Below are 225,611 nucleotides of genomic sequence, written 5' to 3'. Positions count from 1 at the left end.
AGGCCGTGACGAAGATGACCACCTCGCCGCTGGTGCTGGCGGTCAATCCCGCCACCGGCATCCAGTCCATCGCCGACCTGATCGCGGCGGCGAAGAAGGACCCCGGCAAGCTCAACTACTCGACCTCGGGCAACGGCTCGGCGCCGCACCTGGGCGCCGCGCTGTTCAGCCAGGTCACGGGCGTGGAGATGACGCACATCCCCTACCGCGGCGGCAGCCTGGCGATCCAGTCGGTGATGGCCGGCGACACGCAGCTGACCTTCGGCACATCGCCTTCGGTGCTGCCGATGGCGAGCGGCGGACGGCTGCGCGCGCTGGCGGTGAGCACCAGCGAGCGCTCCCCGCTGGTGCCCGGCCTGCAGGGCATGAAGGAAGCGGGCCTGCCTGGCTACAACCTCGAGTTCTGGTACGGCATGTTCGTGCCGGCCGGCACGCCGCCCGCGATCGCGAAGAAGATCTTCGATGCCACGACGGCCGCCATGCAGCAGCCCTCGGTCAAGGCATCGCTGGCGCGCGACGGCACCGAGGTGTCGCTGTCTTCATCGCCCGAGCAGTTCGAGGCCTTCCTGGCCGAGGACGGCAAGTTCTGGGTGAAATTGGTCAAGAGCGCCAACGTCAAGGTGGAGTGAGTGAAGCACGCAGCTTCTCTGCAGGTAGGATTTGCCCATGTCCACCCCTTCCTCCAGTTCCCGCGGCGCCGGCCTTTCGCATGCCATCGTGACCGAGCTCAAGCAGCTCATCTACAGCGGCGAGTTCAAGCCCGGCGAGCGGCTCAACGAGGCGGCGCTGGCGCTTCGCATGGGCACCAGCCGCGGCCCGATCCGCGAGGCGATCAAGGTGCTGGCCGGCCTGGGGCTGGTGAATGCGGTCGCCAACCGCGGCGTCTATGTGCGGCAGCTGTCGCTGCGCGAGATGATCGAGATCTACGAACTGCGCGCGCTGGTCTTCGGCTATGCGGCCGACCGCGCCTGCGAGCACTGCACCGAAGAGCACCGCAAGCGGATGGAGGATCTGCTCGACGCGATGGATGCGGCCTGCGAGGCCGAGGACGGCACGCTCTACTACGAGCTGAACCTGCAGTTCCATTCGCTGATCCTCGAGATCTCGAACAACCGGCGCGCCCACCAGGCCTACGACGACTACGTGAAAGAGCTGCACCTGGTGCGCCGCAAGTACTTCAACGCGCCCGGCAACATGCGGCGCTCGAACGCCGAGCATCGCGCGATCTTCGATGCCATCGTGGCAGCGAACAAGTCGCGCGCCCGCGCCGCCGCCGAGCGCCACGTGCATGCGGGCCGGGCCCGGCTGCTGTCGAACTTCGAGGAACCGCTGCAGGGCAGCTGACCCCGTGCCCATGACCCACGGATTCACCCGCCGCCGGGCCTGCCTCGCGGCTGCCGCCAGCGCGCTGTGGAGCGCGGCGCGCATGGCGATGGCGCAGGCCTATCCCGGCCGCCCGCCGCACCTGATCGTGCCCTTCACGCCGGGCGGCTCGTCGGACGTGCTGGGCCGCGCGATCGGGCAGGAACTCGGCCGCGCCTGGAACCAGGCGGTCGTGATCGAGAACGTGCCCGGGGCCGGCGGATCGGTCGGCGCCGAGAAGGTCGCCAGGGCGGCCGCGGACGGCTACACGCTGCTCATGGGCCACGTCGGCACGCTGGCCATCAATCCCTCGCTCTACCCCCGGCTCGGCTACGACCCGCTGCGCAGCTTCGCACCCGTGGCCTGGGTGGCCCGCGTGCCGAACGTGCTCGTGGTGCATGCGTCGGTGCCGGCCCGCACGCTGGCCGAACTGGTCGCCCTGGCGAAGGCGAGCCCCGGCCGGCTGGCCTACGGCTCGGGCGGCAACGGCAGTGCCGCGCACATCACGATGGAATACCTCAAGCTGCAGACCGGCACCTCTTTCCTGCACATTCCCTATCGGGGCACGGCGCCCTCGGTCAACGACCTGCTGGCCGGGCAGTTGCAGCTGCTCTTCACCGGCGCGCCGGCGTTGCTGCCCCACATCAAGGCCGGCACGATGCGGGCGCTGGCGGTCTCCAGCCCGCGCCGCATCGCGCTGCTGCCCGATGTGCCGACGGTGGCCGAGAGCGGCGTCGCCGGCACGAAGGGCTTCGAGGCCGACCAGTGGTACGGCGTGGTCGCACCCGCCGGGACGCCGGCCGACATCGTCTCGATGCTCAACCAGCAGATCAATCGATCGCTGGACTCGGCCGATGTCAAGGCGCGCCTGGCGGCCGAGGGCGCCGAGGCGACGCCCGCGACGCCTCAGGCCTTCGGCCAGCTGATCGCCAGCGAGATCAAGCGCTGGGAGCGCGTGGTCAAGGCCGCCCGGATCACTGTCGACTGAAGAAGGCGTGCGCCGCGACCTGCTCCGCGACCCAGCACCCGTCGTCCAGCGGAAGGTCATGGCCGGCGCTCGGGTGCTCCCCGAGGCTCGCCTTCCACTCGTGCGCCAGGCGCAGCGAGCAGCGCGCGTCGACCAGCGCATCGCGCCGGCTCACGAGCACCAGCAGCGGCACGGCCGGCGCCCGCGCCGGCGCCCTGTAGCGCATCGCCGCCAGCAGCTGCCGCAAGGCGTTGGCGCCGGACACCGGGCGCGTCTTGCGAATCGCGGTCCAGGCGTCGATCGCCTCGGTCATCGCGGCAGGCGGATGGCTGCTCGTCAGCTGCAGGATCTGCTGCTCGCGGCGTGCAGGGTCGGCGCTCAGCAGCAGGCTCAGCAGCGTGCCGTAGCTGGCCGGGCGCAGCCGCCGGTACCAGGGGCTGAAGCCGCGCAGGCTGGTGTTGATCAACACGCAGCCGTCCAGCTCGCCGGGGTGGCGGTCGGCCCAGTCCACCGCGATCATCGCGCCGAGCGACATCGCCAGCAGGCGATAGGGCGGCTCGATGCCGAGCGCGCGCAACTGCTGGCGGCAGCTCTCGGTTGTGGCCTCGATGCGGTCCGGGCTCTGCACTTGCCACAGCCGGCCGTTGCCGGGGATGTCGATCGCCAGCACCCGGGCGCCGGGCAGGCGGCCGCGAAGTTGCTCCGGGAAGCGGCCCCAGTGCGCGCTTTCGCGCGTCAGGCCGCGCAGCAGGACCCAGGTTTCCATCCGCGCGTCAGGCCCGTGCGCCATACCAGCGGGCCAGCGCGCTGGCCCGGTGCCCGGCCCGCTGCGGCCTGGCCGGCACCCAGCGCTCGTGGCTGCAGACGGCGCGGGTGACGAAGTCGAGCCAGCCGACATGGCGCCGCAGCACGCGCTGGCGGCGGTGTTCGATCACCGGGTTGAAGATGCCGGCGCGCGAGAAGAACTGGAGCGGATTCTTGCGCACCCAGAGCCACGAGCCCATCTCGAGCGTCATCGGCAGGAACACGGTGCCGGCTCTCTGGCTCGCGCTCATGTAGAGATGGTCCCAGAGGTCGCCATGCGTGAGGTATTGGCGGCTCTGGGGCTCGAGCACGTAGCGGTGGTGCGGCAGGGTCTGGTCGAGGATTTCGGCGAAGGCATGCACCTCGGGCAGATGCGCGATCGGCCGGCCGGTGTGGGCGAAGGGAAACCAGACGCGATCGGACATGCCGAAGCCGGAGTGGCAGTCCACCGAGATGCTGAAGGGGCGGGCGAGCAGCTCGCTTTCGACGATGCGGCACAGGGCGGCGCTCTCGCATTCCATCTGCGCGTTCTTGGCACCCCGATACCAGGGCAAGGCGGCGCTGATGCGCTGGCCGCCGATCAGGTAGGGCACCCTTTCGGCGGAATCGACGGGCGCATTGCGCATGAGGTCGACGCCGCGCGGGTTGGCGCGGGTGCCCAGCCACAGGCCGCCCGGGTTGACCAGCGGCACGAACACCAGCCGCATCGACTCCAGCATGCGGTGCAGCGACAGGTCCCACTGCAGCCGCATCACGATGCTGCGCAGGTAGGCGATGGCGACCTCGGCGCCGATGCGCTCGAGGCCGTGCACGCCGCCGAAGATGCCGACGGCCGGCGCATCCGGACGCTGGCTGCCCAGCACGTAGGCGTGGACGGGAAAGCGCCGCTCGCCGGCGTCGACTTCGCAGAGCAGGCGCCGCTCCATCCATGGCGCGCCCAGTTCGGCAAGCTGTTGCAGCTCTTCGAGTTCGGGGAGTTCCGTGGGCGTGACGGACGAGAAGCCCTGCAGCGTGATCATGGGAAAGATTCCATCGGGCGCGGCGTGCCTAGAGGCCGTCCCGCCTGGGGCGCCCGGCCTTCAGGGGGGTCAGCGCGTCGAGGGCCTCGCGCAGGGCCGCGGCCGGCAGGGCCTGCAGCGCATGCAGGCCGGCGCGCAGCAGCTCGCTTTTCTTCGTGGGCCGCTTGAAGCTCAGCGTCCGGTCCTTGAGGCTGGCGATCAGGGCGTAGTCCTCCTGCGGCATCGTGAAGCTGTCGCGCACCAGCTTTTCCTTGGGCCCGGGCGCCTTCTTGCCCACCGCGGCGGGCTTGTCGGCGGCCTTGGTCGAGGGCCTTCCTGCGGCGGCGTCCGGCTTCGGCGGGCGCAGGGACTTCGTCGCCTGGCGGGTCGCCGTCTTCTTTGCTGCCGGCCGGGAGGTGCGGGTCTGGACTGTCATGAGTGCGAGCTTGGGCCTGTTCACCCTACTTCCGGGGTCGCGAAGGTATGCCAGGGCGGGCCAATCAAGGCGCGCGACGCCGCATGTGCGTTGGCACATGCAAGGAGTGCAACGCGGAGTGGCACGCCCTGGCATACCTTCCCTTCGGGTTGCCGAGCCAAGTGGCCGTCTGCGGCGTTGCCCGCGCTTGCAAGGCGCAAGCCTTGCTGCGCGCGGGCGCCTTGCATCCAGCCCCTTGGCTCGACAACGCGATCCCCGGAAGTAGGGTGAACAGGCCCTAATGGTATAAATGATTTATACCGTATGTCGCGCTCGGCGTCACGCGCTTTCTCGGCTCAGACCACCTGCAGTCGATCGAGGTCCAGCAGCAGGTAGCTGGCAGGCTGCCCGGCCTTGCGGTCGCCGTCGTCGCTGACGATGACGATGCCTGCGCGGCCGCCGATCTCGGCCGGGCTCACGCCTTCGGCGCGCTCCAGGCTGGCCAGCCCTGCGATGCCGAGGCGACGCACTGCGTCTTGTGGCAGGCCTTCCCAGAGCCAGAGGGCGAACTCGCCGGTGCCGCGCGACACCGGCCCGCTGACGACCAGGTACGAGCCCAGCGCGGGAACGAAAGACAGGCCGCGAATGCCGTGCCCGTCCAGGTCGAGCTCGAACAGGGCGTCCGACAGCCGGGGCGGCTCGTCCTTTTCGAAGATGCCGGCAGGGTTCTCGATGCTGGCGATGATCGCGCGGCCTTCGTGCAGCGGGCTTCTGAAGCCGATCAGAAGTCGCTGCTGGTCGGGGCTGATTTCCAGGGCCTCGATGTTGAGCCCGCCCGCGTTCTTGGCATCCTTCTGCTCGGCCGCGGCCGCCAGCAGCGGATGCTTCGCCGTCATGGCCTGCTTCAGGCCTTCGACGACCCGGGTATCGAGGACCCGGTTGCCGTCGATACGGAATCGAACCAGCCGCTCACGCGACTTCTTCTCTTCGCCATCGTCGTTTCGGGAATGCGATGTGATGGCGTACACGAAGCCCGCCCGGTCCAGGGCCAGGCCTTCGAGGTCGTCGAGCTTCCAGAAGTCGCTGAAGATCTGAAGCAGCCCGGGCGTGAGCGGGGTGCTTGCGGCCGTTCCATCGTCGCCGATCGTGACCAGGCTGAACGGATGGCTCTTCTCGTCCTCTACCACCAGGAAGCGTCCATCCGGCAATTGCTGGATCGCCGACGGCTCGTAGATGCCCGGCAAGGGCTGGAAGGCGGGAGGAGGACTTTGCGCCACGCAGTCATTGTGGGCCGATGCGGCCGATCCGGGGGGCAAAGCGAGTGCTGTAGCAAATTGTCACAATGCATCGCTAGCATCGGCCGATGGACGAGCTTCGAGTATTCACACGCCGCCGCATGCTCGGTGCGACCGGCATCGGCGCGCTCTCGGCACTCGTCGGCCAGCCGGTGGTCTCTTCGGCGCAGACTCGTGCAGTCCAGCCTGGCGCCACCCGGCTGACCCAGCTGCTCGACATGTCGCCCGATCAGCAGGAACTCTCGCGCGACTATGCCACCGGCGTTCGACTCGCCTTCGCGGAACTCCGAAAGACGAACAGCGCATTGCCGCAACTGGCGACCATCGAGACCGACGGCACGGCGGCCTCGGTCCGCGCGGCGATCCAGGCGGTCAAGAGCGATCCGGGCCAGGTGGCCTTGCTGGGTGCGGCCGGCGAAGCCCTGGCGCTGGCGACTGTCAGGGAAGCGGCCCAGGCGCAGCTGGAGATCGCCCACGTCGCGCCATGGCTGGCCGATCCGCGCTACGACCAGGACCGCCACCTGGTCGCTCTCTTCGCGTCGCGCGAAGAGCAGATGCGCCAGGTGCTCAAGGGCCTCGCGACGATGGGTGTCAGTGAGCTCGGTGTCGTCTATCCGAGTCCGCAGCATGCCGAGGCGCTGCAGGCCGGCACGGCAGCGCTCACATCGCGGCTGCAGGTCAGGCTGCGCTCGCTCACGGTGCCCGCAGGTCAGGACATCGCGCTTTTCGCATCCCGGCTCAAGCCGGACGACCCCTACTTCCTGGTGTTCATGGGCGGCAGCATCGAGCTCGCGCAGTTCACGCGCGGCTTGAGCCAGCGCGGCCAGCAGCGCTACGTGATCTGCCTGGCCGACGTCGACACCACGACCTTCATGCAGCTGGGTCCCGGCAAGAAGGTGCCGATCGTCTTCACGCAGGTGGTGCCGAACCCGCATTCCAGCAAGGTGCCGCTGGTGCGTGCCTACCGCGACGCGCTCGCGCGGCTGTTCGACGAAGCGCCTTCGCCGATCAGCCTGGCAGGCTACATCGCGGGCCGCTACGCGGCGGCGGTGCTGGCCGGCGTCGAGCCCAACGCCGGGCGCGCCAGGGTGCTCGCGGAGTTCCAGCGGCGCCGGCCGGTCCAGCTGGATGGGTGGCGCGTGGAGTTCGAGGACGGGGGTCGAGGCGGCAGCTACGTGAGTCAGCTGCTGCTGAACGCGCAGGGGGTCTTCATCGGATAAGGGGCGCCGGTCCGAAGCACGGAGGGCTTGCGCTGCGCCGCTTTGGAGATCACATTCCGGGCTCACGATGATCTCGGAGAATCGAATGGAACGTCCGGTTCGCGATGCGCCGCAGCCCGCTGTCGCCGGCCACGCACGGCCGGGCGAAGTCCTCGACCTCCTCATCATCGGCGCCGGCATCGGCGGGGTGATGGCGCTCTACTACGCGCGCAAGGCGGGCCTGAGCGCGCTGGTGCTCGAGCGCCAGGACGTGGTCGGGGGCCTCTGGGCCACGCTCCCCGCCTGGCAGGACATCCAGTTCGGCCGCTGCGACTGGACGCTCGGCGATCTGCCGATCGCCGGAGAAGACCAGGCGAGCATCCGTGACAACATCCAGGCCTGGGTCGACCGCTTCGGCCTCGCCGGCTCGATACGGCTCGGCACCGAAGTCAGGCGCGCCACCCGCTCGGGCGAACTGTGGATCGTCGAGACCGCGGCCGGGACCTTCCGTGCCAGGCATCTGATCAGCGCCACGGGCGCCCACAACCGCCCCTTCGTTCCCGAGCCCGCGCGCGAATCCGTCGAGTTGCGCGAACTGCACTCCTCGCAGCTGCGCGATGCGGCGGATCTGGCGGGCCGCGACGTGGTGGTGGTCGGTGGCGGCGCATCGGCCTATGACCTGCTCGACCTGTGCTTCGAGTACCAGGCCCGCCGTGTCATCTGGGTCTATCGGAACGCGCGGTGGATGATGCCGACGCGCAAGCCCAAGAAAGTGGCGGGCAGCCCTCGCGAACTGGCCAGGGCGCAGATGGAGGGCGCCACTCTCGAGGAGATCAGCCGCGGCCTGCAGGCCAAGCTCGTCGACCGCTATGCCAAGTTCGGCCTCGAAGCCATCCGCCCCGAGGGCCAGTTCGATCTGGGACGCGATCAACTGCTTCCCGGACGCCACCGCATGATCGAGAACTTCTCGAAGATCGAGCGCCACCGCGCCGAGGTATCGCGAATCCGCGGGCGCCGCGCAGAGCTTTCCACGGGCGAAGCGGTCGAAGCGGACCTGCTCCTGTGGGCCACGGGCTACCAGGTGGACCTCGGCTTCTTCGCGAATGAATCGCTGTCGCGCATCACCGGGCACGACGAGTTGTGCGCGCAATGCGGTTGCGGCCTCCGCGCCATCGCCGAGCCCGGCCTGTACTTCCTGGCCGCGGGACTCGAGTCGACCGGCACCGCACCCTGGTCCTACGCGCTGCTGGCCCGCACCCTGATGTCGCACGTGCAGGGCCAGGCGACGCTGGAGCCGGTGCCGCTGGCACGCAAGCTCAATCACTTTCACTACCCCGCTTTCCTGGCCGAGCGCGATCCGGTGAACTTTCCGCAGGGGCACTGGCAAGACGAGTATCAGCGGCTCGCCTTCGCGCATCCGCAAGACCTGCCGCTGCCGATTCCGGACTGACGGACCGAGCGCGTCGACGGCTCGACTGCTCCAGTCTTGTGACAGTCGCGGCTTCTCCCACGGCTTGGCGTTGATTGCCCGCCCGGACGAGCAGATGATGCTCGGGCGCTGCCGGAGAACTTCGACTGCGCAGCGCATCCGTGGCTCAACCCAACGAGGGGGAAATCATGCGCACATCCACAGCAGCAAGTGCCTACGCGGCCGTGTCCCTGGCGATCCTCTGTTTCGACAGCGCCGCCCAGGCGCCCGCTCCACCCATCAGGTCCACCTGCCAGAACGTCGGCGTGGCGGCGCCGGAACCGCTGGGGGATCGAGAAGGCCATTTCCTCTCGGTCGGCCCCTACAGTTGCGTGAGCCAGGGCGGCGTGCTCGACGGCACGGTCAGCTCGGGCATGAACATCTGGGACGTGGACAAGGGCGCGGGCGTGCTGGTCACGGGCAATGGCGTGATGCGCAAGCCCGGCATGATGGTCGTCTTCACCGTGACGGAAGGAAGCTACGCCCTCACCATGGCCGACGGCAAGGTGACGGGCTTCGCCGGAAGCGCCAAGGGCGTGTACAAGCTCGCGACGGGTTCGGCCGCTTCGCTCTCGGGCAAGGCCTACACGGCGCGATTCCGAAGCATCGACCGTGGCCAGTTCGTCATCGAGACGACGGTGGACTAGCTGGCGCCGGCCTGGCGCTTGTAGACCACCCTGAAGCGCTCGCACGCCACGGGCATGGCCTGGCTGGGCGTGCGGCCCGCGCGTTCGCACTCGCGGCCGAAGTAGGCCCAGTGGACGCGGCGCCAGTATTCCAGCGAGCCATCGCCTTCGCCCTCGGTGGCCGCGAACCCGGCGCCGACCTGCTCGAACGGCAGGATCTCGACGTCCAGCGTCTCGATGACGCACACCGGCGTGCCGTCCCAGCAGGTGACCACACTGAGCGCGCCAGGCTCGGGCGGCGAGCCGCCTGCGTCCTCGAGGGACCAGACAAGGGAGGCAGTGGCCCGCTTGACGCCGGCAAGCACGAGCTCGGCGAGGGCGTTCGCATCGGCCTCGTTGTCATCGAAATGGAAGGCCTCGAAGAAGCGGTCGGAGCGATCTTCTCCGACCTCGGCGCAGAAGCCGTCCCAGAAGGGGGCGATGGCTGGAGGGATGGGTCTTCTTCGCACCATGCGCAATCGCGACGAACTTCAGCTCTCGTCCATGAACGGGGGAAGCAGTCGCGCCGCGCCCTGCAGAAGTTCGAACTCGGGGTCGGGCAGCGGCACGTTCTGCATGTCGAAGTGGCTGAGCGTGCCCCACAGCCGCCCGCTGTGCGGGTCGAGCACCGGCACGCTGTGATAGGAGATGACGACCCCTTGGAGCGGATGGCCGTCGAGCCTCTGGTCGACCGCCGAGTCGGTGGTCCGGAATGACTTTCCGCGCTGGACGAACTGGCAGAAGCTCTGCGTGAACGGGACGACCATCAGATAGTCCGGCCGCTTGCGGCCCTGCTTGTCGTGCAGGAACACGTTGTGGAGCAGCGGACCGGCAAAGCGATAGACCGCGGTGTAGCGAAGCGAGACGCCTTCATTGAGATACGCGAGCGCAGCGAGAACTCCCCCGGTTGCCAGCGCATCGGAAACTGATTCCAGATTTCGTGTAGTGATCATCGATCGATGCTAGCTACACCGTACTGATTGCAAAAGCGCGAGATCGTTTTTTTGTGTGTGCCGATCGGTCCTCAGATCCTGCGGTCCGCGTGGCGCAAAGTCTGCAGCAGCATGCGGTGCAGGCTTTCGACAGCCTTCGAGCCGCGCGAAGCCGGGCTGCGATAGAGGGCCACCTGCATCGGTTCGAGCGGCCCGAGCCCGTGCTCGACGCCGAGGATCTGCAGCTGCGCCGGCGCGCTGCACTGGGTCAGGGCCGCCACGGCCAGGCCGCTCTCGACGGCTGCGATCTGGCCGGCCAGGCTGGAGCTGTTGTAGACCACCTTGTAGGGGCGCCCCTGGAGCGCGAGCGAGTGGATCGCGCTGCGCCGGCCCAGGCTGGCCTCCTCGTAGACCGCGATCGGCAGCGGGTTGCGGTTCCAGACATCGAACTGCCCGGAGCCGACCCACACCATCGGCTCATGGAACAGCAGGGTGCCGCGCCGGGCGTGGTCTCGAGAGACCAGGGCCAGGTCGAGCTCACCGCGCGCCACGCGCGGGATCAGCGCGGTCGACTGCTCGCAGTCCAGCTGGATCTCGACGCCTCCATGGCGGGGCGCGAATCGCTTGAGGACGGGGGTCAGGTACTTGCTCGCGTAGTCGTCGGGCACCCCGAGCCTCACGAGGCCGGAAACGAGCTCGCCCTGCAGGGCCGCCTGCGCCTCGGCATGGAGATCGAGCATGCGCCGGGCGTAGCCCAGCAGGGTCTGGCCCTCGTGCGTGAGCTGGAGCTGCCGGGCGCCGCGAAGCAGCAGCTGGCAACCCAGCGCCGACTCCAGCTTCTTGAGCTGCATGCTCAACGCCGACTGGGAGCGGTGGACCTCGGGTGCCGCGCTCGACAGCGAACCGGCGTCGACCGCGGCCACGAAGCTCTTCAACCAGTCGATCTGAAGGTCTCTCACGTATTCGATAAGCAGATGGGTGCCTGCTGAATTATGCGCTTTTCGCTTTCAAGCAGACGCGGCACAGTGCGTCCCATGAACCTGTTGAACGCACCGTCGTCGCCCGGACCTGCCGCCTCCAGCTCGAACGCGCCGGGCCAGCTCGACACGCGCGCCATGGGCGTGATGACGCTGCTGTGCCTGGTCTGGAGCCTCCAGCAGATCTCGTTGAAGGCGGTTGCCGACCAGGCCAGCCCGATGCTGATGGTGGCGCTGCGGTCCGCGGTCGCACTCGTGCTGCTGGCGCTGCTCATGCGCCGCCGCGGCGAGGCGCCCGGCCCCGGGCGCTGGAAGCCGGGGCTGGCCGTGGGCGCCCTCTTCGGGCTGGAGTACCTGCTGGTGGCCGAGGCGCTGCGCCTGACCGGGGCATCCCACGTGGTCGTCTTCCTCTACACGGCGCCCATCTTCGCCGCCCTGGGGCTGCACATGCGCCTGCCCGCGGAGCGGCTCGGCGGGCAACAGGTGGCCGGCATCGCCGTGGCCTTCGGCGGCATCGCGCTGGCCTTCCTCGGGGGTGACGCCGCTTCCTCGGCCGACGCGCGCAGTCCGGCGCTGCTGGGAGACGGCCTGGCGCTGCTCGCGGGCGCGGCCTGGGGCGCCACGACGGTGACGATCCGCTGCTCCAGCCTGACCTCGGCGCCTGCCACCGAGACGCTGCTGTACCAGCTGCTGGGCGCCTTCATCCTGCTGCTGCCGGCGGCCTGGCTGACCGGGCAGTTCCGCTTCGAGTCCTCGGCCGTGGTCTGGGCGCATCTGGGATTCCAGAGCATCGTTGTTTCCTTCGCCAGCTTCCTGGCCTGGTGCTGGCTGCTGCGCCGCTACCTGGCTTCCCGGCTCGGCGTGTTCTCGTTCCTCACGCCGCTGTTCGGGGTCATCCTGGGCGTCGCCCTGCTGGGCGAGGCGCCCGAGCCGGCCTTCATCGCGGGCAGCGTGCTGGTGCTGGTGGGCATCGGCCTGGTGAGCGCCCGGTGTAGAGTCGGCCCCCGATTCAAAGCAGCAGGAGCCTTCATGGCACGAACAAGCGAATGGGCGGCCAAGGTGCTGACCTTGATCAGGGGCGGCAACACCGACGCCGCGATCGCCCAGATCAAGGTCGCGCCGAGCGTCAAGGACATCCGCGCGCTCGAAGCGGCGCTGGCGCAGGCGGGCCTGGCCGGCCGCTGGCGCGATGTCGACCAGACCATCGCGCAGAGCATCGACGCCTTGTCCGCACCGCGCCTGCATCGTTCGCCCTGAGCCGCGAGCCGAGAGCCCGGAGCGGCCACGGTCTCCTCGGCTACGATGGCGCCACCGCCGCGGCCGCCAGATCGCAAGGGCCGCGGTGCCTTCAGCGAAAAAAGGGTGACGCTCCATGACCGATACGCGCTCGGACCTTACCAAGATCACGTTCAGCGTGCTGACCATCGGCCTCCTGATCGCCTCCTCTCTCTGGATCCTGTGGCCATTCCTCGGCGCCACCATCTGGGCGGTGATGGTCGTCGTCGCCACCTGGCCGGCCCTGCTGTGGTTCGAGGCCCGGCTGTGGAACCGCCGCAGCCTCGCGGTGCTGGTGATGGTGCTGATCCTGCTGCTGCTCTTCGTGCTGCCGCTGACGATGGCGATCTCGACCATCGCGGCCAATGCCGACGAGGTGATCGCCTGGTTCAAGCTGCAGATCAGCAAGGGGCCGCCGCAGCTCCCCGCGTGGGTCGGCAATCTGCCCTTCGTCGGGCCCAAGCTGACCTTGGCATGGGATGAGCTGGTGGCATCGGGCGTTTCGGGCATCGAGGCCAAGGTCACGCCCTACGCGACCCGGGTCACGGGCTGGTTGTTCTCGCAGGCCGGTGTGGTCGGCGCGCTGACGCTGCAGTTCCTGCTCACGGTCGTCATCGCGGGCCTGATGTATGCCCAGGGCGAGACGGCGGCCGTCGAGGTCCGGCGCTTCGGCCGCCGCCTCGGCGGGCAGCGTGGCGAAGACGCCGTGGTGCTGGCCGGCCAGGCGATCCGGGGCGTGGCGCTGGGCGTGGGCGTCACGGCGATAGTCCAGGCCGTGGTGGGCGGCATCGGCCTGGCCATCGCCGGCGTGCCCTTCGCCGCCTTGCTCACCGCGGTGATGTTCATCCTGTGCATCGTGCAGCTCGGGCCGACCCTGGTGCTGGCGCCGGCCACGATCTGGGTCTTCTGGAGCGGCTCGACCGGCTGGGGGATCTTCCTGCTGGTGTGGACCGTGATCGTCGGCACCATGGACAACTTCCTGCGGCCGTGGCTGATCAAGCGCGGCGCCGACCTGCCGCTGCTGCTGATCTTCGCCGGCGTCATCGGCGGCCTGCTGGGCTTCGGGCTGGTCGGTATCTTCGTCGGACCGGTGCTGCTCGCGGTGTCCTATACGCTGATCAACGCCTGGCTCGACAGCGCCGAGCCGGCGGCCGGAGAGATCGGGTCGTAGCGGGCGCGCGCTTTCGCGCAACGCATCACCAGAAGCGCCAGAACGGGCGGCGGCGCGCCGCGGCTTGCTCGAGGGTCGCACTCACCGTCGTGGGCGTGCCGAAGCGGCGGCGCACCTCGGCTTCGTGCAGTCGCGCCGGCCTGCGCGTTTCGGCATGGCCGCGCAAGGCCAACAGGCGCAACTGGTGTGCGCGGTTGAGCAACTCCTCATCATCGAGATCGCCGGGCTCGGTCATGCCTCAATTGTGCATCGATGTTTCCGCACCCCGCGCCTGCCGGCCCGATTTCCGGGCCGTGGCGCTGTTTCGGCAGGGCCCGACTACGGGTTTGTATCAAGGACTAACGGTCAGGAAGGGCCCGCAGCGACGTTTTGGCGGGCGAGAAGAGGGGAACTTTCCCACGCTACCGCGCCTGGCTTTCGTATCGTTACCTTGTCGTCGGGCGACGCATCCACTTACGCTCGATGACGGCATGGAACATGCGGCGGCCCATAGACTTGGTTTCGCGTTCAGCGGCCTTTCGACTTACACAGTTGACTTGGCCATTCCTTCAATAGATCGCACGTACATGCTGCGATCCTCTGGATACAACTCATGTCAATTACTCAGGAACTTGTGGTCGAGTTCGCCCGATTGGGCGTCGTCTATATTCATCTCATCGCCTGCTGCGTGGCCATCGGCCTGGTGCTCACCAGCGACATCGCGATGGTCAAGCAGATGTTTGTCGGCGAGTCTTCGGACCGCAAGGAAAGCCACGACATGACCCAACTGCAGACCACGGTCGTGTGGGCACTGGTGGCGCTCTGGATCTCCGGCTTGGTCGTGATCATGCTCGACGTGTCTTCGAAGGGATTGCAGTACTTCGCGAACCCCAAGATCCAGGCCAAGATCCTGATCGTCATGCTGCTGACCCTGAACGGCGTGGTGCTTCATCATGTCGTGCTGCCCTGGCTGCAGAAGGCCGGCTCGCTGCTCGAACTGACGCCGAGCCGCACCACCTTCGCGGTCTTCGCCGGCGCGGTGTCGGGCGTGTCCTGGCTCTACGCCGCGATGCTCGGCGTCGGTCGGCCCCTGTCATGGAAGTATTCGCTGTGGCAGCTGATGGCTGCGTACCCCCTGTTGATCGCCGCCGGCTTCGCCTCGATGCTGCTGCTCACCGCCTTCGTGAAGTACCGCAACACCGCGCGCAGCACGACGGCGAAGGACGACGAGGACTTCGGCGCGAGCTTCGGGCCGCAGGGCATCATCGCGTAGCTGCGCAACGGTGGATCGGACGCTGCGGCAGCAGGGAGACGGCTAGCCGTGCGGATCCACGGCGAAGGACGCGACGACGGGCGCGACCGCTTCCAGAAACTCGAAGGCCTCGTCCCGCAGCGGCATGGGGCTGAAGTCGAAGTGGCACAAGGTCCCCCACAAGCGGCCGTCCGCAAGCACGAGCGCGGTGCCGTGGTACGAGATCATCATGTCCTCGTAGGCATGGCCCGCGAACCTCGTGTCTCTTGACGAATCGTCGGTACGAAAGGGAATGCCGGGCCTGATGAATTGCGCGAGGCTCTTGTTCAGCGGCATCGCGGACAAGAAGGGCGGCAGCCTCTGGCCCTGCGCGTCATGCAGGCAGACGTTCTTCAGGATGAGGCCTGCAAACCTGAAGATCGCGGTGTAGCGATGGGGCACGCCCTCGTTCAGGAAGGCGAGGCCGCCCGCCAGACCCTGCGTCTTCAGGATCTGCGAGAAGGCTTCCAAGTCCTGGGCCGAGGGCATTCCATATTATGTGCTCGCGCGCTTGGCCAGTTCCAGCTTGGCGATCGCGTTGCGATGCACTTCGTCGGGTCCGTCGACGATGCGCACCGTGCGCTGGTGCGCATAGGCCTCGGCCAGCCAGAAGTCCTGGCTGACGCCGGCCGCCCCATGCGCCTGGATGGCCCAGTCCACCACCTTGCACGACATGTTGGGGGCCACTACCTTGATCATCGCGATCTCGGCGCGGGCGTTCTTGTTGCCCACCGTGTCCATCTTGTAGGCGGCGTTGAGCGTGAGCAGCCGCGCCTGGTCGATCAGGCAGCGCGACTCGGCGATGCGCTCGTGCCACACCGATTGCTCGGCGAGCGGCTTGCCGAAGGCGATGCGCTTCTGCAGGCGGTCGCACATCAGCTCGAGCGCGCGCTCGGCGGCGCCGATGGAGCGCATGCAGTGGTGGATGCGGCCGGGCCCGAGGCGGCCCTGGGCGATCTCGAAACCGCGGCCTTCGCCCAGCAGGATGCTGGAGGCCGGCACGCGCACGTTCTCCAGCAGCACTTCCATGTGGCCGTGCGGCGCATCGTCGTAGCCGAACACCGACAGGTGCCGCAGCACCGAGACGCCGGCCGCGTCGCGCGGCACCAGGATCATCGACTGCTGGGCGTGGCGCGGCGCCTCCGGATCGGTCTTGCCCATCACGATGAAGATCTTGCAGCGCGGGCTGCCGGCGCCGGAGGAGAACCACTTGCGGCCGTTGATCACGTACTCGTCGCCCTCGCGCCGGATCGTGCACTGGATGTTGGTGGCATCGGATGAGGCGACCGCCGGCTCGGTCATGAGGAAGCCGGAGCGGATCTCGCCGCGAAGCAGCGGCTCCAGCCACTGGTCCTTCTGCGCCTCGGTGCCGTAGCGCTCGATGGTCTCCATGTTGCCGGTGTCGGGCGCCGAGCAGTTGAAGACCTCGCCCGACCACGACACGCGGCCCATCACTTCGCACAGCGGCGCGTAGTCCAGGTTGGAGATTCCCGGCACGCCGCGGTGTTCGTGCGGCAGGAACATGTTCCACAGTCCGGCCGCCCGCGCGATCGGCTTGAGCTCCTCGATCAGCGGCGATACCTGCCAGGCATTGCCGGCCCGGCGGAAGGCGTCCATCTCGTGGTGGTAGCGCTCCTCGTTGGGATAGATGTGCTCATCGAAGAAGTGGTGCAGGCGCTGCAGCAGGTCACGGGTCTTGGGGGAGGGTTCGGCGAACATGGTTTGTCCTTTCGTTGTCGTGCGATTTCAACATCGCCCGCCGCCGGATGCCGTCCCGCAAGCGACGCACGGGCGGTGCGGGACGGCCGGCGGGCGATATGCGGGAACCGAGTAAGCGCCAAGCTTTTCCTTCGTTCCCTCGCGCCCGTCCGGCGCGAAGAATGGCGGCCTTCCTCCCATGAGAACAAGCCGTCATGACTGACCTGAACGACTACCTGGCCGAGAAGCGAACGGCCGTGCTGGCACGCAATGCAGCCATCGAAAGCGGGACGGCACAAGCTGCCCAGCTCAAGGCGAGCGTGCGTGCCGAGGGCCGCAGCGGCGTGCGGCGCCTGCGAATCCGCGACCACCAGATCATCAGCGACAGCCCGCCCGACTTCGCCGGCTACAACCTCGGCCCGAGCTCGCCGGAGCTGCAGCTCGGCGTGCTGGGAACCTGCGTCACGCACATCTTCCTGATCCAGGCCGCCGAGCGCCAGGTGCCCCTGGAAAGCCTGGAAGTCGAGGTCACCGGCGTGATCGATCCGCGTGGCGGCAAGCCGGGCCATGAAGAGACCCCGATCTGGCCGCACCAGATCGCCTACACCGTGCACATCGATTCACCCGCGACCCGCGCCGAGATCGATGCGCTGTTCGAGGCGGTGGAGCGCAGCTGCCCGATTCTCAACCTGCTGCGCAATCCGCAGAGCATCCGCGCCGAGCTCAGGCTGGTCGACTCCCGGGCGGCAGCGGCGAGGGCCGGCACGACCGAGCCCGAAGCGCTCGCCGCCTGAGACGCCGCCGATCACCCGCAGCTACACAACCCGAAGGCAAGCCATGTCCCTCCCGCTCGACCACATCGTCATCGCCGTTCACGACCTCGAATCCGCCATCGCCGACTACACATCGCTCGGCTTCAACGTGCAGCGCGGCGGAGACCACCCCGGGCGCACGACGCACAACGCCCTGGTGGTGTTCGCCGACGGCAGCTATTTCGAGCTGATCGCCTGGAAGGCGCCCGCGCCGGACGAGCGCTGGTGGAAGCTGCTGCAGCAGTACGGCGAAGGCGTCGTCGACTATGCGCTGCTGCCGCACAGCACGGCCGAGACGGTCGCCGACGCCGCCCGGCGCGGGCTGGCGCTCGACGGTCCGCTGGATGGCGGGCGGCTGCGTCCGGACGGCGAACGGCTGCGCTGGCAGACGGCGCGGCCGACCTCTGCGGACCTGCCATTTCTCTGCGGCGACATCACGCCGCGGGCACTGCGCGTGCCCGAGGGCGCGGCACGGGTGCATCCCAACGGCGCGCTGGGCGTGGCCAGCCTGGCGGTCGCGGTGCACGATCTGGACGCCACCCTGGGCCGCTACCGGGCCCTGTTCGGCGATGCTGCCGGCGACCGGCATGCGCATGTGGGCCAGGCGGTTGCGCTGCCGGCCACCAGCGGGCGGGTGGCGCTGGTCTGGCTCGGCAGCAGCGCGCTCGTGCTGTCGTCGCCGCGCGATCCGATCGGCGGTCCGTCGAGCCCGCTCACGCAACGACTCGCCGCGCGCGGCGAGGGGCCCTACGCCCTGGTGCTGCGCACGGCGGACCCGGCCCAGACCAGCGGCTTGCTCGATCCGGCGCGGACCCATGGCGCGCTGATCGAGTTCGAGCTGGTGGACGCGCCATCGGCGCCGCAGCACGCGGTGCAGGCGGGCGCCGGGCCGGGCGAGAAGTGGGTCGGTGGATGAGTGTCGATCCTCCACGCTGCGAGTTCTTTTTCATCTTTCCTCGAAAGCATTTCGTGAACCTGATTTCCAAAGTGTCCGGTCGTGTGGCAGCGGCCGCCGCGGTCTTGTCCTTGATCGCGCTGGTGGCCGCCTGCTCCAAGGCCCCGGAGGCACCTGCAGCCGCTGCCAACGATGCGGGCGCGCCGGTGGCGGGAGGCACGCTGGTCTATCTGGAGCAGCAGGCCCACACCAACCTGTATCCCCCCGCGGGCGGCTTCTACCCGAACGGCGGCATCCTGAACCAGATCACCGACAAGCTCACCTACCAGGACCCGAAGACGCTCAAGATCGAGCCCTGGATCGCGGAGTCCTGGAGCGTCAACGACGCGGTCACCGAATACACCTTCAAGCTGCGCGAGGGCGTGACCTTCTCCGACGGGACGCCGCTCGATGCGGCCGCGGTGGCGAAGAACTTCGACACCTTCGGCAAGGGCAACAAGGAGCTGAAGCTGCCGGTGTCCGAGGTCATCAACAACTATGAGCGCAGCGAGGTGATCGATGCGCGCACGGTCAAGTTCTACTTCAGGAAGCCGGCGCCCGGCTTCCTGCAGGGCACCTCGGTCATCGGCTCCGGGCTGGTGTCGCCGGCCACGCTGGCACGGCCCTTCGATGAACTCGGCGACGCCACCAAGATCATCGGCTCGGGTCCCTTCGTCGTGACCAGCGAGACGCTGGGCAAGGAGCTGCTGCTGAGCGCGCGCAAGGACTACAAGTGGGGCCCGGCCACGCTGGCGCACCAGGGGCGCGCGCTGCTCGACGAGATCAAGCTCATCGTGACGCCGGAGGACAGCGTGCGCATCGGCGCGCTGGTCGCGGGGCAGGCCGGCTTCATCCGCCAGGTGCAGGCCTATGACGAGAAGCGGGTCAACGAGAGCGGCTTCGCGATCTACGCGCCCTCGACCCGCGGCGTGAACAACAGCATCAACTTCCGTCCCGACAACCCGCTCGTGGCCGACCTGCGGGTGCGCCAGGCGCTGCTGCACGCGACCAACACGAAGGAGATCGTCGAGACGCTGTTCTCCCCGAACTATCCGCAGGCGACGTCGGTGCTGGCATCGACCGCGGCGGGCTACGTCGATCTCTCCGCCAAGCTTGGCCACGACGAGGCGAAGGCCAAGGCGCTGCTCGACGAGGCGGGCTGGAAGGCCGGCGCCGACGGCGTGCGCACCAAGGACGGCCAGGTGCTGGCGCTGCGTGCCTACGAGGCGCTGCCCCAGCCGCAGAACAAGGAGACGCTGCAGCTGGTGGCCCAGCAGTGGGCCAAGGTCGGCGTCAAGCTCGAGGTGCTGACCGGCGACAACGGCAGCAAGACCATCGACAACCTCGACCCGGCCAAGACCGCGGTCCTGCCGACCATGGTGGGGCGCGCCGACCCTGACGTGATCAAGAGCCAGTACTACCCGACCAACCGCAACGTGCTGCTGCAGAAGGGCGGCGTGAGCGACAAGGTCAAGACCTTCGAGGACGCGAAGCTCAACGGCCTGCTCGAGGGCATCGCCGCGGAGGTCGATCCGGCCCGGCGCCTGGCGCTGGTCGGCGAGGCGCAGAACCACGTGATCGACCAGGCCTACGTGATCCCGATCTTCGAGGAGCCCCAGGCCTTCGCGGGCGCACCGTGGGTCAAGGGCGTGGGCTTCGAGGCGGTGGGCCGGCCGAGCTTCTACGGCACCTGGCTGGCGAAGCACTGAGACCGACGCCGTCGCGCCGAGGTCGTGTCGATGAGCAAGTACTTCTACGGCCGGATCGGCCAGGCGCTGCTGGTGCTGTGGGCCGCCTTCACGGCTTCCTTCGTGCTGCTGCAGGCGCTGCCCGGCGATGCGGTCCTGATCAAGTTCCTCAATCCCGACATGGGCCTCGGGCCGAAGGAGATCGCGGACATCCGCGCCTCCTACGGCGCCGACAACCCGGTGTGGGACCGCTACCTCCACACACTGTGGAACTTCCTCGGCGGCAACTTCGGCTACTCGATGCAGGCCGGCGTGCCGGTGAGCCAGGGCCTGGCGACCAACCTGCCGCCGACGCTGCGGCTGGCGAGCTTCGGTTTCGCGGTGGCACTGCTGCTGGCGGTGGCGCTGTCCTTTCTTTCGAACATCGCGCGCTTCGCGTGGCTGCGGGCGGCGATCCAGTCGCTGCCCTCGCTGTTCATCTCGGTGCCGGTGTTCTGGCTCGGCATCATGCTGATCCAGGTCTTCTCGTTCCGGCTCGGCCTGATCCCGGTCATCAATCCCGGCAAGTGGGAGGGGCTGGTGCTGCCGACCCTCACGCTCGCCATCCCGATCTCCGCGCCGCTGGCGCAGATCCTGATGCGCAACATCGACGAAGTGCTCACGCAGCCCTTCGTCACCGTGGCGCGTGCCAAGGGAGCGACGCGCAACTGGGTGCTATGGAGGCACGTCGCGCGCAACGCGGTGCTGCCGACGCTGACCATCGCGGGGATCCTGTTTGGCGAGTTGCTCGCCGGCGCGGTGGTCACCGAGTCCGTGTTCGGCCTCAACGGGCTGGGCAGCCTCACGCAGCAGGCGGTTGGCAACCAGGACACGGCGGTGCTGCAGGCCATCGTGGTGATCTCCGCCGCGGCCTTCGTCCTGATCAATCTTGCGGTCGACCTGTTGTATCCGGTGCTCGACCCGCGTCTTCGCATCAAGCTGGGCAACTGAAAAAATGAGCATCACATTCGAAGACCAGACGCAGACGCAGACGCCCGTCCGGGCGCTTCCGGCGGTCGCGCTGCGCTGGCGCGCCGGCTGGCGCGTGCTGCGCAGCGTGCAGCCCGGCCTGCTGCTGGCCTGGCTGGTGATCGCGACGGTGGCGGCCTGGGCGCTGGTTCCGGGCGCGTTCACCGGCTACAACCCGGTGCAGGGAAGCTCCGGCCAGCATCTGCTCGCGCCCGGCGCCTCGCACCTGCTGGGCACCGACGGCCTGGGCCGCGATCTCTATGCACGCGTCGTGCATGGCGCGGTGCATTCGCTCTCGGGCGCATTCCTGGCCGTCACGGTCGGGCTGGTGCTGGGCACCTCGATCGGCGTGGTCGCGGGCTCGGTCGGCGGACGGGTCGAGGACCTGCTGATGCGCATCGTCGATGTGCTGCTCGCGGTGCCTTCGCTGCTGCTGTCCCTGAGCATCATCATCATCCTCGGCTTCGGCACGCTGAACGCGGCGCTCGCGGTCGGCGTCGCCTCGGTCGCGGCATTCGCGCGCCTGGTGCGCTCCGAGGTGGTCCGGGTGCGCCGCGCCGAGTACGTGGAGGCCGCCTTCGGCAGCGGCGGCCGCTTTCGCAGCGTGCTCTGGCGGCATGTGCTTCCGAACTCGATGACCTCGGTGGTCGCGATGGCCGCGCTGCAGTTCGGCACTGCCATCCTGTCGATCTCGACCCTGGGCTTCCTGGGCTACGGCGCCCCGCCGCCGACGCCCGAGTGGGGCCTGCTGATCGCCGAGGGCCGCAACTACATCTCGACCGCTTGGTGGCTCACGACGGTGCCGGGCCTGGTCGTGGTGGCGGTCGTGCTGTCGGCCAACCGCATCAGCGTGGCGCTGTCGAAAGGGCGCCGGTGAGCAGCGTCGTCGCCCTCAGGCCCGAGGGCCTCGCGGTGTCGCCGGTGCTCGAGGTTGACCGGCTCGCGATCGGCTACCGCGACAAGGACCAGTTGCACCGCGTGGTGCACGACGTGTCCTTCGCCATCCATCCGGGCGAGATCGTGGCGCTGGTGGGCGAGTCGGGGTCGGGGAAGACGACCACGGCGCAGGCCGTCATCGGCCTGCTGCCGGCCAACGGCCAGCTCGAGCATGGGGCGATCCGCCTCAACGGCACCGATGTCGCGGGCTGGTCCGACAAGCGCTTCGACGGCATCCGCGGCAGCACCGTGAGCCTGATTCCGCAAGACCCGACGAGTTCGCTGAACCCGGTGCGCACGGTCGGCGAGCAGGTGGCCGAGATCCTGCGCATCCACCGCCGGGTCGAGCGCCGCCTGCTCGACGAACGGGTGGTCGAACTGCTGGCGCGCGTCGGGCTCTCGCAACCCGAACTGCGGGCGCGCCAGTATCCGCACGAGCTGTCGGGCGGCATGAAGCAGCGCGTGCTGATCGCGATCGCGATCGCGCTGCAGCCGGCCCTGATCATCGCGGACGAGCCGACCAGTGCCCTCGACGTGACCGTGCAGAAGCGCATCCTCGACCTGATCGACGAGCTGCGGTTGGCCTTCGGCACCGCGGTGCTGCTGGTGACTCACGACCTCGGCGTGGCGAGCGACCGCGCCAGCCGGATCGTGGTGCTCCAGGGCGGACGCATCCAGGAGCAGGGACCGACCCCGGCGCTGTTGCGCCAGCCGCGCAGTGCCTACACGCGGCAACTGCTGTCGGACGCACCGTCGCTCGCGCTGGCGGCCTTCCGGCCCGAGCGGCCGCAAGCCGGACCGGCGCTGCAGGACCAGAGCGAGTTCGCGATCGTGGTCGAGGACCTGGTGCACGAGTTCGCCATCGGCGGCGCGCGCGGCACGGTGTTCCGTGCAGTCGATGGCGTGTCGTTCCGCGTCCGGCGCGGCACGACGCATGCGATCGTGGGCGAGTCCGGCTCCGGCAAGACCACCACGATCCGCGACGTGGTGGGCTTTCGCCAGCCGACCGCAGGACGCATCCTGATCGAGGGCACCGATCTGGCGGGCCTGCGCGTCGAGGCGCTGCGCCGCTTCCGTCGCCGGATCCAGCTGGTCTACCAGAACCCGTTCGGATCGCTCGATCCGCGGCAGACCATCTTCGAGATCATCGAGGAGCCCCTGCGCAACTTCGAGCCCCTGGAGGCATCGGAGCGCAAGCGCCGGGTGAGCGAGATCCTCGCGCGTGTCGGCCTGCCGGGCGCGGTGCGGCAGCGACGGCCGCATGCGCTCTCGGGCGGCCAGCGGCAGCGCGTGGCGATCGCCCGCGCGCTGGTTCTCGAGCCGCAGGTGCTGGTGCTCGACGAGGCGGTCTCCGCGCTCGACGTCACGGTGCAGGCCCAGATCCTCCAATTGCTCGAGCGCCTGCAGGCGGAGCTCGGCCTCACCTATCTCTTCATCTCGCACGACCTCGCGGTGGTGCGCCAGATCGCGGACACGGTGTCGGTGCTGCAGCACGGGCGCCAGGTCGACTCGGGCCGCGTGGAGGAGGTCTTCCTCCGGCCCCGCAGTCCCTACACGCGTGAACTCATCGATGCCATCCCCGGCAAAAGGAACTCTCATCTTGTCCAAACTCCGACGCCTGGGCTTCTTCAGCAGGCTTCTTGACGACGCCACCGCCGCCGAGCGCCTGCGCCTGGTCACCGAGCAGATCGTGCATGCCGAGGCCTTCGGCTTCGATGCGGCCTGGGTCGCTCAGCATCACTTTCACGAGGCGGAGGGCGGCCTGCCTTCGCCGCTGGTCTTCCTGGCCTGGGTGGCGGCGCGCACGCAGCGCATCAGGCTCGGTACCGGCATCGTCACGCTGCCGCTGGAGAACCCGGTGCGCGTCGCCGAGGACGCGCTGGTGCTCGACCTGATCGCGGGCGGGCGGCTGGAGTTCGGCGTCGGTACCGGCGGCACGCCGTCTTCCTTTACGGCCTTCGGCCTGCAGAGCGAGCAGCGCGCGGAGGTCTTCGCGAAGCACCTCGCGCTGGTGCGCGACGCCTGGGCCGGGCGGCCGCTTCCCGGCGGCGATCGGCTCTATCCCTCCTCGCCGCAGCTGCTCGACCGGATCTGGCAGGCCAGCTTCTCGGTCACGGGCGGTGCCCGGGCCGGGCTGGCCGGAGACGGCCTGATGCTGTCGCGCACGCAGCCGCGTGCGCCGGAGGCACCCGAGGCCACGCTCGCCGACCTGCAGTTGCCGATCATCGAGGCCTATCGCGCGGCGCTGCCCGCGGGACGCGCCGAGCGCATCGTGGGATCGCGCTCGGTGTTTGTCGCCGACGACCGCGCGCTCGCGCGCCGCCTGGCCGAGGAGGGCCTGCGCCGAAGCCTGGCCCGCCAGGCCGGCCCGGACCGTCCCGGCGCCGATGCGTCGCTGGACGAGCTGATCGCGCGCCAGGACGTGCATGTCGGCACGCCGTCCGAGGTGATCGCTTCGCTGCGGGCCGATCCCACCCTCGCGCAGGTGACCGACCTGGTGTGCCAGGTGCATTCGGTGGATCCGCCGCATCGCCACATCCTGCGCTCGATCGAGCTCATCGCCACCGAGGTCGCGCCCGCGCTCGGCTGGCAGGGACCGGCGAAGACCCGTTCATCTTCTCTTTCAACCCAACAGGCCATCGCATGACCTTGTCCAGCATTCCGGACGTGATCGACCACCTCACCGGCACTGTGTCCGGCGACACCCTCGACACCCTCCGCGCGAATCGTCCGCAGGCGCGCCTGCATGCCCAGCAAAGCTATCTGGCGCTGTTCGAGCCGGCCGCGCCGGCCGCCGGCGAGGCTTCGCAGTTCATCGGCGCCGAGCGTTTCACCGTCGCCGTCTTCGTGGCCGGACTGCACGGGCAGGCCGAACTGGCGGCCTTCTATGCCGAGGGGCTGTCGCGGGTGGGCGCTGCCAAAGGCGGCGCGCGGCTGGCCGCTGCGCTGGTGCACGCGCACCTGCTGGTGCTGCATCCGCGCGATGCCAGGGCCGCAGACCTCCAGGCCCTGCTCGATGCCGGCTGGTCGACCACCGACATCGTCACGCTGTCGCAGCTGGTCGCCTTCCTGAGCTTCCAGATCCGGGTGGTCGTCGGCCTGCGCTCGCTCGCGGCCCAGGCCGCTCCTGCCACCGCCGCCTGACCCCAACCCCCCCCCCATGAGCCTCCGAACCCTCTCGCACCCGGACAACGTTCCGCCCAAGGCCTTCACGCAGGCGCAGCTCGACTGGCTGCCCTGGCTCGAACCGCTGCCCGAGTCCCAGCTGACCGATCGCCACCTGGCCGGCCTGGTCGATGCATCGCGCGCCAAGTCGCCGTACTTCATGCTGCTCGCGCGCGATCCCGACATCCTCGGCGCCCGCACCCGCACCGACAAGGACATCTTCTACAACCCCGAGGCCGGCCTCCCGCGTGCCGAGCGCGAGCTCTCGGCAGCCGCAACCTCGCGCTACAACGGCTGCATCTACTGCGCATCGGTGCATGCGCGCTTCGCCTCGCACTTCTCGCCGCGTTCGGCCGATGTCCAGCGCCTGCTCGATGAAGGCGTGGGCGCGGCGCTCGATCCGCGCTGGGACGCGATCGTCGCGGCCTCGGTGGCCCTGTCGTCGACGCCGATCGCCTTCGGGCCGACCCATGTCGAGGCACTGCGTGCGGTCGGCCTCGACGATCTCGCGATCTCGGACGTGATCCACGGCGCGGCCTTCTTCAACTGGGCCAACCGGTTGATGCTGTCGCTGGGCGAGCCGGGACCCGCCCCGGCAGGCGCGTGATCAGAAAGTCACCTTGACCGAGGGCGCGCTGCGCCTGGCCTCGCCGTGGAAGACCGCCTCGATGTTGTTGCCGTCGGGATCGAGCACGAAGGCGGCGTAGTAGCCCGGGTGGTAGGGCCGCTCGCCGGGCGGGCCGTTGTCGGTGCCGCCATGCGCGAGCGCCGCCTTGTGAAAGGCATCGACGGTCGCCTTGTCCCCGGCCTGGAAAGCCAGGTGATGGCGACCCGTGAGCTTGCCCTGCGCGGCCTCGCTGTCGGCCGTCGAAACGAACAGCTCGTCGGCCCAGAAATAGCCCTCGCCGGCGCCGCCCAGCGGAACCTTCAGCACCTTCAACACGGCCTCGTAGAAGCCCTGGCTCGCGGCGAGATCGCGCACCACGAGCTGGATGTGATCGATCAGGCGCCCGCGGTGCAGCTCTTGTGTTTCCATTCATGCGCTCCTTTGTTTCAACGAAGTCGTCGCGCTCGCCGTGCGGGCGTTTCGGGCTTCCATGGTGGGTCGGGGTTGGCATTCTTGGCCGTGCGGCGGGCGGGGGTCAACCGGCGCGAGCAGCAGCGCCGCGAAGTGCTGGCGCGGCTACCAGAGCCGAAAGCGCACCGCGGGGTCGCGCACGACGCGTTCGCCGAGGCCGCGTTCCCAGGCGAGGTAGTCGGCCCATGCGCGGTCCCGGCGTGCCGCCGGCACGCGCATGACGGAGCCCCAGTCGTCCTCGAAGGGCGTGAGCAGCTGCGCGGGTTCCCAGGCCTGCTCGACCGGCAGTTCCGCCGCCTGCCATGCCAGGGTGCCGCCGGCGAGCCAGTCGAACTCGCTCGCGGGCCAGCGCTCGCGCGCGTCTCGTGCCGCCAGCCGCGCAGCGCGGCCATCGGGGGAACTGAAGACGATGCGATCTGCGTCCCGCAGCAGCGCTGCCAGTGGATCCAGCGTGAAGGGCAGCAGGAAGCGTGCGCGCGGAAGGTGCGCGCGCTCGAAATCCGCGCTCGGCCCGACGTCGATGACCCGCGTGCGTTCGGGGTCGGTGCGCAGCAGCGCGGCCAGCCGGGCCGGGGACAGGCCGGGCCCGACGCCGGCCGCGGTGGGGTCCGGAAGAGGGCCCTCTGCGCGCCAGCCGGCCGGCAGTTCACCGTCGAGGATGTAGACCTCGGCCTGGCCCAGCTGGAGCAGCCAGAAGGCCGTGACCGCCGCGCGCAGCCGGTGCGGATCGTCGAGCAGCACGATGCGGGCGTGGCGGGTGCCGACCAGGTTCTCGAAATGCATCAGCAACTGGCCGCCGGGGACGGCGCGGACGCCGGCGATCGAATCGTCGATGCGGGCCGTCGGTCGCAGGTCGAAGACGTAGAGCGTCCGATCGTCGGCGTCGTGCAGACGGCGCATCGCATCGGGGCGCAGCAGCGGCAAGTCGTAGCGCCGGATCAGCGCATCGGCGCGACGCTGCAGCTCTTCGTCGCCGGCTTGCGGCAGTTCGATTCCGGGCCGTGCGTTCTGTACCACCGGCGCGCCGTCGAGCGCCCACTGCATCACGCCGTCCTCGACGAAATGCACGTCCCGATGGCCGAGCAGGCGCAGCGTGGTGGCAGCGATGATGCCGCGCGTGCGGCTGAAGCAGTTGACCGCCCAGGGCGGGGCCTGCGGCTCGGCCGGCCACTGGCGCAGCGCGAGTTCGGTGCCGGCATGGTTGCTGGCGCCGGGGAGCGTCAGGAAGGCGTATTCCCCGGCCGGGCGCGCATCGATCACGGTCACGGGCAGGCCCGCGTCCTGGCGTTTGCGCAAGGCGTCGCCGCCGAGGGCCGGCGTTGCGTAGTGCAGGCGCACGCGATCGCCGAAGGCCTTGACCAAGGTTCCGTAGCCGTCGATCAACGGCAATCCCGCGGCCTGCCAGGCGCCGGTACCGCCGTCGAGCACGCGCACGTCCCGGTAGCCGAGGCGGCCGAGCAAGGCCGCAGCGCGCGATGCCGGTCCCCCGGGGTCGCCGGCGTCGACCAGCACCACCGGCGTGCCGAGGCGCGGCACCATCGCCCGCACCTCGAGTTCCAGCGTCGACAGCGGGGCCAGACGCGCGAGATTGAGATGGCCGGCGACATGGGCGCGCGCCTCGCGCACGTCCAGCAATGCGAGTTCAGCGCCGCCCAGCAGCGCTTCCTGGAGTGCCTGCGGCGCAATGGACGCGTCGCGGCTGAAGGTTGAAGCCATGGGCATCGGGAGGCGAAGGAGGCGGGCTCGCCATGGAGGCCCGGAGGCCAGAGGATGCCTGCGACTGTAGGCAAATGGCGCGCTGCGGACAACGACGCTTTGCGCATGTGCTCATGCGCAATGGGCGCAAGCGGATCGGACCAGCGGCGGCAACATCAGGCAGCCCCTTGCATCCGTTCCGATGACCACGCCCGCCCGCCCGCCCTCCCTGGCCACTGCCCGCACCGTTCGCTGGTGGCGGCATTTCGAGGTGCCGACGCTCGTGCTGGCGATGCTGCTCTATGCGGCCTGGGCAGCGCTGGTCCATGGGCATGCGCATGTGCCTGGTGTGCTGCTTTTCGCGATGGGCGGCTGCCTCGGTCAACTTCACTCCTCGCTGCAGCACGAGGCGATCCACGCCTTGCGCAACATTCCGAAGCCGCTGCGCTGGGCACTGGTCTGGCCGCCGCTCAACCTGTGGCTTCCCTACCCGCTGTACCACCGCAGCCACAGCAGCCACCATGTCAATTTCCATCTCACCCACCCCGAGCGGGACACGGAAAGCGTCTACCACTCGGCAGCCGCGTGGAACTGCTACGGCCCGCTGCGGCGAGCGATCGTCGCCGCCAACCAGACGCTCGCCTTCCGGGTGACGGTGGGTCCCTGGCTGCGCCTGTTCAAGATGGCGTGGTCGGAGGCGGGCCGGCTGGCCGCCGGCGATTTCTCGCATGCCGCGATCTGGCTCGTGCATGCGGCCAGCGTCGCACCGATCGTCTGGTACGTGACACGGGTCTGCGGCATGGGCCTCGGCGAGTACCTGCTGTACTTCGTCTATCCGAGCATGATGCTCGGGGCGCTGCGCTCCTTCACCGAACACCGCTGGGGCGACGCGCCCCACGAACGGGTCGCCATCGTCGAGTCGAACGCCATGTTCGGCCTGCTCTATCTCTACAACAACCTCCACCATGTGCATCACCGCTCGCCGACGATGCCGTGGTACGAGATTCCCGGCCACTTCCGCCGCAACCGTGCCGCGGTGCTGGAAGCCAACGGCAACTTCTACTACCGCGGCTACGTCGAGATCGCGCGCCGCTACCTGTGGCGGCCGGTCTTCCGGCCGGTTCACCCGCAGTGGTGAGCTGCCGTTGACTGCTGGAGATTCGCGAGCCCGGTCAGCGCCGCATGCTGCAGCAGCATGATCGTCTTGCCGTCCTCGATCTCGCCGTCGGCGATCATTTCCAGCGCGCGCGCCAGCGGGAGTTCGATCACCTCGATGTCCTCGCCCTCGGCGGCGTCACCGCCGCCCTCGCCGAGCCGATCCCCGTCGTCGTAGGCGGCGACGAAGAAGTGCAGCTTCTCGGTGACCGAGCCGGGGCTCATGTAGGCCTCGAACACCTTGCGCGGCGCGGTCACCACGAACCCCGTCTCTTCCGCCACCTCGCGACGGATCGCCGACTCGGCGTCGTCGCCATCCAGCAGCCCGGCGCAGGCCTCGATCAACAGGCCGTCGGCGCAGCCGTTGACATAGGCCGGAAAGCGGAACTGGCGTGTCAGGATCACCGTGCCGCGCTGTGGATTGAACAGCAGCAGCACCGCGCCGTTGCCGCGGTCGTAGGTCTCGCGGCTGACGACCTGGGCCCGGCCGTCGCGGCGCCGGATCTCGAAGGTGGTCTTGCGCAGCAGGAACCAGTCGTGGGCCAGCACGCGCTCCTCGAGGATGCGCAGGCGGGCATTGCCGACGAAAGGACGGGGATCGGTATGGGTGGAAGGCATGGCGAGATTGTGCGAGTTCGTGCAGTATCGTGCAATGTCGATAAACGTGCAATGTCGTGCAAAATCATGCGAAGCGCTTCAGATCCTCGCCCTCGCTCCCATGCTCACGACCCAACGCAAGAACCTGCTGCTCGCCCGCCTCGCCGCCGAAGGCCAACTGGTCGCCAAGGACCTCGCGGGCGAACTCGGCACTTCGGAGGACACCATCCGGCGCGACCTGCGCGAGCTTGCCGCGGAGGGCAAGCTGCAGCGGGTGCATGGTGGCGCGTTGCCGGCTTCCGTCGCGATGGGCGACCTGGCCGTGCGCCAGCAGGTGTCGGTCGCCGACAAGGCGGCGCTGGGGCGCTTCGGCGCCTCGCTGATCCAGCCCGGCCAGGTCGTGATCCTCGACGGCGGAACCACGGCACTGGAGGTCGCGCGGCAGTTGCCGCCGGGCCTGCGAGCGACGATCGTCACCCACAGCCCCAACGTGGCGGTGGCGCTTGCCGCGCATCCGGGCATCGAGATCATCGTGCTGGGCGGTCGCCTGTTCCGCCACTCGATGGTCCATGTCGGTGCGGCGGTGATCGACGCCGCGTCGCGCCTGCGCGCCGACCTGTTCTTTCTCGGCGTGACGGGCGTCCATCCTGATGCAGGCCTGAGCACGGGAGACGCCGAGGAGGCGGCCGTCAAGCGTGCGCTGCACGAGCGTGCGGCCGAGACGATCGTGCTCGCGTCGCCGGAGAAACTGATGGCCGCGTCGCCCTTCGTCGTCGCGCCGCTGGCCGAGATCAGCCTGCTCGCCGTCACCCGGGCAACGCCCGAGCGCGTTGCCCGGGCGCTGCGCAGCCGCGGCGTCAAGCTGCGACGCATCTGAGGCGACGCGCGCGGCGGCCCCGCACCCGGGAGCCGCCCGGCAGGCGCCTCATTCGCCCGGCTGAGTGGCGCCGTCGACTTCGGCCGGATCTACCGCCAGCTGCTCGGCGGGCTCCTGCCTGGCTTTCGCATAGACGCTGGGCGACAGCTGATTCATCGTCAGTCCGGTCTCGTTGGCCGCGAGCATGTCGCCGTTGCGCATCGCCCGCGCAAGCTCGGCGCGCGCCTGCGTCACGGTCTTGCTGTAGACCGGCGGATCTGCCGGGTAGTAGCGCGGCGCGACACGCTTGAACGGCGAGCCATGCAGGCCATAGAGGTCGCCACTCTTCGTCGCCCGTGCGAGCTCGGCCTCGACTGCCGCGCGTTCCGTGGCCAGCACCGTCGGAGAGCGATTCGCAGTGTTCTCGGCTGCGTAGGAGTAGTCGGCGGCCACGGCCCGCACGGCCACTGTCATCAGGCTCGCAATCATCAGTGTCTTCTTCATGAGATTCTCCCCAGGTTGTGGTTGAGCGTCCTCGCGGCACCCCTTGCCACGAGTGACGATCCCAGCCTAGGGTGGGGTCGAGGCGCCCGCATCCCTTGTTCGTGGGGCAGCGAAGGCGACGCTCCTCCTCTTTGGGGACACGGCGGGCCCGGGCTTCAGCGCACCATCCAGGCTGCGGCGCCGTCGAGCATCTGCTGCATCACTTCGGCGTCGTTGCGGCCCGAGCGCACCAGCACATGGAAGGAATGGTCGGCCTCGTCGATCCGCAGCAGCGTTGCCAGCGGGCCGAGCTCGGCCGCCAGCTTCTCGATGCGGCCGAACTCCGCGAGCTTGTCGCGCGTGCCCTGGACGAACAGCATCGGCGTGCGGACCTCGAACAGATGGCGCGCCCGGTCGCTCGACGGAGCGCCCGCCGGGTGCAGCGGAAAGCCCAGGAACACCAGCCCCTCGACCCCCGGTAGGGGCACCAGGGCCTGCGCCTGCGAGCTCATGCGGGCGCCGAAGGACTTGCCGCCCGCGAACAGCGGCAGCGCCGGGAACAGGCCCGCGGCGTGTGCCACGGCGGCGCGCACCGCGGCGTGGGCGACCGCCGGCGAGTCGGTGCGCTTCGAGCCGCGCTCCATGTAGGGGAATTGGTAGCGCAAGGTCGCGATGCCGCGTTCTGCCAGGCCATCGGCCACCGCGGCCATGAAGGCATGCGACATGCCGGCGCCGGCGCCATGGGCGAGCACATAGCAGGCCCGCGGCGTGGCTGGCGATTGCACGAGGCCCGAGACGGTCTCGGCATCGTCGAGGCTGAGGGTGGTCGGTCGTGTTTCGGTGTCCATGCGTCGCTCCTCGGGCTGTGTTCGCCGCGAACCTTAACCTGACGTCAACGCAGACATGTGCCAATGTGTGCTGCAAGACGGCGGCTGCTGCCTAGACTCGATTCTCGAACAAACCCCACGAGGAAGACCCACGATGCGCCGACGCAAGCTGCTTCGTTCACTGGCCGTGCTCTGCACCTTCGCGAGCTTCGGCTCCTTCGCCCTGGCCCAGGCCGCCGCCAGCGCCTACCCCGAGCGTCCCCTGCGGCTGGTCATCGGCCAGGCGCCGGGCGGCGCGGTCGACACGGTCGCGCGCATGCTGGCCGAGCGGCTCGCCAGCGCGCTGCAGCAGCCGGTCGTGGTCGAGAACAAGCCGGGCGCAGGCGGCATGCTGGCCGCCGAGGCCATCGCCCGCTCCGCCCCGGACGGCTACACGCTGGGCTTGCTCGATGTCGGCGCGCTGACCGTCAACCCGGTGCTGCAGAAGAAGATCAGCTACGACGTTGCCCGCGACTTCAGCTACATCGGCACGGTGGCGCGGATCCCGCTCGTGCTGGTGGCCCACCCGTCGCTGCAGCCCTCCAGCGCTGCGGAACTCACGCGCTACAGCAGGGCGCATCCGGCCGAGCTGAGCTATGCGTCGGCCGGTGTCGGCAGCCCGCCGCACCTGGCCTTCGAGAGCTACAAGCAGCAGTCGGGCGCGCTGGTGACCCATCTGCCCTACCGCGGCGGCGCGCCGGCGCTGGCGGACGTGGTGGCCGGGCACGTGCAGCTGACCTTCATCGACACCAACCTCGGCAGCCAGTACCTGAAGAACGGGCGCGTGAAGGCGATCGCCGTCGCGACCCGCGAGCGCAGCGCCCTGATGCCGGAGGTGCCCACCTTCGACGAGGCCGGGTTGAAGAACTTCGAGTTCGCGCCCTGGGTCGGACTGATCGCCCCGGCGGGCCTTCCGCCCGCGGCGTCGGCGCGCCTGGCGGCGGCGCTCGCCACCGTGATGGCGAACGCCGACACCGGCAAGCGCCTGCGCGATATCGGCTTCGTGCCCTTCGGCGGCAACGCCACGGAGTTCGCTGCCCTGATGCAACGCGATCTCGAGGCCCATCGCTTGCTGGTGCGGCAGCGGAACATCAAGCTCGAGGATTGAACGGTCGAAGCAACGAATGCAAGGAGACACGCAATGACAGACAAGACACTGGTCCTCGACGAGCTTCCCGGCACGCGCGCGGCCGCCGACATGGACACCTTCGTCGACGCCTGCCTGGTGCTGGCGGCCCAGGGCCACGCGGCCGGGCTCGCCGGCCAGATCACGATGCGCGACGGAGATTCCGGGCGCATGTTCACGCTCGCGCTCGGTACCGGCATGGACGAGGCCGAGGCCGGCCGCGTGCTGCTGGTCGATGCGCAGCTGAAGACGCTCGAGGGCAGTGGCCGGGCCAATCCCGGCGCGCTGTTCCACAGCTGGATCTACCGCCATCACCCGCAGGTCAAGGCCATCGTGCACACGCATCCGCCCGCGCTGTCGGCGCTGTCGATGCTCGGCATCCCGATGCCGGTGGCGCACATGGACGCCGCCATGTTCCACGACGACTGCGGCTTCCTGGCGCGCTGGCCGGGCGTGCCGACCGGCGACGAGGAGGGCGCGCTGATCTCCGAAGTGCTGCATGGCAAGCGCACCGCCTTCCTGGTCAACCACGGTGCGGTCTGCACCGGGGCGACGATGCAGGAGGCGATCTACCTCAACGTGTTCGCCGAGCGCAATGCGCGCATGTGCCTCGATGCGCTGGCCGCGGGCCCGATCCAGCCGGTCGAGCCCGAGGCCGCGCGGGAGGCGCACGACTTCCTGTTGCAGCCGGCCATCGTCAACGCCACCTTCGCCTACTGGGCGCGTCAGGCCAGGCGCGCCGCGAAGTCCTCGATCGCCTGAAGCGTGGCGGCGACCGCCCGGCCCGGCGGGGTCGAGGCCAGGTGGATCAGCACCACCTCGCGGTCGAAGTTGCCGCCGGCGATGCGCATGCGCCGCAGGCCGCGCGGCGAGACCGCGGCCTCCGGCAGCGCGCTCGGCAGGATGGTGGTGCCGACGCCGGCAGCGGCGAGGTCGAGCGACACGCTGACCGAATTGCACTCCGCCGCGATCGACAGCGGGCCCGGCAGTTCGCGCTCGATCACCCGGCGCAGCGCATAGGGGCGGGGCGGCACGATCAGCGGCCTGCGCGCCAGCTCGGCCAGGCCGATGTCGCCGGCCGGGCCGGGCGCGGCCGAGGCACTGCCGTAGGCGCTGAGGTTCTCGGTGCCGAGCCGTACGAGGTGGACCGCGTCGGTGTCGACCGCGAGGTCGTACACCAGGCCGATGTCGGCGTGGCCGCGCAGCACCTGGTCGACCACGTCGGGCGAGCTCGCGTTGTCGACCCGGACCACGAGTTCCGGATGGCTCCGGCGCAGCGCGGCGACCACTGCCGGCACCAGATAGGCCGCGAGCGTGTTGACGGTGGCGATCGAGACGCTGCGCAGCGCGGTGGACGAGGCGCTGCGCGCGGCGTCGAGCGCCGCATCGAGCAGCGCGAAGCCGCCGCCGGCATCGACCGCCAGCCGGCGTCCGAGCGGCGTGAGATCCATGCCGCGGCCGTGGCGCTTGAACAGCGGGCCGCCCAGGGACTTCTCCAGTGCGCTGATCTGCTTGCTGACCCCCGGCGGCGTCAGTTCGAGCGTGTCGGCGGCCTTGCGCAGCGAGCCGCTTTGCGAGACGACGAGGAAGGTTCTCAGCAGGCGGTCGTGGTCGGGCATGAGGAAGGTGGCGGAGATGGCCGCCGCCGGAGCATAGCGCGGGGCGGCGGCGCTCAGCGGGCGCGGGCGGCGCAGCACGCAGCGCCTGCGGCCTGCGTGACCGGGGCCGGCGCCGGCTGCTGCGCGTAGCGGTCGTGGTGGCGCACCCATTCCATGGTGTGGGTCAGGCCGTCCTCGTCGCGGCCCCTGGGCGCGAGGTCCAGGAAGTCGTAGGCGCCCATCATCAGTTCCACGCCGCGCCCATAGGTCGAGTAGGTGTGGAAGACGGCGTCCGTGTCGTCCTTGAAGAAGACGCTGATGCCGGGCGCTTCCTCTGCCGGGAAGGCCTGCATGACGTAGTTGTAGTCGACCTTGCCGGTGGCCAACTGCGCGGGCGTGAAGCTGACGCCGAAGTCGTGGTTGAAATCGCTGGCGTGCGAAGACACCCAGTTGAACTGCCAGCCCATGCGGCGGCGGAAGCGCTCGATCTCGGCCAGCGGCGCGCGCGACACGGCCACCAGCGTGAGATCGCGCTGCGCCAGGTGCGGCCGGGCGCCGTCGGCGTGGTCGGCCATGAAGGAGCAGCTCTTGCAGCCTTCTTCCCAGCCGGGGCCGAACATGAAGTGCTGCACCACCAGTTGGCGCCGGCCTTCGAAGAGCTCGGCCAGCGTGCACGGCCCCGTGGGTCCGTCGAAGACGTAGGGCTTCTCGATGCGCACCCAGGGAAGGGCGCGGCGCTCGCGGGCGATCTGGTCGCTCAGGCGCGTCAGCTCCTTCTCGCGCGCCAGCAGCATCCTGCGCTCGGCCAGCCATCGGTCGCGCGACACGACGGGATGGCCGGCGGCCTTGGTTTCGGGCATGCCGGTGTTCATGGGGTGCTCCTCGCGGGACGCCGCACGGCGCGGACCTTGCCGCTGGCGCCGCCGCCGCAGTAGAAGAGATCCGCGCCATCGGACTCGAGGCCGCTGACGCCGACGCCGGGCGGCATCTCGAGGCGCTCGAGCACGGCGCCGCTGTCCGGATGGATGCGCCGGAGCTCGCTCTCGTCGCCTTCCCAGGTGCCGTGCCACAGCTCGCCATCGACCCAGGTCACGCCGGTGACGAAGCGGTTGGATTCGATGGTGCGCCGGATCGCGCCGGTCTCGGGGTCGATCTGGTGGATCTTGCGATCGCGGTACTGCCCCACCCACAGGCTGCCCTCGGCCCAGGCGAGGCCCGAGTCGTGGCCGTGTCCCGGGGTCGGGATCGACGCCAGCACGCGGCCGCTGGCGGGGTCGATCTTGTCGATGCGTTCCTCGGCGATCTGGTAGAGATAGCGGCCGTCGAAGGCGGTGCCGGCGTCGCAGGCGAGGTCGAGCGTGCGCGTGGGCTCGCCGCTCGCGGGGTCGAAGGCCACCAGCCGGTCGCCGGTGGCGGCCCAGACGCGCTGGCCATCGTGCGTGATGCCGTGGATCTGTCCGGCGCCGGCGAAAGGTCCGTACTCGCGCACGATCTGCGCTGCACGCACCGGGGTCGGGGGGCTGTCCTGGCTTGTCCTGCTGCTCATCGTCGACTCCTTGTGATGCGCGCTGCCTGGAGACAACTCTATTCAATCGGCAGCGCGGCGGGGAGTAACAAAAGCGTCGTGAATCCGGCCAGGGGCGGCGACAGCCAGCGCCGCGCGCGCGCCCGGCCGATCGAGCGCACCCGTCCCGCGCCCTCGAGGTCGACCAGCGCGCGCTGCACCGTGCGCTGACTGGCCCCCAGTGCCAGGGCCAGGGCCGAAGTCGACCAGGGAGCGCCGTCGGCGAGCAGCGCCACCACCGACCCCAGCTCGCCGTCGATGGGCGGCGCCAGCACGACGACCTCGCGCGCGTCATGCGGCCTGAGGACGAAGCCTTGCGGCGTGGCCTCGATCGCTGCCAGCTCGGCGACCAGCGCCCGCAGGCGGCCGATCTCGACCCGCAGGCGGGCCCGATGCGTCTCGTCGGGATGGCGGGTCCGGAAGGCGCGGGCGATCAGCGCGTCCCGGTCGATGTCGCGCGGCCAGGCCTCGGCCAGCGCGCGCGCCAGGGCGAACAGCACCGGCCGCCGTGCCAGCGGCCGCCAGGCGTCGCCGGCGCGCAGCCCGTGCCGGCAGGCGTCGACCACCAGCGCGCCGGAGCCCAGCAGCGCAGCGACCTCGTCGAGGCGCAGCGCCTGCTCGCCATCGGCCAGCAGCCGCCGCGCCGCCGGTCGATCGAGCGCGGCCCTGGCCTCCGCCACCTCGGCCTGCAACGCCGGCACGCGCGCCCGATCGGCCGCTTCATGGGCGCGGGCGAGCGCCGCCTGCGCGGGGCCGGTGCGCAGCGAGCGCAGTGCGATCTCGGCTGCGGCCAGCTCGGCCACCGCGGTCAGCGCCGGTGGCAGGTCCCGCGTGTCGAGCGGCGCCAGCGCGGCCGCGGCTTCGTCCAAGCGGCCGAGCAGCAGCAGCCGGCGCATCGCGATCAGCCGCGCCTGCAGCGCATTGGCGCGATCGGCGTGCGCTTCGAGCGTGGCGGCCGCGGCCGCCAGCGGGCGCGGCGAGCCACCGATGTCGCGCATGGCCAGCGCCACCTCCGCCTCGGCCACGACGCAGCGTGCGCGGGCCAGTTCTTCGTGGGCACCGAAGCCGCGCGCCGCGCGCCGCAGCAGCTCGCGCGCACGCGGATGCTCGCCGAGCTGGGCCATGGCGATGCCACGCAGGGCGAGCGCCGGCGGGTCGTCGCGCAGCGCGACCCGCTTCAGGGCACCGATCGCGTCGCCGGCGGCGAGAGCCCGCGCGGAGGCGGCGATCAGGGAATCCATGGCGACAGGTTAACCCGCCGCGCCCCGGCCCTATCGACCGATGTCAGCGCGCCTTCGGCCAGGGCAGCAGCCGGCGTTCCGGCTCCTGCTTGCCGGTCTTCGAGGGCGTGGCCGTGCCCTTGTGCTCCGCCTGGCTGCAGGCCGATGCTTCACCGGCGGCGGAGCGCAGCATCGGCGCCAGCAGGGAGATCCCGCCGGTCGCGGCCGCCACGCCCACGTTGGCCGCCTGGCGCGCGGCACCGCGCGGATTCACGCTCAGCTCGGGCGCCTCGAGCGGGCCCTGCAGCAGCATCAACTCGACCAGGCTGCCCGGATTCAGGTCGAGGCCGCGCTTGACCTGGGGCCGGAAGGCGAGCGACAGGGTGCGCCGGGCGAGGTTGATCTCGCCGCTGGCCGAGACCGCGATTTGCCGCGTCTCGATCGCGATCGAACGGTCGATGGCGGCCACGCCGTCGCGCAGCGGGAGCCGCACGACCGCGCACTGCACCGCGAGGTTTTCGCGCGGCTGGCCGGTCGGGATCAGGGCGTCGATCAGGCGCGCGACGAGCTTGCGGTCCAGCGAGGCGGCCCGCCCGGTCAGCCCGACATCGCGGGCGGTCAGCAGCGCCTCGCCGGTGGCAGTGCCGGCCAGCGCCCAGGGCGTGCGGCCGGTCATCGCCAGCCTGGCGTCGAGGTTGGCGCGGCCGCCCTTGAAGTAGCGGTTGCCGCCCTGGGCATCTTCCAGGGCGTCGACTGCCATCGATCTGGCGCTCAACTGGAGGTCGACGCGCGGTGCGGCATCGGGGCGCAGCGCGACGTGGACTTGCCCCCGGGCCTGGCCGCCGGCGATGGCGAAGCTGAGCGGATCGAACTGCAGGCGTCCGGGCTCGAAGGCGACGCGGACCTGGATCGCCGACAGCGCGGGCAGGTGCTCGACGCGCCACGCGGCGGCCGCGAGCGAGGCCTCGAACTTCAACGGTGCGCCGGCGCCGGCCCGCAGCGTCGCGCTGCCGGTGAGGCGCTGGCCGGCCAGCGACAGCTGCATCGCGTCGGCGCGCCATTGACCGGGTGAATGCACCAAGGTCGTGTGCCAGTCCAGAGGCAGCGGAACCAGCGCCGCCGCTTCGCCCAGGAGTGCCAGCGCCTTCGCCTCGTCTACCTTCAGCGACACCTCGGCATCCAGCGACCCCGCGTGCGGGCCGGTGCCCATGCTCCCTTTCAGCGCCGCCGAGGCGCCGTCGGTGCTGGCGCGCAGGTCGAGCGGCCAGGTGGCGGTGCCGGCCAGCAGCGCGTCGAGCGGACCAGTCTGGCCATTCAGGGTCCAGCGCTGTGACTGGAGCGCGAGGCGCGCATTCAACTGGCTGTGCTCGTCGGCTGCTGCGGCCACCAGCGATTCGATCTCGAGCTCCAGCCTGGTGCCCTCCCGGCCCTGGCGGTAGCTGATCCGGGTGTCGGTGGCTTGCAGCCGGTCCAGCGTGATCCTCGGCGCGGCTCTTCCGGTGCTGCCCCCGCCGGACGGCGCCATCCGCCAGTTGTAGCGGCCGGCGCCGTCGGATTCGAGGCGCAGTTCGGCGCCCTCGATGTCGACGCTCTGGATGCGCACCGTGCCCGACAGCAGGTCGCGCAGGGAGATGTCGAAGCCGACGTGCCGGGCCCGCAGCATGTCGGGCTCGGCGCCCCACTCGGCATTGGCGAGCGCGACGTCGTTGGCGGCGATCGTGACGTTGGGCAGCAAGTGCAGCGTGAGATCGCCGTCGATGCGGAAGGCGCGGCCGGTTGCCGCGCTGACGCTCTCGGCGAGCATCGCGGCGAGCCGCTCCGGCGGATAGGCTCGCCGCAGCGCGTACCACGCCGCCGCCAGCAGCAGGGCGAGCAGGCACAGCGCGATCAGCGCGCGGCTTGCGAGGCGCCACGCGCGGCCAGGGCCGTCGCGGAGGGGTTGGGTCTCCATCCGCGCATTCTGGGCCCTCGGGAACTCAGCGCAGGGGACCGCGGATCGTCTCGGCCGACTTCTTCAGCTGGCACTCCATCTCCTGCGCGAGGTCGGCCCGGCGCCGCCTGCCCAGATAGACGGCCACTCCGGTCACCAGCACCGCGGACAGTGCCACAAAGCCATAGACGCCCACTTCCATCTTTCGATCTCCTGCATCGCCGACAAGTCAAAACGAAGGCCCTCCGACGACATGCGTTCGTACGGAGGGCCTCGCGGTCCCGGAGTACCCATGGGTTTTGCCGGGTCCGTGAGCAGAATATGGAATGGGCGAGGCGGCGTCGAGCTCAGTGGCGAGCGCGAGGATGCGACGGACGCGTCCTACCTGGGCCGGTGGCTTGGGGGTACGCATGAGCTGACCGGCGACATTGGCACGATCGCGAGCAGGTGCCCCGAGGTATGCATGCCCGAATTGGGTATAGTCATGCCCAATATGGGTACGGAATACGGCGATCCCCCCCAGCAAACCAGCCTTGCGGACGCTCTTTTTTCGGGCACCCGGCAACGCGTGCTGGGTTTGCTGTTCGGTCAGCCGTCGCGCAGCTTCTACGCCAACGAGCTGATCGGCTTGGCCGGGAGCGGCTCGGGCGCCGTGCAGCGCGAGCTGGCCAGCCTCGCGCAGAGTGGCTTGGTCAGCGTCAGGGCGGTGGGCAACCAGAGGCACTATCAGGCCGACCCCGAGTCGCCGATCTTCGCGGAACTGTGCAGCATCGCCCAGAAGACCTTCGGCCTGGCCGAGCCGCTGCGCGAGGCGCTGGAACCCCTGGCCGGCCAGATCAGGGCGGCGTTTGTCTACGGCTCGGTCGCGAAGAAGACCGACACCGCCAGCAGCGATGTCGACTTGATGGTGCTCAGCGACGCATTGGGCTACGGGGATCTCTTCCTGGCCTTGGACGTCGTCAGCAACGCCCTCGGTCGCACGGTGAATCCGACCATCCTGACCGGCAAGGAGTTCGCGAAGCGCGTGGCCGCCCAGGAGTCCTTTCTGACTCGGGTGCTGGATCAGCCCAAGATATGGATCATCGGAGGCGAAAGTGACCTCGCCATTTGAGAACCTCAGCGGCCCCGGCAAACCGCTCAAGGCGGAGCCTCCGGACGTCAAGGAATTCGCCGGCCTCAAGCGCTCGGGCAACGCGAGGTTGCAGGACGCGATCAATACATCCCTCGCGCTGGAGAGCCGCTTCGACCTGGCCTACAACGCTGCACACGCTTTGTGCCTGGCCGCGCTGCGATGGAATGGCTATCGATCGACGAACCGGTACATCGTTTTCCAACTGCTGCCGCATACGCTTGGGCTCGGACCCGAAGTGTGGCGGTTTCGTCCGCGCCTTAATCAGCTTCCGTGTTGCACCCGCTTCAACCCGGCCCCTCCCTTCGCAAGCTGTTCCCCAACGCAGTCTTGCGCAGGATCACCGCGAAGGACTGCACCGCCGCTGGCTTGCTCTCGCCGAGCCGCCACAGGATGCCGGGCGTGCGCACCGGCGTCGGGCTCTCGAGCGGAATCACCTTGAGGCCCGGCATGCCCTCGGGCACCGCGTTGATCGCCACGATGGAGCCGATCATCGTGCGCGCGACCAGCGCCAGCATCGGCGCCACGGTCGACATCTCGGCCACCACCGTCGGCTCGGCGCCGCAGGCCCGGAAGCACTCGTCGAGCATGGTGCGGGTCGAGAAGGCGGTCGACACCAGCACCAGGTCCTGCCGGTGCAGCTCGACCATGCGGATGCGCTTGCGGCCGGCCAGCGGATGCTCGGGCGAGACGACCAGCACCATCTCCTCGTTGTAGAGCGGCTCGAACCACAGGTCGGTCGGATCCTCGGGTCTGTAGGCGATGCCCAGGTCCAGTTCGCCGGCCGCGAGCCGGGCCACGATCACCTCCGCCGCGAGCTCCTCGACGCTGATGCGCACCGTCGGATGGCGCGCCAGGAACAGTGCCACGCATTCGGGGATCAGCCCGATGTTGAAGGTGTGGGTCGCGCCGATGCGCACCTTGCCCGTCAGGTTGCCGGCGCCCGGCTTGAGCAGCGCCACGCCCTGGTCGACCTCGCGCAGCGCGCGCGAGGCGAAGCCCCGGAACAGTTCCCCGGCCTCGGTCGTCACAACCTTCTTGCCGATGCGCTCGAACAGCGGCTGGCCCACCTCGTCCTCGAGCTGCTTGATCTGGTGCGAGAGCGTCGACTGGGTGACGTGAACCCGCTCGGCCGCCCGCGTGAAGCTCAGGCAATCGGCCAGCGCGACGAAGTAGCGCAGATGCCTCATCTCCATGAAAACCCCTGCTAATGATCGATGCCATCGATGATATCGATGGAAAGTAATCATTTGTCGGCGCGTCGGCAGACGCCTATCGTCCGCCCCATCAGGAGACAACAGCATGGCCGACTACAACCAGGACAGCATCACGCAGGATGTGCTCGAGGCCTTCGGCAAGACGCCCGACCTCCGTCTGCGCCAGCTGATGAGCGCGCTCGTCAGGCACGTCCATGCCTTCGCGCGCGAAGTCGACCTGAAGCCCGAGGAATGGCTCGCCGGCATGAAGTTCCTCGAGGCGACCGGGCAGATCTCGACCGACAAGCGGCCCGAGTTCATCCTGCTGTCGGACACGATCGGCCTGTCGATGATGGTGGTGGCGCTGGCGCAGGCGCGCGCCTGCGGCGAATCGAAGGGCGCCACCGAGGCCACCGAGGCCACGGTCGAGGGTCCGTTCTACTGGGCCGGTGCACCCGAGCTCGCGCTGGGCGCCGACATCGCCGAGGGCGTGCTGGGCGAGCCGACGCTCTACATGGGCCGCGTGACCGACGTGCGCGGCGAGCCGCTGGCCGGTGCGCTGCTCGACATCTGGTCGGGCGACGGCAACGGCAAGTACGACGTGCAGCTCAGCAGCGAGCCGACGATGGGCGCGCGCGGGCGCTTCCACACCGATGCCCAGGGGCGCTACTGGTTCTGGTCGATCCGCCCCGCCTACTACCCGATCCCGGACGACGGCCCGGTGGGCGAGATGATGCGCGCCACCGATCGCAGCATCTTCCGCCCCGGCCACATCCACCTGCAGGTGTCGGCGCCGGGCCACGTGACGCTGACCACGCAGCTGTTCGTCGGCGGCAGCCCCTACATCGATGCCGACGCCGTGTTTGGCAAGCGCGACAGCCTGGTGGTCGACTTCGAGACCCATGCGCCCGGCAGGGCCGTGGATGGCCGCGAGATGCGCGTGCCCTACCACTCGGCCAGCTTCGACGTCCGCCTCGCGCCGGTGCCGGCCTGAGACGCGGCCGCACCCCCATCCACTCGACCCAGGATTCCCATGAAGATCGGCAAGGCCACCGTGCCCCGCACGTCCATCAGCACCTCGGACGCCCACAGCATCGTCATCCGCGGCCACGACCTGTCGAAGGAGCTGATCGGCAAGGTGTCGTTCGTCGACCACTTCTTTCTGCTTCTCACCGGCCATTGGCCCACCGCAGGACAGTCGGCCGTGCTGAACGCCACGCTGGTGGCGATCGCCGAACACGGTCTGGTGCCCAGCGTGCAGGCCGCGCGCATGACCTTCGCCGCGGCGCCCGATGCGATGCAGGGCGCGGTGGCGGCGGGCATCCTGGGTTGCGGCTCGGTGGTGCTGGGCTCCTCCGAGACCGCCGGCCGCATGTTCAGCGAGATCGATGCCAGGGTGCAGGCCGGCGCGGCCATCGACGACGCCGCGCTCGAGGTGATGAAGTCCTGGCGCGCGGCGGGGCGATCCGTTCCGGGCTTCGGCCATCCGCTGCACAAGGAACGCGACGAGCGCGTCGGCGCGCTGTTCGACGCCGCGCGCGCGGCCGGCACCGACCTGCGTTTCGTCGCCATCGCCGAGGCGGCCGAAGCCCTGCTGCCCGAGGTTCTGGGCAAGCCGCTCAAGCTCAATGTCTCGGGCGCGATCCCGGCCGTGCTGCTCGGCGCCGGCTTCCCGGTCGAAGGGCTCAAGGGCGTGCCGATGCTCGCGCGCACCGCGGGCCTGATCGCCCACATGGTCGAGGAGATCCGCCAGCCGATCGGCTTCGCGCTGTCCTACCAGGCGACGCGCGAAGCGCTGTACGACGGCGAAGTGCCCGCAGGATTCGGAGGGCACCCGGCATGATCCAGGTGCTGCACGGCCTGAAGGTGGTCGAGCAGGGCACCTTCATCACCGGTCCGGCGGCCGGCATGCTGCTCGGCGACCTGGGCGCGGACGTGATCAAGGTGGAGCAGCCGGTCACGGGCGACCCCTTCCGCGCCTTCAAGAACGGGCTCTACAGTCCGCACTACCAGACCTACAACCGCAACAAGCGCAGCATCACGCTCGACACCAAGACCAGCGCCGACCGCGAGGTGCTCGACGCGCTGATCGCCGAAGCCGACGTCTACATCCAGAACTTCCGCCCCGGCGTGGCGGAAAAGCTCGGCGTCGGCGCGGAGCGGCTGCAGGCGCTGAATCCGAAGCTGGTCTATGTCGCGATCAGCGGCTTCGGCGCCACCGGACCGGCCGCCGGCCGGCCGGCCTACGACACCGTGGCCCAGGCCGCGAGCGGCTTCCTGCACCTGCTGGTGAACCCCGAGAACCCGCGCGTGGTGGGCCCGGCCATCGCGGATTCGCTGACCGGCTTCTATGCCGCCTATGGTGCCCTGGGCGCGCTGTTCGAGCGCAGCCGCACCGGCGTCGGGCGCAAGGTCGAGGTGTCGATGCTCGAGGCCATGGCGCACTTCAACCTCGATGCCTTCACGCACTTCTTCCAGGTCGACGAAGTGATGGGCCCGTACAGCCGGCCCAGCGTCTCGCAGTCCTATGTGCTGCGCTGCGCGGACGACAAGTGGATCGCGCTGCACATGTCGTCGCCCGAGAAGTTCTGGCGCGGGCTCGCGGTCGCGATCGAACAGCCGGACATCTTCGCGGATGAGCGCTTCGCGACCCGCGATGCGCGCATCGACAACCAGGAGACCCTGATCCGGCTGCTGGGCGAACGCTTCCTGACGCAGCCGCGCGACGAATGGTGCCGCCGCCTGCAGCGCGAGGACGTGCCGAACGCGCCGATGTACGACACCAGCGAGGCGCTCGAGGACCCGCAGGCGAAGCATCTGCAGCTGATGACCTCGGCCGAGCATCCGGTGATGGGGCTCTTCCGCACGGTGCGCTCGCCGGTCAGCTTCGATGGCGAGCGCGCGCTGGAGGTGCGCCCGCCGCCGATGCTCGGCGAGCACAGCGACGAGATCCGCGCCGCGCTCAAGCGCCGATGGAAATAGAACAACGACGGGACGGAGACACGACATGGCCTTGAAGACAAGGATTCGCCGGCTTGGCGCCGCCGCCCTGGCCGCGGGCGCGCTGCTGGCCGGCGCGGCGGCGATGGCGCAGGACAACAGGGGAGCGGTCCGGATGGTCGTGCCCTTCGGCGCCGGCACCACCACCGACACCGTCGGCCGCATCGTCGGCGAGGGGCTCGGCAGGAACCTGCAGCAGACGCTGGTGGTCGACAACCGCGCGGGCGCGGGCGGATCGACCGGCACCGAGCTGGTCGCCAGGTCGGCAGCCGACGGCCGCACCCTGGTGATGGGGACCGTGGGCACGCATGCGATCAACGCGGCGCTGTTCAGCAAGCTGCCCTACGACCCGCTGCGCGACTTCGCGCCCATCGCCTTCGTCGGCTACACGCCGACCCTGCTGGTGGTGGCGGCCGACTCGCCGATCAAGTCGCTCAAGGACCTGACCGAGGCGGCGGCCCGGCCGGCCGGCGTCAGCTTCGCCTCTGCCGGCAACGGCACCTCCGGCCACCTCGCCGGCGAGCTGCTGGCGCAGCGGCTGGGCGGCCGGATGCTGCACGTGCCCTACAAGGAGGGCGCGATGGCGCTGACCAGCGTGATGGCTTCGCAGGTCGACTTCATGTTCTATCACCCGGCCGCCGTGATGCCGCAGATCAAGGCCGGCAAGCTGCGTGCGCTGGGTTCCAGCGGCGCGCTGCGCAGCGCCGCGGCGAGCCAGGTGCCGACGCTGATGGAGCAGGGCATCGCGGACTTCGACCTGGTCGCCTGGTTCATGCTCTACGCGCCGGCGGCCACCCCCGCCGCCGCTCTGGCGCAGTTGCGCACGGCCGCTGCCGCCGCGCTCGCCCAGCCCGAGCTCATGACCCGGCTGCGCGAGCAGGGCGTGGAACCGGGCCAGATGCGCGCCGAAGACCTGCAGCCCTTCAACCAGAAAGAGCTGGTCAAGTGGGCGGGCCTCGTGAAGCGCTCCGGCGCCCAGGTCGATTGACCTGTCTTGCTCCCACGCTCATCGCTTCGCTCACAAGAACCTACAGGAGACAGCCACCATGAAGACCGTGAAACTCTCAGGACTCGACCGGCGCGCGGCAGTGGCCGCCATTGCCTTGGCGGCGAGCGGCTTCGCCTTCGCGCAGCAGCCCTCGGGCCCGCCGATCCGCATCGGCAGCACGCTGGCGCTGACCGGCCCGTTGTCGGCGACGGCGCAGATCCACAAGCTGGTCGGCGAGATCTACATAGAGCAGCTCAACAAGCGCGGCGGCCTGCTGGGCCGGCCGGTGGAGTGGGTGGTGAAGGACGACCAGTCCAAGCCCGACCTCGCGCGCACGCTGTACGAGCAGCTGGTGACGGCCGACAAGGTCGACCTGCTGATGGGGCCGTACGCGACCGGCGCGATCCTGTCGGCCATGGGCGTGGCGCAGCGCTACAACAAGGTGCTGGTGCACCACACGCTGGGCATCCCGTCGCTGGCCAAGTACGACATGCAGTTCCCGGCCTGGTCGATCGGGTCGGACCCGGCGACCACGGTGCCGAACACGCTGTTCGATGCGCTGGCGGCCTCGCCCAAGCCGCCGAAGACCGTGGCCGTGGTGACCAGCAAGTTCCCCTCGATCCAGTTCATGAGCGCGGGCGCGCGCGAAGTGCTCAAGAAGCGCGGCCTGACCGAAGTGCTGTTCCTCGAATGGGATTTCGGCAACCGCGACTTCGGACCGATCGCCAACCGGGTGAAGGATGCCAAGCCCGACTTCGTCTGGGTCGGTGCCATCGGGCTGGAGGGCAACCTGCTGCTCGACGCGATGAAGAAGATCGACTATCTGCCGCCGCAGCACTTCTATCTCTATCCGGCGCCGGGCCCGCTGCTGGCGTCGCCGGACGCGAAGAACGCGCTCTCGGCCACCATCTTCGAAGGGCAGCCGCCTTTCACCTCGAACCTCGGCGCCGCCGAGTTCGTGAAGATCTACGGCGAGCGTGCGGCCAAGGCCGGCTTCACCGACACCTCGGTCGAGACCCAGGCCGCTGCTTCCTACACCGCATGGCAGATCCTCGAGGCCGGCGTCGTCGGCACCAAGAGCCTGGACGACAAGGCGATCGCCAACTACCTGAAGACCAACAAGGTCGACACCCTGCAGGGCAAGCTGCGCTTCGACGGCACCGGCAATTTCGGCGACGACCTGATGCGCATCAAGCAGATCCAGGACGGCAAGTGGGTCGTGGTGTGGCCCAAGGAAGTCACCTCCGGTGGCGCCAAGCTGCTCGCGCCGTGAACTTCACGCTGCCCAGCCTCTCGCTGCTGTCCCAGTCCATCCTGTCGGGCATCTTCGTCGGTGCGCTGTACGGCCTGATGGGGCTGGGCCTCAGCCTGAGCTGGGGCCTGCTGCGGCTCATCAACCTGGCGCACTTCGCGTTCGCCTTCCTGGCCGCGTACCTCTGCTACCAGCTCTCGACCATGGGCATGGACCCGCTGCTGACGATGATCGTCATCGTGCCGGCCTTCTTCGCGCTCGGCGCCGGCCTGCACTGGGTCATGGTCCGCTTCCAGGTCACGCCCTTCAATTCGCTGCTGCTGACCTTCGGCCTCACCGGCATCGCCGAGAGCGTGATCCAGTCGATCTGGACCGCCGATTTCCGCAAGCTCGAATCAAGCTACGCGGAGCAGAAGTTCAAGCTGGCCGGGCTGTTCGTGCCGGTGCCCGAACTCATCACGCTGGTGCTGGCGGTCGGCCTCAGCTTCGCGGTCTGGGCGCTGCTGCGCTACACCGACCTCGGGCGGGCGATGCGCGCCGCCGCCCAGGACGCGCCGGTGGCCGCGGCCTTCGGCGTCAACCAGAAGGCGCTCGGCCTGGCGCTGGCCGGCACCTGCGCCGCGCTCGCCAGCGTCGCCGGCGTGTGCCTGGCGCTGAGCTTCACGCTGGCGCCGTCACAGATGTACGCCTGGGTCGGCGTCGTCTTCGCGGCCGTGATGCTGGGCGGCCTGGGCAGCGCGCTCGGGCCGCTGGTCGCGGGCACCGTGATCGGCATCAGCGAGGCGATCACCATGGCGGTGACCGCGCCATCGTGGGCGCCGATCGTCTCGTTCACCTTGCTGATCGTGATCCTCGTCCTGCGACCCGGAAAGACCGCATGAGATTCCAACGAACCCCGTGGGTCATCGTGCTGGCCGGCGCGGCCCTGGCCTTCGTGCCGCAGCTGGGCCTGCCGGCCTTCTACGACTCGCTGCTCTACCTGATGCTGCACTGGGTGGTGCTGGCGACCTCGTGGAACATCCTGTCGGGCTACTCGGGCTATTTCTCGTTCGGCCATGGCGCCTTCTTCGGCGCCGGCATCTACACCAGCGCGAACCTGATGGCGCGCTACGACTGGCCCTTCCTCTGGACCTTGCCGGCGGCCGCCGGCGTCGCGGCGGTCCTCGGCGTGGCGCTCGGCGCCGTGGTGTTCCGCGTCAAGGGCGTGCGCGGCGAGCTGTTCGCGCTGCTGACGCTGGCGATCACCTTCGTCATCGGCACCATCGTGGTCAACACGCCGCTGGACGGCGGCAACGGCGTCTCGCTGGCCGCGGTGCCGGTGCCGAAGATCGGGCCCACGCCCTCGGCCGCCTTCTACCTGCTGGCGCTGGCCGCCGCCGTGGCCACGCTGCTGATCGCCTGGGCCATCCAGGTGTCGAAGTTCGGTGCCGGGCTGTTCGCGATCCACGACGACGAGGACGCCGCCGAGGTGCTGGGCGTGCCCACCTACCGCTACAAGCTCCTCGCGCTGGCGATCTCGTGCGCACTGGCCGGCATGGCCGGCGGCATCCACGCGCTGTTCCTCTCCTACGTCACGGCCGGCGATGTGTTCACGATCACGGTGCCGCTGACCGTGGTGCTGATGAGCGTGCTCGGCGGCACGCGCCACTGGGCCGGGCCGGCGGTGGGCGCGATCGCCATCACCGGCCTGCTCTACAGCTTCACGGCGGCCGATCACGCCGTGGCCGGCAAGGCGATGATCGGCGTGATCCTGATCGCGGCGATCCTGTTCATGCCCGACGGCATCCTCGAGCGCCTGCGCCGGGTCTGGAAGCGCGCGCCGGCCATGCCCGTGCCGACCGGCCCGACCCCAGTCTCCGAGGCGCCGGTGCGCAGCGTGGCGACCGCGGGAGCGCGCGGCGATGTGCTGCTGCGCGTGGAGGGCCTGTCGAAGGCGTTCAAGGGCGTGCGCGCGCTCGGCGGCGTCGATGTCGAGGTGCGGCGCGGCGAGATCCTCGGCCTGCTGGGTCCGAACGGATCGGGCAAGTCGACCTTCATCAACGTGGTCAGCGGCCATTTCGCGCCGACCGCCGGCGCGATCTGGTTCGAGGGCCGCTGCCTGAACGGCCTGCCGGCGCATCGCATCGCGGGCAGCGGCATCGCGCGCACCTACCAGATCCCGAGGCCCTTCGGCCACCTGAGCGTGCTGCAGAACGTGGCGGTCGCGACGATGTTCGGCGGCTCGGCCCGCAACCCGGCCGCGGCCTGCAGGCAGGCCATGCGCTGGCTCGAGTTCACCGGCCTGGAGGACAAGGCCGGCGCCCGGCCCGACGACCTGAACCTGCATCAGCGCAAGTTCCTCGAACTGGCCCGCGCGCTCGCCGCGCGGCCGCGGCTGGTGCTGCTGGACGAGGTGCTTTGCGGCCTGACGCCGAGCGAGATCGACGATGCGGTGGCGCTGATCCGCCGCATCCGCGACCAGGGATCGACCATCGTCTTCGTCGAGCACGTGATGCGCGCCGTGATGGCGCTGACCGACAGGATCGTGGTGCTGAACCACGGCGAGCTGCTGGCCGAAGGCGCGGTGGGCGACGTGATGCACCGGCCCGAGGTGATGACCGCCTACCTGGGGAAGGCCCATGCTTGAAGTGCGCGATCTCCAGGTGGCTTACGGCGCCGCGCAGGCGCTGTGGTCGGTCTCGCTCGACGTCCGGGACGGCGAGCTGCTGTGCGTGGTCGGACCCAACGGCGCGGGCAAGACCACGCTCATCAACACCATCGCCGGCATGCTGCGGGCGCGCAGTGGGAGCATCTCGCTCGACGGCCGCGACATCACGCAGCTGCCGGCGCACCGCTTCTGCGACGCCGGCATCGCGCTGGTGCCCGAGGGCCGGCGGCTCTTCACCGGCATGAGCGTGCTGGAGAACCTCGAGCTCGGCAGCTACCTGCCGAAGGCCAAGTCCGAACGGCGGCAGACCCTGGCCCAGGTGATCGACCTGTTCCCGGTCATCGAGGAGAAGCTGGCGAGCCCGGCGGGCGAACTGTCGGGCGGCCAGCAGCAGATGGTCGCGATCGCCCGTGCGCTGATGGCGCGGCCGCGCCTGCTGCTGCTCGACGAGCCCTCGCTCGGGCTGTCGCCGCGCATCGTGCACGACATGTTCGCCGCCATCCGGCGCATCAATGCGGGCGGCATGTCGGTGCTGCTGGTCGAGCAGAACGTCGTGATGGCGATGGAGGTTTCGCAGCGCGCCTACGTGCTCGAGGAGGGGCGCGTGGTGGCCGAAGGGGCTCCGCAGGAACTGCTGTCGCGGCCCGAGATCCAGCGGGCCTACCTGGGCGTCTGAACTTTTTCTTTCACCAGCCTCTGGAGATGAGCATGCTGTTCCCCACCACCATCGTCGGCAGCTTTCCGCAGCCCGACTGGCTGATCGACCGTGCCAGGCTCGCGGGCCGCTTCCCGCCGCGGGTGCGGGCGCGTGAGCTCTGGCGCATTCCGCCGCAGTACCTGGAAGAAGCGCAGAACGACGCCACGCTGATCGCGATCCGGGCCCAGGAGGAGGCGGGCCTGGACATCGTGAGCGACGGCGAGATCCGGCGCGAGAGCTATTCGAACCGCTTCGCGACCGCGCTCGACGGCGTCGACCTCGACAACCCCGGCTCGGCGCTCGACCGTTCGGGCCATCCGAACCCGGTGCCGCGCATCGTCGGCCGCATCCGTCGCCGGCACGCGGTCGAGGTCGAGGACCTGAAGTTCCTGCGCGCCCACACCGACCGGCAGGTGAAGATCACGGTGCCCGGTCCGTTCACGATGCTGCAGCAGGCGCAGAACGACTTCTACGGCAGCGAGGAAGAGGCGGCGATGGACTATGCCGAAGCGGTCAACGCCGAGATCCGCGACCTGTTCGCCGCCGGCGCCGACGTGGTGCAGATCGACGAGCCCTACATGCAGGCGCGGCCCGAGAAGGCGCGGCAGTACGGCCTCGCGGCCCTGAACCGCGCGCTCGACGGCATCACGGGAACGACCGCGGTCCACATCTGCTTCGGCTACGCGGCGATCATCCACGAGCGGCCCAGCGGCTACTCCTTCCTGCCCGAACTGGCGCAATGCAGTTGCAGGCAGGTGTCGGTCGAGACCGCGCAGTCGCACCTCGATTGCTCGGCGCTGCAGGCGCTGGACGGCAAGCGGGTGATGGTGGGCTGTATCGATCTGTCGACGCCCGAGGTGGAGACGGTCGAGACCATCGTCGAACGCATCCGCCGTGCGCTGCCCTACGTGAAGCCCGAGAACGTGATCCTCGCGCCCGACTGCGGCATGAAGTACCTGGCGCGCGACGTGGCCACCGCCAAGCTGCGCGCGATGGTGGCGGCCGCGAAGCTGCTGCGGGCGGAGCACGGCGCCGCCTGAGGCCCTTCGCGGGCCTCGCCCGTCCCGGCCTTAGCCCTAGAAGTTGTGGCGGATGCCGAAGTCGTAGCCGGCGGTGATCGCCGAACTCAGCGCACCGGTGTAGTCGGCATCGTTGCGGTTGTTCACGCGCGCCACGGTGGCATAGAGCGCGGTGCGCTTCGACAGGTTGTGGACATAGCCGAGCGCGAACTTCTACGCCCGCGGGTCGCTGCCCGTCACGCCCGCCGCGCCGTCGCCGAAGCGCACGGACGAGTAGGAGGCGCGGATCAGGCCGGCACCCACGGGAACCGAGGCGCCGAGCAGGTAGTCGTCGTACTTGTCGTCGACCGTGGCCAGGCCGCTGTCGGACTTGTTGACCACGCGCGAGAGTTCGCCGAAGAGCTTGACCGGGCCGAGGTCGTAGCTGGCGCCGAGATTCGCGGTCTGGACTTCGCGGCGGCTCGCGATCGTGTCGACCGCCGTGCTCAGGCCGTAGGAGGCCGCGACGTCCAGCGGCCCGTTCGCATAGCCGAAGCGGCCGCCCGCGTAGCGCCCGGCGTTGCTGTTCGTCGCCGCGTTGGAGACGTCGACGTTCTTGTTCAGTCCGTACGAGACCTGGCCGTAGAAGCCGCCGAGATTCGACGGGAGGAAGTAGGCCAGCGTGTTGCTGCTGCGCATGTAGTTCGCATTGGCCAGCCCGCTGCTGTTGCTCACGGAGTAGATGACGTTGGCGCCCGAGCCGCTGGTGCCGAACGGGTCGAAGACCGTGTCGTTCCAGTAGGTCGGCGTGTAGTCGCGGCCCAGGCGAAGTTCGCCGAAGCCGCCCGCGAGGCTCACGGTCGAGCGGCGCTGCCAGTTCAGGCCACCGCCGGTGGCGCTGCCGGTACCGTCGTCGTTGTTGAATGCGCCTTCGAGCCAGAAGCTCGCCGACAGGCCGCCGCCCAGGTCCTCCGTGCCGCGCAGTCCCAGGCGGCTCGCGTTGTAGCCGGAGTTGCGCAGCGCCGTCTGGCTCTGCGTCAGCGTCGCGCCGGTCGTGAGGTCGCGGCCGCTGGTCGTCTGGTAGCTCACGGCCGCATCCATCACGCCGAACAGCGTGACGCTGGATTGCGCCGATGCTGTAGGAGATCAGCGAACATTTCAGTAGCGCCCTAGGCAAACGCGCGCTTGGATGAAGCTACTTTTCAGTGGTTTGATACAGCGAAGATTTCAGTTTCCTACGCGGTTTCCTTCTGCGCCGACCGGCAGGACCTGAAGCCGCTCGAAGACCTCGGATCCATTCCTCCCGTCGCGCCTTCAAATAGGCAGGGGGCGGCGGGAGCGCGCCGATTGAGGCGATCTCGGTCAATCTGGGTCCGGAAATGATGTCGCCAGGCGCAACTGACAGGTGGTGCGTCGTGAGCGGACAAAGCAGAAATCAAGTCGCTCGCTGGAACTGCCGTACTTCATGCGCCGCACGTACGCCGTCTCGACATTGAGCTTCTCAACGGTGAACTCGCCCACAACCGATTCCCGCCTTGAATCGGACGTTGGTGAGAGGAGCGTCTTCCAAGTCGCTGTCAAATGGGTCGCGCGTGTCGCCGCCGAGTCGCAGGGCGCCCCATCGGTTTGCTACTGCAGGCAGGACTGCGCGTGATCTTCAGTCTGAGGCCTTGGCCTTGGGCCTGAAGATGTGCACAACCTCACCATGCCCGAGCATCTCCACGAGCTTGGCGATGCGCCTGGCACGCGTCTCCGGCTTGACCGCCGTCTGCACGCGCCATAGCACAGCGTAGCGGTTGGACGCACTGATCGTTGCGAAGAAGGCCTTCGCCTTGGGGCTTGCCTCCAGCGCGGCCTGCAGGTCGTCCGGCACGCTGGACGTGCGCGCGCTGTCGTAGGCTTTGCCCCAGCGGCCGTCAGTCTTCGCGGCGTCGATCTGGGCCTGTCCCGCGGGCTGGATGCGGCCGGCCTCAATCAGCGCGGCAACCTTGCCCACATTGATCTTGGACCAGATGCTGCGTGCGCGCCGCGGCGTGAAGCGTTGCAGGAAGTGCTGGTCGTCGAGCCCTTTCTTCTGGCCGTCAATCCAGCCCCAGCAAAGCGCGATCTCGACAGCCTCGGGGTAGGTGACACTGGGCTCGCTGGCGCCTTTCTTCGCGATCCTCAACCACAACCCGTCCGACGTGGCGTGGTGCTTTTTCAGCCACGCGTCGAAGGCCTTCGCGGACTTGAAGAGGGTCGCAGCGGTGTCGGATTTCGTGCCGGTCATATGCATCGCTTCGAGAGATCGGTCTTGCATTTTCCGTCCGCGACCAGAATGGGATCAGTGAACATCCACGATGTGGAAGAACACAGCTTTTTCGAGAGTGGATCTTCGCGACGGACCGCTGTTGGCCGACGGTAGCAGGCCGGCGAAGCCACCGGCGTCGGGTACTCGCCAACTGGGCGGGCATGACGAAGGTCTGCAGTCGGCCGGTAGGCCCAGTTCAACGGCCAGGCTCGAAAGCGTGCTTTAGACGGGTTGCCGCCGTTCGCTTGTGAACCGTGGATGTCGCAGACGGGCCCATCACGGTCCTTCGGCTTCGGCTCCAGCATGTCCGCAATGCGTGTGATGCCGACATTGGCCCAGTCGCTGCGCGTCGAAGCCGGACGAAATGATCTTCTGTTCCTCTTTGGCACATCCCCGAATGGCGGTGGTCGTTCTGGGTGCCGCCCATGGCCCCATCGTGCGCTTGCGCAAGGGGCTTCGACAGTAGGTCAAGGCCGCTTTCGCGACGTTGGCTTCTTTGCTGGCGCATGGGGGGCCAGGCGACGGCAGCCGAAGACCTACCTGCCGTCGGCAGCGGCGCAAGAAACTGGGTTCACCGAGCTGGGTCAAACCGCTGTTCCGGAGGGGAAAGCAGAATCCACTATCGAGGAATGGCGATGTCAGCCCCGCGCGGACAGGGTTCCTGGCCGGTTCTCGTCCGACATCGCACACAGAGCGCATGATGTGAACTCATGGCCGAGCCTCGCCGAAGCGCCGGGGGCGCCGAATTTTCCCCACTGAGCGCTTCGACTTCGTCGAAACCGGTGTTACACATGGAGGACCATATGCATAGATTCCTCTACAACCACCGCGAAGAGCTCATTGAACGGTGCAAGGCCAAGGTTGCTCAGCGGCCCAGGCGGGAAGCCACGGCTGCGCAGCTCGCCAACGGCGTTCCGATCTTTCTGGACCAGTTGATGAGAACGCTGGAAGCGCAGGAGAACGGTGAGGTCGACGAGAGCTTCAGGATCTCAGGTGCCGCTGGCGGTGGCTCAGCCAACTTGTCCGAGATGGGCCTGAGCGCCGCTGCGCACGGCAAGGAACTGTTGAACCTTGGGTTTTCCGTCGACCAGGTGGTGCACGACTACGGTGACCTTTGCCAAGCCATCACCGACTTGGCCGTTGAGCTCGATGCACCGTTCTCCGTCGATGAATTTCGCACGCTGAACCGTTGCTTGGACAACGCTATTGCCGACGCGGTCACCGAGTTCGGCATCTGGCGGGACGCCAGCGTCGCGCTTCAGCAGACCGCCGAGGAGAACGAGCGCCTGGGCGTGCTGGTGCATGAGCTACGGAACTACTTGCACACCGCAACGCTTGCATTTTCGGCCCTGGAATCGGGGCGGGTTCCAATCGGTGGTGCCACCGGTGCCGTGTTGAAGAGGAGCCTGACTTCGCTGGCGGCCCTGCTCAACCTGTCGCTGTCTCAGGTCAGGGGCACAGCCGAAGCCTCTCGTGAGCCGGCCTTTTCGGTCGAGTCGTTCGTCACGGAGGCCAAGAATTTCGCCTCGCTCGACGCGAGTGCCAAGGGCTGCACGTTCTCGGTCCACGAGGTCGATGCCACGCTGGGCATCTCCGGCAATCGGGAGCGGCTCCTGGCGGCTGTGGTGAACTTGCTGCAGAACGCCTTGAAGTTCACCCACGCTCACACCGAGGTCACACTGAGCGCCCGTGCCGAAGGCGACTATGTCCTGGTCGACGTCAAGGACCACTGCGGGGGCCTTCCTCCAGGAGCTGCTTCACGCATCTTCCAGCCCTTCGTTCAAGTCGGTGAGGACAAGAGTGGATTGGGACTCGGTCTTTCCATCGCGCGACGAAGCGTTGAGGCTGATGGAGGCGTTTTGACCGTTCGGGACGTACCTGGCACGGGCTGTGTCTTCACAATCAAGCTTCCGCGAAGGACGCTTGACTAGCACGAAAGGGACGTTGCGCTGGCGAAGTTCTGCTTTTTGGCTGGTGAACCCAACAGTCGAAAGTCCGTTCAAGGCCGACGATCGATGACGCCGTGTGAGCGTCGGACCGGCTCCGCACCAGAGCACTGAGTAGTCCGTCCCGACATGGAGCCATCGCACGCTGAGCGAACCTAGTCACCCATAGACCACCAACCGATGGGGCAAACCATGGCCAAGAAGATTCAGCTGAACGATGAACAGTGGGCGAAGCTGCTTACTCTGGCCGGTCTTGCGGGGACGGCGGCCAATATCGAATCGAGGAAACTGTGCGGTCGCCTAAGCTCACATGGGCTGGTGTCGCTAGACCGCACAGGCCGCGAGTATCTGACCGAGCGAGGAATGCATCGGCTGAGTCAAGGTCGCTAGCCACTTGACCATCGTCGAGCACCAGGGCGTTCACCGGACAACCAGTCCGCCATGCGCGCATCGAAGAGAGGGATGTTCTCCGCGACTTCGCTTCTCAGCCATTGCCTCGCGCCTTCCTGCGCCTCGACGTCGGCGGTTGCGGCGCGCCGTCTGTACGGCAGCGCACATCGACGTGCGAGCTGTGTACGCCAGCGTGGACGAGCACGATCCAGTCGTGAGCGAGTCGTCGTGCAGCCAACGCTTGCGTGACCGGCAGATTTCTCCTCGATTGGTGGATAGATTCATCTCCGGCCCCCATCCACGAAGGAGAGAAAAGATGTCCAGCGCAGCCAGCGGCAAGATCGACGATGCGAAGAGAGCGGTCGTCGAGGTCATCACCGAAGTGTTTTCCGATTCTCTGGTCGATGGGCATGCGCGGCTGGTCGACTGGGTCTCCGATTCGCCGGTGGCGACCGAGGAGATGCAGCACGTGCAGCGGGACCAGCGCTGCACCGCGGGCGCGCATCTGTGCCTCGCCGCCGCCGCTGCGGCGCTGGATGTCGCCGCCTTGCTGCTGAAGCGCTCGAACGCCGGCGCCTCCGAGAATGCGCTGCGGCGCGGCGCGATCGGCGCGGCGCTGGCAGGGGAGGTCGCGTCGCGTGCCGCGCGCGTACTGGCCGATGGCGCTGTTCGCGAGGAAGACGAGCAGGCCGATGCCGCAGCATGGCCGGCCCCGCAGCGGCCATCGGCCGTCCATTGAGCGCAGCCGAGCCGCCGCCCGCGGCGGCACCGTCATCCAACTGACACACGGCTTTCGCGGCCGTGTCATCGGTCCTGCCTACCTTCGTGGGTTGATCTCCTGATCGTCAACCCACGAAAGAACTTCTGCATGACTGCGAACATCCCGTCGGACACCCCTCTGATCGACCCGGACGACATCGGCTACAACAAGACCTCGAACCCTTCCTTCAGCGACCTGGTCGAGGCCCGACTGAGCCGCCGCAACCTGTTCGGCCTCGGCGTCGGCAGCGCCAGCGTCGCGCTGCTGCAAGCCTGTGGCGGCGGTGGCAGCAACTCGGTTTTCCCGATGCCGCCGGCGGCGGCCGCTCCGGCCCCCGCGCCGGCTCCGGCGCCCGCGCCGGCACCCGCACCGGCGGCCCTCAAGCTCAACTTCACCGCGGTGCCCAAGAGCCTGGACGACGTGGTCTCGGTGCCCGCGGGCTACACGGCCAGCGTGCTGTACCGGCTCGGCGACCCGATCGCTGCCGGCGTTCCGGCCTACCTCAACGACGGCACCGATGCGCCCGCCACCTATGACAAGCGGGCCGGCGACCACCACGACGGCATGACCTTCTTCGGCATCAACGCCTCGAACAAGTGGGAGCCCGCAGCCGCTGCGCGCGGCCTGCTCGCGATGAACCACGAAGCCATCACGCCGCTGTTCCTGCACCCCACCGGCCAGACCATCGTCGGCACCGGCAACGCGGCGGTGCGCAGCGTCGCCGACGAGGTGCAGCGCGAGTTCTTCCTGCACGGCGTGAGCGTGATCGAAGTCAGCAAGAGCGGCAGCGCCTGGAGCTACAAGCAGGACTCGAGCTTCAACCGCCGCGTCCACACGCTGACCGAGATGCAGTTCTCCGGCCCGGCCGCGCAGACCGACTACCTGAAGACCAAGTACTCGAGCGACGGCAGCAAGACCCGCGGCACGCTCAACAACTGCGCCAACGGCACCACGCCCTGGGGCACCTACCTCACCTGCGAGGAGAACTGGGCCGGCTACTTCCGCCGCATCGTGGCCAGCGACAACCTGAACCGCAGCGCCAAGGAAATCGCGGCCTTCGGCCGCTACGGCGTGGCCGGCACCGGCCGCGAACTCTGGGCCACCGTGACGCCCGACACCGCCGACAATCTCTACGGCCGCTGGAACACCGAGGTCATCACCGGTGCCGCCACCGCCGCGGACGACTACCGCAACGGTGCCAACACCTACGGCTGGGTGGTCGAGATCGACCCGTTCACGCCCGGCAGCATGCCCAAGAAGCGCACCGCGCTGGGCCGCTTCGGCCACGAGGGCGCCTGCCTCGGCCCGGTCGTGGTCGGCAAGCCGCTGGTCTGGTACATGGGCGACGACTCCCAGAACGAGTACGTCTACAAGTTCGTCTCCACCAAGGCCTGGGACGCCGCCGATGTCAACGGCGGCATCGCGGCTGGCGACAAGTACATGGACGACGGCAAGCTCTACGTCGCGAAGTTCAATGCCGACGGCAGCGGCAACTGGCTCGAACTCAAGCTCGGCGTCAACGGCATCACGGCCGCCAATCCGGCCTACGCTTTCGCGGACGCGGCCGATGTGCTGATCAACGTCCGGCTGGCGGCCGATGTGGCCGGCGCCACCAAGATGGACCGGCCCGAATGGACGGCCGTCAACCCGAGGAACGGCGAGGTCTACCTGACCCTCACCAACAACACGGCGCGACCGGTCGGCGGCACCGATGCGGCGAATCCGCGTTCCTACAACGATCCCAAGGGCGCGGCCCAGACCGCGCAGAAGGGCAACCCGAACGGCCACGTGATCCGCTTCGCGGACACCAACGGCGATCCGGCGGCCGTCACCTTCAAGTGGGATGTCTATCTGTTCGGCGCCCGCTCGACCGCGGCGGCCGATGTCAACCTGTCGAAGCTGGTGGCCGACAACGACTTCTCGAGCCCGGACGGCATGTGGTTCAGCCACGCGACCGCGGGCCTGCTGTGGCTCGAGACCGACGACAGCAAGTACACGGACGTGACCAACTGCATGCTGCTGGCAGCGCTTCCGGGCCAGGTCGGCGACGGCGCCGCGAGGACCATCACCAACGTCGACGGTGCCACCAGCGCCACGCAGGCGACCTTCGTCGGCAAGGCGCCGGGCACCGAAGGCCTGCGCCGCTTCCTGGTGGGCCCGAAGGACTGCGAGATCACCGGCATCGCCGAATCCGGCGATGGCCGCGCGCTGTTCGTCAACATCCAGCACCCGGGCGAGACCACGCCGGCCGCCAACATCAGCGATCCGACCAAGTTCGGCAGCCACTGGCCCGAGGGCGGCACGGCGCGCCCGCGTTCGGCCACCGTGGTGATCACGCGCAACGACGGCGGGCTGATCGGCCTCTAGTCCGGGGAGGCCGGGGGCCGCTCAGGCCCCCGCCTTGCCTTCCAGCGGATACCCCGCCTCGCGCCACGCCTTCATGCCGCCGTCCAGCGCGACGGCGTGCAGGAAGCCCATTTCGCGCAGCGTGGCCGCCGCCAAGGTCGAGATGTAGCCCAGTTCGCAGCAGGTGAGGATGCGCCGGGTCGGGTCGGGCAGCTCCTGGTTGACGCGCAGCTCGAGCTGGCCGCGCGGCAGCAGCCGCGCGCCGGGGATGTGGCCGGCCTCGAAGGCGTCGCGCTCGCGCACGTCGAGCACGATCAGGTCGTCTTCCGCGGCTTCGACACGTGCCTTGAGTTCGACCAGCGACATGAAGGGCACGGTGGAGGTGGCTTCGGCCAGCAGACGCGCCACCGTCTTGCCGCCGCTCATGTTGGTGCGCAGCGCCTCGGTGAGGTGGGTCGGCATCGTGAGGTTGAGGCTGCGCATCATCTCGACGAAGGCGCCGCGCTCGCGCTTCTGCAGCCGCGGGTTCGACGCGAGTTCGTCCGCGATGGTCGAGTGGCTGCGGCCCTTGTAGTCGTGCGCCGGGAACACCTTGAGCGCCGGGTCCAGCTGCAGCACGTGGTTGAACAGGCTGTCGTAGAGCGCCTCCGGATCGCCGCTCGGGAGGTCGGTGCGGCCGGTGCCGCCGATCAGCAGGGTGTCGCCGGTGAACAGGCGGTCCTCGACCCGGATGCACATCGAGTCCGCCGTATGGCCCGGCGTGTGCATCGCCTGCAGCCGCAGCTGCCCCACCACGATCATCTCGCCGTCGCCGATCCGCATGTCGACGAAGGGCGCCGGACTGGCCCGCTGCATGACGACCGGCACGTCCAGCTGGCGCGCGAGCTCCTTGGTGGCCGAGAAATGGTCGGCGTGGGTGTGGGTGTCGATCAGGTAGCGGATGCGCACGCCGTCGCGGGCCGCGAGTGCGAGGTAGTGGTCGATCTGGCTCAGCGCCGGATCGATCAGCGCGGCGGCCCGGGTGTCGTCGCAGCCCACCAGGTAGGACTGGCAGCCGCCGGTTGCAATCTGCTCGAAGATCATGGGTTCGGCCCTTTGTGCGGCCGAGTCTAGCGAGCTCCTCGTCGGCGGGAAAGTCCCGCCCCCGCATCGCGACGCTCCCTGCGTCATGATCGGCCATCCCGACGCTTTCCTGGAGTCCCGCATGTCCGATCTGCCACCGCTCGCCACGCTCGCCGCCCGCATCGGCACCACCCTGCGCGAGCGCGGCCAGACGGTGGCGGTCACCGAATCCTCGGCCGGCGGCCTGGTCTCGGCGGCGCTGCTGGCGATCCCCGGCGCCTCGGCCTTCTTCCTGGGCGGCGCGGTGGTCTATACGCGGCGCGCCGGCAGGGCGCTGCTGGGGCTGACGCCCGCCGACGTCGCCGGCATGCGCGGCGAAACCGAGCCCTACGCCGCCCTGGTCGCGACCCGGATCCGCACCCAGCTGCGCGCGACCTGGGGGTTGGCCGAGAGCGGCGCGGCCGGGCCCTCGGCCAGCCCCTACGGCGACGTGCCCGGGCGGGTGTGCGTCGCGGTCATCGGGGCCGAGGCATGCACCCGGACCGTCGAGACCGGCGAGGGCGACCGGGCACTGAACATGGACCTGTTCGCCCGGCAGTTGCTGAAGCTGTTCGACGAAGTGCTGCACGCACCGGACGCAGCGCGCTGAGCTGCCACGTTGCCGGCGGCTCGTGGTCAACCGGGCGCGGCCTCCGGCCGGGCGGCGGAATCCGGCGCCTGGCCGGAAAGCCGTTGCGCAAACTCAGCAGACACGCCGCGCAGGTGCAGGTCGCTCTGGGGCCGGGGCACCTCGATGCCGGCTTCGGCCAGGCCTTCGCGCACCGCCACCGCCAGACTGCTGCGCACCACCACCCAGCTGACGCTGTCGGTGGTCCAGGCGCGCAGGTTGAAGTCGAGCGCGCCGGCCGTCATGCCGGTCATGAGGGCGGCGGGCTCCGGCACCGTGGCGATGCCGTCGACGCCGCGGGCGATGGCCAGCAGCAGCTCGATGGTCCGGCGCGGCGGCACGTCCGGGCCGGTGCTGACGTTGATGTCGATGCGCCGCCGGGTGCCCCGCAGCGTCCAGTTGACCAGCTTGTCGGCCAGCAGCATGCCGTTGGGCACCACCACGTCGGCGCCCTCGAAGGTGGTCACGATGGTGGCCCGCATGCCGATCTGGCGCACCGTGCCCGACATGCCCGCCACATCCACCACGTCGCCGGGCTGGATCGGCCGCTCGAACATCAGGATCAGGCCGGCGACGAAGTTCTTCACGATGTCCTGCAGGCCGAAGCCGATGCCCACGCCGAGCGCGCCGAAGACGATGGCCAGCTGCCCGATCGGGAATCCGAGCACGGCCAGCGCCGACAGCAGGCCGACCAGCAGCACCGTGTAGTAGCTCAGGGTGGAGATGCTGTTGCCCACCCCGCGCGTGAGCGCGAGCGACGGCAGGATGTCCTCGGCCAGCAGCATGCGGATCGTGCGTGCCAGCCAGAAGGCGAGGCAGGCCGCGGCGACGAAGGCGGCGATGTTGCCGAGGCTGAGCGACACCACGCCGATCGTGAACCCGTAGGAGAGGACCGCGAGCACGAAGTCGGACAGCGGGCGGTAGATCCGGAAGGCCTGCAGCCCGATCACGACGCAGGCGACCGCCATCAGCGTGCGGCCGATCCGGGCGCCGGCATCGATCAGCGAGCCAGCGCTGCGCGCTTCGGGGCGCGCCGTCCCGGTGCGCGCGAACAGCACCCTGAACAGTGCGACCAGCACCGTGGCACCGGCGTACATCACCAGCGCGAGGTAGCTGGTGTCGAGCACGGCCCCGGTGAGCATGGTCGACAGCGACACGTTGCCCAGCAGGTTCGAGACGGCCGCGGCTGCGAGCACGACGGCGGCGGCGCCCAGCAGGTACATCATGGCCTTGGGCCGCTCCGGCGCTCCGTCATCGTCGGCCGCGCGGCGTGCCCGCGACACCAGCCAGGCCAGCGCGCCCGCCATCAGCAGGTCCATCACGAACAGCATGCTGCGGTAGAGGAACTCGTTGCCGATCAGCAGCGAGCCGAGCACGTTCAGAAAATAGAACACGGCGCTCAGGTAGGCCCAGGGCCCGACCGCCTGCAGGATCCGCGCCGGCAGCAGGCGCAGCACCGGCACCCAGGCCAGCAGCATCGCCGCCTGCTGCCGGATCGCCGGCCCCTGGAAATCGAACACCACCGCAGCCAGTGCCAGCAGCACCAGCCAGGCGGCCCAGGGCCGGGTCAGCGCCTGCACCGAGGCGTCGCTCGCGTGCCCCTGCGCGATGAGCTGGGCGGCACGGTAGCGCAGCCAGAACAGCAGCGGCAGCAGCAGCAGGCCGACGGCCACGAGCACCCGCAGCATGGGCGCGTTCGCGGCATCGTGGTCGCGTGCGAAGGCGGTCTCGATGGCGAGGCTCTTGCGAAGGCTGACCTGGGCCGGCTCGGCGCTCTGGCCGGCGGCTGCGCCCTGCCACAGCGGCGGCGAATCCATCGAGAGCAGGCGGCGATCGAGCTCCTCGACCTGGGCCAGCACCGCCGTCTCGCCGGCCTCCACCTGCGCCGCCAGGGCGCTCGCCTGGCGGCCGAGATCGAGCAGCTTGCCCAGCGGTTGCAGGACGCGGCCCTCGGCCTGCTCGATCTGGGCGATCAGCTCGTCGATGCGCTTCAGGAGCGCCGGCGCCAGCTCGGAGGTCGCGGCGCGAGCGGTTTGCCATGCGCTGCGCCGGGCCGCCAGCGAGGCGGCATCCTGCGAATGATCACGGGTGATGCGCGACAGGCGCGCGCGCTGCTCGGCGATCTGCCGGGCGTAGAGCAGCCAGTGCCGCTGCAGGCTTTCGAGGCGGCGCACCGGAAGCAGCGACAGGTCGCTGTCGGTCGTGAGCTCGCTGAGTTGCCGCACCGCCGCGGTCTGGCGTTCGAGCACGTCCTCGAAGTGCTGCAGCTCGCCGGCGTCGACGGCCCGGCGCATGGCCGCCTGGACGAAGGCCTCGTCGGCATCGGCGCGGGCCGTGATCTCGGCCGGCGCGATGGCCTCGATGCCGGAGGCCGCGATGGCCGAGGATGATTCGGTGGCGGGCGCCGCGGGCGCGGACTGTGCACCGGCCGCGACGCAGAGACTCCAGATGACGCCGGCGATCAGGGATTGGAGGGCGCCGCGCCAGGTTGAGCTCACGGCGGGATGTTGCTGTCGAAGCTCGGCGCCTGTCAAGGCGAACGAAAAGGCGCCGGCACGCCGCGCAGCAGCCGCAGCCCATTGGCCACCACCAGCAGGCTGGCGCCCATGTCCGCGAACACCGCCATCCACATCGTGGCACTGCCGAACACCGCCAGCACGAAGAACACCGCCTTGATCCCGAGCGCCAGCGTGATGTTCTGCCACAGCACCGCGTGGGTGCGGCGCGACAACCGGATGGTCTCGGCCACGCGCCCGAGCTGGTCGTTCATGATCACGACATCGGCGGCTTCCATGGCGGTGTCGGTGCCGGCGCCGCCCATCGCGAAGCCGATGTCCGCCTGGGCCAGGGCCGGCGCGTCGTTGATGCCGTCGCCGGTCATGCCGGTCGGGCCGTAGCGCCGTCGCATGTCCTGGATGGCCGAGAGCTTGTCGTCCGGCAGCAGTCCGCCGCGGGCATCGTCGATGCCGGCCTCGCGGCCGACCGCCAGGGCCGTTGCCGGGTTGTCGCCGGTCAGCATCACGGGCGCGACGCCCAGCTGCCGCAGCGCGGCGATGGCCGCCACCGAGCTGGGCCTGAGGGTGTCGGCCACCGCGAACAGCGCCAGCGCGCCGTGCGCGTCCGCCAGCAGCGTGATCGTGCGGCCCTGTGCCTCGTGGGCCGCCAGTTCGGCCTCGAGCGCCGGATCGGCCTGGCCCCGCTCGGTGATCAGGCGGCGATTGCCGAGCACCATCGGGCGGCCGTCGACGACGCCCTCGACGCCGCGTCCCGGCAGGGCCTTGAAGCCGTCGATCGGCAGCGCCTCGCCTTCGAGGCCCTGGGCGATCGATATCGACACCGGATGGTCGGAGCGCAGCGCCAGGCTGCGTGCCCAGCGCCGTGCCTGGTCCTCGTCGGCCTGGCGCCAGGCCTGGAAGGCCACCAGCCTGGGCTTGCCCTCGGTCAGCGTGCCGGTCTTGTCGAAGGCCACGGCCTTGAGCAGGCGGGCGTGCTCCAGGTGGGCGCCGCCCTTGATCAGGATGCCGCGGCGGGCGGCGGCCGCCAGTCCGCTGACCACCGTGACCGGGGTCGAGATGACCAGCGCGCAGGGGCAGGCGATCACCAGCAGCACCAGCGCCTTGTAGACGGCGACGAGCCAGGGCCAGCCCAGCAGCAGCGGCGGCAGCACGGCCACCGCCAGCGCGAGAGCGAACACGGCGGGCGTGTAGATCGCCGCGAAGCGATCGACGAAGCGCTGGGTCGGGGCCCGGGTGCCCTGGGCCTCCTCGACGGCATGGATGATGCGGGCCAGCGTGGAGTCGTCGGCGAGCGCGGTCACCCGGAACTCGAGTTCGCCGTTCTGGTTGATGGTGCCGGCGAAGACCGGGCTGCCGGGCTCCTTGTCGGCCGGGATGCTCTCGCCCGTGACCGGGGCCTGGTCGATGCTGCTGTGGCCCCGGGTCACGACGCCGTCGAGCACCACGCGTTCGCCGGGCTTCACCCGCGCGATCGCGCCGATCGGAATCTCGCTGGCCTTGATGCGGCGCCAGCCGCCGTCGGGCTGAGCCACCTCGGCGGCGTCGGGCGCGAGCCCGACCAGCCCCTTGATCGCGTTGCGCGCCCGGTCGACCGCGCGTGCCTCGATCAGTTCCGCGATCGCGTAGAGGGCCATCACCATCGCGGCTTCCGGCCATTGCCCGATGACGAAGGCGCCCGTCACGGCGACCGACATGAGCGCGTTGATGTTGAGCTTGCCGTGGCGCAGCGCGGTCAGCCCCTTGGCGTAGGTCTCCAGCCCGGCCAGCCAGATCGCGACCGCCGCGACCGCCATCCCCGCGCCGGCCCAGGCGGTGGTGTCGGGAGCGAAGAAGGACACGGCTTCGGCCGCCAGGGCGAGGGCCAGCGCCGCCGCCAGCCGCGCGTGGCCGGTGGCGGCGTGTTCGTGCATCTCGCCACCGGCTGCGTTGCCGGCGGGCGCGGCCGCTGCCAGCGGCTCGGGGACGAAGCCGGCCTTGCGGATCGCCGCCAGCGCCCGCTGCACCGCGTCGTCGCTGCCGTCGATGCGCAGCGTCCGCTGGGGCAGGCGGAAGTGCAGGCCGCGGATCCCGGCGATCGGCTCCGCCAGCCGGCGGATCTCGGACTCCTCGACGCTGCAGTCCATGGTGGCGATGCGGAAGGTGTTGGGCGCCGCGGCGTCGGGGGCCGCCGGCGCGGCGGGGCCGCAGCAGGCAGCGGGACCGCAGCAGGCATCGGCTGCGGCGGCTTCCGCGGGTGTGTGTTCGTGAAGGTGTCTGGCCATGAATGTCGCTTTCATGGCTATTTCACACCCTGTACCCGCTACAGGGTCAAGGGGTGGCGCGTGCGACCTTCATGGACAAGACTGGCTGGCACGCAAAGTGCAACCGATCCAACCGCATCCAGGAGAAATGCGCCGCCATGAGCTACGACGGTGCGTTACCGAAGGCGTAGTTCCCACGAACGCTCAGGTTCCAGGACTGGATGCACCAACACGCTGGAGAGCGCTGGCCGGATCAACCGGGCCGGCCGCCGAAGGGGCAAGCCGCAAGCGCACAGGGCGGGCGCGGTGAATCTCTCAGGCACAAGGGACAGCGCGGGATGACGGCCATGGCGCAGCCATGGCTGCGCCCGTCGCAGAGGTCCCCGTGTCACTGTCCCATCTCTTTTCCGACTTTCTTCGTTTCCGGCAAGCCGCCCGCTGATGGTGCGAAATGCCCGGCACGAATGCTGCTCCTTCGTCTGCAATGGTTGCATTCAGCAACTATTTCCAATCGCACCCGATGGTTTATCGATGGAGCAGCACATGACGGGCTTGAGCGAATTCCTCACCTTTCGCATCGACGTGTTCAACGACCAGGCCAAGCAGTTGGCCACCGAAGTCTACGAAGAGGCGCACGGCGTGAGCTTGCGCGAACTGCGTGTGCTGCGGCTTGCCTATGCCACGCCGGGCATCACGCAGGGCGAGGTCGTGGCAGCGAGCCGGCTCGAGAAGACGCTGGTGTCCAAACTGATCACTTCGCTGGCTCGGCGGCAGCTGCTGGTGCGCGAAATCGGTGCGCAGGACGCGCGCTGGGTGCACCTGCACCTCACCGACGAAGGCCGTCACATCGTCCGGCAGTGCAACCGCCTGGGCCGAAAGATGGAGCGCTCGCTCCTGAGCGTGCTCAGCGATTCGGACCGTGCGCTGTTCGACCGCTGCCTGGATCGCCTCACGGCACAGGTGGAGCGCGATGCGCTCGATGCGCGGCGCTTCATGACCTGACCGTCCCTGCTTTTCATCTCTCACTTTCCTTTCGCCTTCATTTACCAGGAGCTGACCCATGTTCAAGAAGCCTCTCGTTGCCGCCCTGATCGGCGCCGCCCTCATCGGCCTGGCGCCGCTCGCCCAGGCGCAGGACAAAGTGCTGCGCATCGTGCCGCAGTCCGACCTGAAGATCCTCGACCCGATCTGGACCACCGCCTTCATCACGCGCAACCATGGCTACGCGGTGTATGACACGCTCTTCGGCGTCGACGCTCAGGGCAAGGTGCAGCCGCAGATGGTGGGCGCCTACAACCGCAGCGCCGACGGCAACACCTGGACCTTCACGCTGCGCGATGGGCTTGCCTTTCACGACGGCAAGCCGGTGACCTCGGCCGACGCGATCCAGTCCATCAAGCGCTGGGGCCAGCGCGACGGGCTCGGCCAGAAGATGCTGGCAGCGCTCGCCAGCATGGAGGCGAAGGACGACAAGACTTTCGTGATGAGCTTCAAGGAGCCCTTCGGCATGGTGCTGGAGGCGCTGTCCAAGCCTTCTTCCAACCCGCCCTTCATCATGCCCAAGGCGGTTGCCGAGACGCCGGCAGACCAGCAGATCAACAGCACCGTCGGCTCGGGCCCGTACATCTTCAAGGCGGACGAGTACCGTCCGGGCGAGAAGATCGTCTACGTCAAGAACACCAAGTACGTGCCGCGCAAGGAAGCCGCGAGCGGCACCGCGGGTGGCAAGCTGGTCCACGTGGACCGCATGGAATGGGTCGTTCTCAACGATGCCCAGACCCAGGCCAACGCACTCGCCAACGGCGAGGTGGACATGATCGAGTGGGTGCCTTCGGAACAGTACCTGGCGCTCAAGGATGATCCCAAGATCGAGCTCGCGAGCCCGGTGCCTACCGGCTCCTACGCGCTGCACTTGAACCGCCTCGTGCCGCCCTTCAACAACGCGAAGATCGCGCAGGCTGCGCTGATGGCGATGAACCAGGAAGCGCTGCTGCGCGCCCAGATGGTGCACAAGGAGCTGTACAACACGAACCACTCCATCTACCCGAGCGGCAGCATCTATCACTCGGCCAAGACCTCCTACTTCACCGGCAAGCCGCAGTTCGAGAAGGCGAAGGCGCTGCTCAAGGAGGCCGGCTACAAGAACGAGCCGATCGTTCTCCTGTACCCGGCCAACTTTCCGGCGATCAACAAGTTCCCGCCGGTGATGGCGGCGCTGCTCAAGCAGGCCGGCTTCAACGTGGACATGCAGTCGATGGATTGGCCTACGCTGGTGACCCGGCGCGCGGTGAAGAAGCCCGCGAGCGAAGGCGGATGGAATGCCTTCATCACCGGCTGGGGCCTCGCGGACAACATCAACCCGATGTACTTCGCGCCAATGACGGGCAATGGCGAGAAGGGCTGGTTCGGCTGGACCACCGACGACGAGCTCGAGAATCTGAAAGGCGAGTTCCTCAAGACCAGCGACGAGGCGCAGCGCAAGGCGCTCGCCACGAAGATCCAGGAACGCGTGTTCGACGCCGCCGTGTTCGCCCCGGTGGGCGAGTACAAGCCGCTCACGGCCTATCGCAAGGGCGTCGTCTCCGGCCTGGTGTCGGGTCCGGTGGGCGTGCTCTGGGGCATCAGGAAGAACTGACCATGCTGGCCTTCCTGCTCCGGCGCATCGTCGCCACGCTTCCTGTTCTGGCGGTGGTGGCGTTGATCGTGTTCCTGATGACGCGGCTGGCTCCTGGCGATCCAGCGGCGTCCATCGTGGGCGACAACGCGACGACCGCGAACCTCGCCCAGGTGCGCACCAACCTCGGTCTGAACGATCCGCTGCCGGTGCAGTTCGGCCGCTGGGGTTCGCAGTTGCTGCGGGGCGACCTCGGCGAGTCCTTCTTCATGAAGAAGCCGGTCGTCGAACTGATCGGCCAGCGCATCGAGCCGACCCTCGCACTCGCCGGCGTGACGCTCCTGCTCACGCTGTTGATCGCGGTGCCGCTCGGCGTGCTGGCCGCGTGGCGCCACGGCGGATGGCTGGACCGCGCGCTGATGGGCTTCTCGGCGCTGGGATTCTCGGTGCCGGTGTTCGTGATCGGCTATCTGCTCATCTGGTTCTTCGCGCTCAAGCTGCAATGGCTTCCTGTGCAGGGCTACAACCGCATCGCCGACGGCTTCTGGCCGTGGCTGCGCAACCTGGTCATGCCGGCGGTGGCGCTGTCGGTGATCTACGTCGCGCTGATCGCGCGCGTCACCCGCGCGGCGGTGGCCGAAGCGATGACGGAGGACTACATCCGGACCGCGCGCGCCAAGGGAATTCCGGAAGTGCGCGTGCTGATGCGCCATGCGCTGGCGAACGCGGCGGTGCCCATTGTCACGGTCATCGGCATCGGCATCGCCCTGCTCATCGGCGGCGTGGTGGTCACCGAGTCGGTGTTCGCGATCCCCGGGCTCGGCTCGCTCACGGTGGACGCGGTGCTCTCGCGCGACTTCCCGCTCATCCAGGGCATCACGCTCTTCTTCTCGGTGATCTACGTGCTGGTCAACCTGCTGGTGGACCTGAGCTACCTGGTCTTCGATCCGCGCATCCGTTACTGAAGGAAAGTCCATGACGCAACAAGCCCTTCTGGACCCCTTGTCCACCGATCCGGCGACCGAGGCACCGCCTCCCCGGCGCAAGACGCTGTGGCGCCGCGTGCTCGCCAACGGCGCTGTGCGCTTCGGCGGCGGCGTGCTGGTGCTGCTGGTCGCCATGGCGATTCTTGCGCCGTGGCTGGGGACCATCGACCCGGTCGCGATGGACCCCGGCAGCGGCAACCTGATGCCCGGCAGCCGGGGCGACTTCAACAACCTCTCGGGCGACGTGATCGAGAACCACCTGTTCGTCATGGGCACCGACAGCCTCGGGCGCGACATCTGGAGCCGGACGCTTTACGGCGCGCGAGTATCGATCACGGTAGGGCTCGCGGCAGCCGTCGTGGCCCTGGTGTTCGGACTGATCGTCGGCCTCGGCGCCGGCTACTTTCGCCGGCTCGACGGCATCGTCATGCGCCTCATGGACGGCGTGATGGCGATCCCCGGCATCCTGTTCGCGGTGAGCCTGGTCGCGCTGTTCGGCGGAACGCTGGCGACGGTGGTGTTCGCGATCGCGGTGCCGGAGATCCCGCGCGTGGCGCGGCTGGTGCGCTCGGTGGTGCTGAGCGTGCGCGAAGAGCCCTATGTCGAAGCCGCCATCGCGCTCGACACGCCGACCTGGAAGCTGCTGGCGCGGCACATCCTGCCCAACGCCATCGCGCCGCTGATCATCCAGGGCACCTACGTGTGCGCCTCCGCAATCCTGGTGGAGGCCATCCTGTCCTTCCTCGGCGTGGGCCTGTCGGCCGAGATGGCGACCTGGGGAAACATCATGGCCGAGGGCCGTGCCCAGTTCAAGCAGTACCCGCACAACCTGCTCTTCCCGGGCATTTTCCTGGCCGCGACGGTGCTGGCCGTCAACATCATGGGCGACGGTCTGCGCGACACGCTCGATCCCAAGTTCAACAAGCGCGGGGAGTAGGACCATGCAGATGACCGTCGAGAAAGAAGTGAAGGAAGTCGCCGCACGCGAGGCTCTGCCGGTGCAACCGGTGCTCGCGGTGCGCGACCTGGCGGTGGCGCTGCCGCGCGGCGCCGATCGCCCCAATGCCGTGGAGCACATCGGCTTCGAAGTGCCGCCCGGCCAGATCGTCTGCCTGCTGGGCGAATCGGGCTCGGGCAAGTCGGTGATCGCCAGCGCCGTGATGGGCCTCCTGCCGCCGGGCCTGACACCGGTTGCGGGATCGATCCAGCTGAATGGCCGCGAACTGGTCGGCGCCACGCAGGCCGAGTTCCGCAGGCTGCGCGGCCCGACGATGGCGATGGTGTTCCAGGAGCCGATGACCGCGCTGAATCCGGTCATGACCTGCGGGGAGCAGATCGACGAGGTGCTCACCCAGCATGTGCGCATGGACAAGCCGGCGCGCCGCCAGGCCATTCTCGACATCATGGCGCGCGTGCGGCTGCCGGACCCCGCGCGCATGTACGACTCGTACCCGCATCAGCTCTCGGGCGGTCAGCGCCAGCGCATCGTGATCGCGATCGCACTGATCCTCAAGCCGGCGCTCCTGATCTGCGACGAGCCCACCACCGCCCTGGACGTGACCACGCAGGCCGAGATCCTCAGGCTCATCCGGGAACTCCAGACCGAGAACGGCACTGCGGTGCTGTTCATCACGCACGATTTCGGTGTGGTGGCCGAGATCGCGGACCAGGTCGTGGTGCTTCAGCTCGGCAAGATGATCGAGCGCGGGCCCGCGCGCAGCGTGCTCACGCAGCCCCGCGAGCCCTACACGAAGATGCTGCTGGCCGCGGTGCCCGAGCTTGCGGCGCATCCGCGCCCGCCGGTCACCGACAACTTCCCGCTGCTCGATGCGCGCAGCATCGTCAAGACCTATGTCAGCGGCAGCTGGCCAGGCAAGCGACGCGAGGTGCATGCGGTCAAGGAAGCATCGCTGGTCGTGCGTCCGAAGGAGACCGTGGGCATCGTCGGCGAATCGGGCTCGGGCAAGTCGACGCTCGCGCGCTGCATTGCCCGGCTGATCGACCCGACCGCCGGCGAGATCCACGCCAACGGCCGCTCGGTCGCGCATTTGCGCGGACGGCTTCTCTCGCCGTTCCGGCGCGACGTGCAGGTCATCTTCCAGGACCCTTATCGCTCCCTCAATCCGCGTCAGATGGTGGGCGCGTCGATCATCGAAGGGCCGCTGAACTTCGGCGTCCCGTACGACAAGGCCTTGAAGCGCGCGGAGGAACTGATGCACCTGGTGCGCCTCAAGCCCGAGGCGCTGCGGCGCTACCCGAGCGAGTTCTCCGGCGGGCAGCGCCAACGCATCTGCATCGCGCGCTCCCTGGCCTGCGAGCCCAAGCTGCTGATCGCCGACGAGGCGGTCTCCGCGCTCGACGTCTCGGTGCAGGCGCAGATCCTGAAGCTCCTCGACGAGATCCAGCAGAAGACCGGCGTGGGCATCCTCTTCATCACGCACGACTTGCGCGTCGCCAGCCAGATCTGCGACCGCGTGATCGTCATGCGCCAGGGTGCGATCGTCGAACAGGGCCCGGCGCGCGACGTGCTTCTCGCGCCGCGCGAGGACTACACCCGCGCACTGCTGGCCGCCGCCCCGGGACGAGGCTTCGCCTTCGGCCGGGGTTGATGCACCTCGACCCGAACTCCACGCATTTCCCAGGATCCATTCATGAACGTCTTCATCGCCGGTTTCCAACACGAGACCAACACCTTCGCGCCCACCCGTGCCGACTGGGCCGCCTTCGAGGCAGGCTCGGGATTCCCGCCTTACCGACGCGGCCCCGCGATCATCGAGGCCTATCGCGGCAAGGCGATTCCGATCGGCGGCTTCATCGTGGAAGCCGAGGCCCGGGGCTGGTCGCTCACCGCGTCGGGATGGGCCGGCGCAAACCCTTCCGCGCATGTCGTGCGCGATGCCTTCGAACGCATTGCGGGCGATATCGACGAGGACCTGCGCGCTGCGCTCGCGGGGCCGGGCGTCGATGCGGTCTACCTCGACCTGCACGGCGCGGCGGTCGCCGAGCACCTCGACGATCCCGAAGGCGAACTGCTCGCGCGCATCCGTGCGCGTGTCGGCCCGCAGGTGCCGATCGTCGCGAGCCTCGACCTGCATGCCAATGTCACGGCGCAGATGCTGGAGGCAGCAGATGCGCTCGTCGCCTACCGAACCTATCCGCATGTGGACATGAAGGACACCGGTGCGCTCGCTGCGACGCTGCTCGCACGCCGCATCGAGCGCGGCGAACGCGAACCGCTGGCCGTTCGCCGGCTGGACTTCCTTCTGCCGCTCAACGCCCAGAGCACGATGACCGCGCCGGCCAATGCGGTCTACGACGAGTTGCTGCGGCTCGACCAAAGGCACGGCAGCGTGCTGAGCTTTGCGATGGGCTTTCCCGCCGCCGACATCGCGGAATGCGGACCGGTGATCTGGGGCTATGGCGGTGAGGCCGCGGCGGCGGTCGAGGCGCTCTTCGCGCGCGTGGACCAGCCGCGCAGCCAGTGGCGGCTGGACCTGAAGACTCCCGACGCCGCGGTGCGCCAGGCGATGTCGCTCGCGGACGAGGAGGACAAGCCGATCGTGATCGCCGACACGCAGGACAACCCCGGGGCTGGCGGAGACAGCAACACCACCGGCATGCTCCATGCGCTCTTGGCCTGTGGAGCCGGTGAGCGCTTTCCCGGCCAGGTCGCGATCGGCCTGCTCGCGGACCCTGAAGCCGCGGCGCAGGCGCATGCGGCCGGCGAGGGTGCGCGCATCGACGTGCAACTCGGTCGCAGCGTGCCGACCTGGGGCGGCCGGCAGAGCGATGCACCCGTGGTCGTGCGCGCCACGGTGCGCCGGCTGCATGACGGGCTCGTCACGCTCAAGGGCCCGATGGGCATGGGCGGCGAAGTGCGCCTCGGCCCCAGCGCGTGCCTCGAAGTGCAGGGCGTGCTGGTCGGCATCTGCACCCAGAAGACGCAGATGCTGGACCGGGAGATGTTCCGCTTCCTCGGCATCGCTCCCGAGACGATGAAGATCCTCGTCAACAAGAGCTCGGTGCACTTTCGCGCCGACTTCGCGCCGATCGCCAGCCACATCCTCGTGGCCAAGGCAGAGGGCCCGATGGCTGCCGACCCGGCGGACCTGCCGTGGACGAAGCTGCCGGCCTCGATGTCCCTGAACCCCTGAACAACCGAACCCTGAAACCCCGATCGATCTTCAAGGAGAACCCGTGCCCAAGAGTCCCGAACACTATCTGCAGTACATGCGCGACCATGCGCCCGAATTCGTCACCGTGCGGCAGACCATCCACCAGAACCCCGAACTCGGCTTCGAGGAACACGGCACCAGCGCGCTGGTGGCCGAGCGCTTGCAGAAGTGGGGCTACGAGGTCGAGCGCGGCCTCGGCGGCACGGGTGTGGTCGGCCGGCTGCGTCGAGGCAGCGGCGGCAGGAGCGTCGGCATCCGCGCCGACATGGACGCCCTGCCCATCGAGGAAAAGACGGGCCTCGCCTACAGCAGCCGCCGGCCCGGCATCATGCACGCCTGCGGTCACGACGGGCACACCGCCATGCTGCTCGGCGCGGCCCAGTACCTCGCGACGGAAGGCGACTTCGCGGGCACGCTCAATCTGATCTTCCAGCCGGCCGAGGAAGGCATGGGCGGCGCGGTGCGCATGATGGACGACGGCCTGTTCGAGAAATACCCCTGCGACGCCATCTTCGCGATGCACAACATGCCCGGGCGGCGGCAGGGTGACCTGGCCTTCCGCGATGGCCCGACCATGGCTTCGTCGGATTACGCCACGGTCACGCTGTACGGCGTGGGAGGGCACGGTGCGATGCCGCATCACGCCCGCGACCCGATCGTCGCCGCCGCCAGCATCGTGATGGCCTTGCAGACCGTGGTGTCGCGCAACGCCGATCCGCAGCAGATGGCCATTGTCACCGTGGGTGCCATCCACAGCGGGAAGGCCAACAACGTCATTCCGCAGACCGCCACGCTGGAGATCAGCATGCGCGCGCTCACTCGCGAGACGCGCGTGCTGCTCGAACAGCGGCTGAAAGCCGTGGTGCAGGCGCAGGCCGAGAGCTTTGGCGTGCGCGCCGAGATCGACTTCCGCCCCGGCTACGCGGTGCTCGTCAACACGCCGGAGGAAACCGACTTCGCGCGCAGCATCGGGCGGCAACTCGTCGGCGATGCGCATGTCGAGATGCAGGCGGAACAGGTGACCGGGAGCGAGGACTTCGCCTTCATGCTCGAGAAGCGGCCCGGGTGCTACCTGATGATCGGCAATGGCCGTGGCGGCGAGCACGGGGGCTGCATGGTGCACAACCCCGGCTACGACTTCAACGACAGCAACCTGCCGATCGGTGCGGCCTACTGGGCCTTGCTGGCGGAGAGCTTCCTGGGGGCAGAGAGCACGAGCAGTTGACCGATCGGCGTCTTCATTTTCCAGCCGGGTCGATTTGTCGGGCTACGGCTTTTCGCGCTGCGCGCCATTGATCTCACGAAGCACGTTGGCGCCCAGTGCAGTGCCATGCACCGCCAGATGGGCGCCCAACTCGATGGCTTGCAGCAGTTCACCCGCTGCCAGCCCCTGCGACAGCGCAGTGGGCACGATCTGCCGGATCGCATCCGGGTTGAAGGCCGTGAAGCAGGCATGCAATGCCAGTTGCACCAGGCTGCGCTCCGCCGGAGTCAGCCCGGCGGCCGGCCCGCCTTGCTCGATGAAATCGAGCAGCACCTCGGCATAGCCGGGGTCGAGGCGCGCCACGGCGCCGAGGCGCAGCGCGTGTGCGGCGCCGAGCCTGTCGATGCGGGCCTGGAGCTTCGGGTCGATGGCCGCCAAGGTGCGGAGGTCGACGAACTCGCCCAGGATGTCGGTGGCCTGGCAGACGCCGGCGACGCCTTGCACGGCCACCAGGTGCAGCACATCGAAGATGTCGGCCTGCGTCGCCCCGACCTCGAGTGCTCGTTTCATGTGGGTGCGCAGGCCAGCCTCGAACAGATGCGAAGACGACGAGTCGAGCGCCACATAGGTCAGCTCCACCATGCGCTCGCTCAGCGGCCCCGTGCGCGCAGGGTAGCCGGCGTAGCGCGCGTACTGCCGCACGAAGCCGGGGCAGGACTCGAGCATGGTCTCGGTCCAGGGGCGCCAGTAGCCGCGCTCGGCGATGAAGAGCGCCTTGATCTGCGCCCGCTCGGCATCGGTGGCGCCGCCCGGTCCGTTCATCGCAACGCCCCTGGCGCGGCCGCGCTGCAGACCAGGGTCTGGCCGGTCAGGTACTGGGCGGCGGAGCCGCAGACGTAGCGCAGCAGCGGATGCAGCGACGAGGGGTCGATGGCGGCCGGCACTTCGAGCGCGTTGATGCGCAAGGCACGGCTGCCCCACTCGCAGGCGAGGGTCGAGACCAGCATCCGTGCCGCTGCGCCATCGCCGGCGTCCTGCCAGCGGCCGGGGTCATGCGGGGGCAGCAGCAAGGTCAGGCTGGCCTGCTGCGCGTGGCGGGCCGCAAAGCGCGCCGCGGCCGCGTGCACGGCCTGGAGCAGGCCTGCCGCTTCGCGCTGCAGCGGCGACAGGTCGAGGCAGGCCGCATAGCGTGGCTGCGCGGCCGACGACGGCAGCGCGCCTTCCCATGGCGTGCCATCGCCGCCGCAGACTTCCAGCTGCACCGGCGTGTCCAGCGGAAGCGGTTGCAGCGTGGCTGGTGGCAAGGGCTGGCTGCCGCCATAGACGGACGAGCCGCCGTTCAAGGCCAGGATCTGCCCGCTCAGGGGCGCGGCGCCGGGGCTGGCCAGGAAGTGCAGCGCCTGCGCCATCTCCTCGGGCGCAGCCATGCGGCCGAGCGGAATCTTGCCCAGCGCGCCTTCCGGCTTGAGTCGGCCGGCCTGGATCAACCCGTCCACCAGTTCGGTGCGGACGAATCCCGGCGCCAGCACGGTCACGCACCAGTCGGGCCGCGCTTGCGCCAGCGCGCGGGTCTGGGCGATGAGCCCCGCCTTGCTCGGGCTGTAGGCGCCGCGCCAGGGAATGGCATGCAGGCCGGCGCCGGACGACACGTTCACGATGCGGGCGCCGGGCTTCAGCAGCGCCGCGCACGCATCGACCACGGCCGCCGGCGCCGCCAGGTTGAGCGCGAGCAGGCGGCCCATCTGCGCCGGCCCCTGATCGGCCAGCGGCAGGTTGGACGCATCGGACATCCCGGCGTTGTTGATGAGGGCGTCCAGCGCGGGCGTGCCGTCGCCGAGGGAGGCGACCTGCTCCGGCTCGGTCAGGTCGATGGTGCGCAGCACATGCGCAGCCGAAGCCGGGGATGGGAGGCTCTGTCCCAACTGGTGCAAGGCCCCTTCGTTGTGGTCGACCAGCACGCATTGCCAGCCCGCGCCGGCAAACAGGCGCGCTGCTTCTAGTCCGATGCCGGAAGCGGCACCGGTGATCAGGACAGTCTGCATCTGCGACTCCGGAGCCGGGCTCAGATGTTGGTCAGCGTGATGCCGCCATCCACCGCCAGTGCCTGCGCCGTGATGAAGCCGGCGTCGTCGCTGGCCAGGAAGCAGATGCCGCGGGCGATGTCTTCCACCGTGCCCAGGCGGCCCAGCGGCGTGCGGGCAATGCGATTGGCGTCGCGCCCGGCGTCGCGGTTGCGCTGCGTGCCTTCGGTGGGAACGGCCGACGGGCAAATCGCGTTGACGCGGATGTTGCGCGCGCCCAGCTCGGCCGCGGCCGCGCGGGTGATCCCCAGGATGCCGGACTTGATGCCCGAATAGACCACCGAGTTGGCGGCGGAGCGCAGGGCGGCCACCGATGCCACGTTGACGATCGCGCCGCCGCGCTCCGGGTCCATCACGGCCACCGCCTCCTGCAGGCTCCAGATGACGGACTTGAAACCCACGTCCAGCATGCGCTCGACCGTCTCGGACATGATGTCGGGGATGGCCTGGTAGCGCACCCAGGCTGCGTTGTTCACCAGGATGTCGAAGCGCTTGCCGTGCGCGAACGAACGCTGGATGGCATCGCGGATGCCTTCGCGGGTGGCGATGTTCTGCACGACGGCAAAAGCCTGTCCTCCGCCGGACCGGATCTCGTCCACGACAGGAGCGACCAGTTCTTCCTTGAGGTCGTTCACGCAGACGATGGCACCACGGGCGGCCATCTGCAAGGCGGTCTCGCGCCCGATGCCGGCGCCGGCGCCGGTGATGAGGGCCACGCGGCCGAGCAGATCCTGGTTCATTCGAATTCCTTGGTTCATTGGGACTGGATGAAGTCCCGGCCGACCTGGCTGGCGAGCGCGCCCGAGCCGAATGCGGCATCGAACTTGCGCACTTCGCGCAGGGCGTAGTGCAGCGGCACTTCCCAGGTGAAGCCCATGCCGCCATGCAGGTGGATGGATTTCTCCAGCACGAAGCACGCGTTCGCGAGGGCATTGGCCAGCACCGGTCGCGCGCTGCGCAGCTGGCCGTATTCGTCGGTATGGAGCACGCGCCGGATGCCGGCGTTGGAGGCCTCCTGCAGCAGCCGCATGCGTGCCAGCAGGTGGCGCACGGCCTGCTTGGCCGACAGGGGGCGCCCGAACTGCACACGGGTCGACATGTAGTCGGCCGTGGTGGCCAAGGCCGCCTCGGCGGCGCCGTTGACCAGGCCGGCGATCAGGATGTGGCTGTCGCACTGCAGCGCCGAGAATGTCGCGGCATCCAGTTCGGCCAGCACCGTGGCGCCGTCCAGCGTCAGCCACGACTGGGGGTGCTCCGGGTCCAGCGCCTCGTCGTCCTGGATCTCGACGGAACTCAGCGCCAGCAGGGCGCCGCCGCCCCGGCCGTCGGCCACCAGCACCCAGTCGCAGTCCCTGGCGTGGCGCGCATGGCCGGCGAAAGCGTCTTGCAGGCTGCCCTGCAGCGCCCAGGTCGCCACGCGTTCGCCGCTGGCCAGTTCTGCCGCCAGGGGCGAGTCGCCGAGGGCCTTGGCGATCAGCAGGGTCTCGAGCAGCGGCCAGTGCAGTCGCAGCTTGCCCGCCTCGGCCACGATGGGCAGCGCGAACTCGATGCCCAGGGCCAGCCCGCCGGCGTCTTCGCGCGCGCACACGCCGCAGAGGCCCGCGCTCGCCAGCACCTGGGCGGCGCCGCGGAAGTCGCGCGTCTGCGCATCCTTGATCGCCTCGGCCGCGGCCTGGGCGAACTCTTCGGGCTTGAGATCGTTGTCTGACGTGCTCATCTCAAAGGTCCTTTGGCAGATTCATGATGCGCTGGGCAATGATGTCCAGCTGCACTTCGGTGGTGCCGGCGTAGATGGTCTCGGCACGCGAATAGAAATAGGCGGTGGTGAAGTGCTTGCGCGCGCGCTGCGCCAGCGCGCTGGAGCGCGGGTTCACCTGCGACACGACGGACAGCGCCAGGCCTGCGAAAGCCTGGTGGCACTCGGACCAGTAGAGCTTGGTCAAGGAACCTCGGGCGCCGATCTTGTCGCCCGCCATCATCTGGTCCACCGTCCGCTCGACCAGGCCCTTGAGCGCATCGATCTCGCCCACCACCTCGCCGATGCGGCGCTGGCAGCTGCCGTCGTCCAGCAGCCGGGACAGCTGCGGGTCGGACTTGCAGGCGGCGACCAGCTGGCGCAGCTCGCAATCGAAGCGCCAGGCTCGGTACATGCGGTTGGTCGCGCGCTCGATGGACAGCACGCGGATGGCCGCATTCCAGCCCTCGTCCGGCGCGCCGAGGCGCGCGCTGTCGGGCACCACGACGTTGTCGAAGAAGACCTCGGCGAAAGACACCTTGCCGTCGATCGACTTGATGGGCACCACCCGGATGCCGGGCGTGTCCATCGGCACCGCGAACATCAGCAGGCCGCGGTGCTTGTCGGCCACGGTGCCGGTGCGCGTCAGCAGCAGGCAATAGCGCGCCTTGGCGGCGCCGCTGGTCCAGATCTTCTGGCCGTTGATGCGCCAGCTGTCGCCCTCCTGCACGGCCTTGGTCCGCAGGCGCGCCAGGTCGGAGCCGGCGTCGGGCTCCGAGAAGCCCTGGCACCAGTAGTCGCGCATCGAGAGGATGCGCGGCAGGAACAGCTGCTTCTGTTCTTCGGTGCCCACGGTCTGGATGATCGGGCCGGCGAGCTCCTTGCCGATCGAGCTCACGCTCTCGGGCATGGCCAGCGCGCCCACTTCCTTGTTGACGACCAGATGCTCGCGCAGAGTCAGGCCCAGGCCGCCATAGGCCCGGGGCCAGGTCATGCCCGCGAGCCCGGCGTCGTACATCGAGGCCTCCCAGTCGCGGCACTCGTCCAGCGTGGGCGTGCGGTAGTCGACGCTGTCCGCGCGCATGTGGCCGGGCAGGTGGGTGCCAAGCCATTGGCGTGCGTACTGGCGGTAGACGGCCGGGCCCGCTGCGGCGTCCGGAATGGCCGGGTTCTTTTCCATGTGCATGAGAACCTTCAATGGGCAGAGGTGTTGCGGGAGGTCGGGACCATCAGGGCGTCGAGGACGAGGACGCCCTCGCCTTGCGGCTTGACCAGGATGGGGTTCATGTCGATCTCAGCCACGTCGGCGGCATGGCGGCAGGCGAATTCCGAGAGCCTGGCCACCGTGCGGGCGGCTGCGGCCACGTCTGCCTTGGGCTGCCCGCGGGCGCCGTCCAGCAGCGGGAACATCTTCAGGCCGCGGATCATCCGCAGCGCTTCGTCTTCGGAGACCGGCGCCACCTGGACCGCGACATCCTTCAGGATCTCGGCATAGATGCCGCCCAGCCCCACCATCACGACCGGGCCGAACACGGGGTCGCGCGAGACACCGGCAATCAGCTCCACGCCGCCGCAGACCATCGGGGCCACCAGCACGCCGTCCAGGCGTGCCCGGGGCGCGTGCTCCCGGGCGTTGGCCATGAGCCGGTCGTAGGCCTGCCGCACGGCGTCGTCGTCCTGCAGGCCCAGCGCGACACCGCCGATCTCGGTCTTGTGGGCGATGTCTTCGGAGGCGATCTTGAGGACCACCGGATAGCCCGTGGCCCGGGCGCTGCGCACGGCATCGTCGGCCGACGCCACCACTTCCTCGCGCGGCACGCTGATGCCCGCGGCCGCCAGCGCCTTCTTGGCATGGAACTCGTTGCGAAACACCGCGGCATCGACGCCGTCGACCGGGCCGCCGTAGGCAGCGGCGGTGGGCAAGGTGGTGAGCTGGCCCAGCCTGACCAGGCCTGCCAGTCCGCTGGCGGCCGCCGGAATGCTCGGGAACACCGGGATGCCCAGCGCATTGATCTCGGCCACCGCATCGGGCGGGCCCTGGCTGATGATGACCAGCAGGCGGTCGGGATGGCTGGCGCGGATCTTCGACAGCGCCTCCAGGTACACGCCGCGCAGGCGCGGGTTGTACAGCGACAGGGCCAGCAGCAGCACCAGCGTGCTGCCGTTGGCATCGTTCTGCAGGGCCGTCAGCATCTTCAGCAGGATGTCGGGCCGGGCGGACATCTGGGCCGAGGCGTCCACCGGGTTGTTGGTGCCGGCGGTCGGCACGGCCTCGCGGATCAGGGCCCGGGTGGTGTCGGCGAGCTGCGGCAGCGTCATGCCGGCCTGCACCATCGCGTCCGCCATCATGATGCCGAAGCCGCCCGACGCCGCCACCAGGGTCACGGCGTCGGTGGTGGGCAGGCGCTCTGCGCGCAGCAGGGCGGCGGCATGGCCGACGTCGAGCAGTTCCTCGAACGAGCGCACGCGCAGCACGCCATAGCGGCGGAAGACGGCGTCGAAGACGGCGTCCGATCCCATCAGCGCGCCGGTGTGCGAGGCAGCGGCCGCCTGGCCCTGCTCGGTGGCGCCGATCTTGAGGACGATCACCGGCTTGTGCTGCAAGCGCGCCATGTCGAGCGCCGCGATCAGGCGGCCGGCATCGCGGCAGGTTTCCATGCAGCACAGGATGATGCGGGTGTCGGCATCCTGGGCCAGCGCGGCAATGCCGTCGGCCACGTCCACGTCGGCTTCGTTGCCGGTGGCGATGAAGCGGCTCACGCCCAGGCCGCGCTCGGCCATGTTGCGCATCGTGAAGCTGCCGATGTTGCCCGACTGCGAGACGATGCCGACCTCGCCGGCAGGCGGCAGGCTCTGCTCCAGCGCGATCGAGAAGGAGCCGACCAGCCGGTCCACCACGTTGACCGCGCCCAGGCAGTTGGGGCCCAGCAGCCGCATGCCATGGTTGCGCGCGACGCGCACCAGTTCGGCCTGCAGGGCGACGCCTTCGGGGCCGGCCTCGGCGAAGCCCGCGGACAGCACGATCACGCCGCGCACGCCGCGGCTGCCGCAGTCGCGAACCGCCTGCAGCGTGGCTTCGACCGGCACCGCGAGGATGGCCAGCTCCGGCGCCGTCGGCGTGTCCAGGATCGAGGCGTAGGCCTGCAGGCCCTGGATGGTGCCGCCCTTGGGGTTGACCGGATAGATCGGGCCGGCATAGCCGTACTTGCGCAACAGCTGCACCGGACGGCCGCCGATCTTGGTGATGTCGTCGGAGGCGCCGATCACGGCCACGCCGTCGGCCTTGAAGAATGCGTCGAGCCCGGTGCCCGGGGTGGCTTGGACCTGGTTCAGCATGGCTCAGCGTCCCTTGAAGACCGGGGCGCGCTTCTCCAGGAAGGCCATGCGGGCTTCGCGGGCGTCTTCGGTCTTCGACAGCGCCATGGTGAACTCCTGCTCGAAGCGATAGGCGTCGCGCTGGGGCATGACGTCCACCATGTTGGCCGCCCGCTTCGCGTAGGCGATGGCCAGCGGCGCCTTGGAGGCGATCTCGCGGGCGAGGGACATCGTGAAGGGCAGCAGGTCCTTCTCGGACAGCACATCCTCGATCACGTTGCGCTTGAGCAGGTCGTGCGCGCTCAGGCGCTGGCCCGTGAAGAACATGCGGCGCAAGGTCGAGCGGCCGAACAAGGTCTTGAGCATGGAGGCGCCGCCGGCCAGGCCGACGTTGATCTCCGGCATGCCCACGGTCGCGTTCTCCGAGGCATAGAGGATGTCGCAAGCGGCTGCGAGGCCGAAGCCGGCGCCCAGAGCCGCGCCGTTGATCGCGGCGATCACGGGCTTGGCGCACTCGCGGATCGCGTTGCCGGTCTCGCGGGTGATGCGGTTGTGCTCGAGGAAGTCGCCGGCGACATCGGCGCTGGGGCGGTCCTTCAGGTCGGCGCCGGCGCAGAACACGCTGCCGGCGCCAGTCAGCACGGCGCAGCGGATGTCTTCGCGCTCGGAGATGGCGTCGAAGGTGGCGACCAGCTCGCGGCGCATGTCGCGGCTCAGCGCATTGACCGGCTGCCGGTCCATGGTGACCAGACCCACACCGTCTGCGACTTCCAGACGAACCCATTCATTGCTGCTCATACACCACCTCTGTAAGAAGCCCGCCCGCTGCGGCACGGACCAGAAAAAAAGGAAGCACTTGCTGGACAAACAACCCGCCTTGCCGCGGGAGCTTCTGTTTCTTCCGGAGCCGGGTGGCTTCGCTTGTTTGTCTCGGTTTCAATATGCTCGGTCGATTGTAGAAATGATGGTGAAATTCATCTCTCGATAATCCGGGAAAGTGTCCTGCAAAAAATGAAGCATTCGCCGGCGGGCCGGCTTGCTACCATGCGCGCTCTTTGCCGCCCGCCCGCTCAATTCGCGGACTTGAATTGATCCAATTGGGCGGATGCAATTGATTTCCCTTTAATTGCCGGGCCGATCAAATGACCGAGACAATGAAAATTCAGCGCCTCGGCGATTTGAAGACGCAATTGGGCGAATGCCCGGTGTGGCATGGGCACGCGCTCTGGCTGCTGGACTGCCGCGCCGGCCTGGTGCTTGCGCTGGACCCCGACACCGGCGCGGTGACGGCGCGCCATGAAGCGCCGGCACCCCTGGGCTCGTTCGCATTCAATGGCGACGACTGCATCGTGCTGGCCCTGAAGGAGGACATCGCGGCGCTGGACCTGCGCACCGGGCAATTGCGCCGGCTGGCGAACATCGGGGAGAGCCACCCCCATCTGCGGCTGAACGACGGCATCTCGCTGGCCGACGGCAGCTTCGTGGTCGGCACCCTGCATGCGCCGCGCGAGCCCGGCGAGCCGCCGCTGGGCGGCCTGTACCGGCTCGATACCGGCCTGCAGCTGCAGCAGCTCGACGACGGCCTGGGCATCGTCAACGGCCCGTGCGTGAATCCGGTCAGCGGGCGCCTGCACGTGGCCGACAGCACGGCGAGGGTCGTCTATTCGTATGCGATCGCGGCCGACGGCCGGCTGGCGGACAAGCAGGTGTTCGTCCGCACCGACGCCCATGACTCCGGGCCGGACGGCTGCTGCTTCGACAGCGAAGGCGGGCTGTGGACTGCGCTGGTGCGGGTGGGCGCGCTGGCCCGCTTCGACATGCAGGGCCGGCTCACCCACAAGATCGACCTGCCGGTGACCCACCCGAGCGCCTTGTGCTTCGGCGGCCCTCAGATGGACGACCTGTTCGTCACGACCATCAGCGACAGCGGCCGCCTGAGCGCATCCGGGCCCCTGGACGGTGCCGTGCTCAAGCTGACCGGCCTGGGCTTCCGCGGCGCGGCACGGCCCGAGTGCCGGATGCCGCTCTAGCGCCGCGCGCGGCGGCTACCCCGCGGGCGGTGAAGCCAGGCCGGCGGCCTTGCCGTGCGCCGAGAAGCGCAGCTCGGGCCCCGCCACGTGTTCAGCCACGAAATCAAGGAACAGGCGGATCTTGGCGGGCATGATGGGCGTGTCCAGGATCGTCGCGTACATGCCCTCGTCGAAGCCCTTGTTGCTGATGCGATGGTCGCTCAGCACCCTCACCAGCCGGCCCTGGCGCAGGTCGTTGTGCACGGTGTAGTCGTCGAGCAGCGCCAGGCCTTCGCCCAGGCGGGCCAGTTCCAGCAGGGCGATCCCGTTGTTGCTGACATGGCGGGGCTTGAAGGCGATCTCGCTGCTCTGGCCCTGCTGCTTGAACTGCCAGGTGTATTCATCGCCGGGCAACTGGTAGGCCAGGCACTCGTGCGCGAGGATGTCTTCGGGCGCCTGCAAGCCGGGCTTGCCCGCCAGGTAGGCGGGAGCGCCGACCAGGTAGCGATCGCTCTGGAACAGCATGCGGCGCTTCACGCCGGCCTCCACCGGCGGCGAGATCCGGAAGTCGATGTCGATCTGGCTGCGCCGCAGGTCCGCAGGCGCCTCGCCCAGCGTGAGTTCGATGTGGATCTCCGGGTAGAGCTTGCGGAAGCCCGCGATCAGGGGCGGCAGCACGCCCAGGCCGAACATCATGCGCGAGTGCACCCGCAGCAGGCCCTGCGGCGCGCTGCTGATCGCGGTGATGTTGGTCTGGAGTTCGTTGATGCGCCACAGGATGCCCTCCAGCTGACGCGCGTATTCCTGCCCCGATTCGGTCAGCGAGACCTGGCGCGTCGAGCGCGTCAGGAGCTTGACCTTCAGCTCCTCCTCGATGTCGGTGATCATGCGCGACACCCCGGTCGCCGAGATGCCGAAGCGACGCGCCGTTTCGGAGAAGTTCCGGGTCTGCGAGATCGACAGGAAGAGCTCCATGGCGCGCAATCTATCCATGAGTCCTCCAGTCTTCGCAGTTCAGATCTGCAGTTTCATGCATTATCAATTCAGCTGGCCTGCCTAGAATTTGGTACCCCTCACGGGCACTATTTTCAGCGGAGACAGCACATATGGAATTCGGAGTATTCATTCTCGCCCAGCAGCGGGGCTATCACCAGACTTCGCAGCAGGTCATCAACAATTCCATCGAGCAGACTGTCGTGGCGGAGCAGGCGGGTTTCAACAACGCCTGGTATGCCGAGCATCATTTCAACAATTACTCGCTCTCGCCGTCGCCGTTGATGATGGTGGCCCACATGGCTGCCAAGACGAAGCGCATCCGCCTGGGCACTGCCGTCTGCATTCTTCCACTCTACCAGCCGGCACGTTTCCTGGCCGAGGTCGGATTCGTGGACACGGTCTCCAATGGCCGTCTGGACCTGGGTGTGGGCTCGGGCTATCAGGAGTTCGAATTCGAGCGGTTCGGCGTGAAGATTGCCGAGGCCAGCGCGATCTACAACGAATTCCTGGACATCCTCCCGAAGGGCCTGACCCAGCAGACCTTCGAGTACCAGGGCCAGTTCCTCAAGGTGCCGCCGAGCTCCGTGGCGGTGCGCTGCGTCCAGGGTCCCATGCCGCCGGTGTGGATCACCTCGGGCAACCCGGTGGCGCTGGGGCGCGGCGTGCGCGAGAACCACAACCTGTTCGTGACCGCGCTGCTCAACGGCAACGAGGGCGTCCAGGGGCTGCGCGATCGCCTGGTGAAGGTGGCCGACGACAACGGCAAGGACCTGGACCGCGATGTGAAGTTCGGCTTCCTGCGCTGCGCCTACGCCTCCGACGACAACGCGGAGATCGACGCCTACCTGGACTGCGCACGCTTTCAGCGCCGCATATCCGAGAGCCTGAAGTTCCGCCGATCGCAGTCCGACGACGGCTACATGATCAAGGAAGTGCCGTCCGAGACGGACCCCACCATGGAGCAGCTGCGCAAGAACCTGCCCGTGGGCGCGGTCAACCAGGTCATCGACAAGATGCTCGAAGAAATCAGCATCCTGCGGCCCAAGCACATCGCGCTGCAGACCCAGCTGGGCGACTTCGATCAGAAGACGATGCTCAAGCAGATCGAACTCTGGGGTGAAAGAATCATCCCGGCCATCAAGAAGGAGTTGGGACGTCACCAGCCGGCGACCGACGCGCTGGCTGCTTGAAGCGTCTTTCTTTCCCCATTCCCCAACTCATCGCGCAATCGAATCTGGAGACAAGCATGAACAACAACGCACTCATCAAGCGCCGCACGGTATTGCTCGGCAGCGTCCTGCTCGGGGCCGGCGTCAAGGCTATCGCCAACACCGACAAGTGGCCATCGCGCCCCATCCGCCTGGTCGTTGCCGGCTCGGCCGGCGCAGGCGGCGACATCTTCGCCCGGCTGATCGCCGAGCCCTTGTCGAGAACGCTGGGGCAGCCGGTGGTGGTGGACCCCAAGCCGGGCGCCAACGGACTGATCGCTTGCGACACCGTGGCCAAGGCGCCGGGCGACGGCTACACGCTGCTGTTCGCGCCGTCGTCGTCCATCCTCATCAATCCGGTGATTCACCCCAAGCTCCCCTACAACGCGGAGAAGGACCTGGTCCCCGTCACGCAGGTCGGCGCCGCCGGCATCCTGCTGATGGCGAATCCGAGCACCGGCTTCAAGAACCTGGCGGACATGGTGGCCTATGCCAAGTCCCATCCCGGCAAGCTCGCCTACGGCTCGTGGGGCACGGGCTCGTCCGGCCACCTGGCCATGGAAGGCATCAAGGCGCACTATGGCCTGGACATGCCCCATGTGCCGTACAAGACCATCGTCACCGAAGTGACCGACCTGATCGCCAACAACATCAGCGTCGCCTTCACCGATATCGCTTCCCCGATTCCGCACATGCGAAGCGGCCGGCTGGTGGGCCTGGGCCAGACCGGATCGCAGCGCTGGCCTGCCACGCAGGATGTGGCCACCCTGTCGGAACAGGGATTCAAGTTCGACGCCGATGGCTGGTACGGCGTGTTCGCGCCGGCGGGGACGCCGACGGAGATCATCGACCGGCTCAACGCAGAGATCAACCGCCTGCAGAAGACCGACGAGGTGCGCCAGAAGATCGAAGGACAGAACATGGTCGTGCCTCCGAGCCGCTCGGCCAAGCAGTTCGCGGCGTCGGTCAAGAAAGACGCCGCCGTCTGGCAGGGATTGGCGAAGGTGACCGATCTGAGCGACAAGTAGACGCGCGACCGCCATCGCGCAAGGACGACCGGGGCCACAGGCCCCGGTTTGCTTTTGGGGGCCGCCGCGGTGCCGGCGAAGCGCGCATCCCGCACTTTTTTGCAGGACTGAACCACGCTCCTTCCATATTCCCGATTGCCCGCTCCAAACGCAGAATTCCTGCATCGCACATCACTCACTTGAAGCGGAGCAACACATGGAATTCGGCGTATTCATCCTGGCGCAGCAGCGTGGCTATCACCAGAGCTCGCAACAGGTCATCCAGAACTCGATCGAGCAGACCGTGGTGGCCGAGCAGGCCGGCTTCAACACCGCCTGGTATGCGGAGCATCACTTCAACAACTACTCGCTCTCGCCCTCGCCGCTGATGATGATCGCCCACATGGCGGCCAAGACCCGGCGCATCCGCCTGGGCTCCGCCGTGTGCATTCTTCCGCTGTACCACCCGGCACGCTTCCTGGCCGAGGTGGGCTTCGTGGACACGGTGTCCAACGGCCGCCTGGAGCTCGGCATCGGCTCGGGCTACCAGGAGTTCGAGTTCGAGCGCTTCGGCGTGAAGATCGAGGACTCGGGCGCGATCTACAACGAGTTCCTGGACATCATCCCCAAGGGCCTGACCCAGAAGATCGTCGAATACGATGGCCAGTTCCTCAAGCTACCGCCGAGCTCGATCGCCGTGCGTCCGGTGCAGGACCCGATGCCGCCGCTGTGGATCACCTCGGGCAACCCCGTCACGCTGGGCCGTGGCGTGCGCGAAGGCCACAACCTGTTCGTGACGGCACTGCTCAATGGGACGGACGCGATCGTGGCCCTGCGCGAGCGCCTGGACAAGGTGGCGCAAGACAACGGCGCGGACCTCGACGACGACGTGAAGTTCGGTTTCCTGCGCTGCGCATTCGCCTCCGACAAGCAGTCCGAGATCGATGCCTACCTGGACAACGCGCGCTTCCAGCGCCGCATCTCGGAGAGCCTCAAGTTCCGCCGCGCCCAGTCGGACGACGGCTACATGGTCAAGGAAGTGCCGTCGCCCACGGACCCGAGCTTCGAACAGCTGCGCAAGAACCTGCCGGTGGGCTCGGTCAACCAGGTGATCGACAAGATGCTCGAAGAGATCAGCATCCTGCGGCCCAAGCACATCGCGCTGCAAACGCAGTTGGGCGACTTCGACCAGAAGACCATGCTGCGCCAGATCGAGCTGTGGGGCGAGAAGATCATCCCGGCGATCCGCAAGGAAGTCGAGTCGATGAGCGCGGTCTCCGCCTGAAGCCCGGGCCTCCGTCGCACTGCCATGCCATCCATGCTCACTTCCGCCACTTTCGACAACCACGCCTTGCAGGGCAAGGTGGCCGTGGTCACCGGCGCCGCCGGAGGCCTGGGCCTCGCCATCTGCCAGCATCTTCGCTCGATCGGCGCCAAGGTGGTGTCGGTCGACATCAGCCATCCGGCCGCTCACACCGAGGCCGATGGCCTGCTGAGCGTCCACTGCGACATCGCGGATCCCGCGTCCATCGCCGCCATGGCGCAACTGACGCGCTCGTGTTTCGGGCGTTGCGACGTGCTGGTGAACAACGCGGCCATCAGCGCGTCACCGGTGCGGCTGGAGGAGCTTCCGGTCGACGTCTGGGACCGCATCTTCCAGGTCAACCTGCGCGGTGCCTTCCTGTGCGCGCAGGCCCTGGTGCCGATGATGTTCGACCGGCAGGCCGGCAGCATCGTCAACGTGGCGTCGATCGCCGCGCAGACTCCGACGCGGGTCGGCGCCTACGGACCGACCAAGGCCGCCATGAAGGCTCTGACCCGGCAGATGGCCGTGGAATGGGGGCCGCGCGGCATTCGCGCCAACTCGGTCAGCCCCGGCATGATCCGCACACCTTTGTCAGAGCGGCACTACCGCGACGAGGACACCTTGAAGCAGCGCACCTCCAGGATTCCTGCGCGGCGCCTCGGCCTGCCCGCGGACATCGCGGATGCCGTGTGCTTTCTTGCCAGCGATGCGTCGACCTACATCAACGGGCAGGACATCGTGGTCGACGGCGGCTTCCTGAAGGCATCGCTGTCCAATCTCTATGGAAGCGAAGCGTGAACCCGACCATGCCATCACCCAAACGCCTGCAGAACGTGTTCGTGGTCGCCGAGCGGCCCGCCGAGCTCCATGCCTTCTATGAATCGGCGCTGGGGCTGCAGCTCAAGTTTCGCGACGCAGACCGCTGGATCCAGTACGGGGTAGGCAACACCAGCGTCGCGCTGGCTTGCCGCGAAGAAGCCCTGCCGGCGACTTCCGGCCTCGTCATGGTGTTCGAGGTCGACGACTTCGCCGCCACCGCGGAGCGGGTCGCCGCCGCGGGCGGCGAGGTGCTCGGCACGCGTGACATGGGTTCGCATGGCGCGGTGCTGTCGCTGCGCGACCCCGAAGGCAACATCGTTCAACTCTTCAAGCGCCAGGGGACCACACCATGAGCCATCCGATACCGCAATGCGAGCCCATCGATCCCAAGCTGTTCCGCCAGTTGCTCGGCTGCTTCCCGACCGGGGTCGCGATCATCACGACCCACACGGCAGACGGCAAGCCCGTGGGCCTGACCTGCAACTCGTTCAGTTCCGTCTCGCTCGAGCCGCCCCTGGTGCTGTTCAGCCTGCGCAAGGCGAGCAGCTTGCTGGGCACCTTCGTCGAGGCCGACACCTTCGCCATCAACATCCTGTCGCAGAGCCAGGACCAGCTGTCCGGGCGCTTCGCATCGAGCAGGATCGCCGACAAGTTCGAAGGCGTGGCCTGGCGTGCGGGGCCGCTCGGCACGCCGCTCATCGACGACTGCCTTGCCAGCTTCGAATGCCGTGTCCACGCCCGCCACGAGGCCGGCGACCACGACATCTTCATCGGCGAGGTGAAGCACATGAGCACCGGTTCCGCCGACCATGCACTGGTGTTCTACAAGGGCGCCTACATGATGCTGGCCGAGTCGCTGCGCAAGCTGGTGCTCGAAGGACAGCTCGGGACGGTCGACATCGACGAGGCCTACCGCGCGCTCTACGGCAAGCTGCTGCGGCTGGCCTGCGAGCGGGGCTCCGACGAGGAGGTGGACGCGATCGAGGCGGCGGTCGACGAGATCGAGCGGCACCAGGGCGCCGACGCGCTCCCGCTGCGCATCGAGGCCACGGCGCGCTTCTTCTCGTCGATCGCATCGGCGGGCCACAACGAAGCGCTGCGACTCATGGCCCAGACGATGACCTCCGTGCTGCGCGAGCGCATGACGCACGTGATCCCGATGCGCCCCCGGCCCGACGTTTTCCCGCTTCGACGCAAGGTCGTGCACTGCCTCCGGATGCGGGACGCGGAAGGCGCCGTGGATGCGCTGGACGAACTGATCACGATGCTGCGCAAGGAGGGCGCCGCGCGCGTCGACGAGGCCGCAGTGCCGGCGCCGATCGAAGGCTGACCGAGCGGGGCGAAGGCGCGGTAGGGCCATTTCAGAACCCTGCAGCGGCTACAGGGTCGAGCGGCTACGATCCCGTTCTTTTCGCAGCAGGGGCGAGCCATGAAGATCGGGGACTTGAGTAGCGCAACCGGTGTCGATGTGGGCACCATCCGCTTCTACGAGCGGGCCGGCCTGCTGCCGGCGCCGGCGCGGCAGGCCAACGGCTATCGCGCCTACGGGCAGTCGCACCTCGAAGGCCTGTCGTTCGTGCGCCATTGCCGCGCGCTCGACATCCCCCTGAGCGACATCAAGAGGCTGCTGGATTTCACCACGGCCAACGAGCAGGATTGCGCCGACATCAACCAGCTCGTGGACGAGCAGATCGAGCGCGTGCGGGCCCGCCTCAAGAGCCTCAAGGCGCTCGAGAAGCAGCTCACCGGGCTGCGCGGGCGCTGCTCGCAGCCGCATGCCGCCAAGGAGTGCGGGATCCTCAGCGAGCTGGTCTCGGCGGCGCATGGGGAAGGCTGCATCTGCCACTCGCAGGCGCGAACATAGCGCGCCGGCCCGCGGGCTCCTGTACACTTCGGCTCCATGTCGTGCCATCCCTTCCTCGTTTCCATCGGCGCTGCCCTTGCTGGCCGCTCGAGGCTGGACGCACGAATGATTACCACCATTACCACCGCGGCCCCCTGAGCACGCGCAGGTGGCCGTTCCGGCAGCCACCTGGTGTTCTCGCTTCTCCCCCGAACGAATCCGACCCAGCTCTGGCAGCTGGGTTTTTTGTTTGTTCGTTCGTTCCGGAGATCCTCATGTACCGCGATCCAGTCCAGTCCCTCCAGCCACCGCGCCGACTTCCAGCGGCCAGCCGCCCCCTGCGCGTGGGCATGATCGGCATCGGCACCGTGGGGTCCGGCACCTTCCGCGTGCTGGCGCGCAACCAGGCCGAGATCGCGGCCCGGGCGGGGCGCGGGATCGAACTGGTGATCGTCGCGGCCCGCAACCTGGAACGCGCGGCGCGCATCGTCGAAGGCCGGGTCGAACTGACCAGCGACGCCTTTCGCGTCGCCACCCATCCCGATGTCGACGTGGTGGTGGAAGTGGCGGGCGGTACCGGCGCAGCGCGCGACTGGGTGCTGGCGGCCATTGCGCACGGCAAGCACGTGGTCACGGCCAACAAGGCACTGCTGGCCGTGCATGGCAGCGAGATCTTCGCCGCGGCCCGCCAGCACGGCGTGGCCGTGGCCTACGAAGCGGCGGTGGCCGTGAGCATCCCGATCGTCAAGGCGCTGCGCGAGGGACTGACGGCCAACCGCATCGAATGGGTGGCCGGCATCATCAACGGCACCACCAATTTCATCCTCTCCAAGATGCGCGACGAGGGGCTCGATTTCGCCGGCGCGCTAACGCAGGCTCAGGCGCTGGGCTACGCGGAGGCCGATCCGGCCTTCGACGTCGAGGGCATCGATGCTGCCCACAAGATCGCGCTGCTGGCGGCCAATGCCTTCGGCATGCCGGTGTGTTTCGCGGATGCGCAGGTGGAGGGCATCACGGGCCTGCAGTCGCTCGACGTCGACTGCGCCGAGCAGCTGGGCTTCCGGGTCAAGCTGCTCGGCATCGCCCGGCGCCGGGCGGACGGTGTCGAACTGCGCGTGCAGCCCGCCCTGGTTCCCGCCGCCCACCTGATGGCGCAGGTGAACGGCTCGATGAACGGCATCATGGTCAAGGCCGATGCCGCCGGCCTGACGATGTACTACGGCGCCGGGGCAGGGTCCGAGCAGACCGCATCGGCCGTCATCGCCGACCTGGTGGACGTGGCGCGGCTGGACGGCACCCACGCGGGTCAGCGCGTGCCGCACCTGGGCTTTCACGCGCATGCGATGAACGCGCTGCCGGTGCTGCCGCGAGCCGATGTCCGCAGCGCCCACTACCTGCGGGTGCCGCTGCATGCCGCGCGGGACATCGAAGGCCTGGCCGCCTTGATTGCGGCACAGCAGTTGCCGGTGCGGCAGGTTCAGCTGGCGGCCGATCGTCCGGGCCTGGGGCCGCAAGGCCTGGTGCTGATCGACGCGGTACCGCAGGGCGCGGTGGACCTGGCGCTGCATGCGCTGCGGGCGCATCCGCCGGTGGCCGGAGCGATCGCGACGCTGCGGGTCGAGGAACTGGCGGCCTGATCTGGCGGCTAGGCCGCGAGGCGGCTAGCTTCCCGCGCGCGATTCCATCAGCGCGAGATGCAGCTTGTCGAGCCCGGCGACGAGCGCCCGCAGCTCGGCGCCGGTCAGGGCGGCGGTCCAGCGCTCGACGGCCGTTCAAGCTCCGCGCAGGCCGCGGCGCAAAAGCGGCGCGACTATCTCGCCGAGGCCGTCCTCGCGCATCTGCAGTAAGCGGGGCCGGCCGTCGAAGGCCGTGGGCCGGTATGGCCGCCAGGTGATCTTTCCGGACAGCCTGGCGCAGCGTCTCTCAGAGGCTCCAGCCGCCGTCGATCACATGGATCTGGCCGGTGGTGTAGCTCGCTTGCGCGAGGTAGAGCACCAGGTCGGCGATTTCTTCGGGCGTGCCGATGCGGCCGATCGGCTGGCGGGCGACGAAGCTGGCGCGGGCGGTTTCGTAGTCGCCCTGGGCTTCGAGCCGCTGCCTGAGCGAAGGCGACTCGACCGTGCCGGGACAGATCGCATTGCAGCGCACGCCCTGAGTCACGAAATCGGCGGCGACCGACTTGGTCAGGCCGATCACCGCGGCCTTCGTGAGGCCGTAGGCGAAGCGGTTGGGCACGCCCTTCACGCTGCTGGCCACCGAAGCCATGTTGATGATCGCGCCGTCCCGGCGCGCCAGCATGCCGGGCAGCACCGCGCGCAGCGTGCGCACCATCGACTTGACGTTGAGGTCGTAGGCGAAGTCGAGGTCCTTGTCGGAGGCTTCGAGCAGGTTGCCCGCATGGACCACGCCGGCGCAGTTGAAGAGCACGTCGACCGCGCCGATCTCGGCGACCAGCGCCTGCACCGCGCTGTCCTGCAGCACGTCGAGACGGCGCGTGCGCACGCCCGGCAATGCAGCGAGGTCGGCGAGCCCGGCTTCGTTGACGTCGGTGGCCCAGACGGCCGCGCCTGCGCGTGCGAAGGCTTCGACGCTGGCGCGGCCGATGCCCTGCGCGGCGGCGGTGATGAGAACGGTCTTGCCTTCGAGGCTCATGCTGTCTTTCGGGAAGAGGAAGGTGGAGGAGGCGGTCCGAGTCCGAACTCGCCGCGGATGCGATCGCTGTGCTCGCCGACGCGCGGCGCGCCGCGTTCGCTCTGGGCGCGCTCGCCGTCGATGCGTACCGGGCCGCGTGTGGTGCGCACCGGCGTGCCGTCGCCGCGGCGCACGGTCTGCAGCATGTCGAGCAGGCCGAAGGCCTTGCTCTGCAGCAGTTGGGGCCAGTCGAGCACCTCGGCGCACCAGACGTCTGCCGGGCGCAGGCGTTCGAGCCAGTGGGCGGTGCCATGCCGTGCCAGTTCGGTGGCGATCACGCGCTTGATCTCGTCGCGCCGCCCGAAGCTGTCCTCGGGGCTGTAGTCGGCCAGTGCCGGCAGCGGCAGCGTCTGCGCGAGCCGCTCGAGCGGCATCATCGCCAGCGCGAGGTAGCCGTCGCGCGTCGGGTAGATGCCATAGGGCGCAGCCAGGTAGGCGTTGGCGTTGCGGAAGCCGGCTCGCGCGGGCGGGCGCTGGCCGTCGTTGAGATGGGTGGTCAGCAGCTCGAACTGCAGGTCGACCAGGGCTTCGAGCAGGCTGGTCTGCACCTGCGCGCCCTCGCCGGTGATGCCGCGCCGCACCAGGGCAGCGAGGATGCCTTCGGTCAGCACGTGGCCGGCCAGCATGTCGGCGATCGACAGGCCGAGCGGCACCGGGCCGTCGCCTTCGTGGCCGTTGAGCCAGGTCACGCCCGAGAGCGACTGCGCCAGCAGGTCCTGCCCCGGCATGTCGGCCCACGGGCCGGTTTCGCCATAGCCCGAGACGCCGGCGTAGACCAGCCGCGGATTGATCGCCCGCACCGCCTCGTAGCCCAGTCCGAGGCGCTCGATCACGCCCGGGCGGAAGTTCTGGATCAGCACGTCGGCGCGTGCCACCAACCGCTTCAGCGCCGCCAGGTCCGCGGGATCCTTGAGGTCGATCGCGAGGCTTTCCTTGTTGCGGTTGATGGCATGGAACAGCGTCGAGTCGCCGCCCAGGTCGGTGTCGGTCAGGTAGAGCGTGCGGCAGATGTCGCCGGTGCCCGGGCGCTCGACCTTGATGACGCGGGCGCCGAGGTCGCCGAGCCGGAGCGCCGCCGAGGGACCGGACAGGAACTGGGCCAGGTCGAGGACCAGCAGCCCTTCGAGTGGGGCGCTCATCGGCTCAGGCTTTCCCGGAACAGGGTGTTGAGAATGTCCACGATCGCGCGGGCGGGGAGGTCGCTGCGCAGCGCCGCATTGAGTTTCAGGGAGGCGGCCTGCTGGAAGTTCATGTAGCCGTCGTGGCGCGGCCGTACCCAGGCGCCCTCGAGGGTCTCGCGTGTCGCGCGATAGAAGTCGCCGGCGCTGCGATTGACTGCATCGTCCTCCCAGGCCGCTGAGTGGCCAGGCTGGCCACCGGTCGCGGCGAAGGGACCGCGCTGGGCTTCGGCGTCGGCCACCCAGACGGCGAAGTCGAAGGCCGCCTCCGCATGCGCGCTGCGCGCCGATACGGCGATGCCGGTGCCGCCGAGTGCCGAACCGCGGGGCCCGTTGCCGTCGAACGCCGGGATGTCGGCGAAGCCCAGCCGCACCGGCCGGAAATCCTGCCACGCGTAGTTCACGTAGCCGTAGATCAGCGGCACGCAGTCGATGCGCGAGTCCCTCCGCGCCATGTCCTCGAAGACCGCGATCGGATCCTGCGACAGGCACTTCGGATCGATCAGCCCGATGAGCTGGCGCAGCCGCTCGCAGACCTCGGAGGCGATCTCGACGTCGAACAGTTCCGGCCCCTCGACCCGGCCCGGCGCGCCGAGCTGGGCGCACAGCGTGTAGAGGCACATGAGCGAATGCGGTGGCCGCAGCGGCAGCGCCACGCGGCCGGCGCGGGCCAGCTCGAGCACCTGGGTCCAGTCCGAGGGCGCGGCCTCGAGCCGGTCGGGGCGCCAGGCGAGCACTTGCGTGGCGGCGTCGATCGGCAGCGCCCATTGCCGGCCCTGCCAGTGGTAGCTGGGAAAGGACCGGCCGACGCTGCCGCGCGCGATCGAGCCCAGGCGCGCTTCGTCGAAAGGCAGCAGGCAGCCCTCGCGCGTGACCTGCCCGACATGCGGATGGTCGATCACGATCAGGTCGTACTGGCGCGCCAGCTGGTCGACCGGGAAGGCCTCGAAGTCCTGCAGCGAGCGGCGATCCCAGCGGATGTCGACGCCGGTGCGCTGCTTCCACAAGACCGAGCAGGCTGCCAGGGGTTCGTAGCCGCGCGGGTGGTCCCACGTCATGCCCTTGAGTTCGATGGTTGTCATGCGGATTCGGGTCGGGTCACTGGACGGCGCCGGTGCCGTACAGCAGGTTGGGCAGCCAGAGGGAGATCTGCGGGAAGACCGACAGGATGACGAGCAGCACCATCATCACGGCCAGGTAGGGCACCACCTCGCGCGAGTAGTCGCCCATGCGCACCCTGAGCGTCTGCGACGAGATGTACATCAGGCCGCCCACCGGCGGCGTGATGCCGGCGATCGTCAGGTTGGTGATCAGCACGATGCCGAAGTGCACCTTGTCGATGTGCGCGCCCTCGATCAGCGGCAGCAGCATCGGCGTCAGGATGATCAGCGCCGCCGAGCCCTCGATCGCGGTGCCCAGCACGATCAGCACCAGGTTGATCAGCAGCAGCAGCAGGATCGGGTCGGTGGTGGTTCCGGCGAGCCAGCCCGACATCGCCTGCGGCACCTGTTCCCACGACAGGTAGAAGCCGAAGGCCGAGGCGGCGCAGATCATCATCATCACGCTGGCCGAGTCGCGCACCGATTCGGCCAGCACTTCAGGCAGCTGGCGCAGCTTCATCTCGCGGTAGCCGAAGATCGCGACCAGCAGGACGTAGAGCACCACCACCGCACCCGACTCGGTGGTCGTGAAGATGCCGTAACGCGTGCCCAGGATGATGACGACCGGGATCGACAGCGCCCACAGCCCGTCGATCAGCGCGTGGCCCAGCTCCCGCGCGTTCGCGCGGGTGGCGCGCTGCGGCGTGTACTTGCGCTTGATGGCCAGCACGTGGGTGGTGAACATCAGCGCCACCGCCAGCAGCAGGCCCGGCACGATGCCGGCCGCGAACAGGCGGCCGATCGAGGCCTCCGCCAGGAAGCCGTAGATGATCAGGCCGATCGAAGGCGGGATCAGCGCCGTGATGATGGCCGCCGACGAGGTGATGACGGCGGCGAAGGGCGCGCTGTAGCCGCGCGCCACCATCTGGGTGCCGATGGTCTTTGCGAGCATCGCGGCGTCGGCGTTGGCCGACGCGGTGAGCCCGCCCAGCAGCGTGGCCAGCACGGTGCACATCTGCGCCAGCGCCCCGGTCATGTGGCCGACCAGCACCTCGGCCAGGTTGAGCAGCCGCCGCGTGATGCCCGAAGCGTTCATGATGCAGCCGGCCAGCACGAACAGCGGCAAGGCCAGCAGCGACACCGACTCGGTGCCCTCGGCCATCTGCTGCGAGAAGTTGGCCAGTGGCATCTCGCCGAGGTTGAGCACGAAGAAGCCGAGCGCGGCGATCGCCATGGCCCAGGTGATCGGCGTCTGCAGGGCCAGCAGCACGAGCATCAGGATCGAAGGCAGCCAGAGATGGAAGCTGCTCACGGCGCGATCTCCGACGAGGGCTGCCATTGCCAGCCGCTGGCCCAGGGCTTGAGCAGCAGGTGCTGCACCAGCATCAGCAGCGATGCGAAGGCCATCGGGGCGTAGACCACCGAGCGCGGGATGTCGATGACGACCACCCGGATCGAGTGCGAGATGACCGCCTGCCAGACGAACATCGCGGTCAGCGTCACGAACAGCGCGGCCAGCAGCCACCAGTTGAAGATGAAGATCGCGCGCCGCACCGGCGGCGGGAACATCGCGACCAGGGCATCGACGTCGGCATGCATGCGCCAGCGGATGCAGGCGGCGGCGCCGAAGAAGACCAGCCAGCCGAAGGCGATCACCGCGACCTCGAAGGTCCAGGATGCCGGCTGCGGAAACAGGTAGCGCGTCACCACGCCCCAGGTGATGGACAGCACGATGACGACGGTGCAGGCGACGCCGATGGCTTCGTCCGCGCGGCGCAGGCTCAGGAGCGGTCCGGGCGAGGGCGCCGCCGCGGGCGCCGCCGTGCCGGCCGCGAAGGCAAGCGAATCAGTCATGGAATCGAGTGGCGCGGTGTCCGTTGCAAGTCAGTGGGCCATCGCGGCACGCACCTTGTCGTACATGCCGGGCGTCAGGCCGGGGACCTTGCTGTAGGCGACCCGGGCCTTCTCGGCGAAGGCCTTGGTGTCGACGTCGGTGACGATCTGCACGCCGTTCTTCTTCATCTCTTCCGCGTAGGCGGCGTCGGAAGCCAGCGTGAGCTGGGTCAGCTCGGCGCCGGCCTTCTTGCCCTCCTCGAGCAGCACCGCCTGCAGGTCGGGCGGCAGGCTCTTGAAGAAGTCGGTGCTCGTGACGACCGCCACGTACATGATCTGGTGGCCGGTGGTCGAGAGCACCTTGCGCACTTCGTAGAGCTTGGAGCCGACCAGCGAGCCGTAGTTGGCCTCGGCCGCGTCGACCACATTGGTCTGCAGCGCGTTGTAGACCTCGCCCCAAGGCAGCGCGGTGGGCCGGGCGCCGAGCGCGGTGAAGGTCTCCAGCATGATCGGCGACGGCGGCACGCGCAGCGTCATGCCGGCCATGTCGGCCGGGCTGCGCACCGGCTTGCTGCCGAGCAGGTGCCGGACGCCGAACAGACCGTCGGCGACGATCAGCTTCAGGCCCTGTTGCTCGAGGCGCCCGGACATTTCCTTGAACACCTCGGAGGCGAAGAGCCGCTTGGCGTCGTCGGCGCTGCCGTAGAGGTAGGGGCCGGCGAGGATGCCGACGTCGGGCACGAACTGGCTCAGCTGTCCGTAGTCGGTCACGCTCATCACGCGGGCGCCGCCCTTGATCATCTCGTTGACCTTCTTCTGCGGTCCCAGCTGGTCGCCGGTGAAGATGTTGAGCGTGATGCGGCCGCCCGAGCGCTCCTTGAGGCGATCGGCGAAGGAGTGCATCACCTTCACCACCGGCTCGCCCGGATTCACCTGCGAGGTCGAGAAGCGCAGGTTGTAGGTCTGGGCCGCCGCCGGCGCGAGGGCGCCGAGGGCCAGCGCCAGACCGGCGGCGAGGGAGGACAGGGTCGAGAGGGCCGTGCGGCGTGACGTCATGTGTTGTCTCCGGGTTCTGGCGCTGGTTTGGCGCATTGGTAGTATTCCTATATGAACATGATGTTCATGTATGAAATGATGTCGCCATGGCATCGCGATGTCGATAAGGGTTTTCTCCAACATTTGGGGGAGAAGATTCATACATGAAAGCATTGTTCACTCATGACTGAGAATATCCCGGAGGAGGTCTTGCCCCTGGCCGGCCTGCGCGTGCTGGATTTCAGCCAGTTCCTGGCCGGGCCTTCTTGTGCCCTGCGTCTCGCCGACCTGGGCGCCGACGTCATCAAGGTCGAGCGGCCCGATGGCGGCGATCTTTGCCGTGGCCTCGTGCTGGCGGACCAGGGCTTCGAGGGCGACAGCGCGCTGTTCCACACCATCAACCGCCGCAAGCGCAGCTTCGCGGCCGACCTCAAGCAGCCTGAAGACCTGGCGCGCGCCAAGGCGCTGATCGCGACCGCCGACGTGATGATCCACAACTTCCGTCCCGGCGTCATGGAACGCATCGGGCTCGATGCCGCGAGCGTGCTGGCGCTGAACCCGCGCATCGTCTATGCGGCGGTGACCGGCTACGGCGAAGAGGGTCCCTGGCGCGACCGGCCGGGCCAGGACCTGCTCGTGCAATCGCTCTCCGGCCTGGCCTGGCTCTCAGGCGATGCCGGCATCGACGGCGAGGGCCCTCCGGTGCCGGCCGGCGTGTCGGTGATCGATCTGCTCACCGGCGCCCACCTGGTGCAGGGCATCCTGGCGGCGCTGCTGCGCCGCGGCGTGACCGGTCGCGGCGGGCGGGTCGACGTCAGCCTGCTCGAGTCGGCGATCGACCTGCAGTTCGAGCCCTTCACCGCCTTCCTCAACAGCGACGGCGCCCAGCCGGCGCGCACCCCCGGCAACCATGCCAGCGTGCACGGCGCGGCGCCTTACGGCATCTACCGCACCCGCGACGGCTTCATGGCCGTGGCGATGACGCCGATGGACCGGCTGGCGCAGCTGATCGGCAGCCCCGCCCTGGCGGACAAAGTGGCCGATCGCGGCAGCTGGTTCGCGCAGCGCGACGCGATCAAGCAGCAGCTGCAGCACGACTTTCGGCAGCAGGACAGCGCCCACTGGCTCGCCATCCTGGAGCCGGCCGGCGTCTGGTGCGCCGAAGTGCTGCGCTGGCCCGAACTCGCGGCGCATCCGGCCTTCGAGGCGCTGCGCATGACCCAGACCATCCGCAGCGCGAGCGGCGCCACGCTGCGGACCACGCGTTGTCCGATCCGGATCGACGGCAGGCGCCTGTTCAGCGAGCAGGGCGCTCCGCGCCTGGGCGCCGACACAGACGCCATCGCGCGCGAGCTCGGCCTGCCCGGCGCCCACTCATCTTCAACAGCAGCCACACCATGACCAGCGAACAGTTCTTCGAGGACTACGTGCTCGGCGCCACGCGCGCCACCACCGGCCGCACCATCACCGAGGCCGACATCGTGCTGCACGCCGGACAGACGGGCGACTTCTTTCCGCATCACATGGACGCCGCCTGGTGCGCCACGCAGGATTTCGGCCAGCGCATCGCGCACGGCACGCTGGTCTTCAGCGTTGGCATCGGGCTCACCGCCACCGTGATCAACCCGCGCGCCATGTCCTACGGCTACGACCGGCTGCGCTTCGTCAAGCCGGTGTTCATCGGCGACTCGATCTACTCGAAGGTCGAGATCAGCGACAAGCGCGACCATCCGAAGCGCAGCGGCCACGGCATCGTCGTCGAGACGGTGACCGTCACCAACCAGCGGCAGGAGACGGTGCTGGTGTGCGACCACCTTCACATCGTGGAGCGGCGCGCAACGCAGGGCTAAACTGCCAGCCCATGATGAATCCGGCCAGCGATCCCGCAGAACCAGAGACCGAACGCCGCCCCAAGTACGCGGTGCCCGCGGTCGAGAAGGCGCTCGACGTGCTCGAGCTGCTGTCGGCTCAGGCGGTGCCCATGACGCAGGCGCAGTTGTGCCGGGCGCTCGGCCGCGAGCCCAGCGAGTTGTTCCGCCTGTTGAGCGCCCTCGAGGCGCGCGGCTATCTGCGGCGGGAAGAGAGCGGCGGCTACGTGCTGACGCTCAAGCTCTTCGAGCTGAGCCGCACTCATTCGCCCCACGAGCAGCTGCTGCGCGCAGCGACGGCGCCGATGCGCGAGCTGGTCGACAGCATCCGCGAGTCCTGCCACCTGAGCGTGCTGCATCGCGACCAGTTGCTGGTTCTGGCGCAGGTCGATGCGCCGACCTCGATCCGGCTGTCGGTGGAGGCCGGCTCGCTGCACTCGGCGGTCGACACCCTGTCGGGCCAGGTGCTGCTGGCCAATTCGCCGGACGACGAGCGCGACGAACTGCTGTCGCGGCGCGCCGAGTTCCTGCGCAAGAGTGCCGACGAGCGCGCCGCCTTCATCGCGATGCTCGGCAGGATGCGTCAGGATGGCTGGGGCTATGCCGAGAACGCGCGCTTCGTCGGCGGTCGCGATCTCAGCGTGCCGGTCGGCAATCCGCTGGGACGCACGCGGGCGGTGCTGACCATCGCATCGCTCAAGGGCACGCACACGGTGCATGGCGACTTGTTCGAACTGCTGCCCGGGCTGCGCAAGTGCGCCGAGGACATCGGGCGCATCGCCGGCATCGGCTGAGCAAGGCGGACATTTCCAGCGCCGCAGCTCCGGCATTCGACGACACGAGAGGACACCCCTTGGCCCGATCCGACCCCCGCAACAGCTCGCGCTACTGGCACGCGCCTGGCCTGCCGGGGATGGATCTTCTGCAGGCCGATTTCACGTCCCACGACTACGCCCCCCACGTCCACGATTCCCTCGTCGTCGCGGTGACGGAAGCAGGCGGTTCGGAGTTCAGGAGCCGTGGCCGCACCGACCTCGCCCGTCCGCAAGCCTTGCTCGTCTTCAACCCGTCCGAGCCGCACTCGGGCCGGATGGGCGGCAGCGACCGCTGGCGCTATCGATCGTTCTATCTGGCTGAGCCGGCGATCCTGGGCGTCCTGAAAGCCGTCGGGATGGATCAGCCGGGGTACTTCACATCCAACGCCGTGCCCGACCAGGACCTCGTCGCGCGGTTCCTGGCGCTCCACCATGCGCTGGACAGCGAAGCACCGGACGAACTGCTGCATCGCGAGTTGCTCGTGCGCAGCTTCGGCGACCTGCTCCGAAGACATGGCCAGGCCGCCCGGCGCATGCCCAAGGTCCCAGGGGACACGGCCGCGCTGGCGCCCGCTCTCGAACTGATGCGCGATTGCTACGCGGACAGCCTGACGCTCGAGCAATTGGGCGCGGCTGCGGGCCTGACGCCATTCCAGCTGATCGTGGCGTTCAAGCGAACGCTGGGCTTGACGCCGCACGCCTACCTGACCCAGCTGCGGCTCCGGGGGGCTCTGCGTCATCTGCGCTCGGGCCAGCCTGTCGCCGACGCCGCCCTGGCCTCGGGCTTCTATGACCAGAGCGCCCTGAACAAGCACTTCAAGCGCACTTTTGGCATGACGCCCCTCCAGTACGTCCAGGCGCGGGCATCCTGAAGGTCGATGGCGCGCCGCCATCCCTCAATTTTGACCAATAGCCTTTCGAGTCGTCCTGCCATGCTGGCGCCCAACAGCAAGGCAAGCCATGACCCGACTCTTCTGCCAAGACAATCCCGAGATCCTGACGCTGGATGCGACGGTCGTCGGGACCCGACCCGGCGCGGTTCTTCTCTCCCGCCATCCCCTCTATCCCGGCGGCGGCGGGCAGCTTCCGGACAAGGGCCTCATCCGGTGGCATGACGGCGAAGCCGCGGTCACGGGGTTCTCGGAGCGGGGCGGCGCGGTCTGGCTCGAAGTCGCCGGCGGTGTCGAGATCGCCGGTGAGGTCCAGGTGCTGGCCGATCCCGTGTTCCGCCAACGCATGCGGGAGCTCCACACCGATCTGCACATCCTGAACGCGCTGGTCTTCAGGGACTTCGACGGCGCGCTGGTGACGGGCGTGCAGATGAACGACGACGGCACGGCACGCATCGACTTCGATCTGCCCGATGCCGACAACGATCGGCTGCGGGCCCTGGAGCCGGAACTGAACGACGTGGTCGCCCAGGACCTCGCCGTCGAAACGAGCTACGTGTCGATGACCGCTGCCCACGCCGAGAAGGGCCTGCTGCGGTCCCGCTCGGTGGCGCCGCCGCCGTCCTCGGAAGGCCTGATCCGCATCGTCGAGATCGCCGGCCTCGACCGGCAGGCCTGCGGCGGAACGCATCTGGCTTCGACGGGTGCCTCGCGCCCGATCCGCATTCTCAAGATCGAGAACAAGGGGCGCTCCAACCGCCGGGTCCGCATCGGCCTGCAGGGGCTCTGATGCGCCGCCTGCTTCTGGCCCTGTGGGCCCGCCCCTTCTGGCTGTTGTGGCTGCCGCCCGCCTTCTGGGCCGGCAACCTCGTGCTCGGCCGGGCGCTCGGGGCGGTCTTTCCCCCGGTCTCCCTGGCGGTCGGGCGTTGGGTGGTTGCGCTGGTCGTCCTGGCACCTTTCGTCTGGCGGCAGGCCTGGCGCGAGCGCGAGCTGCTGGCGAAGCACCGGGTGCTGATCGCCGCCTGCGGCGCCTTCGGAATCGCCGGCTACAACGCCCTCGGCTACCTCGCCCTGCAGACCGTTCCCGCCGCCAGCGTCGCATTCCTCAATTCGACCTTGCCGCTGATGGTGCCGCTCGCGGCGGTGGCCCTTGGCGTCGAGCGCATTACCGGGAGGACGCTGTTCGGCATCGGCATCTCGTTCGGGGGCGTCGCCTGGATCGTGGCGCGCGGCGACATGGCCAGCCTCGCCGCCCTGCGCTTCGATGGCGGCGAGCTTCTGGTGCTCCTGGCGGTTGCCAACTATGCGCTGTATTCGGTGCTGCTGCGGCGCAAGCCCGCAGCGATCAGCCCGCTGGTGTTTCTGGCGGCGACCATGGCGACCGGCTTGCTCGTGCTGATGCCCTTCTGGGCCCTCGAGCTCGCGCGCGGCGCACACATTCCGACCGATCCGGCCTCGGTCGGGGCAGTGCTGTACATCGGCGTCTTCGCCTCGCTCATTGCCTTCATCCTCTGGAACCGCTGCGTCGCGACGCTCGGCGCGACGGTGACCGGCGTCTCTTTCCACCTCGTCGCGCTCTTCACCGCACTGCTCGCGTTCCTCGTGCTGGGAGAGCCCGTGCGGGCCTTCCATGTCGCGGGCATCGCGCTGATCCTGCTCGGATTCTTCGTCGCGACGCTCCCGACCGCCGGACGCGTCGGGACGCCATCGAACCCGTCACGACCTTGAGAGGCCTGAGCATGGACACGGTCGAGATCCTGCGGACGCTGGTCGCCTTCGACACGACCTCCTGCCGGTCCAACCTGGACCTGATCCGCTGGGTGGCTGCCTACCTCGACGGGCATGGCATTCAGGCACGCCTGAGCCACAGCGACGATGGCGCGAAGGCGAACCTGCTGGCGACGATCGGCCCCGACGCGGCGGGCGGCATCGTCCTGTCCGGGCATACCGACGTGGTCCCGGTCGCCGATCAAGACTGGGACTCCGACCCCTTCACGCTGGTCGAGCGCGACGGGCGGCTGCAGGGGCGGGGATCGGCCGACATGAAAGGCTTCATTGCGGCATGCCTGGCTGCAGTGCCGCGATGGTGCGGCCTGGACCTGCGTCGCCCCATCCATCTGGCGCTCTCCTACGACGAGGAAGTGGGATGCTTCGGCATCCCGCGCCTGATCGCCGATCTGCGCAGGAACGTCGAACCGCCAGCCCTGGCCATCATCGGCGAACCGACCGAGATGCGCATCGGACTGGCCCACCGGGGCTTCTACGGCCATCGCACCACCTTCCGGGGTCGCCCCGCGCATTCCAGCGAACCCGGCCTGGGCACCAGTGCCATCGAGCCGGCAGCGCTGCTGGTGGCAGAGTTGGCGGAGTTCGGGCGCACCCTGTCCAGGCAGGGCAACCACACGACCTTCAACATCGGTCGCATCGGCGGCGGGACGGCGATCAACATCGTGCCGGGGTGCTGCGAGGTGCTGTGGGAATTCCGCCCCCCGGATGAGGCCAGCGCAGCGGCGGTGAGGGCCGAGGTCGATCGATTGCTGGCCGCCATGCCGGCAGACGTGGCGGTCGAGATGGCAGCTGTCGCCCGCGTGCCATCCCTCGCGACCCGATCTGACAGCGCCGCCGTCGCCATTGCCAGAGCCATGGGCGCAGGTTGGCCGCCGGGCGAGATTGCGTTCGGCTCCGAGGCAGGATTCTTCGAGCAGGCCGGGATTCCCTCGCTGGTCTGCGGGCCCGGCGCCATTGCGCAGGCGCATCAGCCCAACGAGTGGATCGCATGCAGCGAGCTCGCTGCCGCCGATCGCTTTCTGGCGAGGCTCGGCGCCTGGGCGACCGGCAGCGAGGCGCCTGGCTAGCGATGGCAGGCGCTACGGCAGCGCCGTGCAGACGCGCGCATGCAGATGCACGAGCTCCATCTGGCCGTGGGTGTCGGTCTTCTGGAAGATCTGCTTCAGATGGCTGCGCACGGTGTTCTCGGAGAGATTCAACGAGCGGGAGACCGTGGCCAGCGACTGGCCGGCGAAGACCAGCGCGCTGACCTTGGCCTGCGCGGCCGTGAGCTCGTACTGGCGCGCGAACTCGCAGCGCGCGGGGTCGTGGCTGACATTGCCTCCCCGCACGGCCACCACCACCAGGCCCTGGCGTGCGCCGGCCTGCCGCGCAAAGACCTGGCCGGCGGCGCGCACCACCACCACGATCGCGGGCAGTCCCGGCGGTCCGGCCAGGGTGAGCACGGATGGCGCGGCCGAAGCGTCCGCGGGGTCGACCCGCGCCAGCCGCTCGATGGTCTGCTGCAGCAAGCGCCGGTCGGCCGGGCTGGCCGCGACCAGGCGCAGGCCGTCCATGCACAGGCCGTGACCCTGGTCCAGCAGTCGCGACGCCGCCCGGTTGCGGTACACCGGCTCGGCATCGGCCGTGACGAGGAGCGTCGGCCGGGTGTCGTGGTCGGAGACCGACAACAGCGCCTGCGCCAGGTCGTCCGCCTCCTGCCAGCGCCACTGGCTCTGCAGCGAGAGGGTGATGTGGTCGAGCAACAGGCCCAGTTCGGCCTTCTTCTGGGCGTCGAAGGCGTCCTGGTCCTCGGCGCGGTAGATGGACACGCAATGCGCACCGCGGGCGCGCTGGTCCACCACGCCGCACAGCAGGTGCAGCAGGCCGCGCGGCTTCAGGAAGCGGCGGTAGAAATCCGTGCGCCGCAGCGCATCGTGGTCGATCAGTTCCTCGCCGCTCATCACCCGCCCCGGCACGTAGTCGTCGCTGGACAGGAACCAGGGGTTGTGCGCGGAGAACACGGCCATGTCCTGGCTGAAGCTGCCGGTGTCCGAGGCTTCGAACATGGTGGATTCCGAGCCGGTGGTGAAGGCGTGGTGGCCCAGCGTGACCACACGGGCGTCGAGGTGCCGGCGCAGCTGCTCCAGCACCTCCGGCCAGGCGCTGGTGTTCAGGCTGGCGGCATGGATCGCCCGCACCAACGAATGGGCTGAGGGGGCGGGGAAGTCCGGTCTCGGCATGGGGTTCGCTCCGCTGTCGCGAGAGAGGTGGCGGCCGTCTGCTTGGCTTGATCGGTACGCGCTGTCGGTGCCCACCCCGCGGTGGCCACGAACCTGGCGGCGCCCAACCTGCCGGAATTCTCGCCAGCAGCGCGCACTTGTCAATCGGCGCGATAGCGCATCGCCGGGGCCGGCCGATCCGCTATGCTCGGTTCCCCAGGCCTGCCGGCCGTGACGGAGCGACACGGACAATGCTTCGAGTCAAGCGCGAGTATCAGTCTTGGGTGGCCAACGAGTCGCTCGAGGACTATGCATTGCGCTACGCCGCGAGCTCATACCGGCGTTGGGCGCCGGGCGTGATGGCCAACACCGCGATCGGCGGCATCTCGTTCCTGGCCCTGGAGGCCATCGGCGCCAGCATCACCCTGAGCTACGGCTTCCAGACCGCGATGGTCGCCATCGTGGTCGTGTCGCTGATGATCTTCCTGGTCAGCCTGCCCATCGCCTACTGGTGCAGCGTCTCCAACGTGGACATCGACCTGCTGACCCGTGGCGCCGGCTTCGGCTACGTGGGCTCCACGATCACCTCGCTGATCTATGGCTCTTTCACGCTGATCTTCTTCGCCATCGAGACGGCCATCTGGGCGCAGGCCCTGCACCTGGCCCTGGGCCTGCAACTGGCCCTGGGCTACCTGCTGTGCTCGCTGGTCATCATTCCGCTGGTGTTCTTCGGCGTCACCTCGATCAGCAAGCTGCAGGCCTGGAGCCAGCCGTTCTGGGTCGTGATGCTGGTGCTGCCCTTCGTCTTCATCCTGTCCAAGGACCCGGCGCTGCTGCATGCATGGACCGCCTACGACGGGCTCGACGGCCGCGCCGCCGGCTTCAACCTGCTGATGTTCGGCGCGGCTTCGGGCGTGCTGTTCTCGCTGGTGGCCCAGATCGGCGAGCAGGCCGACTATCTGCGCTTCCTGCCGGAACGCACGCCGCAGAACAGGCGCGCCTGGTGGACCGCGATGCTGCTGGCCGGGCCGGGCTGGATCGTCATCGGCGCGTTGAAGGTCAGCGCCGGCAGCCTGCTGGCGGTGCTGGCGCTGCGCATGGGCAGCAGCGCGGCGCAGGCCGTGGAGCCGGTCCACATGTTCGTGCACGCCTACCGCCAGGTGGTGGACGACCCGGCACTGGCGCTCGGGCTGGCAGCGGTCTTTGTCACCGTCTCGCAGGTGAAGATCAATGTCACCAACGCCTACAGCGGCTCGCTGGCCTGGTCGAACTGCTTCGTGCGCCTGGCCCACTATCACCCGGGGCGCGTGGTCTGGCTGGTGTTCAACGTGGTGATCGCCCTGTTGCTGTCGCTGCTCGGCATCTTCGAAACGCTGCAGACGGTGTTGTCGGTGTACTCCACCGTGGCGATCGCCTGGATCGGTGCGCTGGTGGCCGACCTGGTGGTGCTCAAGCGCACCGGGATCAGCCCGCCCTACATCGAGTTCAAGCGCGCCCATCTCTACAACTTCAACCCCGTCGGGTGCGGCGCCACGGCCATCGCCGCGGCCGTGGCGGTGCTGGCGTACGTGGGCAGCTTCGGCGAGGCGGGCCAGGCCTTCTTCGGCTTCATCGCCTTCGGCGTCGCCTTCCTGGCGGCCATCGCCATCGGCTATGCCACGGGCGGACGCTATTACATCGCGCGGCCCGACGTGCACTACCGGACCCTGCGCAAGACCACGCTGGTGGAGTGCAGCATCTGCGAGCGCCAGTACGAGGCGCCCGACATGGCGCACTGCCCGTTCTATGGGGGCCCGATCTGCTCCCTGTGCTGCGGCCTGGAACTGCACTGCCACGACCATTGCAAGAAGCCGGCAGCAGCGCAGGCGGCCGCGCCCGGCAGCCTGGATCCGTCGCGCTTCGCGCCGCGCGCGTGGCGCCGCTTCGGACGCTTCATGGGACTGCTGGGGGTCGCCGCGGTGCTGCTGGGCGCGGCGTTCCTGCTGACCTACCGTTTCATGGACCTGCACGACCTGTCCAATGACGCGGATTTCCTGCATGTGATGGTGCGCCTGTATGCCGCCACGCTGGTCGTTGCTTCGCTGGGAACCTGGTGGATCGTGTTGTCGCAAGAGCGGCAGGAGCAATCGGAACGCGAGCTGCTCGAGTCGATCCAGCACCTGGAGCAGACCCGGCGGCACCTGGTCGAGAGCGAGAAGCTCGCCTCCCTGGGTGGCCTGGTGGCGGGCGTGGCCCACGAGATCAATACGCCGGCGGGCATTCTCGTGAGCTCGGCGTCCTATCTGCAGGACCGTACCGAGGCGGTGCAGCAGCTGGCCACGGACGGCGTGCTGGACAGCGAACGCCAGCAGCGCTACCTGCGCGACGCCGATGCCTCGGCGCGGCTCATGCTCTCCAACGCCCAGCGCATCGCGCAGCTGATGCAGAACTTCAAGCAACTGGCCGTGGACCGCATCGTCGAGGCGCCGCAAGCCTTCAATCTGCTGGAGCTGGTGCAAAGCACCGTGCACACCTTGCGGCCCAAGGTCGAGGAAGCCGGTGTCGCGGTGCACATCGATGTGCCCGCCGACATCGACCTGCAGAGCTACCCGCTGGCCTTGGCACAGGTCCTCACCAACCTCGCCGTGAATTCGCTGCAGCATGGCCTGGAGCCGGGGCGGCCCGGGGCAGCCATCAGCCTGCGCGCCGTCCTGGAGCAAGGGGGAGAAGAAGTGCGCATCGACTACAGCGACAACGGCCGCGGCGTCGAGGCGGCGCTGGAGGGGCGCGTGTTCGACCCCTTCTTCACCACCCGCCGCATGCTGGGCGGCAGCGGCCTGGGGCTGTACATCGTCCACCAGATCGTGAGCCGGCAGCTGGGCGGCTCCGTCACGCTGCAAGGCCGCCCGGGCGAAGGCGCGCGCTTCACCCTTCAGTTTCCGACGGTGGCACGGCGGGGGCCCGACGTCGGCCTCATCCTGGCGGCCCCGCCGCGGAGCGCAGGCTGATGGCCCCCGGTCTCGCGATGCCGTCCGAGCCGGCGCACTGGAAGGTCCTGCTGGTGGACGACGAGCCGGCGGTGCATGACGTGTCTGCGCTGATCCTGGCGGATCTGCACTTCGAGGGGCGCGGCATCCTGCTCCTCGGCGCCCACTCGGCAGCGCAGGCGCGCGATGTGCTGGCGCGCGAGACCGGCATCGCCCTGGTGCTGCTGGACGTGGTCATGGAAACCGACGACGCCGGCATCGCCCTGGTGCAACACATCCGCGAGACGCTGCGTGACCACGACATGCAGATCGTGCTGCGCACGGGCCAGCCCGGCATGGCGCCCGAGAACGAGATCGTGCGGCACTACGAAGTGAACGGCTACGCGCTCAAGACCGAAGTCACCGCGCAGCGCCTGCAGACCATCGTGATCGCCGCGTTGCGCGGCTATCGCCATGCCCGGGCCTTGCGCACGGTGCGGCCCCCGGCACGGCTCGCACCGATGTCGCAGGCCACCGCGCTGGCGCGGCAGACGCTGCGCCAGGAACTGCATGCGGACCGCGACGGGACGGCCGTCCTGCTGCAGGCCCAGCCCGAGGTGGAGTTGGCGTCCAACCTGGTCCGTGGCGTGGAACTGGTGGCCAGCTGGAAGAGCGCCATGGGCCCGTTGCCGGCAGCACGCGTGGGCGAACTCCTGCCGTCGGGGCCGCTGCGCCGGCGTGTCGTGCAATGGCTGCTGGCCCAAGGCTGCTTCTGGGCCCGCGCGTGGCAAGCCGGCACGGGATGTGCCTTGCGCGTGTCGCTGCCGCTGGTGGGCGACAGCCTGGCCGACCGCGCCGTGCCCGGCCTGGTGCTGGCTGCGCTGCGGCAGGCGGCACTGCCTTACGGCGCGCTCGACCTGCTCGTGAGCGAGGCGACGCTGTTCAGTGGACAGCCCGAGGTGCGCGACGCGCTGACGACCTTGCGCGCCGCGGGCGTGACGGTGACGCTGGTCGATTTCGGCGGCCAGACCATCTCGCTGCAGCGGCTCAACCAGATGGTGCCCGATCGCCTGAAGCTGCACCGCGTCTTCGTGCGCGCAGTGCGCAGCGACCCTGAGCGCATGGCGATGGCGCGCTCCCTGATCGCACTGGCCCAGACGCTGCACATCGTGGCCATTGCCGACGGCATCGCCTCGGACGACGACGCGCAGTTCTTCAAGTGGGAGGGTTGCGACCTGGGCCAGGGCGATCCGCTGGCGCCGGCCTGTGCGATGGCCGACCTGGCGGACTGGCTGCAGCACGGCCGCAGCATCTCGCATTGAAGCGCGGCAGCGCGCTCAGTGGCAGCCGGCGCCGCTGCAGCCGAAGCCGCACATCTTGCGCCACGATCCGCCCTGAGCCGCACCCTGCGGCCTGGACAACCAGCCGTCGGAGGCGCCGCTCAGGAAAGGCGCCGACAGCGTGCGCTCGCACAAGGCGTCGCATTCCGGGCAGGCTTGCGGCAGTTGCGAGTCGCGCATGGGGCGGAACGCGCGGAACCCGCCGCAGCGGCTGCACTGGTAGTCGTAGAGCGGCATGGTGTCTCGCTGAATGCAATCGTGTCGCCGGCGGCTACTGCGGCATGCCGCTGAGCAGCATGTAGCCCGGTATCCAGCCGGTGTAGATGCCCACGAAGACCGTGACCCCTCCGACGAACTTCACGATCGGCTTCCTGAGCGTGAGCAGCACGAAGTACAGGAACCACAACACACCCCAGCCGACCCAACACCAGGCGAACCACAGGCCCCAGGTCGTGGTGGCGGCGTGGAAGCTGTCGATGGTCACCGGGATGGCCGTGATGGCCACGAACAGGCTGAACCAGCCCAGACCGCGCCCGTCCGCGCCGTTGCTGCGGTTCCAGGCCACCCAGAAGTAGGTGAAGGTGAACAGCAGCGTGAGCGCAGCGGCCCTGATGGACCCGGCGTCAGCGCCTGGACCGAAGGCCAGGTACAGGCATGCCAGTCCGGTGAGGGTGCCCACCATGATGTCGATCAGCGCGATCTCGTTGTCGGCGATGCGCCCCAGCAACCACAGTCCGTTGAGCACCAGAACGGCGCCCACGAAGAAAAGTATCAAGCCCAGCATTGTTTTTCCTCTCGAGTCTGCATGTCACCGCGCGCGCCGCCGGCGAGCGATCGCCGCACGAAGTGAGGCGGGCCAAACGGGGAGGGTGTTTCAGTTCGGGGAGCGCGGCACCTGCAGCCCCTGCTTGACCTGGTGGGGCGCGCCCTTCGCCGACGGCCGGATGTCGAAGTCGAAGATCGCGCGCGGGATGTAGATCGTGGAGCAGGCGTTGGGGATGTCGACCACCCCCGACAGGCGTCCCTCGACCGGCGCGCTGCCCAGGATCATGTAGGCCTGGATGTCGGTGTAGCCGAACTTCATCAGATAGTCGATGGCGTGGTTGCAGGCGTTCTGGTAGGCCAGCCAGGAGTCCAGGTAGTGCTGCTTGCCCTTGCTGTCCACCGACACCCCGGAGAACGCGATCCACTCGGAATACAGCGGGTCGCGGTTGCCGGGCATGAAGATGGCGTTTTCCTTCATGCCGTACTTCTCCATGCCGCCCTTGATGAGGTCGACATGCAGGTCCATGAAGCCGCCCATCTCGATGGCGCCGCAGAAGGTGATCTCGCCATCGCCCTGCGAGAAATGCAGGTCGCCGAACGACAGGTTGGCACCCGGCACGAAGACGGGATAGAACACCCGGCTGCCCGCCGTCAGGTTCTTGATGTCCTGGTTGCCGCCGTTCTCGCGCGGCGGCGCGGTGCGCGCGGCCTCGCCCGCCACCCGCTCGAAGTCCTTGCCCTTAAGCGAACCCAGGATGGCGCTGTCCGGCAACGGCGGCAGGGCCAGCGGCGGCACCCGGTAGGGGTCCGTGGCGATGAGCGCCTTCTCGCGCTGCGTCCACCGGGCCAGCAGTTCGGCCGAAGGCGCGGTGCCCATCAGGCCCGGATGGTGGATGCCGGTGTACGACACCTCGGGGATGTGGCGCGAGGTGGCGACATCGCCGCGGAAGTCCCAGATCACCTTGTAGGCATCCGGAAAGCGCTCGGTCAGGAAGCTGCCGCCGTTCTTGGAGGCGAACACCCCGGTGTAGCCCCAGCCCATCCCGGACAGCGGGCCGGAGTCTTCCTGGTCGCAGGCGTCGACCTCGAGGATGTCCACGATCAGCAGGTCGCCGGGCTCCGCGCCCTCCACGTGGAAGGGGCCGGTCAGCACGTGCACGCCCGGCAGCGGCGCATTGCGCAGATCGTCGGCAGAGTCGTCGTTCTTGATGGCGCCGTCGAACCATTCACGGCAATCGGCGCGGAAGACCTCGCCCGGCTTGATCCGCACGGCCGGCGGAATGTCCGGATGCCATCGGTTGTGCCCGACCAGTTTCTGGTCCGTGAACTTCTTGCTGTTGTCCAATGGAAATAGGTTCTTTGGCATGTTGTCTCCTGTCGTCGTGTGGGTGTTCTCGGGTCTGATGGCTGCGTTGCGTCGTGTCGCCGATGCTGGGTTCCTTTCGTGTGCCCTCGCGTCAGGGCCGGGGCAGGCCGCGCAGTTGAGGGGTCAGCGGGATCACGGGGGTGGACCGGCGCAGGCCCGTGGTGGGCAGCGAACTGACCACCTCGGGTTCGTAGCGGCTCTTGTCCGCGCGGTCGATGGCCGCCATCCACGCACCGTGCCCGCGGGTCACGATGCGGGGCGCGCTGAGCACGCGTCGCGCCGGGGCGCCGCAATGCGGGCACGCCGCCTGTTCGCTGGCCGAGCCCATCGGCTGGCGCAGTTCGAAGCGGTCGTGTTCATGGCACTGGTATTCGTAGATGGGCAAGGCGTGTCTCCTGCGGGTGGTGGGGTGCGCAAGGCCGATGGTCCGGATGCACGACCCGCGGCGAAACCCCGGTTGCAGTGAAACAGCATCACCTCGACGGGTGAGGTGCGACTCACCCGTTTGGGTGAATCGCCGCGCCGCAGCGCGGATCAGCCTCTGATGAACGCGAGCAGGTCGGCGTTGATCACGTCCGGGTGCGTCGCGCACATGCCGTGCGGCAGCCCGGGATAGACCTTGAGCTTGGCGCCTTTCACCAGTTCGGCCGACATCAGCCCGGAAGCGCCTATCGGCACGATCTGGTCGTCGTCGCCGTGCATCACCAGGGTGGGGATGTCGATCTTCTTCAGGTCTTCGGTGAAGTCGGTTTCCGAGAAGGCCTTGATGCAGTCGTAGTGGGCCTTGATCCCGCCCATCATCCCCTGCAGCCACCAGTGCTGGCGGATGCCTTCGGAGATCTTCGCGCCGGCACGGTTGTAGCCGTAGAAGGGCAGCGTGATGTCGCGGTAGAACTCCGCGCGGTTGCTGGCGACGCCGGCGCGGATGCCATCGAACACCTCGATCGGCAGGCCACCGGGATTGGCTGCCGTCCTGAGCATCAGCGGAGGCACCGCACCGATCAGCACGGCCTTGGCGACACGCTTCGTGCCGTGGCGCCCCAGATAGCGTGTCACTTCGCCTCCTCCGGTCGAGTGGCCGACATGGATCGCGTCTTTCAGGTCCAGCGCTGCCGTGAGCGCGGCGAGGTCGTCCGCGTAGGTGTCCATCTCGTTGCCGGTCCAGGTCTGCGAGGAGCGCCCGTGTCCGCGCCGGTCGTGGGCGATCACGCGGTAGCCCTGCGCCAGGAAGAACAGCATCTGGTTGTCCCAGTCATCGGCCGACAACGGCCATCCGTGCGAGAAGACGATGGGTTGGCCGCGGCCCCAGTCCTTGTAGTAGATCTCGGTGCCGTCCTTGGTCGTGATCGTGCTCATGATTTTCCTTTCGAATGGTTTCGTCGCCGCGCGAAAGCCTCTTGGACGCCGGCGCGGTCTCGGCGGCCCAGGCGGGGAAAAAATTTCGTTCGTCCGAGCACGCACGCTCAGCGCATGACGGCGGGGATCTTGAAGCGGACCAGGTTCCAACGGGTCACCCGCTCCTCCCACTCGTCCCCCTCGGCGGTCGTCAGCGGCAAGGCCAGGTTCGTGACCACCATCCAGTCGCCCTGCACGGCGGTGGTCGCCGGGAACAGCAGGCCCCGCGGGCTGCCGTCGCTGCCGATGCCTTCGAATTCGCCGGCACGCACCAGGGTGCGGCCCTTTTCGTCCAGGCCGAGCACGACGTCTGCCTGGTTGGAGGCGATCCACAGCAGCCCCTTGTGGAACAGCAGGCCGTCGGCGCCGAACACGCTCTCGGCGACGATCCCTACCGCGCCGGTGGACGGCGCCATGCGCAGCAGCCGGCCGTCTCCGGCGTTGTTGACGTAGAGCGCGCTCTCGTCGGCGTTGAAGGCCAGCCCGTTGGCGCCGAAGGGCAGGGCGCCCGCAGTGGCCAGAAGCGGGTCGCGCGACAGCACCTGCAGCACGCAGGGTGCGCAACTCGTCGCCCGCTCGATGCGGTAGATGGCTCCCTGGAACGAGTCGGAGATGTAGAGGTTGCGCGCCTTGTCGAAGACCATGCCGTTGGGTGCCGGGAAGCCGCTTGACCCGAAGCTGATGACGTCCTTGCTGCCGTCGGGGTTCGAGATCGATCTCGGCGACGGCGCAGGCGGCGTCAGGGCCTTGAAGTCGACCAGGTCCTCGACCGGCGACGAGGCAGTGAACCCGGCATCGATGCGCTGCAGTTTCGACGCGCCGAAATTCAGGATGTAGAGCTTGCCGTCCGCGTACTCGATCCCGGTCAGGGGAGTGGCGCCGAAGCTCTTCTGCGCCAGCAGCCGACCCTCGGGCGAGTAGCGAAGCAACTGGTTGTTGCGCGCCGCCTCGGGCATGCGCGCATCGAAGGTCCCGACGTAGATTTCGCGGGTTGCCGGGTTGGAGGCCAGTCCTTCGGGGTGGCGGACGTTGTCGGGAAGGCTGATGAAGGGCTCCACCCCGATGCGGATCGGCCCCTGGTCGGCGGCCTGGACCGTGCCGGCCGAGCCCAGCAGCACGAGCGATGACAGCAGGATGCACTTGAAGGGCTTCATGGCCATGGCGGCAGGGTGGCGCCGGCGAGGCAGAGGGCGAAGCACGCGCCTTCCCAGGGTTGCGAGTCCAGGCATGGGGTTCTCCTTTGATGTCAGTCGTCAAGAAATGCCAGCAGGTCGGCGTTGACCCGGTCTGCCTGGGTCGAGCAGATGCCGTGCGGCCCGCCCGCATACACCTTGAGCGTCGAGTTGCGCACGCGCTTCGATGCGGTGCAGGCCGAGGCGGGGAAGGGCACGATCTGGTCGTCATCGCCGTGGATGAACAGCGTCGGCACGTTGAACTTCCGGAGGTCCTCGTTGAAGTCGGTCTCCGAGAAAGCCTCGATGCTGTCGTATTCGGGCCGGATGCCGCCCCGCATGCCCTGGAGGCAGAACCAGTCGACCAGCCCCTGCGAAGGCGTTGCGCCGACGCGGTTGTAGCCATGGAACGCCAGGGCGAGATCCTGGAAGAAGCGGGGCCTGTCGACCGCAACGCCGGCCCGGAGGCCATCGAACACGGCGATCGGCAGTCCGTCCGGGTTCGCTGCCGTCTTCAGCATGAGCGGAGGCACCGCACCGATGAGCACGATCCGGTCGATCCTCCGGGTGCCGTGACGGCCGACGTAGCGGGCCACCTCGCCCCCTCCCGTCGAATGGCCGACCAGCACGGCCGCCTTGAGGTCGAGCGCGTCGATCAGGACGGCGAGGTCGTCCGCGAAGGTATCCATGTCGTTGCCGGACGCTGGCTGGTCCGAGCGTCCATACCCGCGGCGGTCGTGCGCGATCACGCGGTAGCCGTGGTGCAGCAGGAACAGCATCTGCGCGTCCCAGGCATCCGCGTCGAGCGGCCAGCCATGCGAGAAGACGACTGGCCTGCCGCTGCCCCAGTCCTTGTAGAAGATCCTCGTTCCGTCCCGTGAAGTGACGTAGCTCATGGCGTGCTCCTGCTCCAGAGGGAAAAGATGGCCGGGCAATGCAGCGAAGGTACCGGGGCAGCTTCCGCTCGTCCCGGATGCGCACTGGCGAAACCTGAAAACACCTGAAACCTTGTGCATGCACCGCGCTCGTCGACGCCCCTAGAATCCGGCCACCCGGCCGCGCGGCCCCATCCAGGATGAAACTCGTCGCATCCCCGAGTCAGTCGTTCGCATTCGGCCGCTGCCAGGTGTCTGTGCAGCGGCGCGAGCTGCTGCGCGAAGGCCACCCCGTCAGCCTGGGAAGCCGGGCCTTCGACATCCTGGTCGCCCTCGTCGAGGGGCGCGGCGCCGTGGTCACCAAGGACGAGCTGATGCTGCGGGCCTGGCCCGGCCGGATCGTCGAGGAGAACACGCTGGAGGCGCAGGTCTCCGCGCTGCGCCGCGCGCTGGGCGAGGACCGGACGGTGATCCGGACCGTCGCCGGCCGCGGCTACCAGTTCGTCTCCGAGATCGCGGACGAGCCCGGCGCGCCCGAAGCCGAGGGCCTGCAGGCCGTGTCTCCCCTCGCCGCGGCGGTGCGCGGGCTGCCGCTGAGCGTGAGCCCCCTGATCGGGCGCGAGACCGCGCTGCGGGAGATCGTCGAGCTGGCTGCCAGCAGCCGGCTGATCACCCTCGTGGGCGCTGGCGGTGTCGGCAAGACGCGGCTGGCCATCGAGGCCGCCCGCAGCCTGGCGGCCCGCTTTCCCGATGGCGTGTCCATCGCTGAACTGGGGCCCGTGGGTGCAGCGGAGTATCTGCCCGCCACCGTGGCGGAGGCGCTCGGTTTTCCGCCGGGCGCAGGCACCCCCTCGCTCGATCGCATTGCCGCGGCGATCAGCCAGCGACGCATCCTGCTGGTGCTGGACAACTGCGAGCACCTGGTCGACGCCGCGGCGCAGATCACCGAGAAGCTGCTGCGCGCCGGGCCATTCGCCAGCGTCATCGCCACCAGCCGCGAGGCGCTCAAGATCGACGGCGAGTACGTCTACCGGGTGGCGTCGCTCGATGTGCCGGGCGAGGAAGTCCGCGACGTCGACGAGCTGCTGGGCTTCGGCGCGCTGCAGCTCTTCGATGCCCGCGCCGCTTTCGCCGGTGCCGAGGAGCCGGCGGGCAAGGCGCAGGCTGCCGCGCTCAAGGCCCGCATCTGCCGGCATCTCGACGGCATTCCCCTGGCCATCGAGCTGGCCGCGGCACGCGTGCGGGTGTTCGGACTGGGGGGTGTCGCCGAGCGCATCGACGACCGGTTCAACTTGCTCACCGGCGGAGTCCGGACCGCCCTGCCGCGCCAGAAGACCCTGCGCGCCACCTTGGACTGGAGCTACGAACTCCTTTCTGCGCAGGAGCGCGAAGTGCTCGCCAGGTTGGGCGTCTTCTTCGGTTCGTTCTCCATGGAGTCGGCGTCGGCCGTTGCTTGCTCCGCCGACATTCCGTCGGCCGCAGTCGTCGAATGCCTCTCTCAACTGGTGGAGAAGTCCCTCGTCACGGTGGATGGCGCGGCCCGCGCGAAGTATCGACTGCTGGAGACCACCCAGCTCTATGCGCGCGAGAAGATGCAGTCTCGGGGTGTCCTGCGGGAGTATTCGCTTCGCCACGCGCAACATCTGCGCGACCTGTTCGTGCGCGCGGAGATCGAGTGGGAGACCCTGCCCACGGCCGATTGGGTCGGCTTGTACGCCGGCCATCTGGAGGGGCTGCGGGCGGCGGTCAACTGGAGCTTTTCACCGGAAGGAGACCCCATGCTCGGCGTCGCGCTGACCACCAGCGCCCTGCCGCTGTGGATGCAGTCGGGGCTGCTCGAGGAATGCCTCTCGCGCGTGAACCAGGCGTTGAACCATCTGGACGACGAGGAAGTGGGGGACAGCCGCTCCCGGATGAAGCTGTATGCCGCAAAGGGCGCCTCGCTGCTTTACCAGGGCGTGGGGTCGGAAACCGGCTCCGCGTTCAGGCGAGCCCTGGAGTACGCGGAGAGGATGGGAGACGACGAGTATCGGCTGCGTGCGATCTGGGGGATGTGGAGCGTCACCTACCTGAACGGCAACTACGAGGTCGCCCTGTCGCTTGCCCGGCGCTTCTCGGCATTGTCCGAAGCGCTGCCTCACAAGGCCGACCGCCTCATCGGCAACCGGATGACAGGCATGTCGCTGCTCTGCATGGGACGCTTGGGCGATGCCCGCGGCGGGTTGCAGCGCGTGGCCGAAAGCTACGAGGCGCCCGTGTACCGCTCGCACCGGACCCGCTTCATCTACGAGCAGAAGATGATCGCCTTGAGCTCGCTCGCGCACGCGCTGTGGCTGCAGGGTTTTGCGGATCAGGCCATGCGTGCTGCGCAGCAGGCCGTGGAGGGCGCGCGCGCGCTGGACCATGCACCCTCGATCTGCTACGCGCTCACGGAGGGGCTGTGCGCGATCACGGTCCTGACCGGGGGCGTGTCGGCGTTGGCGGAGCCGGCTGCAGCGGCTGCAGCGGCCACGCGGCGACATGGCATCTCGACATGGAAGGCCCGCGGACGCATGTGGAACGGCCTGCTCGCGCTGGGTGCAGGCGACAGCCTGGCCTATGAGCGCGACCTGCGTCCTGCATTCGACGAGATCGGAGAAGCGCTCTACGTGCTGCACTACACGGGCTTCGTCTCCGCCGTGTGCGAGGCGCTGGGCCGGCTCGGACGAGAGGACGAGGGCATCGAGCTGGCCACGGCGGGCATCGAGCGGGCGCGGCGCTTCGAGGATCGATGCTCGCTGTCGGAGTTGCTGCGCGTCAAGGGGGAGCTCATGAGCCGGTCGCCCGGGACGAGCCGGATGGCCGAGACCCTGCTGGTCGAAGCCGTCGAGACTTCCCGGCAGCACGAGGCGCTGGCCTGGCGGCTTCGATGCGCGACCAGCCTGGCCGCCGCATGGATGAAACACGGCCGGCCGGACGACGCGCGCGACTTGCTGGAGCCGGTCTACGAAGGCTTCTCGGAGGGATTCGACACCCATGACCTGCAGGCGGCCAGGCGTCTGCTCGAGGCCATGTCCGGGTCGGCGAACCGCGTGGGGTGAAGGGGGGTCGGCGCGACCCTCACAGTCCGGGACTGCTTTGCATGATGCCGCCGTCCACGAAGATCGTGGTGGCCGTCAGGTAGCTCGCGCCGTCGCTCGCCAGGAAGGCCACGACGCTCGCGATTTCCTCCGGACGGGCCATGCGCCCCAGCGGGATGGCCGAGTCGAGCTTCTTCATCAGCACTGGATCGTTCATGGTCGAGAGGTTGATGGGCGTGGCCACGGCGCCAGGACCGACGCCGACGACGAGGATGTTGTGCGGCGCCAACTCGACGCCCGCCGTGCGCGTGAGCATGCGGATCCCGCCCTTCGACAGGCAGTAGGCGGCATTGCCCGGCATCGGCCAGTCCTCGTGCACGGAACTGACGTTGATGATGCGGCCGCCACCGCCTTGGGTGATCATCTGCCGGGCGGCGAACTGGGTGCCGAAGAAGGCGCTCTTGAGATTGATGGCGAGCACCTTGTCGTAATCCGCCTCGCTCGTATCGAGCACGGAGGTGCGAGTCTCGACTCCGGCGTTGTTGACCATGACGTCGACGCGGCGGAACCTCTTGACCGCAGTGGCGACCAGCCTTTGCAGGTCGGCGACCTTGCTCACGTCGGCTTGCACCCCGATCGCCTGGTCGCCCAAGGCCAGGACCTGCCTCTCCGCCGCTTCGGTCGCTTCGGGATGCACGACATAGTCGATGACGACGTTGGCCCCTTGCCTGGCGAGTTCAAGCACGATGGCCAGACCGATGCCGCTGTTGCCGCCAGTGACGATGGCGACTTTGTCCTTCAGGTTCATGGTTCATCTCCTGGGTGGGTGATGGTTGGGACCCGCTGGCGGCGAGCGAGCGGGTGCTTCGTCAATGAACGCGCTGCAGCAGATGGTCGCCGACGCGCAAGGCGTTCGCGATGGCGGTCAACGAAGGATTCACCGCGCCGATGCTTGGGAAAAAGCTCGTGTCCACGACGTACAGGTTGTCGACCTCGTGCGACTTGCAGTCGACATCGAGCACCGATGTCGCCGGATCGATGCCGAAGCGGCAGGTGCCGGCCTGATGGGCGACGCCGGCGATCGGAATGTGCTTTCCCATGTAGAGCGTGTTCGGGATCAGGTGCGGATGCATGTCCATGTGCTCCAGCATCGACTGCAGTTTCCGCCGCAGGCGATCGAGCGGCTCCAGGTTGGTGAACTCGTAGTGGAGCTGGATCTCGCCTCCGGCATTCAAGGTCACGCGATTCTGCGGAAGCGCCAGGTCTTCGCTCGTGAGCCAGAAATCCACCGCGTGCCGCGCCAGTTGATCCAGGGTGAAGCCGGGCGCAAACTTCGGCGCGTCCTCCTTGAACATCGGCCCCTGGGATTTGCCGAGCATCTGGATATTGCCAAGCGGAAATTCGCAGTCCGGCGCGCCGAAATAGAAATCGTTGATCGTGAGCGTCTTCTGGAACTGCGTCGGATTCTCGCGCCGGGAAAGGCCGACCAGCGCGACGGCGTTGTGAAACATGTAGTGGCGACCCACCATGTCCGAACCGTTGGCCAGGCCGCGCGGATGCTTTTCGTTCGCCGACATGAGAAGCAAGCGTGCGGAATTGGCTGCGCCGCAGGACACGACGACGATGCTGCCGGCGTACGCCTCGCGCCGACCGTCCCGGTCCACGATCACCTTGGTCACGGTGCGTCCGCTGCCGTCGGTTTCGAGTCGCCGGACGTGGGCGTTTCGCTCCAGCGTCACATTCGGATATTCCAGAGCGGGCCTGACGGCGATGACTTCAGCGTCCGACTTGGCGTGGACGAGGCAGGGGTAGCCGTCGCAGGCGTTGCAGCGTATGCACCGGCTGTGGGGACGGTCCGCCTCGTCGAGCATGATGCCTGTCGGTGCGTACGCCGGCCTGTACCCCGCGCGCTTCAAGCCATCGGCGATCTCCTGAAGGCGCGGCTCATGGCTTACCGGGGGAAACGCATAGGGGGCGCTGGCCGGTGGATCGGTGGGGTCGTCGCCGCGCTGGCCGTGGACGCGGTAGAGCGCCTCGGCCTGCGTGTAGTACGGCTCGAACTCCGCGTACCGGATCGGCCAGTCGGTCGTCGAGCCGTCGGCCGTGCGATGCGCGGCGAAATCCTGCTCTCGCAAACGAAACATCGCGGCGCCGAACATCTTGGTCGCCCCGCCGACGAAGTAGTGGACGCCCGGCTGGAACGGTTTGCCGTCCGAGTCATGCCAGGTGTCCTTGGACACATAGCGGTTCTTCACGAAGACCTCGGTCGGATCCCAGTTGGCCTGCTCGCGCGGCAAGTAGTCGCCACGTTCGAGGATCAGTATGCGTTTGCCGGAAGGAGCCAGCTTGAGGGCGAGCGTGCCGCCACCGGCCCCGCTGCCGATGATGATGAAATCGTAGTGTTCGTCGCTTCGCATGAGATTCCCCGGTCGTGACGGGTGGAAGCCGGCGCCGCTCCGCAACGCGCCGATGGACCCCGACAGGGTCGGAGACCGCAACGTCGGCCAGTGGACGATGCAACGCAGCATACGCGCCGCCGAACGCGTCGTCCAGATTCATGCAGGCACGGCGGACGGATCGGCGGCATCCGACCGGACTTGGTGCGGGCGTTTCTGCCCAAGCACCAAGACCGGGCACGCCGGGCTGCAGCGCTCAGGCCGCCTTCAGGGCGTCGACGCGGACTTCGCGGCGGCGCCAGCGAAAAGACGGCTGAAGAGCTGCGCCATGTCGTCGTTGCACGGGGGGCTGTGCGCCAGGCGGACGTTCATGGCGAAGCCGTCGAAGGCCATGAGCGCGAGGCTTGCGAGCATGTCGCTTTCTTCGGCTGAGGTCGCCAGGCATTCGCGGATCCATCCGGCCACGCGCGACTGGAACAGCTGGCGCAGCGCCGGGCTGTAGTCCCCGTTGCCGCTGGTCGAGACGGCCTGCATCACGTTGTTGGTGAAGCCGTTGTTCTCTCGGGGCAGGTCGCGCCACAGCGTCAGCAGCAGCTTGCGCAGGCGCTCTTGCGGGTCGGCGATGCGGCGCTGCGCACGCTCCAGCTTGTCCAGGCGTCCCAGCAGCCACGGCGAGTAAAGCTGGAACAGGATGTCGATCTTCGATTGGAAGTAGACGTAGACATTGGCCGTCGACATGCCCGCCTCGCGGGCGATGCCGGGAATCGATGTCTCGCCGTACCCCTGTTCGCTGAAGAGGCGGAATGCCGCCTCGAGGATCGCGTCGCGAACCCCTTCCTTCTTGCGTTGAACCATGTGCCGTGCCTTCTTTTGGTGCTTCGCCGACGGCGTTGGCCGCGGCGTTCGATGCACCAATTGTGCTTCCAAACGCGGGTCATCAAATTTTCAAAACTGAATGGTATTCGCTATTGACAGCGCTCAAGTCGACTTTTAGAGTTCACTTCGATCGCAACCCGACCACCCCGACCGAACAGTTTTTCGCGCTTGCCGATGCCAAGGAAATCGATGCATCCGTCCTGCATCGCACGGCGCTTCGCGTGACCCATGAAAGGCCTTCCATGACTGCCGCACGACCCGCTTCCTACTTCTCTCCGCGCCGCCTCGGCCACGTGAATCTGTGGGTGGACGACATCCCGACGTCCGAGCGCTTCTACAGCGATGTGTGCGGCCTGCGCGTCGAGTTCAGCGAGCCCGAGCTGATCGCCACCTTTCTTGGAACCGGCCATACGCCGCACGACCTCGGCATGATCCAGAAGACCAATGGCGTCGACCGCTACGGCAAGGATGGCCTGCTGCAGCTGCCCGGCACCATCGGCCTGCATGCCGGCCTCAATCACCTGGCCTGGGAGCTCGAGAACGAGGCCGACCTCGTGGCCGCCTTCAGGCGCCTGAAGGAGGACGGCGTGCCGACCGACATCACGGTCGACCATCAGGTGGCGCACAGCGTCTACATGTTCGATCCCGACGGCAACTACAACGAGTTCTATTGCGACACGGTCAAGGACTGGCGCCAGGTCCTCAGCGGTCCGATGGCTTTGCTCACCACCCACTGGGACCCGCTGAGCGCCGAGGGCTTCACCGAAGGCCGCTACGACACGGAGCCGGTGCTGCGCACCAACGCCGCAGCGCCGATGCACCCCTGGCGCATCACGCATGCCGTGCTCGAGACGGCGCGCATCGAGGAGATGACGCGCTTCTATACCGAAATCGGCGGCCTGCACGTGGTGGCGCGCGAAGAGGGCGTCGTGTACCTCGGCGCCACGCAAGCCCAGTACGACCACCACCTCGTGCTGGTACCCGCAAACAAGGGGAGCTACCACCACGCGAGCTTCCAGCTGGCCGACGAGGCCATGCTGGATGCAGCCATCGCGGGCCTGCAGTCGCAGGGCGTGGCGATCGCGCGCCAGGTCGACCTGCCCTGGAAGCGCTCGATCTTCCTGCGGGACCCCGACGGCCTGGCCAGCGAGTGGTACGTGAAGCGCCCGGCGCCGCGAGCGCTGTCGGCGCTCGGCGCCGTCGACCTGGTCGAAGCGGCCTGAGCAGTTCCCCGTTCGGCATCCAACAGCCTGAAAGACAACACCATGGCAAGAAGCGCAATCATTTCCGGCGGCGGCATCGGCGGACTGGCCACCGCGGCCGCACTGGCCCAGCGCGGCTGGGACGTGACCGTCTACGAGCGGCAATCCGAGCTGCGTGCGGCCGGCTCGGGCATCTACATCTGGGAAAACGGCCTGCGCGTGCTGGAGGCGCTGGGCGCCTATGAGGAAGCCACCGAAGGTGCATTCCACGGCACGCACTTCGAGCAGCGCGACAATCTCGACCAGATCATCGAGTCGGCGCCGATCGCATCCGACAAGCGCCTGCTGACGGTCTTGCGCAGCCGCTTGCTCGGCGCCTTGAAGTCGGCCTGCGAGCGCGCGGGCGTCAAGGTCGTGACCAACGCCGAGACGATCGGGGCCACGGCCAGCGGCGAACTGCTGCTGGCCAGCGGACAGACGGTGCGCGCCGACCTGGCGGTGGGCGTCGACGGCGTCTGGTCGCGCGTGCGCCAGAGCCTCGGGCTGGAGCTGCTGCACGAGCAGACCCGCGAGGGCGCGTTGCGCACCATGATCGCCTCCCGTGCCGGCGACTTCGCGGCGCAGGATGTCGGCAAGTACATCGAGAACTGGAACGGCACCCGCCGGCTCCTGGTGACGCCGGTCAATGCGACCCAGATCTACCTCGCATTGACCTGCCTGCAGGACGACGAGGCGCGCAATCTGCCGTTTAATCGGCAGCTCTGGATCGACGCCTTCCCGCGCTGGGCCCATCTGATCGAACGCATCGGCGACACGCTGAGCTGGGGCGTCTACAGCGTGACGCGCAGCCGCGCCTGGTCGGCCGGCCGCACGGCGATCGTCGGCGACGCCGCGCATGCGCAGCCACCCAACCTGGGCCAGGGGGGCGGCATGGCGATGCAGAACGGCCTGGCCATGGCCGTGGCGCTCGAACAGGCCAAGGACCCGCGCGACATCCCCTCGGCGCTGCAAGCCTGGGAAGCGGCGGAGCGTCCGCTGGTTGAGCACTGCCAGCGCTGGTCGATCCTGTACGGCGAAGTCACCTGCCTGCCCGATGCCGTGCGCTCGCAGGTGATCCGCTCCGCCATGGGCGACGCATGGGTCGCGGGCCAGGTCTTCAAGGCCGCCAACAGTTCACCCACCGGAACGGTGGCTCCCCGCCGCTGACCGCACTTTCTCAACTCGAGGTCTCCATGATGAAACTACTGAAAGTCTTTCGGATGTTCGCGGCCGGTTTCGTGCTCGCGATGGCCACCGGCAGCTGGGCCGCCGAGCCCGTGCGCATCGGCATGAGCATGGCCAGGACGGGTGCCTTCGCCGCCGCCGGTGCCGGCCAGCTCAACGCCTACCAGTTGTGGGCGGAGCAGGTCAATGCAGCCGGCGGGCTCGATGTGGCGGGCACCCGGCGGCCGGTGCAACTGGTGGTCTATGACGACCAGTCCGATCCGGCCAAGGCCGCCGCGATCTACGAGAAGCTCATCACCAGCGACAAGGTCGACCTGCTGCTGTCGCCCTGGGGTTCGCCGGCCCACTTCGCGGTGGTCGGCGTGCTGGAGCGCTACAAGTTCCCGATGGTCGGCAGCTCCGCCGCCTCGCTGCAGATTCGTTCGCTCAAGGCGAGGAACATCTGGTTCCCGACCTCCGCCATCCCGGATGCGCTGGGTGCGGAGCTGGCGAAGATGATGCAGGCGCAGGGCGTGAAGTCGGTCGCCATCAACACGGTCCAGCTGCCCTTTCCGCAGGAGATCAAGCGCTTCCTGGTGCCTGCCGTGCAGGCCGCCGGCATCAAGGTGGTCCACGACGAAGAGTACGCGCCGGGCATCAAGGACATGACCGCGAGCATGGTGGCCATCAAGCGCGCCGCGCCTGACGCGGTGGTCTCGCTGTCCTACCCTGAAGACTCGATGCTCTACATGAAGCAGGCCCGCGAGCAGGACATCCGGGCCCCCTTCCAGTTCGTGGCGGTCGGGCCCAGCATCGCCTTCTTCTCGAAGATGTTCGGCGCCAACCTGGACAACATCGTCACCCTGGGCCATTGGTCGCCCGACCAGAAGGCCTGGCCCAAGGCGAAGCCCTTCTTCGACGCCTACCAGGCCAAGTACGGCGAGGCACCCGACTACCTCGACGTCGCGCTGGCCTGGGTGTCGGCCGAGATCCTGCAGCAAGCGGTCGCCAAGGCGGGCCTGGACAAGGACAAGCTGCGCGCCGCCATCGCCTCCGGCACCTTCGACACCATCGACGGTCCGGTGGCCTTCGACGGCGTCCAGAACCGCCTGACGCCGGCGATGTTCCTGCAGTTCCAGCAAGGCAAGGGCCAGATCGTCTATCCGCCTTCCCAGCAGACCACGCCCTTCGTCGCCAAGAGCGGCTGGCAGAAATAGGCCTGGCCCCCTACCCGAGAGGCTGCGGCGAATTCCATGGCACAGATCCTGTCCCCCGAGCTGCTGCTGGCGGCGTTGATGCTCGCATCGACCTACGCCCTGGTGGCCCTGGGCCTGAACCTCATCTACGGCGCCATGCGCCTGCTCAACGTGGCCCATGGCGACCTGATGGTGCTGGGCGGCTACATGGCCTGGAGCGGCTTCACCCTGCTGGGGCTGAGCCCGCTGCTGGGCCTCTTCGGCGCGATGCTTCTGGCGGCGGGCCTGGGCGTCGCCTGCTACACGCTGTTCTTCAAGCGGCTGGTGCGCAACACCGCGATCGCGGCGCGGCTGGAGGCCAATTCGCTGCTGATCTTCTTCGGCGTCTCGATCATCCTGCAGAACCTGATGTCGCTGGTGTTCACGGCCGACGCCCGCAGCTACAGCTACCTGGACACGCTGGTGCAGTGGGGCAGCGTGTCGATCGCGCTCAATCGGCTGGTGATCCTGGGCATCAGCGCCGGCGCCACTCTGGCGGTGCTGTGCTTCCTGCGCTTCAGCGTCTTCGGCATCGCGATCAGGGCCTTGATACAGCAGCGCGACGCGGCCTCGCTGGTCGGCATCGCTGCCGATCGCATCAACATCGTGGTGTTCTGCCTGGGCTTCGCACTGGCCGGGCTGGCCGGGGCGCTGATCAGCATGACCGAGAGCGTGACGCCCTTCGGCGGCTTTCCCTTCACGATCGCGGCGTTCGTGGTGGTCATCCTCGGCGGCCTCGGCTCGCTCGGCGGTGCCGTGGCGGGGAGCCTGCTGCTGGCTTTCGTCGAGGTCTACGGCGTCACGCTGACCTCGGCGGCCTACCGCTCGATCCTGGTCTACGGCTTGTTCATTCTCATCCTGTTCGTGCGGCCGCAGGGGCTGTTCGGGCGAAAGGCCCATTGATGGCACGCACTCTGTTCTCTTCCGTCGACAAGGGCGGCTTGACGGTCGCCGCGTCGCTGACCGGCGTTGCCGCGCTGTCGCCCCTCATCCTCAGCGCCTATGGCGTCGGTGTGCTCACGCAACTGTGCGCCTGGATCGCACTGGCCGGCAGCTGGGTCGCGTTCTCGGGCATGACCGGCTACATCTCGCTGGGCCACGCGGTGTTCTTCGGCCTTGGCGCCTACATCATGGCGCTGGGCTGGCAGCAGATCCCGATCGTGGCAATCCTGCCGCTGGCCGGCGTGGCGGCGGCTGCGCTCGCGCTGGTGGTTGGCTTTCCGGCGCTGCGGGTGCGAGGTCCATACTTCGTGATCCTGACATTGGGCATCTCGGAATTCCTGAAGTACGTGGTGGTGGCCATCGAGGCATCGCTCGGCTCCGGCGGTCGCCTCTTGATCGACACGCCCGACACCGTCGTCCTGTTCTATCCCATGCTGGGGCTGGCCCTGGCCGCCACCGCGATCAACGTCTGGCTGACCCGGTCGCGCCTCGGCGCTGCGCTGCGCGCCATCCGTGAAGACGAGACGGCTGCGGCGACGGTGGGCGTGCCCGTCACGCGGATCAAGATGCTGGCTTTCGCGGTGTCGGCCGTCATTCCCGCGATGGTGGGCGCGCTCAGCGTGCTGCGCAGCACCTACTTCGAGCCCATGCAGCTGTTCAGTCCGACCACCTCGTTCACCATCGTGACCATGGCGATCATCGGCGGCAGCGACCGGCCTGCCGGCCCGGTCCTGGGCGCAGCGTTCATCCTGTGCCTCAGCGAGCTGCTGTGGGCCCGCGCGCCCCAGACCTACATGATCCTGCTGGGCGCGCTGCTGATCGGCTTCGTGCTGCTGGCGCCGTCCGGGCTGTCGGGCCTGTGGGCCAGGCGGCGTTCGGCATCGCTCGAGCGCCGCGCCGCCGTTGCCGGGAGGCCGGCGTGAGTCTTCTTTCAGTGCGCAACCTGGCTCGCCGGTATGGCGGCAGCCTGGCGGTCGACGACGTCAGCTTCGACCTCATGCCGGGAGAGATCCTCGGCGTGATGGGCGCCAATGGCGCCGGCAAGACCACGCTGTTCGGCATGATCGCCGGCAACGTCAAGCCTTCGTCGGGGCAGATCATGCTCGAAGGCAAGGCGATCCAGGGGCAGCCGCCGGAGCGCATCAATGCGCTGGGCGTGGCGCGCACCTTCCAGATCGTGCGGCCGTTTCCGGGCATGAGCGTGCTGGAGAACGTGGCCGTCGCTGCCATGTACGGCCGCGGCCGCATCGCATCCCCCGCGGCCGCCCGCGAACATGCCCTTGAACTGCTGCGCGAGACCGGGCTCGCCGATCGAGCGGACCTGCCGGCATCGCAGCTCAACCTGGCGGGCCGCAAGCGCCTGGAGATCACCCGCGCGTTGGCGACCCGGCCCCGCCTGCTGCTGCTCGACGAGGTGCTGGCCGGGCTCAACGCCACCGAGGTGGGCGCGGCGCTCGAACTGATCCGCGAAGTGCGCCAGCGCTACGGCCTGAGCATCGTCATCATCGAGCACGTGATGAAGGCGCTGATGCGCCTGAGCGACCGCATCGTCGTCATGCACGAGGGTCGCAAGGTGGTCGAGGGCCTTCCTGCGGAGATCGCCAACGATCCTCGCGTCATCAAAGCCTACCTGGGAGAACGACGCCATGCAGTCCCTGCTTGAGGCGCTCGGCGCCTGTGCCGGCTACGGCGAGATCCAGGTGCTCGACCGGGTCGACGTCGCGATCCCCGCCGGTTCGATCACCGCCATCATCGGCAGCAACGGCGCGGGCAAATCCACGCTGATGCGTTCGCTGGCGGGACTGCTGCGCCTGCGGTCGGGCCGCATCCGCTTCGATGGCGCCGACGTCACCGGCCGGTTCGCGCACCAGCGCGTCGACGACGGCATCGCGCTGGTGCCCGAGGGCCGCCTGGTGTTCCCCGACTTCAGCGTCGCCGAGACCCTGCGCATCGGGGCCTACCTGCCGCGCGTGCGCAAGGGGTGGCAGGCGCGGGTGGACCTGATGTATGAACTCTTCCCGCGGCTGAAGGAGCGGCGCACGACCGCGGCCGGCCTGCTGTCCGGCGGAGAACAGCAGATGCTGGCCCTGGCGCGCGGCCTCATGTCGATGCCGCGCGTGCTGCTGCTGGACGAGCCGAGCCTGGGGCTGGCGCCGGCCATGGCGGACGAGGTGTTCGCCGCGCTGCGCTCGATCCGTGCCCAGGGTGTGACCATCGGCCTGGTGGAGCAGAACGTCTATGCGGCGCTGTCGATTGCCGACACGGCCTACGTGATGGAAGACGGCCATGTGCTGCGTCATGGCCCGTCGGCATCGTTGATCGACGATCCGATGATCCGCCAGGCCTATCTGGGATTGTGATGAAGCCACCCATGCTCTACCGCCAGTTGGCCAGCCAGGCGGACATCGACGCCGAGTACAACCCGGCGGCCCGGCTGAGTGACCCGGGCGTCTACCAGCGGCACTACGTCGAACAGAGCCGGCTGGCGCGCGAGCGCTTCCCCGGCCTGCAGGGCGTTCCCTTCGGGCCGACCTTGGCCGAGACGCTGGACATCTTCCCGGCGACACAACCGGACGCGCCGGTCTTCGTCTTCATCCACGGAGGCTACTGGCGGGCGTTCTCGGCCGGTGATTTCAGCTGCGTCGCGTTGGGCCTGCAGGCGCTGGGAATCACGACCGTGGTCGTGAACTACGCCTTGGCGCCCTCGGTCGGCATCGACGAGATCACGCGCCAGACCCGGGCGGCACTGGCATGGGTGCTGCGCAACATCGAGCGCCACGGCGGCGATCCGGCGCGCGTGGCCGTCGGCGGACACTCGGCCGGCGCCCACCTGGCGGCCATGGCACTGCAGACGCGCTGGTCTGACGACTACGGCCTGCCCGAAGACCCGTTCCGGGCCGCGGTCCTGGTCAGCGGCCTGTACGACCTGGAACCGCTGCGCCACAGCTATCTGCAGCCGCAGATTCAACTCGACGACGGCGTGATCCGCCGCAACTCGCCGCTCTTTTCGGTTCGAGCCTGTCCCACGCCGGTTCTGCTGACCTGGGGCGCAGAGGAGAGCGCGGAGTTCGTGCGGCAGTCGACCGCCTTCCATGCCGCATGGACCGGCGCGGGCAATCGGTCGTCGTGCGCACCCCAACACGGCGCCAACCACTACTCGGCGATCTTCGGTTTCGAGCAGAGCGCAAGCGCGATCTGCGCGTGGATCGAGAGCCAGCTGTTTGCGCAGCGATAGGACCCGGTGCCAATGCTGCCTGCAGCGCGAGATGACGCGCTGGGCGTGGCGCAGGATTGCGAGTTGGCAGTGCGCCCGGCATGCCGCGTCCACATCAGCCCGACCCGGCTCCCGGCGACAGGGTGCGCTCGGACTGCTCCGCGGTCACGACGCTCACGGGCACGCCGAAGCGCTCGATGCGATGGGCGAGGTCGAGGCGCAACCAGCGGGAGATCCGCTCTGGGAGCGTGGAGACGATGACCTCGTCGTACTTCTCGCGCTCGAGCGTCTGGTGCACGGCTTCGTATGGGTCGGTGGCCCCGACGATCCCCTGTACGTGCGACCCCGCGGCCGCGTCGAGCAGCGGAATCGCGAGCTCGAGCGTGATGGCCGCCTCTTCAGTGTCCGGGTCCCAATACGGCCGCGGAACCAGGAGCGTGAACTTGCACGGCCCGCGCGCGGCCCGCTCGGCCACGGCGGCGAGCAGCTTGGGCGAGGCGGCGGTCCGGTGCGCCACGATGAGGATGCGGCGGTCACTCATGATTCGAGCATCGCACCAAGGAACTGCGCCACACCCGGTGCAGTCGGACGGACATGTTGCGCTGAGTGCTCACGCTTGGCTTCTCCCGCTCTAGGCCGCTCGCTCGTTGTCGAGCCCGCAGCGTGTCAAGCTGAACCGAATGACGATGCAAGGGCTGACATTTTCGGGCGGGTCAACGACATGCTATTCCCGTCTTTCGGCTGGTGCAACCGAGGGGGGCGGGCGGTCTTGCCGACGAGGTCGTGGAAACCACGGCACGCCGCCCGGCGACAATCGGCACCATGTCCCTGACCGACAAGCTCCAGATTCCCACGCCGAACGCGGACGGCAGTTTTGCCGCGCCGGTGCCTCCGCCGGCCGACGGCGCGGCCGACGCCCTGCGCGACGCCCAGGCACAGCAGGCGGCGCTGGCCGAGCAGCTCGACGCGGTCAACGAGTTGCTGGCCAAGCCGCTCAACGAGATCCTGGCGGACCGCGAACGCTTCAAGGAGTCGGCCGCCGCCTGGGACGCCTTCGGCGCCATGTGGATGCTGTCGCAGCGCGCGATGAAGCGTGTGGCGCTCGACCTCGCTGCGCAGCTAGGCGTCAGCGAGGACGAGGTGGTGGCCCGCGCGCTGGTGCACGCCAACGCGGTGCTGAACGGCGACGGCGTGGATCTGGGCGGCCTCGTTGCCGAGCCGCAGCTCGCGCACATCGCCCGGCACAAGCCTTTGCTGCGCAAGCAGTTCCGCTGAGCATCGGGCAGAGCCCCGGTGCCGGCGCGGCGACGCCGGTCGCCGTATGCTCTGTTGCCATGGATTCGCCCACCTCGCTCGCCGACTTCGCCGCGCGCCATCCCCGCCTCTTCGTGCTGACCGGCGCCGGCTGCAGCACCGACTCCGGCATCCCCGACTACCGCGACGTCAACGGCGACTGGAAGCGGCCGTCGCCGGTCACCTTCCAGGCCTTCACGGGCGACGATCTCACGCGCCGCCGCTACTGGGCGCGCAGCCTGGTCGGCTGGCCCATCATGGCCACGGCCCGGCCCGGTGCCTCGCACCGTGCGCTGGCCCGGCTGGAGGCCTCGGGCCGCGTGGGCCTCCTGCTGACGCAGAACGTCGACGGACTGCACGACGCCGCCGGCAGCCGCCAGACCATCGACCTGCACGGCCGCATCGACACCGTGCGTTGCCTCGGCTGCGAGAGGCGCACGCCGCGGGCCGAAATGCAGCAGGCGCTGCGGTCGCTCAACCCGGCCTGGGCCGCACTCGAAGCGCGCGCCGCGCCCGACGGCGACGCTGAGGTCGAGGGCCTGGATTTCGCCAGCTTCGAGGTGCCGGCCTGCCCGGTGTGCGGAGGCATGCTCAAGCCCGACGTGGTGTTTTTCGGCGAGAGCGTGCCGCGCGAGCGCGTGCAGGCCGCCTACGCGGCGCTGAATGAAGCCGATGCCGTGCTGGTCGCCGGCTCGTCGCTGATGGTGTATTCGGGCTTCCGCTTCGTGCAGGCGGCCGTCGCGGCAGGCAAGCCGGTGGCAGCGGTCAACCTCGGCCGCACGCGTGCCGACGACCTGCTGGCCTTGAAGGTCGCGCAGCCGGTGGGCGACGCCCTGACGGCTATGGCGGAGCAGCTGGCGGCCTGAGCCTCAAGGGGCGCGGCGATCGATCGTTGGCCCCGAGCCTTCGTGTCAGTAGCGGTACGGGTTGTCCGGACGGCGGTCGTAGCGGTCCGGCACGCCGTCGCGGTCGTAGTCACGCCGCGCGCCCGGCGGTGGTGGCGGTGGGGCAGGGCGGCTGTAGTAGGCGCCGGGCGGCGGCCCGGCGTCATAGGGCACGGCGACGCAGCCCGCAAGCGCGGTCCCGGCCAGAAGAATGGTTATCAGTGCTTTCATGCCTGACAAGGTGCACCGGTGCGAAAGCTGTGGCATCGGGGGATCGGCGCATCTGCGGGTAGGCGCAGGCCGCGTCAGGCGCGAGGGCGCCGCGTTGTCTGGTTTTCGCGGGTTTACCCTGTGATTCATTTACTTGCGATCCGCACCGCAAGTAAATACCATTGGCGCATGGCATCCACATCTCCAGCGGCCGTTGAACCGCCCGAATCGGTCCCGGCGACCCCGATCAAGCGCGTCCGGCGCACCCAGGCCGAGCGCGTGGCCGAATCCGACCGCCGCCTGCTCGAAGCCGCCACGCGCCTGATCGCGACGCGCGGCTACACCCACACGACGCTCGAGGCCACCGGCGTCGAGGCGGGCTACAGCCGTGGGCTGGTGCAGCACCGCTTCGGCACCAAGGACCGCTTGCTCGAGGAACTGATCAAGCACATTGCCAGCGCCCACCGCGAGCGGCTGCTGGTCCGGCTGCAGGGCCTGTCGGGTCTCGAGGCGATCTTCTGCGAGATCGACTGCTACCTGGAAGGCATGGACAACCCTTCGGAGAGCTCGCGTGCCTTCTTCGTCCTGATGCTCGAATCGATCGGCCCGGCGCCGCACATTCGCCCGACCTTCGCGGCCATCAGTGCGCGCTGGCATCGCGCGATTGCCCGACAGATCGAGGCCGGCCAGAGGGCGGGCCGCATCCGACCGGAAATCCATCCCGCGAACGAGGCCCAGTTGCTGATCGCGACGGTGCGCGGCCTGCGTACCCAGTCGATGCTGCATCCCATGACCAGCAACATCGCGGTCGCCATCCAGGCACTGAAAGACAGCCTGACCGCGCGCTGGCTGCCATCCGAGGCAAGCCCCTAGCGCTTCAAACGAACCCCGGCTGCGATCCGAGGGCGGCGTCGACGACGCGGTCCGGGCCGCTGCATGGTCACCCGATCCACAACCCCGATTCCTGTACCTGAAGGAGACAAACTCATGCCCATTCGATGGCTCCGAACCTGCCTGGTCGCCGCCGCCGCGGCGGGCGCTGCGGCCCTCGCCCAAGCCGGCGACTACCCGACCAAGCCGATCCGGCTGGTGCTGGGCTTCGCCCCCGGCGGCGCTTCCGACATCGTGGCGCGCTTGCTGCAGCCCGAACTCCAGAAGCGGCTGGGCCAACCGATCGTCATCGACAACCGTCCCGGGGCGAACGGCAACATCGCCAACGAAGTGGTGGCGCGCGCCGAGCCCGATGGCTACACCTTGCTGCTCGGCAATCCGGGTCCGCTGGTGCTCAATCCTTATCTCTACAAGCACGTGCCGGTCGATCCGGCCAAGGCCTTTGCGCCGGTCACCCAGCTGACGGAAAGCCCCATGGTGGTCGTGGTGCAGGCCTCGTCGCCGTTGAAGTCGATGCGCGAGCTGGTCGCCAAGGCGAAGCAGAGTCCGGGCAAGCTCTCCTACGGCACGGCAGGCAATGGCAGTTCGATGCACGTGGCCGGCGCCACGCTCGAGATGGAGGCGAAGGTGAAGCTGATCCATGTCCCCTACAAGGGCAGCGGACCGGCCATCAACGACCTCCTGTCGGGCGTGCTGGATTTCATGCCCGACAGCCGTTCGACCACCCTGCCGCTGATCCGCGACGGCCGCTTGCGGGCGCTGGCCGTCACCGGCTCGGCGCGTGCGGCCGATCTGCCGGAGGTGCCCACGGTCGCCGAATCCGGCGTGCCCAACTTCAACGTCACGACATGGCTCGGCATCGTTGCGCCGGCCGGTACACCCCATGACATCGTGCAGAAGCTGCATGCAGCCTTCGTCGATTCGATGAAGGTTCCGGCGGTCGCCGCGCGCTTCGACGAACTCGGCACCAGCATCAAGGGCAGCTCGCCCGAAGCCTTCGGCCGGGCGCTGGAACGCGAGCGCACCGAAGCGCGCCTCCTCGTGCAACAGACCGGGATGTCGATCGAATGAACGAGCCGGTGAACAAGCTCCAGCCCTCCGCTGCGGCCGGACGGGTGCTGCAGGCCGCACGCTGCACGCGTTGCCAGGGCCACAGCTTTCCGGCGCAGGTGCCGGGTTGCCGGCATTGCGGCGCGCCGCGCGATCAACTGGAGGCCGTGGACTGCGGGGCTGCGGTGGCGTTGCGCAACTTCGTCACGGTGCATGCGCCGCTGGCGCCTGGCCTCCCGGTGCCGAGCGTGATCGGAGAGGTCGAACTCTGTCCCGGCGTGGTGGAGGAGGTGCTGATCGACGTTCCCGGCGAAGCGCATCTGTCGCTGGGCATGCCGCTCATGCCGGCCTGGTCCGACGCGGTCGCGGGGGGTGCGTGGGTTTTCCGTCCCTGTGAATCCGCGGTCGGGGAGGCGAGGCCATGAGCATGCTCCTGAAGCAGCGCCCGGTGCACGTCATCGGCATCGGCATGCATGCCTACCAGTTCCCGACCGAAACACCCTATGTGGAACTGGGCCTGACCGCGGTGCGCGAGGCGCTGCACGATGCCGGCATCGGCTGGCCGCAGGTCCAGAGCGCGTTCGTGGGCACGGCTGCCCTGGGCATGGCCGCCGGGCGCGTGATGCTGCGGCATCTGGGCTCGACCGGGCTGGAAGTGGCCCAGGTCGAGAACGCATCCGCTTCGGGCTCGACCGCCTTCCGGCTCGCCTGCCTGCAGGTGGCTTCGGGCGAGCGGGACGTCGTGCTCGCCGTGGGCGTGGACAAGTTCGGCGATGGCCGCCGGGCCGTGCTCAAAGATGGCCTGCCGCCCTTGAGTCCGACGGCCAACGTTCCGTTGGTCAAGTTCGCGCTGCTCGCGCGGCGCTGCATGCGCGAGAGGGGCTTGCGGCTCGAAGACCTGGCACAGGTCGCGGTCAAGAACCACGGCAACGCGGCCCTCAATCCTTTCGCGCAGTTCCGCAAGCCGCGCACGCTGGATCAGGTGCTGGCCTCGCCGCGCATCGCGGGCGACCTCACCGGCCTGCAGTGCTGCCCGCGCGGCGAAGGCGCCGCCGCGGCGATCGTCGTCTCCGACGACGCCATGCGGCGTCTGGGCCTGGACAGGTCGCGCGCGGTGCGTGTGCTGTCGTCCGTGGCCAGCAGCGAGGAGCTGGCGCAAGACGCGCCCGCGCTGGTCGAGCTGGTGCGCAAGTCGGCCGCTGCCGCGCTCGAGAGCGCAAGCGTGGGCGCGCGCGATCTCGACATCGTCGAGCTCCACGATGCCTTCTCCATCGAGGAGCTTCTCTACAGCGAAGCCGTGGGCGTCTGCGACGAGGGCGAGGGTGCCGCCTACCTGGCGCGCGGTGCGTCGCGCATCGGCGGCGAATGTGCGGTCAACCCGTCGGGCGGACTGATCGGCATGGGCCACCCGCTGGGGCCGACCGGCGTCGGCCAGGTGGCCGAGATCGTGCGGCAGTTGCGCGGCGAGGCGCAGGGCCGGCAGCACCCCGGCGCGCGCCTGGGGCTGGCTCACATGATCGGCCTCGGCTCCGTCGCCATCGCCCACGTGCTCGCTCGCGGCTGACGCCGCCTCACTCTTCACTGGAATCTCACATGAGCCATTCAACCCTGATCTACGAAGTCGTCGACGGCGTTGCACTGATCCGCCTGAATCGTCCGGAGCGCATGAACTCGATCGGCGGCAGCATGAAGGCCGACCTCGCGGACGCCTTCTTCGAACGCGCGCGCAACGACGAGTCCGTGCGCTGCGTGGTGATCACCGGCGCCGGCGACAAGGCGTTCTGTGCCGGCGCCGATATCAAGGAGCGCGCGGGACAGGTCACGCCGCAGGCGCAATACCACCTGCAGCAGAAGGCCACGCACGAACTGTTTCGAGCCATCGAGCAGTTCGAGAAGCCCGTGATCGCCGCGATCAACGGCGTGGCCCTGGGCGGCGGCCTGGAGATCGCACTGTGCTGCGACGTGCGAATCGCCGCCCGCGGCGCTCGGCTGGGCCTGCCGGAGGCGCGCATCGGCGTGCTGCCGGCGGCCGGTGGAACGCAGCGCCTGCCTCGCCTCGTGGGCGTGGGCATCGCGAAGGAGTTGATGCTCACCGGCGACCACATCGACGCCGAACGGGCGCTCGCCATCGGGCTGGTGAACCACGTGGTCGCGCCGTCGGAGCTGCTGTCCACCGCCATGGCCATGGCCGCCCGCATGGCAGCCAACGCGCCATTGGCGCTGCGCTACGTGAAGCACGCGATCGACCTGGGCCTGCAAGTCGGAATGGACGCCGGCCTCGAATACGAACGCTACGCCGCCGCCCTGGTGGTGGCCAGCGAAGACCGCAAGGAGGGCATGCGTGCCTTCGTGGAAAAACGCAAGCCGGTGTTTCGCGGCCAGTGAGCCGCGGACACCGCACCGATCGAACAAGCATCAAGGAAATCCATGGATCTGAATCTCAAGGACAAGGTGGCTTTCGTCACCGGCGGCGGCCAGGGCGTGGGCCGGCGCATCTGCCTGGACCTCGCGGCCGAGGGCGTCAGGGTGGCGGTCAACGATCTGTTTGCCGAGCGCGCGCAGGCGGTGGTTGCGGAAATCGAAGCGGCCGGTGGCCGTGCCTTTGCAGCGGTGGCCGACATCACGCAGCAGGAAGAAGTGGAGGCGGCCGTGGCCCGAACCGGCCAGGCGCTCGGGCCCGTCGACATCCTCGTCAACAACGCGGGCGTGCTGGTCGAGCGGCGCGAGAAGGGCGGCGCCGCGCCGTTGTTTGTCGACACCACCCCCGAGGCCTGGGACCGGATCATCGGCCTGAACTTCTACGGGATGATGAACTGCTGCAAGGCGGTTCTGCCCGGCATGAAGGAGCGGCGCCACGGCAAGATCGTGAACATCATGTCCGAGGCCGGGCGTGCGGGCGAGGCGCGCCTGGCCGTGTACTCGGGCGCCAAGGCCGCGATGCTCGGCTTCGCCAAGGCGATTGCGCAGGAGCACGGGCGGGACTGCATCAATGTCAACGTGATCGCGCTGGGTGCGGTGTCGCACGAGGGCATCAAGGAAGGCGCATTGAATCCGGCCTCGACCCCCGAGAACAACGAGCGCCTCGGCAAGATGATCAATGCCTACCCGATCGGGCGCGGCCTCCAGCGCCTGGCGCGGCCGGAGGACGTCTCGGGCATGGTGTGCCTGCTGGCTTCCGATCGTGCGGCCTACATCACGGGGCAAAGCATCGGCATCAGCGGCGGCTTCGTGATGCTGTGAACCAGGCATCGGGAACACGCATGAAAGCGCCTGTAGCGCCGGCACCCGATGCGCCCGTGTTCCGGACACGGATCACCGAGCTGTTCGGCATTCGACATCCGGTGCTCGGCGGCGGCTTGATGTGGCTGTCCGATGCGCGCTACGTGGCAGCGCTGGTCAACGCCGGCGCCATGGCCTTCATGACGCCGCGCTCGTACCCCGACCTGGCTGCCTTCCGGCAGGCGCTGCGCGACTGCGCCGAACAGACGCAAGGGCGGCCTTTCGGCGTGAATCTCACGCAATCGCGCCGCGCGTCCGAGAACGCATGGATGCACGCGTGGATCGACCTCGCACTGGAGCAGGGCGTGCGCCACTTCGAAACCGTGGGCCCATCGCCCGGCGCGTTGTTCGATCGCATCCACGCCCGCGGCGGCATCGTCATCCACAAGTCGGCGTTCGTGGAGCACGCCTTGAAGGCACAGGAGGCAGGTGCCGATGCGGTCGCCCTGGTCGGCACGGAAGCCGGCGGACATCCCGGCACCAACGAACTGCCCGCCTTCGTGCTGGGTGCGCTGGCCTTGCCGCGGTTGCGCGTTCCGCTGGCCTTGGGTGGCGGCATCGGCAGCGGCCGGCAACTGGCCGCCGCGCTGGCCCTCGGCGCCGATGCGGTGCTGATGGGAACGCGCTTCCTGGTGTGCGACGAAGTCTGGGCGCACGACGACTACAAGCGACATCTCGCGGCCCAGCCCGCGGAATCCTCGACGCTCGCACTGCGTAGCACCGGCAATCCCTGGCGTGTCCTGCACAACGCGACCGTGCGCGAAACACGTCGCATGGAATCGGCTGGCGCGAACCAGTACGCCGACTTCGGCACCCTGGCGACAGGACGCCTGGGCCGCGACCGGGGCTACGCGGAGGGCGACTGGGACACCGGCCTGCTCTCCATGGGCCCCGCCGTCGGCTTCGCCGATGCGGTCGAACCGGTGCACCGCGTGATGGACCGGCTGATGGCGGACGCGATGCAGGGCAGCGTGCGGCTGGCAGCACTGATGTCGGCCGCGGGCGCTTGAAGGCGCGGCCGTTCTTCTCAACCCATTCTCTAGACATGAACAGCAACCTGATCATTCATTGCGGCGAGCGCCGGCTTTCGGGCCAAGGCCTGGACGAGCTCGCGGCCCGTGCCGCGACCGGATTCACCGCGCTGGGGCTGCGCGCCGGCGACGCCGTGGCCGTGATGCTGCGCAATGACCTGCCCTACCTCGAACTGATGCTTGCGCTGGGCCGCCTGGGCGTGCACCTGGTCGCGGTCAACTGGCACTTCCAGGCCGAGGAGGCCGGATTCATCCTGCGCGACAGCGGGGCCAAGGCCTTCGTGGTGCATGCCGACCTCTGGCCCGGCGTCGCCGAAGCGGTGCCCGCAGGCCTGCAGGTGCTGGTGGTGCCGACACCGCCCGAGATCCAGTCTCTCTATGGCTCCTCGGCTGCCAGTGTCGCGTCTCCGCCCGGCGGCCGTTCATGGGCAGCATGGCGCGACAGCTTCGAGCCCTCCACCGCCGCACCCGTGCCCTCTGTAGGCAGCATGCTCTATACCTCGGGCACGACCGGCCGGCCGAAGGCCGTGATGCGCCTGCCCGGCACGCCGCTCCAGCATGAAGGCTCGCTTCGCATCCGCGCGATGGCCAGCCAGGCGCGCGCGGGCATGCGCACGGCGATCGTCGGGCCGCTGTACCACGCCGGCCCCAACGCGGCCGCGCGAGTGGCGCTCGAACTGGCCGAGGAGATCGTCGTGTTGCCGCGCTTCGACGCCGAACTCCTGCTGAGAACCATCGAGCGCTACCGCATCACGCACCTTTCGATGGTGCCGGTGATGCTCGTGCGCCTGCTGAAGCTGCCCGATGCGGTCCGGCGCGCGCACGACCTCTCTTCGCTGGAGAACGTCACGCACGGCGGCTCGCCCTGCGCCCCGGAAGTGCGGCGCGCCATCATCGACTGGTGGGGGCCGATCGTGAACGAGACCTACGGCTCGACCGAGGCTGGTCTGGTCACCTTCGTGACGGCCGCGGAATGGCTGGAACGGCCCGGCACGGCGGGCAGGCCGTTCCCCGGCACGTCGATCCGCATCCTCGACGACGAAGGGAGGGTGCTGCCACCGAACGAGGTCGGCGAGATCTACGTCGACACCGGCGACAACGCGTTGCCCTTCACCTATCGTCACAACGAGGGCCAGCGCGCCGCGATCGAACGCGACGGCTACATCACGAATGGCGATGTCGGCCATCTCGATGCCGACGGCTATCTCTACGTGACCGATCGCAAGCGCGACATGGTCATTTCCGGCGGCGTGAACATCTACCCGGCCGAGATCGAGCATGCGCTGGTCGGCAACCCCCAGGTGGCCGATTGCGCCGTGTTCGGCATTCCCGACAGCGAATACGGCGAAGCCGTGGCCGTTGCCGTGGTGCGCGCGCCGGGCAGCGCCATCACAGAAGGCGAGGTGCGTGAATGGCTGCGGGAGCGGGTCGCAGGCTACAAGGTGCCGAGGCTCGTCGAGTTCCACGACGCGCTGCCGCGCGAGGGCATGGGCAAGGTCTTCAAGAACCGCCTGCGCGCGCCGCATTGGGAACGCGCGGGGCGGAGCATCTGAGATGCAGCACGAGGCATCTTCGTTCTTCGGCATCGAACCCGGGCACTTCACGCTCGCCTGGCCTGGCGAGGCGCTGTTCGGTCCCGGATGCGCCGAACGCGTGACCGGGTGGGCCGTCTCGCGCGGCTTGCGCCGGCCCCTTCTGGTCAGCGATCCGGGCTTGGTGGCGAGTGGCCTGGCCTCGCGCGTGCTCGATGGGCTGCGCGCGCCCGGCATGGTGCCCGTGCTCTACGACGGCGTTGCCGCCAATCCGACGATCGACAACGTGATGCAGGCGCACGCGCGCTGGGGCGAAGCCGAATGCGACGGCGTCGTTGCCTTCGGCGGTGGCAGCGTGATCGACGTCTCGAAGGTGCTGGTCGCGCGGCTGTGCAGCGATGCGCCGCTGGCAGACCTGCTGCGCGAGGGGGACGCACGGATCGTGCGCGCCGCGCCGCCTTTCGCCGCGCTGCCCACCACTGCCGGAACCGGCAGCGAAAGCACGACGGCGGCGCTGATCAAGGACGCCGAGGGCCGCAAGCACGTTCTGCGAAGCCGCCGATGCAGGCCACAGTGGGTGGCGCTCGATCCGCTGTTGACTATGAGCACGCCGCCCGGCGTCACGGCGAGCACCGGCTTCGACGTCGTCATGCACGCCTTGGGAGCCGCCACCAATCGCGCCGCCAACCCCGTGGGCGATGCGCTCGCGCTCGCCGCGCTCGCTCGCTCCTTCGGTTCGCTTCCCGCCGTGCTGGCACGGCCGGACGACCTTGATGCGCGCGCCGACATGATGCTGTCCAGCTATCTCGCGGGCGTCGCCATCAGCCTGCGAGGCGTCGATGGCATCCATGGCCTGTGCACGCCGCTCGAAGCGCTGGTGTCGGCGCCGCACGGCCATGTGCTGGCCGTGACCTGCGAGCCGTTGATGCGCTTCAACCTGGCGACGATGTCGGCGCGCTATGCGCAGGTGGCTGCCGCATGCGGCCTGGACGGCGGCACAGCGGCAGGCGAGGCCGCGATGGCCGAGGCGCTCATCGAGCGCGTGTGCGCGCTGCGCGACCTCGCGGGCCTGCCGCGCTCGCTCGCGCAACTCGGCGTGACGCGCGATGCGCTCGCACCGATATACGACGTCGCGCAAGCCAATGCCTCCGTGCAGCTCAACGGCCGGCCGATGACGCGCGAGGACATCGTCGCGCTCTACGACGCGATGCTGTAGCGGACACCCAAGACTTCAACCAAGACACGAACTGGAGACACGATGCAACCCGAGGCCATCCTGCGCAGCGGCACCTATCCCCTGCTGATCGGCGGCGAAGAGCGCCAGGGCGCAAGCGGCCGCAGCTTCGCGGTCGAGAATCCGAGCAGGGGCACGCCGCTCGCCACGGTCAGCGAGGCCGATGCCAGCGACGTCGACGCGGCGGTGCGCGCCGCGCAACACGCTTTCGATTCGCACTGGAGCAAGACCTCGGCGCGGCAGCGCAGCCGGCTGCTGCGCAAGCTGTCCGATGCGCTGGAGCGCCGCCAGGAGCAGCTCGCGTGGCTGGAGACCTGGAACGTGGGACGCCCGATCACGCTCACGCGCGCCTCGCTCGCCACCATGCTCGACGGCATCGACTACGTGGCCGGTGTCTCGCAGGGGATCGGCGGCCAGACCCTGAACGTGGCGGATACCTCGGTGATCAATTTCACCCTGCGCGAACCCTTCGGCGTGGTGGCACTGATCCTGCCGTGGAACTATCCGCTGACCCTGACCATCAGCAAGCTGATGCCGGTGCTCGCCGCGGGGAACACGGCGGTGATCAAGGCGTCGGAGATCACGCCGCTGTCGAGCGTCGAACTTGGCGCCGCGGTGCTGGAGGCTGGATTTCCGCCGGGTGTCATCAACATCCTCCATGGTCCCGGCGCGACCGTCGGACAAGCGCTGGTGGATCACCCGCTGGTCGAGAAGATCTCCTTCACGGGCGGAACCGCCACAGGCAAGGCGATCTACCGCAGCGCAGCCGATCGCATCAAGCGCGTCACGCTGGAACTGGGCGGAAAGTCGCCGCTGATCGTCTTCGCCGACGCCGACCTGGATGCGGCGGTGGGCGTCGCGCTGCAGGACATCACGAAGAACACCGGGCAGATCTGCGTCGCCTGCACGCGGCTCCTGGTGGAGGCGCCGGTTGCCGATGCGTTCGTGGACAAGCTGCGCGCGGCGTACCGGTCCGTCCGCGTCGGGCTTCCGGAGGATCCCGCCACCGAGATGGGGCCGCTGGTCAGCCGTGCGCAGTTCGATCGCGTCAACCGCTACATCGGCATCGGACGCGACGAGCAGGCCGAGCCGGAGGCGCTCGTCGACTTGTCGGATCGTGCCGAACTGCGCGAAGGCTACTTCGTGCCGCCCACGCTGTTCACCCGCGCGCGCAACGACATGCGCGTGGCGCAGGACGAGATATTCGGGCCGGCGCAGGCCGTGATCCGCTTCGAGGGCGAAGCAGAGGCGGCGCAGATCGCCAACGACAGCCGTTTCGGGCTTGCCGGCGTGGTCTACACGCGTGACGCGGGCCGGGCGATGCGCATGGCGCAGGCCCTGAAGATCGGAAACATCGCGATCAACAACCCGATCAAGGCCACGGCCGATGCGCCCTTCGGCGGCTTCAAGGAATCGGGCCTGGGCAAGGAGCGGGGAATCGACGCGATCCTCGAGAACACGCAGGTGAAGAACGTGCGCTTCTCGGTGCGCTGAGCCGCCGCAGGCCAACCTACAAGCAACAGGAGACAAACCATGAGATTGACCGCTACCCTTTGGCTCGCCCTCGGCCTGGCCCTTCCGCTGGCGGCCCCGGCCGCCGATGGCGACTATCCAACCCGGCCCGTCCGGATGATCGTCGGTTTCGCGGCCGGCGGCATCACCGACATCACGGCGCGCCAGATGGCCGAGGAAATGAGCCAGGTGCTCGGCCAGGCCGTGGTGGTCGACAACCGCACCGGCGCCGGCGGCAACATCGCGACCGCGGAACTGGCGCGCGCCCAGCCCGACGGCTACACCATCATGCTGGCGTCGCCCGGCCAGCTGGTGGTGAATCCGCTGACGCAGAAATCGGTGGGCTTCGACCCCAAGACCAAGTTCACGCTGATCAGCCTGGTCAACGAAAGCCCCTTCGTCTTCGTGGTGCCGGCCAGTTCCAGGTTCAAGAGCGTTCCCGAACTGGTGGCATGGGGGCGGGCCAACGACGGCATGCTCAGCTTCGCCTCGCCGGGCATGGGCACGACCATGCACATTGCCGGCGAGATGCTGCAGGTGTTCGCCGGCATCAAGGCGGTGCACGTGCCCTATCGCGGCGGTGCCCAATCCACCGGTGACCTGGTGGCGGGCCGGGTGGACTTCATGATCGACAGCCTCGGCGCGGTTGCCTCACAGGTCCAGGCCGGTCAGTTGAAGGTGCTGGCCGTTGCCGGCAGCGAGCGCTTGCCGCAGTTCCCCGGCGTGCCGACGCTGTCGGAGATGTTCCCGGACTTCATCGCCTCATCGTGGCTGGGCGTGGTCGGCCCGCCCAACATGTCGCCTTCGGCGAGCGCACTGCTGATCAAGGCGGTGGAGCGCGGCGCGCGCAGCCCCCGCTATGTGGAGACCATCGAGAAGCGCGGCAGCCGCACGGCCGCTCTGGGTCCGCAGGCTTTCGCCGCGCATCTGGACAAGGAGCGGGGCCGCGTCGAGCGAACGGTCGTCAAGGCGGGGCTCAAGCTGGACTAGGCAGCGGAGCCGTTGGCGCTCATTGAGGCGGCTGTGCCCGCAGTTCGGCGAAGCGATGGGCGAAGGCCGCCGACCATTTGTTGAAGGCATCCTGCGCGTAGCTCCAGCTGGTGAAGGAGCTGACGTAGCCGCTCATCCAGGCGGTGGCCGCCGTAGCGGCGCCCTTGTCGAGGTCGGCCGCGTACTTGAGCCCGATCTGCGTGTCGGCGCATTCGCCCAGCACCGTGCCGGTGGCGCCGTCGCGGAACTGCGCTTCGAGGCCGGTCTTGCCGAGGTAGGGCGTGGAGCCGACCGGGCGGCCGGTGGCCGCGCCCGAGCCCATCTCGGCGACGAAGCCGTAGGGCACCGCGGTGCCTGCCATGCTGGCCAGCGTGTTGGTCGGCACCAGCGAGGTCAGCGCCAGCCTGACACGCAGCACGCCGGGGCCGGGGGCGGTGACCAGCTGCACCTCGGGCGAGAGGTTCTTGACCAGCGCGCTGTGGAAGTAGTCGAGCAGCGCCTTGAGGTCGGTCGGGTCGATCGGGCTCTGCTCGCTGGCGGGCGTGACGTAGACCTGGATGCGCTCGATCATCACCTTGTCGTAGCTCTTCCAGTTGACGCCCGCCTGCCGCCAGCAGAGGAAGCCGCCGTTGGCTGCCTGCACCTTCAGTTTGCCGGGCTCCGCCAGGAAGCCGACGTTGGAGACCTTGGCGAGATTGTTGTCGGAGGCGGTGATGCCGGCGTTGCCCGAGCCGGGGGCGGCGCAGCCGGCAAGCAGGGCTGCGGCGACTGCAAGGCCGGCCGATGCAATGGAAGTGATGCGAGGTGGTGTCATGAGCTAGGGCTGATGGGTCGCACTGTCAGTAGGGCGCCGGCACGACGGTGTAGTACACCCCGTTGGCGCCGTAGTATGGCCGGAACCAGGTGCTGCCGACCTGGTAGTAGTTGATGCCGGACTGATTCACGATCACCGCGTCGGGTGGCATGGTCGCGTAGTTGACGCCCATCGAATACACCGGGCGCGCGGCGCTGGCGATCGCCGCGCCGGCCGCCACGCCCACCACCGCGCCGGCGGCCACCGCGCCCGCGCAGTCGTAGCAGCCCGCGTGGTAGTAGGGCACGGCCATCGGTGCGTGGTAGGGCGCGTAGCCGCCATAGCCGTAGGCGGGCGGATGGTAGGTCGTGAAGCCGCCGGCGGTCGTGTGCACCGCGCCGTAGCCCGGCACTCCGGCGGAGTGCCCGCCGTAAATGTTGGTGTGGCTCACGGCGCCGTCCCAGCTGCGCGAGGTCGAACCGCCCCAGCGGTTGTCGTGCGTGGCGCCGCCGAAGCCGCCGTAGGAATGGCCACCGAAGCGGTTGGCGCTGGCCCAGGCCGCCGCCGGCGCGTGGAAGCCGGCCGTCGCGAGCAGTGCCACCAGCACCGGAAGAAGGATCTTGCTGTTCGTCATGCTGGGGCTCCTCACCTGGCCTTGGCGGGCTTGCGGGCAGCCTTCGGTGGCTGCGGCGGCTTCGGTGCCGCGAAGTCGATCTTCTTCGCATTGGCCGCGTTCACCGCCGCGAAGGCCTCGGCCGCGATCACCGGGTCGAGCTTCCAGTTGGAGAACTCGACATCGTGGCGAAGCATCAGCGGGTCGCCGCGGAACACCGCCCGCATGCGGCGCGGCAGCTTGTCCTGGGCGCCGATCCAGATCTGCATGAACACGGTGTCGCTGGCCACCGCGATCATGTCGGTGGTGGTGCCGCCCACCACTTTGGACTGGCCGATGTAGAAGGCCTTGGACAGGCCATCGGCGATGTTGCCGAAGGGATCGGCGCCGACGATATCGGCAAACGGAAAGTAGATCGCGGCCTTGTCGAAAGCGGCCTTGAGCATGGCGTCGATGGTGGGCGGCGCGTCCGTGACTGCGACCAGGTTCTCGGCCGGTGCGAAGGCCGTGATGGTCTTGCCGTCGTAGCTGTACTCGGCGGCCGGGCCGTCGCCGAGCGTGATCACGCGCAGCTTGTTCGGCCGCTGCAGCAGCACTTCGGAGGTGGTCGAGTACGCCAGCGCCGGGCCGACGCTGCTCGGGCTCTCATAGGTGACGACCGCCGTGAACGCCATCGACTGCGCCGCCGTCAGCGCGCTGCTCATGTCCTTGAGCAGCGCCATGGCCCTGGCGTCGAGCTGGGGTGAGGCCTTGGTTGCCGATCTCGCCGACGGCGTGGCCGTCTTGCCGGTGGCGGGTGTCTGGGCCGAAGCACCGGCGCCGAACGCCAGACCGGCTGCGAACAGCACGGCGAGCGCAATGGTTCTGTGGGGGTTCATGTCTGCTCTTTCTGATCCAGGAAATCGTTCGTCAGCTCACTTGGGGAACATGAACTGCGCCTGCACGCGGATCTGCCAGTTGGGTCCGTTGTCCGGCTTCACGACGTTGTAGTAGGCCGAGAGCTGCGTGTTCACGGGCAGCTTGCCCAGGTGGAAGATCTTGCCGATGCCGCCGCCCAGCGGCACGGTCCAGCGCTGGCTGCTCTCGGCCTTCCAGTCAGCCGTGATGATCGGCGCACTCGTCAGGTAGAAGCCGTTGGGGAAGTTGTAGTTGATGAAGGGCTGCAGGGTGCCGTTGTTGTACGAGCCGCCCTGCTTGCTGCTGCTGACCGACCAGATGTTGTTGACCAGTGCGCCGAAGACCCAGGGGTTGCCGTGGTCCATGTGCAGCACGACGAAGGCCGGCCCCAGGCCCCAGTTCCGGTTGCCCAGTTCCGAGTCGCTGTTGGTCGGGATCTGCACCACCGGACCGGCACCCCAGATCCACTTGCCCGGCTTGGCCGGCGACAGGAAGGCGGTGAACACCACGTCGCCGACGCCGCTGAGGCTGCCGACGCCAGGGCCGAGCGCCGGCATCGAGATCACCGGCAGGATCGTGCGCGTGATGACGTTCCATTCGGAATTGACCGAGATCGGGATCACCGGCTGGATGTTGAGGACGTTCTGGGTTCCCTTCTCGGGCCCGAAGTTGAGGTTGGTGTTGTTCTGGAACGGCACGCTGATCAGGTTGCCGACCGGGTTCTGCGCCAGCTTGGCGAGTTCCTCTGCGCTCATTTCAGCGCGGGCCGGCAGCGCAGCGAAGAGGATCAGGCCGACCGCAACGCCGGGATGCGCGACAGACCATCGCGATCTGAACGGCATGGCTCAGTGCCTCAGGGCCGGCTCGCCGACGAGATCACGATCTCGACGCGCCGGTTCTTGGCCCTGCCCTGTGGCGTGTCGTTGCTCGCCACCGGGCGTGCCTCGCCGAAGCCCTGCGCCGAGATGGTGTTCTGCGGCACGCCCTTCGAGGTCAGGAAGCGCGCCACGTTGTCCGCCCGGGCCGACGACAGCTCGAGGTTGGACGGGAAGCGCCCCCTGAGTTCCGGCCCGATCGGCACGTTGTCGGTGAAGCCCTGCACGACGATCTGCTGGCCCTTCAGGTCGGACAGCGTCGGCGCGATCTTGCCCAGCGCCTGCTCGCCCCTGGGGCTCAGCGACCAGCCGCCTTCGGGGAACAGGATCTCGTTGACCATCGTCACCTTGAGTTCGTTCTGCAGCTGCGTGATCTGGGCCTGATCGGCGCTCAGTTCGCCCTGGAGCTTCTGGCTGAGCGCCGCGTAGCTGTCGGCCTTCTGGACCTCGGTGTTGTAGGTCTGCTTGGTGACGCACCCTGCGGCCACCAGCGCGGCGCACAGCGCCAGGAAGAACTTGGTTGAACGCATGCTTTTCTCCTGTTGTCGAAACGCGAGAGATGGCGCGGCCTCGTCGAGGCAACGCCGACGCAACGCCGATCAGACCGGCTTGACGCGCGGAATGGCCCAGCTGCCGTCCAGCAGCGAAGGTGGCGTGTCCTTCGGCCAGTAGAGGCGCATCATGAGGATGAAGCCTTCCTTCGGCGCGGGCAGCCAGTTCTCTTCCTTGTCCGCACCGGGCGACTCGTTCTGGATGTAGAGATCGATCGACCCGTCGGCGTTGGCCTTGAGCTTGTTGCGCTGGCTGACGGTGTATCGGTTGATCGGGTTCGGCACGAAGAAGTAGCCGGTGTCGTACATCGTCAATGACCAGAAGCCGTTCACCGGCGGCAGCTGTCCCTTCGGGAAGCGCATGACGTATTTCTTCGAGCCGTGGAACTTCTGGAGGATGTCGGGCCCGGTGGACGTGGGATACACAGCGTCCTGGGGCCGGTTGGCGCCGAGTCCGATCGCGGTGATCAGGGCCCGCTGGATGTAGTTGGTTCCGTAGAGGCCGGTCTTGGTGGTGAAGGTCCAGCCGTTCTTGAGCTTCAGGTCGCCAGCGATCAAGCCCTTTTTCATCCAGCCCATGATCCTGGCCTGGGCCGGCTTGGGCGCCTTCGCCAATCCCTTCTGGACCGAGGCGTCGAGCTTCGTGGCGTCGAAGTCCTTGCCCGGCACGATGCCGAGCTTCGCCAGCTTGGCGACCATCGGCGCATCGGCCGCGGCCGGCGGATTGGTCTTGAGCAGCTGCGCGAAGAGCGCGAAGAAGCTGGCCGCATCCATCGCGTCGACTTGCTCGCGCACCGCGGTCTTGGAGTCGATGCCCGGATCGACCGTCCCCGGCGGCGGCGTGAACGGCTTGCCGTAGGACGACAGCGGCACCGCCGACATCTGGTCCTGCAGCGCATGAACCGCCGCATAGTCTTCCGGCGTGCCGGTGCAGTAGATGCGGCCGAGCATCCACACCATTCCTGTCGGCGACCTGTATTGCTTGACTCCCGCGGGCAAGCGGCCCTTCCAGCCCGGGCCGGTGATGGCGAACTTCTGGGCTCCGGTGCCGGTCGTGCGCTTGCCCGGAACCTCGAAGACATTGGTCCAGCCGTCCAGCATCGGCAGCAGGAAGAAGCGCCCCTTCATGTCGGGCGTGGAGATGATCCACGGCTCCTTGGTCACGTCCACCCAGAGGATGGTGTAGAGCGTATCGGCATTCGGCGCCGTGACCGCGTGGTCGTCCACCGGCGGATAGCCGCGCAGCTTGAGGAACTGGCCCATCGGCGCCTTGCTCGCCTCGGGCGCCGCGACATTGGTGAGGCTGCGCCGGGTCAGCTCCATCGTGACCAGCGGGTAGGCGTAGATGTAGGCCTCGATCGCGAGGTCGCGCGCCTGCCGCGCCTTGATGTCGGTCTCGACCTCCATGAGCCCTTCTTCGACCGCCTCCTTGGCGTCGATCAGGAGGCCATCGGCCGCATGGGCGCTCGGCACCCAGGCGCCCAGCGCTCCCAGGGTCATGGCGAAGACGGCTTCGCGTCGGGTCGTGCTGTCGTTCATTCAGGCTACTCCTCAAATCGTTCCGCCCGGGCGGATGCGCAGGCCATGCTCGTCTTCGCGAGTGTCTGGAACATAGCGGGCGCGGCGCCCAGGGGGAATTGGACCTTGGGCCAATTGCCAAGCGTCCGGGCTGAGCCCCCGGAATCCCCCGGCCTTGCAGACATAGAATGTCCGCAACTGAACATCCATGAGCAAAAGCGTCCATTCGAGTGCTTTCGAGCAAGCGGCACCTGCACCGATGACCGTGGCGCGCAGGCGTATCCACGCGGCCGCCATGGGACTGTTCACCGAACTGGGCGTGACCCGCGTCAGCATCAGCGAGCTCGCGGCCGCGGCCGGCATGGCGCGCGGCACCATCTACGCCAACGTGGCCGATGTCGACAAGCTGTTCGAGGAAGTCGCGGCGCAACTGGTGCGCGACATGGCGCACCGCGTGGTGCTCAGTTTTCCCGACAACGACGATCCGGCGCGCAACCTGTCGATCGGTGTGCGCCAGTACATCCGGCGCGCCCACGACGAGCCGCTGTGGGGCCGGTTCATGAACCGCTTCGGCCTCAGCAACGCATCGCTGCAGGCGGTCTGGGCCACCGACCCGGTGGCCAACCTGCGCGCGGGCATCGCTTCCGGCCGCTACAAGATCACCGAGCAGCAACTGCCCTCGATGGTGGGCATGCTCACCGGCGGCACGCTGGCCGCGATGTTCCCGGTGCTCGAGGGCCATGGCACCTGGCGCGAGGTCGGCGCCAACACCGCCGAACTGGCCCTGCTCGCCCTGGGCCTGCCGCGCAAGGAGGCCAAGGCGCTGGCGCGCAGCGAACTGCCCCAGTTGCCGCCGGCGACCGACGGCAGCTGATCGCGCTCGGCAGGCGGCGCCGCCTGTCGCTCAGACGTCCTTGACCGCGTCGGTCGCGACCCAGCCGGCGTCCACGCCGCCCGGCAGCATCTGGCCGATGTCCTGGCCGACCTCGGCGTCGATGAGCCGGTTGAGCTTGTCGTTCATCGCCATCAGCAGCGCGGCATGGCGCTCGCGGTCGAGCGCCAGGTTGTTCAGTTCCTGAGGGTCCCGCGCGAGGTCGTAGAGCTCGACGTCGTTGAGGCCGAACAGGGTCTCGATCGAGGTCGGCCGGTTGTGCTGCTTGGGCGAGAAGTAGCGCGTGAACTGGTAGCGGCCGTCGAACACGCCGCGGATCGCGCCGCGCTTGCGCATGTCGGGGCGCAGGCTGCCGTCCTTGGCCGCCGCCTGCACCTTGGCCTTGCCGTCGGGCTGCAGCATCATCGCCACCGCCTGGGCCATGAAGTCGCCGTCGATGTAGGCGAACATGTTGTAGCAGTAGAGCGCGCCGTCGCGCACCGCGTCGTGGCCGGCCTTGCCCGGTGCGTCGAGCAGCCAGCTGAAGTCCTTGCCCGGCAGGCCCTGGGTGATCGCGGCCTTCTTGCCCGCATCGGCTCCGGTCAGTCCCACCAGCGTCGGCGCGATGTCCAGGTGCGAGGTCACGGCCCGGCAGCGGCGGCCACCCGGATGCGCCGGGTGCGCGACGATCAGCGGAACGTGGTTCTGCTCGCGATAGGCGGTGGCGCCCTTGCCGTGCAGCCGGTGCGCGCCGTCCAGGTCGCCATGGTCGGCCGTCAGCACGACGATGGTGTTCGATGCCAGCCCCAGCGCGTCGAGTTCGTCGAGCAGCGAGACGATGTGGCGGTCGACGTCGCGCAGGCAGTTGAGGTAGTAATTGTGCCGGCGGCGCCAGCGCCAGTCTTCGTTGGCGATGTGGCCCACCAGGCCGTCGTGCGACCTCAGGTAGTCGGCATGGGCCGGCGGGCGCCCATGGCCGGTGAGCGGCTGGCTGTAGCTCGGCGGCAGCTCGAAGGCCCATTGCCTGGCGTAGAGCGGATGCGAGGGCTCGGGTTCGAGCGTGCCCAGCATGTTCTTCGCTTGCGAAACCTCGCCGGGTCGGTCGGTATTGAGGAACATGACGTCGTGCGGGTTCACCAGGTTCACGGCCAGGAACCACGGCTTGCCTTCCGCGGCCAGGTCCATGCCGCGCCCGCGCAGCCAGCTCACGCCCATGGCGGCCGTGATGCCGTCGTGCAGGTAGCCGCCCTGGTCGTGCGCAATGATGTCGCCGACGCCCATGTAGTCGCTGAAGCCGTAGGCTTCCATCTCCTGGGTGAAGATCCGGGTCGGCGAGCCGAGCTCGTTGACCGTTTCGAATTCCTTGGTGAGGTGCCACTTGCCCTTGTATGCGGTGTAGTAGCCGGCCTTGCGCAGCAGGTCGCCCACCGTGGGCAGGTCGGTCGACATGCTCTGGATCCAGGGGAAGTTCGTGTTGTCGAACATCTTCGTGTGCTGGATGTGCTGGCCGGTGTAGAGCACGGAGCGCGAGGGCGTGCACACGCAGGAATTGATTCGATGGTTCTCGAACACCGTGCCGCTGCGAGCCAGGCGCTCGTGTCCCGGCAGCCGATAGCCGCTCGGCAGTTCGCCGGGCCGCATGAAGCGCTCCTGGTCGCTCAGGATGAACAGGATGTTGCAGGGGCCGCCTCGCTGGGCGCCACGCTTCGCCGGCGCCGCAGAAGGCGAAGTGGAGGAGGGCGCGGCTTCGCGCGCCGTCGCCGCCGAGCCGAGTCCGGCGGCGAGGGTCCCGGCCCCGACGCGCTTCAGCAGATCGCGGCGGCCGGCATCGAATTCCTGGGGCGGGAGCTGGGTGTTCATCATGCTGTTGGACGATGGGTTCGGGTGCGCGGGGCGTGGAAACCAAGCCGGTTCTGCGCAGGAACCATATCGTACATATTTGAACATCAATGTTCAAATACAATCTGATGTGACCCCGGTCCCGGCATCCGGCGCCTGAGAAGAACCGCAGGCCATCGTCACCGACCTGCGCGACTTCTCCCGTGCGCTGAGCTGAAATGGCTGGCCGGCCGCCGCAAGCGAAAATGCTGGTCGATGCACCCAGGTTGCAGGGCTTGGCGCTTTAGCTAGACAGTGGGGGTGAGCCGTGGCGACACCAGATTCTTCCAACGTACTTTTCTTCATCCCGGACATCAGCGGTTTCACCCAGTTCGTGACCGAGACCGAGATGAGCCACAGCCAGCACATCATCCAGGAACTGCTGGAGTTGCTCGTCGACGCCGACGAGCTTGGCCTGGAAGTGTCCGAGTTCGAGGGCGACGCGGTGCTGTTCTTTCGCACAGGCATGCCGCCGTCCTTGGCCGAGCTGCTGGCGCAGGCAAAGAAGATGTTCATGGACTTTCATGCGCATCTCAAGAAGATCGAGAGCCTGCGCGTCTGCCAATGCGGCGCCTGTTCGAGCGTGAGCCGCCTGTCGCTCAAGTTCGTGGCGCACCTGGGGCCGGCTCGCACCATGCAGGTCAAGGGGCATTCGAAGTTCATCGGCAAGAGCATCATCGTCGCGCACCGGCTGCTGAAGAACTCGGTGCCCGAGTCCGAGTACCTGCTCGTCAGCCAGGAATTGGTAGACCAGCTCGCCGATGGCGCCGCGACAGGCGAGCTTTTCGAGATTGGCAGCACCAGCTACGAGGCCATCGGCGAGATCGCCTATCGGCATCATTCGATGGTCCCGTATCTGATCGATGCAAAGCCGGCGTCCCGCCAGCCGAAGCAGGCCGACTGAGCGCGGAAGCACCGCGACTACAACGTGCCTTCGGTGACGCCGCGCGCAGCTGTTGCTCGCGCCTCGGCGCGAACGGCCTGACGGTCGGCCTGGGTGGTTGCCGGAGGCGTCGCGAACGCGATCGAACCATCGGAATAGATGTTGCCGGCGCGCGCGGCGGCGAGAGCCTCGGCGCGAACGGTGGCGCGATCGCGGTGGCCGATGAACGGGCCGATGCCTGCCGATGCACCTTCACGATAAGGATCGGCGCTGTGCGCCGCGACCATGGCCTCGCGCTGAACTTCGGCGCGGCTGGCATTGGATTCGAGTTTCAGAACGCCCTGGTACTGCTCGGCACTTGCGCTGGCGCTGAATGCGAGGAGCGTGGAGATTGCCGTGGTGGTCAGGAGGGTAGAGATCTTCATGATGGTTCCTTTGGAGATGGAGAGAGCGCTCGCGCAATGGTGGGGTGGTGCGCGGTCCGTCATTGGTTCTTGATGCTGGACGGCTGATTGTTGGCCGCGAAACCTGCATCGGACCTCGTCGCCGTATGGTTGTGTATCGAGGGGGAGAGTCCGTCACACTACTTTTCAAACCCTTGCCCGAGCCATGCCGTCGGCACCGATCAAGTCTCTGCGGATGGCAACGTAGTGTCTTGTTTCGGCGGGCCTATACATGGGCATACGCAGCTCGCGTCGGGGCGCCGGGTGCAGTCACAGAATTCGGCCGACACCCATCCTCGAATTTCGACGGAGTCCCCATGAAGCTTTCCCTCATCGCCGCTGCCCCGCTGTGGGCCGGACTTGTTCTTGCCTCGGCAGTTGCCGCCGCGCAGACGTGTGCGACGGAGGTCGGACGTCCCGCGGCGGTCATTCCGCTGGCATCGGAACCGGCCGCCAAGCTGGTCGTATATCAGCCCTTGGCCGATCCGCTCGCACGTGGCGTCGTCATCCTTCAGTACCGCACCGAGAACGTCCGGATCATTCCGATCTTCGGCGATGGCGCCCGCGGCGTCTCGCCGCGTGTGGGCCACCTGCACGTGACGGTCGACGATCGGCCAGGCACCTGGGCTCACACCAGCGAAGATCCCATCATCGTGGTCGGGCTCGTCCCGGGCGTCCACAAGATGCTGATCGAGGTCGCCGACCCGACCCACAAAATCCTGACTGCCGAGAGCATTTTCGTGACTGTCCCCGAGCGTCCGGCGGTGTCGCAACCCCACACGCATTGAGGCTGGGCCGCGAGATCTGGCGGGTTGACTCGAGGCGATTGAGGTTAAGATGAGCAAGACTCACATTCCTCGCCATCCATGGGCCCGGACATGCGCCAGACAGCCACGAAAGACACGCCCGCATCGGCACGCCGAGAGCCCCGCCAGGCGCGCGCGCTCCAGAAGGTCGAGCTCATCCTGGAGGCCGCCACCCGCCTGCTGGACAAGGGCGATGTCGAGTCTCTGACCACCAATGCCGTTGCCGAGAAAGCCGGCGTGAGCATCGGCACGCTCTATCAGTATTTCGACGACAAGCAGGCGATCCTGAATGCCCTGGTTCAGCGCGAGGTCGACGCCATGGCCGCCAAGGCGATGGCGTCGTTGACCGGGCCGGCGCCTGCCGCACCGGGCGACCGCATCCGGCTGATCGTGCGGGCGGTGCTGGGCACCTATGGCGGACGGGCGCGCGTGCATCGCATGCTGATGGCGCATGCGCTCGGGCGCGGGGCCGGGACGCGCCTCAGTCCGCTGTATGCCGGCATTGCCGAACTGCTGACTTCCGCGGGCGTTCTCACTCCCGACGGCAGGCAACGGACGATGACTCCGGCGGAAGCCTTCGTGCTGACCCACGCCATTGCCGGCGTGCTGCGCGGCTATGTGGCGTACGGAGCGGAATCGCTTCAGCGGCAGAAGCTGGAGGATGCGCTGGTGCTGCTCGCGGTGCGCTTTCTCGGCGTTGCTGCCTGACGCGGGTCTGCAAGCAGCTGGCGCTCAACCCGCGAATATCTCGCCCAGCCAGCCGCAGCACTCCTGCGCCAGCCGCAGGCGGTTGTTGACCTGCACATGGCCGTCGGCGCCGGTGGCCGCGTCCAGCAGCACGAAGGACTTGCGCGGGGAGCGTATGTCGCGATGCCATGCCTTGGCCTGCGCGGCGAAGACCGGCGAATCGCCCGCGCCGAGGATCGACAGGAAAGGCAGGCTGACGAGCGAAGGATCCGCCTTCATCCCGGCCGTGCGGGCGACGAATTCCTCGGGCGACCTGGCGCCGGCTTTCCACAGCGACGACTGGTAGCTGCGCAGCGCGGCATCGGTCGGCGTGCCGCCCGTCGCCATGGCATGGCGCACCGACTTGGCGAAGAGATCCGCGGGATCGGGGAAGGGCGTGCTCGCCATCACGGTCGCGACGCGGGTCTCGTGGCCGGCGGCCCGTGCGACGAAGTAGCCGCCGAGGCTCAGGCCGAGCAGGGCGATGCGGCCCGGCCGGGCACCGAAGCGCTCGACGAGCAGGTCGATCACGGCCGCGACGGGCTTTTCCGCTTCGGTCTCCCAGTACAGGCCGCTGGCCTGCGTGATGCCCTGGCCCGGCAAGTCCACCAGCGCGACCGAGAAGCCGCGATTCAGCAGATTGCGGCCAACCGTGAGGAACAGGTCCTCGAAGCAGGTGTCGGCACCGCCGATCACGAGCACCAGCGGTGCATCCTTCGCCGGGTTCTGCAGATGGACGCCCGGCAGTCCCTTGCCCTGGTAGGGCGCAACGAAGAAGGTAGCCGGCAACTCCAGTTCAGACATCGCACTGGCAAAGGCGGCCTTGTGCCTGGCGTACAGCGACGCGAAGCCTTCGCCGGGCGCGGCGAACTGCCATGAAGAGCGGTAGCTCGCGAAGGCCTTCAGCCGTGCCTCACCCGCGGCCTGCCGCCAGCCGCGCTGCTTCCATGTGTCGGCCTGCGCGTTCTGCAGGTCGCCGTAGCTGGCGAAGGCCTGGACCCAGCTGTCGGCGTCGCCGTCCTTGATGGTCGATGCGATGTAGTGCGCCTGTCCGATGTCGAGTCCGCCGGTCGGGCCCCAACTCATGGCGGCCATGAAGAACAGGTCCATGTTGGGATCGTTGAACCGGTACTTCTGCCCCATCCGCTGGTCCGGGCGCGCGGCGTCGCCCGCTGGCTGGGCGCCGGCAGCCGCGGCGCCGGCGAGCGCGGCCGCCGACGCGACGCCGGTGCCGGCTTTCATGAAAGTCCTTCGTTGCATCGCATGGGTCTCCTGAAACTGAGGGTGGGTCGGTGTCAGGAAATATATGAGCTGAACTCACATTTGGCGACTCGCGTTCGCAAGCGGCGCTGGAGAGGGCGAAAGTCCCGGCGAGTCAACGACTTGCGCGTGACGGCCGGCGGCCGCTTCGAGGCGCTTGCTCATGTTCGCTGGCGGCCCCGCGGACGGTACGCCTTGTGACACGGAGGCGGCGGAATCGGACGTATAAGCGAACGGCTGCCATCCGCCTCACACGGACTTCGCGCAGCGATGCTCATCGATCCCTCGTCGACAAACTGGAGGATGAATCATGACCAAGCTCAGCCCACTTGCCGCCATCGCCGTCGTCATCGCCGGCACATTTGCAGCCACGCCCGCGGGGGCGGAGGCGTTGTTCAAATTCGACGGCGGCATCGGCTCGCAGCCGCTGCGTGCCGGTCCGGGCGGCACGGTGGTCTCGAACTCGGTGGCTGGCGTGGCGCCCGGCGGCGCGCCGTGGCCGATCGAGGCGCTGAAGGCCGAGATCGGGCATGACGGACGGATCCGTGCGTCGGTGAAGGGCGTGCTGCTCGGCGGCACCGACAACATCGGCACCCGCGGGGGGCCGAGGCAGATGGTGATCTCGCTCTTCTGCCGCAACACGCCGGCGCCGGGCGCGGTGGCGGGGACGCTGCAGACGGATCCCTACAACTCCGAGTTCGTCGCCCTCGATCCCAACGGCGACTTCAAGCTCGACAGCACGCTCACCAACGCCAGCGGTGCCACACCGCAGGCCGGCTGCGGCGACACGATCGACAACCGGCCGGTGCTGCTGGTCCGGACCGTCGCCCCGGCGAACCCTGCAACCGGCGCACCGGCGGCGCCCTCGGCCTGGTTCGCGGCCGGCATCATCAAGGATTGATCCGGCGCCGGATCGACCTCAGGCCGACACCTTGTCGAGCTTCAGGAACAGGTCCCGGTCCGGCGCGAAGTTGGCATGCAGCGGCAGCAGCGCGCCGCCCAGCGCGCGGGCGTCCGAGCCGGTGGTGCCGGGCAGCAGCTGCGGGCACTCCACGCCTTCCCAGCTGTAGCGGCTGCGCGCCGCCGACACCGCCGCGAGCAGTGCGTCGAGCAGCTCGCGGCTGAAGGAGCCGTCGATGATCACGCCCTCGAGGTCGAGCAGGCAGGCGGCGTCGTGGATCGCCAGCACGATCGCCGGGGCGGCCTCGTCCAGCCAGGCCTGCGTGATCGGCTGCCAGGGTGCCTCCAGCGCACGCCCGTCGGCCACCGCCGCCGGGTCGAGCCCTGCGCCCTCGTAGCGGCGCTCCAGCGTGATCAGCGAGGCCACGCTGAGCAGCTGCGGCGGCGGCCCGGCGTCGCCCGGCAGCGCCCGCTGCAGGGCCAGCGAGCCGATCGCGCCGGCGTTGCCGTTGAGTCCGCCGCGCAGGTGGCTGTCGATCACGAGGCCGCCGCCGATGAAGGTGTCGACGAAGATGTAGACGAAGCTGCGCACGCTGCGGCCTCGCCCGGCCACCAGTTCGGCCACGCAGGCGGCGGCAGTGTCCTTGACGAAGCTGACCGGCAGCGACGACAGCTGCGCGACCCGGCCCCGCACGTCGGTCCGGTTCCAGGCTGCGGCGCGCTCGGCCTCGACGCCGAGCAGCGCCTGCCAGCCGCCCAGCGACAGCGGTGCCGCGATGCCGATGCCCTGCAGCCGCTCCTGCTCGGCCGGGCCCAGCAGCGCATGGAATTCACCCAGTCGCCGCGCGATCTCGTCGAACACCGCCTCGGGCCTGGGGTAGTCGTAGTCCAGGCTGCGCCGCGCGCGCACCGCGCCCGTGAAGTCGACCAGCAGCATGTCGAGGCTGCGGCGGCCGAGCTTGATGCCGATCGAGAAGGCGCCGTCGGGGTTCAGCGCCAGCGGCACCGAAGGCTGGCCCACCTTGCCGCGCAGCAGCGCGCCGCGCAGCAGCAGGCCATCGTCGAGCAGCCGCTTGGTGATGAGGGAGATGGTCTGCGGCGTCAGCCGGGTGAGGCGCGCCAGTTCGGCACCCGGCATCGGTCCGTGGTTGCGGATCGCCTGCAGCACGACGCGCTCGTTGTACTGGCGCAGGCCGCCCTGGCTCGAGCCGCGCGGCCGCAGGCGATGGTTCGCATCGTGCGCGCCGCCGCCGGCCGCGTCGGGGTTCGGGCTCATCGCATGCACGACCTCGCTCATGCCAGGCAATCGGCCGGCAACTGTTCTGGCGGCAGTGCGCCGGTCATCACCGCGACCGTGTCGCTCATGCTGATCTTCTTCGGGTTCAGCACCGCGCCGCGCTTGCCCAGGCGCGCGACATGGATGCGGTCGGCGATCTCGAACACATGCGGCATGTTGTGGCTGATCAGTACCACCGGCAGCCCCTTGTCGCGCACCCGCCGGATCAACTCGAGCACCATGTTGCCTTCCTTGACGCCGAGCGCCGCGGTCGGTTCGTCGAGGATCACGACGTGGCTCGCGAAGGCCGCCGCGCGCGCCACCGCCACGCACTGGCGCTGGCCGCCCGACAGCGTCTCGACCGCCTGCGTCATCGAGCGGATGCCGACCTTGAGGTCGTTCATGCGGGCGATGCTCTGCTCCAGCATCTTCTTCTTGTCGAGCATGCGCAGCACGTTGCCGAGGAAGCCCTCGCGCCGGATCTCGCGGCCCAGGAACAGGTTCTCGGCGATGGTCATGGCCGGCGCCACGGCCAGGTCCTGGTAGACCGTCTCGATGCCCTCGCGGCGGGCGTCGATCGGGGCCTTGAAATGGATCGGCTTGCCGTCGAGCAGGATCTGGCCCTCGTCGGGCACGGTGGCTCCCGACAAGCATTTGATCAGCGAGGACTTGCCTGCGCCGTTGTCGCCGATCACGGCCAGTATCTCGCCGGCGCGCAGTTCGAAGTCGGCGCCGTCGAGCGCCGTGACCTGGCCGTAGCGCTTGATCAGGCCCTTGGCCTGCATCACCAGGGGTGCGGTGGTGGCGGTCATGTCAGCGGCCTCCCTTGCGAGACAGTTGGTCGACGGTCACGGCGACGATCACCAGGATGCCGGTGATCAGCACCTGGTAGACCGACGACACGCCCATCAGCGTGAGGCCGTTGCGCAGCACGCCCACCACGATCGCGCCGACCAGCGAGCCGAGGATCATGCCGCGGCCGCCGAACAGGCTGGTGCCGCCGAGCACCACCGCGGTGATCGCGTCGAGGTTCTCGGTCTGGCCCGCGTTGGGGTCGCCGACGCCGGTGCGCGCCACCGACATCAGCGAGGCGATGCCGTAGAACACGCCGGCCAGCACGTAGACGCCCAGCAGCACGCGCTCGGGCGGGATGCCGACCAGCCGCGTGGCTTCCGGGTTGTTGCCGACCGCGTACACGTGCCGCCCGGCACCGGTCTCGCGCAGCCAGAACCAGACGCCCAGGTAGAGCAGGATCATCAGCACGGTGCCGTAGGCGATGTTGGTGCCGCCCAGCGCGAAGGTGCTGCCGAACCAGGTCATCATCGGCGGCACCTCGGTCACGGTCTGCGCGCCCGAATACAGCTGGGTGATCGCGAAGGCGATGTTGAAGGTGCCCAGCGTGACGATGAAGGGCGGCAGCTTGATGCGCGTCACCAAGAGGCCGTTGACCAGGCCGAAGCCGGCCGTGACCGCGATGCCGGCGAGGATCGCCAGCGGCGCCGGCAGGCCGAGGTCGGCCGCCAGCTTGGTCATCACGATGCTGCCCAGCGCCATGATCATCCCGCACGACAGGTCGATGCCCGCCGTGAGGATGATCAGGCTCTGGCCGATCGCGATCACGCCGACCACCGTCACCTGCTGGAGGATCAGCGAGAAGTTCTCGCCGCTGAAGAACTGGTCGGTCGTGAGGCCGAAGGCGACGCATGCGATCAGCAGGGCGATGAACGGGCCCAGCTGTCCGAGCGGGGGCAGCTTGGCATTTAGGGTGGTGGCGGTCATGGTGGGCTGTTCCGTGTTGCGGCAGCGTTTACTTCTTGCCCCAGCAGAGATCGGTGCCCACCTTGGTGTCCTTGCTGTCGATGCCGGCCACCGGCTTGGCGGCGATCAGCGTGACGCCGGTGTCGGTGTAGCCGCTGACCTTCTTGCCGGTGGTCGCGTAGTCGACGCCGGCGGCGACGCCCATCGCCGCCATCTTCAGCGGGTACTGCTGCGAGGTGGCGGCGATCTTGCCGGCGGTCACGTCCTTGATGCCGTCGCAGCCGCCGTCGACCGAGACGATCATCACGTTCTTGTCCTTGCCGGACTTCTGCAGCGCGTTGAAGGCGCCGGCGGCGGCCGGCTCGTTGATGGTGTAGACCAGGTTGATGTCGGGGTTCTTCTGCAGGCAGTTCTCCATCGCGGTCTGGCCCTTGGCGCGGTCGCCGAAGCTGTCGGCCATGCACACCACTTCGGCCGGCCGGGCCAGTTCGTTGTTCTTGGCGTCGTTGCTCTTCAGCCCGAAGCCCTGCAGGAAGCCGTTGTGGCGCTGGGCGCCCACGGGGTGGCCCGGGAACAGGTCGAGCGTGGCGATCTTCACCGGCTTGCCGGCCATCGCGGCCTTGGCGTACTCGCCGATCAGCACGCCGGCCTTGTAGTTGTCGGTGGCGAAGAGGGCGTCGGTGGCGCTTTGCGGATCGGTCGGGCTGTCGAGCGCGATCACCATCACGCCTTTTTCCTGGGCCTTCTTGATGGCCGGGATGATGGCCTTGGCATCGCTCGGCGTGATCAGGATGGTCTTGGCGCCGGCGGCGATCATGTTCTCCATGGCGGCCACCTGGCCGGCGTTGTCGCCGTCGGTCTTGCCGGCGCCCGAGAGCAGCTTGGCGCCCTTGGCCTTGGCCTCGGCCGAGGCGCCTTCCTTCATCTTGACGAAGAAGGGGTTGGTCTCGGTCTTGGTGATCAGGCCGATCACGGGCTCCGCAGCCTGGGCGGGGAACTGGGCAGCCAGCGCGGCAAAGGTCAACGCGGCGGCGAGGGTCGGCTTGATCATCGGTCTGTCTCCAAAGTTGCCAGAAAGTATTGAGGGCGGGCAACAGAGTTTGGAATCGCCGAGTTAATAAATCAAGTGGATTGATTAATGGAAAACCCGGGGTTTGGTGACCGGGTATTACGGGGCGGGTGCGGCGCCGGGAGGAGGGAGGAGGGCGGCGCCTGGCGGGACCGAGAAGGAAACTACCCTCGCCCGCCACCGTCCGCGGCCAACGCGAGCGCCTCGTCGCGTGTCATGACCGCCGCGTACTTCTGGGCCATGTCGAAGAGACTTGCGTCATGCGGCGCGATGGCGCGGTCGCCGACGCAGTCGCTCAGCACCACCGGCCTGAAGCCCCAGGACATCGCGTCCACGACACTCGCCCTGACGCAGCCGCTGGTCACCGCGCCGGCAACCAGCAAGGTCTGCACGCCGCGCTGGGTGAGCCATTGGGTCAGCGGGGTGCCGAAGAAGGCCGACGGCACGGTCTTGCGCACCACCAGTTCACCTGCGGCGGGCGCCAGTTCGGGCACGATGGCGCTGCGATGCTCGCGCTCCTTCAAGGTCAGCATCGCCGGCACCTTGAGGGAGAAGATGTTGTGGTCGGCACCGTCGTCCGCATAGACGATCCGGCTGTGGGCGACCGCCCAGCCGCGCTCTCGCGCAGCCCGGAGCAGGCCGACCGTGCGGTCGATCGCGGCCGGGATGTTGCCGCCGCCGAAGACAGCGGGGTCGGCGAAGCCGTTGACGAAATCCACGATCAGCAGCCCATAGGGCGGCTTCAGAGGCAGGTCGGCGCCGAAGCCCTGCCTGGCGTAGGTGTCGAGTTCGGAATTCATTCTTCAGGCTCCTGCTGCTTGATCCAGCACCTTGCCGTCGCGCACGACCTCCTGGCCGTCCAGGCGAACGGTGCACTTGCGCAGCGGAATGTCGATATGGCAGGTGGTCGTGCGACTCCCGCCGGCTTCGTTGTTGGGGCCCAGCGAGAACAGGAAGTTGCCCTCGAAGGCGCGGGCGTCCATGCCGATCGTCGCCTCGCGGTCGTACAGGCCCAGCGTGGACCAGCGCGCGCCCGACTGCAGGCCCCAGCCGATGTGCGAAATGGCGAAGGCTTCCGGATCATCGAAAGCGGCCATGTAGTCGCTCAGCAGCTCGGCGTCGATGCCGCCCTCGATCTTCGTGGCGTAGCCTTTCTCGACGGTCAGCACGATGGGATCGCTGCAGTACCTCTTCTGCGGCAGCAGGATGTCGCCCTTGTCGACCACGATGGTGCCGTTCGCGCCACCCTCGTCCGGAAAGGTCAGCGCGAAGCCGCTGGGCCAATGGTCCCATCGGCCGGGCTCGTCGACGAAGCCGTACTCGCTGATGACCGGGAACTCGCCCATCCGGCAACGCAGGTCCGTGCCGGCCGCCGAGACCACGTGCATCTCGCCGGCGTTCTCGATGCGCGCGGCAGCGGCCCTGACCCGGGTCCGGTCGGCTTCGGTCGGCACCAGCCGCACCAGCACTTCCGGCGGCTCGACCGCCAGCAGGATCTTGGTGCCGGTCGCGAGGATCGCGTGCTGCTCGGGCGAGAACAGCAGCGTCATCAGGTCCAGCACCAGATCGCTGGCGGTCAGCGCCGCGATCGCGGCCGGATTGCCGGTCAGCGGCGTCGTGCCGAGGTAGGCGAGGCTGTCGCGGCTGTGCGCCTTTTCTCCGTTGATGGGCGGAAGGTCGAGGCGATTGACGATGGCGCCCATCTCCTGGGCGGCGATCAAGGCGCAGTCCAGAGTCTGCGGATGCGTGGCTGCCCCCGTGAGGATGGTGACGGTCTGGCCGCGCTCGAGCCTGGACAGCGTCAGAACCTGCTTCCAGGCGCTGATCAGTTGGTAGTTGCTGACGGGCATGCGTGCTCCTTCAGATGATGGATGTCGAAATGAAATTCAGGCGGCACCGGGTGGCGTCAACGCGTGACCCAGGAAGCCGCCGAAGGCCTGATAGAAGCCTTCCTCGTCGTCCCAGGGAATCATGTGACCGGCGTTCGGGACATCGGCGACCTGCAGGGCAGGCAGCAGGCGGGACAGCTCTTCCCGGTCCTCGGGCTGGATCACCCCGCCCCGGCCGGCGACCATGAGCAGCGTCGGCACCTTGACGTGGGGAAGGTCGGCGTGGATGTCGTCCTGGTGGAAGCCGTCGAAGGTGGTGACGATCGCGCGCTCGTCGCAGGTATGGAGCCATTCGGCGCGCAGTCGAAGCTGCTCCGGCGTCCAGGTCGGACAGAACTCGCGCATGCGTTCGATCGTGATGCCGCGCCGCGCGAGGCGTATCGAGTCGACATACCAGGGCAGCTGCGAGGGATAGCGGCGCCGGCCGGGCCCGGACACGGGAGGGTCGACGAGCACCAGCTTGCGAAGGCCCTGCGGGTTCTGGCGCGCCAGCCGGATGCCGATGCGGGCGCCCATGGAATGGCCGACCAGCTGATAGTCCGGCAGGGCCAGTGCCTCGGCAAAGGCAGCCACGTCGGCGGCGCAGGCGTCGAGGCCATAGTCCAGGGCGTCCGACGCTTCGGACAGGCCTCGTCCACGGACATCGAGGACGTAGGTGTCGAAGTGCTGGCCGAAGCGTTCGGCGACGAAGCCCCAGGTCGCGGCGGGGCTGGTGATGCCAGGCACGATGACGACCACGGGCCCCTTGCCGCCGTAGCGCAGGTAGTGCTGGCGGATGCCGTTGGCGCGCACGTTCGCGCCGTGGAGGAATGTTGTCGCGGCCATGTCGGATCTCAATAGGCGCCCGACAGCAGGGCGCCCGCACCCGGGACGATGGGCTCGAGGTCCAGTGCCTTGAGCATCGCGTAGGTGGTTGCCACGGCCGCGGTGATGACGGGCTTGCCGGTCATCGCCTCGACCTGGGCGATCACGGGCAGCGAGGGCATCTGCACGCAAGCCGACAGCACGATGGCGTCGACGTCGTCGGTCTTGAGCCGCCGCACGATGGCCGGCAGCCGCGAGGGATCGTGACGCCCGACTTCCAGGTTGTCGGGGATCTGCAGCGCCGTCCAGTCGGACACTTCGAAGCCCTCGTTGCGGATGTAGTCCACCACCAGCTCGGTCAAGGGAAGCATGTAGGGCGCCACCAGTGCAATGCGCTTGGCGCCGATGACCTTGAGCCCATCGATGAGCGCACCGGCACTGGTGATGACCGGCGCCTTGCCTTCGTTCTTCTCCGTGTGGGCCGTCAGTCGTTCCTGCGAGCGGCGGTGATACCCATGGCCCATGGCCATGATGGCGACCAGGCAGGCATAGCCGAGCACGTCGACGCGGGCATCGCTCAGCTCGACCGCACAGCGGTCGGATTCGCCGTCCATGGCGGCCAGCTCGTCCTTCTGGACGGTCTTCATGCGCATGCGGCTGGAATGGAAGGTGAAGCGTTCGGGCCGGATCTGCTCGCGCAGGCGCAGCATGGCCGGGATCTCCGTCTCCATGGTGGTGTTGGAACTCGGCACGATCTGGCCGATGCGGAAGTTGCGATTCATGGGATGGCTCCTTGGGATGGCGGATTCAGTCGACGTTCAGCTTGAACAGCCGCTCGGCATTGCCGTGGCAGACCAGGGCACGCGTCTTGTCGTCGAGTTCGGACTGCTCGATGAAGTCGGCTGCGACGGCAGTGGATTCGTAGGGGTAGTCGACCGAGAACATGACGGCCTCGGCGCCCATCTCGGCGATCGCGCCTTTCAGCGCGGCCTCGGAACACACGCCCGAGGTGGTGATGAGGATGTTGCTGCCGATGTATTCCGACGGCTTTCGCTTCAGCTTCACGCCGAAGGGGTAGGCCGCGAAGCGGCTGTCGAATCGCCAGCGCTGGAAGGGCAGGCCCTCGCCCATGTGGCCGATCACCAGCTTGAGTCCGGGAAAGCGGTCGAACACGCCCGAGAACAGCAATCTCAACGCATGGGAGCCGGTCTCGACTCCCCAGCCCCACGCGGCGCCCTGGATCACCGGAAAACCGGCCAGCGTCTGCGGCACCTGCGGGAAGTCGATCGGGTGCAGGTACAGCGGCACGTCGAGGTCCTGGAGGCGCTCCCAGACGATGTCGTAGGCCGGGTCGTCGTAGTACCGGCCCTGGGTATGGCCGTTGACCAATGCGCCCTTGAAGCCGAGCTGCGCGACCGCGCGCTCCAGTTCGTCAGCCGCGGCCTTCGGCTCCTGCATGGCCAGGGCCGCGAATCCTCCGAACCGCGTCGGATGCCTGGCGATTCGCGAGGCCAGGTAGTCGTTGTTCTCGGCGGCGCTTCGGATGGCGGTGGCCTTGTCGGCCTCCCCTTGCACGCCGGGGCCCGTCTGCGACAAGATGGTGAGCGCGATGCCGGCCTTGTCCATCTCTTCGAGCCGCAGGCCATCGATGTCGGCCAGGCGGCGACCGAGATCGTCGGCGGTGGCCGGGTCGATGAACTGCAGGAAGGCTTTCGAATAACGCTCGAAGCCGGGCGCCATGAAGTGCTCTTCGAAGGCGATCTTGCGGATCCGGTTCATGGGGACTCCTGAAAAGTAAGCGGGGAAAATATGCAAGGACTACTCGTTGTTTTAAGTTGCTTGCCTTGCGGTGGATCAATACGCACGAGTGAATATGCGGAGGTAAAGCTCTCTGCGCGATCTATAATCATCAGTGTACTAACATAAAGAAGGGCTCAATGTGAGCGCAATGACTGACGGCAAGACCGACCCCGCCAAGGAGTTGCTGTTCGCGCGGCCCGGCTTCCTGGTTCGCCGGCTCCACCAGATCCACGTCGCCATGTTCATGGAGGAGTTCAAGTCGGAGAACATCACGCCGGTGCAGTACGGCCTGCTGACGGCGGTGGCGGCCTTGCCCGGCCTGGACCAGACGGCGCTCGGCCAGGAGGTGGGGCTGGACCGCACCACGACTGCCGACGTGGTGAAGCGCCTCGAGGAGCGCGGGCTTCTGGAGCGCCGGCCCAACCCCTCCGATCGCCGCACGCGCCATGTGCAGCTGACCGCGCAGGGCCAGACCCTCGTGGCCGAGCTGCATGTCAACATGAGCCGCGCCCAGGAGCGCATGCTGGAGCCGCTGCGGCCGGCCGAGAAGGCCATCCTGATGGACCTGATGCGCCGTCTGGTCGAAGCCAACAACCAGTACAGCCGGACCATCCTGCGCGGCATCTGAGCGGGGGCGCGGCAGCTCGGCCATCACAGCGGATAGACCAGGTCGTTGGCGATGATCGTGGTGTCGTAGATCGCCTGGCGCTCCTTCAGCAGCAGGCCGTCGTCCTGGCGCACGAAGCGGTCGTAGAAGGTGCCGGCCATGTGGATGGTGCTCGGGCCCTCGACCAGCGTCTGCAGCAGCACGAAGTTCGCCTGCGCCGCGATGCTGCCGTCCGGCGCCTCGTCGGTGACGCGGGTGTTGCCGAGCACGTGCAGGTTGTAGCGGGGCGCGAACATCTGGGTACGGGAGATCGCGATCGCGCGGTCGATCATCATGTCCCGCCCGTGGGCATAGACCAGGCCGACGGGCATGCCGAGTTCGGCGTTCTCGCGCGCCGTGATGCGATAGATCGCGTCCTCGGTGAAGAAGTCGGGCCACTGTTCGACCAATCCGGCATCGAGGACCGCGCAGTACTCGGCATTGAAGGCTTCGACTTCGCGCGTGAGCGTCATCGCGCGCGCGATGGCGATCCGGCGCGGGCGAAAGAGAATGGAGGCGAGTTCGGTCATTGGCTCAGAACCCCATCACTTGCCGGTAGTACTGGTACATGCCGCGGATGCAGGCCTCCGAGATCAGGGTCTCCGAGCTGCCGATGCGGTCGGCGTCCAGCTTGATGACGTTGGTGTCGCTGCTGGAGCGGCGCACGCCTTCCTGCACGAACTTCATCGCCTCGTTGTCCTCCAGGCCGAGGAAGCCCGCGGGGCCCATCAGGTTGCCCTGCCGCAGCCGATGCTGGGTCATCTCCTCGGTGTCGTCCTCGTAGCCGAACATGGTCCACTGCATCAGCATGCTGTTGGGCCCGTTGGGCACGATCTGGCGCACGCCGAGGGTGTTCATCTCGCGCTGTACCACGAGGTTGGGCCAGATCGTCTGCATGGTCACCGACCACTCGGAGTCGAACTCCTTCACGAACTCCAGGAAGCGGTCGTCGCGCAGGTGCATGCCTTCGTGGAAGGAGCGCATCTCCTTCTTGTTCTCGCTGCTCACCACCGCGTACTTGTCCTCGGACTTGGCCGAGGCCATGGTCCCGTGGCGGCAATGCTTGCCGTCGGCGATCATGGCCGACTTGTTGCCCGCGACGAGCAGCCCGAACACCACGAGGAAGGAATGCAGCAGGGTGGCGTGGTACGGGTCCTTCAGGTTCTCGTGGTACATCTTCCAGTTGCACGGCAACTCGTTCTTGTAGTAGCCGAGGATCTTCAGCTTCTTGCCGTTGAAGACGACGTCGAAGTCCTTCAGCATCTCGGGCGTGAGGTATTCCTCGATCGGCTCCACGTCGGCCGAATACGAAGCGAAGATCACGCCGCGGCGCGTGGTGACGAAGAGCTTCTTGAGCCCGTGGTCCTCGTTCTTGAAGTCCTTCGGCATGCCGCCGGTCTTGTTGACGCCGCGCTTGAACGGCACGCCCTGCAAATTGCCCTTCAGGTCGTACGACCACTGGTGATAGGGGCAGACGAATTCCTTGGCGTTGCCCTGGCCGTGGCGGCAGAACTCGGCGCCCCGGTGCGCGCAGCGGTTCTCGAAGACGTTGATCGACCCGTCCTCGGCGCGCGACACGACCACCGGGGTGTCGCCGACATAGGAGCGCTTGTAGTCGCCCGCGTTGGGGATCTCGGCCTCGAGCGCGACGTAGCTCCAGGTGCGGCCGCGGAAGATGAGTTCCATCTCCTTGCCGTACACGGCGTCATTCGTGTAGACCCAGTCTGGGATGAAATGCAGCGCGTCTTCGGGCCAGACGCAGGCCGACAGGTCAGCGTCCTTCGATCGGACGGTGCGGTCGAGGACGGCGTGGGTGCTGTGCATGGACAAACTCCGGTTAGGACAGGGTGGGTGAGGGCGTCCGTGCCAATGCGGCGCGGACCTGTTGGCGAAGCGGCGAGGCGGCGTCGCACAAGGCGAGTGGGTCGCAGGGCGTCCTGCTGTCCACCAGGGGCTTGAGCATCCGGAGCTCGCCGCCGGCATTGACTGCGATGGCATGAAGGATCTGGCCGGCATCGTTGGCGCCGAGCAGCAGGAACTTGCCTGCCGTGTCGCCGTCCCCGGGTTCGCCGCGGCAGTGGTACTCGAGCCCCGGAACCGGGACGCCGAGGATCTGCAGGTTGGCGCCGAACTGGTCGCTCCAGAACCAGGGCGCCGTCAGCGTCGCGGCGGGCTGGCCGGCGATGGCGGCCGCGACCAGCCGGGCCTGCTCGTTGGCGTTCTGCCAGGATTCCAGCCGAATCTCGGCATCGACGAAGGGATGGTGCTGGCTGCTGCAGTCGCCGGCGGCGTACACGCCCGGCGCACTGGTCTCGCAGCGTTCATTCACGGCGATGCCGCCGTTGCCTGGGTGGATCTTCAAGCCCGCGCGGCGCGCGAGGCCGACTTCCGGCACCAGCCCGATGGCGGCGACGACCATGTCGGCCGACACCTTCTCGCCGGAAGCCAGCGTGACCACGACGCCATCCGCGTGCACATCGAATGCCTCGCAGCGGGCGTCGAGCCGAAGGTCGACGCCGGCCGCGCAGACGGCCTCGCGCAGCCAGCAGGAAAGGGCCGGCGGCATGACCCGTCCCAGCAGGCGATCGGCACTCTCGAGGACCGTGGCGGACAGGCCCAGGGTCCGGGCCGTCGAGGCGACCTCCAGGCCGAGGAAGCCGCCCCCGACGACCAGCACCGACCGGTGCTGCCGCATCGCTTCGCGCAGTCGCAGCGCGTCGGCGATCGTGCGCAGGTAGTGGACCCGGGCGGCGCCGGGCGCCAGTCCGGCCACGGTGCGGGCCTGGCCGCCGGTGGCGATCAGGCAGTGTCGCCAGGTTGTCCGTGCGCCATCGGTCAGCGTGGCGGTGCGGCCCTGCACGTCGAGGGAGGACACCGCCACTCCCAGCAGTGTCTCGACGCCCTTCTCGGCGTGGAAGCCCGCCGGGTGGATCAGGATGTCGGAGACCGCGCCCGATCCGGCCAGCATGGCCTTCGACAGCGGCGGGCGCTCGTAGGGCAGGGCCTGCTCCGCGCCCACGATCAGGATGCGCCCCGGGTAGCCGAAGTCGCGCAGCGCCGCCGCGGCAGAGGCGCCGGCCTGGCCCGCGCCGACGATGAGCACGTCCGTGTCACGGGAGGCCATCACGCATCCACCAGGATGTCAGACCCTTCCACCTTCACCGGGTAGACGCGGATCGGCTGGGTCGCCGGTGCGCACATCGCCGCGCCGGTCGAGAGGTCGAAGCGCCCCTGGTGCAGGGGGCATTCGACGCAGCCGTCTTCCACGTAGCCCTCCGACAGCAGCGCGTACTGGTGCGTGCACACGTTGTCGGTGACGTGGAAACCGCCGGCGCTGTTGAACAGCGCCAGCTTCAGATCGCCGAGAACAACGGCGATCGCTTCGTCTTCGCCGACTTGGTCAGCGGTCGCAATCTTGGTCCATGTCATGGTTCTACTCGTGGTTGACTGAGCGGCAATTATCATCAGTGTACTAACAATCGTCAACAGGGCCATCGAGCTTGTTTCCTGGACCCGGCAGAGGCCTTCGGTGGCCGGGGTCGATGCACCATAACTCTCATTAAATCAACAACATACGTACAAAATTGGTGCGGCAGTCCGCCTTGCATGCCCTCCTTTGGTGCGATTGAAAATTAGGTGAATCCCCACTCGAATTCTGTGTTGACACTGATCAATACGCTCAGTATGCTGACGATAAACCCGCCCGATGTTCAGAACAACCGGCTTTGGGCAAGCCGAAGACCCCCACCTCATCTGGAGTTCAAAATGCAGCGACGTGCCTTCCTCGACAAAACGGCCATGGCCGGCGTTCTGGGTGCCATTGCAGCGCCCGCGATGGCGCAGTCCGCGCCCAGCATCAAGTGGCGCATGTCCACCAGCTGGCCCAAGAGCCTGGACACGATGTACGGCTCGGCCGAGCACCTGTGCAAGCGCGTCGCCGAGCTGACCGACGGCAAGTTCCAGATCCAGTGCTTCGCCGGCGGCGAGATCGTTCCCCCGGCGCAGAACATGGAAGCCGTCAGCAACGGCACGATCGAAGTCAACCATGTGCTGGCATCCGCCTTCGTCGGCAAGAACACGGCCGTGGCCTTCGACACCGGCCTGCCTTTCGGCCTCAATGCGCGCCAGCACAACGCCTGGATGCAGTACGGCGGCGGCATGGAGTTGGTGCGCGCGATGTACAAGAAGTCCGGCATCACCAATTTCGTCTGCGGCAACGTCGGCGTCCAGATGGGCGGCTGGTATCGCAAGCAGATCAAGAGCGTGGCGGACCTCAACGGCCTGAAGATGCGCATCGGCGGCATCGGCGGCATGGTGATGTCGAAGCTCGGCGCGGTGCCGCAGCAGATTCCCGCGGCCGACATCTACCCCTCGCTCGAGAAGGGGACCATCGATGCGGCCGAGTGGATCGGACCCTACGACGATGCCAAGCTGGGCCTGAACAAGGTCGCCCCGTTCTACTACTCGCCGGGCTGGTGGGAAGGCAGCGCATCGATCACCGCGATGGTCAACAGCAAGGCATGGGATGCCTTGCCGCCGCTGTACAAGGCGGCCTTCGAATGTGCCTGCAACGAGCAGACCATGAAGATGATCGCCGACTACGACAATCGCAATCCCGAAGCGATCAAGAAGCTGGTCGGCCAGGGCGCGAAGCTCTCCTATTTCCCGAAGCCGGTGATGGATGCCGCCTTCAAGGCCTCGGGCGAACTGATGAACGAGCTCGCCGAAGCCAACCCCGACTTCAAGGCGATGCTGCCGAGCTGGCTCAAGTACCGACGGGATCAGGCGAGCTGGTTCCGTGTCGCCGAAGCCGAACTGGACAACTACACCTTCGCCAACGTCACCAAGAGCGCCGGCTGAATCCCACCAGAGCCGCCCCCGCCACGGGGGCGCGCCGGATGATTGGTAGTCCCCACATGAAAAAATCAACGCCGACTCACGGCCCGCTGCCGGCCTGGGTGCGCGGCATCGACCGCCTGACCGACCTTGCGGCCGCCGTCGCCAAGTGGGCCCTGCTGCTGGCCTGCGTGATCAGCGGCGGCAATGCGCTGATCCGCTACGGCATCGGCATCAGTTCCAACGGCTGGCTGGAGATCCAGTGGTACCTCTTCGGAGCCGGCGTCATGCTGGGCGCCGCGCAGGTCCTGCGGCTGAACGAGCACGTGCGAGTCGACCTCTTCTACGGCCGCTGGACCGCGCGCCGCCAGGTGCTGCTGGACCTGTTCGGCCTGGTCGTGTTTCTGCTGCCCATCATGGGATTGCTGACCTGGATGTCCTGGCCCTTGCTGGTCGACATGGTCCGCACCAACGAGTCATCGTCGAATGCCGGCGGCCTGATCCGCTGGCCGGCGATGGCCTTGCTGCCTCTGGGCTTCGGCTTGCTGGTGCTGCAAGCCTTCAGCGAGATCGCGAAACGGGTCCTGTGGCTGCAGGACCGCTACGAAATGAACCTTCACTACGAGAGGCCCGTTCAATGAGCCTCGAGACCTTCCCGCCGATCATGTTCGCGGCGCTGGTGGCCGTGCTGCTGCTCGGATTTCCGGTCGCCTTCTCCCTCGCCGCGCTGGGCGTGGCCAGCGGCGGCGTCGCCATCTACATGGGGTGGTTCCCGGCCGGATTCCTCTCGGCGCTGCCTCTCAACGTGTTCGGCATCCTGTCGAACGACCTGTTGCTCGCGATCCCCTTCTTCACCTTGATGGGATGCGTGCTGGAGCGCTGCGGCCTCGCCGAGGACATGCTGGACTCCATGGGCCAGCTGTTCGGGCCCGTGCGCGGCGGCCTGGGCTACTCGGTGATCATCGTCGGCTTCATACTCGGCGCGATCACCGGCACGGTGGCGGGCCAGGTGATCGCCATGGCGATGATCTCGCTGCCGGTGATGATGCGCTACGGCTACAACATGCGCTACGCCACGGGCGTGCTGTCGGCGTCGGGCACCATCACCCAGATCGTGCCGCCTTCGCTTTGCCTGATCGTGCTGGCCGACCAGCTCGGGCGCTCGGTGGGCGACATGTACAAGGGCGCGTGGGGTCCGGCCATCCTGCAGGTCTGCCTGTTCGCGCTCTACACCTTCCTGCTCGGCCGTTTCCGGCCGCAAGACGTGCCCGGCATTCCGAAGGAGGCCCGCACCCTGAACGGCTGGGCGCTGTGGTTGAAGTGCCTGCGCGGCATCATCCCTTCGGCCATCCTGATCTTCGCGGTGCTGGGTTCGATGGGCGGCCTGCCGGGCATCGACCATGCGATCGCCACGCCGACCGAAGCCGGCGCCATGGGAGCACTGGGTGCGTTTGCGCTCGCGGCGGCGCATCGCCGGCTGAGCTGGCCCCTGCTGCAGAGCGCCATGACCGCCACCATGCGCATGACGGCCATGGTGGTGTTCATTCTCATCGGCTCGCGGGCCTTCTCGCTGGTGTTCCAGGGCGTCAGCGGCGGCGTGTGGATCGAGCACCTGCTGGCGGACCTGCCGGGCGGCCAGATCGGCTTCCTCATCGCGGTCAACATCTTCATCTTCTTCCTCGCGTTCTTCCTCGACTTCTTCGAGATCGCCTTCATCATCCTGCCGCTGCTGGGACCGGTGGCCCACAAGCTGGGCATCGACCTGGTGTGGTTCGGCGTGCTGATCTGCGTGAACATGCAAACCAGCTTCATGCATCCTCCATTCGGTTTTTCCCTGTTCTACCTGCGAGGGATTTCCGACACCCTGCACAAGGAAGGCAAACTGCCCCGGAAGGTGCTGTCGAAGGACATCTACCTGGGAGCCATCCCCTGGGTGGTCATGCAACTGATCCTGGTCGCGGTGGTGATCTTCGTGCCGCAGACCGTGACCTTCCTGCTCGACAAGGAGGTGGTCGTCGATACCGACAAGGTGCAGCTCGACTTCCAGCGCGGGCCCGAACGGCCGGACGACGAAGCGCAGGAGCGTGAAGACCCTTCCAGGATGTTCGGTGGCGGCGAGACGAAGGAACCCAAGCAGTGAGCGGGAACAGGACGATGCAACACAACCAGAGCGATAGTGCGAAGCCGGCGGGCCAGGGCGTGGGTGCCCGGGTGGAGCGCAAGGAAGACGCCCGGCACCTGCACGGCAAGGGCCAGTTCGTGGCCGACATGCACATGGCCGAACTGAGCGAAGTGGCCTTTCTTCGAAGCCCGCTGGCCCACGCACGGATAGTCGGCACCACCTTGCCGGTCGAGGGCGCCGGACGCGTGGTGCTGCGCGAGACGATGGGCGACGCCCTCGACATCGTCGCTGAGTCGCTGCTGCCGACCTACCAGCCATCGGCCCAGCCGCCGCTGGCCGCCGGCAAGGTGCGATTCGTCGGCGAACCCGTGGCGATGGCCTTCGCGCCGACGCGCGCCGAAGCCGAAGACCTGGCCGAGGCCATCGAGATCGAGTTCGACGACCTGCCGGTCTACGCCAGTGCAGAGGCTGCAAAGGCGGCGAGCGCCGACTTCATCCACGAAGGCTGGACGCACCACAACTTCCTGACCCTGAAGGCCGACACCCGCTTCGACGAACTCGCCGGCCAGGCCAAGCTGGTGGTGCACCGCTCGATCGACCTCGCGCGACACTGCATGGTGCCGATGGAAGGCAAGGCCGTGCTGGCGTACTGGGACCATCAGGCCGACATGCTGGTGGTCTGCACCGCCACCCAGGTGCCCCACATGATCCGCACCATCCTGGCCAAGTGCCTGGGCATGGACCAGGGGCGAGTCCGCGTGATCGCGCCCGATGTGGGCGGCGCGTTCGGCTACAAATGCGTGCTGCAGCAGGAAGAACTCTGCGTGGCGTGGCTGGCCAAGACGCATCGCAAGCCCTTTCGCTATCTAGAGGATCGTCGCGAGCACCTGATCGCCGGTGCCAACACGCGCGAGCACCACTACGAAATGACGGCCTATGCCGACGAGCGCGGCAAGATCCTTGCGCTCGACGCGCACATCGTGATCGACGGCGGCGCCTATTCGGTCTGGCCCTTCACCATCGGCCTCGAACCCGGCCAGGCGATCGGCAATCTGCCGGGCCCCTATGCCTTCCGCGGCTACCGTTGCGTGACCGAATGCGTGGCCACCAACAAGCCGGCCTTCGTGCCCTACCGCGGAGTCGCCCGGACCGGCGTGTGCTTCGCGATGGAGCTGACCATGGACGCGGTCGCCCGCGCGGTCGGCCGCGAGCCATGGGAAGTGCGGCTCGAAAACCTGGTGCCCGCCGAGCTGATGCCCTATGTCAACGTCACGAACAAGCACTTCGACAGCGGCGACTATCCGGCCAGCCTGCTGAAGGCACGCGAGATGATCGGCGTCGACGCCGTGCGCGAACGGCAGCGCCGCGTCGAACCCGACGGCCGCCTGATCGGCCTCGGCTTCGCGACCTACACCGAGCAGTCGGCGCACGGCACCTCGGTGTTTGCCGCCTGGGGCACGCCGGTCATCCCGGGCTTCGACTCGGCAGCCGTGCGGCTCACGCCCGACGGCGGCCTGGAGATCCGCGTCGGCGTGCACTCGCACGGACAGGGCATGGAAACCAGCTTCGCGCAGATCGCCCACGAGATCCTCGGCATCGACATTTCGCGCATCAAGCTGGTCCACGGCGACACCGCGCAGACGCCTTACTCGACCGGCACCTATGCGTCGCGTTCCCTGGTGATGTCCGGGGGCGCGGTGTCGCGCGCCTGCAAGGTGCTGGCGCCGCGCATCAGGCACATCGGCGCGCATCTGATCGGCGCCAGGCCGGAGGAGGTCGCTCTTGCCGACGGCCGTGTGCTCGGCCCTGGCGGCGGCGTGCCGATCTCCGAGGTCGCGGAGGCCTGGTACCTGCGCCCCGACAGGCTGCCTGCCGACGTCGACCCGGCGGGCCTGGAGACCACCACCGGGTTCAAGCCCAAGGTCGATACCGGCGCCTTCACCTACGCCACCCATGCGGTCACGGTCGCCGTCGATCCCGAGACCGGCCATGTCGAGATCCTCGACTACGTGATCGTCGAGGACTGCGGCACGATGATCAACCCGCTGATCGTCGAGGGCCAGACCTACGGCGGCGTGGCACAGGGCATCGGCACCGCGCTCTACGAGGAGACGCCGTACGACGCCAACGGCCAGCCGCTGGCTTCGACGCTGGCCGACTACATGCTGCCGGGCGCGACCGAAGTTCCGCACATGCGCATCCACCATTTCGAGACCCCTTCGCCGCACACCGAGTTCGGCGCGAAGGGCATGGGGGAGGGCGGTGCGATCGCGCCGCCGGCCGCCATCTTCAATGCGGTGAACGACGCGCTCAAGGGCCTCGGCGCCGAAGTGGCGCACACGCCGCTGACGCCGCGGCGCCTGCTCGAGGCCATTGCCGAGGCCGAGGCGAGCCGGCACCGGAAGGCCGCATGAGGAGCGCACGATGAAAGCCGCACTGTTCGAATACGTACGCCCCGCCACCCTCGAGGAAGGGATCCGACTGCTGGGCGAAGCCCCGGGCAGCGCGAAGGTCATGGGTGGGAGCCAGTCCCTGGGTCCGATGCTCAACCTTCGGCTGGCAAGGCCCAAGCGGGTCGTGGATGTCACGGCCTTGCCCGAGATGCGCGAGGTGGCGCTCCAGGGCGGCGTGATCCGCATCGGCGCAGCCGTGACCCACGCGGAGATCGAGGACGGCGTCTTCCCGCCGCTGCGCGGCACGCTGCTGCAGACCGTCGCCTCGGGCATCGCCTACCGCGCCATCCGCAACCGCGGCACCGTGGCCGGCAGCCTCGCGCATGCCGACCCGGCTGCGGACTGGGTGCTGACCATGACCGCGCTCGCAGCCCGGATCGAACTCGCCGGCGCCACGGGCAGTCGCATGGTGCCCATGGAGCGATTCATGCTGGGCGCCTACACCACCGAGCTGGCGGAAGGCGAACTGATCAGCGCCGTTCATGTGCCGCAGCTGGGCGACGACGCCCGTTGGGGATACTCGAAGTTCTGCCGCAAGACCGGCGAGTTCGCCGAAGCCAGCTGCTGCGCGGTCTTCGATCCCGGCCGCGCCTTCGCCCGCGTGGTGGTTGGCGCGCTGGACGGCGCGCCCCAGGCGCTGCCCGCCATCGCGTCGGCGGTGGCGGAGTCCGGCGCGCTGCCGTCGCGCACCGAGATCGACAAGGCCCTGGCGGCCGCGGCACCAGGCAAGGACGCCATCGACAGGAAACTCATGACGGCCGCTGTCCTGCGCTGTCTCGAACAAGCAGTGGCCAAGGAGAAGTTGCAATGACCGCCATCGCCATAGAGATCAACAAGCGAACGGTCAGCCGCGACGTTCCGTCGCGCATGCATCTGGCGGACTTCATCCGCGACGAAGGGCGCCAGACCGGTACGCATCTGGGCTGCGAGCATGGGGTCTGCGGCGCTTGCACCGTGCTGCTCGACGGCCAGCCGGTTCGCTCCTGCATCACCTTCGCGGTCGCCTGCGACCACAAGCAGGTCACCACCGTGGAAGGCTACGACGACGATCCGGTGATGGCGCTCCTGCGCCCCGCGTTCTCGCGCCACCACGGACTGCAGTGCGGCTTCTGCACGCCGGGCATGCTGGCCACCGCGCGCGACATCGTGCTGCGCTTCCCGAACGCCGACGAGGACCTGGTCCGGGTCGAGCTGTCCGGAAACCTCTGCCGATGCACCGGCTACATGGGCATCGTCAACGCGGTCATGGACGTGCTAGGCCAATGCCGCGGCGACGGCACGCCCGCGGTCGCCGCGCTCCGGGCGGCCAACGCCAAGGTTTACCGCGACATCACGGTCGCGGCAGGCGGTGCCACCGGCTTTCGCAGGTTCAAGGCGACCGACATCGGCCAGGTGGCCGTGGCGGCCGAAAAGCAGGCGCCTGCCGACGACACCGCCGCCGTCTCCGCCGCCGGAGCGTCGAAGGCCGGCACCAGCATTCAAGGCGGCTTCAAGGTTCCGTACCCCGCGGCCGAGGTGTGGAAGTTCATGGCCGACCTGCCTGCGGTGGCAGGATGCCTGCCCGGGGCCGAGTTGACCGAGCATGAAGGAGATCGGGTCAAGGGCCGGGTGGCGATCAAGTTCGGACCGATGTCCGCCAGCTTCAACGGCGCCGCCCGCCTGGACCGCAACGACGCGGCACGCTCGGCCGTGCTCAAGGGCGCGGGACAGGATTCCATCAGCAAGTCCCGAGCCAATGGCGATGTCTCCTATCGGCTGGTGGAAGTCGACGCCCGCACCACGAAGGTGGAAGTCGACCTGCTGTACTCGCTGCAAGGCCCGCTGGCGCAGTTCTCGCGTTCCGGGCTGGTCAAGGACTTCGTCGGCCGGCTGATCCAGGAGTTCGGCAAGAACGTGACGCTGCGCATGGACCCGGATCGTGCATCCGACCTTCCATTGCCGCCGGCGAAGCTCAATGCCTTCAGCCTCGCCATGAGCGTGATGTGGTCGCGAATAAGGCGACTCTTCGGCCGCGGCGACTGACGCGGCGACCCCTGCTTTTCCTTCGTCCGTCCTCGGCGCTTCCGCCCGGGGCGAGCCCCGCTTTTTTCCATTTTTTCCGGAGCAGCACATGACACGGTTCATCACTCGCACAGTCGGCATCCTGGCGGCCGGCTTCATCGGCCTGGCCATCGCGGTGAACGCGGCCGCGCAGCAGGCAGACAAGCTCAAGGTCCGGATGGACTGGACGCCATGGGGCGTCCAGGCGGCGATGCACCTGGCCCAGCACAAGGGCTGGTTCAGTGCCGCCGGCCTGGACGTCGCCCTCGAAGACGGCAACGGCTCCGTGACGACGGTGCAGATCGTCGGCGGCGGCGACCAGTTCGACCTCGGACACGCGGCCCTCGCCTCGATGATGATCGCGCGCGACAAGGGGTTGCCGGTGAAGGCCGTAGCGGTCTTCGCCCGGCTGAGCGACATCGGCCTGCTGGTTCCGAAGGAGGCCGGCATCAAGGGCCCCAAGGACCTCAAGGGCAGGAAGGTGGCCTATACCGCCGGCTCGCTCGAAGCGCCGTTCATCGATGCCTTCCTGGCGTCTGGCGGCGTCAAGCGCGGCGACCTCGAGCTGATCAACGTCGACGCCGCGGGCAAGGCGTCCACCTATGCGGCCGGCCGTGCCGACGCCGCCTTCTCGACCATCCCCTTCTTCCTGCCGGTGGTATCGCAGACCCGCCCCTCGGACGCCATCCGTTTCGCGGACTACAACCTGAACATGCCGAGCTTCGGCCTGTTCGCCACCGAAGCCAAGCTGGCGGCGAAGCGCGAGCCGATCGCCAGGTTCGCGAGCGTCGTGGCCGCATCGTGGCAGTACATCTACAACGGGCACGAGGGCGAAGCCGTCGATGCGATCGTCGCCCAGCGTCCGCAAGCCAAGCTCGACAAGGCGATTCTCCGCGCGCAGATCGATGCCTTGAAAGGCTTCTTCCAGCTGCCCGCACCCGAAGGCCAGCTGCTCGGCGCGCCGGTGGCCGCGGACTTCGCGGTCGCCGTCAAGACGCTCACCGACGTCGGACTGATCAAGTCGATCAAGGACGGCAACGACTTCTTCGTTCCCGGCATGGTGCGTGCCGCGGCCGGAGTGCCGAAGTGAGCGCATCCACCATCAGCGCGAAGAACGTGGGCAAGGTCTACGGCGGCGAGCCGCCGCTCACCGCCCTCGACGGCATCTCCCTGGACATCCGGCCGGGGGAATTCGTCAGCATCCTCGGCCCGAGCGGCTGCGGCAAGAGCACCTTCCTTCGTTGCATTGCAGGCCTGGAGGAAATCAGCTCCGGAAGCCTCAAGGCCGACGGCCGCGACATCGCCGGACCGCCGGACCACGTCGGCATGGTCTTCCAGCGCGATGCCCTGCTCGAATGGAGGACCATCGAACGCAACATCATGCTGCCCATCGAGTTCGCGAAGAAGCCGTTGGCGAACTACAGGCAGGCGATGCGCGAGCTGCTGGCACTCGCCGGGCTGACCGATTTCGGCGGCAAGTATCCGCGTCAACTGTCGGGCGGCATGCGGCAGCGCGCCGCCATCTGCAGGGCGCTGATCGACCAGCCCAGCCTGCTGCTCATGGACGAGCCCTTCGGCGCCCTCGACGCGCTGACCCGGGACCAGATGAACGCGGAACTGCAGCGCATCTGGCTGGAGACGCGCAACACCGTGGTCTTCGTCACGCATGGCATTGCCGAAGCCGTGTACCTGGCGGACCGCGTGGTCGTGCTGTCGCCGCGGCCTGGCCGGATCGCGGACATCATCGAGGTCGATCTCCCGCGGCCCCGGAAGCTGGCGGTGCGCGAAACGCCCGAGTTCGGCCGCTACACCCATCGCATCCGGGCGCTTTTCCACGACATGGGCCTGATCAACGAGGAACCCGGGAAAGTCGATGAAGGGGTGGCCGCATGAACACGAAGATGCAGACGGCGCAGCGCTGGTTCCTGGGGGCCTTCTCGCTGCTGGTCTTCCTGCTGGTCTGGGAGCTGCTGGTGCGCACGATGCACGTGCGACCGATCACGCTGCCGCCGCCCAGCGCGGTGCTGGGCGAGCTGTTCGGCGAGTGGCAGTTCTACCTGGATCACGCAGGCTACACCTTGCTGACCACGCTCGCAGGCTTCATCCTGGCGGCACTGATCGGCGTGCTGCTCGCCACGATGCTGGTGGGCTCGAAGCTGTTCGAGCACACGGTCTATCCCTTGATCATCGGCCTGAACAGCGTTCCGAAGGTCGCGATCGCACCGCTCTTCGTCATCTGGCTCGGTACCGGATCCGAACCGAAGATCGCGATCGCCTTCCTGATCGCGGTGTTCGCGGTCATCGTCGACGCCGTGCACGGCCTGCGCTCGGTGCCGGGCGACGTGCTCGACCTCGGACGGGTCCTGAGAGGCTCGAGGCTGGACTTCTTCTTCAAGGTCCGCCTCCCCGGCGCCCTGCCTTCGATCCTCGCCGGCATGAAGGTCGCCATCTCGCTGGCGCTGGTGGGCGCGATCGTCGGCGAGTTCGTCGCCTCGCAACGCGGCCTGGGCTATGTCATCCTGAGCGCGCAGGGCACCTTCGACACCACCCGGGTGTTCGCGGCGGTCATCGTGCTCGCGATCATGGGGCTGGGCCTCTACGGGGCGCTGGCGCTGGCCGAGCGGCGGCTGACGCCCTGGCGTTGAGTGCCGCTCCTGCCGATGCCGGCTTCGGCGATCAGGCCGCGGCTCCGCCGTCGACGTCGAGTGCAATGCCGGTGATGAAGCTGGCGTCGGGGCCTGCGAGGAAGGCGACCGCCGCCGCGATCTCTTCGGGCCGGCCATAGCGGCCGAGCGGAATGGCTGCCTTCTGCACGGCGGCGAAGTCGCCGTCCTGCGGGTTCATCTCCGTGTCGATGGAGCCGGGCTGCACGGTGTTGACCGTGATGCCGCGCGGGGCGAGGTCGCGCGCCCAGCCGCGGGTGTAGGCCGACACCGCTGCCTTGGTCGCCGAATAGTCGGCCACGCCCGGCCAGGGCGTGCGATCGGCCGCGGCGGAGCCGATCGAGATGATGCGGCCGTGGTCGCTGATGAGCGGCACGGCGGCGCGCACCGCAGCGGCGACGCCGCCGACGTTGATGGCGAACTGGCGTTCCAGTGCGGCGATGTCGCTGTCGGGCGCGCCGACCTGGCCGACCACGAACACACCGGCGTTGTTGACGAGGATGTCGAGCTTGCCGAAATGCCGTGCGGTGTTGTTCACCAGCGCTTCGACCTGCAGCGGGTCGGCCTGGTCGGCCCGAAAGGCTGCGGCGCGCACGCCCAGGTCCTTCAGCTCCTTGACCAGCGCTTCGGCGCGGTCGGCAGAGGCCGAATAGCTGATGGCGACATCGGCGCCGTCGTGGGCGAGGCGGCGTGCGATGGCGGCACCGATGCCGCGTGAGCCGCCGGTGACGAGGGCGACCTTGTTGGCGAGAGGCTTGTGCATGCTGTACTCCGGGAGGTTGGGTGGGCCGAGCACTAGGCTGCCAGGGTTTCTTCGGCAATGACGTTCGTGGCGACGTCGATGTTGCCGTGCACGGCCTTCGAATAGGGGCACATCTCATGCGCTGCATGAGCGATGGCCTGTGCCAGGTCGAGTGCGACGCCGGGCATGCGCACATCGATACGGGCCTGGATGAAGTACGCATCGCCAGTCTGGCCGAGATCCACTTCGACGTCGACCGACATGTCGCGGGGCAATGCCACCTTCTTCGCCTTGGCCGCGACGCCCAGCGCGCCGGTGTAGCACGCCGACCAGGCGCCGGCGAACAGCTGTTCGGCGGTCGGATGCAGCGGGATCGCCTCGAGCGCGATCTCGTTGCCGGCCTTGCCGGGCGTCGACATCCGGATGTCGACGCGGTCTTCGCGGCGCGCAGCGCCATCACGGCGGCTGGCTGTCGTATGGGTCTTGCCCGTCATCAGGACGGTTTGGATCTTGGTGGTCATGTCGGATTCCTTTTCGCTTCGGTTGGCCCTGTGGGGCATGAAGCCATCCCGTGAGTGGGATGGCATGGCAGGAAGTGTCGGCTCGGACCCTGCGCTGACCAAGACGGTGGGAGGGACATGTCTATTTCCACTTCGCTAATAATTCGGCGATGGACCAAATCGCAGCCATGCGCGTGTTTGCCCGGGTCGTCGAAGCCGGCACCTTCACGAGGGCAGCCGATCTGCTGCAGCTGCCCAAGCCCAGCGTGACCAAGCTGGTCCAGCAACTCGAGAGCCACTTGCAGGTGAGGCTGCTGCAGCGCACCACGCGTCGCGTCACGGTGACGCCGGAGGGCGCGGCCTGCTACGAGCGCATCTTGCGCGTGCTGGCCGAGATCGACGACATGGAGTCCGATGTCACGAATGCACAGGCCAGCCCCAGAGGCCGGCTGCGCGTGGACATCGGCTCCTCGCTGGCCAACCGGATACTGATTCCCAGGCTGCCGGCGTTCCACGCGCGCTACCCGGACATCCTGCTCGAGCTCGGCGTCAGCGACCGGCCGGTGCACCTGATCGGCGAAGGTGTGGATTGCGTGCTCCGCGGCGGCGTGCTGAGTGACCCGTCGCTGGTGGCGCGCCGCGTCGCGCAGATGCCCTACATGACCTGCGCGACGCCCGACTACCTGAAGCGCCACGGGACGCCGGCGACGCCGGCCGATCTGCTGGACGGGCACCGGGTGGTGAGCTATTTCTCGTCGCGCACGGGGCGCTGCATTCCGCCGCGCTACGAGCGCGGCGACGAGCGCATCGAGATCAACGGGCATTCGGTCATCGCGGTCAACGAAAGCACGGCCCACCTGACGGCGCTGCTGACCGGGCTCGGCGTGGCGCAGACCTATGCCTTCATGGCGCAGCCGCACATCGAGAGCGGGGCGCTGGTCGAGTTGCTGGCCGGCTGGGAGCCGCCGCCGATGCCGGTGTCGGTGGCCTACCCGTCCAGCCGGCACCCGAGTGCCAAGCTGCGCGCCTTTGTCGACTGGACGGTGGAGGTGTTCGCGCGCCAGGACTGCTATTGATCGACCATCGAGCCGTCGAAATGCGGCCGCATCGTGATGGGCTTGGACAGCGGCGGCCGGATTCGCTGCGCGTCGGGCAGCAGGTTCATCCCGAGGCCCGGGCCATTCGGAATGTCGACGAAGCCGTTCAGCGGCAGCGGCACCTTGTCCACGATGTTGCTTCCCAGGTGCTCGGGCCTCGATTCGAAGATCCCGGCCTCGAAGCCGGTGGCGTACTCCTGGATGGCAAAGTTCGGGATCGCGGCGTCGAGCTGCAGGCACGCCGCCAGTCCGATCGGCGACAGCGGGTTGTGGGGCACCACCTGCACGTTGTGCGCCTCTGCCATGGCCGCCACCTTCTTGGCGCCCGTGATGCCGCCGCACAGGCACAGGTCGACGCGGGCGTACTCCACGCCCCCGCGCGACATCAGCGCCTGGAACTCATAGATGTTCGAGAACCGCTCGCCGGTCGCGATCGGGATGTGGATCTTCTCGGCCACGCGAGCCATCGCGTCGGCGCTCTCCGGCCGGATCGGGTCCTCGATGAACATCGGATGGGTGTCCTCGATGCCGCGCGCGAAAACCACGGCCTCGGCGGGCGTCAGGCGGCGGTGGATCTCGATCAGCAGATCGACGCGGTCGCCCACCACGTCGCGCATGCGGCGCGTGTTGTCGATGGCATCGCGCATCTTCTTGACGTGGGTCTTGAAGTAGACCTGGTCGTGGCCTTCGTCGAGGAATGGATTGAGATGGCCGAAGGCGGTGAAGCCGGCTTCCATCTTGACCTGGCATTCCTCCAGCATCTTCTCGATCGAGTGCTCGTAGATGTGCCCGTAGATGCGCGCCTTGGTGCGCACGGCGCCGCCCAGGAGTTCGTAGATCGGCACGTTCAGCGCCTTGCCCTTGATGTCCCACAAGGCCATGTCGATGGCCGAGATGGCGGCGTTGATGGCCAGGCCCTGGAAGTAGCTGAAGCGGTGCATCACGTTCCAGTGGTGCTCGATGGCAAAGGCATCCTTGCCTTCCAGGTACTCGCCGAAGCGCAGCATGCATGCGCCGGCCGCCTCGATGTGGCCCCAGGTTCCCGCCTCTCCGTAGCCGACGATGCCTTCGTCGGTCGAGACCTTGACGAACATGAACTGCCCCACGTGGAGCGGCTCTACCTTGGTGATCTTCATGATGTCCTCGAATGATGTGGGGGTGGTGTTCAGTTGTCGTTCTTGATGCCGGCCGACTTGACCAGCGCCGACCATTTCGCGGTCTCGGAGGCCACCTTGCGGCGCGCATCCTCCGGACCCATGTAGAGCGGCTCCGCGCCCCCCGTGACGAGCTTCTGCACCGCCTCCGGGTTCTTCAGTGCCTGATCGGCCGCCGCGCTGATCGTCTGGATGATCTTGTCCGGCGTCCCTCGGGGCGCGGCCAGGCCGAACCAGTTGCTGACGACGAAGTCGGGCAGGCCGGCCTCGGGAGCGGCCGGCACGTCGGGCAGGATGCCCAGCCGCTTCGGCTTGGCGACCGCCAGCGGCCGGAGCTTGCCGGCCAGCGAAGCCACCGTGGGCGCCGCCGTGACGAGGACGTCGATCTGTCCGCCCAGCAGATCCTGCAGGGCCGGGCCCGAGCCCTTGTACGGCACGTGGCGGATGTCCACCTGGGCCAGCGACTTGAAGAGCTCACCCGCGAGGTGCGGCCCGCTGCCGACGCCGCCGGAGCCGTAGCTGAGCTTGCCCGGATTGGCACGCGCGTAGGCGATGAGGTCGGCTAGCGTCCTGACCGGCAGCTTCTCGTTCACCACCAGGACATACGGCGTCTCCGCCAGGATCGCGATCGGGATGAAATCCTTGTCGGGGTCGAAGCTGAGCTTGGGGATCAGCGCGCCGACGGCGGTCGAGGTCATCTCGTTCATGTAGAGCACCTGGCCATCGGGCGCGGCCTTCGCCACGTACGCCATGGCGATCGTCCCGCTCGCGCCGGGCCTGTTCTCGACGATGAAGGTGGCCTTGGTCGCCGCGCCCAGATAGGTGGCCGCCACGCGCGCAACGAAGTCGGTGGTGCCTCCGGGGGAGTAGGGCACGACGATCGATACCGGCCGCGCCGGATAGGCGGGGGCTTGGGAGAAGGCCACGAGCGGCAGCGCCATCGCGATGGCCAAGAGAGCGCATCGGCCTGCGCGGAACGAAGAATTCATTGTGTCTCCTGTGTCTGGGAAGCCAACTTTAGAACTGGATCCCGGTCAGGAATCGCCTCAAAATGCAATGCATTCTTGTGCTGGAGGTTATGAATGTCAGGTCAATCCACGGCGTCGGCCGAGATGCAGTTCTTCAGTCTCGTCGTTCGCAGCGGCAGCCTGGCGGCCGCTGCGCGCGAACTCGGCGTCACGGCCCCGGTCGTGTCCCGACGGCTGGGCCAGCTCGAGGCGCGGCTCGGCGTCACCCTGCTCAACCGGACCACGCGCAGGATCGGGCTCACGACCGAAGGCGAGCTCTACCTGACGAGCGCGCGCCGCATCCTCGCCGACATCGACGACGTCGAGCGCGAGCTGACGCGTTCGACCACCAAGCCGACCGGCCTGCTGCGAATCAATGCGACGCTCGGGTTCGGACGCAACCAGATCGCGCCGCTGGTGTCCAGGTTCTGCAAGGCGCATCCCCAGGTGCAGGCGCAGCTGCAGCTGTCGGTCAACGCGCCGCCTCTCACCGATGATTCGTTCGACGTCTGCATTCGTTTCGGCGAGCCACCGGATGCGCGGGTCGTGGCGCGGCTGCTGGCGCCGAACCGAAGACTGCTGTGCGCATCGCCGTCCTATCTGGCGCGGCGTGGGACGCCGAAGTCGCCGCGCGAGCTGGCGACTCACGATTGCATCAGCATCCGCCATGGCGAGGACGCCTACGGCGTCTGGCGGCTGCGTTCCGGTCGCCGCGAAGAGATCGTGAAGGTGCATGGCGCGATGAGCACCAACGACGGCGACATCGCGGTCAACTGGGCACTGGATGGCCACGGAATCCTGCTGCGCGCCGATTGGGACGTCGCCAAGCATCTTCGCAGCGGCCGACTGAGGCAGGTGATGGAGAACTACGAGACGCCGCCCGCGGACGTCTACGCGGTCTATCCGCATCGGCACCAGTTCGCGGGCCGCGTGCGAGCCTTCGTGGAGTTTGCCGCCGCCGCCTTTGCGCGCAGCACGCGGGCGTCAGCGTGAGGAGGGCTGCGCGGTCCGAACAATCAAACCGGCGGGCATCGTGCCGTGCCCTCGACCGCTGCCCAGCGCTAGTGACCCAGCCGCCTGGAGACTTCGACCCCGCAAGCCTTCACCGCCTGCGCCTGCGTCCCTGACCAACTGGTGTCGAAGGATCGGGAGCGGCCCATCAGCGTGATGCCGAGGACGATGTTTCCCGAGTAGTCGAAGACGGGCGCGGCAAACGAGCAGACGCCCGGCGTCGGGTTGTTGACCGAGCGGGAGACGCCGTGTTTGCGGACCTCGTTCAACATGCCTTGCAGATCATCCGTATCGATCGGCTTGGCGATGTCCGGTCCGAGGCGCCGCTCATCCTCGAGCAGTGATTCCTCGATCAGCTTGGCTGGCAGGTAGGCCGCGAACAGGCGGCCGGTGGCCGTTCCGGCCAGCGACATCACCGTGCCGGTCCGGATGTTCGTATGGAGCGGGTAGATCGCGTCGAACAGGAAGACCACGGTCGGTCCCTGGTTGCCCCAGACCGAGAGCCCGACGCTGTGCCCGGTCTCCCGCGCCAGGGCCTCGGCGAAGGGCGTGGCCTCGCGAACGGGATTGAGCATCCTGAGAGTGACCAGGCCAAGTTGCATGGCGGTCGGCCCGAGCCAGTAATAGCCGGTCGAAGCCTCCTGCGTCACCAGTCCCAGCTTCGCGAAGCTCACCAGGTAGGGATGGGCCTTCCCGGGCGCCATGTCCGCCGCCTTGGCGAGTTCCCTCAAGGGCATGGGGCGGCCCTGGGCGCCGAGCGCCAGCAGCAACTGCCCCCCAGCCTCGATGGATTGAATGCCCCGGCGCTCCTTTTCGGAACCCGATTCGTTGCCGTCGCCTTCCAGAGCTGCCATGGATGTCTCCTAACAATTTGATTTTAACGACATCGTTAGCCCAGGGTAAACCATTAGTATAGGAAAGATGCGTTAGCACGATACTAACGCCATCGGCCCCTCAAGCGTGGCCTCTATCTCAAGGAGTGATGGTCAATGAGCAAGCAGGAAACGGAGTACGACGTCCTGGTGGTGGGCACCGGCGCCTCGGGCATGTCGGCCGCGGTCACGGCCGCCTTTCAGGGGCTGAAGGTGCTGGTCGTCGACAAGGCGCCGGTGTTCGGCGGCACCACCGCCCGCTCGGGTGGATGGCTGTGGATTCCCGGCACCCGGCTCGCGAAGGAGCAGGGCATCGACGAAGCGCCAGGCGCGGCCCGCAGCTACCTGCAACACGAGGCCACCACGCATTTCGACGCCGCGCGCGTCGACGCCTTTCTAGACAACGGCCCCAAGGCCTTCGACTTCTTCACCGAGAACACCTGCGTGCAGTTCGACATGCCGCCGGTGTTTCCCGACTACCACGCCGAAGCGCCGGGCGGCCAGCCTGGCGGTCGTTCCATGGTCACCCGCCCCTTCGATGCGCGCGAGCTGGGTCCGCGTGTCGCCCAGCTGGCGCCGCCGGTGCCGGAGCTCACCGTGTTCGGGATGATGCTGGGCTCCGGCAAGGAACTCTGGCACTTCCTGCGCGCCTTCAAGTCCTTCGAATCCTTCTTCTACGTGGCCAGGCGCTTCGGCGGCCACCTGCTCGATGTCGTGCGGCATGGCCGCGGAATGACGCTGACCAACGGCAATGCGCTGGCGGGCCGGCTTGCCAAGGCCGCGATGGATCTCGATGTGCCCGTGTGGCTCGATTCGACGGTCAAGTCACTGATCGTCGAAGGCGACGCCGTGGTCGGCGCCCGGCTGGTGCGCGATGGCGCGCCGGTCGACATCCGGGTACGCCGCGGCGTCGTTCTGGCCTGCGGCGGATTCCCCTATGACGTCGAACGCCGCAAGGAGCTCTTCCCCCATGCGCCGACCGGCCACGAACACTTCACGCCTTCGCCGGCCCTCAACACGGGCGACGGCCTGCGGCTCGGCGAATCCGTCGGCGGCTGGGTCGATCCCACGATTCCGAACGCGGCCGCGTGGTGCCCGACGTCGGTGACGAAGCGCAAGGACGGCTCCGAGGGCGTCATGCCGCACTTCATCGACCGGGCCAAGCCGGGCGTCATCGCCGTCACGAAGCAAGGTCGACGCTTCACCAATGAAGCGATGTCGTATCACGACTTCATCCAGGACCTGGTGAAGGCCTGCGAAGGCACTTCGGAAGTCAGCTGCTGGGAGATCTGCGACCACAAGCATCTGCGTGAATACGGCATGGGCTGCGTGGCACCGTTCCCGCTGCCCATCGGCAGACACCTGCGCACGGGCTATCTGAAGCGTGGCAGCACGCTGCAGGAACTGGCCAGGGAAATCGGCGTGCCGTATGCGGCGCTGCAAGAAGAGGTCGAGTCGTTCAACCGGGATGCGGTCCAGGGCGTCGACACGAAGTTCGGCAAGGGCAGCACCGCCTACAACCGCTTCCAGGGCGACTCGATGGTCACGCCCAACCCTTGCATGGCGCCCATTCGCCAAGGTCCCTACTACGCGATCAAGATCGTCGTCGGCGAGATCGGCACCTTCGCCGGCTTGCTGACGGACGAATCGTGCCAGGTCCTCACCCAGGACCGGCGTCCGGTCCAGGGGCTGTACGCCGTCGGCAACGACGCTGCCAGCATCATGGGCGGCAACTATCCCGGTGCGGGCATCACGCTCGGTCCGGCCCTGACCTTCGGTTACGTCGTGGGCCAGACGCTGGCCCGCCAGGCGAACCAGCCGGCAGCGCAAGTGCTGCCCTTCTCCGCGCCCCGCGAGCGCGCCCATGCAGCCTGATCTGCAGAACCTCACCACACCAGGAAGACAAATGGAAATCTCCAGCCAGATGGCGCCCCAGGTCCTCGGCGGCCGGATCGCGCTCGTCACCGGCGCAGGGCAGGGCAATGGCAAGGCCATCGCCAAGGGCCTTGCCAAAGCCGGTGCCAAGGTGGTCGTGACCGACCTGAACGATGACAACGCCCGGGCAGTGGCGGCAGAAATCAATGCCGACGGCGGCGACGCGGTCGCCTACAAGCTGGACGTGACATCGCGCGACGCCTGCCAGGCGCTGGCACTCACGGTGGCCAGCGAAGTCGGCAACCTCGACATCCTGGTCAACAACGCCGGCATCATCATCCGCGAGGGCCTGGACAGTCCGAAGGTCGCTTCGAACCTGGAGCGCACCCTGAACGTGAACGTGATGGGCACCTTCCTTCCGACGCATGCATGGCTGGATGCGCTCAAGGAGACCCGGGGCGTGATCATCAACGTGGGGTCGATCGCGTCGAGCACCGGCATTCCCAATGTGGTGGGCTACTCCCCCTCCAAGGGCGCGGTCAAGCTCATGACGCAAGCCTTGGCGGTCGAACTTGCGAAGGACGGCATCAGGGTCAACGCCATCGCGCCGGGCGTCATCGAGACCCCCATGACTTCCTACACCCGGGAAGCGCCGGAACGCCTCGACAAGTTCATGCTGCGCACGCCCATGGGGCGCGTCGGGCAACCCGAGGAACTGGTCGGCCCCGTGGTCTTTCTCGCTTCGGGCATGGCCAGCTACGTGACGGGCGTGACGCTGCCCGTGGACGGCGGCTTCCTCGCCTCCTGATTCCCGGCATTCGTTCCTTTCCCGTTCGCAACCCCGAACTCGCCGAGTTCACAAACCCCCCAAGAGGAGACAGCCATGAGCATCCCCAACTTCTTCAAGCGCGCCGTCCTGACCGCCAGCCTTGTGGCGGCAGCTGCCGCAAGCGCCCAGGACATCAAGCTGGGCTACAACGGCGACCTGTCGGCATCGCCCTCGGCGCAAAGCGGCCAGGCCGCGGTGCTCGGCATGGAAGCCGCGATCGCCGACATCAATGCCGCGGGCGGCGTGCTCGGCAGGAAGCTGGTCCTCGTGACCCGGGACGACACCTCCGCGCCTCCGAAGTCGATCCAGAACATGAGCGAGCTGATCGACAACGAAAAGGTCTCGGCGGTCTTCGGCCCGACCAACTCCGGTAATGCCATGGCCTGGAAGCACATCGCCAACCAGAAGAAGGTGCCGGTGATCGGCAACGTTGGCTCGGGCACCGACATCACGAAGCCGATGAGCCCGGGTGCCGACAACTACATGTTCCGCGTGTCGATGGTCGATCGCGAGCAGGTCGCCGCCCTCATGGCCTATGTGAAGAAGAACACCACCCAATCGAAGGTCGTCGGCCTGATGGCCGAAACCACGGGCTACGGCCAGGGCGGCCTGAAGGACATGGAGGAGCTGGCGAAGTCGCAGGACATCAAGATCGCCGCGACCGAGCGCTTCGGTGTCGGCGATACCGACATGACCTCCCAGCTCAGCAAGATGAAGTCTGCCGGCGTCGACACCGTGGTGGTGTGGGCACAGGGCACGCCGATCGCGCAGCTGGTGCGCAGCATGGAGAAGATCAACTACTTCCCGCTGGTGCTGACCTCCTGGGCCGCGGACAACATCACCTTCTACGACGCGGCGGGCAAGACGCTGGCCGAGAAGCCGATCTTCATGCGCACGGTCAGCGAGACGCGCACGCCGGCGCAGCAGAAGCTGTTCGACCGGGTCGGTCCCAAGCTCAAGGCACCGGGCTCGTTCTCGTTCGCGCTCCATGGCTACGATTCGGTGCAGCTCTACGCGGCGGCGGCCAAGCAGGCCAACAGCGTCGATGGATCGGCGGTTCGCGTCGCCCTGGAAGACCTGAAGGCGCCGGTCCAGGGCGTTCTCAAGACCTACGACAAGCCGTTCAGCAAGACCAACCATGAAGCCTTGACCGCCAAGGACCTGGTGTGGATCCGCTGGAAGGACGGCAAGCTGATGCCCTACACCGACGCGATCGTCGGCTCGCTGGCCGGCGCCGACTTCAAGCAGTAACGCGCTTTGCGTCTCCGGGCCGCATCCCGCGGCCCGGGCAATCATCTCGGAGGCAGATATGGCAGAGGCGCTCTTGCAAGCGATTCTCAGTGGCTTGGCCGTGGGCGGTGCCTACGCGCTGGTCGCACTCGGTTTCAGCATCACTTTCACCACGACCAAGACCTTGAACTTCTCCCATGGGGAGTTCGTGTCGGCGGGTGCATTCATCGGCATGAGCGCGCTCTTCCTGGTCCTGGGGCTTCCCGTGACCTCGACCACTTTCGGCCAGGCGCTGCCCGGCGCCGGCGCCCAGTTGCTGGCGCTTCTGGCCGCACTCGGCGTGATGGGCCTTCTCGGCTGGCTGCTCTACGCCATCGGGGTGCGGCCATTTGCAGGCCGGCCCGGCATGGCCTGGGTCATGAGCACGCTGGGCTTCGGCGTCATCCTGCAAAGCATCGGACTGGCGATCTGGGGGCCGAAGCCGGTGGTGGTTCCCGGCCCGGTGGGCGACTCGGTGATCCGCCTGCTCGGCGTGGGGGTCCGCCCCCAGGAGCTGCTGACGCTGGCGGTCGCGGTGGTCATCATGATCGGCTTCGACTTCGTGATGAACCGGACGATGGTGGGCAAGGCCATGCGCGCCGTGGCGGCGAACGGCAACGTCGCCAGCCTGATGGGCATCAACACCAACGCCGTGATGATCGGCGCCTTCGTGATCAGTTCGGCGCTGGCCGGACTCTCGGGCTTCCTGCTGGCGCCGATTGCGCAAGCCTCGCTCTTCATGGGCCTGACGGTGGGCCTCAAGGGTTTCTCGGGCGCCATGATCGGCGGCTTGAGCAATCCGCGGGGCTGCGTGATCGGCGGCTTCGTCCTGGGCGTCCTCGAGTCGCTCGTGAACCTGTGGCAGGCCCAGTGGCGCGAGGTCGCGGTCTTCGCCCTCGTGATCCTGGTCCTGGCCTTCCGGCCGACCGGGCTGTTCGGCAAGAAGCTGGTGGAGAAGGTATGAAGCGCAGCCAACATCTCCTGGGCGTGGTCCTGGTCGCTGCCGCCCTGGTCGGCATCACCTCCCTCTTCGGGAACGACTACTACCTGCGCATCGTCTTCATGATGTGCGTCTACTACCTCTGCGCGGCCGGCATGAACGTGCTGGTCGGCTATGCAGGGCAGAAGTCGCTGGGCCAGGCCGGCCTGTTCGCCGCCGGTGCCTACGCGGTCGCGTTGCTGACCACGCGCACCGAGATGAACCCCTGGCTGGCGCTGGTGATCGCCGCCGTGGTCTCCGCTGTTTGCGGCGTCCTGATCGCCTTGCCGTCGCTGCGGGTGAAGGGGCCGTACCTGGCCATGGTGACGCTGGCGTTCGGCATCGTTGTCGAAAAGCTGGTGGGCGAATGGACGGATGTCTTCGGCGGCGCGCAAGGGATCTATGGCATCAGGGCCCTGACCTGGAACGGCCAGCCGCTCACATCCGAGCAGTGGGTCTGGCTGGGCATCGGCCTCTGCGCGCTGACGCATCTGCTGCTGCGCAACCTCCTGCAGGGCCGGTTCGGCCGCGCGCTGCTGTCGCTGCAGGCCGACGAGATCGCGTCGTCCTCGGTCGGCGTCCGGGTCTACCGCGCCAAGGTGATCGCCTTCGTCGTCGCGGCCGTCACTTGCGGCATCGCCGGTGCGCTGGTCGCACAGCAGAACCAGTACATCAACTCCGACTTCATCACCTTCCACCTGTCGATCTTCATCCTGCTGCTGGTGCTCTTCGGCGGCGCGGGATCGCAGTACGGGCCGCTGGTCGGCACCGTGGTGCTGACCGTCATCGACGCGGCCCTGGCACGCTGGCCTTCGGCGCAGCACTTTCTCTATGGCTTCCTGCTGCTCTTCGCCCTGTATGTGATGCCGGGCGGGGTCACGGGCCTGCTCTCGAAGTGGTTCCGAAAAGAAGGCAAGGAACCCGAAGCTCGCAACCCGGCTGCCGAACCCACGCGCATCGGTGCCGAGGGCCAGGGCGAGCTGCTGGTGGTCCAGGGCGTGACCAAGAACTTCGGGGGCGTGAAGCCGGCGCAGGACGTGTCGTTCCGGCTGCAGCGTGGCCACATCCATGCGCTGATCGGCCCGAACGGCGCCGGCAAGAGCACCATGATCAACATGCTGACCGGGCTGATCGACCCGACCGAAGGCTCGATCCAGTTCCTGGGCCAGGAAGTCTCGGGTCGGCCGGTGCACTCGATCTGCTGCATGGGCATGGGCCGGACCTTCCAGAACCTGCGGCTGTTCGCCGAGCTGTCGGTGCTGGACAACGTCATGCTGGGCCGCCACAGCCGGATGACGAACGGCTTCTTCGCATCGCTGCTCTCGCTGCCGAGCGCGAAGAAACAGGAAGCCGCCACCCGCGCCCGCGCCCTGCAGCTGCTGGACCTGGTGGGCCTCCTGCACCTGGCCCATCACGCGGCCGGCAGCCTGCCCTACGGCCTGCAGCGTCGCGTCGAGCTGGCTCGGGCGCTGGCCACCGAGCCGCAGCTGTTGCTGCTCGACGAACCGGCGGCGGGCCTCAATCCGCAGGAGACGGCCGAACTGGGCCAGCTGCTGCTGCGCATCGGCAAGTGCGGCGTGAGCATCCTGATGGTCGAGCACCACATGGACCTCGTGATGTCGATCTCGGACCACGTGATCGTGCTGGACTACGGCATCAAGATCGCCGAAGGCAAGCCGGCCGAGGTGCAAGCCAACCCGCGTGTCGTCGAGGCCTACCTCGGCGTCGACGAGCCTGAAGCGCTCGCAGCCTGAAGGGGAGAAAAGCACATGTTGAAACTCGAATCAGTCAAGGTCGCCTACGGCGCGATCCAGGCCGTCAAGGGCGTCAGCCTCGAGGTGCGCAAGGGTGAGGTGGTCACGATCATCGGTGCCAACGGCGCCGGCAAGAGCACCTTGCTGAAGAGCATCTGCGGCCTGGAGCCGGTCTCCGAGGGCCGCATCCAGTTCGATGGCAAGGACATCACACAGGTCAAGGCGCACGAGCGCGTCGGGCTCGGCATCGCGATGTCGCCGGAAGGGCGGGGCGTGTTCGCCGACCAGACCGTGCGCGAGAACCTGATGCTCGGCGCCTATTCCCGCAGGAAGGACGTCCCTGCCACGGCGGCCGCGGTCGAGCGCGAGTTCAAGCGGTTCCCGCGCCTGCGCGAGCGGCAGGATCAGTTGTCGGGAACCTTGTCGGGCGGCGAGCAGCAGATGCTCGCGATCTCGCGCGCATTGATGAGCGAGCCGCGCTTGCTGCTGCTCGACGAGCCCTCGCTCGGCCTGGCGCCGCTGATCATCAAGGACATCTTCAACGCGATTCGCCAGTTGCGCGAGGCCGGCCTGACCATCCTGCTGGTCGAGCAGATGGCCAAGCAGGCACTCGGCGTGGCCGACCGCGCCTACGTGCTCGAAACCGGGCACATCACCGCGGAGGGCACAGGTCGCGCGCTCCTCAACGACCCCAAGGTCAAGGCGGCCTACCTCGGCACGCACTGAGCCTTTCACCACATCCACCCAAGGAGCAACCCCCATGAGCCAGACCAAGAAATTCGCTTCCCAGGCCGATCTCGAAGAAAAGAAGATCAGCTTCAGCCAGATTTCCGAGCACGCCTGGGCCTACACGGCCGAGGGCGACCCGAACACCGGGATCATCATCGGCGACGACGCGGTGCTGGTGGCCGACACCCAGGCCACGCCCGCGATGGCGGCCGACGTGATCCGCCGCATCCGCGAGGTGACCGACAAGCCGATCAAGTACGTGGTGCTGACCCACTACCACGCGGTGCGGGTGCTGGGCGCGAGCGCCTACGGGGCCGAGCACATCCTGGCGAGCCAGGACACCTACGACCTGATCGTCGAGCGCGGCGAGCAGGACAAGGCCAGCGAGATCGGCCGTTTCCCGCGCCTGTTCGCGGGCGTGGAGACCGTGCCGCCCGGCATGACCTGGCCGACCATGACCTTCACCGGCAAGATGACGCTGTGGCTGGGCAAGCTCGAAGTGCAGCTGCTGCAGCTGGGCCGCGGCCACACCAAGGGCGACACGGTGGTCTGGCTGCCAGGAGAAAAGGCGCTTTTGTCAGGCGACCTGGTCGAGTTCGGCGCCACCCCCTATGCCGGCGATGCCTACTTCAAGGACTGGCCCAAGACGCTCGAGAACCTCGCTGCGCTCAAGCCCAAGGCGCTGGTGCCCGGCCGCGGCGCCGCGCTCACGACGCCTGAAGAAGTGGCCAAGGGCCTGGACGAAACACGCGCGTTCATCTCGGACATGTACGCCAATGTCCAGAAGGGCGTCGCCGCCGGCAAGGACCTGAATGCGGTCTACAAGGACACCTACGCAGCGTTGAAGCCCAAGTACGGCCACTGGGTGATCTTCGACCACTGCATGCCCTTCGACGTCACCCGCTGCTACGACGAAGCCACGAAGTACACCGAACCGCGCATCTGGACCGCCGAGCGCGACATCGAAATGTGGAAGACGCTCGAAGGCTGACCGCCGGCTTCACGCAGTTCGAACCGGAATGAGCGCCCGACCGATCGAAACGCGAACGCTGCGGCTGCTGGGGATCTGTGCATTCGCCAGCATGGCCTCGATGCGGGTGTGCGACGCCATGCTGGCGTCGCTCGCGACCGAGTTCTCGGCCACGATGGGCCAGGTCGCCCGGACCATCTCCGGCTTCGCCCTGGCCTATGGCGTGCTCCAGTTGTTCTACGGGCCGCTCGGCGATCGGTACGGAAAGCTGCGAATAATCGGCTTCGCCACCTTGGCCTGCACGATAGGAAGCGCTGCCGCGGCGATCTCGCCCACCCTGGAATGGCTGGTCGCCAGCCGCATCCTGTCCGGCGTGGCGGCAGCCGGCATCATCCCGTTGACGATGGCCTGGATCGGCGACAGCGTCGCCTACGAAGGTCGCCAGGAAGTCTTGGCCAGGCTGCTTGGCGCGACCGTGTTCGGCATGATCTGCGGCCAGTGGCTGGGCGGTCTGATCGCCGATCTGGCTGGTTGGCGCGCCGCATTCATCTTGCTGGCGGTGCTGTTCCTGGTCGGCGGAGCCATGCTCGCGAAGCGGGCCCGTGCTTGGGCCCCGCCGTTGCGGTCCGGCTCGGTGAGTGCTTGCTGCCGAATGTCGAGCGTGCTGGCCAGCCCCTGGGCGCGGGTCGTGCTGCTCGTCGCCTGCATCGAAGGGGCGCTGGCATTCAGTGCGCTGGCCTTCATCCCCTCGCACCTGCAGGCCAGATTCGGCCTCTCGATGTCCATGGCGGGCGCGATCGTCGCGCTCTACGGGATCGGCGGCCTTCTCTACAGCCGCTGTGCTTCCATGCTCGTGCAAAGGCTTGGCGAATCCGGGCTGGCGCGTACCGGCGGCGCCTGCCTGGGCATCGCGTTCGCGACGATCGCATCCGCGCGGGCGTGGCAGTGGGCACTGCCTGCATGCCTGCTCGCGGGGTTCGGCTTCTACGCATTGCACAACACGCTGCAGACCCACGCCACCCAGATGGCTCCAGCCGTCCGCGGCACCGCGGTGTCGTTGTTTTCCTGCGCCCTGTTCTTCGGGCAATCGCTCGGGGTGCTGGCGGCCGCGTGGATCGTCGACACGCGCTCGTCGAGCATGGTCTTTGCGCTTTCCGCTGCCGGACTCCCGTTGCTCGGTGCTGCGTTCGCATCCCTGGTCGGACGGCGTCAGCGCCAAGCGCGCGAGGCTTGAACATGTCAGAGCGCCGATCGAATCCCGCCGCTGTCCAGGCGACCCTGATCGGGGCGATGGCGATCTGGGGGCTGAATGTCGCGGCGGTGAAGGTCTTGACCGGGATCTTCGATCCCACCCTGGTGGCGGCGCTTCGGATGCTCGTGGCCTGCGTGGCCTTGAGCCTCATCGTGCTGTGGAAGCGCTGCGGGCTGCCGTCGCTGTCGTGGCGACAAGGCGGCGCGATCGTGATTTGCGCGATCCTGATGGTGTATTTCAATCAGATCCTTTTCGCAGAGGGCCTGCATCGATCGACGGCAACCAACGGTGCGCTCATCATGGCGTTGAGCCCGCTGGTGTCTGCGCTGCTCGCCGCGGTTGCTTTTCGCGAACGCCTGACCTGGCTGCGCATGTGCGGCGTCGGCCTCGGGTTCGCAGGCGTCGCCGCGGTCGTGCTGAGCCACCCGGGTGCCGGCCTCTCGAGCGCCGGCGTCGGAGACCTGCTGCTGGTGGCCGGGGTGGTGAGCTTCGCGGCGGGCGGTGCGATCGTTCAGCGGCTGGCCCGGAACCTCAACGCGCTGATGATCAGTTGGGCGATCTACGTGGTCGGCTCGCTGTTGCTTGCCCTGCACGCATCCCTGGAGTCGCCCGCGATGGGACTCAAGGATCTTTTTCCGGGCTGGCGTCCCTGGGCATTCATCCTGTTCTCCGGGGTCATGGCGACCGCGCTGTCCAACCTGGTCTGGAACCGCGCCATCGCGCGCATCGGCGTCGCCCGCACCGCAGTCTTTCTCTACTGGGTGCCCGTGTTCGGCGTGGTTTTCGCCGCCCTGTTGCTCGGCGAGCGATTGACCCCCTGGCACTTCTTCGGATTTCTCTCCGTGATGCTCGGCACCTACCTGGGCACGCGACAGCCGGCGGCTGCGGCGCCCCTCACCCCTTGATTCGAAAGCCCTTCATGACACCTCACGAGCCCCTGCTTTTCCGGCCGCTCCAGCTTCGAGATCTGGTGCTCAAGAACCGGGTCGTCATCTCGCCCATGTGCCAGCATGCCGCAGAGGCGGGACACGCCACGCCCTGGCACCTGGTCCACCTGGGCAAGTTCGCGCTGGGTGGCGCCGGCCTGATCCTGACCGAGAGCACCGCGGTCGACCCTCGCGGGCGCATCGGGACCGCAGACCTCGGTCTCTGGAAAGACAGCCAGATCGAACCCCTGCGGGCGGTCGTCGATTTCGCCCATGCCAACGGCAGCGCCATGGGCGTGCAGCTGGCCCATGCAGGCCGGAAGTCCGGCAGCCAGCCCTTGTGGGAAGGCGGTGCCGCGTTGTCGGAGGCGCGCCTGGCGGCCGATCCGGAACCCTGGCAGCGCCTCGGCCCCAGCGCGCTCGCGGCCGGGCCGGGCTGGTCGGCTCCGCATGCACTGGATGCCGGCGGCATCGCCGAGGTGGTGCAGAGCTTCGTCGACGCCACGCGGCGCGCGGAAGCGGCCGGCTTCGACGTCGTCGAACTGCACTTCGGCCACGGCTACCTGGTGGCGAGCTTCCTGTCGCCCAACGCCAACCATCGAGCGGACGAGTGGGGCGGCGACCTTGCGGGACGCATGCGCCTGGCGCTGGAAATCACGCGCCGCGTGCGTGCCGAATGGCCGGCGGGCAAGCCGCTTTTCTGCCGCCTGTCGGCGGTCGACGGCAGCGTGGACGGTTGGAGCCTCGACGACTCCATCGTGCTTTCGCGAGAGCTCTCGGCGTGCGGCGTCGATGTCATCGACTGCTCTTCGGGCGGACTGACCGAAGAGAGACGCGCACTGCCCGTGCCACGCGGCCTGGGCTTCCAGGTTCCCTTCTCGGAGCGGATTCGCAACGAGGCAAGGATCAGGACGCAAGCGGTGGGGATGATCGTCGACGCGAGCCAGGCGGAAGCCGTCCTCGCCGAAGGCAAGGCCGACCTGATCGCGCTCGGCCGCGAAGCCTTGTTCGATCCCTATTGGGCCCATCACGCCGCGCTGTCGCTGGGGGCGGACCCGGGCTATGCGCGCTGGCCGGTCCGGCATGGCGTCTGGCTCGCGAAGCGGGCGCCGGGCCTGGCGCGCGCGCGCCAGGCGGCGGACGCCCTCGTCAATCATGAATGAAGCAAGGAACCGAGCGATGAACGTACGGATGGGATTGATCCGCAAGAAGGCGGATTGGACGTTTGATGATTTCAACGCCTATTGGAAGGACAGGCACGGCCCGCTCGCTGCCCAGGCGCCGAATCTGCGTGCGTACTGGCAGAACCCGGTGGTCGACCGGGCGCAGCGCGGCATCGACTTCGCCCGCGGCCCCTGGGATTTCGACGGCTTTTCGCAACTCTGGTTCGACGACGCGACGCAATCGGAGCGTGCGTTCAGCGACGGCGATCTGGCGGCGGCATTGATCACGGACGAGAACCACTTTCTGGGTGGCCTGCATATCGTCACGGCGGAGCAATCGGTCGTGATTCCGTTGCCCGCGGACGCGCAGCGCGCCAGCCTGCTGAAGCGCATTTCAGTCATCCGGCGACTGCCCGGGTCGAGCGAGGACGACTTCCGCCGCGAATGGCGCGTCCATGGCGAGCTGGTGCGCAAGATGCCCGGCGTGAGCGCCTATCGGCAGAACGTCGTGACTGTCCGGGAACGCGAGAAAGGCAAGCCTTGCGACTACGACAGCCTGCCCATCGACGGCATCGTCGAACTGTGGTTCGAAGACGCGCAAACGCTGCAGGACGCATTCGCCTCAGCGGCCGGTCGAACCACCATGGCGCACGCGAAGACTTTCCTGGGCGAGATCACGGCCTTCCTGGTCGACGAGCGCCGGGTCGTCTGAAGCCGGAAGGGTCGACGTGAAGAAGCGCATGACGCTGCTGGCCAGAAGGGATGGCCTTTCGATCGGCGATTTCAGGAGCTATTGGGCCGGCCCGCACGCCGCGCTGGCGCTCGGCATGGAGGGCATCTCGAAGTACACGCACAACCGTGTCGACAAGATCCTGTGGGCATCCGGCCAGGGTGCGGCTTTCTCGATCGACGGCATCGTGGAGCTGTACTTTCGCGATGACGAGGCGATGCGCAGTGCGCAGGCCTCGACCATCGGCCGCCGCCACATCCCTGCGGACGAGCCCAATTTCCTGAAAGGCTGGACGCTGTGCATCGTCGACACCGAGGGCAGCGAGACGGGCGGGAGCGGTCGGCCGGTCAAGGTGATCGTGCCGTTCCTGCTCGGCGACGCCTCGAAGGCGCGATTCGCCGAGGCGTTCTCGCAATGTGCCAACGCGAGCGGATGGCGCTCGGCGCTGAACTGGACGGTCTCCACGGCGAGGCGAGAGCGGCTGCGGTCCGAGCCGTCGCCGCCGGACGGTTTCGCGGTTCTCTGGTTCGAGAGCGTTGCTGCGGCGCACGATGCTTTCGACGAGGGAGCGATCTGCCGCCTGTTTGCTGCCCATCTTGCGGCCAGCACGGCCTATCTCGTCGACGAGCTTTCACTTCGCTGACGTCGGCAGGAGCGAGGGGCCTCGGTTCCAGCACAATGCGCCGATGTGCAGCCACTACCAGGCCGAGAAGCGCCGCAAGCAGATCGAGAAACACTTCGGCATCCGTCTGCCGCCGGAATGGGAGCCGCCGCCGGGCGGCTTGCATATCTACCCGACGCAGATGGCGCCCTTCATCCGCCGGCCGCCCGAGCGCGAGTCGGGTGACGAGGCAGTGCCGGACTTCGAACTGGTCGAGGGCCATTTCGGCTTGCTTCCCGGTTTCGCCAAGGAGGTCAGGTATGGCCTCAACACCTACAACGCGCGCAGCGAGACCGTCCGCGAGCTGGCCAGCTTCAAGAACGCCTGGGCCAAGCCGCGGCACTGCATCGTGCCGTGCGAAGCGATCTACGAGCCGGACTGGCGCAGCGGCCAGTTCGTGCCCACGCGGTTCGCCGCCGCCAACGACGAGACGCTGGGCGTGGCCGGGCTGTGGTCACCCTGGAAGAACCCGGAATCAGGCGCCTGGGAGCTGAGCTTCACGATGCTCACGATCAATGCCGACGACCATCCGCTCTTCAACAAGATGCATCGGCCGGATCCCAAGCGCCCGCCGGAGCAGCAGGACAAGCGCATGGTCGTGATCCTGCCGGAGGCGCAGTACGGCGAGTGGCTCGACGCAACGCCGCAGCGTTCGATGGAGTTCATGATGCAGTTCCCGGCCGAGCGGCTTGCGATGACGGCAGAGCCGCTGCCGCCGAAGGAGCCCAAGGCGAAGGCGGCTCGGGCCGCCAAGGCACCGCCTGAAGAGCCGTCGCTTTTCTGATGGCTGGGAATGGGCTGCGATGCGGCCCCTTCCTTGGGGCGTCTTGCAGGGGGATGCCTAGAAGCGACGTGCAGCTCGTCGAACGACCGCGGTCGTCTTGACGGGCGGCTTTTCGCCGGGTGCCGCTGTCGCCTTCCGAGGAGCGCGCATGGCGGGCTTGCGCCGGCCCTTGAGAGACTCGATCAGGGACAGTGCTTCCTTGTCGAACTTCGCGTTGTCGTCGGGCATGGCTGCTGCCCTCCGTTTGCCAAGGTTGTCGAGATTTTCCCTAGGGAGATCCGGTCGCCCTTCCGGAGAACGAGGATCTTGGTATTTTTGACTATTGTTGAAAGGTTGAGCAAGCAACGTTGGGCCCTTTGGGTTGCCCAAGATCGCGACTTTCGCGGGCCGATACGCGGCTTCTGCGATCGGCGCGCTCCCCTGGTCTGGCGGCTGTTGATGCTTCCAGCTTCCATGTTGGCTCGCCCGGGTGCGGTTACGCTTGAACCTCCTGGTCTCCAGTTCACGCCCAGCCATGACTGCCTCCGTCCGCCCCTCCCCGCCGGTGCTGTCCCATGTCCTTGCGGTCGATGACGATCCGGCCATTCGGGAGGCGATAGGGGATTACCTGGCTCGCAACGACTTCCGTGTGACCGTCGTGCCTGACGGGCGCTCCATGCAAGCGGTGCTGAAGCGCGAGATCGTCGACCTCGTGATCCTGGACGTCAGGCTGGAAGCCGAAGACGGAATGGCCATCGCGCGACGCCTGCGCGAGAACTCCGCGATTTCCATCATCATGCTCACCGGCCAGACCGAGGAGGCGGACCGGGTGCTGGGCCTGGAGTTCGGCGCCGACGACTACGTGACCAAGCCCTTCAGTCCCCGGGAACTGCTTGCCCGCATACGCGCGGTACTCCGGCGCCGCCAGCCGGAAGTCCGGCAGGGCCGGCCGGAAGGAGTCCGCGCATACCGGTTCGACGGCTGGGAGTTGAACCTCAATACCCGCAAGCTGCGGACACGCGAGGGGGAGATCGTGCCCCTGAGCAACGGTGAGTTCAGCCTCCTGGTCGTCTTTCTCGGCGCTTCAAACCGCGTGCTGTCGCGGGATCAGTTGCTCGACCTTTCCCGCCTCCACGGAGACGACGTATACAACCGTTCAGTGAACACGCAGATCCTCCGGCTGCGGCGCAAGCTGACGAGGGATCCGCGCCAGCCGGCATACATCCGCACCGAGCGCGGTGCGGGCTATGTGTTCAGCCAGCCGGTCGAAATCGTGTATTGAGCATCCGCAGGCGCTGCCTGCCACCGCCTGCCACAACCCTGGCTCGCGAGGGCGCGCTGGCAGAACGGAAACGCTCACGAGCGCCCGCCCCTGCAAAGGAATTGGCCGGCGGGCATGAGCTTCACCTCTGCCAGCGTCTTCACCAGGAGTTCGGCTTTGCCGGCAAGGAGCTCGCGCCAGTTCGCACCCGCTCCGTCGGCGCGCACGAGTTCGACGTCCAGCCGCATGGGGGCAGTCCGCTCGATTTCGGCGAGTTCGTGGGCCAACAAGACCGCATCGCTGCCGTGGCGGATCGGGACAAGAAGGTCGAGGTCGGAACGGGCGGTGAGGTAGTCCAGGTGCGTCAGCACCCGCCAGGCCAGGCCGCCGAAGACCCGCGCCTTGACACCATGGCGCAGTCCAAGCTCCAGGAGCTTCGCGAGGGTTGGCTGCCAGTGCGGCGGCGCGTCGGCTATCGCATGTTCCAGTGCCAGGGGAGGGCGGGACGAAACGACATCGGCGGGTCGCATCACGATGTCGAAATGCAGCCGGCCCGCGGCCGGCGGCAGCGACAGACCCAGGGCGATCCCCCGCGGCTCGCCAGGCAGAGCGCGGCGCGCCACCAGCGGCCAGCCCCGATCCACCCATCCGTCCGCGAGCAACTCCAGGGAGAGCTCGGCGCGCGCCTCCACCAGCGAACGCCAGGCGGAACTTGACACAAAGACCAGGTCATGGCGATGCAGCGTCAACTCGGGGGCGTTCGATTGAGGGTTCACGAGTGATCCGTTTCTTCCATGCCTCGAATGCACTCTAGCCAGGCGTTGGACCCGATTCACGAAAGCGAAGTCACACGTGCAACCCGGTGCGCCGGGCGGATCAGGGACGCGCAGCGCTAGTAGAGCGTCTCGACCACCGGCACGAAGATGTACCCGGCCCCGCGCTCGGTGACGATCAATTGGGGCCGTGTCGGATCCGATTCGATCTTGCGCCGCAGGCGCAGAATCTGGACATCCACCGTGCGGTCGTAAATCCCGACGTCGTGCAGCCGGGACAGGCTGATCAACTGGGCGCGCGAGAGGACGCGCTGCGCCGAACTGCAAAGCCCCGCCAGCAGGCTGAATTCGAGGTTGGCCAGCTCGATCTTGCGGCCGTCGGGACTGGAGAGCTTGCGGGTACGCATGTTGAGCTCCCAGCCTGAGAAGCGGTAGGCGCGGAGCTCGTCGTCGCGGCCCACGCGGTCCGGCGGCTTGCGGTAGCGGCGCAGCACGGAGTGGATCCGCGCCAGCAGTTCGCCTGGGTGGAACGGCTTGGTGACGTAGTCGTCCGCGCCCAGTTCCAGGCCCATCACGCGGTCGGCTTCCTCGCCGATGCCGGTGACGAACATCACCGGCACGGCTGTGCGGGAGCGCAGCGCCTGCACCAGCATCATTCCGTTTTCGCCGGGCATGCGCACGTCCAGGAGCACCAGGTCGGCCGCCTCGCGATCGACGGTTTCGAGCAGCGCGTGTCCGTTGGCCAGCGTCGTGACCCGCATGCCGTTGCGAGTCAGATATTCCTGCAGCGCAACCCGGATGTTCAGGTCGTCGTCGACCACCAGGACATGCGGCGGATGAATCGGACGCGGCAGGTCATTGAACATTGAGGTCATGGCCATGATGCTTCTCTGTGGCTTGGTGAGCTCGCACTATGCGTCGCCTGGACGCCATTCGTGTTGCGCGCCGGAATCGCCGGGTTGCAGCTGTGACCCCGGTGACGCAGGGCGGGGGCAGGGAGGGGCCAGCTCACTGGCGGCCGGCATCGACGCTGGTTGCCGCGCTCCTGAGCTGCCCTCAAGCGTCGGCTCCGCGGGCCCACGCCAGCTGGGCCAGCACGAGGCGTAGCTCGGGCAGCCTCGGCGGCTTGCTGAGGACCCGGTCCACGCTGGACGGGATGTCGCTGTCGGCGATCAGCCGCTGGCCCCAGCCTGTCAGCATGATCACCGGCGTGGAGGGGCTCAGCTGCTTGACGGCCCCCGCGACTTGGCGGCCATCCGTGTGCGGCATGCCCAGGTCGGTGATCACCAGGTCGAACGCATCCGGGGTCGCGTGCGCCTGCCGGAAGGCGTCGATGCCTTCCCGGCCGCCGCCGCGGGAAATGACATGGTGGCCATCGCCCGCGAGCACGTCGTGCAGAGACGTGAGGACGATCGGATCGTCGTCGACGATCAGGATGCGCAGACGGGGGGCCCGAGCGGGCGCCGCCGCCCCGGGGGCGCCGAGCGCCGCGGGCGACTCCGTCGGCATGGGGAAGCTCAGGCGCACGGTCGTGCCGCGCCCGGGCGTGCTGGCGATCTGCAGGTCGGCTCCGTGCCGTTGGGCGAAGCCGTAGACCATGGCAAGGCCGAGTCCGGTGCCGCGCTGGCCCTTGGTCGTGAAGAAAGGTTCGCGGCAGCGGCGCAAGGTGTCTTCGTCCATGCCGAGGCCGGTGTCGCCCACCTCGAGATGGACCAGGGTCGTCGCCGGCCCCTTCGCTGAAGCCGCAGTGAACTCGCTGAAGGTGCGCAGGGTCAGCTCCCCGCCTTCCGGCATGGCATCCACCGCATTGAAGATCAGGTTGGTGAGCGCTTCCCGAACCTCGCTCTCGATGCCACGGATGTCGGGCAATCCTTCCTCAAACACCCGGTCCAGGCGGATGACGATACCGTTGCGCTGCGGCATATCGCTCCAGCGCGCGCGGGTCATCTCAGCCACCTGGTCGGCCAGCAGGTTCAGCCGCAGCCGCGCCACGCTCAGCTGCGGCTCGCGTTGCTGGTAGAACTCGCGCAGGCGCGCCACAGTCGCCGCCACGTCGTCGATCGAGCGGGCGATGGTCCGCAGATGGCCGCGCCCTTTCGCGCTGAGGCCTGTCTCGTCCTCGATCAAGGTCTCGACGTACAGCAGCACGGGCGAGATCGCGTTGTTGATGTCGTGTGCGATGCCGCTCGCCATCTCGCCGAGCGCGCGCAGGCGCTCCTGCTGCATGACGGCCTGCTGGGTTTGGCGCAGCTCGTCGTAGGCGAGCTGCAGCGCGCCATACAGGCGGGCCTGCTGGACGGCGAGCCCGACATGGGCGCTGAGCTGGCGCAAGAACTCGCATTCGCCGCTGCTCACGGAACGGGCACGCCGGCGGGCGGTAACCAGCAGGCCGAACACGCGGCTCTCCGAGCGCAGCGGCGCCATCACCAGCGAACGGAGCCCGACGGCCGCCAAGCGCGCCGGAAACGCGAACGGGCTGTCCGAGATGTCGGGCTCGTGGACCAGCTCGCCCTGGAGGCAGCGGGACAGCCCATTGGCGTCGATGTCGATCGTCGAGTGGCCGGAGAGTCCCAGTTCGGCAGCCAGGCCTTCGCTGTCCGGGCCGATGCACGCGACCCGCAGGATGGACGCGGCGGGGTCATGCTCGCACACGCAGCAGAAATCCATCGGCAGCCGGGCCTCGACGCTTGCCAGCACGACCTGGTAGATACTCTGCATCTCCTGGCGTTGCCCCACCGCCGACGTGATCTGGTCGAGGAGGTTCAGCCGCTCCAGCTGCGCATGCAGTCGTGCCTGCGCGCGGTTGCGCTCGGTGACGTCGAAGAAGGAGAACAGCATCTCCTCGTCGATCCGGATGCGGGAGATCACCAGGTCGCGCGGGGTTCCATCCTTGCACATGACCCGCCGTTCAAACGGGACGTCAGCTCCCAGGTTGCCGGCGATGGTGGCGGCGCGCCATTCGCTTTGCAGCGCTGCCTGCTCTCTGTCCGGATAGGCCAGGGGCCACCAGGCGTCCATCGTCGGTACGTCCGCCTTCGTGTAGCCGAGCACTTCGATGAATCTCGCGTTCAGGCTTGTCACGGTCCCGTCCTCGCCGACCAGCGCCAAGGGCATGGGCGCTTCGTCGAACAGCCGTCGAAAGCGGGCCTCGCTGATCCGCAACGTGGCCTCCGTCGCGGCACGCTGCCTTGCCGCCTCGTCCAGCAGGCGTCGGACTTGCGCGAACTCGGCCATGTCGCGGGACGAGGCTTCCAGGTGCAGCGTCTGCCCGATCGAGGTGATGAGCGGACCGATGCGACGGCTGGCGCGCTTGCCGCCGAGGAAACCGGCAAGCGTCGCGCCGGCAATGGCGACCAGGAGCACGGCGGCCGCACCCAGCAGGGACTCGCGGTCATCGCCGCTGGGAATCTCGATCGCGACGGACCACAGCGACAGTGCGGACTGCGCGACGAATTGCTCACTGTCGCTATCGCCGGCGGCCATGTCCCCCCGATGCCCCGACGAGCGCGCGATCAGGTTGCCCTGCCCGTCGCGCAGGGCGGCTGTCCAACCGGGCGGCAGTGCCACCTTGTCGAGCTCGCTGCGAAAGCGTGCCGACTCGAAAGTCGTGATCAGGAGAAAGTTCGTTCCCGCTGGACGAAGCACCGGCACGGTGATGGCAACCAGGGGCTGGTTGATCACCGGGCCCTGGAAGATGTCGCCCACGGCCGGTCGACCGGTCTCGAGTGCCAGCGGCGCCGACTTGCGCCCTTTGGGCTGAGGCAGTGGCGGCAAGGTCGTGCCGAACGGCACGCGGGTATTCCAGAGCATTGCCATGCTGCGGTCGCCGAAGATCACTTGGCAGTCGAAGATCTGGCGGAAGCGTTGCGCTTCGGCATAGAGCTCCCTCCAGCGCGTGGGGTCGTCGACCAGGGGCGATGTTCCCAGGAACTGCAGCGCGATGATGCGGGCGTTGAGCTCGCTGTCGACCAGCCCCATGATCGTCTGGGACAGCTTTGTCGCCTCGGCGTCGCGCTCCGAACGAAGATCGCGCACGCGATCGACGGCCAGGTAGGCGGCGAGCAGGATGAGCGGCCCCATGCAGAGCCAGATCAGGCCAGTGATGTACGAGCGCAGGGAGACCGTCGTGGCCTCGTCCGCGCGGACGGCCGGCGCCGGCGTCGAGGCGGCGGCGTCATTCATCGCACGAGCGCGCGTGCCTGCATCTTCCGCGGTGCGATCCCCGGATGGCCACGGGGCAATTCGCGCGGGCCACAGTTGAAACCTGGCCGGCCGCCGCGCCCGCCGTCAATGCACGGTCTCGACCGGCACGCCGAACACGTAGCCGGCGCCGCGTTCGGTGAGGATGTACTTGTGCTCCTGGCTATCGTCTTCCAGCTTGCGGCGCAGCCGCATGATCTGCGTGTTGACCGACCGGTTGAAGACGTCGTCGCCATGCAGCCGGGAGAGGTCCAGCAACTGGTCCCGCCTGAGCGTCCGATGCGGGGCCCCGAGCAGCACGACCAGGAGGCTGAATTCCCCGTTGCTCAGGGATACGGTTTCACCGGCCCGGTTCTTCAGGCGCCGCGTGTTGAGGTTGAGCTCCCAACCGTCGAAGCGGTAGGCGCGGATTCCTTCCGGTCGGCCCTGCTGGAGTTCCGGCTGGCGGCGGCGCAGCACCGCGCGAATCCGCGCCAGCAACTCGCGCGGGCCGAATGGCTTGGTCAGGTAGTCGTCGGCGCCCATCTCCAGGCCCATGACCCGATCGGCCACATCGTCGCGAGCCGTGAGCATGACGATGGGAATCGCCGACTCGTCGCGCAACCGGCGCGCGAGGGCCAATCCGTCTTCCGTTTGCAGCTTTACGTCCAGCACCACGAGGTCGACGACCTCGCGGGCGAGGATCTCCCGCATCTCCCCCCCGTCGGCAACGGTCGTGACGCGCAGATCATGCCCGCGCAGGTAGTCGCCAACGGCTTCGCGAATCGACGGGTCGTCGTCGACTGCCAGCACGTGCGGCAATGCCGCTGGGGATTCACTGGGCAGAAAGTTCATGGTGCTTCCGGGGGCCTGCTCGATCCTTCAAGTTTGACTTTGAAGTCGAGGCAGGCGAAGACAGCCCAGGTCACAGGTGTGACTTAACATGCCGGGGCGAGGAAAAGTCTGTGACCAAGTCCCGAAAAACCGATGTCGAACTCAGCATTCACCAGACCTGCGAAGCCTGGCGGCTCATGTGCCGCGACGCGCCCGGGCGACGGGTCAGCCGCACCGCCGGCGTCGACTACATTTTCAGCGGCCTGCCGGTCGCCTTCTTCAACCTCGTGGTGCTGACGCAGCCGTCGATTTCGGCGGCGGCATTGCGATCGTTCGGCGAGGAAGTGCGAGCCTGGACCGTGGACATCACCGACCCGTGGTCCTTCATGGTCACGAACGAGGCGCTCGAGCCGGGCGTCGATGCCGCCGCGATTCTCGGCGAGTGCGGGCTGGTGCCGGCGTTTCCGCTCACCGGCATGGTCGCCACGGAGGTGGCACCGCTCGCCGCCGCCCCGGCGGGTCTGCGCCTCACCGTGCCCGCGGACGACCCCGGGTGCGCGTCGGTGGTGGACATCAATTCGGCGGCGCACGAGATGGATTTCGGTCCGGCCAAGGCGATGCTGGGCCGGCAGGCGTTCTGGAACGATCAGTTCCCGGTGCTGGGGACGGTGGACGGGACGCCGGCGAGCAGCACGGCGGTGCTGGCCGTGGACGGCTGCCGCTACGTCGCACTGGTTGCGACGCGGCCGGCCTACCGGCGCCGGGGCTACGCCGAGGCGGTGATGCGCCAGGCTCTCGAGAACGCCGCCGCGGCGATGGGGCCACTCCCGAGCGTCCTGCACGCCACTGAAGCGGGCCGCCCGATCTACGAGCGCATGGGCTACACGGCGATCGCGTCGCACACGCTGTTCATGGACGCCATGTTGCTCGCCGGTCACTGAACGCGGCCCGCTTGAAGAGCTCGAGTTGATCCTGACGACACTTGATTTTTCATTCGTGTTTCAATTCACGCGTCGAGAGTCACGTCTGATATGGAAAGCTTATGGCATCGTCTTCCTCCGTCCGCCCGGCAGGCGATCTGGCGCTGATCAAGCGCCTCCAACTCGAGCTCGCGGGCGAGCGGGCGTTTCAGGCGCTTGTTGATCTCGCCGGTGACAGGCTGCGCGAACTGCTGTCGGCCGACTTGGTCGGCATCGCGTTGCTGGAGTCGGACCGGCTGCTGTTGAGCGCCCCTTATCTGGTCGAGCACGGGCAACGGTCCTGTCCGGCCCCTTGGACTCCGACGGGCCTGGGCGCGCAAGTTTTGCGTACCGGCAAGGCGCTGGGTGCTGGCACGCACGCCGGGGCGCTGCCGGCGGGCGCGGGACCGCAGCCCGGGTCCATACTGTGCGCGCCCGTCGTTTCCGGGATGGAAACCATCGGGTTCGTCGCGGTCGCGCGCATGCCTGCGCGGGCCTTTCGCCCCCACGATCTGCGGCTCGTGAAGGCCGTCGCCGCCAGCTTGGGCGTTGCACTCGACAAAGCCCGGCCGGCCGGAGACGCACGGGAGTACCGCAAGGGAACCGGGCAGCGCGACGCCGAGCTCGAACTCATCGCGGGCATGCAGCAGGGACTGGACGCGAACCTCAGCCTGGACGCGATCGTCGAGTTGGTCGGAGCGAAGCTGACCGAGGCGTTCGATGCAAACGGAGTGGCCGTCGCCTGGTTCGACGAGGAGAGCATGCAGGTCACGCCGGTCTACGTGTGCGAAAACGGGATCCGGATGCCCGCCATCGCGCCCTTCACGGCACAGCCGACCGAAGCCAACGTGCGCATGTTGCGCGAGCGCGCACCTGTCGTCGTTAACCGGGTCGACCCCGGCAAGCAGGGCGCCGTGCCCGGCACGAAGCTGCCGCGCTCGTACATGCGCACGCCGGTGCTGGCCGGCGAGCGGGTGATCGGCCTTGTCACCATCGACAACTTCGAGCGGGCCGATGCTTTCGGCGACACCGACGTGCGTCTCCTGCGCGTGGTCGCCGGTGTGATGGGCGTCGCGCTGCAGACCGCGCGCCTGCGGGACGAGACCGATCGCTTGCAGGAGATGGTGCGGCGCCGGAGCGCAGAACTGGCCCTGGTGAGCAAGATCCAGCAAGCGATGGCGAAGGAGCCGGAAATCGAAGCCATCACCCGCTTCGTCGGCGACAGCTTGTGGGAAGGGCTGGGCGTGCCCTTGTTGCACATCTGGTGGTGGAATCAAGATCAAGATCAAGATCAAGATCTGGACCAGATTCGCCTGGCCTATTGGAACTTCGGCGGGGAGTACGGGAATCCGGGAATGGGGTACCCGGTGTCCGACATGGGGCCGTGTGCGCCCATGGTGCTGGTGGAGCAAAAGTCGTTCGTAGCCAGCAACTGGGCGGAGCACGAAGCGCTCGGCCTCACGTGCATGCCCGGCACCGTGCGCAGTCGCACGGTTGCCGCGGCGCCGATCGTCGGCCTGCAGCGTGTCCTGGGTCTAGTGATCGCTGAAGACGACGAGCGCGAATATGCCATCGACGCATCGGCCCTGCGCACGATGGAGATCGTGGGCGCCCTGCTGGGTGGCGCACTGGAGAGCGCGCGGCTGCGGGACCCAGGGTGGCGTCCGACTAGCTCGCCCGGCTCCTCGGCCACGGCCTTCTAGTCGGCGCCCGGCGCACTCGGTCCCGCCGGCAGCGCGATCAGGAACGTCGTGCCCGGCCCCTGGTTGGCTTCAGCCCACAGCCGGCCGCCATGTTTCTCGATGATGGAGCGGCTCACCGACAAGCCGATGCCCATGCCCGAGTTCTTCGTCGTGTAGAAGGCCTCGAAGATCTTTTCGAAGGATTCCGGGGCGACCCCGGTCCCCGCATCCTGGACGCTCAGGGAGACGAAACTGTCATCTTGCCGCTCTGTCGCGATGGTCAGCCGGCGTGGCCGGTCGTGCACGCCTTCCATGGCCTGCGCGGCGTTGCGCACCAGGTTCAGGATCACCTGCTGGAACTGCACCCTGTCGCCTCTGACGGGGCTCAAATCGTACGAGAACAGGGTCTGCACGATCGCTCCGGTGCGCTGGAGCTCGCCGCGCGACAGCGCGACCACTTCCCGCGCAGCGTCGTTCAGGTCCACCAGTTCGGTGCAGGAGTCCTTCTTCTTCGTGAACAGCGCACGCAAGCGCAGCAGCACTTCGGCCGCCCGGGTCCCGTCCCGCAGCGTACGCCTTGCCGTCTCGCGCGCCCCCTTGACGTCTGGAGGAGTTGCATCGAGCATCTCCAGCCCCATGGTGGCATTGGTAATGACGCTGGTCAGCGGCTGGTTGACTTCGTGCGCAATGGAGGCCGACAACTCGGCGATCGCCGCCGTCTGCGTGGCGACGTCCAGCCGGTGCCTGGCGGCCCGCAACGCGTCTTCCATCACCCGGCTGTCATGAATATCGATGCCTACGGCATACCAGCCGGTGATTTTTCCGGATTCGTCCCGCATCGGGTCCACCCGCTCGTGGATCCACCGGTAGGTACCGTCGGCGCGGCGCAGGCGGTGCGTGCTCTCCAGGGGCTCGCCGGTCTCAAGCGAGCGGAGGCGTTTTCTGAGCCAGGTGTCCCAGTCTTCTGGGTGGACCGAGGCGATTCGAAGACGATGTCGGCGGAAGCTGTCGGTGCTGGCGCTGAGCCCGGCTTCAATAGGTGGGGTATTGACGTAATCGAGTAGGCGCTGGTTGACGTAGTCAAGCTGTCCGTCGGGTGTCCAGCGCGCGACCAGCGCCGGGATCATTTCCACCAGCAGGCGAAAACCCTGCTCGCTGCGACGCAGCGCCTCTTCTACCTTGCGCTGGTCGTCGACGTCGCTGAGCAAGCCGTACCAGCGCACGATCGCGCCGCTGTCGTCCCGGTACGGCGCGACCCGCACATGAAGCCACCGGTACGTCCCGTCGGCGCGCTTCAGGCGGTGTTCCAGCTCCATGGTCTCGCCCGTCCGCACGGACCGAAGCCACTCGGCATTGACCCAATCCTGCTCGTCGGAATGGAGCTGCGAGACGAAGCCGAGGCCGCGCAGGACGCTCGGCGGGGCACTCGGCCGTGTCACGCCCCAACTGCTGGTGTAGATGTTTTCGCCATTCGCGTTGGCGATCGTGATCGAGGCGGGAATCCGGTCGATCAGATCTTGCTCACTCTGCGCCGCCGCATCCCCGGAACGCTTGATGTCGTCGATGTCGGTGGCGATTCCGAACCACTTCACGATCTTCCCCGACCGGTCGACCCGGGGGGAAGCGCGAAACTGGAACCACCGGAACGCGCCGTCGAACCTGCGAACCCGGGCCTGCGTATCGCAAGCCGTCCCGGCTTCGATCGCGGCGTTCAGGCGTCCTAACAGGCTGGGCCGGTCGGCGGGATGGATCGTCGCTTCCCACCCGGCGCCGAGGTCGGCGTCGGCAGGCAACCCCGTGTATTCCGCCCAATGCCGGTTTTGGAAGTCGACACGGCCATCGGAACCGGCCGTCCAGACCAGCGCCGGCAGGCCGTGTACCAGTTCACTGAGGTCGGCATCCGTCCCGCCGGCGGATCCTGCCCGCGCCCTTGCCCTCGTACGAACGGGTGCGACCAACAGCCAAGCTCCTTCGCATTTGAGACCATTCTGGTCATCGGCTCCTCGAATTGTAGAGTGACTGCCGGGGCCGCGCCGGCCGTTTCATTTGCCGCCGGATGCCGCTGGATGCCGCAAGTCGCGGCAAGTTACAGATGTGATGCATGCGGCCCAGGGTGCAACGGAGTTGACGCCGGCAGTTGTAATCCTTGCGCATGCCAAGCCATCAACGAGGATTACCATGAGCGACGACCAAGAGATTGCCGTCTTTGGCCCTTATCGTCTCAGCGCATCGTCGAGGTTCTTGCAGCGTGGAGAGGAACCAGTCGCTCTGGGAGGCCGGGCGATGGACCTTCTCATCGCACTCGTGGAACGTGTGGGCGAAGTGGTCTCGCGGCGTGAACTCATGCGACGCGCGTGGCCTGACCTTGTCGTGGAGGAGGCGAATCTCAGAGTCCACATCGGAAGCTTGCGCAAGGCACTGGGTGAGGGCGAAAGCGGCGACCGATACGTTGCGAACGTGGCTGGTCGCGGTTACTGCTTCGTCATGCCGGTCCGCCGTCTGAGCAGCGCAGTGGATTCGCTCTCTGCGGCGTCTGTCGTGCCGCCATCTCCACCGAACGGCCTGCCGAACCGACTTGCCCGGATGGTAGGCCGTGATGGCGTGGTGGAAATGTTGTCGAGCCTGCTTCAGGCGCGCCGATTCGTGAGCCTCGTCGGCGTTGGGGGCGTAGGCAAGACGACGGTCGCGGTGTCCGTTGCCCACGAGATGCTCAGCCGCTTCGATGGCGGCGTGTACTTCGTTGACCTGAGCGTGATCGATGACGCTTCGCTTGTTGCTGATGCGGTTTGCGCTGCTGTCGGCGCGACTGCAGGTTTGCAGGATCCGATGCTCAGCCTCCGCGCGCGCCTCGGCGGTAGAAAGTCCCTCCTTGCCTTGGACAATTGCGAGCGTCACATCGATTCGATCGCATTGCTGGTGGAGCACCTGCATGCCGCACTTCCGGGACTGCACATCCTTGTCACAAGCCGAGAATCCCTTCGGATCGAGGGCGAGCACGTTTACCTGCTGCCTCCGCTTGAAACGCCGCCTCTCGGGCCGGGGCTCACAGCCGAGCTCGCTCTTGAGTCACCCGCCGTGCAGCTGTTCATCGACAGAGCCGAGGCCGGAGGTTTTCACGCTGGCTTGCTGGATCAAGATGCACCGACCGTCGCTTGGTTGTGTGACAGGCTCGACGGCATTCCATTGGCGCTTGAATTGGCAGGCGGTTGCGTTGGAACGTACGGTGTTCAAGGAACCGCAAGTCTTCTGGACAATCGGTTCAAGCTTCTGTGGCGCGGTCGCCGAAGCGCGCCTTTACGGCATCAAACATTGCACGCCATGGTGGACTGGAGCTACAACCTTCTGACGTCATTGGAGCGCCGAGTATTCACGAGGCTTTCGGTCTTTGCGGGACATTTCACACTTGAAGACGCACAAGCGGTAGTTTGCGATGACGCTACGTCTTCTTCGGCCGTGGCCAGCACCATCGCGAGCTTGGTCGACAAATCTCTGGTCTCCATTCTGGTTTCTACAGATACAGTCGTCTTCCGCCTGCTCGAGACGACCCGCGTCCACGCTGCAGGAAAGTTGCTGGATAGCGGTGAGCTGAGTCTCGTTGCGCGCCGCTACACCGTTCATGGTTCGCGAGCAGGCACATCGCTCTCGGCGGCTACCGCAAAGCAGCGAATTCGAGATGACTTCGAAACTCCTGCATCCATGCAAAGGCATGATGCGTTTGCACTGGCGCGCGGAATCAAGCTGATTGCGGTAAATGCCGTCGATGCAGAGACCAGGAAGACTTGCGCTGCGCGAAATCGCACCGCGCCGACGATGCGCGACCTGCATGTGAGCTAGGGAAACGCTGATCCATGAGCCGCACACGCTGAGATCGGTGCCGACGACTCCGACGCGCCTTACGGCAGTAGAAGGCCCCTTGTCGCGAGCTCTTCTTTCTTCCGGGATCGATGACTCCATCTGAAATCTCTGGCGGGTGGCCTGAAACGAAATCGAAATGGCGAGCGGGGAACATTGGCGCAGAGAGACCGGTCCCCTGGTCTCCCGCCGAGCCGCCGGCGTAACACTCGGAGTTTCATCATGAAGAAGATCCTTGCCGCCCTCTCCGCCGCAGCCTTGGCCGCCTGCGCGCCCATCGGGCCCAGCATGTTGGGTCATCGCGACGAGCCCAATCAGGCCAGTCGCACCATCGTCATCACGCCTGCAACAAAGTACGTCAATGTTGCTGACGGCGAGGTAGTGACCTTCCGCTCGAACGACACGGCATTCACTTGGTACATCGACGGACCGCAAGGGCTCTACTCGTTTCAGCTGAACACCATTGCGCCAAGCGGAACGCTCGACCACGCAGTGACGGTCTACGTTGCGCCCAATCCCTTGTATGAATAGCCCAAAGCCATACGCTCGTCCCGGCGTGAACGGTTCAGCGTTTTTCTGGGGGACACGCGAAGCCGCTAAGCTTGGGCTCCATGAAATCCCCGTCGCCTGCCCATCCGAAGTCTCAATCCGCGCCGATAGCGCGTTCCGGCGCGACGCCCGGGGCGGGGAAGCAGGCTGGGCAGGGGCAAGAAGGTGGTGCCCCGATCTCGGCCGTGCTGGCGCGCATCGAGAGCATGTGGAGTTCGCTCGGTCCCGTCGGCCAGCGGATCGCAGCCTTCATCGTGCAGAACCCGAAGGAGGTGGTGCACATGTCGGTCAGTGAAGTGGCCGAGCGAACGGGCTCGAGCGAAGGCAGCATCGTCGGCCTGTGCAAGAACCTTGGCGCCACCGGGTTCCAGCAGATCAAGATCGCCCTCGCGCAGGAACTGGTGCGCCCCGTGCAGCTTATCCACGAGGACCTGGAGCCCAGCGACTCGGTCGAGACCACGGTGCGCAAGATCTTCCACAGCAACGTGCAGACGCTGCACGACACCCAGGGAGCGCTCGACGTCAAGGCGATGGAGCAGGCAGTGCGTCTTCTGCGCCAGGCGAAGCGGATCGAGATCTACGGCATCGGCAGCGCGGCCACGATCGCGGAGGATGCGCACTACCGCATGCTGCGCATCGGACTCAATGCCAAGGTGGTGGTGGATTCGCATGTGCAGGCGATCAGCGCTTCGCTGGTCGGCCCGGAGGTCGCGGTGCTCACGGTCTCGCATTCGGGCAGCACGCACGAGACCGTGCTGGCCACCCGGCTGGCCAAGGAGGCTGGCGCGTCCACTATTTGCATCACGAATTTCGGCAAGTCGCCGATACAGGCCTTCTGCGATGTGCTGCTGTTCACCATGGCGCGCGAGACCAGCTTTCGCACGGAGGCCATGACCAGCCGGCTCGCGCAACTCGCGATCATCGATGCGCTGATCGCGTGCCTCGCGCTCAGCGACTACGAGACCTCGGTCAGCACGCTGCGCAAGACCTTCGACGTGCTCTCGCTCAAGCGGTACTGAGTCGGGCGCGGTAGCGACCGGTCGAGCCGCGCGAGCAGTTCGGGCAGTGTGGCTGCGTCAGCCTCAGGCCTCGGACCCACGAGCAGCGCGCGAAGGCCGAAGGCGGTGGCGCCCCGCAGGTCGGTGGCAGGGTTGTCGCCGATCACCAAGGTGTTGGCGCGCGTCGCCGTGCGGCCGAGCCGGCGCATGCCCTCCTCGAAAAGCCGCGGCCCGGGCTTGCCGATCACCGCCAGCGGCGCCGTGCCGCTCGCCGCCACCAAAGCTGCCAGCAGGGCCCCTGTTTCGGGCACAAGGCTGCCGTCCGGGCCCGGATGGTTGTCGTCGCCGTTCGTGGCAATCAGGCGCGCACCGCACCGCAGCTCGTTGGCCATGAGCGCGAGCCGCGCGCGGTTGAAGTGCGGGTCCAGAGCGAGAACGACCAGGTCGGCATCGGCGCGCACCAGCGCGCAGCCTTGGTCGAGCGCATGGCGCCGCAGCGCCGCGCTGCCGGCCAGCAGGATGCGAGCATCGGTATGCGCGTGGCGCAGATGCGCGATCGTGACCTCGCCGGCAAGAACCAACTGCGCGGCTTCGACGTCGAGGCCCATGCGCGCGAGCCGGCGCGTCACGCCTTGGGCGGTGTGCGTGGAGTTGTTCGAAACGATCACGCAACGCCCGCGATAGCGCGCGAGCAGTTCGGCGGCGCCGGGCAGCGCCTCGTCTTCGCGGATCAGCGTGCCATCGAGATCGAGGATCAGGTGCTGCGGGATCGGGTCCACATCGAGGGCAACGGAGGCGGCATCTGCAGCGACGACATTGGGACCGCATCGTTCGTCCGGGTGGCCCTGGAGGCTCGGAGGCCCGGCATCGGCCGGGGCATTGGCGGCCCTCTGGCCGGAAAGGGAGAAGTCTTCGGTGATCGTCATGGGAAAGGCGAAAAGCGCTCGGGTCCGTGGATGCGGCTGCGATTGTATTGAGCTTGTCTCAGTGTACGTAAGAAAATAAATGAGCTTGTTTCATTCTCCTGTCATGACCGCTTCCTAAAGTGCTTGCATCGGCCCGCTGCCGCGTCCGCGGTGGCGCTCGAAAAGCCCTCATTCCCTGGAAGCACCCATGAAGAAACTGCTCTCCATCGCGGCCACCACGCTCGCGATGCTGTTGTCCACCGTTATCCACCCGGCCAGGGCGCAAGGCGTTGCCGACGGCTCGCGCGAGCATCCGCTGCGCGTGCTGCTCATTCCGGCTGACGGCGGAACCGAGTCGGGCACCAAGGCCGACTACGCACCGGTGTTCAACGCGATCTCGCGCACCACCGGGCTGCAGTTCGACCTGAAGGTCGGCCAGTCCTACGGCGCCGTGGTCGAGGGGATGTGCAACCAACTCGCCGACATCGCCTTCTTCGGGCCGGTCGCCTACGTGCAGGCCCACAAGCGCGGCTGCGCCCAGTTGCTGGCCGTCGGCGTGGAGAAGGGTGAATCGATCTACTACGCGGGCATGTTCACCAAGGCCGACGCGCCTGTCGCCACCGTCAAGGAGATCAAGGGCAAGCGCATGGCCTTCGGCGACGTCAACTCCGCGTCGAGCTTCACCTTCCAGATCGCGATGCTGCTGGATGCCGGGCTCGACCCCGTGCGCGACCTTGCAGCGATCCGTTTGACCGGCAGCCACGCCAACAGCCTCGCGGCACTCACGCAAGGTCAGGTAGACGTCGCCGCGCTGTCCTTCGACTCCTACGAGAAGGCCGTGGAGCTCGGTGCGGTCGATCCGAAGACCATCAAGGTGATCGCCAAGAGCATCCCGATTCCGTACCCACCGCTCGCGCTCAACTCGAAGCTGCCCGAGCCGCTGAAGGCGCGACTCAAGGACGCGTTCGCGACCGTGCACAAGGCTCCTGGCGTCACGCCCGAGATGATCCGTGGCTACGGCGGCAAGAAGGTGGATGCCTTCGACACCCGCTTCTCCGAAGAAGAGTTCAATGTCGCGGCGGAGAAGCTCTCGCTGCTGACCGACGAACTCAAGGGCCGGATCCTCAAGAAGGCGGCTGAGCGTTGAACTCCATGCTCTCCCCTTCGATGCTGCGTTTCGACTCGGTCGCCATGCGCTACCCCGACGGCACAGCCGCTCTTGATGGCGTTTCGCTGCAGCTGCCGCGCGGCCAGTTCTGCGTGGTGCTCGGCGCGTCGGGCGCCGGCAAGTCAACCCTGCTGCGCATGGCCAATGGGCTGGTCACGCCGACCAGCGGCGCGGTGCACGTCGAGGACCGGCGCCTTTCGCCCGCCGCGCTGTCGGCGATCCGCCCGCGCATCGGCATGATCCACCAGCAGTTCAACCTCGTGCTGCGGGCGAGCGTCGCTACCAACGTGCTTAGCGGCGCACTGCCGGGCCTGCCGTGGTGGCGCGCGGTCGCGGGCCTGTTTCCCGAACCCGTACAGCGCAAGGCCTGCATGCTGGTCGCGGCCGTCGGGCTCGAGGAGCAGCACCTGCGCCGCCGCGCGAGCGAGCTCTCTGGCGGCCAGCAGCAGCGCGTGGGCATTGCGCGCGCCTTCATGCTCGACCCGCCGCTGGTGCTGGCCGACGAGCCCGTCGCCAGCCTCGATCCACAGGCCAGCCACGACGTGCTCGCGCTGCTGCGCCAGCAGGCCCGCGACCGCGGCGCCACGGTCCTGTGCAGCTTGCATCAGGTTGAACTCGCCCGCGCCTTCGCCGACCGCATCGTCGCGCTGCGGCATGGCCGGGTGGTGTTCGACGGCCCCGCGCAAGACTTCGATTCGCGCGCGGCCCATGCGGTTTACGCAGCGGGCGGCGTGCCGCGCGCGCCTGAGGCTGGGCCGGCCGCGGACGGCAAGGTGTCTGGCCGCAGCGCAACGACCCAAGCGCCCGAAGCCGTGCTGGAGGTTGCGTGATGACAGACCTCTTTGCCGGCGAGGCACCGAATTCCCGCCCGCCATCGGCCTGGCGGATCGAAAGCCGCATCGGGGCGCGCCAGATCGCAGTCGTGTTGTTGGTGTTCCTCGCGCTGTTCGTGACGGGGCAGCGCGTGGAGATCGGTCGGATGGTCTCGCTGACCAGCGAAGGCCTCCTTGCCACGCTCGGCTGGCGCGAGCATTCGCAAGTCTCGGCCGGCCTTGCGAGTCTGGGGCGCCAACTGTTTCCAGTGCAACTCTCGGAACACACCGAGGTATCGCGCATCGAGAACTTCGACCGGGACCATCTGCCCTGGCTGTCGCGACTGGAAGTCGACACGGTACACGAGCAGCGCCTCAACCCGCGCACGCTGCAGATGGAGGACCATGTCGCACAGCGCGAAGTGCTGATCGAACCGCTGGGCTATCTCTGGCACGTGGCCGCGAAGATGGTCGAGACGATCGAGATCGCGGTGTGGGCCACGCTGCTCGGCATGCTGTTGAGTTTTCCGCTGGCCTGGCTCAGTGCGCGCAACTACAGCCCCAACCGCGCCTGCTATGCCCTGGCTCGCGCCTTGGTCAGCCTGCTGCGCGCGGTGCCCGAACTGGTTAGCGCGCTCTTCCTCGTGCTCGCCTACGGCTTCGGCCCGATCGCCGGCGTGCTTGCGCTTGCGCTCCACGGCGCGGGCTTCCTCGGCAAGTTCTACGCCGAGGACATCGAGACCGCCGACGCGCGGCCGCAAGAGGCGCTGCGCGCCATCGGCGCCAGCCAGTTGCTCGTGATGCGCTACGCAGTGCTGCCGCAGGTCATGCCGCAATTCATCGGCTATACGCTGTATGTGCTGGACCGCAATGTGCGCATGGCCACCGTGGTGGGCCTGGTCGGCGCTGGGGGCATCGGCCAAGAGCTCAAGGGCCGCTACGACATGTACAACTACGCGCATGTCGGGACCATCCTGATCGCGATTTTCCTCACCGTCTTCGTGCTCGACCAGCTCTCGGCGCGATGGCGAAGACGCCATGCCTGAAGCGCCGATCCCGCCGATCCGCTAGGCGTACGCCCTTCTTCCTTCACTCGTACCTTCCGTGCCTCGCGGTGTCCCACGTCGCAGGGCGGGGTGCTGCACGCGCGTTCGGCCATCGCTCCGCACTGTCTACCCATGTTCATTTCCGCTCACCCCTCACCTACCGATCGCCTAGGAAGAATCCCCATGAAATCCGTCATTTCGCTGCGCGGCCTCGCGGCCACTCTGGTCATCGCCACCCTGGCCGCCTGTGGCGGCGGCGGTGGCGCAGGCGGAGGCTTCGCCGTGCTGCCCACCACGCCCACCGCGCCCGGCGCACAGAACCCAGCACCCACCGCGCCGCAGACGGCCGAGACCCCGGTGCTCAGCTGCGCGCCTTGATCGCGGGGCAAGTCGCCCGCGTTTCCTTGCCTTGCCTTCCTTTCTCTTCAAGCCACAGAACACCCATGACGAACTCCCTTCCCCGCCGTGAATTCCTGCGCAAATCCGCTGGCACGCTGGGTGCCGCCTCGGCACTGACAATGCTGCCGCTGTCGATCCGGCGCGCGCTCGCCGCCAATGCCGTGGTCGAGACCGGCACCATCCAGGACATCAAGCACATCGTGATCCTGATGCAGGAGAACCGTAGCTTCGACCACTACTTCGGCACCCTGCGCGGCGTGCGCGGCTTTGGGGACCGGTTCCCGATTCCGCTGGCCAGCGGCAAGTCGGTGTATTTCCAGCCCAATCCCAACGGCGGCGCTGAAATCCAGCCTTTCCGGCGCAACTCCAGGGTCAGCAACGCCCTTATCGGATCCGGCACGCCGCACAATTTTCCCGATCAGCAGGCGGCGTGGAACCAGGGAAAGATGGATCGATGGATTCAGTTCAAGAACCAGGCGACGATGGGCTACTTCCTGCGCGACGACATTCCGTTCCAGTTCGCCCTGGCCGATGCCTTCACGATCTGCGACGGCTACCACTGTTCCATCCTCACCGGCACTGACCCGAATCGCATCGTGTTCTGGTCAGGTTCCAACTTCAACCCGGAACTGCGCAAGAAGGGCATCAACAGCACGGACGCTGACTCCGAACCCGTCAACTCGCGTTGCTGGCCGAGCCCGTCCAGCTGGGTAGCGGGCAGGGCGCAGAAGGCGGACGGGACCGGTCAGGTCGACGCAGGCACGGGTGCCTACAACTACAAGTACGTCAACACCGCCTTCAAATGGGACACCTTGCCGGATGTCCTTCAAAAGGCAAGCATCAGCTGGCACATCTACCAGAACATGAACAACAACTGGACGGGCGCCATGAACGGCTGCCTGGCCTTCGAGAGTTTCCGCACCGCGCAGCCCGGCTCACCGATCTACGAGCACGGTTTGACGGGCGGCCCAGCGGCGGCTGACGGCGCTGTCAATTTCCTCGCCCAGCTCAAGCAAGACGTGATGAACGGCACCCTGCCGCAGGTCTCGTGGGTGCTGCCCACGCAGGCCCTGGCCGAGCATCCTGGCAGCAGCGAGGGCGTTGCCGGTGCCGCTGACTTCGTCTCGGATGTGCTGGACGCGCTGACCTCCAACCCAGTAGTCTGGAGCAAGACGGCGCTGTTCGTGACGTTCGACGAGAACGACGGCTTCTTTGATCATCTGGCAATGCCGGCGGTGCCGTCGTATGACGTCAATGGCAACCTGATGGGCAAGTCCACCGTGCCGCTGGACGGCGAGTATTTCGACGCCTCCGTGGGCAGCTACCTGAGCGCCAACGACACCACCAGCGGCAAGATTCGGCCATGGGGCTTGAGTTCGCGCGTGCCGATGTACGTAGTGTCGCCGTGGAGCAAGGGTGGCTGGGTCAATTCGCAGGTCTTCGACCACACCTCGGTGGGCATGTTCCTCGAGAAACGCTTCGGCATCACGGTGGACGCCATCAGCCCGTGGCATCGCGCGGTCTGCGGCGACCTCACCACCTGCTTCGACTTCGTGACCCCAAACGATCCGGTCGTCCCCAAGTTGCCCGACACAAGCAATTTCCCGGCGATCAACGCGGCGCAACGGCTTCTGTCCACGACCGCCGTGACCACCGCGCCCGCCACGCCACAGCCGCTGTACCAGGAGACCGGCACGCGCCCTTCGCGTGCGCTCCCCTATGAGCTGCACACGAGCGCGCGCACCGAGGGCAGGGGATTGCTGTCGCTGATCTTCAGCAACACCGGCAAGCAGGGCACGGTGTCCCACGTCTACGACAAGCTGCACCTCGACCTCATTCCGCGCCGCTACACGGTGGAAGCCGGCAAGCAGCTTCAGGACTACTGGAACGCCGGCGCGAGCGACAGCGGCAAGTACGACCTGTGGGTCTGCGGCACCAACGGCTATGTGCGCACCTTCAAAGGCGATGCGATCGCCTGGGACACGGCTGACTTCAAGCCGGAGGTGCAGATCTGCTATGAGCCGGCCACGGGCGCGGTTTATCTCAAGGTGCACAACGCCGGGCGCGCAGCCGGTCGCGTGACGGTGCAGGCCAACGCCTACCGCAACGACGGCCTCTGGACGCTCGAGGTCGCCGCGGGCGCGACGGGCCAGCAGCACTGGAACCTCGACGGGAGCGGTCACTGGTATGACTTCACCGTGAGCGCCGAGAACTTCGAGCGCCGCTTCGCCGGCCGCGTCGAGACCGGCAAGCCGAGCGTGAGTGACCCGGCGATGGCACTGCACCTGCAGAAGGCCTGAGCACCGACGACTCGATTCCCCCCCGGAGAACCTCTTGAACTACAACAACAAGCGCCACTGGCGCGGCGCAGCCCTGGCCGGGTTCGCGCTGGTGATCGCGGGCGCCATGGGCGGCGCCCAAGCCCAGCTCGTGTTCGACCCGACCAAGAACAACTTGGGCATCGGCACAAGCACCGCCGACAGCGGTGTCACCGGCACCGGCAACCAGGCCATCGGGTCGAACGCCGGCGACAAGGTCAGCACCAACTGGAACCTCGCGATCGGCGAGGCAGCAGGCACCAATGTCAGCGGCAACAACGCCAACGTCGCGGTCGGCTTCAACGCGGGCCAGAACGTCGTCGGGGGTTGGAACCAGGCGATCGGCCGCAGCGCCGGTCTGAACGTCACGGGCAGCTACAACAATGCCTACGGGTTCTGGGCGGGAGAGGGGGTCACGGGCTCGAACAACTCGGCTTATGGCATCAATGCGGGACGAGCTGTCGCCGGCAGCAACAACCAGGCTTTCGGCACCGGTGCGGGCAGCAACGTCAGCACCAACTGGAACCTGGCCATCGGGGAGGGCGCGGGTTCCAACGTCTCGGGCAAGAACGCCAACCAGGCGATCGGCTACTACGCGGGCACCAACGTCAACGGCGGCTGGAACCAGGCCTTCGGCCGCAGTGCCGGACAGAACGTCACGGGCGACTACAACAACGCGAACGGTTTCTGGGCCGGCACAGACGTTGCGGGGACAGGCAACGAAGCCTACGGGGGCAATGCTGGCCGCAACGTGGTCGGCAACGCCAACCAGGCTTACGGCGGTGATGCGGGCCGAGGCGTGACCGGCAGCAACAACGTATCGATGGGACAGGGCGCGGGCTCAGGAGTAGTGGGTGCGAGCAACATGGCGCTGGGCATGATGGCCGGCGCGGCGGTTGCGGGCAGCAACAACCTGGCCATCGGCTCTGCCGCCGGCGGCGGCGTGCAAGGGAGGCAGAACCAGGCGCTGGGAGACGGCGCCGGCCAGGGGGTGCGCGGCGATGCCAACATCGCGCAAGGCAGCAACGCGGGGCAAGGCGTCTTCGGCAGCCGCAACATCGCGATTGGCAGCGATGCAGGCCTCTATGTCGGCGCGAGTCAGACCGTCTCGATCGGCACCGCTGCGCGGGCCAATTCGAGCAACGCAGTCGCGCTTGGGGCAAATGCCGTGGCGTTGCACGCAGACAGCGTCGCGCTCGGCAGCGGCAGTCAGACCTCGCGCGGCGCGCAGGCCGGCTACGCGGCCGCGGGCCTCGCGGCGCCACAGGTCTCGGCCGGCGAAGTGGCCGTGGGCAATCGCCAAGTGACTGGCGTGGCCGCCGGCAGCGAAGCCACGGACGTCGCCAACGTGGGCCAGGTGCAGGGCATGGTCCAGAGCGGCGTGGGCAGCGCCAATGCGTACACCGACCAGATGTTCCAGCAGGGCGGGATCCCCGGAAAAGCCTACACCGATGCCACCGCGCACGAGTTGCGCCGCGAGATGGACCAGAACCAGCGCCGTGCCTACGGCGGCATCGCTGGCGTTGCCGCGATGGAGGCCGCTCCCTTCGTGGCCGGAAAGACCAGCTATGCGGTCGGTGTCGCCAACTTTCGCAGCGAGAGTGCGACTGGCGTCTCGATCCGTCATACCGGCAAGGACGGCCGATACAGCGTGAGCGCCGGCGTCGCGGTTTCGCCCGGCGGAGCGGTAGGCCGTGTGGCATTGACGGGGGTTTTCGATTGAGCTGAACGAGGAGCGCCGCTTCGCAGCCTTGGTCCCTCGGCTGCCAGATGCTTGCTTGCTTGCCACTCGAGTGGTTCGAGTCCCTCGGTGCCGTTGCCGACGGTGTCGGCCTTGCAGATCAAGTCTTCAGCCGCATGGCTTGCGAGAAGAGCGACTCGACGGTGGCGTCCGGCTCAGGCAGAAGGAGGGCGAGGCGGCCGGGCATGCCGGCAAGGTGCGGCGCCTGCATGTTCTTGCCCTCCACGTCGGTTTGGCGACGGGAGTACCCGGCCGCCGTGCACAAGTGACTTTATTGACATGACGTGAAGCGCAGCTGATCACGGTTGTCATTGTCGTCGGACATTGTGACAAATTGTGTCTCGCAATAGCGTCTTCGCTGCCATTGCCGCCATGGCATGAAGGCTGCACTGTTCACCGACCGAAGCTCGAGGCCATGCACCGTTCAGTCGGACTTCATGACCAGAGGCTCCCACGCCACAACGAAGTACAAGGAAATCTATCTTGGATAAGAAGAACGTCGACGTCGAACAGCTGCGGACGTCGATCGCCCTGGTGGGTGTGTTGGTCATCGTGACGGCCCTGAGCGCCTGCGGCGGTGGTTCGGGATCCGGGGCAGGCGGCGGCATAGCGCCGCTTGCCCTTGGAACCCAGCCTTCCACGTCGCCAGCCGCGGGTGTGGGAAACCCACCCATCGCGCGGCCGACGGACGGTGTTGTCGACGAGCCCAAGAACATTGGCACGGACATCGACGCGCCGAATCCAGTGCCGCCTTCGCCAACCTTGCCCCCGACGCAGCCCATGGCGGTGGACGCGAGCCTGGGCATCACGAGCTTCTATCCGCTGTACGCAGCAGGCTCACCCGTCACCGAGCAGATCCAGTACCGCGAGGCGGACGGAACGCTCGTCACGCTGATGGGGATGCGCCCCACCGAGCGGCATGCGCGCGAGCGAGGCGAAGCCTGGACCGCGCCCGACAGCGGGCCCGGCCGCTATCTCACCTTCCCGTCAGCGTACTTCCAGAACCGCACCTACGGCCTCGAGATTCGCGACCACGTGCCAGCTGGCAAGCAGCTCATCGAGATGGTCCTGATCGTGAATGACGGGACTTTCGACGGCACGACGTTCAGCCTGTTCCGCAACAGCAACGACGAAGGCGTGCGCGACTACGGCTGGTCGCTCAACACGGGCTTCAACAATCCGATGATGGGCGGAAAGCCGATCTGCAAGGCGGGCAGCCGCGATTGCAAGATGGACTTCGATTCCTACTGGGACGTGCCGAAGGGCGAGCCACACCGCGCACTCAAGATGGGCGACGTGATCGAGCTGTCGCCCGCCCAACGCATGGAACGCTATGGCGACGGCATGCACGCCGGTGAACCGGTATCCGACAGCTTGAAGGGCAAGGCGGTGGTGGATGGTGCCGGCAGCCGGTACTACTCATTCGAACAGCTCTACGTCGTCGGCCAGGGTCTCGTCCCGTGGTACGGCGTGGCTCCGCGGTTGAATTCCGCTCCACTGCCGGAAGCGACCCTGCTGGGCGGGTCGACCAGCCTTTCGTACAACTACTCGGAAGAGCCCATG

General features: G+C 68.0%; 214 protein-coding genes, 2 pseudogenes and 1 riboswitch (1 of these 217 running past the window's edge). Of the genes and pseudogenes, 128 read left to right on the top strand and 88 right to left on the bottom strand.

The genetic code is table 11. The annotated features are described in order from the left end of the window. The 3 genes in view from QTI45_RS25815 to QTI45_RS25805 are tightly spaced (at most 37 nt apart) and all read left to right on the top strand, a layout consistent with a single transcriptional unit that may run on beyond the window. A protein-coding gene (locus QTI45_RS25815) for a Bug family tripartite tricarboxylate transporter substrate binding protein (RefSeq protein ID WP_286656327.1) crosses the window boundary here: on the top strand, positions 1-629 show its 3' portion. 343 nt of this gene lie to the left of the window's left edge; 629 of the gene's 972 nt are visible here — the last part of the coding sequence; the start codon falls outside the window, past its left edge; the stop codon is at positions 627-629. Between the two features lie 37 nt (positions 630-666). Beyond that, positions 667-1,344 (top strand): GntR family transcriptional regulator, encoded by a 678-nt coding sequence (locus QTI45_RS25810; protein ID WP_286369554.1) that lies wholly within the window; start codon positions 667-669, stop codon positions 1,342-1,344. A 10-nt stretch (positions 1,345-1,354) separates the two neighbouring features. Then, positions 1,355-2,350, top strand: coding sequence for a Bug family tripartite tricarboxylate transporter substrate binding protein (locus QTI45_RS25805; RefSeq protein ID WP_286656326.1), 996 nt, complete (start codon positions 1,355-1,357; stop codon positions 2,348-2,350). Here the strand turns inward: QTI45_RS25805 and QTI45_RS25800 are convergent. The 4 genes from QTI45_RS25800 to QTI45_RS25785 form a co-directional block, all read right to left on the bottom strand. Then, positions 2,337-3,095: an alpha/beta fold hydrolase gene (locus tag QTI45_RS25800; protein ID WP_286656325.1), complete on the bottom strand. Its 759-nt coding sequence runs from the start codon at positions 3,093-3,095 to the stop codon at positions 2,337-2,339. The two genes, QTI45_RS25805 and QTI45_RS25800, sit on opposite strands and share 14 nt — an antisense overlap. A 7-nt stretch (positions 3,096-3,102) precedes the next feature. After that, positions 3,103-4,152: a M14 family zinc carboxypeptidase gene (locus QTI45_RS25795; protein ID WP_286656324.1), complete on the bottom strand. Its 1,050-nt coding sequence runs from the start codon at positions 4,150-4,152 to the stop codon at positions 3,103-3,105. Positions 4,153-4,180: 28 nt separating this feature from the next. After that, positions 4,181-4,567, bottom strand: a complete 387-nt coding sequence (locus QTI45_RS25790; RefSeq protein ID WP_286656323.1) for a hypothetical protein — start codon at positions 4,565-4,567, stop codon at positions 4,181-4,183. A 335-nt stretch (positions 4,568-4,902) separates the two neighbouring features. Next, complete coding sequence (locus tag QTI45_RS25785) at positions 4,903-5,823, bottom strand: DUF3616 domain-containing protein (RefSeq protein ID WP_286656322.1); 921 nt, start codon at positions 5,821-5,823, stop codon at positions 4,903-4,905. An 86-nt stretch (positions 5,824-5,909) separates the two neighbouring features. Between QTI45_RS25785 and QTI45_RS25780 the strand changes: the two genes are divergently transcribed. The 3 genes from QTI45_RS25780 (at position 5,910) to QTI45_RS25770 (ending at position 9,155) form a co-directional block, all read left to right on the top strand. Beyond that, positions 5,910-7,061, top strand: coding sequence for a type 1 periplasmic-binding domain-containing protein (locus QTI45_RS25780; RefSeq protein WP_286656321.1), 1,152 nt, complete (start codon positions 5,910-5,912; stop codon positions 7,059-7,061). Between the two features lie 85 nt (positions 7,062-7,146). Further along, positions 7,147-8,490 carry a flavin-containing monooxygenase gene (locus QTI45_RS25775; protein WP_286656320.1) on the top strand — a complete coding sequence of 448 codons (1,344 nt, stop codon included), beginning with the start codon at positions 7,147-7,149 and terminating at the stop codon, positions 8,488-8,490. 167 nt (positions 8,491-8,657) lie between these two features. Then, entirely contained in the window at positions 8,658-9,155 is a 498-nt protein-coding gene (locus tag QTI45_RS25770; RefSeq protein ID WP_286656319.1) for a hypothetical protein, read from the top strand. Here the strand turns inward: QTI45_RS25770 and QTI45_RS25765 are convergent. The 3 genes from QTI45_RS25765 to QTI45_RS25755 form a co-directional block, all read right to left on the bottom strand. After that, positions 9,152-9,643 (bottom strand): ASCH domain-containing protein, encoded by a 492-nt coding sequence (locus QTI45_RS25765; protein ID WP_286656318.1) that lies wholly within the window; start codon positions 9,641-9,643, stop codon positions 9,152-9,154. The genes QTI45_RS25770 and QTI45_RS25765 overlap by 4 nt on opposite strands. 21 nt (positions 9,644-9,664) lie before the next feature. Further along, positions 9,665-10,126 (bottom strand): guanylate cyclase, encoded by a 462-nt coding sequence (locus QTI45_RS25760; protein WP_286656317.1) that lies wholly within the window; start codon positions 10,124-10,126, stop codon positions 9,665-9,667. Between the two features lie 71 nt (positions 10,127-10,197). Beyond that, complete coding sequence (locus QTI45_RS25755) at positions 10,198-11,064, bottom strand: LysR family transcriptional regulator (protein WP_444813131.1); 867 nt, start codon at positions 11,062-11,064, stop codon at positions 10,198-10,200. 75 nt (positions 11,065-11,139) lie between these two features. On the opposite strand from QTI45_RS25755, the gene QTI45_RS25750 reads away from it, so the two are divergent. After that, positions 11,140-12,339 carry a DMT family transporter gene (locus QTI45_RS25750; protein ID WP_353621331.1) on the top strand — a complete coding sequence of 400 codons (1,200 nt, stop codon included), beginning with the start codon at positions 11,140-11,142 and terminating at the stop codon, positions 12,337-12,339. A 115-nt stretch (positions 12,340-12,454) separates the two neighbouring features. After that, positions 12,455-13,528, top strand: a complete 1,074-nt coding sequence (gene ydiK, locus QTI45_RS25745) for an AI-2E family transporter YdiK (RefSeq protein ID WP_286656316.1) — start codon at positions 12,455-12,457, stop codon at positions 13,526-13,528. 25 nt (positions 13,529-13,553) lie between these two features. Here the strand turns inward: ydiK and QTI45_RS25740 are convergent, their stop codons facing one another. After that, on the bottom strand, positions 13,554-13,763 hold the full coding sequence (locus QTI45_RS25740; RefSeq protein ID WP_286656315.1) for a hypothetical protein: 210 nt from the start codon (positions 13,761-13,763) through the stop codon (positions 13,554-13,556). Positions 13,764-14,120: 357 nt separating this feature from the next. On the opposite strand from QTI45_RS25740, the gene QTI45_RS25735 reads away from it, so the two are divergent. Beyond that, positions 14,121-14,780: a hypothetical protein gene (locus QTI45_RS25735; protein ID WP_286369541.1), complete on the top strand. Its 660-nt coding sequence runs from the start codon at positions 14,121-14,123 to the stop codon at positions 14,778-14,780. 42 nt (positions 14,781-14,822) lie between these two features. Here the strand turns inward: QTI45_RS25735 and QTI45_RS25730 are convergent, their stop codons facing one another. Beyond that, positions 14,823-15,287: a GAF domain-containing protein gene (locus QTI45_RS25730; RefSeq protein ID WP_286656314.1), complete on the bottom strand. Its 465-nt coding sequence runs from the start codon at positions 15,285-15,287 to the stop codon at positions 14,823-14,825. 6 nt (positions 15,288-15,293) lie between these two features. Further along, complete coding sequence (locus tag QTI45_RS25725; protein ID WP_286656313.1) at positions 15,294-16,517, bottom strand: acyl-CoA dehydrogenase family protein; 1,224 nt, start codon at positions 16,515-16,517, stop codon at positions 15,294-15,296. 194 nt (positions 16,518-16,711) lie between these two features. On the opposite strand from QTI45_RS25725, the gene QTI45_RS25720 reads away from it, so the two are divergent. From QTI45_RS25720 to QTI45_RS25680, 9 genes are all read left to right on the top strand, one after another. Then, positions 16,712-17,290 (top strand): OsmC family protein, encoded by a 579-nt coding sequence (locus tag QTI45_RS25720; protein WP_286656312.1) that lies wholly within the window; start codon positions 16,712-16,714, stop codon positions 17,288-17,290. Positions 17,291-17,333: 43 nt separating this feature from the next. Further along, entirely contained in the window at positions 17,334-18,224 is an 891-nt protein-coding gene (locus QTI45_RS25715) for a VOC family protein (RefSeq protein WP_286656311.1), read from the top strand. Positions 18,225-18,346: 122 nt separating this feature from the next. Then, entirely contained in the window at positions 18,347-19,951 is a 1,605-nt protein-coding gene (locus QTI45_RS25710; RefSeq protein WP_444813311.1) for a TIGR04028 family ABC transporter substrate-binding protein, read from the top strand. Between the two features lie 30 nt (positions 19,952-19,981). Next, complete coding sequence (locus QTI45_RS25705) at positions 19,982-20,920, top strand: ABC transporter permease (RefSeq protein ID WP_286656310.1); 939 nt, start codon at positions 19,982-19,984, stop codon at positions 20,918-20,920. 4 nt (positions 20,921-20,924) lie between these two features. After that, on the top strand, positions 20,925-21,815 hold the full coding sequence (locus QTI45_RS25700) for an ABC transporter permease (protein WP_286656309.1): 891 nt from the start codon (positions 20,925-20,927) through the stop codon (positions 21,813-21,815). After that, entirely contained in the window at positions 21,812-23,518 is a 1,707-nt protein-coding gene (locus QTI45_RS25695; RefSeq protein ID WP_286656308.1) for a dipeptide ABC transporter ATP-binding protein, read from the top strand. The genes QTI45_RS25700 and QTI45_RS25695 overlap by 4 nt, the downstream gene beginning before the upstream one ends. Beyond that, positions 23,445-24,521: a putative FMN-dependent luciferase-like monooxygenase gene (locus QTI45_RS25690; RefSeq protein WP_444813309.1), complete on the top strand. Its 1,077-nt coding sequence runs from the start codon at positions 23,445-23,447 to the stop codon at positions 24,519-24,521. Before QTI45_RS25695 ends, QTI45_RS25690 begins: the two co-directional genes overlap by 74 nt. Next, positions 24,518-25,018 carry a CMD domain-containing protein gene (locus tag QTI45_RS25685; RefSeq protein ID WP_286656306.1) on the top strand — a complete coding sequence of 167 codons (501 nt, stop codon included), beginning with the start codon at positions 24,518-24,520 and terminating at the stop codon, positions 25,016-25,018. The genes QTI45_RS25690 and QTI45_RS25685 overlap by 4 nt, the downstream gene beginning before the upstream one ends. A 16-nt stretch (positions 25,019-25,034) precedes the next feature. After that, on the top strand, positions 25,035-25,646 hold the full coding sequence (locus QTI45_RS25680) for an alkylhydroperoxidase domain protein (protein ID WP_286656305.1): 612 nt from the start codon (positions 25,035-25,037) through the stop codon (positions 25,644-25,646). Here the strand turns inward: QTI45_RS25680 and QTI45_RS25675 are convergent, their stop codons facing one another. Next, positions 25,647-26,075: a VOC family protein gene (locus QTI45_RS25675; RefSeq protein WP_286369530.1), complete on the bottom strand. Its 429-nt coding sequence runs from the start codon at positions 26,073-26,075 to the stop codon at positions 25,647-25,649. A gap of 147 nt (positions 26,076-26,222) precedes the next feature. Then, a complete protein-coding gene (locus QTI45_RS25670; RefSeq protein WP_286656304.1) occupies positions 26,223-27,833 on the bottom strand; it encodes a rhodanese-like domain-containing protein in 1,611 nt (536 codons plus the stop codon). A 181-nt stretch (positions 27,834-28,014) separates the two neighbouring features. On the opposite strand from QTI45_RS25670, the gene QTI45_RS25665 reads away from it, so the two are divergent. Next, positions 28,015-28,950: a fatty acid desaturase gene (locus QTI45_RS25665; protein WP_286656303.1), complete on the top strand. Its 936-nt coding sequence runs from the start codon at positions 28,015-28,017 to the stop codon at positions 28,948-28,950. Here the strand turns inward: QTI45_RS25665 and QTI45_RS25660 are convergent. Beyond that, a complete protein-coding gene (locus QTI45_RS25660) occupies positions 28,935-29,585 on the bottom strand; it encodes an NUDIX domain-containing protein (RefSeq protein ID WP_286656302.1) in 651 nt (216 codons plus the stop codon). The two genes, QTI45_RS25665 and QTI45_RS25660, sit on opposite strands and share 16 nt — an antisense overlap. Before the next feature lie 100 nt (positions 29,586-29,685). Here QTI45_RS25660 and QTI45_RS25655 point away from each other — a divergent pair, with 100 nt between their 5' ends. After that, on the top strand, positions 29,686-30,441 hold the full coding sequence (locus QTI45_RS25655; RefSeq protein ID WP_286656301.1) for a DeoR/GlpR family DNA-binding transcription regulator: 756 nt from the start codon (positions 29,686-29,688) through the stop codon (positions 30,439-30,441). Positions 30,442-30,489: 48 nt separating this feature from the next. On the opposite strand, the gene QTI45_RS25650 is transcribed toward QTI45_RS25655, so the two are convergent. Both QTI45_RS25650 and QTI45_RS25645 read right to left on the bottom strand, forming a co-directional pair. Beyond that, entirely contained in the window at positions 30,490-30,924 is a 435-nt protein-coding gene (locus QTI45_RS25650) for a hypothetical protein (RefSeq protein ID WP_286656300.1), read from the bottom strand. A gap of 155 nt (positions 30,925-31,079) precedes the next feature. Continuing rightward, a complete protein-coding gene (locus QTI45_RS25645; protein WP_286656299.1) occupies positions 31,080-31,751 on the bottom strand; it encodes an alpha/beta hydrolase family protein in 672 nt (223 codons plus the stop codon). A 133-nt stretch (positions 31,752-31,884) separates the two neighbouring features. On the opposite strand from QTI45_RS25645, the gene QTI45_RS25640 reads away from it, so the two are divergent. Continuing rightward, positions 31,885-32,877 carry a Bug family tripartite tricarboxylate transporter substrate binding protein gene (locus tag QTI45_RS25640; protein WP_286656298.1) on the top strand — a complete coding sequence of 331 codons (993 nt, stop codon included), beginning with the start codon at positions 31,885-31,887 and terminating at the stop codon, positions 32,875-32,877. A 33-nt stretch (positions 32,878-32,910) separates the two neighbouring features. Then, a complete protein-coding gene (locus tag QTI45_RS25635) occupies positions 32,911-33,657 on the top strand; it encodes an aldolase (RefSeq protein WP_286656297.1) in 747 nt (248 codons plus the stop codon). Here the strand turns inward: QTI45_RS25635 and QTI45_RS25630 are convergent. From QTI45_RS25630 to QTI45_RS25605, 6 genes are read right to left on the bottom strand one after another with little or no spacing between them, the layout of a single operon-like run. Then, complete coding sequence (locus QTI45_RS25630; RefSeq protein WP_286656296.1) at positions 33,621-34,592, bottom strand: LysR family transcriptional regulator; 972 nt, start codon at positions 34,590-34,592, stop codon at positions 33,621-33,623. The two genes, QTI45_RS25635 and QTI45_RS25630, sit on opposite strands and share 37 nt — an antisense overlap. Continuing rightward, positions 34,568-35,365: a DUF899 domain-containing protein gene (locus QTI45_RS25625; protein WP_286656295.1), complete on the bottom strand. Its 798-nt coding sequence runs from the start codon at positions 35,363-35,365 to the stop codon at positions 34,568-34,570. The genes QTI45_RS25630 and QTI45_RS25625 overlap by 25 nt, the downstream gene beginning before the upstream one ends. Beyond that, positions 35,362-36,039 carry a Vgb family protein gene (locus tag QTI45_RS25620; protein ID WP_286369521.1) on the bottom strand — a complete coding sequence of 226 codons (678 nt, stop codon included), beginning with the start codon at positions 36,037-36,039 and terminating at the stop codon, positions 35,362-35,364. Before QTI45_RS25620 ends, QTI45_RS25625 begins: the two co-directional genes overlap by 4 nt. 38 nt (positions 36,040-36,077) lie before the next feature. After that, positions 36,078-37,298, bottom strand: coding sequence for a helix-turn-helix domain-containing protein (locus tag QTI45_RS25615; protein ID WP_286656294.1), 1,221 nt, complete (start codon positions 37,296-37,298; stop codon positions 36,078-36,080). Positions 37,299-37,341: 43 nt separating this feature from the next. Further along, positions 37,342-39,228, bottom strand: coding sequence for an AsmA family protein (locus QTI45_RS25610; protein WP_286656293.1), 1,887 nt, complete (start codon positions 39,226-39,228; stop codon positions 37,342-37,344). Positions 39,229-39,253: 25 nt separating this feature from the next. After that, positions 39,254-39,409 (bottom strand): hypothetical protein, encoded by a 156-nt coding sequence (locus QTI45_RS25605; RefSeq protein WP_286656292.1) that lies wholly within the window; start codon positions 39,407-39,409, stop codon positions 39,254-39,256. A gap of 90 nt (positions 39,410-39,499) precedes the next feature. On the opposite strand from QTI45_RS25605, the gene QTI45_RS25600 reads away from it, so the two are divergent. Continuing rightward, positions 39,500-40,318, top strand: a complete 819-nt coding sequence (locus QTI45_RS25600; protein ID WP_286656291.1) for a transcriptional regulator — start codon at positions 39,500-39,502, stop codon at positions 40,316-40,318. Positions 40,319-40,623: 305 nt separating this feature from the next. On the opposite strand, the gene QTI45_RS25595 is transcribed toward QTI45_RS25600, so the two are convergent. Further along, positions 40,624-41,532 carry a LysR substrate-binding domain-containing protein gene (locus tag QTI45_RS25595; RefSeq protein ID WP_286656290.1) on the bottom strand — a complete coding sequence of 303 codons (909 nt, stop codon included), beginning with the start codon at positions 41,530-41,532 and terminating at the stop codon, positions 40,624-40,626. Positions 41,533-41,638: 106 nt separating this feature from the next. On the opposite strand from QTI45_RS25595, the gene QTI45_RS25590 reads away from it, so the two are divergent. Genes QTI45_RS25590 through QTI45_RS25550 form a run of 9 tightly spaced genes read left to right on the top strand, consistent with a single transcriptional unit; the run spans position 41,639 to position 51,156 of the window. After that, complete coding sequence (locus QTI45_RS25590) at positions 41,639-42,526, top strand: dioxygenase family protein (RefSeq protein WP_286656289.1); 888 nt, start codon at positions 41,639-41,641, stop codon at positions 42,524-42,526. A gap of 39 nt (positions 42,527-42,565) precedes the next feature. Continuing rightward, entirely contained in the window at positions 42,566-43,375 is an 810-nt protein-coding gene (locus tag QTI45_RS25585; RefSeq protein WP_286656288.1) for a citryl-CoA lyase, read from the top strand. Beyond that, positions 43,372-44,514, top strand: a complete 1,143-nt coding sequence (locus tag QTI45_RS25580; RefSeq protein WP_286369514.1) for a CaiB/BaiF CoA transferase family protein — start codon at positions 43,372-43,374, stop codon at positions 44,512-44,514. The genes QTI45_RS25585 and QTI45_RS25580 overlap by 4 nt, the downstream gene beginning before the upstream one ends. A gap of 25 nt (positions 44,515-44,539) precedes the next feature. Beyond that, entirely contained in the window at positions 44,540-45,520 is a 981-nt protein-coding gene (locus tag QTI45_RS25575; RefSeq protein ID WP_286656287.1) for a Bug family tripartite tricarboxylate transporter substrate binding protein, read from the top strand. 58 nt (positions 45,521-45,578) lie between these two features. Further along, positions 45,579-46,793 carry an amino acid ABC transporter substrate-binding protein gene (locus tag QTI45_RS25570; RefSeq protein ID WP_286656286.1) on the top strand — a complete coding sequence of 405 codons (1,215 nt, stop codon included), beginning with the start codon at positions 45,579-45,581 and terminating at the stop codon, positions 46,791-46,793. Continuing rightward, entirely contained in the window at positions 46,790-47,653 is an 864-nt protein-coding gene (locus tag QTI45_RS25565; RefSeq protein WP_286656285.1) for a branched-chain amino acid ABC transporter permease, read from the top strand. The genes QTI45_RS25570 and QTI45_RS25565 overlap by 4 nt, the downstream gene beginning before the upstream one ends. Then, positions 47,650-49,398: a branched-chain amino acid ABC transporter ATP-binding protein/permease gene (locus QTI45_RS25560; RefSeq protein ID WP_286656284.1), complete on the top strand. Its 1,749-nt coding sequence runs from the start codon at positions 47,650-47,652 to the stop codon at positions 49,396-49,398. Before QTI45_RS25565 ends, QTI45_RS25560 begins: the two co-directional genes overlap by 4 nt. Further along, positions 49,391-50,095 (top strand): ABC transporter ATP-binding protein, encoded by a 705-nt coding sequence (locus QTI45_RS25555; RefSeq protein ID WP_286656283.1) that lies wholly within the window; start codon positions 49,391-49,393, stop codon positions 50,093-50,095. Before QTI45_RS25560 ends, QTI45_RS25555 begins: the two co-directional genes overlap by 8 nt. Before the next feature lie 32 nt (positions 50,096-50,127). Then, entirely contained in the window at positions 50,128-51,156 is a 1,029-nt protein-coding gene (locus QTI45_RS25550; protein WP_286656282.1) for a uroporphyrinogen decarboxylase family protein, read from the top strand. 36 nt (positions 51,157-51,192) lie between these two features. On the opposite strand, the pseudogene QTI45_RS25545 reads toward QTI45_RS25550, so the two are convergent. Together QTI45_RS25545 and QTI45_RS25540 are read right to left on the bottom strand one after the other, a co-directional pair. Next, positions 51,193-52,251: pseudogene (locus QTI45_RS25545) on the bottom strand (porin); the annotation flags it as partial. A gap of 520 nt (positions 52,252-52,771) precedes the next feature. Next, positions 52,772-53,383 (bottom strand): YdeI/OmpD-associated family protein, encoded by a 612-nt coding sequence (locus tag QTI45_RS25540; RefSeq protein ID WP_286656281.1) that lies wholly within the window; start codon positions 53,381-53,383, stop codon positions 52,772-52,774. An 824-nt stretch (positions 53,384-54,207) separates the two neighbouring features. On the opposite strand from QTI45_RS25540, the gene QTI45_RS25535 reads away from it, so the two are divergent. The 4 genes from QTI45_RS25535 (at position 54,208) to QTI45_RS25520 (ending at position 58,867) form a co-directional block, all read left to right on the top strand. Continuing rightward, a complete protein-coding gene (locus QTI45_RS25535) occupies positions 54,208-55,335 on the top strand; it encodes a sensor histidine kinase (protein ID WP_286656280.1) in 1,128 nt (375 codons plus the stop codon). 207 nt (positions 55,336-55,542) lie between these two features. Then, entirely contained in the window at positions 55,543-55,740 is a 198-nt protein-coding gene (locus QTI45_RS25530) for a hypothetical protein (RefSeq protein WP_286656279.1), read from the top strand. Between the two features lie 214 nt (positions 55,741-55,954). Beyond that, positions 55,955-56,479: a hypothetical protein gene (locus tag QTI45_RS25525; protein ID WP_286656278.1), complete on the top strand. Its 525-nt coding sequence runs from the start codon at positions 55,955-55,957 to the stop codon at positions 56,477-56,479. Positions 56,480-56,608: 129 nt separating this feature from the next. Further along, positions 56,609-58,867 (top strand): PhoX family protein, encoded by a 2,259-nt coding sequence (locus QTI45_RS25520; RefSeq protein ID WP_286656277.1) that lies wholly within the window; start codon positions 56,609-56,611, stop codon positions 58,865-58,867. Between the two features lie 21 nt (positions 58,868-58,888). On the opposite strand, the gene QTI45_RS25515 is transcribed toward QTI45_RS25520, so the two are convergent. Further along, on the bottom strand, positions 58,889-59,929 hold the full coding sequence (locus tag QTI45_RS25515; protein ID WP_286369504.1) for an MBL fold metallo-hydrolase: 1,041 nt from the start codon (positions 59,927-59,929) through the stop codon (positions 58,889-58,891). A 121-nt stretch (positions 59,930-60,050) separates the two neighbouring features. Here QTI45_RS25515 and QTI45_RS25510 point away from each other — a divergent pair, with 121 nt between their 5' ends. Further along, positions 60,051-60,557, top strand: coding sequence for a CinA family protein (locus QTI45_RS25510; RefSeq protein ID WP_286369503.1), 507 nt, complete (start codon positions 60,051-60,053; stop codon positions 60,555-60,557). Positions 60,558-60,583: 26 nt separating this feature from the next. Here the strand turns inward: QTI45_RS25510 and QTI45_RS25505 are convergent, their stop codons facing one another. Further along, positions 60,584-63,073: a mechanosensitive ion channel family protein gene (locus QTI45_RS25505; RefSeq protein ID WP_286656276.1), complete on the bottom strand. Its 2,490-nt coding sequence runs from the start codon at positions 63,071-63,073 to the stop codon at positions 60,584-60,586. Positions 63,074-63,105: 32 nt separating this feature from the next. Next, positions 63,106-65,352: a heavy metal translocating P-type ATPase gene (locus QTI45_RS25500; protein ID WP_444813308.1), complete on the bottom strand. Its 2,247-nt coding sequence runs from the start codon at positions 65,350-65,352 to the stop codon at positions 63,106-63,108. A 203-nt stretch (positions 65,353-65,555) separates the two neighbouring features. Beyond that, positions 65,556-65,673: riboswitch (glycine riboswitch) on the top strand. Positions 65,674-65,874: 201 nt separating this feature from the next. Here QTI45_RS25500 and QTI45_RS25495 point away from each other — a divergent pair. The 7 genes from QTI45_RS25495 (at position 65,875) to QTI45_RS25465 (ending at position 74,331) form a co-directional block, all read left to right on the top strand. Next, positions 65,875-66,333: a MarR family winged helix-turn-helix transcriptional regulator gene (locus QTI45_RS25495; protein WP_286369500.1), complete on the top strand. Its 459-nt coding sequence runs from the start codon at positions 65,875-65,877 to the stop codon at positions 66,331-66,333. A 58-nt stretch (positions 66,334-66,391) separates the two neighbouring features. Continuing rightward, positions 66,392-67,966 (top strand): ABC transporter substrate-binding protein, encoded by a 1,575-nt coding sequence (locus QTI45_RS25490; protein WP_286656275.1) that lies wholly within the window; start codon positions 66,392-66,394, stop codon positions 67,964-67,966. A gap of 2 nt (positions 67,967-67,968) precedes the next feature. Further along, complete coding sequence (locus QTI45_RS25485; RefSeq protein WP_286369498.1) at positions 67,969-68,910, top strand: ABC transporter permease; 942 nt, start codon at positions 67,969-67,971, stop codon at positions 68,908-68,910. Positions 68,911-68,920: 10 nt separating this feature from the next. Beyond that, positions 68,921-69,868, top strand: coding sequence for an ABC transporter permease (locus tag QTI45_RS25480; protein ID WP_286656274.1), 948 nt, complete (start codon positions 68,921-68,923; stop codon positions 69,866-69,868). A 10-nt stretch (positions 69,869-69,878) separates the two neighbouring features. Continuing rightward, on the top strand, positions 69,879-71,540 hold the full coding sequence (locus QTI45_RS25475) for a dipeptide ABC transporter ATP-binding protein (RefSeq protein WP_286656440.1): 1,662 nt from the start codon (positions 69,879-69,881) through the stop codon (positions 71,538-71,540). A gap of 42 nt (positions 71,541-71,582) precedes the next feature. After that, the gene (locus QTI45_RS25470) at positions 71,583-73,085 is read left to right on the top strand and encodes a M81 family metallopeptidase (RefSeq protein WP_286369496.1); all 1,503 of its coding nucleotides are present in this window, start codon (positions 71,583-71,585) and stop codon (positions 73,083-73,085) included. Positions 73,086-73,161: 76 nt separating this feature from the next. Further along, positions 73,162-74,331 carry a M20 aminoacylase family protein gene (locus tag QTI45_RS25465; RefSeq protein WP_286656439.1) on the top strand — a complete coding sequence of 390 codons (1,170 nt, stop codon included), beginning with the start codon at positions 73,162-73,164 and terminating at the stop codon, positions 74,329-74,331. 42 nt (positions 74,332-74,373) lie between these two features. Here QTI45_RS25465 and QTI45_RS25460 read toward each other — a convergent pair whose 3' ends face one another. Genes QTI45_RS25460 through QTI45_RS25430 form a run of 7 tightly spaced genes read right to left on the bottom strand, consistent with a single transcriptional unit; the run spans position 74,374 to position 82,239 of the window. Further along, positions 74,374-75,132 carry a carboxymuconolactone decarboxylase family protein gene (locus QTI45_RS25460; RefSeq protein ID WP_286656273.1) on the bottom strand — a complete coding sequence of 253 codons (759 nt, stop codon included), beginning with the start codon at positions 75,130-75,132 and terminating at the stop codon, positions 74,374-74,376. Continuing rightward, positions 75,129-76,352 carry an SDR family NAD(P)-dependent oxidoreductase gene (locus QTI45_RS25455; RefSeq protein ID WP_286656272.1) on the bottom strand — a complete coding sequence of 408 codons (1,224 nt, stop codon included), beginning with the start codon at positions 76,350-76,352 and terminating at the stop codon, positions 75,129-75,131. The genes QTI45_RS25460 and QTI45_RS25455 overlap by 4 nt, the downstream gene beginning before the upstream one ends. Before the next feature lie 20 nt (positions 76,353-76,372). Then, positions 76,373-77,131 carry an SDR family NAD(P)-dependent oxidoreductase gene (locus QTI45_RS25450; RefSeq protein ID WP_286656271.1) on the bottom strand — a complete coding sequence of 253 codons (759 nt, stop codon included), beginning with the start codon at positions 77,129-77,131 and terminating at the stop codon, positions 76,373-76,375. 14 nt (positions 77,132-77,145) lie between these two features. Next, positions 77,146-78,108: an acyl-CoA dehydrogenase family protein gene (locus QTI45_RS25445; RefSeq protein ID WP_286656270.1), complete on the bottom strand. Its 963-nt coding sequence runs from the start codon at positions 78,106-78,108 to the stop codon at positions 77,146-77,148. A gap of 1 nt (position 78,109) precedes the next feature. Continuing rightward, entirely contained in the window at positions 78,110-79,312 is a 1,203-nt protein-coding gene (locus QTI45_RS25440) for an acyl-CoA dehydrogenase family protein (protein WP_286656269.1), read from the bottom strand. 8 nt (positions 79,313-79,320) lie between these two features. After that, the gene (locus tag QTI45_RS25435) at positions 79,321-81,462 is read right to left on the bottom strand and encodes an acetate--CoA ligase family protein (RefSeq protein WP_286656268.1); all 2,142 of its coding nucleotides are present in this window, start codon (positions 81,460-81,462) and stop codon (positions 79,321-79,323) included. Positions 81,463-81,465: 3 nt separating this feature from the next. Further along, positions 81,466-82,239, bottom strand: coding sequence for an enoyl-CoA hydratase/isomerase family protein (locus tag QTI45_RS25430; protein WP_286369489.1), 774 nt, complete (start codon positions 82,237-82,239; stop codon positions 81,466-81,468). 356 nt (positions 82,240-82,595) lie between these two features. On the opposite strand from QTI45_RS25430, the gene QTI45_RS25425 reads away from it, so the two are divergent. After that, positions 82,596-83,471 carry an SMP-30/gluconolactonase/LRE family protein gene (locus QTI45_RS25425; RefSeq protein WP_286656267.1) on the top strand — a complete coding sequence of 292 codons (876 nt, stop codon included), beginning with the start codon at positions 82,596-82,598 and terminating at the stop codon, positions 83,469-83,471. A 15-nt stretch (positions 83,472-83,486) separates the two neighbouring features. Here QTI45_RS25425 and QTI45_RS25420 read toward each other — a convergent pair whose 3' ends face one another. Beyond that, entirely contained in the window at positions 83,487-84,443 is a 957-nt protein-coding gene (locus QTI45_RS25420) for a LysR family transcriptional regulator (protein WP_286369487.1), read from the bottom strand. A gap of 113 nt (positions 84,444-84,556) precedes the next feature. On the opposite strand from QTI45_RS25420, the gene QTI45_RS25415 reads away from it, so the two are divergent. The 9 genes from QTI45_RS25415 to QTI45_RS25375 all read left to right on the top strand — a co-directional run bounded on the left by QTI45_RS25415 (position 84,557) and on the right by QTI45_RS25375 (position 92,476). Then, positions 84,557-85,636, top strand: a complete 1,080-nt coding sequence (locus tag QTI45_RS25415; RefSeq protein ID WP_286369486.1) for an LLM class flavin-dependent oxidoreductase — start codon at positions 84,557-84,559, stop codon at positions 85,634-85,636. A gap of 56 nt (positions 85,637-85,692) precedes the next feature. Further along, a complete protein-coding gene (locus tag QTI45_RS25410; protein WP_286369485.1) occupies positions 85,693-86,682 on the top strand; it encodes a Bug family tripartite tricarboxylate transporter substrate binding protein in 990 nt (329 codons plus the stop codon). A 196-nt stretch (positions 86,683-86,878) separates the two neighbouring features. After that, positions 86,879-87,946, top strand: a complete 1,068-nt coding sequence (locus QTI45_RS25405) for an LLM class flavin-dependent oxidoreductase (protein WP_286656266.1) — start codon at positions 86,879-86,881, stop codon at positions 87,944-87,946. Positions 87,947-87,979: 33 nt separating this feature from the next. Beyond that, positions 87,980-88,765 (top strand): SDR family NAD(P)-dependent oxidoreductase, encoded by a 786-nt coding sequence (locus QTI45_RS25400; protein WP_286656265.1) that lies wholly within the window; start codon positions 87,980-87,982, stop codon positions 88,763-88,765. An 8-nt stretch (positions 88,766-88,773) separates the two neighbouring features. Further along, the gene (locus QTI45_RS25395) at positions 88,774-89,139 is read left to right on the top strand and encodes a VOC family protein (protein ID WP_286369482.1); all 366 of its coding nucleotides are present in this window, start codon (positions 88,774-88,776) and stop codon (positions 89,137-89,139) included. Further along, positions 89,136-90,116, top strand: coding sequence for a flavin reductase (locus tag QTI45_RS25390; RefSeq protein ID WP_286656264.1), 981 nt, complete (start codon positions 89,136-89,138; stop codon positions 90,114-90,116). The genes QTI45_RS25395 and QTI45_RS25390 overlap by 4 nt, the downstream gene beginning before the upstream one ends. 99 nt (positions 90,117-90,215) lie before the next feature. Then, positions 90,216-90,650, top strand: a complete 435-nt coding sequence (locus QTI45_RS25385; RefSeq protein ID WP_286369480.1) for a Cd(II)/Pb(II)-responsive transcriptional regulator — start codon at positions 90,216-90,218, stop codon at positions 90,648-90,650. A gap of 254 nt (positions 90,651-90,904) precedes the next feature. After that, positions 90,905-92,266 carry a homoserine dehydrogenase gene (locus QTI45_RS25380; RefSeq protein ID WP_286656263.1) on the top strand — a complete coding sequence of 454 codons (1,362 nt, stop codon included), beginning with the start codon at positions 90,905-90,907 and terminating at the stop codon, positions 92,264-92,266. Between the two features lie 57 nt (positions 92,267-92,323). Further along, positions 92,324-92,476 (top strand): hypothetical protein, encoded by a 153-nt coding sequence (locus QTI45_RS25375; RefSeq protein ID WP_286656262.1) that lies wholly within the window; start codon positions 92,324-92,326, stop codon positions 92,474-92,476. Between the two features lie 76 nt (positions 92,477-92,552). Here QTI45_RS25375 and QTI45_RS25370 read toward each other — a convergent pair whose 3' ends face one another. Genes QTI45_RS25370 through QTI45_RS25345 form a run of 6 tightly spaced genes read right to left on the bottom strand, consistent with a single transcriptional unit; the run spans position 92,553 to position 98,487 of the window. Then, positions 92,553-93,281, bottom strand: coding sequence for an SDR family oxidoreductase (locus QTI45_RS25370; RefSeq protein WP_286656261.1), 729 nt, complete (start codon positions 93,279-93,281; stop codon positions 92,553-92,555). After that, positions 93,278-94,459: a CaiB/BaiF CoA transferase family protein gene (locus tag QTI45_RS25365; protein ID WP_286656260.1), complete on the bottom strand. Its 1,182-nt coding sequence runs from the start codon at positions 94,457-94,459 to the stop codon at positions 93,278-93,280. The genes QTI45_RS25370 and QTI45_RS25365 overlap by 4 nt, the downstream gene beginning before the upstream one ends. Next, entirely contained in the window at positions 94,456-95,580 is a 1,125-nt protein-coding gene (locus tag QTI45_RS25360; protein WP_286656259.1) for an extracellular solute-binding protein, read from the bottom strand. Before QTI45_RS25360 ends, QTI45_RS25365 begins: the two co-directional genes overlap by 4 nt. A 16-nt stretch (positions 95,581-95,596) precedes the next feature. Beyond that, complete coding sequence (locus QTI45_RS25355; RefSeq protein ID WP_286369474.1) at positions 95,597-96,910, bottom strand: TRAP transporter large permease; 1,314 nt, start codon at positions 96,908-96,910, stop codon at positions 95,597-95,599. After that, on the bottom strand, positions 96,907-97,452 hold the full coding sequence (locus tag QTI45_RS25350) for a TRAP transporter small permease (protein WP_286656258.1): 546 nt from the start codon (positions 97,450-97,452) through the stop codon (positions 96,907-96,909). Before QTI45_RS25350 ends, QTI45_RS25355 begins: the two co-directional genes overlap by 4 nt. Before the next feature lie 30 nt (positions 97,453-97,482). Continuing rightward, positions 97,483-98,487, bottom strand: coding sequence for a C4-dicarboxylate TRAP transporter substrate-binding protein (locus tag QTI45_RS25345; protein ID WP_286369472.1), 1,005 nt, complete (start codon positions 98,485-98,487; stop codon positions 97,483-97,485). Positions 98,488-98,649: 162 nt separating this feature from the next. Between QTI45_RS25345 and QTI45_RS25340 the strand changes: the two genes are divergently transcribed. From QTI45_RS25340 to argE, 7 genes are all read left to right on the top strand, one after another. Continuing rightward, positions 98,650-99,867: a CaiB/BaiF CoA transferase family protein gene (locus QTI45_RS25340; RefSeq protein WP_286656257.1), complete on the top strand. Its 1,218-nt coding sequence runs from the start codon at positions 98,650-98,652 to the stop codon at positions 99,865-99,867. Beyond that, the gene (locus QTI45_RS25335) at positions 99,864-100,316 is read left to right on the top strand and encodes a MaoC family dehydratase (RefSeq protein ID WP_286369470.1); all 453 of its coding nucleotides are present in this window, start codon (positions 99,864-99,866) and stop codon (positions 100,314-100,316) included. The genes QTI45_RS25340 and QTI45_RS25335 overlap by 4 nt, the downstream gene beginning before the upstream one ends. 14 nt (positions 100,317-100,330) lie before the next feature. Continuing rightward, positions 100,331-101,128 (top strand): IclR family transcriptional regulator, encoded by a 798-nt coding sequence (locus QTI45_RS25330; RefSeq protein ID WP_286656256.1) that lies wholly within the window; start codon positions 100,331-100,333, stop codon positions 101,126-101,128. A gap of 59 nt (positions 101,129-101,187) precedes the next feature. Beyond that, positions 101,188-102,021: an AraC family transcriptional regulator gene (locus tag QTI45_RS25325; protein ID WP_286656255.1), complete on the top strand. Its 834-nt coding sequence runs from the start codon at positions 101,188-101,190 to the stop codon at positions 102,019-102,021. Positions 102,022-102,109: 88 nt separating this feature from the next. Further along, positions 102,110-102,829, top strand: a complete 720-nt coding sequence (locus tag QTI45_RS25320) for an alanyl-tRNA editing protein (RefSeq protein WP_286656254.1) — start codon at positions 102,110-102,112, stop codon at positions 102,827-102,829. Next, complete coding sequence (locus QTI45_RS25315) at positions 102,826-103,767, top strand: DMT family transporter (protein WP_286656438.1); 942 nt, start codon at positions 102,826-102,828, stop codon at positions 103,765-103,767. Before QTI45_RS25320 ends, QTI45_RS25315 begins: the two co-directional genes overlap by 4 nt. 11 nt (positions 103,768-103,778) lie before the next feature. Then, complete coding sequence (gene argE, locus QTI45_RS25310; protein WP_286656253.1) at positions 103,779-104,894, top strand: acetylornithine deacetylase; 1,116 nt, start codon at positions 103,779-103,781, stop codon at positions 104,892-104,894. Between the two features lie 12 nt (positions 104,895-104,906). On the opposite strand, the gene QTI45_RS25305 is transcribed toward argE, so the two are convergent. Beyond that, entirely contained in the window at positions 104,907-106,049 is a 1,143-nt protein-coding gene (locus QTI45_RS25305) for a helix-turn-helix transcriptional regulator (protein ID WP_286656252.1), read from the bottom strand. Positions 106,050-106,279: 230 nt separating this feature from the next. Between QTI45_RS25305 and QTI45_RS25300 the strand changes: the two genes are divergently transcribed. Further along, complete coding sequence (locus QTI45_RS25300; protein WP_286656251.1) at positions 106,280-109,015, top strand: ATP-binding protein; 2,736 nt, start codon at positions 106,280-106,282, stop codon at positions 109,013-109,015. Next, positions 109,015-110,295, top strand: a complete 1,281-nt coding sequence (locus QTI45_RS25295; protein ID WP_286656250.1) for an EAL domain-containing protein — start codon at positions 109,015-109,017, stop codon at positions 110,293-110,295. The genes QTI45_RS25300 and QTI45_RS25295 overlap by 1 nt, the downstream gene beginning before the upstream one ends. 15 nt (positions 110,296-110,310) lie before the next feature. Here the strand turns inward: QTI45_RS25295 and QTI45_RS25290 are convergent, their stop codons facing one another. From QTI45_RS25290 to QTI45_RS25260, 7 genes are all read right to left on the bottom strand, one after another. Further along, entirely contained in the window at positions 110,311-110,550 is a 240-nt protein-coding gene (locus tag QTI45_RS25290; RefSeq protein ID WP_286656249.1) for an FmdB family zinc ribbon protein, read from the bottom strand. 34 nt (positions 110,551-110,584) lie between these two features. Next, positions 110,585-111,097, bottom strand: a complete 513-nt coding sequence (locus QTI45_RS25285; protein WP_286656248.1) for an AmiS/UreI family transporter — start codon at positions 111,095-111,097, stop codon at positions 110,585-110,587. 90 nt (positions 111,098-111,187) lie between these two features. Beyond that, positions 111,188-112,444, bottom strand: coding sequence for a formamidase (gene fmdA / locus QTI45_RS25280; RefSeq protein WP_286369460.1), 1,257 nt, complete (start codon positions 112,442-112,444; stop codon positions 111,188-111,190). 91 nt (positions 112,445-112,535) lie between these two features. Then, positions 112,536-112,829, bottom strand: a complete 294-nt coding sequence (locus QTI45_RS25275; protein ID WP_286656247.1) for an FmdB family zinc ribbon protein — start codon at positions 112,827-112,829, stop codon at positions 112,536-112,538. Between the two features lie 149 nt (positions 112,830-112,978). Further along, a complete protein-coding gene (locus tag QTI45_RS25270) occupies positions 112,979-113,800 on the bottom strand; it encodes an alpha/beta fold hydrolase (protein ID WP_286369458.1) in 822 nt (273 codons plus the stop codon). A 107-nt stretch (positions 113,801-113,907) separates the two neighbouring features. Next, complete coding sequence (locus tag QTI45_RS25265; protein ID WP_286656246.1) at positions 113,908-115,068, bottom strand: NHL repeat-containing protein; 1,161 nt, start codon at positions 115,066-115,068, stop codon at positions 113,908-113,910. A gap of 17 nt (positions 115,069-115,085) precedes the next feature. Further along, the gene (locus QTI45_RS25260) at positions 115,086-115,907 is read right to left on the bottom strand and encodes an alpha/beta fold hydrolase (protein ID WP_286656245.1); all 822 of its coding nucleotides are present in this window, start codon (positions 115,905-115,907) and stop codon (positions 115,086-115,088) included. Between the two features lie 179 nt (positions 115,908-116,086). Here QTI45_RS25260 and QTI45_RS25255 point away from each other — a divergent pair, with 179 nt between their 5' ends. Further along, positions 116,087-118,966, top strand: coding sequence for an ATP-binding protein (locus tag QTI45_RS25255; protein ID WP_286656244.1), 2,880 nt, complete (start codon positions 116,087-116,089; stop codon positions 118,964-118,966). A gap of 19 nt (positions 118,967-118,985) precedes the next feature. Here the strand turns inward: QTI45_RS25255 and QTI45_RS25250 are convergent, their stop codons facing one another. The 3 genes from QTI45_RS25250 to QTI45_RS25240 all read right to left on the bottom strand — a co-directional run bounded on the left by QTI45_RS25250 (position 118,986) and on the right by QTI45_RS25240 (position 122,196). Continuing rightward, positions 118,986-119,753: an SDR family NAD(P)-dependent oxidoreductase gene (locus tag QTI45_RS25250; RefSeq protein WP_286656243.1), complete on the bottom strand. Its 768-nt coding sequence runs from the start codon at positions 119,751-119,753 to the stop codon at positions 118,986-118,988. 61 nt (positions 119,754-119,814) lie between these two features. Beyond that, on the bottom strand, positions 119,815-121,362 hold the full coding sequence (locus QTI45_RS25245; RefSeq protein ID WP_286656242.1) for a GMC oxidoreductase: 1,548 nt from the start codon (positions 121,360-121,362) through the stop codon (positions 119,815-119,817). A 246-nt stretch (positions 121,363-121,608) separates the two neighbouring features. Next, the gene (locus QTI45_RS25240) at positions 121,609-122,196 is read right to left on the bottom strand and encodes a TetR/AcrR family transcriptional regulator (RefSeq protein ID WP_286656241.1); all 588 of its coding nucleotides are present in this window, start codon (positions 122,194-122,196) and stop codon (positions 121,609-121,611) included. Between the two features lie 263 nt (positions 122,197-122,459). On the opposite strand from QTI45_RS25240, the gene QTI45_RS25235 reads away from it, so the two are divergent. The 8 genes from QTI45_RS25235 to QTI45_RS25200 are packed head-to-tail and all read left to right on the top strand — an operon-like array spanning position 122,460 to position 130,034. Then, entirely contained in the window at positions 122,460-123,440 is a 981-nt protein-coding gene (locus QTI45_RS25235) for a VOC family protein (protein ID WP_286656240.1), read from the top strand. A gap of 42 nt (positions 123,441-123,482) precedes the next feature. After that, a complete protein-coding gene (locus QTI45_RS25230) occupies positions 123,483-124,625 on the top strand; it encodes an FAD-dependent oxidoreductase (protein WP_286656239.1) in 1,143 nt (380 codons plus the stop codon). Between the two features lie 29 nt (positions 124,626-124,654). Beyond that, the gene (locus QTI45_RS25225; protein WP_286656238.1) at positions 124,655-125,839 is read left to right on the top strand and encodes an amino acid ABC transporter substrate-binding protein; all 1,185 of its coding nucleotides are present in this window, start codon (positions 124,655-124,657) and stop codon (positions 125,837-125,839) included. A 36-nt stretch (positions 125,840-125,875) separates the two neighbouring features. Continuing rightward, entirely contained in the window at positions 125,876-126,760 is an 885-nt protein-coding gene (locus QTI45_RS25220) for a branched-chain amino acid ABC transporter permease (RefSeq protein WP_286369447.1), read from the top strand. Beyond that, positions 126,760-127,722, top strand: coding sequence for a branched-chain amino acid ABC transporter permease (locus tag QTI45_RS25215; protein ID WP_286656237.1), 963 nt, complete (start codon positions 126,760-126,762; stop codon positions 127,720-127,722). Before QTI45_RS25220 ends, QTI45_RS25215 begins: the two co-directional genes overlap by 1 nt. Next, complete coding sequence (locus tag QTI45_RS25210; RefSeq protein WP_286656236.1) at positions 127,719-128,462, top strand: ABC transporter ATP-binding protein; 744 nt, start codon at positions 127,719-127,721, stop codon at positions 128,460-128,462. Before QTI45_RS25215 ends, QTI45_RS25210 begins: the two co-directional genes overlap by 4 nt. After that, complete coding sequence (locus QTI45_RS25205) at positions 128,446-129,159, top strand: ABC transporter ATP-binding protein (protein ID WP_286656235.1); 714 nt, start codon at positions 128,446-128,448, stop codon at positions 129,157-129,159. The genes QTI45_RS25210 and QTI45_RS25205 overlap by 17 nt, the downstream gene beginning before the upstream one ends. After that, the gene (locus tag QTI45_RS25200; RefSeq protein WP_286656234.1) at positions 129,159-130,034 is read left to right on the top strand and encodes an alpha/beta hydrolase; all 876 of its coding nucleotides are present in this window, start codon (positions 129,159-129,161) and stop codon (positions 130,032-130,034) included. The genes QTI45_RS25205 and QTI45_RS25200 overlap by 1 nt, the downstream gene beginning before the upstream one ends. A 94-nt stretch (positions 130,035-130,128) precedes the next feature. On the opposite strand, the gene QTI45_RS25195 is transcribed toward QTI45_RS25200, so the two are convergent. Next, positions 130,129-130,554: a hypothetical protein gene (locus tag QTI45_RS25195; RefSeq protein WP_286656233.1), complete on the bottom strand. Its 426-nt coding sequence runs from the start codon at positions 130,552-130,554 to the stop codon at positions 130,129-130,131. Positions 130,555-130,835: 281 nt separating this feature from the next. Between QTI45_RS25195 and QTI45_RS25190 the strand changes: the two genes are divergently transcribed. Together QTI45_RS25190 and QTI45_RS25185 are read left to right on the top strand one after the other, a co-directional pair. Further along, on the top strand, positions 130,836-131,288 hold the full coding sequence (locus tag QTI45_RS25190; RefSeq protein ID WP_286656232.1) for a hypothetical protein: 453 nt from the start codon (positions 130,836-130,838) through the stop codon (positions 131,286-131,288). Between the two features lie 2 nt (positions 131,289-131,290). After that, on the top strand, positions 131,291-132,172 hold the full coding sequence (locus QTI45_RS25185; RefSeq protein WP_444813310.1) for an NAD-dependent protein deacetylase: 882 nt from the start codon (positions 131,291-131,293) through the stop codon (positions 132,170-132,172). 45 nt (positions 132,173-132,217) lie between these two features. Here the strand turns inward: QTI45_RS25185 and QTI45_RS25180 are convergent, their stop codons facing one another. After that, a complete protein-coding gene (locus QTI45_RS25180; RefSeq protein WP_286369428.1) occupies positions 132,218-132,421 on the bottom strand; it encodes a hypothetical protein in 204 nt (67 codons plus the stop codon). Between the two features lie 168 nt (positions 132,422-132,589). On the opposite strand from QTI45_RS25180, the gene QTI45_RS25175 reads away from it, so the two are divergent. From QTI45_RS25175 to QTI45_RS25125, 11 genes are all read left to right on the top strand, one after another. Continuing rightward, positions 132,590-133,273, top strand: coding sequence for a TetR/AcrR family transcriptional regulator (locus tag QTI45_RS25175; RefSeq protein ID WP_286656231.1), 684 nt, complete (start codon positions 132,590-132,592; stop codon positions 133,271-133,273). Between the two features lie 114 nt (positions 133,274-133,387). Next, the gene (locus QTI45_RS25170) at positions 133,388-134,362 is read left to right on the top strand and encodes a Bug family tripartite tricarboxylate transporter substrate binding protein (protein WP_286656230.1); all 975 of its coding nucleotides are present in this window, start codon (positions 133,388-133,390) and stop codon (positions 134,360-134,362) included. After that, positions 134,359-134,766, top strand: a complete 408-nt coding sequence (locus QTI45_RS25165) for a PhlB family protein (RefSeq protein ID WP_286656229.1) — start codon at positions 134,359-134,361, stop codon at positions 134,764-134,766. The genes QTI45_RS25170 and QTI45_RS25165 overlap by 4 nt, the downstream gene beginning before the upstream one ends. After that, complete coding sequence (locus QTI45_RS25160) at positions 134,763-135,905, top strand: thiolase family protein (RefSeq protein WP_286656228.1); 1,143 nt, start codon at positions 134,763-134,765, stop codon at positions 135,903-135,905. The genes QTI45_RS25165 and QTI45_RS25160 overlap by 4 nt, the downstream gene beginning before the upstream one ends. Positions 135,906-135,934: 29 nt before the next feature. Next, positions 135,935-136,726 (top strand): enoyl-CoA hydratase/isomerase family protein, encoded by a 792-nt coding sequence (locus QTI45_RS25155; protein WP_286369423.1) that lies wholly within the window; start codon positions 135,935-135,937, stop codon positions 136,724-136,726. 42 nt (positions 136,727-136,768) lie between these two features. Continuing rightward, positions 136,769-137,581, top strand: a complete 813-nt coding sequence (locus QTI45_RS25150) for an SDR family NAD(P)-dependent oxidoreductase (protein ID WP_286656227.1) — start codon at positions 136,769-136,771, stop codon at positions 137,579-137,581. A 20-nt stretch (positions 137,582-137,601) separates the two neighbouring features. Continuing rightward, entirely contained in the window at positions 137,602-138,630 is a 1,029-nt protein-coding gene (locus tag QTI45_RS25145) for an NAD(P)H-dependent flavin oxidoreductase (protein WP_286656226.1), read from the top strand. A 35-nt stretch (positions 138,631-138,665) separates the two neighbouring features. Beyond that, positions 138,666-140,204, top strand: coding sequence for an AMP-binding protein (locus QTI45_RS25140; protein WP_286656225.1), 1,539 nt, complete (start codon positions 138,666-138,668; stop codon positions 140,202-140,204). 1 nt (position 140,205) lies between these two features. After that, on the top strand, positions 140,206-141,399 hold the full coding sequence (locus QTI45_RS25135; protein ID WP_286656224.1) for an iron-containing alcohol dehydrogenase family protein: 1,194 nt from the start codon (positions 140,206-140,208) through the stop codon (positions 141,397-141,399). A gap of 42 nt (positions 141,400-141,441) precedes the next feature. Beyond that, the gene (locus tag QTI45_RS25130; protein ID WP_286656223.1) at positions 141,442-142,911 is read left to right on the top strand and encodes an aldehyde dehydrogenase family protein; all 1,470 of its coding nucleotides are present in this window, start codon (positions 141,442-141,444) and stop codon (positions 142,909-142,911) included. A gap of 39 nt (positions 142,912-142,950) precedes the next feature. Then, on the top strand, positions 142,951-143,919 hold the full coding sequence (locus QTI45_RS25125; RefSeq protein ID WP_286656222.1) for a Bug family tripartite tricarboxylate transporter substrate binding protein: 969 nt from the start codon (positions 142,951-142,953) through the stop codon (positions 143,917-143,919). A 19-nt stretch (positions 143,920-143,938) separates the two neighbouring features. Here QTI45_RS25125 and QTI45_RS25120 read toward each other — a convergent pair whose 3' ends face one another. The 6 genes from QTI45_RS25120 to QTI45_RS25095 all read right to left on the bottom strand — a co-directional run bounded on the left by QTI45_RS25120 (position 143,939) and on the right by QTI45_RS25095 (position 149,187). After that, a complete protein-coding gene (locus QTI45_RS25120; RefSeq protein ID WP_286656221.1) occupies positions 143,939-144,733 on the bottom strand; it encodes a DUF3313 domain-containing protein in 795 nt (264 codons plus the stop codon). A 25-nt stretch (positions 144,734-144,758) separates the two neighbouring features. Then, positions 144,759-145,346 (bottom strand): hypothetical protein, encoded by a 588-nt coding sequence (locus QTI45_RS25115; RefSeq protein ID WP_286656220.1) that lies wholly within the window; start codon positions 145,344-145,346, stop codon positions 144,759-144,761. Between the two features lie 11 nt (positions 145,347-145,357). Further along, positions 145,358-146,203, bottom strand: a complete 846-nt coding sequence (locus tag QTI45_RS25110) for a DUF2092 domain-containing protein (RefSeq protein ID WP_286656219.1) — start codon at positions 146,201-146,203, stop codon at positions 145,358-145,360. Positions 146,204-146,239: 36 nt separating this feature from the next. Beyond that, the gene (locus tag QTI45_RS25105; protein ID WP_286656218.1) at positions 146,240-147,064 is read right to left on the bottom strand and encodes a transporter family protein; all 825 of its coding nucleotides are present in this window, start codon (positions 147,062-147,064) and stop codon (positions 146,240-146,242) included. Positions 147,065-147,075: 11 nt separating this feature from the next. Continuing rightward, a complete protein-coding gene (locus tag QTI45_RS25100) occupies positions 147,076-147,627 on the bottom strand; it encodes an OmpA/MotB family protein (RefSeq protein WP_286369412.1) in 552 nt (183 codons plus the stop codon). Positions 147,628-147,696: 69 nt separating this feature from the next. Continuing rightward, positions 147,697-149,187: a DUF1254 domain-containing protein gene (locus QTI45_RS25095; RefSeq protein WP_286656217.1), complete on the bottom strand. Its 1,491-nt coding sequence runs from the start codon at positions 149,185-149,187 to the stop codon at positions 147,697-147,699. A 187-nt stretch (positions 149,188-149,374) separates the two neighbouring features. On the opposite strand from QTI45_RS25095, the gene QTI45_RS25090 reads away from it, so the two are divergent. Beyond that, entirely contained in the window at positions 149,375-150,040 is a 666-nt protein-coding gene (locus QTI45_RS25090; protein WP_286656216.1) for a TetR/AcrR family transcriptional regulator, read from the top strand. A gap of 30 nt (positions 150,041-150,070) precedes the next feature. On the opposite strand, the gene QTI45_RS25085 is transcribed toward QTI45_RS25090, so the two are convergent. Continuing rightward, positions 150,071-151,897 carry a sulfatase family protein gene (locus QTI45_RS25085; protein ID WP_286656215.1) on the bottom strand — a complete coding sequence of 609 codons (1,827 nt, stop codon included), beginning with the start codon at positions 151,895-151,897 and terminating at the stop codon, positions 150,071-150,073. Positions 151,898-152,183: 286 nt separating this feature from the next. Here QTI45_RS25085 and QTI45_RS25080 point away from each other — a divergent pair, with 286 nt between their 5' ends. Next, positions 152,184-152,819 (top strand): DUF2652 domain-containing protein, encoded by a 636-nt coding sequence (locus tag QTI45_RS25080; RefSeq protein ID WP_286656214.1) that lies wholly within the window; start codon positions 152,184-152,186, stop codon positions 152,817-152,819. A gap of 17 nt (positions 152,820-152,836) precedes the next feature. Here the strand turns inward: QTI45_RS25080 and QTI45_RS25075 are convergent, their stop codons facing one another. Beyond that, complete coding sequence (locus tag QTI45_RS25075; RefSeq protein ID WP_286656213.1) at positions 152,837-153,223, bottom strand: helicase SNF2; 387 nt, start codon at positions 153,221-153,223, stop codon at positions 152,837-152,839. A gap of 335 nt (positions 153,224-153,558) precedes the next feature. On the opposite strand from QTI45_RS25075, the gene QTI45_RS25070 reads away from it, so the two are divergent. Both QTI45_RS25070 and QTI45_RS25065 read left to right on the top strand, forming a co-directional pair. Continuing rightward, positions 153,559-154,029, top strand: a complete 471-nt coding sequence (locus tag QTI45_RS25070; RefSeq protein ID WP_286656212.1) for a DUF6130 family protein — start codon at positions 153,559-153,561, stop codon at positions 154,027-154,029. Positions 154,030-154,119: 90 nt separating this feature from the next. Continuing rightward, positions 154,120-154,755 carry a TetR/AcrR family transcriptional regulator gene (locus QTI45_RS25065; RefSeq protein WP_286656211.1) on the top strand — a complete coding sequence of 212 codons (636 nt, stop codon included), beginning with the start codon at positions 154,120-154,122 and terminating at the stop codon, positions 154,753-154,755. Between the two features lie 24 nt (positions 154,756-154,779). On the opposite strand, the gene QTI45_RS25060 is transcribed toward QTI45_RS25065, so the two are convergent. Continuing rightward, positions 154,780-156,033 carry an alpha/beta hydrolase family protein gene (locus QTI45_RS25060; protein WP_286656210.1) on the bottom strand — a complete coding sequence of 418 codons (1,254 nt, stop codon included), beginning with the start codon at positions 156,031-156,033 and terminating at the stop codon, positions 154,780-154,782. 310 nt (positions 156,034-156,343) lie between these two features. On the opposite strand from QTI45_RS25060, the gene QTI45_RS25055 reads away from it, so the two are divergent. Next, positions 156,344-156,934, top strand: a complete 591-nt coding sequence (locus tag QTI45_RS25055; RefSeq protein WP_286369394.1) for a hypothetical protein — start codon at positions 156,344-156,346, stop codon at positions 156,932-156,934. Positions 156,935-156,952: 18 nt separating this feature from the next. On the opposite strand, the gene QTI45_RS25050 is transcribed toward QTI45_RS25055, so the two are convergent. The 9 genes from QTI45_RS25050 to QTI45_RS25010 form a co-directional block, all read right to left on the bottom strand. Then, the gene (locus QTI45_RS25050; protein ID WP_286656209.1) at positions 156,953-158,230 is read right to left on the bottom strand and encodes an ROK family protein; all 1,278 of its coding nucleotides are present in this window, start codon (positions 158,228-158,230) and stop codon (positions 156,953-156,955) included. Continuing rightward, on the bottom strand, positions 158,227-159,021 hold the full coding sequence (locus tag QTI45_RS25045) for an ATP-binding cassette domain-containing protein (RefSeq protein WP_286369392.1): 795 nt from the start codon (positions 159,019-159,021) through the stop codon (positions 158,227-158,229). Before QTI45_RS25045 ends, QTI45_RS25050 begins: the two co-directional genes overlap by 4 nt. A gap of 1 nt (position 159,022) precedes the next feature. Then, positions 159,023-159,988, bottom strand: a complete 966-nt coding sequence (locus QTI45_RS25040; RefSeq protein ID WP_286656208.1) for an ABC transporter permease — start codon at positions 159,986-159,988, stop codon at positions 159,023-159,025. 28 nt (positions 159,989-160,016) lie between these two features. Then, positions 160,017-161,018 (bottom strand): sugar ABC transporter substrate-binding protein, encoded by a 1,002-nt coding sequence (locus QTI45_RS25035; protein ID WP_286656207.1) that lies wholly within the window; start codon positions 161,016-161,018, stop codon positions 160,017-160,019. Between the two features lie 182 nt (positions 161,019-161,200). Further along, positions 161,201-161,836 (bottom strand): N-carbamoylsarcosine amidohydrolase, encoded by a 636-nt coding sequence (locus QTI45_RS25030; RefSeq protein ID WP_286656206.1) that lies wholly within the window; start codon positions 161,834-161,836, stop codon positions 161,201-161,203. A 3-nt stretch (positions 161,837-161,839) separates the two neighbouring features. Beyond that, on the bottom strand, positions 161,840-162,886 hold the full coding sequence (locus QTI45_RS25025) for a 2,5-dihydroxypyridine 5,6-dioxygenase NicX family protein (protein WP_286656205.1): 1,047 nt from the start codon (positions 162,884-162,886) through the stop codon (positions 161,840-161,842). 36 nt (positions 162,887-162,922) lie between these two features. After that, positions 162,923-163,750 (bottom strand): alpha/beta fold hydrolase, encoded by an 828-nt coding sequence (locus QTI45_RS25020; RefSeq protein ID WP_286656204.1) that lies wholly within the window; start codon positions 163,748-163,750, stop codon positions 162,923-162,925. Between the two features lie 8 nt (positions 163,751-163,758). After that, positions 163,759-164,511 (bottom strand): maleate cis-trans isomerase family protein, encoded by a 753-nt coding sequence (locus tag QTI45_RS25015; protein WP_286656203.1) that lies wholly within the window; start codon positions 164,509-164,511, stop codon positions 163,759-163,761. A gap of 25 nt (positions 164,512-164,536) precedes the next feature. Then, the gene (locus QTI45_RS25010) at positions 164,537-165,508 is read right to left on the bottom strand and encodes an amidohydrolase family protein (protein ID WP_286369383.1); all 972 of its coding nucleotides are present in this window, start codon (positions 165,506-165,508) and stop codon (positions 164,537-164,539) included. A 169-nt stretch (positions 165,509-165,677) separates the two neighbouring features. Between QTI45_RS25010 and QTI45_RS25005 the strand changes: the two genes are divergently transcribed. Then, a complete protein-coding gene (locus tag QTI45_RS25005) occupies positions 165,678-166,157 on the top strand; it encodes a MarR family winged helix-turn-helix transcriptional regulator (protein ID WP_286369771.1) in 480 nt (159 codons plus the stop codon). A 23-nt stretch (positions 166,158-166,180) separates the two neighbouring features. Here QTI45_RS25005 and QTI45_RS25000 read toward each other — a convergent pair whose 3' ends face one another. Genes QTI45_RS25000 through QTI45_RS24985 form a run of 4 tightly spaced genes read right to left on the bottom strand, consistent with a single transcriptional unit; the run spans position 166,181 to position 169,604 of the window. Continuing rightward, positions 166,181-166,705 (bottom strand): aromatic-ring-hydroxylating dioxygenase subunit beta, encoded by a 525-nt coding sequence (locus QTI45_RS25000; RefSeq protein ID WP_286369382.1) that lies wholly within the window; start codon positions 166,703-166,705, stop codon positions 166,181-166,183. Between the two features lie 4 nt (positions 166,706-166,709). After that, complete coding sequence (locus QTI45_RS24995) at positions 166,710-167,999, bottom strand: aromatic ring-hydroxylating dioxygenase subunit alpha (protein ID WP_286656202.1); 1,290 nt, start codon at positions 167,997-167,999, stop codon at positions 166,710-166,712. A gap of 13 nt (positions 168,000-168,012) precedes the next feature. Next, on the bottom strand, positions 168,013-169,299 hold the full coding sequence (locus tag QTI45_RS24990) for an NAD(P)/FAD-dependent oxidoreductase (protein ID WP_286656201.1): 1,287 nt from the start codon (positions 169,297-169,299) through the stop codon (positions 168,013-168,015). Beyond that, positions 169,299-169,604, bottom strand: a complete 306-nt coding sequence (locus tag QTI45_RS24985) for a non-heme iron oxygenase ferredoxin subunit (protein WP_286369379.1) — start codon at positions 169,602-169,604, stop codon at positions 169,299-169,301. The genes QTI45_RS24990 and QTI45_RS24985 overlap by 1 nt, the downstream gene beginning before the upstream one ends. A gap of 336 nt (positions 169,605-169,940) precedes the next feature. Between QTI45_RS24985 and QTI45_RS24980 the strand changes: the two genes are divergently transcribed. From QTI45_RS24980 to QTI45_RS24940, 9 genes are all read left to right on the top strand, one after another. Continuing rightward, positions 169,941-171,035, top strand: a complete 1,095-nt coding sequence (locus QTI45_RS24980) for a TRAP transporter substrate-binding protein (RefSeq protein ID WP_286369378.1) — start codon at positions 169,941-169,943, stop codon at positions 171,033-171,035. Between the two features lie 56 nt (positions 171,036-171,091). Next, the gene (locus QTI45_RS24975) at positions 171,092-171,652 is read left to right on the top strand and encodes a TRAP transporter small permease subunit (protein ID WP_286656200.1); all 561 of its coding nucleotides are present in this window, start codon (positions 171,092-171,094) and stop codon (positions 171,650-171,652) included. Then, on the top strand, positions 171,649-173,151 hold the full coding sequence (locus QTI45_RS24970) for a TRAP transporter large permease (RefSeq protein ID WP_286369376.1): 1,503 nt from the start codon (positions 171,649-171,651) through the stop codon (positions 173,149-173,151). Before QTI45_RS24975 ends, QTI45_RS24970 begins: the two co-directional genes overlap by 4 nt. Positions 173,152-173,165: 14 nt before the next feature. Continuing rightward, positions 173,166-175,547 (top strand): xanthine dehydrogenase family protein molybdopterin-binding subunit, encoded by a 2,382-nt coding sequence (locus QTI45_RS24965; protein ID WP_286656199.1) that lies wholly within the window; start codon positions 173,166-173,168, stop codon positions 175,545-175,547. 10 nt (positions 175,548-175,557) lie between these two features. Then, positions 175,558-176,397 carry an FAD binding domain-containing protein gene (locus QTI45_RS24960; RefSeq protein WP_286656198.1) on the top strand — a complete coding sequence of 280 codons (840 nt, stop codon included), beginning with the start codon at positions 175,558-175,560 and terminating at the stop codon, positions 176,395-176,397. Further along, entirely contained in the window at positions 176,394-177,608 is a 1,215-nt protein-coding gene (locus QTI45_RS24955) for a xanthine dehydrogenase family Fe-S subunit (RefSeq protein ID WP_286656197.1), read from the top strand. The genes QTI45_RS24960 and QTI45_RS24955 overlap by 4 nt, the downstream gene beginning before the upstream one ends. A gap of 88 nt (positions 177,609-177,696) precedes the next feature. Continuing rightward, entirely contained in the window at positions 177,697-178,716 is a 1,020-nt protein-coding gene (locus tag QTI45_RS24950) for an ABC transporter substrate-binding protein (protein WP_286656196.1), read from the top strand. Then, a complete protein-coding gene (locus QTI45_RS24945) occupies positions 178,713-179,519 on the top strand; it encodes an ABC transporter ATP-binding protein (RefSeq protein ID WP_286656195.1) in 807 nt (268 codons plus the stop codon). The genes QTI45_RS24950 and QTI45_RS24945 overlap by 4 nt, the downstream gene beginning before the upstream one ends. Next, the gene (locus QTI45_RS24940) at positions 179,516-180,271 is read left to right on the top strand and encodes an ABC transporter permease (protein WP_286369370.1); all 756 of its coding nucleotides are present in this window, start codon (positions 179,516-179,518) and stop codon (positions 180,269-180,271) included. The genes QTI45_RS24945 and QTI45_RS24940 overlap by 4 nt, the downstream gene beginning before the upstream one ends. Positions 180,272-180,302: 31 nt before the next feature. Here QTI45_RS24940 and QTI45_RS24935 read toward each other — a convergent pair whose 3' ends face one another. Beyond that, positions 180,303-181,052: an SDR family NAD(P)-dependent oxidoreductase gene (locus tag QTI45_RS24935; protein WP_286656194.1), complete on the bottom strand. Its 750-nt coding sequence runs from the start codon at positions 181,050-181,052 to the stop codon at positions 180,303-180,305. Positions 181,053-181,084: 32 nt separating this feature from the next. Continuing rightward, complete coding sequence (locus QTI45_RS24930) at positions 181,085-181,552, bottom strand: Ohr family peroxiredoxin (RefSeq protein WP_286656193.1); 468 nt, start codon at positions 181,550-181,552, stop codon at positions 181,085-181,087. 149 nt (positions 181,553-181,701) lie between these two features. Here QTI45_RS24930 and QTI45_RS24925 point away from each other — a divergent pair, with 149 nt between their 5' ends. After that, complete coding sequence (locus QTI45_RS24925; protein WP_286656192.1) at positions 181,702-182,607, top strand: LysR family transcriptional regulator; 906 nt, start codon at positions 181,702-181,704, stop codon at positions 182,605-182,607. On the opposite strand, the gene QTI45_RS24920 is transcribed toward QTI45_RS24925, so the two are convergent. Further along, positions 182,601-183,764: a mandelate racemase/muconate lactonizing enzyme family protein gene (locus tag QTI45_RS24920; protein ID WP_286369366.1), complete on the bottom strand. Its 1,164-nt coding sequence runs from the start codon at positions 183,762-183,764 to the stop codon at positions 182,601-182,603. The two genes, QTI45_RS24925 and QTI45_RS24920, sit on opposite strands and share 7 nt — an antisense overlap. 29 nt (positions 183,765-183,793) lie before the next feature. Continuing rightward, on the bottom strand, positions 183,794-184,771 hold the full coding sequence (locus tag QTI45_RS24915; protein WP_286656191.1) for a Bug family tripartite tricarboxylate transporter substrate binding protein: 978 nt from the start codon (positions 184,769-184,771) through the stop codon (positions 183,794-183,796). Positions 184,772-184,864: 93 nt separating this feature from the next. On the opposite strand from QTI45_RS24915, the gene QTI45_RS24910 reads away from it, so the two are divergent. Beyond that, a complete protein-coding gene (locus QTI45_RS24910) occupies positions 184,865-185,782 on the top strand; it encodes a LysR family transcriptional regulator (protein ID WP_286656190.1) in 918 nt (305 codons plus the stop codon). Between the two features lie 68 nt (positions 185,783-185,850). On the opposite strand, the gene QTI45_RS24905 is transcribed toward QTI45_RS24910, so the two are convergent. Further along, a complete protein-coding gene (locus tag QTI45_RS24905; protein ID WP_286369358.1) occupies positions 185,851-186,654 on the bottom strand; it encodes an IclR family transcriptional regulator in 804 nt (267 codons plus the stop codon). Between the two features lie 135 nt (positions 186,655-186,789). On the opposite strand from QTI45_RS24905, the gene QTI45_RS24900 reads away from it, so the two are divergent. The 13 genes from QTI45_RS24900 to QTI45_RS24840 all read left to right on the top strand — a co-directional run bounded on the left by QTI45_RS24900 (position 186,790) and on the right by QTI45_RS24840 (position 200,593). Beyond that, complete coding sequence (locus tag QTI45_RS24900) at positions 186,790-188,547, top strand: FAD-dependent oxidoreductase (RefSeq protein WP_286656189.1); 1,758 nt, start codon at positions 186,790-186,792, stop codon at positions 188,545-188,547. A gap of 31 nt (positions 188,548-188,578) precedes the next feature. Beyond that, on the top strand, positions 188,579-189,355 hold the full coding sequence (locus QTI45_RS24895) for an SDR family NAD(P)-dependent oxidoreductase (protein ID WP_286369356.1): 777 nt from the start codon (positions 188,579-188,581) through the stop codon (positions 189,353-189,355). A gap of 75 nt (positions 189,356-189,430) precedes the next feature. Beyond that, positions 189,431-190,627, top strand: coding sequence for an ABC transporter substrate-binding protein (locus tag QTI45_RS24890; RefSeq protein WP_286369355.1), 1,197 nt, complete (start codon positions 189,431-189,433; stop codon positions 190,625-190,627). A 58-nt stretch (positions 190,628-190,685) separates the two neighbouring features. Next, a complete protein-coding gene (locus QTI45_RS24885) occupies positions 190,686-191,609 on the top strand; it encodes a branched-chain amino acid ABC transporter permease (RefSeq protein ID WP_286656188.1) in 924 nt (307 codons plus the stop codon). Continuing rightward, the gene (locus QTI45_RS24880; protein WP_286656187.1) at positions 191,606-193,378 is read left to right on the top strand and encodes a branched-chain amino acid ABC transporter ATP-binding protein/permease; all 1,773 of its coding nucleotides are present in this window, start codon (positions 191,606-191,608) and stop codon (positions 193,376-193,378) included. The genes QTI45_RS24885 and QTI45_RS24880 overlap by 4 nt, the downstream gene beginning before the upstream one ends. 15 nt (positions 193,379-193,393) lie before the next feature. Then, on the top strand, positions 193,394-194,104 hold the full coding sequence (locus QTI45_RS24875; RefSeq protein ID WP_286656186.1) for an ABC transporter ATP-binding protein: 711 nt from the start codon (positions 193,394-193,396) through the stop codon (positions 194,102-194,104). 34 nt (positions 194,105-194,138) lie between these two features. Continuing rightward, a complete protein-coding gene (locus QTI45_RS24870) occupies positions 194,139-195,098 on the top strand; it encodes an MBL fold metallo-hydrolase (protein ID WP_286656185.1) in 960 nt (319 codons plus the stop codon). A gap of 28 nt (positions 195,099-195,126) precedes the next feature. Beyond that, the gene (locus QTI45_RS24865) at positions 195,127-196,311 is read left to right on the top strand and encodes an MFS transporter (RefSeq protein WP_286656184.1); all 1,185 of its coding nucleotides are present in this window, start codon (positions 195,127-195,129) and stop codon (positions 196,309-196,311) included. A gap of 2 nt (positions 196,312-196,313) precedes the next feature. Then, positions 196,314-197,234 (top strand): DMT family transporter, encoded by a 921-nt coding sequence (locus tag QTI45_RS24860; protein WP_286656183.1) that lies wholly within the window; start codon positions 196,314-196,316, stop codon positions 197,232-197,234. A gap of 14 nt (positions 197,235-197,248) precedes the next feature. Continuing rightward, positions 197,249-198,418 carry an NADH:flavin oxidoreductase/NADH oxidase gene (locus QTI45_RS24855; protein ID WP_286656182.1) on the top strand — a complete coding sequence of 390 codons (1,170 nt, stop codon included), beginning with the start codon at positions 197,249-197,251 and terminating at the stop codon, positions 198,416-198,418. 16 nt (positions 198,419-198,434) lie between these two features. Continuing rightward, on the top strand, positions 198,435-199,130 hold the full coding sequence (locus QTI45_RS24850) for an EthD domain-containing protein (protein WP_286656181.1): 696 nt from the start codon (positions 198,435-198,437) through the stop codon (positions 199,128-199,130). Between the two features lie 28 nt (positions 199,131-199,158). Next, positions 199,159-199,791 (top strand): EthD domain-containing protein, encoded by a 633-nt coding sequence (locus QTI45_RS24845; RefSeq protein WP_286656180.1) that lies wholly within the window; start codon positions 199,159-199,161, stop codon positions 199,789-199,791. 43 nt (positions 199,792-199,834) lie between these two features. Next, positions 199,835-200,593 carry an SOS response-associated peptidase gene (locus QTI45_RS24840; protein WP_286656179.1) on the top strand — a complete coding sequence of 253 codons (759 nt, stop codon included), beginning with the start codon at positions 199,835-199,837 and terminating at the stop codon, positions 200,591-200,593. A 57-nt stretch (positions 200,594-200,650) separates the two neighbouring features. On the opposite strand, the gene QTI45_RS24835 is transcribed toward QTI45_RS24840, so the two are convergent. Beyond that, a complete protein-coding gene (locus QTI45_RS24835) occupies positions 200,651-201,109 on the bottom strand; it encodes a hypothetical protein (RefSeq protein WP_286656178.1) in 459 nt (152 codons plus the stop codon). On the opposite strand from QTI45_RS24835, the gene QTI45_RS24830 reads away from it, so the two are divergent. Beyond that, positions 201,108-201,854, top strand: coding sequence for a response regulator (locus tag QTI45_RS24830; protein ID WP_286656177.1), 747 nt, complete (start codon positions 201,108-201,110; stop codon positions 201,852-201,854). The genes QTI45_RS24835 and QTI45_RS24830 overlap by 2 nt on opposite strands. Positions 201,855-201,928: 74 nt before the next feature. Here the strand turns inward: QTI45_RS24830 and mdcG are convergent, their stop codons facing one another. From mdcG to QTI45_RS24810, 4 genes are all read right to left on the bottom strand, one after another. Then, the gene (mdcG, locus tag QTI45_RS24825; protein WP_286656176.1) at positions 201,929-202,609 is read right to left on the bottom strand and encodes a malonate decarboxylase holo-[acyl-carrier-protein] synthase; all 681 of its coding nucleotides are present in this window, start codon (positions 202,607-202,609) and stop codon (positions 201,929-201,931) included. 116 nt (positions 202,610-202,725) lie between these two features. After that, complete coding sequence (locus QTI45_RS24820) at positions 202,726-203,472, bottom strand: response regulator transcription factor (RefSeq protein WP_286656175.1); 747 nt, start codon at positions 203,470-203,472, stop codon at positions 202,726-202,728. 190 nt (positions 203,473-203,662) lie between these two features. Beyond that, positions 203,663-206,788: an ATP-binding protein gene (locus tag QTI45_RS24815; RefSeq protein WP_286656174.1), complete on the bottom strand. Its 3,126-nt coding sequence runs from the start codon at positions 206,786-206,788 to the stop codon at positions 203,663-203,665. A 105-nt stretch (positions 206,789-206,893) separates the two neighbouring features. Beyond that, entirely contained in the window at positions 206,894-207,640 is a 747-nt protein-coding gene (locus QTI45_RS24810) for a response regulator (RefSeq protein WP_286656173.1), read from the bottom strand. Positions 207,641-207,750: 110 nt separating this feature from the next. Here QTI45_RS24810 and QTI45_RS24805 point away from each other — a divergent pair, with 110 nt between their 5' ends. Next, positions 207,751-208,560, top strand: a complete 810-nt coding sequence (locus QTI45_RS24805; RefSeq protein ID WP_286656172.1) for a GNAT family N-acetyltransferase — start codon at positions 207,751-207,753, stop codon at positions 208,558-208,560. A gap of 101 nt (positions 208,561-208,661) precedes the next feature. Next, positions 208,662-210,281 (top strand): GAF domain-containing protein, encoded by a 1,620-nt coding sequence (locus QTI45_RS24800; RefSeq protein WP_286656171.1) that lies wholly within the window; start codon positions 208,662-208,664, stop codon positions 210,279-210,281. On the opposite strand, the gene QTI45_RS24795 is transcribed toward QTI45_RS24800, so the two are convergent. Continuing rightward, positions 210,278-212,218, bottom strand: a complete 1,941-nt coding sequence (locus tag QTI45_RS24795; RefSeq protein ID WP_286656170.1) for a PAS domain-containing protein — start codon at positions 212,216-212,218, stop codon at positions 210,278-210,280. The two genes, QTI45_RS24800 and QTI45_RS24795, sit on opposite strands and share 4 nt — an antisense overlap. A 220-nt stretch (positions 212,219-212,438) precedes the next feature. Here QTI45_RS24795 and QTI45_RS24790 point away from each other — a divergent pair, with 220 nt between their 5' ends. The 3 genes from QTI45_RS24790 (at position 212,439) to QTI45_RS24780 (ending at position 215,680) form a co-directional block, all read left to right on the top strand. After that, positions 212,439-214,094, top strand: coding sequence for an ATP-binding protein (locus QTI45_RS24790; RefSeq protein WP_286656169.1), 1,656 nt, complete (start codon positions 212,439-212,441; stop codon positions 214,092-214,094). Between the two features lie 240 nt (positions 214,095-214,334). Further along, positions 214,335-214,643, top strand: coding sequence for a CzcE family metal-binding protein (locus QTI45_RS24785; RefSeq protein WP_286656168.1), 309 nt, complete (start codon positions 214,335-214,337; stop codon positions 214,641-214,643). Positions 214,644-214,846: 203 nt separating this feature from the next. Then, complete coding sequence (locus tag QTI45_RS24780) at positions 214,847-215,680, top strand: MurR/RpiR family transcriptional regulator (RefSeq protein ID WP_286369335.1); 834 nt, start codon at positions 214,847-214,849, stop codon at positions 215,678-215,680. On the opposite strand, the gene QTI45_RS24775 is transcribed toward QTI45_RS24780, so the two are convergent. Further along, positions 215,617-216,585 (bottom strand): HAD-IIA family hydrolase, encoded by a 969-nt coding sequence (locus QTI45_RS24775; RefSeq protein ID WP_286656167.1) that lies wholly within the window; start codon positions 216,583-216,585, stop codon positions 215,617-215,619. The two genes, QTI45_RS24780 and QTI45_RS24775, sit on opposite strands and share 64 nt — an antisense overlap. Positions 216,586-216,772: 187 nt before the next feature. Between QTI45_RS24775 and QTI45_RS24770 the strand changes: the two genes are divergently transcribed. The 7 genes and pseudogenes from QTI45_RS24770 to QTI45_RS24740 all read left to right on the top strand — a co-directional run. After that, positions 216,773-217,711 (top strand): phosphate/phosphite/phosphonate ABC transporter substrate-binding protein, encoded by a 939-nt coding sequence (locus tag QTI45_RS24770; protein WP_286656166.1) that lies wholly within the window; start codon positions 216,773-216,775, stop codon positions 217,709-217,711. A gap of 5 nt (positions 217,712-217,716) precedes the next feature. Beyond that, complete coding sequence (locus QTI45_RS24765; RefSeq protein WP_286656165.1) at positions 217,717-218,562, top strand: phosphonate ABC transporter ATP-binding protein; 846 nt, start codon at positions 217,717-217,719, stop codon at positions 218,560-218,562. After that, the gene (gene phnE, locus QTI45_RS24760) at positions 218,562-219,590 is read left to right on the top strand and encodes a phosphonate ABC transporter, permease protein PhnE (RefSeq protein WP_286656164.1); all 1,029 of its coding nucleotides are present in this window, start codon (positions 218,562-218,564) and stop codon (positions 219,588-219,590) included. The genes QTI45_RS24765 and phnE overlap by 1 nt, the downstream gene beginning before the upstream one ends. A 183-nt stretch (positions 219,591-219,773) precedes the next feature. Next, complete coding sequence (locus QTI45_RS24755; RefSeq protein WP_286656163.1) at positions 219,774-219,968, top strand: hypothetical protein; 195 nt, start codon at positions 219,774-219,776, stop codon at positions 219,966-219,968. A 65-nt stretch (positions 219,969-220,033) separates the two neighbouring features. Further along, positions 220,034-222,289 (top strand): phosphocholine-specific phospholipase C, encoded by a 2,256-nt coding sequence (locus tag QTI45_RS24750; protein ID WP_286656162.1) that lies wholly within the window; start codon positions 220,034-220,036, stop codon positions 222,287-222,289. A gap of 34 nt (positions 222,290-222,323) precedes the next feature. Beyond that, complete coding sequence (locus QTI45_RS24745) at positions 222,324-224,030, top strand: YadA family autotransporter adhesin (RefSeq protein WP_286656161.1); 1,707 nt, start codon at positions 222,324-222,326, stop codon at positions 224,028-224,030. 501 nt (positions 224,031-224,531) lie between these two features. Next, positions 224,532-225,611: pseudogene (locus tag QTI45_RS24740) on the top strand (hypothetical protein); the annotation flags it as partial.

The organism is Variovorax saccharolyticus (genome assembly GCF_030316765.1).
Classification (GTDB): Bacteria; Pseudomonadota; Gammaproteobacteria; order Burkholderiales; family Burkholderiaceae_C; genus Variovorax; species Variovorax saccharolyticus.
This window is presented reverse-complemented; position numbering and strand designations above follow the sequence as displayed.

Coding starts and splice junctions, on each gene's coding strand:
- QTI45_RS25810 (WP_286369554.1), top strand. CDS start 667: ATGTCCACCCCTTCCTCCAGTTCCCGCGGCGCCGGCCTTTCGCATGCC.
- QTI45_RS25805 (WP_286656326.1), top strand. CDS start 1,355: ATGACCCACGGATTCACCCGCCGCCGGGCCTGCCTCGCGGCTGCCGCC.
- QTI45_RS25800 (WP_286656325.1), bottom strand. CDS start 3,095: ATGGAAACCTGGGTCCTGCTGCGCGGCCTGACGCGCGAAAGCGCGCAC.
- QTI45_RS25795 (WP_286656324.1), bottom strand. CDS start 4,152: ATGATCACGCTGCAGGGCTTCTCGTCCGTCACGCCCACGGAACTCCCC.
- QTI45_RS25790 (WP_286656323.1), bottom strand. CDS start 4,567: ATGACAGTCCAGACCCGCACCTCCCGGCCGGCAGCAAAGAAGACGGCG.
- QTI45_RS25780 (WP_286656321.1), top strand. CDS start 5,910: ATGGACGAGCTTCGAGTATTCACACGCCGCCGCATGCTCGGTGCGACC.
- QTI45_RS25775 (WP_286656320.1), top strand. CDS start 7,147: ATGGAACGTCCGGTTCGCGATGCGCCGCAGCCCGCTGTCGCCGGCCAC.
- QTI45_RS25770 (WP_286656319.1), top strand. CDS start 8,658: ATGCGCACATCCACAGCAGCAAGTGCCTACGCGGCCGTGTCCCTGGCG.
- QTI45_RS25760 (WP_286656317.1), bottom strand. CDS start 10,126: ATGATCACTACACGAAATCTGGAATCAGTTTCCGATGCGCTGGCAACC.
- QTI45_RS25750 (WP_353621331.1), top strand. CDS start 11,140: ATGAACCTGTTGAACGCACCGTCGTCGCCCGGACCTGCCGCCTCCAGC.
- ydiK (WP_286656316.1), top strand. CDS start 12,455: ATGACCGATACGCGCTCGGACCTTACCAAGATCACGTTCAGCGTGCTG.
- QTI45_RS25740 (WP_286656315.1), bottom strand. CDS start 13,763: ATGACCGAGCCCGGCGATCTCGATGATGAGGAGTTGCTCAACCGCGCA.
- QTI45_RS25735 (WP_286369541.1), top strand. CDS start 14,121: ATGTCAATTACTCAGGAACTTGTGGTCGAGTTCGCCCGATTGGGCGTC.
- QTI45_RS25730 (WP_286656314.1), bottom strand. CDS start 15,287: ATGCCCTCGGCCCAGGACTTGGAAGCCTTCTCGCAGATCCTGAAGACG.
- QTI45_RS25725 (WP_286656313.1), bottom strand. CDS start 16,517: ATGTTCGCCGAACCCTCCCCCAAGACCCGTGACCTGCTGCAGCGCCTG.
- QTI45_RS25720 (WP_286656312.1), top strand. CDS start 16,712: ATGACTGACCTGAACGACTACCTGGCCGAGAAGCGAACGGCCGTGCTG.
- QTI45_RS25715 (WP_286656311.1), top strand. CDS start 17,334: ATGTCCCTCCCGCTCGACCACATCGTCATCGCCGTTCACGACCTCGAA.
- QTI45_RS25705 (WP_286656310.1), top strand. CDS start 19,982: ATGAGCAAGTACTTCTACGGCCGGATCGGCCAGGCGCTGCTGGTGCTG.
- QTI45_RS25700 (WP_286656309.1), top strand. CDS start 20,925: ATGAGCATCACATTCGAAGACCAGACGCAGACGCAGACGCCCGTCCGG.
- QTI45_RS25690 (WP_444813309.1), top strand. CDS start 23,445: ATGCCATCCCCGGCAAAAGGAACTCTCATCTTGTCCAAACTCCGACGC.
- QTI45_RS25685 (WP_286656306.1), top strand. CDS start 24,518: ATGACCTTGTCCAGCATTCCGGACGTGATCGACCACCTCACCGGCACT.
- QTI45_RS25680 (WP_286656305.1), top strand. CDS start 25,035: ATGAGCCTCCGAACCCTCTCGCACCCGGACAACGTTCCGCCCAAGGCC.
- QTI45_RS25675 (WP_286369530.1), bottom strand. CDS start 26,075: ATGGAAACACAAGAGCTGCACCGCGGGCGCCTGATCGATCACATCCAG.
- QTI45_RS25670 (WP_286656304.1), bottom strand. CDS start 27,833: ATGGCTTCAACCTTCAGCCGCGACGCGTCCATTGCGCCGCAGGCACTC.
- QTI45_RS25665 (WP_286656303.1), top strand. CDS start 28,015: ATGACCACGCCCGCCCGCCCGCCCTCCCTGGCCACTGCCCGCACCGTT.
- QTI45_RS25660 (WP_286656302.1), bottom strand. CDS start 29,585: ATGCCTTCCACCCATACCGATCCCCGTCCTTTCGTCGGCAATGCCCGC.
- QTI45_RS25655 (WP_286656301.1), top strand. CDS start 29,686: ATGCTCACGACCCAACGCAAGAACCTGCTGCTCGCCCGCCTCGCCGCC.
- QTI45_RS25650 (WP_286656300.1), bottom strand. CDS start 30,924: ATGAAGAAGACACTGATGATTGCGAGCCTGATGACAGTGGCCGTGCGG.
- QTI45_RS25645 (WP_286656299.1), bottom strand. CDS start 31,751: ATGGACACCGAAACACGACCGACCACCCTCAGCCTCGACGATGCCGAG.
- QTI45_RS25640 (WP_286656298.1), top strand. CDS start 31,885: ATGCGCCGACGCAAGCTGCTTCGTTCACTGGCCGTGCTCTGCACCTTC.
- QTI45_RS25635 (WP_286656297.1), top strand. CDS start 32,911: ATGACAGACAAGACACTGGTCCTCGACGAGCTTCCCGGCACGCGCGCG.
- QTI45_RS25625 (WP_286656295.1), bottom strand. CDS start 35,365: ATGAACACCGGCATGCCCGAAACCAAGGCCGCCGGCCATCCCGTCGTG.
- QTI45_RS25620 (WP_286369521.1), bottom strand. CDS start 36,039: ATGAGCAGCAGGACAAGCCAGGACAGCCCCCCGACCCCGGTGCGTGCA.
- QTI45_RS25615 (WP_286656294.1), bottom strand. CDS start 37,298: ATGGATTCCCTGATCGCCGCCTCCGCGCGGGCTCTCGCCGCCGGCGAC.
- QTI45_RS25610 (WP_286656293.1), bottom strand. CDS start 39,228: ATGGAGACCCAACCCCTCCGCGACGGCCCTGGCCGCGCGTGGCGCCTC.
- QTI45_RS25605 (WP_286656292.1), bottom strand. CDS start 39,409: ATGGAAGTGGGCGTCTATGGCTTTGTGGCACTGTCCGCGGTGCTGGTG.
- QTI45_RS25600 (WP_286656291.1), top strand. CDS start 39,500: ATGGGTTTTGCCGGGTCCGTGAGCAGAATATGGAATGGGCGAGGCGGC.
- QTI45_RS25595 (WP_286656290.1), bottom strand. CDS start 41,532: ATGGAGATGAGGCATCTGCGCTACTTCGTCGCGCTGGCCGATTGCCTG.
- QTI45_RS25590 (WP_286656289.1), top strand. CDS start 41,639: ATGGCCGACTACAACCAGGACAGCATCACGCAGGATGTGCTCGAGGCC.
- QTI45_RS25585 (WP_286656288.1), top strand. CDS start 42,566: ATGAAGATCGGCAAGGCCACCGTGCCCCGCACGTCCATCAGCACCTCG.
- QTI45_RS25580 (WP_286369514.1), top strand. CDS start 43,372: ATGATCCAGGTGCTGCACGGCCTGAAGGTGGTCGAGCAGGGCACCTTC.
- QTI45_RS25575 (WP_286656287.1), top strand. CDS start 44,540: ATGGCCTTGAAGACAAGGATTCGCCGGCTTGGCGCCGCCGCCCTGGCC.
- QTI45_RS25570 (WP_286656286.1), top strand. CDS start 45,579: ATGAAGACCGTGAAACTCTCAGGACTCGACCGGCGCGCGGCAGTGGCC.
- QTI45_RS25560 (WP_286656284.1), top strand. CDS start 47,650: ATGAGATTCCAACGAACCCCGTGGGTCATCGTGCTGGCCGGCGCGGCC.
- QTI45_RS25555 (WP_286656283.1), top strand. CDS start 49,391: ATGCTTGAAGTGCGCGATCTCCAGGTGGCTTACGGCGCCGCGCAGGCG.
- QTI45_RS25550 (WP_286656282.1), top strand. CDS start 50,128: ATGCTGTTCCCCACCACCATCGTCGGCAGCTTTCCGCAGCCCGACTGG.
- QTI45_RS25540 (WP_286656281.1), bottom strand. CDS start 53,383: ATGACCGGCACGAAATCCGACACCGCTGCGACCCTCTTCAAGTCCGCG.
- QTI45_RS25535 (WP_286656280.1), top strand. CDS start 54,208: ATGCATAGATTCCTCTACAACCACCGCGAAGAGCTCATTGAACGGTGC.
- QTI45_RS25530 (WP_286656279.1), top strand. CDS start 55,543: ATGGCCAAGAAGATTCAGCTGAACGATGAACAGTGGGCGAAGCTGCTT.
- QTI45_RS25520 (WP_286656277.1), top strand. CDS start 56,609: ATGACTGCGAACATCCCGTCGGACACCCCTCTGATCGACCCGGACGAC.
- QTI45_RS25515 (WP_286369504.1), bottom strand. CDS start 59,929: ATGATCTTCGAGCAGATTGCAACCGGCGGCTGCCAGTCCTACCTGGTG.
- QTI45_RS25510 (WP_286369503.1), top strand. CDS start 60,051: ATGTCCGATCTGCCACCGCTCGCCACGCTCGCCGCCCGCATCGGCACC.
- QTI45_RS25500 (WP_444813308.1), bottom strand. CDS start 65,352: ATGGCCAGACACCTTCACGAACACACACCCGCGGAAGCCGCCGCAGCC.
- QTI45_RS25495 (WP_286369500.1), top strand. CDS start 65,875: ATGACGGGCTTGAGCGAATTCCTCACCTTTCGCATCGACGTGTTCAAC.
- QTI45_RS25490 (WP_286656275.1), top strand. CDS start 66,392: ATGTTCAAGAAGCCTCTCGTTGCCGCCCTGATCGGCGCCGCCCTCATC.
- QTI45_RS25485 (WP_286369498.1), top strand. CDS start 67,969: ATGCTGGCCTTCCTGCTCCGGCGCATCGTCGCCACGCTTCCTGTTCTG.
- QTI45_RS25480 (WP_286656274.1), top strand. CDS start 68,921: ATGACGCAACAAGCCCTTCTGGACCCCTTGTCCACCGATCCGGCGACC.
- QTI45_RS25475 (WP_286656440.1), top strand. CDS start 69,879: ATGACCGTCGAGAAAGAAGTGAAGGAAGTCGCCGCACGCGAGGCTCTG.
- QTI45_RS25470 (WP_286369496.1), top strand. CDS start 71,583: ATGAACGTCTTCATCGCCGGTTTCCAACACGAGACCAACACCTTCGCG.
- QTI45_RS25465 (WP_286656439.1), top strand. CDS start 73,162: ATGCGCGACCATGCGCCCGAATTCGTCACCGTGCGGCAGACCATCCAC.
- QTI45_RS25460 (WP_286656273.1), bottom strand. CDS start 75,132: ATGAACGGACCGGGCGGCGCCACCGATGCCGAGCGGGCGCAGATCAAG.
- QTI45_RS25455 (WP_286656272.1), bottom strand. CDS start 76,352: ATGCAGACTGTCCTGATCACCGGTGCCGCTTCCGGCATCGGACTAGAA.
- QTI45_RS25450 (WP_286656271.1), bottom strand. CDS start 77,131: ATGAACCAGGATCTGCTCGGCCGCGTGGCCCTCATCACCGGCGCCGGC.
- QTI45_RS25445 (WP_286656270.1), bottom strand. CDS start 78,108: ATGAGCACGTCAGACAACGATCTCAAGCCCGAAGAGTTCGCCCAGGCC.
- QTI45_RS25440 (WP_286656269.1), bottom strand. CDS start 79,312: ATGCACATGGAAAAGAACCCGGCCATTCCGGACGCCGCAGCGGGCCCG.
- QTI45_RS25435 (WP_286656268.1), bottom strand. CDS start 81,462: ATGCTGAACCAGGTCCAAGCCACCCCGGGCACCGGGCTCGACGCATTC.
- QTI45_RS25430 (WP_286369489.1), bottom strand. CDS start 82,239: ATGAGCAGCAATGAATGGGTTCGTCTGGAAGTCGCAGACGGTGTGGGT.
- QTI45_RS25425 (WP_286656267.1), top strand. CDS start 82,596: ATGAAAATTCAGCGCCTCGGCGATTTGAAGACGCAATTGGGCGAATGC.
- QTI45_RS25420 (WP_286369487.1), bottom strand. CDS start 84,443: ATGGATAGATTGCGCGCCATGGAGCTCTTCCTGTCGATCTCGCAGACC.
- QTI45_RS25415 (WP_286369486.1), top strand. CDS start 84,557: ATGGAATTCGGAGTATTCATTCTCGCCCAGCAGCGGGGCTATCACCAG.
- QTI45_RS25410 (WP_286369485.1), top strand. CDS start 85,693: ATGAACAACAACGCACTCATCAAGCGCCGCACGGTATTGCTCGGCAGC.
- QTI45_RS25405 (WP_286656266.1), top strand. CDS start 86,879: ATGGAATTCGGCGTATTCATCCTGGCGCAGCAGCGTGGCTATCACCAG.
- QTI45_RS25400 (WP_286656265.1), top strand. CDS start 87,980: ATGCTCACTTCCGCCACTTTCGACAACCACGCCTTGCAGGGCAAGGTG.
- QTI45_RS25395 (WP_286369482.1), top strand. CDS start 88,774: ATGCCATCACCCAAACGCCTGCAGAACGTGTTCGTGGTCGCCGAGCGG.
- QTI45_RS25390 (WP_286656264.1), top strand. CDS start 89,136: ATGAGCCATCCGATACCGCAATGCGAGCCCATCGATCCCAAGCTGTTC.
- QTI45_RS25385 (WP_286369480.1), top strand. CDS start 90,216: ATGAAGATCGGGGACTTGAGTAGCGCAACCGGTGTCGATGTGGGCACC.
- QTI45_RS25380 (WP_286656263.1), top strand. CDS start 90,905: ATGTACCGCGATCCAGTCCAGTCCCTCCAGCCACCGCGCCGACTTCCA.
- QTI45_RS25375 (WP_286656262.1), top strand. CDS start 92,324: ATGCAGCTTGTCGAGCCCGGCGACGAGCGCCCGCAGCTCGGCGCCGGT.
- QTI45_RS25370 (WP_286656261.1), bottom strand. CDS start 93,281: ATGAGCCTCGAAGGCAAGACCGTTCTCATCACCGCCGCCGCGCAGGGC.
- QTI45_RS25365 (WP_286656260.1), bottom strand. CDS start 94,459: ATGAGCGCCCCACTCGAAGGGCTGCTGGTCCTCGACCTGGCCCAGTTC.
- QTI45_RS25360 (WP_286656259.1), bottom strand. CDS start 95,580: ATGACAACCATCGAACTCAAGGGCATGACGTGGGACCACCCGCGCGGC.
- QTI45_RS25350 (WP_286656258.1), bottom strand. CDS start 97,452: ATGACTGATTCGCTTGCCTTCGCGGCCGGCACGGCGGCGCCCGCGGCG.
- QTI45_RS25345 (WP_286369472.1), bottom strand. CDS start 98,487: ATGACGTCACGCCGCACGGCCCTCTCGACCCTGTCCTCCCTCGCCGCC.
- QTI45_RS25340 (WP_286656257.1), top strand. CDS start 98,650: ATGACTGAGAATATCCCGGAGGAGGTCTTGCCCCTGGCCGGCCTGCGC.
- QTI45_RS25335 (WP_286369470.1), top strand. CDS start 99,864: ATGACCAGCGAACAGTTCTTCGAGGACTACGTGCTCGGCGCCACGCGC.
- QTI45_RS25330 (WP_286656256.1), top strand. CDS start 100,331: ATGAATCCGGCCAGCGATCCCGCAGAACCAGAGACCGAACGCCGCCCC.
- QTI45_RS25320 (WP_286656254.1), top strand. CDS start 102,110: ATGACCCGACTCTTCTGCCAAGACAATCCCGAGATCCTGACGCTGGAT.
- argE (WP_286656253.1), top strand. CDS start 103,779: ATGGACACGGTCGAGATCCTGCGGACGCTGGTCGCCTTCGACACGACC.
- QTI45_RS25305 (WP_286656252.1), bottom strand. CDS start 106,049: ATGCCGAGACCGGACTTCCCCGCCCCCTCAGCCCATTCGTTGGTGCGG.
- QTI45_RS25300 (WP_286656251.1), top strand. CDS start 106,280: ATGCTTCGAGTCAAGCGCGAGTATCAGTCTTGGGTGGCCAACGAGTCG.
- QTI45_RS25295 (WP_286656250.1), top strand. CDS start 109,015: ATGGCCCCCGGTCTCGCGATGCCGTCCGAGCCGGCGCACTGGAAGGTC.
- QTI45_RS25290 (WP_286656249.1), bottom strand. CDS start 110,550: ATGCCGCTCTACGACTACCAGTGCAGCCGCTGCGGCGGGTTCCGCGCG.
- QTI45_RS25285 (WP_286656248.1), bottom strand. CDS start 111,097: ATGCTGGGCTTGATACTTTTCTTCGTGGGCGCCGTTCTGGTGCTCAAC.
- fmdA (WP_286369460.1), bottom strand. CDS start 112,444: ATGCCAAAGAACCTATTTCCATTGGACAACAGCAAGAAGTTCACGGAC.
- QTI45_RS25270 (WP_286369458.1), bottom strand. CDS start 113,800: ATGAGCACGATCACGACCAAGGACGGCACCGAGATCTACTACAAGGAC.
- QTI45_RS25265 (WP_286656246.1), bottom strand. CDS start 115,068: ATGCCTGGACTCGCAACCCTGGGAAGGCGCGTGCTTCGCCCTCTGCCT.
- QTI45_RS25260 (WP_286656245.1), bottom strand. CDS start 115,907: ATGAGCTACGTCACTTCACGGGACGGAACGAGGATCTTCTACAAGGAC.
- QTI45_RS25255 (WP_286656244.1), top strand. CDS start 116,087: ATGAAACTCGTCGCATCCCCGAGTCAGTCGTTCGCATTCGGCCGCTGC.
- QTI45_RS25250 (WP_286656243.1), bottom strand. CDS start 119,753: ATGAACCTGAAGGACAAAGTCGCCATCGTCACTGGCGGCAACAGCGGC.
- QTI45_RS25245 (WP_286656242.1), bottom strand. CDS start 121,362: ATGCGAAGCGACGAACACTACGATTTCATCATCATCGGCAGCGGGGCC.
- QTI45_RS25240 (WP_286656241.1), bottom strand. CDS start 122,196: ATGGTTCAACGCAAGAAGGAAGGGGTTCGCGACGCGATCCTCGAGGCG.
- QTI45_RS25235 (WP_286656240.1), top strand. CDS start 122,460: ATGACTGCCGCACGACCCGCTTCCTACTTCTCTCCGCGCCGCCTCGGC.
- QTI45_RS25230 (WP_286656239.1), top strand. CDS start 123,483: ATGGCAAGAAGCGCAATCATTTCCGGCGGCGGCATCGGCGGACTGGCC.
- QTI45_RS25225 (WP_286656238.1), top strand. CDS start 124,655: ATGAAACTACTGAAAGTCTTTCGGATGTTCGCGGCCGGTTTCGTGCTC.
- QTI45_RS25220 (WP_286369447.1), top strand. CDS start 125,876: ATGGCACAGATCCTGTCCCCCGAGCTGCTGCTGGCGGCGTTGATGCTC.
- QTI45_RS25215 (WP_286656237.1), top strand. CDS start 126,760: ATGGCACGCACTCTGTTCTCTTCCGTCGACAAGGGCGGCTTGACGGTC.
- QTI45_RS25205 (WP_286656235.1), top strand. CDS start 128,446: ATGCAGTCCCTGCTTGAGGCGCTCGGCGCCTGTGCCGGCTACGGCGAG.
- QTI45_RS25200 (WP_286656234.1), top strand. CDS start 129,159: ATGAAGCCACCCATGCTCTACCGCCAGTTGGCCAGCCAGGCGGACATC.
- QTI45_RS25195 (WP_286656233.1), bottom strand. CDS start 130,554: ATGAGTGACCGCCGCATCCTCATCGTGGCGCACCGGACCGCCGCCTCG.
- QTI45_RS25190 (WP_286656232.1), top strand. CDS start 130,836: ATGTCCCTGACCGACAAGCTCCAGATTCCCACGCCGAACGCGGACGGC.
- QTI45_RS25180 (WP_286369428.1), bottom strand. CDS start 132,421: ATGAAAGCACTGATAACCATTCTTCTGGCCGGGACCGCGCTTGCGGGC.
- QTI45_RS25175 (WP_286656231.1), top strand. CDS start 132,590: ATGGCATCCACATCTCCAGCGGCCGTTGAACCGCCCGAATCGGTCCCG.
- QTI45_RS25170 (WP_286656230.1), top strand. CDS start 133,388: ATGCCCATTCGATGGCTCCGAACCTGCCTGGTCGCCGCCGCCGCGGCG.
- QTI45_RS25165 (WP_286656229.1), top strand. CDS start 134,359: ATGAACGAGCCGGTGAACAAGCTCCAGCCCTCCGCTGCGGCCGGACGG.
- QTI45_RS25160 (WP_286656228.1), top strand. CDS start 134,763: ATGAGCATGCTCCTGAAGCAGCGCCCGGTGCACGTCATCGGCATCGGC.
- QTI45_RS25155 (WP_286369423.1), top strand. CDS start 135,935: ATGAGCCATTCAACCCTGATCTACGAAGTCGTCGACGGCGTTGCACTG.
- QTI45_RS25150 (WP_286656227.1), top strand. CDS start 136,769: ATGGATCTGAATCTCAAGGACAAGGTGGCTTTCGTCACCGGCGGCGGC.
- QTI45_RS25145 (WP_286656226.1), top strand. CDS start 137,602: ATGAAAGCGCCTGTAGCGCCGGCACCCGATGCGCCCGTGTTCCGGACA.
- QTI45_RS25140 (WP_286656225.1), top strand. CDS start 138,666: ATGAACAGCAACCTGATCATTCATTGCGGCGAGCGCCGGCTTTCGGGC.
- QTI45_RS25135 (WP_286656224.1), top strand. CDS start 140,206: ATGCAGCACGAGGCATCTTCGTTCTTCGGCATCGAACCCGGGCACTTC.
- QTI45_RS25130 (WP_286656223.1), top strand. CDS start 141,442: ATGCAACCCGAGGCCATCCTGCGCAGCGGCACCTATCCCCTGCTGATC.
- QTI45_RS25125 (WP_286656222.1), top strand. CDS start 142,951: ATGAGATTGACCGCTACCCTTTGGCTCGCCCTCGGCCTGGCCCTTCCG.
- QTI45_RS25120 (WP_286656221.1), bottom strand. CDS start 144,733: ATGACACCACCTCGCATCACTTCCATTGCATCGGCCGGCCTTGCAGTC.
- QTI45_RS25115 (WP_286656220.1), bottom strand. CDS start 145,346: ATGACGAACAGCAAGATCCTTCTTCCGGTGCTGGTGGCACTGCTCGCG.
- QTI45_RS25110 (WP_286656219.1), bottom strand. CDS start 146,203: ATGAACCCCCACAGAACCATTGCGCTCGCCGTGCTGTTCGCAGCCGGT.
- QTI45_RS25105 (WP_286656218.1), bottom strand. CDS start 147,064: ATGCCGTTCAGATCGCGATGGTCTGTCGCGCATCCCGGCGTTGCGGTC.
- QTI45_RS25100 (WP_286369412.1), bottom strand. CDS start 147,627: ATGCGTTCAACCAAGTTCTTCCTGGCGCTGTGCGCCGCGCTGGTGGCC.
- QTI45_RS25095 (WP_286656217.1), bottom strand. CDS start 149,187: ATGAACGACAGCACGACCCGACGCGAAGCCGTCTTCGCCATGACCCTG.
- QTI45_RS25090 (WP_286656216.1), top strand. CDS start 149,375: ATGAGCAAAAGCGTCCATTCGAGTGCTTTCGAGCAAGCGGCACCTGCA.
- QTI45_RS25085 (WP_286656215.1), bottom strand. CDS start 151,897: ATGAACACCCAGCTCCCGCCCCAGGAATTCGATGCCGGCCGCCGCGAT.
- QTI45_RS25075 (WP_286656213.1), bottom strand. CDS start 153,223: ATGAAGATCTCTACCCTCCTGACCACCACGGCAATCTCCACGCTCCTC.
- QTI45_RS25070 (WP_286656212.1), top strand. CDS start 153,559: ATGAAGCTTTCCCTCATCGCCGCTGCCCCGCTGTGGGCCGGACTTGTT.
- QTI45_RS25065 (WP_286656211.1), top strand. CDS start 154,120: ATGCGCCAGACAGCCACGAAAGACACGCCCGCATCGGCACGCCGAGAG.
- QTI45_RS25060 (WP_286656210.1), bottom strand. CDS start 156,033: ATGCAACGAAGGACTTTCATGAAAGCCGGCACCGGCGTCGCGTCGGCG.
- QTI45_RS25055 (WP_286369394.1), top strand. CDS start 156,344: ATGACCAAGCTCAGCCCACTTGCCGCCATCGCCGTCGTCATCGCCGGC.
- QTI45_RS25050 (WP_286656209.1), bottom strand. CDS start 158,230: ATGAGCGAGGTCGTGCATGCGATGAGCCCGAACCCCGACGCGGCCGGC.
- QTI45_RS25045 (WP_286369392.1), bottom strand. CDS start 159,021: ATGACCGCCACCACCGCACCCCTGGTGATGCAGGCCAAGGGCCTGATC.
- QTI45_RS25040 (WP_286656208.1), bottom strand. CDS start 159,988: ATGACCGCCACCACCCTAAATGCCAAGCTGCCCCCGCTCGGACAGCTG.
- QTI45_RS25035 (WP_286656207.1), bottom strand. CDS start 161,018: ATGATCAAGCCGACCCTCGCCGCCGCGTTGACCTTTGCCGCGCTGGCT.
- QTI45_RS25030 (WP_286656206.1), bottom strand. CDS start 161,836: ATGAATTCCGAACTCGACACCTACGCCAGGCAGGGCTTCGGCGCCGAC.
- QTI45_RS25025 (WP_286656205.1), bottom strand. CDS start 162,886: ATGCCCGTCAGCAACTACCAACTGATCAGCGCCTGGAAGCAGGTTCTG.
- QTI45_RS25020 (WP_286656204.1), bottom strand. CDS start 163,750: ATGGCCGCGACAACATTCCTCCACGGCGCGAACGTGCGCGCCAACGGC.
- QTI45_RS25015 (WP_286656203.1), bottom strand. CDS start 164,511: ATGAATCGCAACTTCCGCATCGGCCAGATCGTGCCGAGTTCCAACACC.
- QTI45_RS25010 (WP_286369383.1), bottom strand. CDS start 165,508: ATGAACCGGATCCGCAAGATCGCCTTCGAAGAGCACTTCATGGCGCCC.
- QTI45_RS25005 (WP_286369771.1), top strand. CDS start 165,678: ATGACTGACGGCAAGACCGACCCCGCCAAGGAGTTGCTGTTCGCGCGG.
- QTI45_RS25000 (WP_286369382.1), bottom strand. CDS start 166,705: ATGACCGAACTCGCCTCCATTCTCTTTCGCCCGCGCCGGATCGCCATC.
- QTI45_RS24995 (WP_286656202.1), bottom strand. CDS start 167,999: ATGCACAGCACCCACGCCGTCCTCGACCGCACCGTCCGATCGAAGGAC.
- QTI45_RS24990 (WP_286656201.1), bottom strand. CDS start 169,299: ATGGCCTCCCGTGACACGGACGTGCTCATCGTCGGCGCGGGCCAGGCC.
- QTI45_RS24985 (WP_286369379.1), bottom strand. CDS start 169,604: ATGACATGGACCAAGATTGCGACCGCTGACCAAGTCGGCGAAGACGAA.
- QTI45_RS24980 (WP_286369378.1), top strand. CDS start 169,941: ATGCAGCGACGTGCCTTCCTCGACAAAACGGCCATGGCCGGCGTTCTG.
- QTI45_RS24975 (WP_286656200.1), top strand. CDS start 171,092: ATGAAAAAATCAACGCCGACTCACGGCCCGCTGCCGGCCTGGGTGCGC.
- QTI45_RS24970 (WP_286369376.1), top strand. CDS start 171,649: ATGAGCCTCGAGACCTTCCCGCCGATCATGTTCGCGGCGCTGGTGGCC.
- QTI45_RS24965 (WP_286656199.1), top strand. CDS start 173,166: ATGCAACACAACCAGAGCGATAGTGCGAAGCCGGCGGGCCAGGGCGTG.
- QTI45_RS24960 (WP_286656198.1), top strand. CDS start 175,558: ATGAAAGCCGCACTGTTCGAATACGTACGCCCCGCCACCCTCGAGGAA.
- QTI45_RS24955 (WP_286656197.1), top strand. CDS start 176,394: ATGACCGCCATCGCCATAGAGATCAACAAGCGAACGGTCAGCCGCGAC.
- QTI45_RS24950 (WP_286656196.1), top strand. CDS start 177,697: ATGACACGGTTCATCACTCGCACAGTCGGCATCCTGGCGGCCGGCTTC.
- QTI45_RS24940 (WP_286369370.1), top strand. CDS start 179,516: ATGAACACGAAGATGCAGACGGCGCAGCGCTGGTTCCTGGGGGCCTTC.
- QTI45_RS24935 (WP_286656194.1), bottom strand. CDS start 181,052: ATGCACAAGCCTCTCGCCAACAAGGTCGCCCTCGTCACCGGCGGCTCA.
- QTI45_RS24930 (WP_286656193.1), bottom strand. CDS start 181,552: ATGACCACCAAGATCCAAACCGTCCTGATGACGGGCAAGACCCATACG.
- QTI45_RS24925 (WP_286656192.1), top strand. CDS start 181,702: ATGGACCAAATCGCAGCCATGCGCGTGTTTGCCCGGGTCGTCGAAGCC.
- QTI45_RS24920 (WP_286369366.1), bottom strand. CDS start 183,764: ATGAAGATCACCAAGGTAGAGCCGCTCCACGTGGGGCAGTTCATGTTC.
- QTI45_RS24915 (WP_286656191.1), bottom strand. CDS start 184,771: ATGAATTCTTCGTTCCGCGCAGGCCGATGCGCTCTCTTGGCCATCGCG.
- QTI45_RS24910 (WP_286656190.1), top strand. CDS start 184,865: ATGTCAGGTCAATCCACGGCGTCGGCCGAGATGCAGTTCTTCAGTCTC.
- QTI45_RS24905 (WP_286369358.1), bottom strand. CDS start 186,654: ATGGCAGCTCTGGAAGGCGACGGCAACGAATCGGGTTCCGAAAAGGAG.
- QTI45_RS24900 (WP_286656189.1), top strand. CDS start 186,790: ATGAGCAAGCAGGAAACGGAGTACGACGTCCTGGTGGTGGGCACCGGC.
- QTI45_RS24895 (WP_286369356.1), top strand. CDS start 188,579: ATGGAAATCTCCAGCCAGATGGCGCCCCAGGTCCTCGGCGGCCGGATC.
- QTI45_RS24890 (WP_286369355.1), top strand. CDS start 189,431: ATGAGCATCCCCAACTTCTTCAAGCGCGCCGTCCTGACCGCCAGCCTT.
- QTI45_RS24885 (WP_286656188.1), top strand. CDS start 190,686: ATGGCAGAGGCGCTCTTGCAAGCGATTCTCAGTGGCTTGGCCGTGGGC.
- QTI45_RS24880 (WP_286656187.1), top strand. CDS start 191,606: ATGAAGCGCAGCCAACATCTCCTGGGCGTGGTCCTGGTCGCTGCCGCC.
- QTI45_RS24875 (WP_286656186.1), top strand. CDS start 193,394: ATGTTGAAACTCGAATCAGTCAAGGTCGCCTACGGCGCGATCCAGGCC.
- QTI45_RS24870 (WP_286656185.1), top strand. CDS start 194,139: ATGAGCCAGACCAAGAAATTCGCTTCCCAGGCCGATCTCGAAGAAAAG.
- QTI45_RS24865 (WP_286656184.1), top strand. CDS start 195,127: ATGAGCGCCCGACCGATCGAAACGCGAACGCTGCGGCTGCTGGGGATC.
- QTI45_RS24860 (WP_286656183.1), top strand. CDS start 196,314: ATGTCAGAGCGCCGATCGAATCCCGCCGCTGTCCAGGCGACCCTGATC.
- QTI45_RS24855 (WP_286656182.1), top strand. CDS start 197,249: ATGACACCTCACGAGCCCCTGCTTTTCCGGCCGCTCCAGCTTCGAGAT.
- QTI45_RS24850 (WP_286656181.1), top strand. CDS start 198,435: ATGAACGTACGGATGGGATTGATCCGCAAGAAGGCGGATTGGACGTTT.
- QTI45_RS24845 (WP_286656180.1), top strand. CDS start 199,159: ATGACGCTGCTGGCCAGAAGGGATGGCCTTTCGATCGGCGATTTCAGG.
- QTI45_RS24840 (WP_286656179.1), top strand. CDS start 199,835: ATGTGCAGCCACTACCAGGCCGAGAAGCGCCGCAAGCAGATCGAGAAA.
- QTI45_RS24830 (WP_286656177.1), top strand. CDS start 201,108: ATGACTGCCTCCGTCCGCCCCTCCCCGCCGGTGCTGTCCCATGTCCTT.
- QTI45_RS24835 (WP_286656178.1), bottom strand. CDS start 201,109: ATGGCTGGGCGTGAACTGGAGACCAGGAGGTTCAAGCGTAACCGCACC.
- QTI45_RS24820 (WP_286656175.1), bottom strand. CDS start 203,472: ATGTTCAATGACCTGCCGCGTCCGATTCATCCGCCGCATGTCCTGGTG.
- QTI45_RS24815 (WP_286656174.1), bottom strand. CDS start 206,788: ATGAATGACGCCGCCGCCTCGACGCCGGCGCCGGCCGTCCGCGCGGAC.
- QTI45_RS24810 (WP_286656173.1), bottom strand. CDS start 207,640: ATGAACTTTCTGCCCAGTGAATCCCCAGCGGCATTGCCGCACGTGCTG.
- QTI45_RS24800 (WP_286656171.1), top strand. CDS start 208,662: ATGGCATCGTCTTCCTCCGTCCGCCCGGCAGGCGATCTGGCGCTGATC.
- QTI45_RS24790 (WP_286656169.1), top strand. CDS start 212,439: ATGAGCGACGACCAAGAGATTGCCGTCTTTGGCCCTTATCGTCTCAGC.
- QTI45_RS24785 (WP_286656168.1), top strand. CDS start 214,335: ATGAAGAAGATCCTTGCCGCCCTCTCCGCCGCAGCCTTGGCCGCCTGC.
- QTI45_RS24775 (WP_286656167.1), bottom strand. CDS start 216,585: ATGACGATCACCGAAGACTTCTCCCTTTCCGGCCAGAGGGCCGCCAAT.
- QTI45_RS24770 (WP_286656166.1), top strand. CDS start 216,773: ATGAAGAAACTGCTCTCCATCGCGGCCACCACGCTCGCGATGCTGTTG.
- QTI45_RS24765 (WP_286656165.1), top strand. CDS start 217,717: ATGCTCTCCCCTTCGATGCTGCGTTTCGACTCGGTCGCCATGCGCTAC.
- phnE (WP_286656164.1), top strand. CDS start 218,562: ATGACAGACCTCTTTGCCGGCGAGGCACCGAATTCCCGCCCGCCATCG.
- QTI45_RS24755 (WP_286656163.1), top strand. CDS start 219,774: ATGAAATCCGTCATTTCGCTGCGCGGCCTCGCGGCCACTCTGGTCATC.
- QTI45_RS24750 (WP_286656162.1), top strand. CDS start 220,034: ATGACGAACTCCCTTCCCCGCCGTGAATTCCTGCGCAAATCCGCTGGC.